The following is a 224355-nucleotide window of genomic DNA, read 5'->3' on the forward strand; positions in this document are numbered from 1 at the left end:
CACCAGCGTCCGGGCCCCGGCGTCGGTCAGGGCCCGGAACAGCTCCGGGAAGCGCAGGTCGTAGCAGGTCGCCAGCCCCAGGGTGGTGTCGGGCAGCGGGACGGTGACCGGCTCGTCGCCCGCGGACATCAAGGTGGCCTCGCCGCGGTCGAAGCCGAAGCGGTGGATCTTGCGGTACGTGCGGACCAGCTCCCCGCCGGGGGAGAAGACCAGGGCGGTGTTGTAGAGGGCGTCGGCGCCGCCCTCCCCCTCGCCGGGGGCCCGCTCGACCACGGACCCGGCGTGCAGCCACACGCGCGCCTCGCGCGCCGCCTCCGACATGGCCCGCGCGGTGGGGCCGTCGAGCGGCTCGGCCCCGGCGGCGAAGGCGTCGAAGGAGAAGGCCCCGACCGTCCACAGCTCGGGCAGGACGACCAGGTCGGACCCGGACTGCTCCCGCACCAGCGCGGCCGCCCGCGCACGCCGGGACTCGGCTGGTTCGTCCGGATCCACGCCGATCTGGAGGAGTGAGGCGCGCACCGTACCACCGCCCGTCAGGTCGTAGGGGTCAAAGCCCGTGGGCGGGCAGCCTACGATCGTCACCCGAAAGGTCTGTCAGGCTGCCCGCCCGCAGCGTAACTTGAGAGCACCCAGTCCGCGAGCCCACGCATTCTCCGCACGTACCGAGGGGTCCCGTTGACCGACCACCCGAGCCTTCAGCCCTACGCCGACGCCTGGGCCCACTCCGTCGAGGCGATATCCGAGCTGGTCTCCCCGCTCGTCGAGGGCGAGTGGAACCGCGCGACCGAGTGCCCGGGATGGTCCGTCCGCGACGTCGTCTCGCACGTCATCGGATCGGAGTGCGAGATGCTGGGCGACCCCCGGCCGATCCACTCCCTGCCGCGCGACCTGTTCCACGTCAAGGACGACCTCAGCCGCCGCATCGAGGTGCACGTGGACGTGCGCCGCTGCCACACCGCGCCGGAGATGACCAGCGAACTGGAGTACACGATCATCCGGCGGTCGCGCCAGCTGCGGAACGAGAAGCGCGACCCGTCGGCGAAGGTCGCGACCCCGCTGGGCGTGGAGATGACGCTGGAGCGGGCGCTGCGGCTGCGGGCGTTCGACGTGTGGGTGCACGAGCAGGACCTGCGGCGCGCCCTGGGCAGGCCCGGCAATCTGGACTCCCCCGGCGCGCACGTCGCCCGGGACGTGCTGCTGGAGGGGCTGCCGAAGGTCGTCGCCAAGGACGCGGGCGCTCCCCCGAACACGGCGGTCGTCTTCGACGTGAGCGGACCGGTGGAGTTCATGCGGACCGTCCGCGTGGACGGCGAGGGCCGGGGCACGGTGGACGGCAGCGTCTCCCTGGGCCCGGCGGTCACCGTGGCGACCGACTGGGAGACGTACCTGCGGCTGGCCTGCGGGCGGGTGCGGCCCGCGGCCGTGCGCGACAGCCTCAAGATCGAGGGCGACCGGGAGCTCGCGGACGCGATCCTCGCCCACTTCTCCGTCACGCCCTGACCCCGCCGCCGGGCCGGGGCGCCCGGCCCCGCGGCGGGCTCAGGCCGGGACGTGCACCGCCTCGACGCGGCTGGCCACCACCCGCTCGCGCTCGCGGCGCTGCGCCCGGCCGCGCAGCCGCAGGATCTGCACGGTGCCCAGCGCCTGGAGGACGAAGACGGACGCGAACGCGATCCGGTAGTCGCCGCCGGTCGCGTCCAGCAGGACGCCCACCGCCAGCAGGGTGGTCATCGACGCGGTGAAGCCGCCGATGTTGACGATCCCCGAGGCCGTGCCCTGCCGCTCGGGCGGGTTGGCGGGGCGGGCGAAGTCGAAGCCGATCATCGAGCCCGGACCGCAGGCGCCGAGCACCAGGCCCAGCACCACCAGCACCCACGACGGCGCCTGCCCCGGCCACAGCAGCACCATCGCCCAGGCGGCCGCGGTGGCCAGCACCGTGCCCAGCGCCAGCGGTGCCCGGGCGCCCCCGTGCCGGGCGATGACCTGGCCGTAGACCAGCCCGATCACCATGTTGGAGAGCACCACCAAGGTCAGCAGGTTGCCCGCCTCGGCCCGGCTGCGGCCCTGCGCCTCCACGAGGAACGGCAGCCCCCACAGCAGCAGGAAGACCATCCCGGGGAACTGCGTGGTGAAGTGCACCCACATCCCCAGCCGGGTGCCCGGCTCCCGCCAGGCGGCGGCGAGCTGCCGGCGCACGTAGCCGTGTTCGTGGACCGGCTCCGGCGCACGCGCCGGCTCGGGGGCGGCGCCCTCGGGCTGGTCCTTCAGGAAGAGCAGGACGAGCACCAGCACCACCACGCCCAGCGCGGCGCTGCCCGCGAAGGTCGGCGTCCAGCCCGCCCCGGCCAGCACCCGGGCCAGCACCAGCGTCGTCAGCAGGTTGCCCGCCATCCCGAACAACGCCGCCACCTGGGCGATCAGCGGTCCGCGGCGGGCCGGGAACCAGCGCGAGCCCAGCCGCAGCACGCTGATGAACGTCATCGCGTCGCCGCAGCCCAGCAGCGCACGGGCGGCCAGCGCCATGGCGTACGAGCCGGAGAGCGCGAACGCGAACTGGCCGGTGGTGAAGAGCACGATGCCCAGGAGGAGGACCTTCCTGGTCCCCCAGCGGTCCACCAGCAGGCCGACGGGTATCTGCATCCCGGCGTAGACCAGCAGTTGGAGGATGGAGAAGGTCGACAGGGCGGAGGCGTTGATGTCGAAGCGCTCGGCCGCGTCGATGCCCGCCACGCCCAGGCTGGTGCGGTAGGTGATGGCGGTGAAGTAGACGGTGACGCCGATGCCCCAGACGAAGGCGGCCCGCAGGCCGCCCAGGTGCGCTTCGGAGCCCGGCGCCCCGGGAAGTGCCGCGCCCTTCACCGGACCTCACCGCGCAGCAGGTGCCGCACCGAGCCGACGTGGCCGCGGATCGCCCCGGCGGCGGCCTCGACGTCGCCGGCGCGCAGGGTCCGCAGGATCTCGGTGTGCTCGGTGATGTTCTTGGCCACCCGGTCGGGGTGGGAGTGCATCACGGCGACGCCCATGCGGAGCTGGCGGTCGCGGAGCTGGTCGTAGAGCCGCTCGACGATCTGGTTGCCGGCCGCCTTGACGATGGTGGCGTGGAAGCAGCGGTCGGTGGCGGCCATCGCCGCCAGGTCGCCGGTCTCGGCCTGCCGGCGCTGCTGCTCCAGGAGCTCGGCCAGCCTCTCCAGCAGCGCCGCCGGGGCGGGCATGACCTTGCGGACGGCGTGCTCCTCGACCAGCAGCCTCGTCTCCACCACGTCGCCGATCTCCTGCACGGAGACGGGCAGGACGAGCGCGCCCTTCTTCGGGTAGAGCCGGAGCAGGCCCTCGGCCTCCAGCCGCAGCAGGGCCTCGCGCACGGGGGTGCGCGAGACGCCGACGGCCTCGGCCAGTCCCCCCTCGGTGAGCAGCGTCCCGCCCTCGTAGTGGCGTTCCAGCACGCCCTGCTTGACGTGCGTGTAGACGCGCTCGGCGGCCGGCGGCCGCACGGCGGGGGGCGGGACCACGGGCGCGGCGACGGCCGCGGGAGACGGTACGGAAGGCATGGACACACCATAGATACAACAGGTATGCGTTCTCACGCCGTGTCCGCGATGCGGACCCCGGGCCCTGGACGACGCCCGGGGGAAGAGGTCGGCCGAGCCGGACGTCCGGGTCCGGCACTCCCCGGTCCGAGGGGCGCCGGAACGGAGGGGGCCCGGCGCACGGTGCGTGCGCCGGGCCCCTCACGGAGCACGCCGGGCGTCAGGCCCAGGTGATCAGCCGCTTGGGGTGCTCCAGGACGGCCGCGACGTCGGCCAGCACCTTCGAGCCCAGCTCGCCGTCGACCAGGCGGTGGTCGAAGGAGAGGGCCAGGGTGGTGACCTGGCGCGGCTTGACCTTGCCCTTGTGGACCCAGGGCTGGAGCTTGACCTGGCCGAAGGCGAGGATCGCCGACTCCCCGGGGTTGAGGATCGGGGTGCCGGTGTCGACGCCGAAGACGCCCACGTTGGTGATGGTGACCGTGCCGCCGGCCATGTCCGCCGGGGAGGTCTTCCCCTCGCGGGCGGTGGCGACCAGCTCGCCCAGCGCCTTCGCCAGCTCCGGCAGGGTCTTGGCGTGCGCGTCCTTGATGTTCGGCACGATCAGACCGCGCGGGGTGGCCGCGGCGATGCCCAGGTTGACGTACTCCTTGTGGACGATCTCCTGGTTGGCCTCGTCCCAGGCGGCGTTGATCTCCGGGTTGCGCCGGATCGCCACCAGGAACGCCTTGGCCACCAGCAGCAGCGGGTTGACCCGCAGACCCGCCATGTCCGGGTCCTGCTTGAGCTCCTGCACCAGCTTCATGGTGCGGGTGACGTCCACGGTGACGAACTCGGTGACGTGCGGCGCGGTGAAGGCGCTGGAGACCATCGCCTGGGCCGTCGCCTTGCGCACGCCCTTGATCGGCACCCTGCGCTCGCGCTCGCCGGCCGACCGGACCGCCGGTGCCGCGGCCTGCTCGGGGGCGGGGGCCGGCGCGGTCCGCGGCGCGGCGGCCGGCGCCGGGGCGGCGGTACGGGCCGCCGCGGCGGCGTGGACGTCCTCGCGGGTGACGACCCCGCCCTCGCCGGTGGGAACGACCGTGTCCAGGTCCACGCCCAGGTCCTTGGCGAGCTTGCGCACCGGCGGCTTGGCCAGCGGACGGGACGGGGAGGGCTCGTCGGCCACCGGCACCGCGGGCGCCTCGGCGACGGCCGTGGCGGTCCCGTTCAGCTCCGCCTGGACCGCCGACTGCGCGGCCTGCGCCTGCCCGCCGGCGGGCTGCTTGCGCGGCCTGCGCCGGGTCGACGAGGTGCCCACGCCGTAGCCGACCAGCACCGGCTGGCGCTTGCCGCCCTCCTCCTTCTCCGGCTCCGCCTCCGGCTCGGCCGGAGCGGCCGCGGGCGCGGGCGCGGCGGCCGGCTCCAGCGGCCCGGCCGACGGGTCGGTGTCCACCGTGATGATCGGGGTGCCGACGTCCACGGTGGTGCCCTCGTCGAAGCGCAGCTCGTGCACCACACCGGTGTACGGGATCGGCAGCTCGACGGCCGCCTTGGCCGTCTCGACCTCGCACACCACCTGGCCGTCGGTGACCTCGTCACCGGGCTTGACGTGCCAGGAGAGGATCTCGGCCTCGGTCAGGCCCTCGCCCACGTCGGGCATCTTGAACTCGCGGATGCGCTGGGCACCTGCCCCGGCGGCAGCCGTATCAGTCATCGTCACGACTCTCCTCAGCCCCAACTCTCAGTACGCGAGCGCGCGGTCGACGGCCTCGAGCACCCGGTCCAGGTTGGGCAGGTACTCGTCCTCCAGGCGGGCCGGCGGGTACGGCGCGTGGAAACCGCCGACCCGCAGCACCGGTGCCTCCAGGTGGTAGAAGCACCGCTCGGTGATCCGGGCGGCGATCTCCGATCCGGAACCGAGGAAGACCGGCGCCTCGTGCACCACCACCAGGCGGCGGGTCCTCTCCACCGACGCCTGGACGGTGTCGAAGTCGATCGGGGAGATCGACCGCAGGTCGACGACCTCCAGCGACTTGCCCTCCTCCTCGGCGGCCGCCGCGGCCTCCAGGCAGGTCTTGACCATCGGGCCGTAGGCGACCAGCGTCAGATCGGTGCCCTGGCGGGCGACGACCGCCTTGTGCAGCGGCCCGGGGATGGCCTCGGTGTCGACCTCGCCCTTGTCCCAGTAGCGGCGCTTGGGCTCGAAGAAGATCACCGGGTCGTCGGAGGCGATGGCCTGCTGGAGCATCCAGTAGGCGTCCGAGGAGTTGGACGGCGAGACGCACTTCAGGCCCGCCACGTGCGCGAACAGCGCCTCGGGGGACTCGCTGTGGTGCTCCACCGCGCCGATGCCGCCGCCGTAGGGGATGCGGATGACGACCGGCAGCTTGACCTTGCCCAGCGCGCGGGCGTGCATCTTGGCCAGCTGGGTGACGATCTGGTCGTAGGCGGGGAAGACGAAGCCGTCGAACTGGATCTCCGCCACCGGCCGGTAGCCGCGCAGGGCCAGGCCGATCGCGGTGCCGATGATGCCGGACTCGGCCAGCGGGGTGTCGATGACCCGGTCCTCGCCGAAGTCCTTCTGCAGTCCGTCGGTGATGCGGAAGACGCCGCCGAGCTTGCCGACGTCCTCACCCATGATCAGGACCTTGGGGTCGTTCTCCAGGGCCGTCCGCAGCGACTCGTTGAGCGCCTTGGCCATGGGCACGGTGTTCTTGGCGGTCTTGGTGGCGGCCATCTCAGCGGCCCTCCTCGTCGGCGAAGGACGCCAGGTACTCGGCGAACTGGGCGCGCTCCTCGTCCACCAGCGCGTGCCCGTCGGCGTAGACGTTCTCGAAGATGGCCATGGTGTCCGGATCGGGCATGGTCCGGATGGCCTCGCGGACCCGCTGGGCCAGCGCGTCGCTCTCGGCGTCGAGCCCGGAGAGCCAGTCGGCGTCGATCAGGCCCTCCTTCTCCAGGTAGGTGCGCAGGCGCAGGATCGGGTCCTTGGCCTCCCACTCCTCCCGCTCGGCGTCCTTGCGGTAGCGGGTGGGGTCGTCGGAGGTGGTGTGGGCGCCCATCCGGTAGGTGAACGCCTCGACCAGCATCGGGCCCTGACCGGAGCGGGCGTGCTCCAGGGCGGCCCGGGTGACGGCGAGGACGGCCAGCACGTCGTTGCCGTCCACCCGGACGCCGGGGAAGCCGAAGCCCGCGGCGCGCTGGTAGATCGGCACCCGCGACTGGCGCTCGGTGGGCTCGGAGATCGCCCACTGGTTGTTCTGGCAGAAGAACACGACCGGCGCGTTGTAGACCGCGGAGAAGGTGAACGCCTCGGCCACGTCGCCCTGGCTGGACGCGCCGTCGCCGAAGTAGGCGATCACCGCGCTGTCCGCGCCGTCCTTGGCGACGCCCATCGCGTAGCCCGTGGCGTGCAGCGCCTGGGAGCCGATCACGATGGTGTAGAGGTGGAAGTTGTTGCCGTTCGGGTCCCAGCCGCCGTTGTTCACGCCGCGGAACATGCCCAGCAGGTTGGTCGGGTCCACCCCGCGGCACCAGGCCACACCGTGCTCGCGGTAGGTCGGGAAGACGTAGTCGTCGTCCCGCAGGGCCCGGCCGGAGCCGATCTGGGCGGCCTCCTGGCCCAGCAGCGAGGCCCACAGGCCCAGCTCGCCCTGGCGCTGGAGGGCGGTGGCCTCGGCGTCGAAGCGGCGGGTGAGGACCATGTCCCGGTACAGCCCGCGCAGCTCGTCGGCGCTCAGGTCCAGGGAGTAGTCCGGGTGCTCGACCCGCTCGCCCTCGGGCGTCAGCAGCTGTACGAGCTCGGGGCGCCCGGACGCCGTCCGCGCGCGCTTCCCGGTCCCGCCCGTCCGGGTCCCGCCCGCCCTGGCGCCGCCCGCCTTGGCGCCGCCCGTCGTGGTGCGCTTTCCGCTGCTGCGCGGCTTGCTGCGCGCGGCAGTGCTCTCCACGGTCACGTGTGCTCCTCCGTCTGTCCGGCCCCCGGGGTCGCCGGGGAGCCTGGGGTTTCCCCACCGGTGTGGGGAGAGGCTCGCCCGATTCCGTACGGCCCACGGGGTTGGGTGCGGCGCGGACGGAACCGAGCGGTGACAGGTGTCCCGTTCGACGGCCCGCTGTCAGCACGTTACCCAGTACCTCCGCGTGTGCGCGAAGGGTCCCTGACCTGCAATTTTGCTTGGATTTCCAAGTAAATCGCAAAAGCCTGGAACGTCACTGGTCACAGCCTTGCAAGCGCCTGGGACAACCGCACGTTATCCCGCTGCCGGAGTGACGGGAAGAGCCGTGGTGGAGCGGGGCGCAATGGTGAGCGGATCGGTATGCGGGACGGGCACGGAGGGTGAGGGGGCGCTCCCCCGCCGACCGCGGGCACGCGCACCGGACGGAACCCGCGCCGCCTTCCGCACCTCAGGCGCAGAAGGCGTCACGCACCTCGTCGTAGCGCTCGGTCCACCACACCACCAGGGCCGCGGCCGCCGGGAACTGCGGATCGGTGCGGCGGTCGCGCAGCTGGTAGCGCCAGCGCAGCATCCAGAAGTCGTTGAGCCGCTCCCACCACACCCGGTGCGCGGCCGCCGCCATCTCGTCCGCGCCGGCCCCGGTCGTCGCCCGGTAGGCGCGGGCGTAGGCCCGGATCTTGGCCAGGTCCAGGGTGCCGCCGGGCTGGAGGAAGAAGATCGCGGCGGCCCGTACGGCCTCCTCGGCGCGCGGCTGGACGGCGAGCCGGTCCCAGTCCACGATCGCGACGGGCTCCCAGGGCTCCCGGTCGCGGTAGAGCAGGTTCAGGGGGTGGAAGTCGCCGTGCACCCACCCGGCGACCGGTTCGGCCCCGGCGGGCGGACGGCGGTGGGCGTGGTGGCGCAGCAGGACGCGGCGCTCCCGCAGCCGGTGCTCGGCCAGCTCGTCGAAGCAGTCGCGCCGCCGGCGGGCGCGGATGCGGACGAGCAGGTCGTCGATGAGGGCGAACGTCGCCTCGGGGTCGGCGCTGGCGTGCCGTCCGGCGCCCTCGGCCTCGGGCACCGGCACCGCCTCCTCCAGCCGTATGTGGACCAGGCCGAGCAGGGCGCCCAGCCGGCGGGACTGCGCCGGGGAGAGCTCGCCGCCGTCGCGGTGCCGCCCGTCCACCCACGGGTGCAGGGCGTAGCAGCGGCCCTCCAGCACGGCGACGGTGCGACCCGCGGCGTCCTGGAGGGGCGGGACGACCGGGACGCCGAGGGTGCCCAGGCGGGCAGTGACACGGTGCTGGTGCTCGATCCGGCCCGGCGCGGCCGGATCGCCGTCGAGGTGGTGCTTGAGGAAGAACCTGCCCCGGGTGGTGGAGAGCCGGTAGCCCCGGTTCAGCAGGCCCTGGGTCACCGGCTCGCACGAGACGGGCTCCCCGGCGCCGAAGCGGCGCACCAGCGCGGTGAGGGTTCTGCCGGGCAGGGTTCTGCCGATGAGCTGGGAGGACTGCACGCCGGGAATCGTAGGTGACCGTCAGCGACGGGCCGCTCGCGTTCGGCAGCCGGGGGCCGGAGATGGTATGGGGGTCCGGACGGGGCGCCGGAGCGCCGGGCGCGGAAGCGGGTGCGGGGCGCGTGGGGAGGCGTGTGCCGACCCGGCGCGGACGCGGGGGAGGACGGCGGCGGGCCCCGGAGCGCGCGGGGCGCTCCGGGGCCCGCGGAGGGTCCGGATGTCCGGATGCCTCTAGGGAGCGGCGGCGCCGGTGCTGCCGGGTGCGCCCTCGGTGGTGGAGCCGGCGCCGCCGGGGGCGCCCTCGGTGGTGGAGCCGGTGCCGCCGGGGGCGCCCTCGGTCGTGGTGCCGGTGCTGGTGTCGCCGTTCCCGCCGTCGGTGGTGCCCTGGTCGGCGCTGCCGTCGGTGGCGCCCTCGTTCGCGCCGCCCTCGGCCGTGCCGCCGTCGGTGGCGCCCTCGTCCGCGCCGCCGTCCTGGCCGCCGGTGGTGGGGGCGCTGGGCTCGCCCGTGGCCGAGGGCTCCGAGGTGGTCTGCGGGTCGCTGGGCTCCCAGCCGCCGACGCTGCCGCCGTTCTGCCAGCCGCCGGTGCCGCCGGGGTCGAAGGTCTTCTCCTCCGTCGGCGCCTCGGTGGGCTCCTCCTCGGTCGGCTCCGGGGAGGAGTCCTGCTCCGTCGGCGTGCTGGTGGTCTTCGCCGGGGCCTTCGGCCCCTTCTCGCCCCCGGAGTTCTGGATCGCGAAGATGACGCCCGCGGCCACGGCCAGCACCGCGAAGAAGGCGATCAGCGCGTACCTCATCCCGCTGCCGCCCCTGCCGTCACCGCCGTGGCCCGCGTCGTGGGCACCGCCGGGGGAGCCCATCAGCAGCGGCGGCCCGACGCGGGTGCCGTCCTCCGGGAGACCGGTGAAGGCCCTCGTGGCCCCGGGGGGAGTGTCACCGCCCTGCAGGTACGCGCCGGGCGTGCCCATGGCCGGGGTGGCACCGGTGGAGACCACCGCGCCGGTGTTCCACAGCCCGCCGGTGTGGCTGCCCTGCTCCTGGAGCATCCGCAGCGCGTACTGGACCAGGCCGCGCATCTCCTCGGCGGTCTGGAAGCGGTCGTCCGGGTCCTTGGCGAGCGAGCGCATCACCAGGCCGTCCAGTTCCGGCGGCACCGCGTCGGAGACCTCCGACGGCGGCACCGGGTCGTCCTGGACGTGCTGGTAGACCACCGAGAGCGGGGTCTCGCCGGTGAACGGCGGGCGCAGCGCCAGGAGTTCGTAGAGCATGCAGCCCGTGGCGTACAGGTCGGAGCGGGCGTCCACCGTCTTGCCCAGCGCCTGCTCCGGGGAGAGGTACTGCGGGGTGCCCATGACCATGCCCGTCTGGGTCATGGTGGTGGACGCGCCGTGCAGCGCGCGGGCGATGCCGAAGTCCATCACCTTCACGGCGCCGGTGGTCGTGATGATGACGTTGGCGGGCTTGATGTCCCGGTGGACGATGCCGTGCTGGTGGCTGTAGGCCAGCGCCTCCAGCACCCCGGAGATGATGATCAGTGCCTGGTCGGGCGGCGGCGCCTCGGCGTTGAGGAGCAGGTCGCGGATGGTGCGCCCCTCGACCAGCTCCATGACGATGTACGGCACGGTGTTGCCGCCGACCACGTCCTCGCCCGAGTCGTAGACGGCCACCACCGCATGGTGGTTGAGCCCGGCGACGGACTGCGCCTCGCGGGTGAAGCGCGCCTTGGAGACCGGGTCCTCGGCGAGGTCGGCGCGCAGCAGCTTGACGGCGACGGTGCGGCCCAGGCGCACGTCCTCGGCGGCGAACACCTCGGCCATGCCGCCCCGTCCGAGACGGCGCGTCAGGCGGTAGCGGCCGTCGCCCACCACGCCGCCACCGGCCCAGAACTCGGGCGAATCGGACACCCCACCAGCTGTCTCGTCGGGCTCCGAAGGCCCTCCGGCGGCTTGTGTCTGTGCCATCAGTCCTCGCCGTAGTTCAGGTCCGCGGGGCACGCGGGACACGTATGCACTGCTCCTCGGTGCACGCTAACAGGGTCCGGGGGCCGTGCCCCTCGGTGATGACGAAGAGAGCGGCGCAGGCGTGCGGTACCGGGAGCGTCGGGGCAGCGACAGACCATCCAACCCGCTCGGGCCCGGAGCTGGCAAGTTACGATGTCGTGCGCCCCGGCGGCGGTGTGGCACCCGTGCGCGCATCCGGTCACGGAACGGGCAAGCTCCTTGACGTGTCCGGGCCCTGGGGCAGACTGGGCCGGGAAAACCGGACGCACTGCCTGTTCGGCGGTCCGGCCGGCGGGCCGGTCCGCGCAGCGCCAGGAAGAACAGCACAGAGCAAACCGTACACGCGCAGGCCCGAGACGGCAGTCCTGCGGCGCCGAGGGGGAAGCAGTCAGATGAGCGACGACGGCGCACAGGCCGGTCAGCACCGGGGCCGCACGGTCGGCGGCGGGCGCTACCAGCTGCGGGAGCTGCTCGGACAGGGCGGCATGGCCTCGGTCCACCTCGCCTACGACACCGTGCTCGACCGGCAGGTGGCGGTCAAGACGCTCCACACCGAGCTGGGGCGCGAGGCGTCCTTCCGGGAGCGCTTCCGCCGCGAGGCGCAGTCGGTGGCGAAGCTGACGCACACCAACATCGTCTCGGTCTTCGACTCCGGCGAGGACGAGCTGGACGGCGCGCTGGTGCCGTACATCGTCATGGAGTACGTCGAGGGCCAGCCGCTGCGCTCGGCGCTCGACGAGGACGTGGCGCGGCTCGGCGCGATGCCCAGCGACAAGGCACTGAAGATCACCGCCGACGTGCTCGCCGCCCTGGACGCCAGCCACGAGATGGGCCTGGTGCACCGCGACATCAAGCCGGGCAACGTGATGCTGAACCGGCGCGGCGTGGTGAAGGTGATGGACTTCGGCATCGCCCGCGCCATGCAGTCCGGCGTCACCTCCATGACCCAGACGGGCATGGTCGTCGGCACCCCGCAGTACCTCTCCCCCGAGCAGGCGCTGGGGCGCGGCGTGGACGCCCGCTCCGACCTGTACTCGGTGGGCATCATGCTCTTCGAACTGCTCACCGGGCGCCTCCCGTTCGACGCCGACTCCCCGCTGGCCATCGCCTACGCGCACGTCCAGGAGGAGCCGCCCGCTCCGTCGTCGATCAACCGGTCGCTGTCCCCGGCGGTGGACGCGCTGGTGGCGCGGGCGCTGAGGAAGAACCCCAACGAGCGGTTCCCGACCGCCGAGGCGATGCGCCAGGAGTGCGAGCGCGTCCGCAACGCGGTGCTCTCCTCCAGCACCACCCCGCTGATCGTCGGCGGCGGACCGGCCGGGCAGAGCGGTGCGGCCGTCGCCCAGTCCGTCTTCCCGCCGGTGGACTCCGCCGGCACCCCGCCGCCCGGCGTGCAGCCGCCGTACCAGACGCCCTACGGCACGCCCCACGCGGCGCAGGGCGGGTTCGGCGCCTCCACGCCGCCGCCCGCCCCGGCCTACTCCACCCCGGCGCCGGGACCCTACGGGCACCAGGGTCCTCCGACCCCGCCCCCGTACGCCGGCTCCCCCTCGCCGTCCGGCGGCGGGCGGAGGAACACCCCGGTCGTCGTCGGCTCGGTCGTGGCGGCGGTCATCGTCCTGTCCTCCGTGGTCGTCGCGGTGGCCCTCGACAACGACGGCGGCGGCACCCGGGCGGGCGGCGACCCGACGCCCGGCCACTCGGTGCAGCAGCCCGCGACGGCCGGCGGCGACACCGGCGGCACCGGCGGCACCGGGAGCGACACCGGCAGCCGGCAGACCGACGACGGCACCGGCGACAGCGGCTTCAAGGACGAGGACCCGTCCAAGACCATCGACTCGACCAAGTGCACCGAGGCCGGCGAGAGCTTCATCGACAAGGGCAAGACGAGCATGCCCGACCTGACGTTCAAGCACCTGGACTCGGTGAAGGAGTGCATCCGCAAGGCGGGCTGGATCCTGGACGACGTCGAGTACGAGGACGAGAACCTCTACGGCAAGAACACCGTCCTGGACCAGTCCCCCTCGGCGTACGAGGGCTTCGACCCCAAGAAGGACAAGATCACCCTCACCGTCTCCACCGGCAACCCGTCGGACTGACGACCACCCCCCGGGCAGGGCGCAGGCCCCGGGCCCGGGACGCGGAACGTTCCGCGTCCCGGGCCCGGGGCCTGCGGCGTCGCACCCGGTGCCCGCGCCGGCCGGCGGCTCCGCCGGGGGGATCAGAGGTAGGGGCCGGACCGGACCTGGCCGCGGCCGTCGCCGTCGTCGTCGGGGAGCGCGCCGGCCGGGAGGGCGCGGCGCATCTGCTCGAGCTGGGCGCGGGCCGCCATCTGCTGGGCGAACAGCGCCGTCTGGATGCCGTGGAACAGCCCCTCCAGCCAGCCCACGAGCTGGGCCTGCGCGATGCGCAGCTCCGCTTCGGAGGGCACGGCGTCATCGGTGAACGGCAGCGAGATCCGCTCCAGCTCCTCGATCAGCTCGGGGGCCAGCCCGTCCTCCAGCTCCTTGACCGAGCTGGCGTGGATCTCCTTGAGCCGGGCCCGGCTGGCCTCGTCCAGGGGAGCGGACTTCACCTCCTCCAGAAGCTGCTTGATCATGCTGCCGATCCGCATGACCTTCGCGGGCTGCTCGACCATCTCCGTCACGGGGACCTCGCGCGCCCCGTCCTCGGAGTCGCCCTCCCCGCCCTTCGAGGCTGCGGCGCTGCCGATGGCCATCCCGTCCGGTCCGACGACCAGGACGTGCTGGCTCTCCTGCGAGCGTTCGTTCGTCGGCTGTGTCATACCCCCATTCTGCCTCCCCCGCCCCGCCCGCCGACGGGCGATCCCTCCGGTCGCCCCGGGGCCCCTGGGACCTGCGGGTTTCCCGGGAACGGCGGGCCCGGGCCCGGGATTCCCGGAGGGGGCGGGCCCGAGGCGACGGCGGGGGTCAGCGGCGCAGCCGCAGGGCCAGGGCCGCGAGGCCGAGGCCGAGGAACGTCAGCCCGGCGCCCAGCGGGAGCACGGGGAGGAGTTGGCCGGCGGGGGGCGTCGCGCGGTTCTCGGTGTACCCCTCGGCACCGCCCCGCTCGCCGTCGTCCTCGTACTCGTAGTCCTCGACGCGGACGCCGCCGCGCGGCCGGCGGTCGCTGACCTGCTCGGCCCACCCCTGCGGGGTCGGACGCGCCACCTCGCGGGGCCCGGGGGCGTCGTCGCCGTCCCGCTCCGCGTCCGGGCGGTCCCCGTCCTCGCCGTCAGGCCCGGACGCCGTGCCGGAGGGCTCCTCGGAGGGTTCGCCGGTCCCGGATCCGGAGTCGGTCGGCTCGGGGGTGGGAGAGGTGCTGGGTTCCGTTCCGCCCGGCGGCCACGGCGGCAGACCGGGCCGTGAGGGACGCGGCGGCCTGTCGTCGGGGCGGCCCGGGTCGTCCGGGTCGTCCGGGTCGTCCGGCTCCTGCGAGGGAGAGGCCGAGGGGGAGGGGCCGTCCCGTCTCGACTCCACACCGCCCTGGCCGGTGCCGGGAACGGCCGCCGCGGCGGCCGTGTGGTGCGCTGCCAGCGCGAGGGGTGCCGGAATGAGCACCATCACGCAGGCCAGCAGGGTGATCACGGTCTCTCGCACCGTCTCGCCCCCTCCCGTGCCAGGCGTCCAGTCGTGCAGTGGTCGTGCAGTGCAGCAAGCGTCACACGGCCCCGCGGAGCAGGCATCCCCGAACGGTGTCTTCGAACCGCATCCTCACACGGTCTTTCCGGACGGTTTCCGTGGATGACGTCCTCGGACGACGCCTCCGGGCGCTTCCCCTCCGTCTTCCCCGGTTCCCCCGTACGGGTGGCCCGGTGGACATCCGTACGGAGACTCCGGCGGGAATCCGGCCGGCCCGGCCGGACGGCACCGGAGGGCACCGCGAGGAACCGGGAGGCGCCCTCACACCGTGAGGACGACCTTCCCCACGTGGTCGCTCTGTTCGAGTACCCCGTGTGCCACGGCCGCATTACTCATCGGCACCGTGCGGTCCACGACGGGCCGGACCCGCCCCGCCGCGATCAGCGGCCACACGTGCTCCCGCACGGCCGCGACGATCTCCGCCTTCTCCTCCAGCGGACGGCCGCGCAGCGAGGTGGCCGAGACCGTCCCGCGCTTGGCCAGCAGCGCGCCCAGGGGCAACTCCCCCTTCGCACCGCCCTGGAGACCGATCACCACGAGGCGGCCGCCCCTGGCGAGCACCTCCACGTTCCGCGCCAGGTACTTGGCGCCGATGATGTCCAGGACGACGTCCGCGCCGCGCCCGCCGGTCGCCTCCCGCACCTCCTCGACGAAGTCCTGCTCGCGGTAGTCCACCAGCACGTCCGCGCCCAGCTCGGCGCAGCGCTCCAGCTTCTCCCGGCTGCCCGCGGTGACCGCCACGCGCGCGCCGACCGCCTTGGCGAGCTGGATCGCCATGGTGCCGATGCCGCTGGCCCCGCCGTGGACCAGCAGCGTCTCGCCGGGCCGCAGCCCCGCCTGCATGAAGACGTTCGACCAGACGGTGCAGACGACCTCGGGCAGCGCGGCGGCCGAGACGAGGTCCAGCGGCCCGTCGGGACCGGACGGCACCGGCAGCAGCTGGCCGTGCGGCACGGCCACCTTCTCCGCGTAGCCGCCACCGGCCAGCAGCGCGCAGACCTCGTCGCCGACGCGCCAGCCGCCCACGCCCGGACCGACCGCGGCGATCCGCCCCGAGCACTCCAGGCCGGGGTAGGGGGAGGCCCCCGGCGGCGGGTCGTAGAAGCCCTGCCGCTGGAGGACGTCGGCCCGGTTGACGGCGGCGGCCGCCACCTCGACCAGCACCTCGCCCTCCCCGGGCTCGGGGTCGTCCACCTCGCTCCAGGCCAGGACCTCGGGGCCGCCGGGACCGGTGATGGTGATCGCGTGCATGGGTCGGTACTACCTCCGCTGTTCCGAGGAGATGACGGTGGTGGACGGCGAGGCCCGGCGGATGACGACGAGGCGGTCGGTGAGCTCCAAGGTGGCCACCTCCGGGTCGTCGAAACCCAGCACCCGGTGGCCGCGCACCACGGAGACCACCAGGTCCCTGCACTCGCGCGGGGAGCGTCCCGCCTCGGCCCTGGTGACCGGGCGCTCGGTGAGGTTCAGGCCGGTGCCCTGGTGGATCAGGTCCTCCATCACCGCGCCCGCGCTCGGGCTGAGCATCGACATGCCCAGCAGCCGGCCGGCGGCGCTGGCGCTGGTGATCACGGAGTCGGCGCCGGACTGCCGCAGCAGCGGCGCGTTCTCCTCCTCGCGCACCGCGGCCACGATCCGCAGACCGCGGTTGAGCTGGCGGGCGGTGAGCGTCACCAGCACCGCGGTGTCGTCGCGCTGGGTGGAGATGACGACCTGCGCCGCGCGCTGGACCTCCGCCTTGAGCAGCACGTCGCTGCGGGTGGCGTCGCCGATGACGCCCGTGTAGCCGTCGGCGTTGGCCGCCTCGATGACCTTCCGGCTCGGATCGATGATCACTATCCGGTCCTGGGGGATTCCGGTCGAGATGAGGGTCTCGGCGGCGGAACGGCCCTTGGTGCCGAAGCCGACGATGACCGTGTGGTCGCGCAAGGAGGACCTCCAACGGGCCAGGCGCCACTGCTCACGGGTGCGTTCGGCCAGCACCTCCAGGGTGGTGCCGATGAGGATGATCAGGAACAGGACGCGGAGCGGGGTGATGACCAGCACGTTGACCAGACGGGCGCTGTCGCTGGCGGGGGCGATGTCACCGTAGCCGGTGGTGGAGAGCGTGACGGTGGTGTAGTACACGCAGTCCAGCAGGGACAGCTCGCCGTCGGCGTTGTCGTTGTAGCCCTCGCGCTCCAGGTAGACGATCAGGACCGTCACGGCCAGGACGACGAGCGCCGCCAGCAGCCGCCGGACCACCTGGCGCAGGGGGCCGGCGATGGGCTCGGGAAGCAGCACCCGGTGCTGCAGTTCCTCGGGCGAGGTGTTCTTCATGACGGTCACGCCCATGGGAGTCTCAAAAGGGGTACGGCGGAGCCGGCGGAGCCGCCGCCGGGCGGCACGGCCGCGAGGGCGTCGGCCGCCGCGATGCCGCGCAGCATCGCGGGACCGGAGAAGTTCAGCGGCCGCGCACCCCGATCATCCTGCACGACCGGGACCAGCCGGGTGTCACGGGGGTGGCCCTGCACCGCGCCCAGGAGGGGGGCGGTGGGGAGGGGGCCGGCCGGGCCGGGCCCGCCGGAGTCGGTGCGGGGCGGGGTGCGCAGCAGGGGCTCGGCGAGGGTGAGGAGGCCGGAGACCGCGGCCAGGGGGTTGCCGGGCAGGCCGACGAGGTGCGCCCCGCCCGGCAGCCGGGCCAGCAGCATCGGGTGGCCCGGCCGCACCGCCACGCCGTCCACCAGCAGGTCTGCGCCCAGCCGGTGGAGGGCGGGGCGGACGTGGTCCACCGGGCCACAGGCCGTGCCGCCGGTGGTGACGACGAGGTCGGCGGTGGTGCCGGCCAGCGCGGCCAGGAGCGCGTCGGCGTCGTCGCCCAGCCGGCGGGTGGCGGTGACCTCGGCGCCCGCCGCCTCCAGCCAGGGGCCGACCATGGGGCCGAGCGCGTCGCGGATCCGGCCGCCCTCCGGCAGGCCGGACGGCAGCAGTTCGTCGCCCAGCACCAGTACCTCCGCCCGGGGGCGGCGCAGGACGGGCAGCTCGTCCCAGCCCGCCGCGGCGGCGAGACCCAGCACCGCCGGGGTGACGGGCGCGCCCGCCGCCAGCAGCCGGTCGCCCCGGCGGCACTCCTGGGCGCGGGGGCGAATGTCGGCGCCGTGCTGGGGGGCCCGGGGGGCGCGCAGCCGCCGGCCGCGCACCTCGCCGTGTTCGGAGCGCAGTACGGCGGTGGTGCCCGGTGGGATGCGGGCGCCGGTGGCGATGCGGACGGCGTGGCCGTCCGGGAGGGGGGCGGGGGCGCCGTGGCCGGCCAGCAGGCCGTGGGGGCCGCCGGAGGGCTCGTCCCGGGCGTCCTCCCGGGAGCCGTCCGGGGGAGCGGCGAGCGTCCAGGGGCCGGGGCCGGAGACGGCCCAGCCGTCCATGGCCGAGGTGTCGAACGCCGGCAGGTCGGTGAGCGCGTCCAGGGGCTCGGCGAGGCGGTGGCCGAGCGCGTCGGCCAGGGGGACGGTGGCGGGTTCGGGGCGCCGCTCCGCCCCGGCCCGGGCGGCGGCGGCGCGGGCGGCGGTCCAGTCGTGGTGACCCGTCCGGTGCTCCCGCTCGCCGGGGCCGCCGGGGCCGGTGCGGCCGGTACGGGGAGCGGCGCGGTGGCCGTTGGCCAGGGCGAGGGCGTCGGCCAGTTCGTCGCCGCTCATCCGGCGTCCGTCCCCTTCGCCGTGCCCTTCCCGTCCCCGCCCGCGCCGCCCGGCTCCCGCGCCGCCTCCGCCTCCGCCTCCGCCTCCGCGGCCCAGCGCCGGGCGAGTCCGGCGGCCTTCCGCACCGCCTCGGCGACGTCCTCGGATCCGCCGCCCGCGCGCGCCGCCGCGTAGCCGACGAGGAAGGTCGTCAGGGGGGCTGCGGGACGGGCCACGCCGTGGGCCGCGTCCCGCGCGAGGTCGAGGAGGAGCGCGGTGTCGACGTCGAGGTCGATGCCGAGTTCGGACGTGGCGGCGGTCATCCATTCGTTCAGCACACGCCCATGCTCCCTGATCCGGGAGCGGGCCGAGGCGATGTCCTCCCAGGTGTCGCAGTCGCGGGCCTCGGCCGGGTCGGCCGGCGCGATCCGGTGCAGCGTCAGCTCGTCGGTGAGCAGCCGCAGGGGGAGGTGCGCCAGCCGTCCGTGCTCGGCGGCGAGGAGGGCCAGTTCGCGGCGGAGGGACTCGGCGCGGTAGGCGCCCAGGAGGGGTTGGGCCCGGCCGTCGTCGACGATCGCGCCGTCGACGGCGCCGGACGCCCCGTCCGCGTCCCCGCCCCCGCTCACGTCCCCGTCCGCACCCGCGGCCGCGCGGTCCAGCAGCGTCCGCACGGTGGCCGGCGTCAGGAACGGCAGGTCGGCGGAGAGCACCAGCACCGTCTCCCGCTCGGTGCGGCGCAGCCCGGCGTCGAGCGCGGCCAGCGGCCCGCCGCCGGGCGGCTCCTCACGCACCCAGTCCACCGGCCGCGCGGTCGGCCGCCGGGGTCCGACGACCACGGTCCGCGCGGCGTCCGCGCAGGCGTGGAGGACCCGGTCGAGCAGCGGCCGGCCCCCCACGGTGAGGGCCGGCTTGTCCGCGCCGCCGAGTCGGCGGGCCGCACCGCCGGCGATGACGACGGCGTCGTACGCGTGGGTCATCCCACGAGTATGACCCTCACAGGGTGCGCAGCAGCACGGCCGGGTGCTCGACGCAGTCGGCCACGTACCGCAGGAAGCCGCCCGCCGTTCCGCCGTCGCACACCCGGTGGTCGAAGGTGAACGACAGCTGCACCACCTGGCGCACGGCCAGCTCGCCCTCGTGCACCCACGGCCTGGGGGTGATGCGCCCGACCCCGAGCATCGCCGCCTCCGGGTGGTTGATGATCGGCGTCGAGCCGTCCACCCCGAAGACGCCGTAGTTGTTGAGGGTGAAGGTGCCGCCGGTCAGCTCGGCGGGTTTCAGCGTGCCCGCGCGGGCCGATCCGGTCAGCCGGGCGATCTCCTCGGCGAGTTCGGCGGTGTTGCGCCGGTGGGCGTCCCGGACGACGGGGACCACCAGCCCGCGCTCGGTCTGCGCGGCGAACCCCAGGTGGACGCCGGGCAACCGGACGATCTCGCGGGAGGCGGTGTCCACCGTGGCGTTCAGTTCGGGGAAGCGGGCGAGGGCGGCCGTGCAGATCCGGGCCAGCAGCGCCAGCAGCGAGACCTTGGGCCCCGCGGCGTTCATCGCGCGGCGGGCGGCGAGCAGTTCGGTGGCGTCGGCGTCCACCCAGCAGGTGGCGTCGGGGATCTCGCGGCGGGAGGTGGCCAGCTTGTCGGCCACCGCGCCGCGCAGTCCGCGCAGCGGGACGCGCTCGGCGACCGCGCCGGATCCCGTGCGGCCGCCGTGGCCGCCGTGGCCACCGTGGTCACCGTGGTCGCCGTGGCCGTTGACCGCCGGGGCGGTGACCGCCGGGGTGGCGACCGGTGCGGCCGTGCGGGCGGCCATCGCGCGCTCGACGTCCGCGCGCAGGATCAGCCCCTGCGGACCGGTGCCGGGAACCTGCCGCAGATCGATCCCGTGCTCCCGGGCGAGCCGCCGCACCAGCGGCGAGATCACGGGAACGGGCCCCCCGGCGGAGGCGGGCGCGGGCGTGGCGGCGGGCGGGGGGACAGGGGCCGGGGCGGGCGCGGAGGCCGGGGCGCCGCGGAGCGGACGGATCCGCCGGCGCCGGGCCGTGGTGGCGCCGGTGCCGTACCCCACCAGGACGTTGCCCGACGCCTCCGGCGCCTCACCGGCCGCGCCCTCCGCGCCGCCCGCCTCCGGCGCGGATCCGGGGGAGGCGTCCGCCCCCGCGCCGTCCTGCGCCACCGCACCGACGGCCACCGTGACCAGCGGGGCGCCGACGGGGATCTCGGTACCCTCCTCGCCGAACCGGGCGGTGACCACGCCCCCGTAGGGGCACGGCACCTCGACCATCGCCTTGGCCGTCTCGACCTCCACCACCGGCTGGTCGACGGCGACGACGTCGCCCACCTCCACCAGCCAGCGGACGATCTCGGCCTCCGTCAACCCCTCGCCCAGGTCCGGCAGGGTGAACTCGCGGACCCCGGCCATCAGCGCACGCCTCCCTCGAACGCCCCGGGACGCCCGGTCCACTCCGACTCCCACTGCAGCCGGGCGACCGCGTCCAGCACCCGGTCCACACCGGGCAGGTGGTGGCGCTCCAGCATGGGCGGCGGGTAGGGGATGTCGAACCCGGCCACGCGCAGCACCGGCGCCTCCAGGTGGTGGAAGCAGCGCTCGGTGATCCGGGCGGCGATCTCCCCGCCGGGCCCGCCGAAGGCGCTGGACTCGTGGACGACCACGGCCCGGCCGGTGCGCCGCACCGACGCGCACACCGTCTCGTCGTCGAAGGGGACCAGCGAACGCAGGTCGACCACCTCCAACTCCCAGCCCTCCTCGCGGGCGGCCTCGGCGGCCTCCAGGCACACGGGGACCGACGGGCCGTAGGTGACCAGCGTCGCGGAGGTGCCGGCGCGGCGGACCTCGGCCCGGCCGATGGGTGCGACGGCCTGCGGCTCCTGCGGCGACCAGTCGGCCCTGGACCAGTACAGCCGCTTGGGCTCCAGGAAGACCACCGGGTCGTCGGAGGCGATGGCGGCCCGCAGCAGCCCGTAGGCGTCGGCGACGGTAGCCGGGGTCACCACGTGCAGCCCCGGGGTGGCCATGTAGTAGGCCTCGGAGGAGTCGCTGTGGTGCTCCACACCGCCGATCCCGCCCCCGTAGGGCACCCGGACCGTGATGGGCAGCGGCATCTTCCCGCGCGTGCGGTTGCGCATCTTGGCGACGTGGCTGAGGAGCTGTTCGAAGGCCGGGTAGGCGAAGGCGTCGAACTGCATCTCCACCACCGGCCGCAGCCCGTACATCGCCATGCCGACGGCCGTGCCGAGGATGCCGGCCTCGGCCAGCGGGGTGTCGGTGCAGCGGTCCTCGCCGAACTCCTCCGCCAGCCCGTCGGTGATGCGGAAGACGCCGCCGAGCGTGCCGACGTCCTCGCCGAGCACGTGCACGGTCGGGTCCTCCGCCATGGCGTCGCGCATCGCGCGGGTGAGGGCCTGGGCCATGGTGGCGGGCTTGCGGGCGGTCGCGGCGGCGCCGCTCCTGCCGGTGGCCACGGTCGTCATCGTGCGTCCCCCTTCGCCTGTCCGTCGCGGTCGCCGGCCTCCGGTTCCGCGTTCTCGGCTTCCAGTTCCGCGCGCAGCTGCGCGGCCTGCTCCCTCAGCTGCGCCGTCTTCTCGGCGTAGACGTGGTCGAAGAGGTCCGCGGGGGCGAGCACCGCGTCCTGGTTCATGCGGTCCCGCAGCCGTGCGGCCATCTCCTCGGCCTCCTCCCGCGCCCTCTCGCGCACGGCGTCGTCGAGCAGGCCGCGCTCGGTCATCTCGCGTTCCAGCAGCGCCACGGGGTCGTGTTCGAGCCATGCCGCCACCTCGTCCTCACCGCGGTAGCGGGTGGCGTCGTCGGCGTTGGTGTGGGCGTCGATCCGGTAGGTGACGGCCTCCACCAGCGTCGGCCCGCCTCCGGCGCGGGCGCGCTCGACGGCCTCGGAGAGCACCCGGTGGACGGCCGCGGCGTCGTTGCCGTCCACCAGCCGCCCGGGCATGCCGTAGCCGACGGCCTTGTGGGCCAGGGAGGGCGCGGCGGTCTGCCGGGCCAGCGGGACGGAGATCGCGAAGCCGTTGTTCTGGACGAGGAAGACCGTCGGGGTCCGCCAGACGGCGGCGAAGTTCAGGGCCTCGTGGAAGTCGCCCTCGCTCGTGCCGCCGTCGCCGACCATGGCCAGCGCCACCACGTCGTCGCCCTTGAGGCGGGCCGCGTGGGCGAGGCCGACGGCGTGGGGGAGGTGGGTGGCCAGCGGTGTGGAGAGGGGGGCGACGCGGTGTTCGTAGGGGTCGTAGCCGGTGTGCCAGTCGCCGCGGAGGAGGCCGAGGGCCTCGGCCGGCTCCATGCCGCGGGCGACGGCGGCGAGGGTGTCGCGGTAGCTGGGGAAGAGCCAGTCCCGCTCCTCCAGGACCAGGGCGGCGGCCACCTCGCACGCCTCCTGGCCGGTGGAGGAGGGGTAGACGGCGAGCCTGCCCTGCCGGGTGAGGGCGGTGGCCTGGCGGTTGTAGCGGCGCCCCTTCACCAGCTGCCGGTACAGCGTCCCGAGCAGTTCCGGGTCCAGCTCCGCGCCGGTGCCCAGCAGCCGGTACGGCTCGGCGTCCGGCAGCAGCGGGGCCGGGTCGGTGCGCGGCCGCCAGGCGGGCGGCGGCGAGGGGCGGTAGGCGCCTGGCTGCTCCAGGACCGTCATGTCGAGCACCTCCTGGCAGGGGGCATCGGCGGGCAGGGGCACCACCGGTCCGGCGGCGTCCCCTACCGATTGTTCGGTCGCCGGCACATTTTGGCTACGGGGGGGCACCGCCCTGTGGACAAACGGTTCTGCAGAGCGTGGGATGGCGGCATTGCGTCCACGGAGGGGAGGCGGCAGGCCATGCCGGAAGAACAGATGGCTCCCGGGGCTCCGGAGGAGGAGCGGCCGCCGGCCAGACCGCTCGACCCGGTCGACCGGGCGATCCTGCGGATGCTCCAGGTGGACGGCCGTGCCTCGGTGCGGTCGATCGCCGAGCGGGTGCACGTGTCCCGGGCCAACGCCTACGCCCGGATCAGCCGGCTCGTCGAGGACGGTGTGATCCGCGGCTTCACGGCCCGGGTGGACCACGAGCGCGCGGGCCAGGGCGCCTCCGCCTACATCACGCTGAAGATCGTGCAGAACTCCTGGCGCACGGTGCGCGAGAAGCTCAAGGCCCTGCCGGGGGCCGCGCACATCGCGCTGGTCAGCGGGGACTTCGACGTCCTGCTGCTGGTGCACACGGCCGACAACCGGGCGCTGCGGGAGCTGGTGCTCACCCGCATACAGGCGATACCGGAGGTGCTGAGCACCCGGACGCTGCTGGTGTTCGAGGAGACCGACCTGGAGCCGGAGCCGTGAGTCCGGCCGCGGGCCCGCCCGAAGGCGGCTCCGGCGGCCGCCGGTGTCCGCGGGCCGCGCGGACGGACGGGCCGGGGGCGGGTCACGGACGGGCGGGACCGTCCGGCGCGCGCAGGCCCTCGAAGGCGATCCGCGCCACCGCGTCGGCGACCGGGCCGCGGTCGGAGGCGTCGCCGGGGAGCGGGCGGTACCACTCCACGATGGAGTTGATCATTCCGAAGAGCAGCCGGGTCGCCAGCCGGGCGTCGAGGTCGGCACGGAGGTCCCCCTCGGCGGCGGCGGCCTTGAGCAGGTCGGCGACCCGGTGGTCGAACTCCCGCCGGCGCTCCATCGCCCAGCGCTCGGTGCGGGTGTTGCCGCGCACCCGCAGCAGCAGGGTGACGTAGGGGAGCTCGGTCATCAGCACCTCGGCGGTGCGGCGCACGACGTGCTCCAGGCGGTCGATCGCCCGGCCCCGGCGGGCCTCCGGCTCGTCCAGGATCGCGAAGAGGCCGTCCAGGGCGCGGGATATCGCCCGGCGCAGCAGCTCCTCCTTGCCCTTGACGTGGTGGTAGATGGACGACTTGGAGATCCCCGCCGCCCTGGACAGGTGCTCCATCGACGTGCCGTCGTAGCCGCGCCGGTTGAAGACCTCCACGGCCACCGCGAGGAGCGATTCGGGCGTGTAGGTGTCGCGCCTGGGCACCCTGTCCGACGGCTTGGCTGGCATGGTCCCGATGTTATCCACAGGCGGCCTGCCTCTCTTGCCCCGACCGATCGTTCGGTAGCAGTATCTACCTGTCCTTCCGTTCGCGCACGGCCCTCCCGCGCGCCGTCCGCCCGCGCACCGACGGTCCGGTCGCGGCCGGCCGCCGCACACCGCCCCGTGCGCGCACCGCCACCCGTCCGCTCGACGAGGAGTTGGTCCCCGATGGCCGTCGCACCCACCCAGGCACCGCCGCCCACCACGGCGCAGCTCGTGGAGAAGCACCGCCCCGTGCTGGACCGGGCGCTGGAAGCGATCCGCACCCGGGAGTACTGGTCCCCGTACCCGGAGCACCCCAAGGCGTACGGCCCGGAGCACGGCTCCCTGGACGCCGCCGGGGGCAAGGCCGCCTTCGACGCGCTGCTGGGCACCCGGTTCGACCTGGACCAGCCGGGCACGGACGGCTGGGTGGCCGGCGAGGTGTCCCCGTACGGCCCGAAGCTGGGCACGGAGTACCCGCACGCCGACGCGAACGTGCTGCTGCCCGCGATGCGCGCCGCGATGCCGGCCTGGCGGGACGCCGGGCCGGAGGCCAGGGCGGCGGTGTGCCTGGAGATCCTGGCCCGGATCAACGCCCGCACCCACGAGTTCGCCCAGGCGGTGATGCACACCAGCGGGCAGGCCTACCTGATGGCGATGCAGGCGGGCGGCCCGCACGCCCAGGACAGGGGACTGGAGGCGGTGGCGTACGCCTTCGCCGAGCAGACCCGCACGCCGGGGGCGGCGAAGTGGTCCAAGCCGCAGGGCAAGCGGGACCCGCTCCGGCTGCACAAGGAGTTCACTCCGGTGCCGCGCGGCATCTCGCTGGTGATCGGCTGCAACACCTTCCCGACCTGGAACGGCTACCCGGGTCTGTTCGCCTCCCTGGCCACGGGCAACCCGGTGCTGGTCAAGCCGCACCCCCGCGCCGTCCTCCCGCTCGCCATGACGGTGCGGACCGCCCGCGAGGTGCTCGCCGAGGCCGGTTTCGACCCCAACCTGGTGGCGCTGGCCGCCGAGCGGGACGGCGAGGGGATCGCCAAGGAGCTGGCCGTACGGCCCGAGGTCCGGATCATCGACTACACCGGCTCGACCTCCTTCGGGGACTGGCTGGAGGCCAACGCCCGCCAGGCGCAGGTGTTCACCGAGAAGGCCGGGGTCAACACGATCGTCGTCGACTCCACCGACGACTACCGCGGCATGCTGGGCAACCTGGCGTTCTCGCTCTCGCTCTACAGCGGCCAGATGTGCACGACCCCGCAGAACCTGCTGATCCCGCGCGGCGGCATCGGCACCGACGCGGGCCACAAGTCCTACGACGAGGTCGTCTCCGACCTGGCGGCTGCGGTGGACAGGCTGCTGGGTGACGACCAGCGGGCCGTCGCGCTGCTGGGCGCGATCGTCAACCCGGGGGTGCGCGAGCGCCTGGAGGGCGTCTCCGAGCTGGGCGAGGTCGCCCTGGCGTCCCGCCCGGTGGCGCACCCGGAGTTCCCCGAGGCCACCGTCCGCACCCCGGCGATCGTCAGGCTGGACGGCGCCTCGCCGGAGTCCGAGTCGGTCTGCATGTCCGAGTGCTTCGGCCCGGTCTCCTTCGCCGTCGCGGTGGAGTCCACCGAGGCCGCGGTGGAGCTGCTGCGCCGCACCGTCCGGCACCGGGGCGCGATGACGGTCGGCGCGTACACCACCTCCCCCGAGGTCGAGCGGCTGGTGGAGGAGGCCTGTCTGGAGGAGTGCGCCCAGCTCTCGCTGAACCTCACCGGCGGGGTGTACGTGAACCAGACGGCGGCGTTCTCCGACTTCCACGGCTCCGGCGGCAACCCGGCGGCCAACGCCGCCCTGTGCGACGGCGCGTTCGTGGCGAACCGCTTCCGCGTGGTGGAGGTGCGCCGGCAGGCCTGACTCCCGCCGTCCCCTTCCGGCCCCCGGTCCCCCGCCGGCGCGGGCGGCGGCCCCGGTGCGGTCTGCGGTTCCGGCCGGCGGAGACCGCGGGCCGGCCGGGGCGGCCGGCCGGTCAGGGGCAGTCGGCGGGGCCGCCCGGCACGGCGTGCGCGCGGATCCAGGCGTGCATGGCGATGGCGGCCGCCGCCCCCGCGTTGATGGAGCGGGTGGAACCGAACTGGGCGATGGAGCAGACCTTCTCCGCGTGCTTCCACGCCTCCTCCGTCAGGCCCGGCCCCTCCTGGCCGAAGAGCAGCACGCAGCGGCGCGGCAGCTCGGTGGTCTCCAGCGGGACGGCGCCGGGGAGGTTGTCGATCCCGATGATCGGCAGCCCCTCGTCCCCGGCCCACCCGGCCAGGGCCGCGACGTCGGGGTGGTGGACGACGTGCTGGTACCGGTCGGTGACCATCGCGCCGCGCCGGTTCCAGCGGCGCCTGCCGACGATGTGGACCTTCGCGGCCAGGAAGGCGTTGGCGGTGCGCACGACGCTGCCGATGTTGAAGTCGTGGGTCCAGTTCTCCACCGCGACGTGGAAGTCGTGCCGCCGGGTGTCGAGGTCGGCGACGATCGCCTCACGCGTCCAGTAGCGGTAGCGGTCGACGACGTTGCGCCGGTCGCCGTGCGCCAGCAGTTCCGGGTCGTACCGCTCGTCCGTCGGCCACGGCCCGGGGTGGGGGCCCACCCCCACCCCGGGCCCGTAGCCCTCGTCGTACTGGACCGGTTCCTCCCGGCCCTCCGTCTCGCTGCCGTTCACCCCACGAGGGTACGTGCGGGGTCGCCGGCCCCCGACCGCTCCGCCCCCTCGCCGTCCCCGTCGTGCCCGGCCGCGCGCCGCCGCCCCGAGCGCCCGCGGATCCACCCGGCCGCCCCGGAGGCCCGGGCGCCGGCCCAGACCAGGAAGACCGTCGGCAGGAAGACGGCGTCGGCGGCGATCATCGCCAGCGAGAAGAACGGCAGACCGAGGATGACGGCGATCCCGGCGTGCTCGGCCATCATCACGGCGAGCAGCACGTTCTTCACCCGGCGGTTGAAGAGGGTGAAGGGGAAGGCGACCTGGACGATCACCGTGCCGTAGCTCAGCACCATGATCATCAGCCCGCTGGAGCCCAGCAGTTCGGAGAGGGCGGGCCAGGGCGCGAAGTAGTCCAGGTGCATCGGGTAGTAGACGGCCGTGCCGTCCTGCCAGCGCGAGCCCTGGACCTTGTACCAGCCGGCCGTGGCGTAGATCAGACAGACCTCGGCCATGATCACCAGCAGGGTCGCGTTGTGGACGATGTTCCCCAGCACGTCCATCAGCCCGCGGACCGTGGCGCGCCGGCCCGCGCCCGGCCGGGAGACGTACCCCCACAGGCCGTACACCAGCCACAGCCCCCACAGGACGGTGGCCCAGCCGACGTAGAGCACCGGGCCGTCGTCGCCGAACCAGCTCAGCCCGCCGCGCACGGTGCCCACCAGCAGCGCGGCGCCCAGCACCGCCCACAGCACCACGCCGACCGGATCCGCCCCCGGCCCCCTCCCCTGCGCCGCGGCGGCGGCCCGCAGCCGCTCCCGCCGGGCGTCGAGGGACCAGACCAGGCCGCAGCGGGTGAACACCAGGTACATCGCCATCAGGTGGATGACGTTGTCACCGCCGTCGCCCATGAAGACGCTGTGGTTCTGCAGGGACAGCACGCCGACCATGAACAGGACCGAGGCGGCCCGGGTGCGCCAGCCCACCAGCAGGGCCGCGGCGGAGAGCAGCGCAAGGGCGTAGAAGGCCTCGAACCAGGCCGTGCCGTCGAACCACAGCAGCGCCGTGAAGGCGTGGTTGCTGTCGATCAGCCGCTCGGCCAGCTCACGGCTCCACGGGCCGTCCGGTCCGTACAGCTCGTGCCGGTTCGGCCACTCGAAGAGCAGGAACAGCAGCCAGGCGAAGGAGAACCCGATGCGCACGACCGCGGCCTGGTAGGGACCGAGCGCGTGGTCGCTGACCCGGACGATGCCGCGGACGACCGCGCCGTCGACGCCGGCGGCGAACCGCCGGGCCCGCGCCCGCAGGGAGAAGGGCGGCGCCCCGGCCCCGCCGAATCCGCCGTCCCCGCCGGGCGGGTTCTCCACCGCGGCGTCCTCCCGGCCCGCGCCCCCCTCCGCGGTCCGCCCCTCGGGCGACCGCGCCGCGGGGACGGACGGGACGGACGCGCCGTCTTCGGACCGCATCACTTGCCCTCCGGTACGTCCGTGCCGTCGACCGCCCACCAGGGAAGCACCCGGTAGGCGGTCTCGGTGCTGCTGCTCTCGCCGCTCCAGGGCGGCGCGCCGACCGGCGTGGTCGCCGACCGGAGCTGGATCTTCCGGACCTCTCCGCCGTTCAGCTCGGCCCCGAAGCGGAGCATCACGATCCGCTTCAGGTACTCCCGGGAGAGCTCACCGCGCAGGCCGTTGGGGCGGTTCTCCTGGTCGTGCGAGCCGGTGAAGAAGTCCCAGGCCCGGCGGAGCTCGTTCTGGTCGGTGTGGCTGGGGAAGGGGTTGCCCCGGATGTCGTCCGCGTCCATGGCCGACAGGTCCACCCAGCCGGTCCGCTCGGTGGTGCCGTCCGGGCGGAGCACCTCGGCGCGGGCGTGGACGGCGACGTTCTGCTGGAGGGGGTTGGGCGCGAACAGCTTCCAGTTCTGCTCGAACTCGGGGTTGATGTGCTCCGACACCAGCTCGCCGTACCGCTTGCTGAGGGTGTTCGACGGGGCGACGTGCAGGAAGACCGCCGCCAGGTGGGCGGCGACGAGGACGGTGACGGCGCCCAGCGCCACCGCGACGGCTGCCCGCGCGCCCGGCGGGAGCGCCATCACCCCCGGCTTCCCGCCGGGCGGCGGCGCGTCCCGGCGCGTCTCTGCTTGTGGCTCCATGCCCTCCCCGATCGGTCTTCTGCGCGGCGGTGCACCGTCCACCGCGCCGCGCGGGCCGCACCGTGCGTGTCCGCGGCCCGTCCTCCGTGCCCGCACCGCCGGTTCCGTGTCCCGGCGGCCGCCGCCTTCGCCGTCCGGCCCGCGGGCCCTACGAGGTTATCCACAGCCTTGACACCGTGGGGGCCCGATGACCACCATTGAACCGAACGATCGGTCGGTTGGTTCCGGTCCTCGGTGTCCCGGGGCCCGGACGCCCGGATCCGCGGGCGCCACGGAGCGCCGGGTCCCTCGGAGCAAAGGGAGCTGTGCATGACGACGCTGCTGCCGGAGGCAGGACGGGGCGAAGGCCCGGAGGCCGGCGACGGAGCCCGGGAGGCGGCGTTCGACGCGGCCGTCGCCGCGGACGAGCGGATCGAACCGCGCGACTGGATGCCGGACGCCTACCGCGCGACGCTGGTGCGCCAGATCGCCCAGCACGCCCACTCCGAGATCATCGGCATGCAGCCGGAGGCCAACTGGATCACCCGGGCGCCCTCGCTGCGGCGCAAGGCGATCCTGATGGCCAAGGTGCAGGACGAGGCCGGGCACGGCCTGTACCTCTACAGCGCCGCCGAGACCCTGGGCGTCGGCCGCGACGAACTGCTGGACAAACTGCACACCGGGCGCCAGAAGTACTCCTCGATCTTCAACTACCCCACCCTCACCTGGGCCGACGTCGGCGCGATCGGCTGGCTGGTGGACGGCGCGGCGATCACCAACCAGGTGCCGCTGTGCCGCTGCTCCTACGGCCCCTACGCGCGGGCCATGGTCCGCGTCTGCAAGGAGGAGTCCTTCCACCAGCGCCAGGGATACGAGCTGCTGCTGGCCCTCAGCCGCGGCACGCCGGCCCAGCACGCGATGGCGCAGGACGCGGTGGACCGCTGGTGGTGGCCCTCCCTGATGATGTTCGGCCCGCCCGACGACGAGTCGAAGCACTCCGCGCAGTCCATGGCCTGGAAGATCAAGCGGCACTCCAACGACGAGTTGCGCCAGCGCTTCGTGGACATCTGCGTCCCGCAGGCCGAGTCCCTCGGACTGACCCTGCCCGATCCGGAGCTGCGGTGGAACGAGGAGCGCGGCCACTACGACTTCGGACCGATCGACTGGTCCGAGTTCCACGAGGTGCTGCGGGGCAACGGCCCCTGCAACGAACAGCGGCTGGGCCGGCGGCGCCGCGCCCACGAGGAGGGCGCCTGGGTCCGCGAGGCCGCGGCGGCCTACGCCCGCAAGCACGGCGGTGACCCGGGCGACGGAGACGGAAAGGCGGCGGCATGACCACCAGCGAATGGCCTCTGTGGGAGGTCTTCGTCCGCAGCAGGCGCGGCCTGTCCCACACCCATGCCGGAAGCCTGCACGCGCCCGACGCCGAGATGGCCCTGCGCAACGCGCGGGACCTCTACACGCGCCGCTCCGAGGGCGTCTCGATCTGGGTGGTGCCCTCCGCCGCGATCACCGCCTCCTCGCCGGACGAGAAGGACCCCTTCTTCGAACCCGCCGCCGACAAGCCCTACCGCCACCCCACCTTCTACGAGGTCCCGGAAGGGGTGAAGCACCTGTGAGCGCCCCCCGCACGGCACTGCTGGCCCTCGGTGACGACGCCCTGGTGCTCTCCCACCGGCTGGGGGAGTGGGCCGGCCACGCCCCCGTCCTGGAGGAGGAGGTCGCCCTCGCCAACATCGCGCTGGACCTGCTGGGCCAGGCCCGCACCCTGCTGTCGATGGCGGGCGACGAGGACGAGCTGGCGTACCTCCGCGACGAGCGGGAGTTCACCAACGTCCAGCTGGTCGAGCGGCCGAACGGCGACTTCGCCCACACCATCGCCCGGCAGCTGTACTTCTCCACCCACCAGGAGCTGCTGTACCAGCGGCTGGCCGAAGGCGGCACCGCCGATGGCGGTCTGGCCGCGCTGGCTGCGAAGGCGGTCAAGGAGGTCGCCTACCACCGCGACCACGCCGAGCACTGGACGCTGCGGCTGGGGGACGGCACCGACGTCAGCCACGAGCGCATGCGGATCGCGCTGGACGGGCTGTGGCGCTACACCGGCGAACTGTTCCAGCCGGTCGAGGGCCTGGCCGTCGACTGGGACGGACTGCGCGGGGAGTGGACGCGGCGCATCACCGCCGTGGTGGAGCGCGCCACCCTGTCCCTCCCCCAGGGCCCGCAGAGCAGCCCCTGGGCCGCCGGCGCCGGACGGCAGGGCGTCCACACCGAGCCGTTCGGCCGGATGCTCGCCGAAATGCAGCACCTGCACCGCAGCCACCCGGGGGCGACGTGGTGACGCGCCGGGCGGACGGCCCTGCCGGAACGCCGGAGGAGACGACCGCCCTGGAGGAGGAGCTGCTCGGCATCGCGGGCTCCGTACCCGACCCGGAGCTGCCCGTGCTCACCCTGGCCGAGCTGGGTGTGCTGCGCGGCCTCCACGTCCTCGGACCGGGCCGGGTGGAGGTCGAGCTGACCCCGACCTACACCGGCTGCCCGGCGGTCGAGGCCATGTCCGCCGACATCGTGCGGGCCCTGCGCGAGCGCGGCATGACGGACGTGAGCGTCCGCACGGTCCTCTCCCCGCCCTGGACGACGGACGCGATCACCGACGAGGGCCGCCGCAAACTGGCCGAGTTCGGCATCGCCCCGCCCCGCGGCACCGGCTCAGCGGCGGGCGGCGGGCCGGTCGCGGTGGATCTGGCCGTCCGCTGCCCCCGCTGCGGCTCGACCGACACCACCTTGCTCAGCCGCTTCTCGTCCACCGCCTGCAAGGCGCTGCGCCGCTGCGCGTCCTGCCAGGAGCCGTTCGACCACTTCAAGGAGCTGACATGAGGTTCCACCCGCTCCGGGTCCGTGAGGTCGAGCGGCTCACGGACGACGCGGTGGCCGTGACGTTCGACGTGCCGCCCGAGCTGCACGACACCTTCCGGCACGTCCCCGGCCAGCACGTCACGCTGCGGCGCGAGGCGGACGGCGTGGAGGTGCGCCGCACCTACTCCGTCTGCACTCCGGCCGCCGCGGCGCCCGCCGCACCGCGGCTGAAGGTCGGCATCCGGCTGGTGGAGGGCGGCGTCTTCTCCACCTACGCCCTCAAGGAGCTGTCCGCCGGCGACACGGTCGAGGTGACGCCCCCCGCGGGCCGCTTCGTCCTGCGTCCGCGCCCGGGCCGGTTCGCGGCGGTCGTGGGCGGCAGCGGCATCACCCCGGTCCTCTCCATCGCCGCCACGCTCCTGGCCGAGCAGCCGGAGGCCAGATTCCACCTGATACGCAGCGACCGCACGGCGGCGTCGGCGATGTTCCTGGAGGAGGTCGCCGAGCTGAAGGACCGCTACCCCGACCGCCTCCACCTGGTGCACACGCTCTCCCGCGAGGAGCGGCAGGCGGGCCTGCCCGCCGGGCGGCTCGACGCCGACCGGCTCACCACCCTGCTGCCCGCCCTGCTGCCGGTGCCGGACGTCGACGGGTGGTTCCTGTGCGGGCCGCACGGGCTGGTCGACGGCGCGGAGAAGGCGCTGTACGCCCTCGGGGTGCCCGCCTCTGCGGTCCACCAGGAGGTCTTCCACGTGGACGACGCCTCCGCCGGGCGCCGGGAGCAGGTGCCGGGCCGCTCCGCACCGGGCGCCGCCACGCTCACGGCGACGCTCGGCGGCCGGATGGGCGTCTGGCCCGCCGGCAACGGGGAGACCCTGCTGGAGACGGTGCTGCGCAACCGCTCCGACGCCCCGTACGCGTGCAGGGGCGGGGTGTGCGGCACCTGCCGCGTGAAGCTGGTCTCCGGCGAGGTGAGCATGGACCGCAACTTCGCGCTGGAGCCGGAGGAGGTCTCGGCCGGGTACGTGCTGGCCTGCCAGGCGCACCCTCTCACCGAGGCCGTCACGGTCGACTTCGACGCCTGAGGGGCCCGTACGGCCCCGGCGCGGGCCCCAGCGGCCGGGATTCCCGCGGGGGCGCGGCAACGCGCCGCAGCACCCCCAGAAGCCCGCGCACACGCCCTTCGACGCCCCGGGGCGGGCCTTCCCTCAGGCGACGTGGGCCGGTCCCCGCCCGTCGTTCACCAGCGGGCGCCCGGCCGCCTCCCAGCCCAGCATCCCGCCGTCGACGTTCACCGCGTCGACCCCCTGCGCCAGCAGGTACTGCGTGACCTGCGCCGAGCGGCCTCCGACCCGGCAGACCACGTACACCGTCCGGTCGGCGGCCTTCTCGGTCACTTCGCCCAGTCGTTCCACGAACCGGCTCATCGGGACGTGCACCGCCCCCTCGGCGTGCCCGGCCGCCCACTCGTCGTCCTCCCGGACGTCCAGCAGGAGGCCGTCGGACGGCACCGCCGCGGCGTCCACCGACGGAAGTCGGCCGTACTGCATCAGGTCACGCCCCTCTCCCGGGCGCCGGCCCCGCCGGCGCCGCCCAGCACTTCCACAGTCCTCCGGCCGCCGGAACACGGTGGCCGGCCACGAACCTAACCCGCCCACCCGGCGCCGGCCGACCCGGCGTCGGCCGATCCGGTGCCCGGCGCACCGGCACCCGCGCCACCGCCCGCCACGCCACCGCCCACCGCCTCCCCGGCGGCCGACAGCCCGGCCAGATGCGCCTCCTTCTCGGCGATCTGCGTCCTGAGCTGTGCGGCGATCTCCTCCAGCAGCCCGTCCGGGTCGTCCGGTGCCAGCTTCAGCATCGAGCCGATCGCGCTCTCCTCCAGGCCGGAGACCACCTGGGCCAGCAGCTCCCTGCGGTGCGCCAGCCACTCCAGGCGCGCGTACAGCTCCTCGCTGCGCGCCTCCTCCCGCTCCGCGGGATCGGGGGGACCGGCGGCCCACTCCCCGACCAGCTCCGCCAGCACTTCCTCGTCCCCGTCGGCGTACGCCCGGTTCACTCGGACCAGGAACTCCTCGCGCCGCGCCCGCTCCGCGTCGTCCTGCGCCAGGTCCGGATGCGCCTGCCGCACCAGTTCCCGGTACAGCCGCCGGGCGCGCTCGCCGGGCCGCACCCGCTCCGGCGGCCGCACCCGCCGGTTGGTGAGCATCGCGGTGGCCTCGGGGGGCAGCCCGCCGGAGTCCAGCCACCCCTGGAACAACTCCTCCACCCTCGGCATCGGCAGCACCGACGCCCTGGCCTCCCGCGCCCTGCGCAGGTCCTCCGGGTCGCCGGTGCGCGCCGCCACCACCTCCGCGATCAGCGCGTCCAGCTCGTCGAGCCGGGCGTACAGCGGCCCGAGCCGCTGCTGGTGCAGCCGGGAGAAGTTCTCCACCTCGATGCGGAAGGTCTCCACGGCGATCTCGTACTCGATCAGAGCGGTCTCGGCCGCGCGGACGGCACGGTCGAGGCGCTCGACGGCTTCCCGCTCGGCCTTCGGGCCGGTCCGCCGGGCTTCGGCATCCTGCTGGGCTTCCGGGTCCACGGGCATCCTCGTCGCGACGGCGGTTCACTGCCTGCCCGGCCCGGGATCGACCGGACGGGGCTCTCTCGCGCCGCGGCCCGCCTTCCGGGGCGCCGGCCGGGAGGACCGCGGCGTCACCCGGCCAGCCTACGGCTCCGGAAGAGCCGGTCCCCATGCCGCTTCCCGCACCGCCGCCCGCCGGACGCCCCCGCCCGGCACGAAGTCGTCCGGCCCGGCCCCGGCGGATCGCCCCGGAGCGCGCGGCGGCGCCCGCCGTACGCGCGGGCCCCGCCCCTCACACCCCCGTCTCGGCCGGCAGCCTCCCGGCCCGCACGGCCGCCACCAGGTCCGCGTGGTCCTTCTCGGTGCGGTCCGCGTACACCGCGGCGAACGCGGCCACCGCCGCCTCCAGCTCGTCCGTCTTGCCGCAGTAGCCCGCCAGGACACGCGGATCGGCGCTGTGGGAGTGCGCACGGGCCAGCAGGGCACCCGTCATCCGCGCGTAGTCGTCGATCTCCTCCGCCGCCAGCGCCGCCGGGTCCACGCTGCCCTTGCGGTTGCGGAACTGCCGCACCTGGTACGGGCGGCCCTCCACCGTCGTCCAGCCCAGCAGGGTGTCGGAGACCACCTGCATCCGCCGCTGCCCCCGCACCACCCGGCGCCCCTCGTGCTCCGGCTCCGGCTCGGCCAGACCCACCCGCGCCGTGTGGGGCCGCAGCACCGAGGGGCGGGCCTCCTTCACCTGGAGCACGAGCGGCTTGCCCAGGTGGTCCAGGAGGAGCACGACGTAGGAGCGGGTGCCCACGCTGCCGGTGCCGACGACCCGGAACGCCACGTCGTGCACCGCGTAGCGGGCCAGCAGCGGCAACCGGTCCTCGGGCAGCGTCCCGAGGTACTCCTCCAGCGAGGCGGCCACGGCGGCCGCCTCGGCGTCGGTCGCCCTGCGCAGCACGGGCGGAGCGTCCACGAAGACGCGGCCGCCGTCCTCCGTCTCGCGGGTCGACCGGGCGGCGAAGCGCGCGCTGGTGTTGCGCCGTGCCTTGGCGGAGACCCGCTCCAGGGTGCCCAGCAGGTCGTGGGCGTCGGCGTGGGAGACCAGTTCCTCGTCGGCGACGGCGTTCCAGGCGTCCGCCGCGGACATCCCCGCCAGCAGCCGCAGGGTGTGCCGGTACGCCCCGGCCGCGTCGTACGCCGCCTGCCGGCAGACGTCCTCGCCCACGCCCGCCTCGCGCCCGGCCAGCACCAGGGAGGCGGCCAGCCGCTTGAGGTCCCACTCCCAGGGGCCGTGCACGGTCTCGTCGAAGTCGTTGAGGTCGATGACCAGCCCGCCGCGGGCGTCCCCGTAGACGCCGAAGTTGGCGGCGTGCGCGTCGCCGCAGATCTGTGCGCCCAGTCCGGTGACGGGCGTGCCGTGCGCCAGGTCGTGGGCCATCAGCCCGGCCGAGCCGCGCAGGAACGCGAAGGGGGAGGCAGCCATGCGCCCGACCCTGATCGGGACCAGCTCCCCGATCCTGCCGCGGTTGGACTCCTCGACGGCGGCGACCGCGTCCGGCCGGCCCGGTGCCTCGGTGAACCCGGCGTGCGCCCGCCGGGGCACGGCGTCGCGCAGCGCCCTGCCCGCCCGCTTCGGCGACTCCCGGTTCCTCCGGTCCGCGAAGCCCGGCACGTACGGCAGCCGGTCGGCCACGGTCCCACCCCCTGCTGCTCTCCGGCGGCCCGGGCCGGCGGGCACCGCGCGGCGCGGGGCCCTGGGCCGGCGGACGGGCCACCGATGACGATCGACGCAGAAGAAGGTACTTGCCCGCTCCCGGGGGTGTGCAGTCCCCGGGCCCGGCCTCCGCACGCGGCCGCGCGGCGGTCCGCGCCGGCCGGTCCGCGTCCGCCGCGGCACTCCCCGGCCTCCCGCGAGGCCCCCGCGCCCCCGGAACCCCACGCCCCCGGAGTGCGGCACGTCACACCGGTCACCCCGCCACCACCGGGCGGGACCCGCCCGGCCCCAAGGCCCCGGGTCCCCGGAGATCCCGGAGATCCCCGGAGCCCCCGGCTCCGGCCGGAGGGCCCCGGTGGCACGGCACAACGCGAAGCGGGCCCCGACAGTGAGCCTTGTCACTGTCAGAGCCCGCTTCGCGTTCTCTGTGCGCGAGGGGGGAGTTGAACCCCCACGCCCTTTCGGGCACTGGAACCTGAATCCAGCGCGTCTGCCTATTCCGCCACCCGCGCATGGGTGTTGCCGCTTGAGATTCTCCCACACTTCCCGGAGTGTTCCGCTCCGTTCCGTCGGGATCGCCTGGCGACACCCAGAACATTAGCACGCCTCGCGGGGTGGTCTCACACCCACATCGAGCGCCCTCGGTTTGGGACACTGGCCACGTGCCACCTCTACGATCCGTGTGAGGGTTGACACCCGCGCGCCGGACCCCGGAAGGGAACCAGCCGTTTTCCTCGCGCGTGGATACGATCAGTAAGCAGTATCGGAGGCGACGCGTCGTGTGCGATCGGCGCACTAGAGCCGAGGGCATCGGGGAAGGAGGTGCACCGTGGGAGTTCTGAAGCGCTTCGAGCAGCGACTCGAAGGCCTCGTCAACGGCACCTTCGCCAAGGTGTTCAAGTCCGAGGTGCAGCCCGTCGAGATCGCGGGTGCCCTCCAACGCGAGTGCGACAACAACGCCACCATCTGGAACCGCGAGCGGACGGTCGTCCCCAACGACTTCATCGTCGAGCTCAGCACCCCGGACTACGAGCGCCTCAGCCCCTACTCCGGGCAGCTCGGCGACGAACTGGCCGGCATGGTGCGCGAGTACGCCAAACAGCAGCGGTACACCTTCATGGGCTCGGTCAAGGTCCACCTGGAGCGCGCCGAGGACCTCGACACCGGCCTGTACCGGGTCCGCAGCCGCACCCTGGCCTCCAGCACCTCCCAGTTGCAGTCCCAGCCCCCGAACGGCGCCCCCGCCGCTCCCGGCGGCTACGGCTACCCGCCGCAGCGCCCCGCGGGGCCCCCGCCCATGCCCGCCGCCCCTCCGCCCGGGGCCCCGGGCGCGGGCGGGCCGGTGCCTCCCGCGCAGGCCCGCCGCTGGATCGAGATCAACGGCACCCGCCACCAGATCTCCCGGCCCACCATGGTGCTGGGCCGCTCCACCGAGACCGACGTGCGCATCGACGACCCCGGCGTCTCCCGGCGGCACTGCGAGATCCGGGTGGGGAACCCCGCGACGATCCAGGACCTGGGCTCCACGAACGGCATCGTGGTGGACGGACAGCACACCACGCGCGCTACGCTCCGCGACGGCTCACGCATCGTCGTGGGCAGCACCACGATCATTTACCGGCAAGCCGAAGGGTGAAGCGGGGGCAATGTCAGAGCTGACCCTGACGGTCATGCGGTTGGGATTTCTCGCCGTACTGTGGCTGTTCGTCATCGTGACCGTGCAGGTCATCAGGAGCGACCTCTTCGGCACCCGCGTGACCCAACGCGCCACCCGCCGCAGCGAGGGGCAGCGTCCGCCCCAGCCGCGCCAGGCGCCGCAGCCCGCGGGGCGCGGCGGCGGCCGACGCCGCGGCGGCGCCCCGACCAAGCTCGTGGTGACCGAGGGCTCGCTCACCGGCACCACCGTGGCCCTCCAGGGCCAGACCATCACGCTCGGCCGGGCCCACGACTCGACGATCGTGCTGGACGACGACTACGCCTCCAGCCGCCACGCCCGGATCTACCCGGACCGGGACGGCCAGTGGATCGTCGAGGACCTGGGGTCCACCAACGGCACGTACCTGGACCGGACCCGGCTCACCACGCCGACGCCGATCCCGCCCGGTGCGCCGATCCGCATCGGCAAGACGGTCATCGAGCTGCGGAAGTAGTGGACGCGACCATGACGACCGGAGGGTGGGCACCGTGCGGATGTACCCGGAGCCGACGGGCGAGGTGCGCATGAGCCTGTCACTGCGCTTCGCGGCCGGATCGCACAAAGGCATGATCCGCGAGGGCAACGAGGACTCCGGCTACGCCGGCCCCCGGCTGCTCGCGATCGCCGACGGCATGGGCGGTCAGGCCGCCGGCGAGGTCGCCAGCTCCGAGGTGATCTCCATCCTCGTCCAGCTGGACGACGACGTCCCCGGCTCCGACCTGCTCACCTCGCTCGGTGCCGCCGTGCAGCGCGCCAACGAGCAGCTGCGCGTCATGGTCGAGGAGGACCCCCAGCTGGAGGGCATGGGGACCACCCTCACCGCCCTGCTGTGGACGGGCCGCCGCCTCGGCCTGGTGCACGTGGGCGACTCCCGGGCCTACCTCCTCCGCGACGGCCGGCTCACCCAGATCACCCAGGACCACACCTGGGTCCAGCGGCTGGTGGACGAGGGCCGGATCACCGAGGAGGAGGCCACCACCCACCCGCAGCGCTCCCTGCTGATGCGCGCGCTGGGCAGCGGCGACCGGGTCGAACCCGACCTGTCCATCCGCGAGGTGCGCCCCGGGGACCGCTACCTGCTGTGCTCCGACGGCCTCTCCGGCGTCGTCAGCCACCAGACGATGGAGGAGACCCTCGCCGGCTACCAGGGCCCGCACGAGACCGTGCAGGAGCTGATCCAGCTCGCCCTGCGCGGCGGCGGCCCGGACAACATCACCTGCATCGTCGCCGACGTCCTCGACGTCGACGACGGCGACACCCTCGCCGGGCAGCTCAACGACACCCCGGTGATCGTGGGCGCCGTCGCCGAGAACCAGCACCAGCTCGGCGACCCCGGCACCCTCCAGACCCCCGCCGCCCGCGCCGCCGAACTCGGCCGCGGCGGCGTGCCCCAGCAGCAGGCCCCCCAGGGCCCCTCGGGCAGCTTCGGCCCGCCCGGCAGCGGTGGAGCCCCCGGGGCGCCCCCGCCCGCCGGGGCCTTCGGGGCGTACGCCGAGGACGACTTCGACAAGCCGCGCAGAGGCTCCGCCTGGCTCAGGCGCTCCCTGCTGGCGGCGCTCGTCCTCGGACTCATCGGCGGTGGCCTGTACGCGGGCCACCGCTGGACGCAGACGCAGTACTACGTCGGCGCCGAGGGCGACCGCGTGGCCATCTACCGCGGCATCAGCCAGAAGCTGGGCTGGATCGAGCTCAGCGAGATCGAACGGCGCTCCGCGGTCGAACTCAAGTACCTTCCGGTCTACCAGCGCAACGAGGTCGTGGAGGGCATCTCCATGGGCAGTCTCGCGCAGGCCGAGGACCGGCTGAGGAAGCTGGAGGAGCAGGCCGCGGTCTGCAGGACCGTGGCCGAGCAGCGCCGGGAGCGGGAGCGCGCCGAGGCCGAGGCCGAGGAGAAGGTCGGCGGCGGTGCCGGCGCCGGCGGGGAGGCCGGGAACGGCTCCGAGCCGTCCGGCGCCCCTTCCGGATCCCCCGCCTCCCGCGCCACGGCCGCGTCCGCCGTCCCGTCCACCGGAACGTCCGTCCGCACCGCAAGCGACAGCAGCCAGAGCTCCACCGCTCCCGCCCCCGGCCCCACCCTTCCGGAGGAACAGCAGAAGCTCGCCAAGCAGTGCACCACGCCATAGGGGGCCGCACTCCATGAGCACCAGTCACACCACCGGCAACACCACCATCTCCCCCGGGGGCCTGCCCAGCCGCCGCAACACCGAGCTGGCGATGCTCGTGTTCGCCGTGCTGGTCCCGGTGTTCGCCTACGCCAACGTGGGCCTGGCCATCAACGGCAAGGTGCCCGCGGGCATGCTCGGCTACGGCCTCGGGCTCGGCCTGCTCGCCGGCATCGCGCACCTGGTGGTGCGGAAGTTCGCGCCGTACGCCGACCCGCTGATGCTGCCCATCGCCACGCTCCTCAACGGGCTGGGCCTGGTCCTGATCTGGCGGCTCGACCAGTCCGAGCGGCTCAACGACGCCCCCGGCGCACCCAGCCAGCTGATGTGGTCGGCGCTGGGGATAGCGCTCTTCCTGGGTGTGCTGATCTTCCTCAAGGACCACCGCATCCTGCAGCGCTACACCTACATCTCGATGGCCGTGGCGCTGGTCCTGCTGATCCTGCCGATGTTCTTCCCCGCCGTGAACGGCGCCAAGATCTGGATCTCCATCGGCGGGATGTCCCTCCAGCCGGGCGAGTTCGCCAAGATCATCATCGCGATCTTCTTCGCCGGCTACCTGATGGTCAAGAGGGACGCCCTGGCCCTGGCCAGCCGCCGCTTCCTGGGGCTGTACCTGCCGCGCGGCCGCGACCTCGGCCCGATCCTGGCGATCTGGTGCCTGAGCGTGCTCATCCTGGTCTTCGAGACCGACCTGGGGACCTCGCTGCTCTTCTTCGGCCTCTTCGTCGTGATGCTCTACGTGGCCACCGAGCGCACCAGCTGGATCCTCTTCGGCCTCACCCTGGCCGTGGTCGGCGCGGTGACCGTGGCCAGCTTCGAGGACCACGTGCAGAGCCGTGTGCAGGACTGGCTGGACCCCTTCCACCACGTCCACGAGACCGGTGAGCGCACCCAGCCCGCCGAGGCCATGTGGGCCTTCGGCGCCGGCGGCATCCTCGGCACCGGCCTCGGCCAGGGCAACTCCGACCTGATCATGTTCGCCGCCAAGAGCGACTACATCTTCTCCACCGTCGGCGAGGAGCTGGGCCTGACCGGCGTCATGGCGTTCGTGCTGCTGTACGGCCTGCTGGTCGAGCGCGGCATCCGTACCGCCCTGGCCGCCCGCGACCCCTTCGGCAAGCTGCTCGCCGTGGGCCTGTCGGCGGCCTTCGCCATCCAGGTCTTCGTCGTGGCCGGCGGCGTGATGGCCCTCATCCCGCTGACCGGCATGACCATGCCCTTCCTCGCGCAGGGCGGCTCGTCGGTCATCGCCAACTGGGCGCTCGTCGCGATCCTGCTGAAGATCAGCGACACCGCCCGGCGACCCGCCCCCGCCCCCGCGCCCTCACCCGATGCCGAGATGACCCAGGTGGTCCGATCGTGAACAAGCCCCTGCGCCGTATCGCCATCTTCTGCGGTCTGCTCATGGTCGCCCTGATGGTCCGAGCCAACTGGATCCAGCTCGCCCAGGCCGAGGACCTGCAGAACGACAAGTACAACCGCCGCGTGGCCATCGAGCGCTACAGCCAGCCGCGCGGGAACATCATCCTGGCCAACGGGAAGTCGATCACCGGGTCGGCCGAGGTGGAGGGCACCGACTTCCGGTACAAGCGGACGTACAAGGACGGCGAGATGTGGGCCCCGGTCACGGGCTACGCCTCGCAGGCGTACGGCGCCACCCAGCTGGAGGCCATCTACGACGGCATCCTCACCGGCGACGACGACCGGCTGTTCTTCAATCGGACCATCGACATGCTCACCGGCAAGGACCAGAAGGGCGGCAACGTCGTCACCACGCTGGACCCCGCCGTCCAGAAGGCCGCCTTCGAGGCGATGGGCGACAAGAAGGGCGCGGCCGTCGCGATCAACCCCGAGACCGGCGCCATCATCGGCCTGGTCAGCACCCCCTCGTACGACCCCTCCTCCTTCGCGGGCAGCTCGTCCAAGGACGCGGAGGCCTGGAGCAAGCTCCAGAAGGAGAACAACCCCGACGAGCCGATGCTCAACCGGGCGCTGCGCCAGACCTATCCGCCCGGCTCGACGTTCAAGGTCGTCACCGCCGCCGCCGCCCTGGAGAGCGGGCTGTACGACATCGACGAGAAGACCGACTCCCCCGACCCGTACCTGCTCCCCGGCACCAGGACCAACATGGTCAACGACGGCAACCACCCCTGCGAGAACGCCTCGCTGCGGGTGGCCATGCAGTGGTCCTGCAACACCGTCTTCGCCAAGATCAGCCACGAGGTCGGCAACGAGGACATGATCGGGTACGCCGAGAGGTTCGGCTTCAACCAGGAGCACTTCGTCCCGGTCCGCGCCGTCGAGTCCGTCTACCCCGAGGACATCCCCTCGCAGAACGCCCAGGCCGGCATCGGCCAGGCGTCCAACCGCGCCACCCCGCTCCAGATGGCCATGGTCGCCGCCGCCGTCGCCAACGACGGCAAGCTCATGGAGCCGTACATGATGGACCAGCTGGTCGCCCCGAGCCTCAGCGTCGTCGAGGAGCACAAGCCCAAGGAGCTGGGCCAGGCGGTCTCGCCCGAGAACGCCCAGAAGCTCCAGCAGATGATGGAGACGGTCGTCGAGAAGGGCACGGGAACCCCCGCGCAGATCAGCGGCGTCACAGTGGGCGGCAAGACCGGTACTGCGCAGCACGGCGAGAACAACGAGAAGAACCCGTACGCCTGGTTCATCTCCTACGCCAAGACGAGCGACGGCTCCACACCGATCGCCGTGGCGGTCGTCATCGAGAGCGCCGACGTCCTCCGCGACGACATCGCGGGCAGCAGGCTGGCCGCTCCGGTGGCCAAGGCGATGATGGAGGCCGCACTCGAAGGCAAGGGGTGACGAGAGGCACCTCACGCCTGCGGCAGCGGCGTCCCGGCCTCTCATCCGGTCCGGGTACGGTATGGCGAGCAACAGCACCGCCGGACCGCGCAGGGAGACGGTCGGGACGAACGGAGAGGGCTGGAGACTATGGAAGAGCCGCGTCGCCTCGGCGGCCGGTACGAGCTGGGCTCGGTGCTCGGCCGAGGCGGTATGGCCGAGGTCTACCTCGCCCACGACACCCGCCTGGGTCGCACCGTCGCGGTGAAGACTCTCCGGGTGGACCTCGCCAGGGACCCCACGTTCCAGGCCCGCTTCCGCCGCGAGGCCCAGTCCGCGGCCTCGCTCAACCACCCGGCGATCGTCGCCGTCTACGACACCGGCGAGGACTACGTCGACGGTGTCTCCATCCCGTACATCGTCATGGAGTACGTCGACGGCTCGACCCTGCGCGAGCTGCTGCACTCGGGTCGCAAGCTGCTGCCCGAGCGCTCCCTGGAGATGTGCATCGGCATCCTCCAGGCCCTGGAGTACTCCCACCGCAACGGCATCGTCCACCGTGACATCAAGCCCGCGAACGTCATGCTGACGCGCACGGGCCAGGTCAAGGTGATGGACTTCGGCATCGCCCGCGCCATGGGCGACTCCGGCATGACCATGACCCAGACCGCGGCCGTCATCGGCACCGCCCAGTACCTCTCCCCGGAGCAGGCCAAGGGCGAGACCGTGGACGCCCGCTCCGACCTGTACTCCACGGGCTGCCTGCTGTACGAGCTGCTGACGGTGCGGCCGCCGTTCATCGGGGACTCACCCGTCGCGGTGGCCTACCAGCACGTGCGGGAGGAGCCGCAGAGGCCGAGCTCCTTCGATCCCGAGATCACGCCCGAGATGGACGCCATCGTCCTCAAGGCGCTGGTCAAGGACCCCGACTACCGCTACCAGTCCGCCGACGAGATGCGCGCCGACATCGAGGCCGCCCTCGACGGCCAGCCGGTCGGCGCCGTCACGGCGATGGGGGCGGCGGCCTACGGCTCGGCCGGCGGCTACCACCCCGACGACCAGCCGACGACCGCGCTGCGCGCCGCGGCCCCGGCGTCCGCCCAGACGTCCATGCTGCCGCCGATGCGCGACGACGACGGCGGCTACGGCTACGACGAGCGGCCCGACCGGCGCCGCGGCGGGGGCGGCCGCAACCCGCTCTCCACGATCCTGCTGGTGCTGGGCGGCATCTTCGTCCTGGTCGGGGCGGCCTTCATCGGCAAGGTGCTCCTCACCCCCGAGCAGGACAAGCCGACCGTGCCCGACCTCGTCGGCCGCACCTTCAGCGAGGCCCAGCAGCAGGCCACCAACAGCAGGCTCGAGGTGGTCAAGGGGCCCAGCGAGTTCTGCGAGCAGAAGAAGGACACCGTCTGCCGGACCGAACCGGGCGAGGGCCAGGAGGTCGACGAGGGCTCCACGATCACCCTGATCATGTCCAAGGGGCCGAGCGAGGTCGAGGTCCCGGACGTGGTCGGTGACAGCGCCGACGACGCCGAGCAGGCGCTGCAGAAGGCCGGCTTCGAGGTCAAGCGCGAGATCGAGGTCTCCGACCGGCAGGCCGGCAGCGTCCTGGAGCAGGACCCGGCGGGCGGTGGGAAGGCCAAGCCCGGTTCCACGGTCACCATCACCGTGGCGCAGGAGGACCCGCGGCCGACCGTGCCCCCCGTCGTCGGCCAGGACTTCGAGGCGGCCAAGCAGCAGCTCCAGCAGGCGGGCTTCACCAACATCCAGCGGGCCGAGCAGGAGAGCGAGGGGAAGACTCCGAACACGGTCCTGTCGCAGAACCCCGAGGGCAACACCAAGGCCGAGGCGAACACCCCGATCACCCTGATCGTGGCCAAGGCCCCCGAGGCGGAGACGGTTCCCGTCCCGCCCGTCCAGGGCGCCCTGCTCAAGGACGCCCGCAAGTCGCTCGAGGAAGCCGGCTTCAACGTCCAGGTCCAGGGGCCCGAGGACGACGACGCCCGGGTCGTCAGCACCAATCCGGGCCCCAACACCCCGCACAAGAAGGGCGAGGCGGTCACCGTCTTCACCATCGGCGGGGAAGGCGGCAACGGCAACGGCAACGGCAACGGCGGCGGGCCCGGCGGCATCTTCGACGGGTTCGGCCGGGGCCGGGACGACTGACCCCGCTCCGCGAGGCGCGGGCGGGAGGAGATCCGGGGAACGGAACGCGAGGGCCCCGGCCGGTGGAAGACCGGCCGGGGCCCTCGGTCGTGCTCCGGTCCGCACCCGGGGGCGCGGTGCGCCGCGTCAGCGGAGCTCCTCCGGCGGGGTGCGCTGCTCGTCCACCGCCTCGGTGCGCACCAGTTCGCCCCAGACGATGTAGCGGTAGTCGGAGGTGAAGACCGGGGTGCAGGTCGTCAGGGTGATGTACTTCCCCTCCTCCTTCTTCCCCGACTCCTCGGGGACGTCCGCCAGCACCTCCACGTTGTACTTGGACGTCTTCGGCAGGGTCGCGTAGACCTTGTACACGTACCAGGTGTCCTCGGTCTCCACGACGATCGGGTCGCCCTTCTCGATCCTGTGGATGTTGTGGAACTTGGCGCCGTGCCCGTCGCGGTGCGCGGCCAGTGAGAAGTTGCCGTCGCCCTCCCAGGGCGGGGTCGCCTCGACCGGCTTGGTGTAGTAGCCGGCGACGCCCTTGTTCAGCTCCTCGGTGTCGGTGCCCTTCTTGATCAGCACCTCGCCGCCCATCGCCGGGACGTGCAGGAAGCCCACGCCGTCCCCGGCGTCGTACTCCTTCTCCTCCTCGGCGTCCGGGCCGCCCTGGGCCCAGCTCTCGCGCACCTCGGCACCGTCGCGCTCGGCCTCGCGGTTGGCGACCACGTTCGTCCACCACAGCGAGTAGACGACGAACAGGCTCAGCAGCACGCCCGCCGTGATCAGCAGTTCGCCGACCACGCTGACGGCGGCGGCCACCCGGCTCCGCCCCCGGCCCCCGCGCCCGGCCCCGTGCCCGCGGGGCTCCGGAGTCGGGGACGGTCCCCGGCCCCCCGCGTCGTTTTCCTCGTCGATCACTGACACCGGCGCACCGTCCGCTTCCCTCCGCAGTTCCTCCCGCGCAGGCTATCGGACCAGTGCGTCCGGCTTCCCCTCGCTCCGCGGACGCTCCTCGGCCAGCTTCCCCCACACGATCAGGCGGTACTTGGAGGTGAACTCGGGCGTGCAGGTGGTCAGCGTGATGTACCGGCCCGGACCGGTGAAGCCGGAGCCCGGGGGCACCGGCCCGATGACGCCGACGTTGGAGGGCGGGGTGGAGTCGAGGCGGCTGGTCATCTCGTAGACGTAGTAGGTGTCCCGCGTCTCCACCACGATGGGGTCGCCGGGGTCGAGCCTGTTGATGTACCGGAACGGCTCGCCGTGGGTGTTGCGGTGGCCGGCCACCGCGAAGTTGCCCTTCTCGTCCCAGGGCATCGCCGTCTTCAGCGGCTCCTCGCCGTAGTGGCCGACCATGCCGCGGTCCAGGACGCCGTTCTCGTCGATGCCCTCGGCGATGGGCACCTTCACGTCCAGCCGGGGTATGTGCATGATCGCGAAGCCCTCGCCGGGCGAGAAGGCCCCGGGGTCGCGGGCCTCCTTCTTCTCGTCCCCCCACTGCTCCTCGAGCTTCCTGGTCTCGTTGCCCGCGTGCCGGTCGGCGATGACGTTCGTCCACCACAGCTGGTACGACACGAACAGCAGCATCACCACGCCCAGGGTGATGAACAGCTCGCCGGCGATGCGGCTGGCCATCACCGCCGGGCTCTCCCGGGCGGCGCGCTGGGCCCGGCGCCGGGCGGCCCGGCCGCCGGGTGGGGGCGACGGGGGCCGCTCCCCGCCGTCCCCGTACGCGTCGCGCCCCCCGTGCGCACCGTGCTCCCCGTGCACGACCGGCGGGGCCGGCTCCCGCAGCCGCCGCAGCGCCATCGTCTCGTCGGTCCGTCCGGGCCGGTCCGCCGCCTCGTCCCGCACCTGCCGCAGGGCCATCGTGCCGTCGTCGCCGGCGGGCACCCCGTGCGGTCCGGGCCCGGGGGGCGAGGCGGCCGGCGAGGGGGGAGGCGCCGGGGTGAAGGCGGCGGGGCCCGGCGGATACGGCCCGGGGTGCGCCGCGGGCCCGCGGGGCGGCGCGTACGCCTCCGGGCGGACCCCGGGGAACGGTTCCGGACCCGGCACCCCGGCCGTCGGCTCCCGGCCCGGCAGAGGGTCGTTCAGGGGATCGGCGAGCTGTTCCACCGCGGCCTCGAACGCCTGCCGCTCCACCGGGTCGGCGTACGGGTCGTGCGGCGTGCCGTACGGCAGACCGGGCCCGTCGGCCCCGCCGCGCCCACCGCGGGGACCGGCGTACGGCTCGGTGTACCGGTCGGCGCGGTGGCGTCCGGCGGGCGGTTCCTCCCAGGTGCTCTCCGGACGCAGGGCCGTCACGCCCCTACCACGGGGGCCAGCCCCCGCGAACGCTCCACGGCCTCCGTGTCGCCGCACCTGGCCAGCCAGTTGGCGAGCATCAGGTGCCCCCACTCGGTGAGCACCGACTCGGGGTGGAACTGCACGCCCTCCACCGGCAGTTCACGGTGGCGCAGGCCCATCACGACGCCGGTCTCCGTCCACGCGGTGACCTCCAGCTCCGCGGGGAGGGTGCCGGGCCCGACGGCGAGCGAGTGGTAGCGGGTGGCGGTGAAGGGGGAGGGCAGCCCGGCGAAGACGCCGCCGTTCTCGTGGCTGACCGGGGACGTCTTGCCGTGCAGCAGCTCCGGCGCCCGGTCCACCACACCGCCGTAGGCCACCGCCATGGACTGCATCCCCAGGCAGACGCCGAAGACCGGCAGCCCGGTCCGGGCGCAGTGGCGGACCATGTCGACGCAGACCCCGGCCTCCTCTGGCGTCCCGGGTCCCGGCGAGAGCAGCACCCCGTCGAAGCGGTCCGCGCTCGCGTCGGCGGTGCGCACCTCGTCGTTGCGGAGCACCTCGCACTCGGCGCCGAGCTGGTGGAGGTACTGGACGAGGTTGAAGACGAAGCTGTCGTAGTTGTCGACGACCAGGATGCGCGCGCTCATCCGTTCCGCCCCGTTCCGGTCCCGCCCTCGTCGAGGGTCCCGTCCCCGAACGGCAGCAGCGGCTCAGCCCAGGGGAAGACGTACTGGAAGAGCACGAAGACAACCGCCAGGGCCAGCACGAGCGACAGCAGCGCCCGTACGAGCGCGTTGCCCGGCAGATGCCGCCAGATCCAGCCGTACATGCCGTGTAGCCGTCCCTTCTGTTCTCTCGCGCACCAGAGTACGGGTAGGCGGGCCCGCCGGGGGGCGCAAGCGGGCCAATGCGTCGGACGCCACCTGCTCCCGGGGGCCGCCGCGGCTCCCGGCCCCCGGCCGGGAGGCGGTCCTCAGTCCTCCACCGGGCGGGCGTGGCGGAGGTCGACCGCCCCCGAGTAGCCGGGGAGCGCCACCTCCTCGTGCTCCTCCACCGACCAGCCCAGGCCGTAGGCGTCGACGTACTCGCGGTAGTTCCGCACCGCCGGGGCCCGGTCCAGCGCCTCGCGCAGCTCCTCGGTGCCGCCCACGGCGGTGATGGTGTACGGCGGGGAGTACAGGCGGCCCTGCAGGATCAGGGTGTTGCCGACGCAGCGCACCGCGCTGGTGGAGACCAGCCGCTGGTCCATGACCTTTATGCCGCGGGCTCCCCCGGCCCACAGGGCGTTGACCACGGCCTGGAGGTCCTGCTGGTGGACGACGAGGTCGTTGGGCTGGGGGTCGGGGATGCCGGGCATCCGGGCGGTGGCGTCGGGCGGGGCGTCGTCGAGGGTGACGGTGAGGCCGGCCCCGGAGAGCTCACGGGTGCCCGCGGTCCGCTCCAGGTCCTCGTAGGCGCGCTTCTCGGCCTCGGTGCCGCCGCTGTCGCGCCGGGCCAGGCCGTCGATCTCCCTGCGCAGCCCGGCCACGGAGGAGTCCAGCGCCTGGTTGGAGCGGCTGCGCTCCTGGATGAGGTCGGACAGGCGCAGCATGGAGTCGTCGCTGCGCAGGTCGATGCCCTGGGCGGTGTTGAAGCTGACCCAGAACAGGAAGCCCGCCAGGGCGAAGACGCCGGCGGTCGCGATCCGGAGCGGTTTCGGGCGCCGGAGGGGCCGGAAGCGAGAACTGGTCACCTTACCCTTGTCTCCTTCCAGCACGCGGAAGTACTACGCTAACGGAACCAAGCAGCGTCCCCTCCCCGGCATCCTCCCGGACTGACGTCCCGGACGCCGCCGGGGTGGGATCGTCAGGAACAGAAGCCAGCGCGGTCACGCAGCGCATCGACAGGAGAGTCCCTCGTGCCGAAGTCACGGATCCGCAAGAAGGACGATTTCACGCCGCCGCCGGCGAAGCAGGCCACGAACATCAGTTTCGCGTCCGGGCGGAGCTGGGTCGCGCCGCTGATGCTGGCGCTGTTCCTGATCGGGCTCGCCTGGATCGTCGTCTTCTACGTCACGACGGGCGACCTGCCGCTCAAGTCGATCGGCAACTGGAACATCGTCGTCGGCTTCGGTTTCATCGCGGCGGGGTTCGTCGTCTCCACCCAGTGGAAGTAGCCGCCGGGCACCCCCGGACGGCTACGGTCGAACACGTTATCCACAGCCCTTCCACAGCCCTGGGAAAACTTACGAAGATCTGTGGATAACTTTTTCGGACCGCCCTCGTCCGCAGTGGGCGGTCCCCGCCGGACGCACCGGCGGACCACGGTCTTCCTGGGCAAACGCGCCGGCGTGCGGGAACACGGGGCACCGCTCCGGCCCGCCCACACCATGCACAAGATCCGTCACATGCTGTGGATAACCTCTGGCCACAGCTTCTGTTCGCTGCCCCCGGCCGGGCTCCGGCCGCAACCCGCCGGCCCGCGCCGGGCGAGCCGTTCCGCCCCCGCTTCCGCACCCGGAGCGGGGGCGCGGCGCAACCGCCCCACGGCCGCTCCGGGGCCGCGGCGGCCGGCTCAGCCGACGAGCTGCGCCGTGCGCACCACGCACACCGCCACCACGGCGAGCAGCACCACCGCCATGGTGCCGTACTGCACCAGTGCCCGCCTGCGGCGCGGGGCGTGCACCATCGCGTACGCCACGACGGCTCCCACCACCAGGCCGCCGACGTGCGCCTGCCAGGAGATGCTGGTGCGCATGGCGAAGGTGAAGGCCAGGTTGATCGCCAGCAGCACCAGGATCGGGCGCATGTCGTACCGCATGCGCCGCATCAGCACGGCCGTCGCCCCGAAGAGCCCGAAGACCGCGCCGGAGGCGCCCAGCGACCCCTGGGCCGGCGACTCGGCCGCGTACACCAGCGCGCTGCCGCCCAGCGCGGACAGCAGGTACAGCGCCAGGTACCGCCAGCGGCCCAGGGCGGCCTCCAACTGCGGGCCGAGCCACCACAGGGCCAGCATGTTGAAGCCGATGTGCCAGATCTCCCAATGGAGGAAGGCCGAGGTCAGCATGCGGTGCCACTCGCCGTCCGCGACCCCGACCACCTCGCCGGCGACCGGGTCGTAGGCGTGGCCCAGCATCGTCAGCGAGGCGAGCAGGGACCGGTCGCCGTAGGCGTGCACCAGCACGAAGACCGCCAGGTTGATCCCCAGCAGCACCTTGGTGACCAGGCGCGGGTCCGACGTGACCGCGCCGCCCGCCAGGGTGCGCGGCCGGGAGGCGTCCGGCCCGTGGCCCGTCCCGGATCCCTCGCGCACGCACTCGGGGCACTGGTGGCCGACGGACGCCGGCACCATGCACGCGGGACAGATCGGCCGCTCGCAGCGGACGCACGAGATGCCCGTCTCCCGCTCCGGGTGCCGGTAGCAGTGCCTCACCGCCGGCCCCGGCCCGTCCTGCCGGCCCTGCCGGTCATCCATGGCCACCCCTCGACCCCCTCGTACGCGGAACGCGGGTGCGGCCGCCCGTACGGGCCGCGGACCCCGCGGAGAGCACCGCCCCACCCGTCCTACGGACGGGCGGGGCGGCGGGTTCCCCGAACGCCTCAGCGGCGCTCGACGACGACCGACTCGATCACGACGTCCTGCAGCGGACGGTCGGTGCGCGGGTTCGTCTGCACCGCGGCGATGGCGTCCACGACCTTCTGGCCCGCCTGGTCCGCGACCTCGCCGAAGATCGTGTGCTTGCCCGTCAGCCAGGCCGTCGGGGCGACGGTGATGAAGAACTGGGAGCCGTTGGTGCCCGGCCCGGCGTTGGCCATCGCCAGCAGGTACGGCTTGTTGAAGGCCAGGTCCGGGTGGAACTCGTCGCCGAACTCGTAGCCCGGGCCCCCGGTGCCGTTGCCCAGCGGGTCACCGCCCTGGATCATGAAACCGCTGATCACGCGGTGGAAGACCGTGCCGTCGTACAGCCTGCCGGTGGACTTCTCCCCGGTGGCCGGGTGAACCCACTCGCGCTGGCCCTCGGCGAGCTCGACGAAGTTCTTGACCGTCTTCGGCGCGTGGTCCGGGAAGAGCCGGACGGTGATGTCGCCGTGGTTGGTCTTCAGGGTGGCGTACAGCTGCTCGGCCACGATCTACCTTCCATCTGCCTGTTCGGAACCCTCCGATCCTCGCACAGCCCGGCGCGCCCCGGCGGCGGCGCCGCTTCCGCGGCGTTGTGCGGCCCGGAATCCGCTATAGCCCGGATGCCCGTTGGGGCATGCCTCGCCGCTGTTGCGAAGGCATGATCTTCCTCATGGGTGGAAGGCGGAAGACACATGCCACCGACGAGGAGGAGATCCCGTGACCCGCATGGACAGCGTGCGCAGCGCGACCGACAACGCGAGGGAGACCGTGCGGCACGCCGCGGAAGCGGTGGCGCCGAAGGTCGCCCTGGCGGCCGGACAGGCCAGGTCCACCGTGTACGGACAGTACGCCGCCCATGTCGCCCCCCGGCTGGTGCAGGCCCGTGAGACGCTGCCGCCGGCCGTCGACACGGCCGCCGCCCGGGCGGCCCAGCGCACCCGGGAGGTCGCGCGCACGGCGGGCGAGTACGCCGCCCCCCGCGTCGAGGCCGCCCGGGCCGCCGCCGGACCGGTCCGGGAGGCGGCCGCGGCGCGCTCCGCGGCCGCCGTCGCCGCGCTGCGCGGCGAGCTGACCGCCGAGGACATCCGCCGGATCGCGCGCCGCAGGACCCGCCGGGCGCGTACGGGCCGGGCCTTCAGGAAGCTGGCGGTGATCGGCGTGGTCGCCGGCGGCGCGGCGGCCGTGTGGAAGTGGTGGGAGAAGCAGTCCAGCCCCGACTGGCTGGTCGAACCCCCGGCCGCCACCGAGATCAGCGGCGGCGAGGCCCTCATGGAGAGCGGCGGCAACCCCGAGCCCGAGGCCGGGCACCGCTCCGACTCCGGCGCGACCGACTCCGACGTGGCCGCCGACGCCTCCTCCGGCACCGCCGACACCGCCGACGCGGAGACCGCGGCGGCGGAAGAGGAGCGCTGACGGCCCCGCGTCCCGCCCGCCCGTCGTCCGCCGCCCCCGCGGCGGCCCCGGCCCCGGTGGCGGCCGGTGACGGCGCGGGACGGAGCACCCCGGCAACGCCGCAGGCCCGGCGCCGGGAACCATCGTGGTTTCCGGCACCGGGCCTGTGTGCGTGTGGAGCTTAGGGGAGTCGAACCCCTGACATCTGCCATGCAAAGACAGCGCTCTACCAACTGAGCTAAAGCCCCGCCGTCACCAGAGTACCCAATGTCCGGGGTCGGTTCCGACCGGGTATCGATACGCGCCCGCGCGCTCCGTAGGATGCTCCGCAAGTTCGCTTGAGCGAAGCGGACACGGGGACACAGGGGAGATGCGATGGACGCAGCACAGCAGGAGGCCACCGCGAGGGCAAGGGAACTCCAGAGCCAGTGGTACGGGGAGCCCCTGGGCGTCCTCTTCCGGAGGCTCATCGACGACCTCGGCCTCAACCAGGCCAGGCTCGCGACCGTGCTGGGGCTCTCCGCGCCCATGCTCTCCCAGTTGATGAGCGGTCAGCGCGCGAAGATAGGCAACCCGGCCGTCGTCCAGCGGGTCCAGGCGCTCCAGGAGCTGGCCGGCGAGGTGAGCAAGGGCGTGGTCACCGCCGCCGAGGCGACCCAGCGCATGGACGAGATCCGCCGCACCGCGGGGGGCAACGTGCTGAGCACCGCCTCCCAGATCACCCCCTCCGGCGGACAGGCCACGACCGTCAAGCGCGTCGTGCGCGAGATCCAGGCGCTGCTGCGCTCGGTGTCCGACGCGGCCGACATCATCGACGCCGCGGGCACCCTCGCCCCCACCCACCCCGAACTGGCAGAGTTCCTCCGGGTGTACGGCGCCGGGAAGACGGCGGACGCGGTCCGGCACTACGAGGCGCACCAGGCCTGAGCCCGGCCGTCCGGGCCGGGGCGGCCGGCGGACGTGACGGGCGCGCGGACACGCGGGAACGCGGACACACGGACAGGGGCGGGCACGGCGCGATGGGTGAGGTCTTCGCTGGCCGGTACGAGCTGGTCGACCCGATCGGACGCGGCGGGGTGGGCGCCGTCTGGCGCACCTGGGACCACCGGCGCAGACGCTACGTGGCGGCCAAGGTCCTCCAGCAGAGCGACGCGCACACCCTGCTGCGGTTCGTCCGCGAGCAGGCGCTGCGCATCGACCACCCCCACGTGCTGGCCCCCATGAGCTGGGCCGCCGACGACGACAAGGTCCTGTTCACCATGGACCTCGTCCGCGGTGGCTCGCTCGCCCACCTCATCGGCGACTACGGGCCGCTGCCCCCGGCGTACGTGTGCGTCCTGCTCGACCAGCTGCTGTCGGGCCTGACCGCGGTGCACGCCGAGGACGTGGTGCACCGCGACGTCAAGCCCGCCAACGTGCTGCTGGACGCCACCGGCACCGGCCGTCCCCACCTGCGGCTGTCCGACTTCGGCATCGCGATGCGCAAGGGCGAACCCCGGCTGACCGAGGCCGACTACGTGATGGGCACGCCCGGCTACTTCGCCCCCGAGCAACTCCTGGGCGCCGAACCCGACTTCCCCGCCGACCTGTACGCGGTCGGGCTGGTCGCGGTGTACCTGCTCACCGGCCGGAAACCGGACTCCCGGGCGCTGGTGGAGGCCTACGCCGACGGGATCCCGCCCACGCCGCAGGGCGTCCCCGAGCCGCTGTGGCAGGTGCTGGGAACCCTGCTGCACCCCGATCCGGACCACCGGTTCCGCACGGCGACGGGGGTGCGGAAGGCGCTGGCGGCCGCGGTGGAGCTGCTGCCGGAGGACCCCGCCGCGGAGGAGGAGGCCGTCGAGGTCTTCGACCAGGTGGGCCCGCTGCCGCCGGGCTTCGGGCCGGACGGCCCCGAGCGGCCGGGCGGTCCGGGCGTGCCCGGCGGGCACGGCTCCGGGGGACGCCCCGCGTCCGCCGGGCGGCACGGCGCCCCGCAGCCTCCGCCCGCGGGGCCGCCGGCCCCGCCGACCCCGCCGTCCCGGCCGGTGAAGCCGCCGGCACCGTCGCCGGACACCGGCGGCTTCCCCCTGCCGCCGCCCGTCCGGGAGGTGCCCCGGCCCCCGGAGCAGGCACCGCCGGCGCATCACCCCGGGCCCGCGCCGGATCCCGCGCCGACGCCTCGAACGGTCCCCGGGGGCGAGCCGCACCGGCCGCCCCTCCCGTACCCGGCGCCGTCCCCGCCCCCGGAGCCCCGCCGGGACCCGTACGCGGACCCGTACGGGGACCCGTACGGGGACCCGCCCCGCGCGGTGGCGCCCCCGACCCGGCCCTACACCGCCGGCCACCCGCCCGCCTCCGTGCCCGTCACCGCTCACCCGGAGCCTGCACCCCCGCCGTCCGCACCGCCGCCGTCCGAGCCGCCGCCGTCCGTACGGGCGGCGGGGGCGCCCGGACGCGCCTCGCACCGCGCGGTGCCCGCGCGGAAGCCCGGTCCGCCCCCCGCGGTGGCCCTCCCCGTCCTGGCCCTCGCCCTGCTCTGCATCGCCGTGGGCCTCTGGGCCCTCGGCCAGGCCTGATCCCGGGGCGGGCGCGGGGTCAGCGGGCGCGGGCGGCGCCCCGCCTGGCCAGGACGGTCCACAGGCCGAGGCCGGCCAGCAGCGCGACCCCCGTCCCGATGCCGGCCCAGCCCACCACCCGCAGGGTCCCACCGCTCCCGGCCCCCGCCTCCCGGGCCGCCGCGCTCCGTTCCCGGGCGGTGGATACGGGGCCGTCCGCGGCCACCCCGAAGCCCTCGCGGGCGGCGTCCCCGGCGTATCCGGGTCCGGGCCGCGGAGCGCCCTCGACGCGGGTGCGCAGCACCAGCGGAACCGCGCCGTCGACGCTCCCGGCCAGGTCCTCGTGGGCGTGCACCGCGATGTAGTACCACCCGGCGAAGCGCGTGTCGCCGAGTTCCGTCCCGCTCGCGTAGCGGTTGGCGTAGGCGACGCGCTGGCTCGCCACGGAGAGCCGGGCGGGCCTGGCGGCCTGGTAGCCCTGGGACTGGGTGGTGATCCGGCCGCGTGCGGTGTTGTAGAAGTCCACCCGCAGGGCGTTGCCGACATACGGGGCGTTCCCGGAGCCCGCCGCCCCGAACTCCACCTCGGTGAAGAGGCGCTGGCCCCAGTCGAGCGGCACCCGGTAGAAGCGGGTCTCGCCGGGCCGCAGTTCGTCGCTCCAGTTGCCCTCGTCCATGCGGGCGGCGTCGTTGAAGCCGGTGCCGCCGCGCAGGGGCCTGGTCCGCCCGGTCGGCGGCGCGGGCGGCACGGGCGTCTCCATGGGGGGCGGGGAGGCGTCGGCGGGCTCCTTCAGCCCCGGCTCGCGCATGAAGCGGATCTCCAGGGGCCAGCGCCCGGCGGCGCCGGCGAGGCCCGCGGAGGCACCGGACGGGTCCGCCCCCCGGCGCTCGACGGAGAAGACGTACTCCCCGGCCTCCTGGCAGTAGCCGTCCCGCCTGATCATCCGCCAGGCGTGGTCGGCGATCGGCCGGGCGGACTCCCCGCTGCCGAAGTCGACCGAGGACTCACCGCAGTTGGCGCCTTCGGCGGAGCGCAGCGAGACCTCGATGCCCTCGTTCCCGCCGACGTCGCTGCCCGGTTCGGGCAGCGCGACGGCGGAGATCCACACGTCGGAGCTGTCGTCCAGGACGGCCCGGTAGTCCTTCCGCTCCCCCGGCCCGATCTCGTCGGTGTGGAAACCGGGTTCGATGGACGGCGGGGTCCCGCCGCCCGTGCTGCCGGTGACGCGCCGGGCGTCGGGGGCCGTGGCGTAAGAGGGCAGGCCGTCCGGTCCCGCCGCGGGGAGCGCCGCCCCCGCCGTCCCCGGCAGCACGGCGGCCGTGCACAGCGCCGCCGCGGCGGCCAGGCCGGCGCTCCCGGCCGTGCGTCCCGTGCGCCCCATCACCGCAGCCCCTCCCGTCGTCCCGGCCGTGCCCGCGCCCGTACCGCCGCGCCGCTCCGTCCGGCGCGGCGGCCCGGTCCGGGCCCCCCGGGGCCCCGTCCTCCGGTTCCCCGGGCCATCCTGCACCGCCGGGGCCCGGCCTGTCGCGGGTGACCGCGCGCCTCCGCCGCGCGAGGCCCTTCGTGACACGGCGGAGCCCCGGCCGGGACGGCCGGGGCTCCGCTCGGAAGTTCCGGATGCTCTCAGACGCCCGAACCTGCGGGCACGGAGTCGGTCGCCTCCGTCCACAGATCCTGCTCGGCGCGGTCCGCCTGGATCTGGCGGTACACGAGGAGCCCGCCCACGGCGGCCAGTGCGATCAGGAGAAGCTTCTTCACCGCGCTACCTCGTCCTTCATAGACGTTGGGACCTACTGGCGCCCGATGATACCCAAGCGAACAGCGCCGCGAAGCGACCGACTCGGCCCCTGGACGCCCGTACGGCGCACCGGTGGGCCGGGGGACGCGGACCCCGTGCCACAGCCCCTCACGAGGCCGCACACCGCCGCTGTGACGGACGGCACACAGGCCCCGGCGCGTGCCGCCCGCGTCCCGGTGGACCGGGTCCCGGTGGACCGGGGGCGCGGGCACCGGAACCCGGGGCGGAATGCCGGAAGCCCGGAACCTCCGAGAGGTTCCGGGCTTCCGGTCGCCGTGGGGCTAACAGGACTTGAACCTGTGGCCTCTTCCTTATCAGGGAAGCGCTCTAACCGTCTGAGCTATAGCCCCGCGCTGCACCGAAAGATTAGCGCACTTCAGCCGCGTCCCAAAATCGAGTGGTCCGCGGCCTGAGCGGGTGCGGCGCCCGGGGCGACCCGGCGGTCACTCGTCCTCGGCGAGCGTCACCTCGACACCGCCCACGAACCCGGCCGACATGTTGTAGATGAACGCCCCCAGCGTGGCCAGGGCCGTGGCCAGCACCACGTCGATCACGGCGACGACGGCGGTGAACGTCAGCACCCTGGACAGGGAGAGGAAGCCCTCCAGGTCGAAGCCGCCGCCGCTGTCGGTGGAGGTGGCCTCGCTGACCATCCCGCCGACGGCGGAGAAGACGCCCATGGCGTCCATGACCATCCACAGCACCGCCACCGCGATGACCGTGCAGATCCCCAGGGCTATCGACAGCAGGAAGCCGACCTTCATCACCGACCACGGATCGACCTTGGCCACCCGCAGCCGCGCCTTGCGCGTCCTGGGGACGGTGCGGGCGTCGGTGCGCGGCCTGCGCACGACGTCCTGGAAGTCGTCCGGGGCGTCCTGGACGGCCGTCTGGCCGGTCGCCTGGTTCCGGCCGCCGCGCGGCTGCGGCTGCGCGGCCCGGGGCGGCGGGGTGCTGCCCGGCGGGGCCGGATAGGCCTGCGGCGGGTGGTGCGGCTGCGGCGCGCTCGCGTTCGGCTGGGCCTGCGGCTGCGGCTGCGGGTGGGCACTGGTCACGGTTGTTCCCCCACGGTGGGATTCGCCCTCGTAGCGAGCGTCGTCAGCGGCCGGCCCGCGGGCGCGGACGGACGGCGCTCTGCCCGCGCCGCCGTCCGCGCCCGTGGTGTCCCGCTCACGATCTGCCTACTCCTGGTTGTCTTCCTGTGCGGCCTGTGCGGCCGCCGCCGGGGAAGACGTCTCCGCGGCCTCCGCGGTGCCGTCCTCGGCCTCGGCTTCGGCCTCGACCTCCTCGGCCTCGCGGCCCGCCTCGGCGTTGCGCGCGATGCCGACCACGGCGTCGCGCTTGCCGAGGTTGATCAGTTGGACACCCATCGTGTCACGACCGGTCTCCCTGACCTCGTCGACCCGGGTCCGGATCACGCCGCCGCCGAGGGTGATGGCGAGGATCTCGTCCGTCTCCTCGACCACCAGGGCACCCACCAGCGAACCCCGGTCCTCGACGATCTTGGCCGCCTTGATGCCCAGACCGCCGCGGCCCTGGACCCGGTACTCGTCCACGGGCGTGCGCTTCGCGTACCCGCCGTCGGTGGCGGTGAACACGAACGTACCGGCTCGCACGACGTTCATCGAGAGCAGCTCGTCCCCTTCGCGGAAACTCATGCCCTTCACACCCGAGGTGGCACGGCCCATCGGGCGCAGCGCGTCGTCGGTGGCGGTGAACCGGATCGACTGCGCCTTCTTGCTGATCAGCAGCAGGTCGTCCGCGGGCGAGACCAGTTCGGCGCCGATCAGCTCGTCCTCGCGGCCGTCCTCCAGCTCGCGGAGGTTGATGGCGATGACACCGCCGGAGCGCGGGGAGTCGTAGTCCTTCAGCGGAGTCTTCTTCACCAGGCCCGACTTGGTGGCCAGCACCAGGTACGGCGCGGCCTCGTAGTCCCGGATCGCCAGGATCTGGGCGATCGTCTCGTCCGGCTGGAACGCCAGCAGGTTGGCGACGTGCTGGCCGCGCGCGTCGCGCCCGGCGTCCGGCAGCTCGTACGCCTTCGCCCGGTAGACCCGCCCCTTGTTGGTGAAGAACAGCAGCCAGTTGTGGGTCGTGGTGACGAAGAAGTGGTCGACGATGTCGTCCTCGCGCAGCTTCGCGCCGCGCACCCCCTTGCCGCCGCGCCGCTGCGAGCGGTAGTCGTCGGTCTTCGTCCGCTTGACGTAGCCGCCGCGGGTGATGGTGACGACGATGTCCTCCTCGGCGATCAGGTCCTCGATGGACATGTCGCCCTCGAAGGGCACCAGCTTGCTGCGCCGGTCGTCGCCGTACTTCTCGACGATCGCGGCGAGCTCCTCGCTGATGATCCTCCGCTGCTTCTCGGGGGAGGCCAGGATGGAGTTGTACTCGTCGATCTTCGCCTGGAGGTCGTCGTGCTCCGCGGTGATCTTCTGCCGCTCCAGGGCGGCCAGGCGGCGCAGCTGCATCTCCAGGATGGCGTTCGCCTGGATCTCGTCGATGGACAGCAGGCCCATCAGGCCCTCGCGCGCCACCTCGACGGTGTTGCTGCGCCGGATCAGGGCGATGACCTCGTCGATCGCGTCCAGCGCCTTGAGCAGGCCCCGCAGGATGTGGGCGCGCTCCTCGGCCTTGCGCAGCCGGTAGCGGGTGCGGCGGACGATGACGTCGACCTGGTGGCTGACCCAGTTGCGGATGAAGGCGTCCAGCGACAGGGTGCGCGGCACCCCGTCGACCAGGGCCAGCATGTTGGCGCCGAAGTTGGTCTGCAGGTCGGTGTGCTTGTAGAGGTTGTTCAGCACGACCTTGGCGACCGCGTCCCGCTTGAGGACGATCACCAGGCGCTGGCCGGTGCGGGAGGACGTTTCGTCGCGGACGTCCGCGATGCCGGCGATCCTCCCGTCCTTGACCAGCTCGGCGATCTTCAGCGCCAGGTTGTCCGGGTTGACCTGGTAGGGCAGCTCGGTGACGACCAGGCACTGGCGGCCCTGGATCTCCTCGACCTCGACCACCGCGCGCATCGTGATCGAGCCGCGGCCGGTGCGGTAGGCCTCCTCGATGCCCTTGCGGCCCACCACCAGCGCGCCGGTGGGGAAGTCGGGCCCCTTGATCCGCTCCAGCAGCGCCTCCAGCAGCTCCTCGGCGGAGGCCTCGGGGTGCTCCAGGCACCACTGGGCGCCGGCGGCCACCTCGCGCAGGTTGTGCGGCGGGATGTTGGTGGCCATGCCGACCGCGATGCCCGCCGAGCCGTTGACCAGCAGGTTGGGGATGCGCGACGGCAGGACCGTCGGCTCCTGGTTGCGGCCGTCGTAGTTGTCCTGGAAGTCGACGGTCTCCTCGTCGATGTCCCGGAGCATCTCCATGGCCAGCGGGGCCATCTTGCACTCGGTGTAGCGCATGGCCGCCGCCGGGTCGTTGCCCGGCGAGCCGAAGTTGCCGTTGGAGTCCACCAGCGGCATCCGCATCGACCACGTCTGGGCCAGGCGGACCAGGGCGTCGTAGATGGAGGTGTCGCCGTGCGGGTGGTAGGTGCCCATCACGTCGCCGACGACGCGGGCGCACTTGTAGAAGCCCTTCTCGGGCCGGTAGCCGCCGTCGTACATCGCGTACAGCACGCGGCGGTGCACCGGCTTGAGGCCGTCGCGCACGTCGGGCAGCGCACGCGAGACGATCACGCTCATCGCGTAGTCGAGGTACGAGCGCTGCATCTCGGTCTCGAGGCTGACCGGTTCCACGCGGGCACCGGCGCTCTCGTCGACCACGGGCGTGCCCGCGGGGACGGCGGGGACGGGGGCGTCCCCTTCGGGGGACGTCTGGGAGGTCTCGTCGGCCATGGGTGGCTATCGTTCCTTTTCGTTCTGCGGCGTACGGCCGACTCAGATGTCGAGGAAGCGGACGTCCTTGGCGTTGCGCTGGATGAACGAGCGCCTGGCCTCCACGTCCTCCCCCATCAGGATCGAGAACAGGTCGTCCGCGGCGGCCGCGTCGTCCAGCGTCACCTGGCGCAGCACCCGGTGGGCCGGGTCCATGGTGGTGATGCGCAGTTCCTCGGCGTTCATCTCGCCCAGGCCCTTGAAGCGCTGCACCGAGTCGTCCCTGATGCGCTTGCCCTGCTCGCGGCCGAGCCGGATCAGGCTGTCGCGCTCGCGGTCCGAGTAGGCGTACTCGAACTCGTCGCGCGACCACTTGATCTTGTACAGCGGCGGCTGCGAGAGGTAGACGTGGCCGGCCTCGACCAGCGGCCGCATGAAGCGGAACAGCAGCGTCAGCAGCAGGGTGTTGATGTGCTGGCCGTCGACGTCGGCGTCCGCCATCAGGATGATCTTGTGATAGCGGAGCTTGGCGATGTCGAAGTCCTCGTGGATCCCGGTGCCGAAGGCCGAGATCAGCGCCTGGACCTCCTGGTTCTGCAGAACCTTGTCGATCCGCGCCTTCTCCACGTTCAGGATCTTGCCGCGGATCGGGAGGATGGCCTGGTACTGCGGGTTGCGGCCGGACTTGGCCGAGCCGCCCGCGGAGTCGCCCTCGACGATGAAGATCTCGCACTTGGACGGGTCGTTGGACTGGCAGTCGCTCAGCTTGCCCGGCAGCGACGCCGTCTCCAGCAGGCCCTTGCGCCGCGTCAGGTCGCGGGCCTTGCGGGCCGCCACCCGGGCGGTGGCCGCCTGGATGCCCTTGCGGATGATGTCGGCGGCCTCGTTCGGGTTGCGGTCCAGCCAGTCGCCGAAGTGCTCGTGGACGATCTTCTGGACGAAGGTCTTCACCTCGGTGTTGCCCAGCTTCGTCTTGGTCTGGCCCTCGAACTGCGGCTCGCTCAGCTTCACCGAGATGATCGCCGTCAGGCCCTCGCGGATGTCCTCGCCCGTGAGGTTGTCGTCCTTCTCCCGCAGCAGCTTCTTCTCCCGCGCGTAGCGGTTGACCAGACCGGTCAGCGCCGCCCGGAAGCCCTCCTCGTGGGTACCGCCCTCGTGGGTGTGGATGATGTTCGCGAAGCTGTAGACGCCCTCGGTGTACTGGGCGTTCCACTGCATCGCGATCTCCGCCGAGAGCATCCGCTCCTTGTCCTCCGCCTCGAAGTGGATCACCGAGGGGTGGACCGGCTCGCCCTTGCGGGAGTTGAGGTGGCGGACGAAGTCGACGATGCCGCCCTCGTAGTGGTAGCGCACGAAGCGCGGCTTGTCGTCCTCGGCGTCGTCCGCGGTGTCCGCACCCGCCGTCTGCCTGGCGGCCGCCCGCTCGTCGGTCAGCGTGATCGTCAGACCGCGGTTGAGGAACGCCATCTCCTGGAAACGGCGCGAGAGCGTCTCGAAGGAGTAGTCGGTCGTGTCGAAGATGTCGCCGTCCGCCCAGAAGGTGACGGACGTCCCCGTCTCGTCGGTGGCCTCGCGCCGCTGCAGCGGCGCGACCGGCGCGCCCATCTTGTAGTCCTGCGTCCACCGGTGGCCGTCGGTCCGGATCTCCACCGACAGCCTGGTCGACAGCGCGTTGACCACCGAGACGCCCACACCGTGCAGACCGCCGGAGACGGCGTAGCCGCCGCCGCCGAACTTGCCGCCCGCGTGCAGCACCGTCAGCACGACCTCGACGGCCGGCTTGCCCTCGGAGGGGACGATGCCCACCGGGATGCCGCGGCCGTTGTCGACGACCCGGACGCCGCCGTCGGCCAGCAGCGTCACGTCGATGGTGTCCGCGTAGCCGGCCAGCGCCTCGTCGACGGAGTTGTCGACCACCTCCTGCACGAGGTGATGAAGGCCACGCTCACCGGTGGACCCGATGTACATCCCGGGCCGCTTGCGGACCGCGTCCAGGCCCTCCAGGACCGTGATCGCACTGGCGTCGTACGACGAATCGCCGCCTCCGGCGCCGGGGGCGGACGAGGTCGCGGACGGTACGGGGATCTCCCCGCCGGAGGCAGGGTAGGTTTCGTTGGAGTTGCCGGAATCGGCCACGAAGCGCCCTTTCTGGCACAGCACAAGCCTCCCCCTGCGCCCGGAGACGGAGCCCCCTGGGGACCCCTTCCGCACCTGCAGGAGCGGCTGCGTCGTTCGACATGTTCCGCAATGAGGCGGGTGTTCCTCCAGTCTACCGGTACCACTGACAACGATGGGGGTTTGCCGGTACCTGGGCCCGCATGTGCCGCCCTGAACCGGGCTCCGCCGAATCCCCATATGCGGACCGGCCCCCCAGAGCGCTCACAGCGGCATTCAGCGCTTCAGCTCGTCAGCGCTCCATCACGGTCGGCACGCCTCCCGGAGCCCTCCCGGAGTGACGCCTTCCGCGCCCGGTCCCGGGGTGGAGGCGAGGCGGAGGAAAGAAGGAGGAGAAGGGGAGGCGGCGGTGGCGGAACGGGACGGAGGGGACGCATCCGCACCGGGCGCGGCGTGGCGGCGCCCGGCCGGGCCGGGGCACCGGGCGGCCCGTCAACCGTAGGTGTCACCCGGTCCCCTGCTGCCCGGCGCCCGCAGCGGACCGTGCCGGGTGTCCGGCGCCTCCGGCCCCCGCACCCTGATCAGCTTCACCGACCCCTGGCCCAGGTCGGCGTTGAGCCGCGCCACGAGCTGCGGCGCCAGCAGCCGCACCTGCGTCGCCCACGCCGTCGAGTCGCAGCGCACCGACAGCACCCGCGCCTGCTCGTCGTACGACTGCGGTACGCAGTGCCGCGCCAGGTCCGGCCCCACCAGCTCCGGCCAGCGGCCCATCACGCCGCCGACCGCCATCGGCATCTCCCAGCCGCGTTCGGTCTTCAGCCGCTCGATCGCCGCACCCAGCGGCAGCGGGTCACGGCCGTCCCGCCGCGCGCCCGACCGCAGCCCGCCGGTACGGGCCTGCCGCTTCTGCCGCGCCGCCGCGCCGCGTGCCCTGGCCTGCTCCCGGGCCGCCCGCAGCGCCACCCGCGCCAGGTCCACCCCGGAGAGCTCCGCCGACGGCGCCGGAACCCTCGCCCCGCCGGCCGCCGCACCCTCGGCCCCCACGGGCCCGTCCCCGCTCACAGACGGGTCACCTCCCCGTTCCCGACCGCGTACCGCGCCCCGGCCAGCGTCTCGGGCACGTCCTCCTCCACCGCCGCCGTCACCAGCACCTGCTCCCCGTGCGCCACCAGTTCCGCCAGCCGCTCGCGCCGGCGCACGTCCAGCTCGGCGAAGACGTCGTCGAGCACCAGCACCGGCTCGTTGCCCTCGCCGCGCAGCAGGTCGTACGAGGCCAGGCGCAGCGCCAGCGCGTACGACCACGACTCCCCGTGGCTCGCGTACCCCTTGGCGGGCAGCTCTCCCAGGTTCAGCAGCAGGTCGTCGCGGTGCGGGCCCACCAGCGTCACACCCCGCTCGATCTCCTGGCGGCGGGCGTCGGCCAGCGCCGCCAGCATGCCCTCGTAGAGCTCCTCCCGGCCGGTGCCCTCCACCGGCGAGCGGTACTCCAGCACCACGGGCCCGCCCCCCGGCGCCAGCCGCTCGTACGCCTTGTCCGCCAGCGGCCCCAACGCGGCCACCAGCGCCGTGCGGTGGGCCAGCAGCTCCGCGCCGGCCCGGGCCAGGTGCTGGTCCCACACGTCCAGCGTGGACAGCGCGCCCCCTCCGGAGCCGCCGCCGTGCCGGCGCGCCATCGCCGCCGTCTTCAGCAGGGTGTTGCGCTGCTTGAGCACCCGCTCGTAGTCCGCCCGCACCCCCGCCATGCGCGGCGAGCGCGCCGTCACCAGCTCGTCCAGGAACCGCCGCCGCTCGCCGGGGTCGCCCTTGACCAGCGCCAGATCCTCCGGCGCGAACAGCACCGTGCGCACGATGCCCAGCACGTCCCGCGGCCTGACCTGCGAAGACCGGTTGATCCGGGCCCGGTTGGCCCGCCCCGGGTTCAACTCCAGCTCCACCAGCTGCTGCCGGTCGCCCTGCCGGACGGCCGCCCGCACGATCGCGCGGTCCGCCCCCCGCCGCACCAGGGGCGCGTCGGAGGAGACCCGGTGGCTGCCCAGGGTGGCGAGGTAGCCGACGGCCTCGACGAGGTTGGTCTTCCCCTGCCCGTTCGGGCCGACGAAAGCGGTGACGCCCGGATCGAGCGGAACCTCGACCCGGGCGTACGACCGGAAGTCGGCCAGCGACAGATGCGTGACGTGCATCGGATCCTTGGGCCGGTCAGCCGCCGACGGGCGGGGTGACGTCCGCGCCGGGGGAGTCGGCGCCCTTCTCGCCGCCGGCCGCCGCGGTGACCGCGTGGCCGCCGAACTGGTTGCGCAGCGCGGCGATCATCTTCATCTGCGGGGAGTCGTCCTGGCGGGAGGCGAACCGGGCGAAGAGCGAGGCCGTGATCGCCGGCAGCGGCACGGCGTGGTCGATCGCCGCCTCCACCGTCCAGCGGCCCTCGCCGGAGTCGGCCGCGTAGCCGCGCAGCGCCGCCAGGTGCTCGTCGTCGTCCAGCGCGCGGACGGCCAGGTCCAGCAGCCAGGAGCGGATGACCGTGCCCTCCTGCCAGGAGCGGAAGACCTCGCGGACGTCGGTGACGGCGTCGGCGGCCTCCAGCAGCTCCCAGCCCTCGGCGAAGGCCTGCATCATCGCGTACTCGATGCCGTTGTGGACCATCTTGGCGAAGTGGCCCGCGCCCACCCTCCCGGCGTGCACGGAACCGAACTCGCCCTCCGGCTTGAGCGCGTCGAAGATCGGCTGGACCCTGGCGACGTTCTCGGGGTCGCCGCCGTACATCAGCGCGTAGCCGTTCTCCAGCCCCCACACGCCGCCCGAGACACCGCAGTCCACGAAGCCGATGCCCTTGGCCGCCAGCTCCTCGGCGTGCCGCTCGTCGTCCGTCCAGCGGGAGTTGCCGCCGTCCACGACGACGTCGCCGGGGGAGAGCAGCTCGCCCAGTTCGTCGATCGTCGACTGGGTCGGGCCGCCGGCCGGGACCATGACCCACACCACCCGCGGGGCCTGCAGCGCGTCCACGAGCTCCCGGAGGCTGTGGACATCGGTGAGATCCGGGTTGCGGTCGAATCCGACGACGGTGTGGCCTGCGCGGCGGATGCGCTCGCGCATGTTGCCGCCCATCTTGCCGAGACCGACGAGACCGAGCTCCATCAGGGGGCCTTTCTTCGGTGTCCTGGTGTTGCGTACCCGGGTACGAGCCTACGCCGGGGGGTGCCGCGCACAGCTGCGGGCACACCCCGCTCGTATGCGCGCGAACCGGCGGTCCCACGCCCTCCCGCGGGCCGCGGCGCGGGCCCGGAGGGGGCGGCCGGAACCCCGCGGGAAGCGCTGCCGGCGGCCGGGGCCGGGCCGCCCGCTGCGGGCGGCTCCCGCTCCCGCCGGGCCGGCCGGGCTCAGCCCGACAGCCGCACCGGCATGATCAGGTACTTGTACGTCTCATCCGCCTCGGCGTCCACCGCGGGCCTGCCGCTGAGCAGGGCCGGCTTGGTGGAGGTGGTGAAGGACAGCTGGGCGACCGGGGCGTCGATCGCGCTCAGGCCCTCCAGCAGGAAGCCGGGGTTGAAGGCGATCGAGATGTCCTCGCCCTCCAGCTGCGCGTCCACCCGCTCCACAGCCTGTGCGTCGTCGCTGGAGCCCGCCTCCAGGATCAGCACGCCCTGCTCGAAGGTCAGACGGACGGGGGTGTTCCGCTCGGCCACCAGCGAGACGCGCTTGACCGCCTCCACGAAGGGGGCCGTCTCGATCACGGCGACGGAGTTGAACTCCGTCGGGAAGAGCGTGCGGTACTTGGGGAGGTCGCCCTCCAGCAGGCGGGTCGTCGTCCGCCGCCCGTTGCCCTCGAAGCCGATCAGGCCCTCGCCCGCACCCGATCCGGACAGCGCCAGCGTCACCTCGTCGCCGCCGCTGAGCGACTTCGCCGTGTCCAGGAGCGTCTTGGCCGGCACCAGGGCGACCGCGGAGGCGTCCGGCGTCTCGGGCTTCCACAGGAACTCGCGGACGGCGAAGCGGTAGCGGTCGGTGGAGGCCAGGGTGACGGTGTCGCCCTCGATCTCGATCCGCACACCGGTGAGCACCGGCAGGGTGTCGTCGCGCCCGGCGGCGATGGCGACCTGGGCGGCGGCCGCGGCGAAGACCTCACCGGGGACGGTGCCGGTCGCGCCCGGCATCTGGGGAAGCGCCGGGTACTCCTCCACAGGCAGTGTGTGGAGCGTGAACCGCGAGGAGCCGCAGACGACGCTCACCCGCACACCCTCTGTGGAAATCTCGACGGGGCGGTTGGGAAGGGCTCGGGAGATGTCCGCGAGGAGGCGGCCGGAGACCAGGACCGTCCCCTCCTCCTCCACGTCCGCCTCCACCGAGACCCGCGCCGAGACCTCGTAGTCGAAGCCGGACAGGCTCAGCGAACCCTCCTCGGCCTTCAGCAGGAGCCCCGCGAGAACCGGCACCGGAGGCCGGGCCGGGAGGCTGCGGGCCGCCCAGGCCACCGCCTCCGCGAGGACGTCGCGCTCCACCCGGATCTTCACTTAAGCCGCCTCCCGCTGTTGCTGGCTGCTCGCCTTGCTGGTCTTCGTCGTCGGCTTGTCGCCGGGGACCAGTCTGACGCACACCGCTGACAGGAGGGACGGGTCGGGGTCAAGTCGGCGGGAGGGGCGCGGAGGGCGGCCGGACCGAGTTGTGCACAGGCCCCGTTTCCGATCGAAGTTCGCGCTTTATCTCCGTGGTCGTAGTAGTAGGGCCTGTGGAAACCGGGGATAACTCCGTATTCCCAGGTCAGAGCGGAGATTTTGTCCACCGGCCCTGTGGGCGCGGCAGTGGACGACGAGGGGGTGGCTGTGGACGCCGGGGACTTGTGCACACCTGATTCACAGCCGGCCGTGACTTCTCCCCAGCGGCGCCCACAGTTTTACCCAGGTTCTCAACAGGCCAACCGGACCTCATGGTGTGATGCCTTTCACACGGACCGGTGAAGATGCGCGCCGTGTTGTCGAACAGTGGACAGGCCTGTGGAAGACAGGGGAAAAGCTGTGCACAACACGGCTTCGGCTGTGGGTCGGCGGTGGACAACCCGTCCCGCCCGTGACGGGCGCGTTCGGCGTCCACAGCCTGTGGATAACGGCTGGCCACAGGTCCACAGGCGGCTGACCTGCCCCATTTGATCATCCTGAGCCCCGCCTGTGGACGCTTTCGGGACAACCGGACGGTCCCCAGAGTGTGGATGGAAGAAAGTCGGAGAATCTGTGGATCGTCGGCGTCCGGAGCATCCCGATTCGAACAGCGGGCTGCCGGGGAGCGCCTCCCCCGGGCCGTGCGCGGTGGCGCGGCAGGGCTGCGGAGTACCGGAGGCGGGCGCGGAAGGGGTGTGGGGACGGCCGTGGACGGCCGTCCGGTGCCGGGCGGGGCCGCGGGCGGCGGCGTCCACAGCTGCGGGTGCCCGCCGGAGGCGCGGAGACGAGGGGGCGCCCCCTTACCGCGCACCGGAGAGGCGGCAGGGGGCGGCGGGGGCGACCGGGCCGCGGCGGAGGAGGTGGAGCCCGGCGGCACGACGGGCGCGGACGGCCGGCGGTCCCCCGCGTGCGGAGGGAGCGGCCGTCAGGCGTTCTTGATGCGGTTGGTCAGCTCGGTGACCTGGTTGTAGATGGACCGCCGCTCGGCCATCAGGGCGCGGATCTTGCGGTCGGCGTGCATGACGGTGGTGTGGTCGCGGCCGCCGAACTGGGCGCCGATCTTCGGCAGCGACAGGTCGGTCAGCTCACGGCACAGGTACATGGCGATCTGCCGCGCGGTGACCAGGACGCGGCTGCGCGAGGAGCCGCACAGGTCCTCCACCGTCAGCCCGAAGTAGTCGGCCGTCGCCGCCATGATGTTGGTGGCGGTGATCTCCGGGGCGGTGTCCTCGCCGCCGGGGATCAGGTCCTTCAGGACGATCTCGGTCAGGCCCAGGTCCACGGGCTGCCGGTTGAGGCTGGCGAAGGCCGTGACCCGGATCAGGGCGCCCTCCAGCTCGCGGATGTTGCGCGAGATGCGGGAGGCGATGAACTCCAGCACCTCCGGCGGCGCGTTCAGCTGCTCCTGGACGGCCTTCTTCCGCAGGATCGCGATCCGCGTCTCCAGCTCGGGCGGCTGGACGTCGGTGATCAGGCCCCACTCGAAGCGGTTGCGCAGCCGGTCCTCCAGGGTGACCAGTTGCTTGGGCGGCCGATCGGAGGAGAGCACGATCTGCTTGTTGGCGTTGTGGAGCGTGTTGAAGGTGTGGAAGAACTCCTCCTGCGTCGACTCCTTGCTCGCCAGGAACTGGATGTCGTCGACCAGCAGGATGTCCATGTCGCGGTAGCGCTTGCGGAACGCGTCCGCCTTGCCGTCGCGGATGGAGTTGATGAACTCGTTGGTGAACTCCTCCGAGCTCACGTACCGCACCCGGGTTCCCGGGTAGAGGCTGCGCGCGTAGTGCCCGATGGCGTGGAGCAGGTGCGTCTTGCCCAGGCCGGACTCGCCGTAGATGAACAGCGGGTTGTACGCCTTCGCCGGCGCCTCGGCGACGGCGACCGCGGCGGCGTGCGCGAAGCGGTTGGACGCGCCGATGACGAAGGTGTCGAAGAGGTACTTGGGGTTCAGTCGCGCGGTCGGCTCGCCCGGGCCGGGGGCGGGGGCCGGCTGGGCGGCGAGCGGTCCGGGGGCGCCGCTGGACGCGGGCAGCCGGGGCGCGGCCGCGCGGCCGGTGGCGCCGGAGCCGTCGTAGCGCGGCACCGGCGGCTGGTCGTAGGGGGAGCCGTGGCGGCGGCCCTCGTAGGGGGAGGAGTCGTAGGAGGACGAGTCGTACGGCGGCGCCGGCGACGGGTACGGCTCGCGCGAGGGCTGCCAGGGCTCGCTGTCCTGCGAGCGGGGCCAGGCGCCGGGCTGGTGCTGCCGGGGGGAGCGCGGGTACTCCGGGTAGGCGGGACGCGCGGTGGGCAGCTCGGGTTCGCCGTGGTCCTCGTGCTGCGGGCCGCGGCGGCCGCCGCCGTGCCGGGGGCCCGTGGACTGGGGACCGCCGCCCGGGGGGTCGTAGTGCGGCTCGTCGTAGTGGAGGGCCTGCTGGTGCGGTGCGGGGGGCTGGTGCTGCTGGTGCTGGTGCGGCGGCTCGTGGGCGGCCTGCGGCGCGGGGGGTGCGGGTGCCGGCCGTTCGGGAGCCGGACCGGTCACGGTGATCGCGAGGCGGATGGGCTGCCGGCACTCGCGGCTGAGGGCGTCGGTGATCAGGGGGGAGAGACGCCCTTCCAGGACGCCCTTGGCGTACTCGTTGGGCACGCCGAGCAGCGCGGTGCCGGACACCAGCACCAGCGGCTGGCAGTCTTTGAGCCACCGCTGGTCCTTGGCCTCGACCCCCTGGCCGTCGGCGAGGAGCTGTTCCAGCACGCGTGGCCACACTGCGGCAAGATCGGCAGGTACGTCAGCCACAGGGCACGCTCTCTCACTCGCTGGGCGGGGTGGGACGGTCTTCGACAGTCCCACCCATGTGTGGTGCTTGGGACGGTCGGGAAGAAAACGAGGTTCAGCCACGGTAGTCAGCGCGACCTGCACGGTTCAAGTCGTTGTCCACAGGCTGTGTACAGAACCCCCCGGGTGGCTCTGGTTTGACCTGACGCCTCGGGCCCGCGTACCGTAACCAGGTCGAGTTGTCGATGGCTGCTGCCGCCTGCCTCCGATGGGCAAGATCCTGGTGATCATAGAAGCGGTGCACTCGGGCGTATGCGAGCTACTCGTGGGCGCACGGTGACAGCCAGTCGACGCCCCACACGTCTCGTCCGAACAGTCGAGACACAAGCATTCCTGGAGCCCCCGAGTGAGCAAGCGCACCTTCCAGCCGAACAACCGCCGTCGTGCGAAGACCCACGGTTTCCGGCTGCGCATGCGGACGCGTGCCGGCCGCGCGATCCTCGCGTCCCGCCGCAGCAAGGGCCGCGCCCGCCTGTCGGCCTGATCAGCCCGAAAAGCCAGACCGCGGGTCCGTGACGTGCTGCCCACCGAGAACCGGCTGAGGCGGCGCGAGGACTTCGCGGCCGCGGTACGGCGGGGGCGCCGGGCCGGTCGCCCGCTCCTCGTCGTCCATCTGCGCAGGGGGTCCCCCCGGAGCGATTCCGGGGGGCGCACGGACCCGCACGCAGCCGAGGGAGTCGTCCCTCCGCCGCGTGCGGGTTTCGTCGTGAGCAAGGCCGTGGGCAACGCGGTGGTCCGCAACCGTGTCAAGCGGCGCCTGCGTCATCTCGTCCGGGACCGGCTTGCGCTCCTGCCGCCCGGTAGCCTGATGGTCATACGGGCGCTGCCCGGTGCGGGCGAGGCGGACCACGACAAGCTGGCCCGCGATCTGGACTCCGCACTGCAGCGGCTGCTTGGAGGGCCGTCGTGAAGTACCCGCTGCTGTGGTTGATCAAGCTGTACCAGTGGACCATCAGCCCGATGCTCGGTCCGGTGTGCAGGTACTACCCGTCGTGTTCGCACTACGGCTACGAGGCCATCCGCCGGCACGGCGCGGTGAAGGGGACGGCGCTGACCGCCTGGCGCATCCTGCGCTGCAACCCGTGGTCGCCCGGAGGGGTCGACCACGTTCCCGCCCGGAAGCACCCGGTCTGGCATCAGCGACTGCGCAGCCGCTGGCAGCACCGGACCCAGTCCAATGCCCAAGGAGCCTGACTCGTGGACACGATCGACACGATCCTCGGTCCTCTGTATACCGCTGTTTCCTGGATCATCGTCCAGTTCCACAAGCTGTACAGCCTCGTCTTCGACGAGGACAGCGGTTGGGCCTGGGGTCTGTCCATCGTCTCGCTGGTGATCCTGATCCGCATCGCGCTGATCCCGCTCTTCGTGAAGCAGATCAAGGCGACGCGGAACATGCAGGCGCTCCAGCCGAAGATGAAGGCGATCCAGGAGCGCTACAAGAACGACCGGCAGCGCCAGTCGGAAGAGATGATGAAGCTGTACAAGGAGACGGGGACCAACCCGCTCTCCAGCTGCCTTCCGATCCTGGCCCAGTCGCCGTTCTTCCTGGCGCTCTACCAGGTGCTGAACAAGATCGCCAACAACCAGTCGGTCGGTGTCCTCGGCAGCGACCTGGTCAAGAGCGCCCGTGAGGCGCACATCTTCGGGGCCCCGATCGCCGCCCGCTTCATGGACAGCGCCGACAAGGTCGAAGCGCTGAACGCCGGACTGACCGACGTCCGCGTCGTCACGGTCATCATGATCCTGCTGATGTCGGCGTCGCAGTTCTACACGCAGCGCCAGCTGATGACCAAGAACGTCGACCTGACGGTGAAGACGCCGTTCATGCAGCAGCAGAAGATGCTGATGTACGTCTTCCCGGTCATCTTCGCCGTCTTCGGCATCAACTTCCCCGTCGGTGTCCTCGTCTACTGGCTGACCACCAACGTGTGGACCCTCGGGCAGCAGATGTACATCATCAAGCGCAACCCGACGCCGGGCTCGCTGGCCTACAAGCAGCGCCAGGAGAAGCTGCGCGCCAAGGGCAAGCTCAAGGAGGACCCGGCCGAGGTCGAGGCCAGGAAGGCCGTCGAGGCGGCCCGCGCCGGCCGCCAGCAGCCCAAGCGCATGACCAAGGCCCAGCGTCAGGCGGCCGCCGCGCAGGCCGAGGCCAAGAAGGCCGAGGAGCAGAAGGCTGCCGAGCAGAAGCCCTCGATGACCAAGGAGGGCTCCGAAAGCTCCCAGGCGCCGCGGTCCCGGCAGCAGCCGAAGAAGAAGGCCGGGCAGCGCAAGGGCCCGCAGCGTCCCAAGCACCCCTCCAAGAAGTAAGAAGGAGTCCACCCGTGACGGACACGACCGCAGAGGGCGCCGACACCCTGACCCGCCTCGAGCAGGAGGGTGAGATCGCGGCCGACTACCTCGAGGGGCTCCTCGACATCGCGGACCTCGACGGTGACATCGACATGGACGTCGAGGCCGACCGTGCTGCCGTGTCGATCATCAGCGATGGCGAGAGCCGGGATCTGCAGAAGCTCGTCGGCCGCGACGGCGAGGTCCTGGAGGCCCTCCAGGAGCTGACACGTCTGGCGGTGCTCCGGGAGACCGGGGACCGCAGCCGGCTGATGCTGGACATCGCAGGCTACCGGGCGCGCAGGCGCGAGGAGCTGACCGCTCTGGGCAGCCGGGCGGTCAAGGAGGTCGAGCGCACCGGTGAGCCGGTGAAGCTGAAGCCCATGACGCCCTTCGAGCGCAAGGTCGTGCACGATGCGGTGGCCGCGGCCGGACTGCGCAGCGAGTCCGAGGGCGAGGAGCCGCAGCGCTGCGTGGTCGTGATGCCGTGACGGAGCCCACGCCGTCGGACCTTCCTCCCGCGCCCGAGGTGGCGCGGGAGGTCTTCGGTGACCGCTTTGCCGACGCGGTCCGCTATGCGGAGCTGCTGGCGGAGGTGGGGGTCAGGCGCGGGCTGATCGGACCGCGCGAGGTGCCGCGGCTCTGGGAGCGCCACCTGCTGAACTGTGCGGTGCTCTCGGAGGTGGTGCCCGAGGGCGTCACGGTCTGCGACGTCGGCTCGGGGGCCGGACTGCCGGGCATTCCCCTCGCGCTGGTGCGGCCGGACCTCAGGATCACCCTGCTGGAGCCGCTGCTGCGGCGGACGAACTTCCTCCAGGAGGCCGTGGAGCTGCTGGGCCTGGACCATGTCACCGTGGTGCGGGGCCGGGCCGAGGAGGTTCTCGGTTCGCTTCCGCCGGTGCATGTGGTGACGGCCCGGGCGGTGGCTCCGCTGGACCGGCTCGCGGGATGGGGTGTCCCCCTGCTGCGGCCCTACGGGGAGATGCTGGCGCTCAAGGGAGACACCGCGGAGGAGGAGCTGAAGGCGGCACGGGCCGCGCTCCAGAAGCTCGGGGTGGTGGAGTCCTCGGTGCTCCGGGTCGGCAAGGACGTGGTGGAGCAGCCGGCCACCGTGGTGCGGGCCGAGGTCGGGGAGAGCCCGGGCGGGGTGCGGTTCGCCGCCAAGCGCGCCAAGGCCGCCCGCAGTGGCCGCTCCCGCGGTGCACGCCGCCGCCGGTGACGGACCCGATTACTCCGTAGAGCCCACCGTAGGGGCTCCCCTCGGAGTGTCTCCGCCCCCGCGGGGCGGCCCGGATGCATCGTGCTTCACGTGAAACGTCGCTTTCTGCTTCATGGATTCATCCGCCGAGGGCGCGCGGCGGACACTCCGGACCCATCAGAGCCCCGCTCCCCGGTGGATTCCTCCACAGGTGAGCGGGGCTCGCTGGTTCCCGACCCCGAGGACATGGCAGGCTCTTCCCATAGTGAGCCTGATGTCGAGGAGAGTGAACCGTTGCGGTCCGACGGCCATATCGCGGGACCGATGACCGATCCGGTCCCGGGTCCCCGTTCCGAAACGGCGGATGTTTCACGTGAAACGCTGAGTGAGACACCGCCTCCGATGGACGTTTCCCCGGGGTACGACGGGGATGCCTCCGCCACGGTCGGGCGCGCCGCCCAGCAGGCGGTCGAGGCGATGAACCGGGCCGGTGAGACGCTCCCCAGGCCCGAGGAGACCCGGATCATGGTGGTGGCCAACCAGAAGGGCGGGGTCGGCAAGACCACGACCACGGTCAATCTCGCCGCCTCGCTGGCCCTGCACGGCGCCCGGGTTCTGGTGATCGACCTCGACCCGCAGGGCAACGCCTCCACGGCACTGGGGATAGACCACCATGCCGAGGTGCCGTCGATCTACAACGTTCTGGTCGACAGCAAGCCCCTGTCCGACGTCGTCCAGCCGGTACGTGAGGTGGAGGGGCTTTTCTGTGCTCCCGCCACGATCGATCTCGCCGGTGCGGAGATCGAGCTGGTGTCGCTGGTGGCCCGGGAGAGCCGGCTGCAGAAGGCGATCGCGGCCTACGAGCAGCCACTGGACTACATCTTCATCGACTGCCCGCCCTCGCTCGGCCTGCTGACCGTCAACGCTCTGGTCGCCGGGGCCGAGGTGGTCATCCCGATCCAGTGCGAGTACTACGCGCTGGAGGGGCTGGGACAGCTGCTGCGGAACGTCGAGCTGGTGAAGGGCCACCTCAACCCCAAGCTCCACGTCTCGACGATTCTGCTCACGATGTACGACGGTCGGACCCGGCTGGCCTCCCAGGTGGCGGAGGAGGTGCGCGGACACTTCGGCAAGGAGGTCCTCCGGACCAACATCCCGCGGTCGGTCCGCATCTCCGAAGCGCCCAGCTACGGGCAGACGGTTCTGACCTACGATCCGGGCTCCAGCGGATCGCTCTCCTATCTGGAGGCGGCCCGGGAGATCGCGCTGCGAGGCGCCCGTACTCAGCAGGAACAGCACATGGTGGAGGGGACTCAGTGACAGAACGACGGAGAGGGCTGGGTCGAGGGCTCGGCGCGCTGATCCCCGCGGCACCCACGGGAGCGGATGACGCCGTCACCCCGGTGGTGGGGGAGAACGGTGCGCTCTCCCCCACCGCGGTTCCGGTGCTCACGCCCGGACGCGGGGTGGCTGCGGCCAAGGTGGCCGCTCTGGCCGGGGACAGGACCGGCGGCGGCGTTTCACGTGAAACCGAAGGCGCGGAGAGCGCGGTGGGTGACGGAACCGCCGGTGCCCACTTCGCCGAGGTGCCGATCGACGCCATCACGCCGAACCCCCGGCAGCCGCGGGAGGTGTTCGACGAGGATGCTCTGGCGGAGCTGGTCACTTCCATCCGGGAGGTCGGCCTCCTCCAGCCCGTGGTCGTGCGGCAACTGGGCTCGGAGCGCTATGAACTCATCATGGGAGAGCGGCGCTGGCGGGCCTGCCGGGAGGCCGGCCTGGAGCGGATCCCGGCGATCATCCGGGCCACGGAGGACGAGAAGCTCCTGCTGGACGCCCTGCTGGAGAACCTGCACCGGGCGCAGCTGAACCCGCTGGAAGAGGCGGCGGCCTACGACCAGTTGCTGAAGGACTTCAACTGCACCCACGACCAGCTGGCCGATCGCATCGGACGCTCCAGGCCGCAGGTGTCCAACACGCTGCGGTTGCTGCGGTTGTCGCCGTCGGTCCAGCGGCGGGTGGCCGCCGGGGTGCTCTCGGCGGGGCATGCCCGTGCCCTGTTGTCGGTGGAGGACTCCGAGGAGCAGGACAAGCTCGCCCACCGCATCGTGGCCGAGGGGCTCTCGGTGCGGGCGGTCGAGGAGATCGTGACCCTGATGGGGTCGACGCCCAAGAGCAGGGCGAGGAAGGGCCCGCGGGCCGGCAAGCGGGTCTCCCCCGCCCTGGACCATCTGGCGACCCGCCTCTCGGACCGCTTCGAGACCCGAGTGAAGGTGGACTTGGGGCAGAAGAAGGGGAAGATCGTCGTGGAGTTCGCCTCCATGGAGGATCTGGAGCGGATCCTGGGCCAGCTCGCTCCCGGTGAGAACCAGCTGCTGGAGCAGCAGCTCTCCCGGGGGGATGACGACAGCGGCGAGTGAGCCGGAGAGCAACGGAAATCGACGCCCCATGGATACGATGTGTCCATGGGGCGTCAGCTCGTTCCTCTGACTCTGGACAATCTGCCAGACCTCCCGAAGCGCTGCCGCAGGTGCGTCTTCTGGGAGCTGGACCCCGTCAGCGGCGAGGCCGCGGTGAAGGCGGGGCGACCGGAGCTGGAGAAGGAGGCCTGGATATCGGCGGTGCTGCTGGAGTGGGGCTCCTGCGGGCGGGTCGTCTACGTCGATGACCTCCCGGTGGGCTACGTGCTGTACGCGCCGCCCGCCTATGTGCCGCGGTCGACCGCCTTCCCCACCAGCCCCGTGTCGCAGGACGCCGTGCAACTGATGACGGCATGGCTGATGCCCGGATACCAGGGGCAGGGGCTGGGTCGGGTGATGGTGCAGACGGTGGCCAAGGACGTCCTGCGCCGAGGCTTCAAGGCGATCGAGGCGTTCGGGGACGCACGCTGGACGGAACCGGCCTGTCTGCTTCCCGCGGATCATCTCTTGGCCGTGGGATTCAAGACGGTGCGGCCGCATCCCGCCTATCCGCGGTTGCGGCTGGAGCTGCGCACCACCCTCTCCTGGAAGCAGGACGTCGAGCAGGCCATCGACCGGCTGCTGGGAGCCGTCCAGAAGGAACCTGCGCTCCGGCCGCTGTGAGTTCCGGGGGGGCCTCCGCGCGGTCCTGGACCCCGCCCAGCGAAACGGGCCCGCCCCTTCAGGGGCGGGCCCGTTTCACGTGAAACGCGTCAGCCGAGGAACTCGGCCAGGTCACGCTCGATGGCGGCCTTGGGCTTGGCGCCCACGATGGTCTTGACGACCTCGCCACCCTGGTAGACGTTCATGGTCGGGATGGACATGATCCCGTACTTGGCGGCGGTGGCCGGGTTCTCGTCGATGTTGAGCTTGACGACGGTGATCTTGTCCGCCTGCTCTTCCGAGATCGCCTCCAGGGACGGGGCGATCTGACGGCACGGGCCGCACCATGCCGCCCAGAAGTCGACCAGGACGGGCTTGTCGCTCTTGAGGACGACGGCCTCGAAGTCGGCGTCGGTGGCGGTCACAGTGGCCATGGGAATCTCCTTGATTCTCGGTGTGGGGTGGGGATGGGGGTGCCGGGGGAAACAGGTCTCACACGGCGGCGGGCTCGGCCTCGCCCGTCTTCTCCGGCTCGGCGACGTGCTTCTCGGGGGCGTCGACCAGGGAGGCCAGGTAGCGCTCGGCGTCCAGGGCGGCGGAGCAGCCGGTACCGGCGGCGGTGATGGCCTGGCGGTAGGTGTGGTCCACCACGTCGCCGGCCGCGAAGACGCCGGGGATGTTGGTCCGGGTGCTGGGCGAGGCCACCTTCAGATAGCCCTCCTCGTCCAGCGCCAGCACCCCCTTGAACAGCTCGGTGCGCGGGTCGTGGCCGATGGCCACGAACAGGCCGGTCGCCGGCAGCTCGGAGGTGGCACCGGTGACGGTGTCGCGCAGGGTCAGACCCGACAGCTTGCCACCGGACTCGTGGATCTCGGCGACCTCGCTGTTCCACGCGAACTCGATCTTCTCGTCGGCGAAGGCCCTCTCCTGCATGGCCTTGGAGGCCCGCAGGGTGTCACGGCGGTGGATGATGGTCACCTTCTCGGCGAACCGGGAGAGGAAGGTCGCCTCCTCCATGGCGGTGTCGCCGCCGCCGACCACGGCGATGTGGTGGTTGCGGAAGAAGAAGCCGTCGCAGGTGGCGCAGTAGGACACGCCACGGCCCGACAGCTCGTCCTCCTTCGGCAGGCCGAGCTTGCGGTGCTGGGAGCCGGTGGCCACGATGACCGCCCTCGCCCGGTGCACGGTGCCGGCGGAGTCGGTCACCGACTTGATCTCGCTCTCGAGGTCCACGGCGGTCACATCGTCGGCGATCAGTTCGGCCCCGAAGCGCTCGGCCTGGGCACGCATGTTGTCCATCAGGTCCGGGCCCATGATGCCGTCGCGGAAGCCGGGGAAGTTCTCCACCTCGGTGGTGTTCATCAGCGCGCCACCGGCGGTCACCGAGCCCTCGAAGACCAGCGGCTTCAGCGAAGCGCGGGCCGTGTAGAGCGCTGCGGTATAGCCCGCCGGCCCGGAGCCGATGATGATCACGTTGCGAACGTCGCTCACGGGAGTCTTCCTTGTCTGCCGATGGATCTGCCGGTGGATGCCGTGGGATGAGCCTCCGCGGAGGCTCATCCCACCCAACGAATCCTAAGAGGCGGACATTCCCGTTGGTGGTACCGCGCGGGGACCGTCTCAGCGTTCGTAGGAACCGGAGCCGATGACCGAGCCCGGGGCCGAGGGAGCCTTCTCCACGCAGCCGGCGTCGACCGCGTAGGCATCCACCAGGCTGCTGTCGCTCCGGTGTGGCAGAACCACGATGTACGCCTGCCGACCGCGGTAGGACTCCAGGCCGAACGCCAGCGGTGCCTCCTCGCGGCCGATGCCCTTGCGGACACACCCCGGCACGGCGAGGCCGCCGGCGCCCTGGGTCCCCGGGCTCGCCTTGGTGCTGAACTCGGAGGCCCCGGACTCCGCCGGCCCCCGGCCCGGAGCCTCTTCTCGCTCGGGTTCCCCGGTCTCCCGCCCGGCGAGCAGGGACCGCACCCGTTCCTCCAGCGCGATGTCGGACCGGTCCTCCACGGAGCGCTTGGCGGCGCTCTGGGATCCGTCGTTCCCCTCCGGGCCGGGCAGGAGGAGCATGCCCAGGGCGAGGGCCGCCGCGGTTCCCGCGGCACCGATCAGGACACCGCGCAGCCGTCCGGCGCGCTTCCGCGGCGAGCGTCCCGGGCCCGTGGCTTCCCCGTCGCGGCCGGTAGGACGGTCGGAACGGCCGGGGCGGTTGTGGCGCGGCGTTTCACGTGAAACAGCGGTCCGGCCGCCGACTGCGGTGTCGCTGCGGTGCGCGCCGCCACCGGGGCCGGCCGTTCCGGCGGGAGTGTCGGGGAGGGGGCCGCGGTCGGGGGCCGACGCGTCCAGGAGGGCTTCGGCGGCCAGGGCGGCATCGATGCGGCCCGCGATGTCGGAGGGCATCCGCACCGGACCGGGAAGGGTCCCCAGGGTGCTGCGGATCTCCTCCAGAGACGTCCGTACCTCCGCACACAGCCGGCAGCCGGACAGATGGGCCCGTACGTCGGCCGAGCGCTCCGGAGGGAGCAGCCCTTCGGTGAGGTCGGAGATCTCGGCGACCTCCGGATGCTCGTCCATGCCGTGCGGCGTGGTGGACGCGGACGTCATGCGTGTTCACCTCCGCCCTTCACGGCCCCGGTGTCCGGCTTCTCTCTTGCCGATGGGACGGACGTCCCGTGCGTCCGGTTCCTTCCCCCGGACTCCGGCAGGTTATCCCCCGCCGGTCTCTCCGGCCGCAGGTGCCGCACCAGAGGCAGGAGCCGGGCCCGGCCGCGGGCACAGCGGCTCTTGACGGTCCCGACGGCGACATCGAGGATCCGGGCGGCCTCGGCGACCGGGTAGCCCTGCATGTCGACGAGGACGAGAGCGGCCCGCTGCTCGGGCGGCAGCTCGGAGAGAGCGGCGAGGAGCTGCCGCTGGAGATCCTGGCGCTCAGCCGGTACGGCGGCGGATTCGTGCGGCTCCAGCAGTTGCTCCAGGCGCTCGGGCTCGGCCACGGGCGAGGTGCGGCGGCTGGCGGCCTTGCGGGCTCGGTCCAGGCAGGCGTTCACGGTGATCCGGTGCAGCCAGGTGGTGACGGCCGACCGGCCGCGGAAGGTGTGGGCGGCCCGGTAGGCGGAGACGAAGGCGTCCTGAACGGCGTCGGCGGCCTCCTCGCGGTCTCCCAGGACACGCAGGGCGACCGCCCACATCCGGTCGCGGTGGCGGCGCACGATCTCGCCGAACGAACTCGGATCGCCGGCGACGTGGCGGGCGAGGAGTTCCCGGTCGTCGAGCCCGCGGACGTCCTCGGAGCTTCCCGAATCCTCCGCGCCGCCGTCGGAACCGTCCTTCACCTCGTCGCCCACCGGCCGTTTCCCTCCCTTGAACCGTTGTCCCCGCGGTGGCCGAGCGGGCCGGTGCCGGTCAGCTGCGGACCTCGACCTCCGCGATGCGGCCACGGTAGCCGCCTCCGTCGCTCATGGGGAGTTCGGTGAGCCACACCAGGACGTACTGCGTCGTGATGGGCTTCTTGGCCCGGAGTTCGACCTTCTCCCCGGAGCCGCTGCTGACCTTGCTGAACTCGTCGAGGGAGTCGGGCATGGAGGTGGTGTCCTCGGCGGTCGCGAGGAAGTCCACCGAGGTCCTGCCCACGAAGCTGACCTCGACGCTGCTGACCTGCTGGGGCCTGCCGAGGTCGAGGATCAGCCCGACCCCGTCCTTGAGGTTGCCGAACTTGGGGTTCCCCAGGTACGAGAGCGTCGGCCAGGAGGTGTTCGCGTCGCCGTCGACGGCGGCGCCGACGTCTTCGCCGTTCTCCGAACCGTCGCTGCTGAACGGGTCGAAGTCCTTGACGGCGGAGATCTCCACGGGCTTGCCGGTGGGGGCGGCCTCCGGCTGCTTCTGCTGGTCGACCCGTTCCTGGCCGTCGGAGGGCGACGTGCCGGAGTCCCCGTTCATCAGCGCGTCGGCCAGCTGCCAGCTGCCCAGCCCCAGCGCAGCGATGAGCAGCGCGGAGACGCCCCACTTGAGGAGCCTTCCGGCGCGGCCGGGCAGGGCCGGGGGTGCGGGGGGCGGTGCGGCGGCGGCTGGGGCGGGGACCGCGGGACCGGTGGCGACGCGGCCCGCGGGGGAACCGTAGGAACCCTGCCGGTAGGCGGTGGGCGGGAAGGGCGGCGCGACGAAGTCGGGCTCCGGCGGGCGGATGCGCGGCAGGGCGGAGATCGCCTTGGTCAGCTCCTCGGGGGTGGTGCAGGGCTGTTCCTGGCGGGAGGCGGTGGCGCCGTCGTTGACCAGGGCGCGCATGGCCAGCTCGGAGAGGCCCCGGTGCACCCCGGCACGTACCTGGTCCGGCGGGATCAGGGCGTCACCGGAGAGCTCGGCCATGCCGCTGAGCCCGTAGGCGTCCTCGCGGTACGGCCAGCGCTGGGTGAGGGAGGCGTAGAGCAGGGCACCGATCGCCTCGGTGTCGGTGCGCTGGGGATGGTCGGAGGCGATGCCGCGCAGGGCGGCGTTCACGGCGAGGCCGCGGATGCGGTACTGGCCGGCGCCGGTGCGCAGCACACAGCTCGGGGTCAGGCGCAGGTGGGACAGTCCCTCGCGGTGGGCGGCGGCCATCGCCTGGGCGACCTGGGTGACGAGTTGGTACGCCTCGTGGGTCGGCAGCGGGCCGGAGGCAAGGAGGGTGGTGAGGGAGGTGGCGTCGGGGAGCCATTCGTGGACGACGTAGACGATGTCGTTCTCCTCGACCGCGTCCAGGACCTGCACGAAGCGCGGGTCGCCGAGGAGGGCCGCGGAGCGGGCCGCCGCGAGGACGGGCCGGGCGCGTGGGTGGTCGGCTGCGAGGAGGTGGACTCCGACGGCACGGCGCAGCTTCTCGTCGACGGCACGCCAGCTGCTGAAGCCGTCGAGGCGGGTGACGCACTCCTCCAGCCGGTAGCGGCGGGCGAGCTTGTGGCCGCTGTGCAGTTCGGGGGGCTGGGGAGGCTGGGAGGCCGTGCTCACCGGCTTGGCGGGACGTGGCGGCGGGGCGCCGGTATCCGCTGGGGTGCCCGTGGTGCGGGTGCTGTCCGCAGTGGCATTGTCATCGCTGTCGTGCTCCGTCGCGCCGTCGGTCGTGGTCCGTTCCGCTTCGGTGGCCGAGGGCTTCTCCTCGCCGCTCACCCCACCGCTCACGTCGGCCACGTCGACGGCAGCCGTGCTCCGTTCCGCCACCGTCGGTCCTGCCTCCCCAGTCGTTGCAGCCTGTTTCCCAACACAGCCAGAGACAATTGTGCCCACAGCCCACCGGTATGCACGACACACGGGTGGGGGCCATGGTTGTGCCGCGGCCGTCGGCGGCCGCCGAGGCGGGTGTCAGCGGCCGAGCTTGGCCCGGACCATCCCCATCATGGCGGTCAGCTCCTCGATCCGCATGCGCCGGGCGGCCAGCACGAAGATCACGGCCAGCACCAGCCCGCCCGCGAGCAGCGCGACCGCGCCGCCGGTGAAGCCGGAGCCCAGAGTGCTCAGGACGGCGTAGGCGACGCCTCCGCCGGCGAGCGCGGCCGGGAGTCCTGCACCGCAGAGCCTGATGTAGGTGCGCAGCACCCGGGAGCCGTCCAGGTCGCCGCCGAGCCTCCGGCTCAGCCGCTTCCAGGCCACCCCGACGCCGACGGCGTAGGCGACGCCGTACGCGGCACCCATGCCGACGACCGCCCAGCGGCTGGGCAGCACCAGGAAGCACAGGGTGGAGCCGGCTGCGTTGCAGGCGGCGACGATGACGGTGTTGTAGAAGGGGGTGCGGGTGTCCTCGTAGGCGTAGAAGCCGCGCAGGACGACGTACTGCACGGAGTAGGGGATCAGGCCGAGGCCGAAGGCCATCAGGGTGTAGCCCATCGAGGTGGCCGCGTCGACGCCCGCGGAGGAGTACATCAGCAGGCACATCGGCACGCCGAGGGCGAGGAAGGCGAAGGCGACGGGCACGATGGCGACGGCCGAGGTCCGCAGCCCGTGCGAGATGTCGTCGCGGACGGCACCCGGGTCGCCGTCGTGGGCGGCGCGGGAGATCCTCGGCAGCAGGGCGGCCATCACCGAGACGGTGATGATGGCCTGCGGCATCTGCCAGATCAGCTGGGCGTTGCTGTAGGCCAGGATGCCGGTGCCGGGGTGGCCCTCGGCGTCGGCGGCCTTGCCGGCCCAGGTGACGAGCTGCGTGACCACCAGCACGCCCGCCTGGTTGGCCAGGACGAACAGGAACGTCCACTTGGCGAGGCGGGCGGCCTTGCCCAGCCCGTGGCCGCGCCAGTCGAAGCGCAGCCGGATGCGGAATCCGGCGGCGCGCAGGTAGGGGATCATCGCCAGCGACTGGACGACCAGGCCCAGCAGGGTGCCGGCGCCGAGCAGCCGGACGCCCTCCGGCGGAATCGTCCCCACGCTCATCCCGGAGGTGCGGGCCGTGCCGTAGACCCAGATGAACAGGCCGAAGGTGGTGATGATGACGATGTTGTTCAGGACGGGGGTCCACATCATCGCGCCGAAGCGGCCGCGGGCGTTCAGGATCTGGCCCATGACGACGTGGACGCCCATGAAGAAGATGGTGGGCAGGCAGTAGCGGGCGAAGGTGACCGCCACGTTGTTGGCCTCGGGGTCGCCGGCGATCTGCACCGACAGCATCCGCACCAGCAGCGGGGCCCCGAGCACCGTGAGCGCCACCAGGCCGCCGAGGAGGACCACGACCAGGGTGAGCAGGCGGTTGGCGTACGCCTCGCCGCCGTCGGGGTCGTCCTTCATGGCGCGGACGAGCTGCGGCACGAAGACGGAGTTCAGGCCGCCGCCGACGGAGAGGATGTAGATCATCGTCGGCAGCGTGTAGGCCACGGTGTAGGCGTCGCCGAGCACCGCGGCGCCGAGCGCGGCGGTGATCACCAGCGTGCGCAGGAACCCCGTGAGCCGGGAGACCATCGTGCCGGCGGCCATGATGGCGCTGGACTTCAGGATGCCGCCGCCGCGGCGGGCGGGCTGGGCGGCCGCCGCGGGCGGCGGTGCCGCGCCGTCCTCCGGGCCGGACACGGCCTCCGGTCCGGGCGCGCCGGGCGGCACCGGTGGGGCGGGGGCCGCGGGGTGCTGCGCCGCAGGGCCCTGGGGCGGCTGGAGGCGGCCTGCCGGGCCGTGGGGGCCCGGGGGGTGGACGGGCTCCCCGGGGTGGCCGTACGGCCCTGGAGCGCCCGCCTGGGGCTGCCGCGGCGGTGTACGGTCCCCGTGCTGCCCGTAGGGTCCGTGGCCCTGGGGCGCGGGCTCCCTGTGCGGCTGGTGGGGCTGGTGGGGCTGCTGCGGCGCGGGAGCCTGCTGGTCGCGGTAGAGGTGGGCGAAGGCGTCCTCGCGCGCTCGTCCGCCCTGCCCGCCGGGGCCCCCGGCCAGCAGGTCGTCCACGCCGGTGAAACGCACGGTCGCCGGGTCGTCCCCGTACGGCAGCCGGCGGGAGGGGCCCTCCGGCTCCGGTGCGGGTGTGGGGGCCCACAGGCGCGGGTCGGGGGCGTGGCGGGACGGCGGCGGCTGCCGGTACAGGTCACGGGCGTCGGAGTGCGGGGTGCCGCGGCCGTACGGGTCCTGCCCGTACTCCTGCTCCCGGCCGTACGGGTCGTCCCCGTACGGCTCCCGGCCGTCCCCGGCGGCCGGCTCGCCGCCGGGCCTGCCGCCGCGGTCACGGTCGTACGGCGCGTTCATCCCTGCAACCCCACCTCATCGTCCGCGGCCGCTGTGCCGGCCCCGACAGCTTGCTCGACGGTCCAGCTTCTCACCCGTGCCGGAGAGGGCGCCTGTTCCGGGCCGCACCGGGACCTGTGTCCCCGGTCCGGTCACCCGCCTGCCCACCGGCCGGCGTCCCGTCGGGCCCCTCGCCGGCCGCCCTCTCCGCGGTGTCCTCCCCGGAACCGTCCCGGGCATCATCCCCGACGCCGCCGGCCGGGGACAGCAGCGGGGCGTCCGGATCGGGGAGGGGCTCCGTCCTGCGCTTGCGCTGGGTGTACATCCGCACGCCGGCCAGGACGACCAGCAGCACGCCGCCGGAGATGACCAGCATCACGGCGGAGGTGATCTCGGTGACCTCCACCTGGAACCTCATCGGCTCGCCCCAGCGCTCGCCGTCCTCGGTGTAGAGCTGGGCCCGCACCCAGGTGCGCCCGTTGGCCTTGGCGGTGGTGGGGACCTTCACGGACTGGCTGTGGCCGCCCGCCACCCTCACCGGCTGCGCCTCGTCCACCTCCAGACCGATCCGGCGCCCGGAGGTCAGCCGCAGCTCCAGGTTCTCCACGTCCTGGAGGAGCTTGTTCTGCACGGTCACCGGGATGGTGGCGCTGCGGCCGGAGAGCTTCATCTCCGACTTCTGGACCAGCCGCACGCCCCCGGTCAGCTCCTCCAGGTCCTTCCGCACCGACGCCCGGTACTCCGCGGCCTCGTCCCGCTCGCCGCGCCAGGACGTGGACATCGCGCGGTGGAGGGCGACGCTGAAGGGGGTCTCCACCCGGACGGGCTGGGAGAGGATGCTCTTGAAGTCGTCCAGGGACTCGCGGACGGTGTGGATCTCCTCGAACGCCTCGGTGCGCAGCTCCTGCTCGCGCAGGTCGGCGGGGTAGGAGCCCCGGCCGGGGACCCTGCGGTTGGCCTGCGGGTCGGGCTTGGCCCTCGCGGCCTCCGTCAGGCCCACGAACTCCGCCCAGCGGCCGTCGAGCTGGAGGGCGTCGAGGGCCTCGGCCATCGCCTGGGCCTGGCTGGCGGTGGGCATCCGCTGCGGGGCGACGACGATGCTGCGCTGCTTGTCGGGCTGCTGCGCGGAGATGGCCTGGGTCTGGGTGAGGAACCGCTGGACGGCCTCCACCGACGTGCCGGCACGTGTCATGTCACCACGGAAGAGGCCGGACAGCCGGGCGTCCGCAACGATCGCCGTGGTGCCGCCGCCGATCGGCCGGGCCGCGGTGGGGGTGTGGTTCAGCCGGCCGTTCTCGCGGAGGCTGTCGCTGCGGGTGATGACGTTGCGGGCACCGGCGGAGGTGGCGACGGAGACGACCGAGGGATCGATGGCGCCCTCCACCGGCCAGGCGAAGTCGGTGCTGGGCTCGACGTGCAGCTCGGTCCTCACCGTCGTCCTGCCCAGCTCCGTCGCCGGGCCGAGGTGGCCGAGGGCGCCGGGGACGTTCCTGCCGCGGTGGGCGAGGGAGGCGAGATCGGGGTCGCCGAAGGGGAGGGCGACCACCTCGTCGTCCTCCACCGCCTGCTGGAGGTCGAACAGCCACCTGCGGGCGTCGGCCTGGGCCCTGCCCTCGACCGTGGTGCCGTCCTCGGTGCGCACCTCGTACCGCTCGGCCATCGCCGCGACGGAGGCCAGCAGGTCCGGGTCGACCACCCAGGTGACCGGCAGGTCCTTGCCGAGGGAGACCATCTGCTGGAGGCGCCCGCCGGGGGCGATCTCCCGGGCGAGCCCGTCGTTCTCGAAGACGGGCGTCTGCTGCTGGTCGTCGGGTTTGGTGTAGGCGCCGATGTGGGCGGAGGAGATCAGCGGCCACAGGAAGGTCAGCTGGATCGGCTCGTCGGGGGCGGCGGGCTGCCAGGGGAGGAAGGTCCGCTCGATGCCCAGCACGCGCTCGTACGCGCCTCCGCGGGCCTTACCCGACAGCGACACGCCGAGCTGGTACACCCCGGGCTCGTCCAGGGACAGCTTCTCCACCGGCACCCTCAGGGTGAAGGAGCGGCTGCCGCCCGCCGGGACGTCGCCGATCCTGGCGACGGCGTCCTTGCCGCCGACCTCCGCGCCGTCGGCGCCGGGGACGAAGCCGGTGCGGGACGCGGCCTCCTCCATGGCGCTGCGCGTGGTCAGCCGGGGACCGGCCAGAAGGGCGACGCGGGCGTCCTTGACGGTGGAGCCGGTCCGGTTGGCGACCCGGCCGGAGACGGTGACCGTGTCGTCCTTCTCCGGAACCGAGGGGGTGAGCTCGTCGACGGAGATCACGGCCGTGCGGGGGCCGTCGGCCGCGGGGGCGGCCGGCGCGGAGAAGGGGGTGCCGCCACCGCGGGCGGCGGCGGTGGCCTCCGGGAGGGGATGGAGGGGACCGGAGAGCAGCAGCGCGCCGGCCAGCACGGCCAGCAGGCGCACCGCCCGTACCGTGCGGCGGCGCCGGGCAGGAGCGGTAGGGGTCGTCCCTGGGGTCTCTGCCGCCTCGGCCACGTGCTCGTCCATCCTGTTCGCCGGTCGTCCGGTGCCGGTGTGTGCCGCCGGTGTGCCTGGCGCACGCACGCACCCAGATGCTAACGATTCCCGCACCCCGTGAGTGCCACGGAGCCGTACGGCGCGCGGTCCGGGGACGCGGCGGGGACGAACGGCCGGGGAAGGGCCACGTACCCTGTTCTGCTGTGCCGAACGCCAACACTGACAGCCACGCCCAGCAGCCGGCCCGCGGGCTCTCCCGGGAGGCTCCCCCAGCGGTGCTCGGGGAGGCCCAGCGCAGAGCCGTGAGCGAACTGCTGCGGGTGTCCCCCGTCGCCGACGACCTCGCACGCCGCTTCAAGGATGCCGGATTCACCCTGGCCCTGGTCGGCGGCTCCGTCCGCGACGCGCTGCTGGGGCGGCTCGGCAACGACCTGGACTTCACCACCGACGCCCGCCCCCAGGACATCCTGGCGCTGGTGCGGCCCTGGGCGGACGCGGTCTGGGAGGTGGGCATCGCGTTCGGCACGGTGGGATGCCGCAAGGACGACTACCAGATCGAGGTGACGACGTACCGCTCCGAGGCGTACGACCGGACCTCGCGCAAACCGGAGGTCTCCTACGGCGACTCCATCGAGGAGGACCTCGTCCGCCGTGACTTCACCGTCAACGCGATGGCGGTCGAGCTCCCGGAGAAGAACTTCGTCGACCCGCACCGCGGGCTGGAGGACCTGGCCCGCCGGGTGCTGCGCACGCCCGGCACCCCCGAGGAGTCCTTCTCCGACGACCCGCTGCGGATGATGCGCGCCGCCCGCTTCGCCGCCCAGCTCGGCTTCGAGGTGGCGGACGACGTCGTCGCCGCGATGAAGGCCATGGCGGGGCGGATCGAGATCGTCTCGGCGGAGCGCATCCGCGACGAGCTGAACAAGCTGATCCTGGCCGACCGGCCCCGCCGGGGCCTGGAACTGCTGGTGGAGACCGGCCTGGCGGACCGGGTGCTGCCCGAGCTGCCCGCCCTGCGCTTGGAGCGTGACGAGCACCACCGGCACAAGGACGTCTACCAGCACACCCTCACCGTGCTGGAGCAGGCCATCGACCTGGAGGACGGCGGCCCGGACCTCACCCTGCGGCTGGCGGCACTGCTGCACGACATCGGCAAGCCGAGGACGCGCCGGTTCGAGAAGGACGGGCGGGTCTCCTTCCACCACCACGAGGTGGTCGGCGCGAAGATGACCAAGTCCCGGATGACGAAGCTGAAGTACCCCGGTGAGATGGTCAAGGACGTCTCGCGCCTGGTCGAGCTGCACCTGCGCTTCCACGGGTACGGCACCGGTGAGTGGACGGACTCGGCAGTGCGCCGGTACGTCCGGGACGCCGGCCCGTTGCTGGAGAGGCTGCACAAGCTGACGCGCTCGGACTGCACCACGCGCAACAAGCGCAAGGCCAACGCCCTGGCGCGCGCGTACGACGGTCTGGAGGAGCGCATCGCGCGGCTGAAGGAGCAGGAGGAGCTGGACTCCATCCGCCCCGACCTCAACGGCAACGAGATCATGGAAATCCTCGGGCTGCGGCCCGGTCCCGAGGTCGGCGAGGCGTACCGGCACCTGCTGGAACTGAGGCTGGAGAACGGCCCGATGGGGCGGGAGGCGGCGACCGAGGCCCTCAGGCAGTGGTGGGCCGACCGGAGCTGATCGCACCGTCTTGTCCGGCATGGTGGCCGTCACCGTGTTTCACGTGAAACATGGCGACGGCCACCACTGCGTACAGGACTGTCACCGTTGTCACCAGGGCGGCCGAGCGGCCGTCCGGCGGGAGCATCAGGGCCGCCACACCCGCGGCGCCCACGAAGGCGATGTTGAAGAGCATGTCGTAGAGGGAGAAGACCCTTCCCCGGTAGTCGTCGTCCACGGCGGACTGGACGATGGTGTCCGTGGCGATCTTCGATCCCTGGGTGGCCGCGCCCACCACGAAGGCCGCGCACAGCACCGGGACGGGGGAGAAGGGGAGGACCAGCGGGGGTACCAGCAGCGCGGCGCCGGTCGAGCAGACCGCGATCCAGCCGAACCCTCCGGTGTGCCGCGCAGCCCAGGGGGTCAGCACCGCCGCCGCGAAGAACCCCGCGCCGGAGACGGCCACGGCCAGCCCCAGCAACGTCATGCCGCCGAGTGCGGCGCCGGCGCCCGCCTTGCCCCCGGAGGTGCCACCGGTGCCTCCGGTTCCGCCGTCCCCCACGCCCCAGGCGTGGCGGCACAGCATCAGCACCATCACCGTCAGCGCGCCGTAGCAGAAGCGCAGCACTCCCATCGAGGCGAGCGACCGGGCGGCCCTGCGCCGCTGCCCCAGATGCCGCAGCCCGGCCGCCAGGCCGTGGACGACCTCGGTGACGGCTGTGGCCAGACGGGGAGGCGGTGCGGCGGAGTCGGGTCCCAGCAGGGCGGGGCCGATCCTGAGCGACGCCAGTGCGCCCAGAAGGTAGAGGCAGGCTCCCAGGAAGACGACCGCCGCGTCCGACCCCGCGCCGTCCGGCGCGGGGATGCGCACCAGGAAGGCGAGGCCGCCTCCGGCGGTGGCGGCCAGGGTGCCCGCGGTGGGCGACAGGGAGTTGGCGATCACCAGCCGTTCGCCGTCCACCACGTGCGGCAGGGAGGCTGAGAGCCCGGCCAGGACGAAGCGGTTGACGGCTGTGACCGTGAGCGCGGCGAGGTAGAACAGCCACAGCGGCACCGACGCCAGCACCAGGACGGCCGTCACAACGGCGAGGACGGCTCGCAGCAGATTGCCGTAGAGGAGTACCTGCCGCCGTCGCCAGCGGTCCAGCAGCACACCCGCGAAGGGGCCCAGCAGCGAGTACGGCAGCAGCAGGACCGCCATCGCGGAGGCGATGGCGGCAGGAGAGGTCTGCTGCTCGGGCGAGAAGACCACGTAGGCGGCGAGCGCGACCTGGAAGACCCCGTCGGCCGACTGGGAGAGCAGCCGGACCGCCAGGAGCCGGCGGAAGCCGGAGAAGCGCAGAAGCACGCGCAGATCACGCACAACAGCCATGCGCCCAGCCTCACACACTCGCCGGCACCGGACGCGCGGATCCCCGGGCACGGCACCGGGCGGCCTGATGTTTCACGTGAAACGTGCCCTCTCCGGACCGCCTCCGCGGCTCCACCGCTCCGCGGCCCCCGGCTTCCCGAGCCGGCGCGCCCCGGGCCTTCGGCCCCGGCTCCCCGGGGACCGTGACCCTCAGGAGACCTCGGCGCCCGGGGCGCGGGGCTCCGGGGGTGTTCCCTCCGCACCGCTCTCCGGGTCCTCCTCCGAGGCGGCCACGCGGGCGTACCGGCGGGGCGGGAAGGCGACGGCGTCGGGGGCGCCGTCCAGGACACCACCGGACGGGTCGTCGGAGCCGTCCTGCCGCACGACGTCGCGCTCCGGCACGAGGATGTCGCGCACCACCACGGCGCACAGGTACAGGGTGCCCAGCAGGTGGACCGCGATGGCGAGCTGGTAGCCCTCGGCGGGCAGACCGTGGCGGTCGTCGCCGCTGCCGGTGTAGGCGAGGTAGTACCAGATGCCGAGGTAGTACATCACCTCGCACGCCTGCCAGACGAGGAAGTCCCGCCAGCGCGGCCGGGCCAGGACGGCCAGTGGGATGAGCCACAGCACGTACTGCGGCGAATAGACCTTGTTGGTCACCACGAACAGGGCCACGACCAGGAAGGCGAGCTGGGCGAAGCGGGGACGCCGCGGCGCCCGCAGCGTCAGGAGGCAGATCGCCGCGCAGCCCAGGGCCACCAGCACCATGGCGTAGGTGTTGGCGTTCTCCAGGGGATCGCCGGTGCGCTGCGAGAGGATCAGCCAGAAGGAGCCGAAGTCGACGCCCCGCTCCTGGCTGAAGGAGTAGAACTTCCACCACCCCTCCGTCGCCAGCGCCATCACCGGCAGGTTCACCGCCAGCCAGGAGAGCACGGCCCCGCCGAGAGCGGCCCCGAACGCCTTCCAGCGGCCCGCGCGGAGGCAGAGCACCAGCAGCGGCCCCAGCAGCAGGAACGGGTAGAACTTGGCGGCGGTCGCCAGGCCGAGCAGTACTCCGGAGGCGAGTGGACGCTCCCGCGACCACATCAGCATCGCCGCCGCGGTCAGCGCCACGGCCAGCAGGTCCCAGTTGATGGTCGCGGTCAGTGCGAGGGCGGGGGCCAGGGCGACCAGCAGCGCGTCCCAGGGACGCCGCCGGTGGGTGCGGGCGACGCACACCACCAGGACGGCGGCGCAGATCATCAGCATCCCGGCGTTGACCGTCCAGTAGATCTGCTGCCGGTGCATCATCTCGCCGCCGTCGGGGGTGAGCCAGGAGGCGACCTCCATGAACACCCCCGTCAGCACGGGGTACTCCAGGTACTCCATCCCTCCGGAGATCTCCTGCGGGATGCGGTCGAAGTACGGCGTGAGGTCCTGGGCGAAACCGCGCCCGGTGTACAGGTGGGGGATGTCGGAGTAGCAGGCGTGCACGTACTGGCTCGTCGCGCCGCGGAACCAGCTGCTCTCGTAGCAGGGCAGCTTCTGCACCATGCCGAGCGCGAACATGCCCACCGCCACCAGCACCACGATCCGCACCGGTGACCACCAGTGCCGTCCGGTCAGCGCGCGCCGGCCCAGCGGCCCGCCGAACAGCTCGCTGCCGCGGGCCGCGACCTCGTCCTGCTCGGTGGGCCGTACCGGTTCCTGCGGGTCCGGGGTCCGCAGAGCCGGTGTCCGTGAGTCCAGGCGCGCGCTCGTCATGGGCCACATACTGCCGCACCGGTCCGCCGCGCGGCGTGCCCGGAGCCTACGGCGGAGGGGGCGGCACCGGATGGCTCTCCGGTGCCGCCCCCTCGGGCGACGGGTCAGGCGGGTGGGATCAGGTTCCGCCGCCGTTGCCCCAGATGGTGCTGCCGCCGTCCTCCTCGCCACCGGGGCGGCCGCTGTTCCCCTCGGTGCCCTCGGTGGTCGCACCGGTGTCGGTGCCGCCCGTGTCCGTGCCGGTGGTGGAGCCGGTGGTGGAGCCGCCGTTGTCCTGGCTCCCGGTACTGGTGTTGCCCTGATCGGTCCCGCCGTTCTCCTGGCCGCCGTTCTCCCGGCACAGCCAGTCCCAGGGCTCACAGGACTGCGAACCGGACGGCGACGGGGAGGTCGGCGCGGAGGTGGTCGGCTCCTGGCTGGGTTCGGTCGTCTCCTCCTGGGACGGCGACGGCTCGACTTCCTCGGACGGCGACGGGGTCGGCGACGGCGCGCCGATCTGGTCGGCCTTCTTCCCGATCGGCCGGGCCTTGGGGAAGTCCTTGACCGGCTGGCCCTTGAGGGCGGCGGCCATGTAGTCCACCCACACCTGCGTGGGCAGCGCGCCACCGTGGATGGAGTCGAAGCCGCCCGTCTTGTTCATCGACAGCAGCCGTCCCTCGTCGGGGTCGGTGCGGAACATCGTGACCGCGGTGGACAGCTGCGGGGTGTAGCCCACCCACCAGGCGGACTTGTTCTCGTCGGTGGTGCCGGTCTTGCCGGCGGCGGGGCGGCCCAGGGCGCGGGCCCTCGCGTAGCCGGTGCCGTGCGGCTTCTCGATCACGCCGCGCAGCACGTCGGTGATGTTGGCGGCGATGTTGGAGTCCATCGCCGTCTCCTTCTGGGGCCTGTCGAAGCCCGGCTTCTTCTCGCCGTTCTTGCGCACCTCGACCACCGAGTAGGTGTCCACGTGGGTGCCGGAGGCCGCGAAGGTGGCGTAGGAGTTGGCCATCTCGATGGCGCCCGGAGTGGAGGTGCCCAGCGCGAAGGACGGGTTGAGGTTGGGGTCGAAGCTGTTGTCCTCGATGCCCGCGCTCGAGGCCACCTGCTTCACCTTGTCCATCCCCACGTCCATGCCGAGCTGGACGAACGGGGTGTTGGCGGAGACCTCCATGGCCCTGCGCAGCGTGATGTAGCCGTGGTCCTTGTCGGCGTCGTTCACCTGGTAGAAGGGGTTGCCCTCCTTGTCCAGGTAGTCGGTGCCGTCCTGCCGCTTGACCTTGAGCTTGTTGTCGCCGTTGTACTTGCTCTCGGGCGAGATGCCCTCGCCCCCGCTGCGGTACGTGCCGTACTCCATGGCCGCGCCCAGCACGAACGGCTTCCAGGTGGATCCGACCGGGACGCCCTGGGTGTCCGCGTTGTTGATGAAGTGGTTCTTGTCGAAGCCGGGGCCGCCGTAGATCGCGACGATCTTCCCCGTGCCCGGCTCGACCGAAGCAGCGCCGAACTGCACGAACCTGTCCTTGTCCGGCCTCTTGTCGGGCTTGATGTACTGGCTCTGGACCTTCTCGACGGCCTTGGCCATCGCGGCGACCTTCTCCTTGTCGAAGGTCGTGTAGATCTGGTAGCCGCCCCGGTCGAACTGCTTCTTGTCGATGCCGAGCTTCTTCTTGACCTCCTCCTCCGCGACGGAGACCAGGTAGCCGTTCTGGCCGCCGGTGCCGGCCTGGGCCTTGCGGGGCGCCACCTCGGGGAACTCGGTGTACTTGTCCCGCTCGCTCTTGGGCATCAGCCCCACCTCGACCTGGCGGTCGAGGATCCACTTCCAGCGCTTCTCGGCGCGCTCGCGGTTCTGCTTGGGCTTGGAGTTCGGGCCCACGCCGCCGGCCGGGTCGTACAGGTCGGCGCCCTTGAGGACGGCGGCCAGGAAGGCGCTCTCGGAGGGGTTGAGCTTGCTGGCGTCCTTCTCGAAGTACGCCTGGGCGGCGGCCTGTATGCCGTGCGCGTTGCGCCCGTAGTAGCTGGTGTTGAGGTAGCCCTGGAGGATCTTCTCCTTGGTCATCACCTGGTTGACCTTGATGGAGATGAACAGCTCCCGCACCTTGCGGGTGATGGTCTGGTCCTGGGTCAGGTAGTTGTTCTTGACGAACTGCTGGGTGATGGTCGACCCGCCCTGGGTGTCACCGCCGGTGGCCATGTTGAACACCGCGCGGCCGATGCCCATCGGGTCGACGCCCTTGTCCTTCCAGAAGGTCTCGTTCTCCGCGGCGATGACCGCGTCCTGCATCGACTTGGGGATGTCCTTGATGTCGACGTTCTGCCGGTTGGTGGCGCCGACGCGGGCCATCACCGTCTTGTCGGACCAGTAGTAGACGTTGTTCTGCTGCGTGGCCGTGATGTTCTCGTCCGGCACGTCCACCCAGGCCAGGGCCAGCCCCACCATGCCGACCAGCAGGGCGAAGCCCGCCGCGCACAGGCCGGCGACCAGCTTCCAGGACGGCAGCCAGCGCCGCCAGCCGTACCGGTCCGACCGCGGGTAGTCGACGAGGCGCCTCCCCCCGGACGGTGCGGTCCGCCCGCGTCCGCTCGCGGCGGTGGAGCCGCTCACCGCGCGGCGTCTGCCGCCTCCCGCGGCGGAACGCTGGGCGGCCCGGCGGGCCTCGGCGCGGCCGCCGTGGGGGCGGTCCGCGGGCATGCCGTGACCGGGGGCGGCGCCATGCGACGGTGCGGCACGCCGGCCACCGGACGGCGGCTGTGCGGCGCGCCGACCACGGGACTGCGGCGGCTTACGACGGTGCTCGCTCATTGGAACAGCTACTCCTCGGGCAGGCGCTCGCGCCTGAAGGCGGCAGTGTACTTCCAGTCCCCCGAAGTGCGGCCCGCCCACGTTCCCAGACCTGGCCGCACTGCACCCGGGACGAGGACGCTTTTGGTGTCTCGTCGGTTCCCGGGGACTTTCTGCACAGCGGACAGACTACGCACCGCCAAAACCTGCCAACTGCCGCACATGGTGAGGAAAAGGGCGAGTGGGCCGCGGCGAATCCGTGATGTGAACCCCCTCACCCCTCCTCTCCCCGGCGCCCCCTTGTCCCCCTCGGAACCGCGTTCTATCGTCTGCGCTATCGTCACGATGTATCGACTCGATACATCGGCGCGAGACAACGCGACGGGGAACGACGACGGGAAGGAGTGACGGCGATGGGCAGGCGCTCGGGCATCCTGGAGTTCGCCGTCCTCGGACTGCTCCGCGAGTCACCTATGCACGGCTACGAGCTGCGCAAACGACTCAACACATCGCTGGGTGTCTTCCGGGCGTTCAGCTACGGCTCCCTCTACCCGTGCCTCAAGACGCTGGTGCAGCGGGGATGGTTGGCCGAGGAGTCCGGCGGCGAGCCGGACGACTCCCTCACCGCGCCGCTCACCGGCCGGCGGGCCCGGATCGTCTACCGGCTCACCGCCGAGGGCAAGGAGCGCTTCGAGGAGCTCCTCTCCCAGACCGGCCCCGACACCTGGGAGGACGAGCACTTCGGCGTCCGCTTCGCCTTCTTCGGCCAGACCTCGCGCGACGTGCGGATGCGCGTGCTGGAGGGCCGCCGGAGCCGGCTGGAGGAGCGCCTGGCCAGGATGCGCGCCTCCCTGGCCCGCACGCGCGAGCGTCTGGACGACTACACCCTCGAACTGCAGCGACACGGCATGGAGTCCGTGGAGCGCGAGGTCCGCTGGCTCAACGAACTCATCGAGAGCGAGCGGGCGGGGCGTGATCAGAACCGGGGGGAGACCCCGCCCGATCCGTCCGATGACACCGCCACCTGAGACCCCGCACCCGCGGGACCTCGTCGGAAAAGACCGTCGGAAACGACCACAGAACACAGGGAGCAACCGCCAATGGGTTCGGTTCGCGTAGCCATCGTCGGCGTGGGCAACTGCGCCGCCTCGCTGGTGCAGGGCGTCGAGTACTACAAGGACGCCGACCCGAAGAGCCGCGTGCCGGGGCTGATGCACGTGCAGTTCGGCGACTACCACGTCTCGGACATCGAGTTCGTGGCCGCGTTCGACGTGGACGCCAAGAAGGTGGGCCTGGACCTGGCGGACGCCATCGGCGCCAGCGAGAACAACACCATCAAGATCTGCGACGTGCCCCGCACCGGTGTGGCCGTCGAGCGCGGCCACACCCTGGACGGCCTGGGCCGCTACTACCGCGAGACCATCGAGGAGTCCGCCGAGGAGCCGGTCGACGTCGTCGGCATCCTCCGGGAGCGCCAGGTCGACGTCCTGGTCTGCTACCTCCCGGTGGGCTCCGAGGAGGCCGCCAAGTACTACGCGCAGTGCGCCATCGACGCGGGCGTCGCCTTCGTCAACGCCCTGCCGGTCTTCATCGCGGGCACCAAGGAGTGGGCGGACAAGTTCACCGAGGCCGGTGTGCCGATCGTCGGTGACGACATCAAGTCCCAGGTGGGCGCCACCATCACGCACCGCGTGCTGGCCAAGCTCTTCGAGGACCGCGGTGTCGTCCTCGACCGCACGATGCAGCTCAACGTCGGCGGCAACATGGACTTCAAGAACATGCTGGAGCGCGACCGCCTGGAGTCCAAGAAGATCTCCAAGACCCAGGCCGTCACCTCCCAGATCCCCGACCGGGACCTGGGCGAGAACAACGTCCACATCGGTCCGTCCGACTACGTGGCCTGGCTGGACGACCGCAAGTGGGCCTACGTCCGCCTGGAGGGCCGCGCCTTCGGCGACGTTCCGCTGAACCTGGAGTACAAGCTGGAGGTCTGGGACTCCCCGAACTCCGCCGGCGTGATCATCGACGCCCTGCGCGCCGCGAAGATCGCCAAGGACCGCGGCATCGGCGGCCCGATCCTCTCGGCCTCCTCCTACTTCATGAAGTCCCCGCCGGTCCAGTACTTCGACGACGAGGCCCGCGAGAACGTGGAGAAGTTCATCCGCGGCGAGGTCGAGCGCTGAGCCGCGGGCCGGCGGCGGCACGCCGGCGGCGGCCGGACGGCTGACCGGCCGGGCCGGCGGACGGACGCGGCGCACGGCGGGACCGGCGGACGGTCCCGCCGGCCGTGGGCGCCGTACCCCGTCCGCACCCGGCACGAGCGGCGGGAACGGTGAGGGGCCCGGACACCACGTCCGGGCCCCTCACCGTTCGCCGCCGGCCCCGGACCGCCCCCGGGGACGGCTTCAGTGCTCGACCAGCCGGTCGTACTGCGTCGTGGTGTGCCGCAGGATCGCCGTCAGCTCGTCGCCGACCTTCGGCTCCGCGGCGTCCTCCGGCACGAACAGGATCGACACCTGCATGTGCGGCGGCTCGGCGAACCACCGCTGCTTGCCGTCCCACACGAACGGCGACAGGTTGCGGTTGACCGTCGCCAGGCCGGCCCGCGCCACGCCCTTGGCCCGCGGCGTCACGCCCTGCATCGTCTTCGGAGCCTCCAGACCCACCCCGTGCGAGGTGCCGCCGGCCACCACCACCAGCCAGCCGTCGCCCGGCGCCTTCTGCTGGCGGTAGCCGAACCGGTCGCCCCTGGACACCCGTGTCACGTCCAGCACCGAGCCCCGGTACCGGGTGGCCTGGTGGTCGCCCAGCCACAGCCGCGTCCCGATCCGCGCCCGGAAGCGGGTCTGGGGGAACTGCTGCCGGAGCAGGGCGAACTCCTCCGGCTTCAGGTGGCTGACGAACATCGTCTCCAGCGGCAGCCGGGCGGCCCGCAGCCGGTCCATCCAGCCGATGACCTCCTCCACCGCGTCCGTGCCGTCGGTGCGGTCCAGCGGCAGGTGGATCGCGAAACCCTCCAGCCGCACGTCGTCCACGGCGGCGCGCAGCTTGCCCAGGTCCTCCTCCAGCACCCCGTGCCGCTTCATCGAGCTCATCACCTCGATGACGACCCGGGCGCCCACCAGCGCGTTCACCCCGTCCACCGAGGAGACGGTGCGGATCGCCCGGTCCGGCAGCGGCACCGGCTCCTCACCGCGGCGGAACGGGGTGAGCACCAGCAGGTCCCCGCTGAACCAGTCCTTCATGCGGGCGGCCTCGTACGTCGTGCCCACGGCGATGACGTCGGAGCCGAACCGGGCGACCTCCTCGGCCAGCCGCTCGTGGCCGAAGCCGTACCCGTTGCCCTTGCAGACCGGAACCAGGCCCGGGAACTGCTCGAGCACCGTCCGCTGGTGGGCCCGCCAGCGGTCGGTGTCGACGTAGAGGGAGAGCGCCATGGCCGTGCGGCACCTTTCTCATCGGTCCGGGCGGGCGCCTAGCGGCCCGCCGGCGTGCGTGGAGTGGGGGCGTCAGCGGCGCGACATGTAGATGTCGAGCGCCTTGTGCAGCAGCTTATTGAGCGGGAAGTCCCACTCCCCGAGGTACTCGGCGGCCTGCCCGCCCGTGCCCACCTTGAACTGGATGAGGCCGAAGAGGTGGTCGCCGTCGTCCAGGGAGTCGCTGATGCCGCGCAGGTCGTACACGCTCGCCCCGAGAGCGTAGGCGTCCTGGAGCATCCGCCACTGCATCGCGTTGGACGGACGCACCTCGCGCTTGTGGTTGGCCGAGGCGCCGTATGAGTACCACACGTGCCCGCCCACGATCAGCATCGTGGCCGCGGCCACCGGTTCGCCCTCGTGCTTGGCCAGGTACAGCCGCATCCGGTTGGGGTCCTCGGCGTTCAGCGCCTTCCACATGCGCTGGAAGTACACCAGCGGACGCGGCCGGAAGCGGTCGCGCTCGGCGGTGACCTCGTACAGCTCCTGCCAGACGGGCAGGTCGTCGTAGCCGCCCTGCACGACCTCGACGCCGGCCTTCTCGGCCTTCTTGATGTTGCGGCGCCACAGCTGGTTGAAGCCCTTGTGGACCTCGTCCAGGGTGCGGCCCTCCAGCGGCACCTGGAAGACGTAGCGCGGCTGGACGTCGCCGAAGCCGGCGCCGCCGTCCTCGCCCTGCTGCCAGCCCATCCGGCGCAGCCGGTCGGCCACCTCGAAGGCGCGCGGCTCGATGTGCGTGGCCTCGACGTCGCGCAGCCGCTTGACGTCCGGGTCCTGGATGCCGGCCTTGATCGCGGGGGCGTCCCAGCGCCGGATCACCACGGGCGGGCCCATCTTCACCGAGAACGCGCCCTTGGCCTTCAGGTGCGCCAGCATCGGGCGCAGCCACTCCTCCAGGTTGGGCGCGTACCAGTTGATCACCGGCCCTTCGGGCAGGTACGCGAGATAGCGTTTGACCTTCGGCAGCTGGCGGTAGAGCACCAGGCCCACACCGACCAGCTCGCCGCTCGCGTCGAACCAGCCCAGGCTCTCCGAGCCCCACTCGGCCTTCACGTCCGCCCACGCCGGGACCTGCATGTGGCTGGCCGATGGGAGGCTGCGGATATACGCCAGGTGCTGCTCGCGACTGATCGTCCTCAGGGTCAGGCTCATTACGGGGCGCTCCTCCGGCGTACTTCGCAGGGTCTGGCCGGAAGCCTACTGCGGCCGGAAGCGCCCCGGTCGTGCCCGTGGGGGGTGGCGGCGTGCCGGGCGGGGGCGGGCGCGGGCCCGCCGGTCAGGTGCCGAACGGTCCCCCGTTCCACATCCCGAAGAAGAGGCCGAGCGCCGCGGCGCCCATGCCGACGACCAGGACGAAGCGCTCCTCCGTGGTCGCCGAGATCATCTGGCCCCAGCCGCCCGCCACCAGGCCCAGCAGTCCGGCCCAGGTCGTGATGGGGCTCAGCCCGGGGAAGAAGGCCGTGACAACCGCGATCAGGGCCAGGACCGCCGTCGCCGCCACGAGGCGGTTCTCGACCGGGTGCGGCCGTCCGTCGCTGTTGAGGTAGGACGCGGGACCGCCCCGCCTCCTGTGCACCACCTGTGACATCGGTACCTCCCGTTGGTCGTCCCGCTGCGCGAGCGGTCCGGCGGGGGACGGCGCCGGGTGACGCCGCTCACATCCGTTGTGTCCAGATTGCGGCGACTGTCGGCCGGATTTCAACCCGAGTGGTGGTGCCGGGTACTCTGTACCGTCTGCGCGGTGTCGGCCCTCGTCGCGCCTGCCCCGGGATACGGACCCGGGTCCTGTTCCGGGGAAGTCCCCGGGACTGTCAGTGCCGGCCGATACCGTTGCTCACGCATCACGACCCTCCTGCCACGGAACGACCGTGGCCGCCGAGTCCAGAGGAGGTGGGTTCCGACATGCGTCACTACGAGGTGATGGTCATCCTCGACCCCGATCTCGAGGAGCGCGCCGTCTCCCCGCTGATCGAGAGCTTCCTTTCCGTCGTCCGTGAGGGCAACGGAAAGGTCGAGAAGGTCGACACCTGGGGCCGTCGTCGTCTCTCGTACGAGATCAAGAAGAAGCCCGAGGGCATCTACTCGGTCATCGACCTGCGGGCCGAGCCCGCAGTCGTCAAGGAGCTCGACCGTCAGATGAACCTGAACGAGTCGGTTCTGCGGACCAAGGTCCTCCGCCCCGAGACCCACTGAGCCACCGGCCCAGCGAGGGCCGGGGCACCGGTGGCACCCCGGATCCCCGGAGACCACCACCGGCACCACAGCAGCACTAGCAGCCAGCAGCACCCGCCGAGAGGTTCACCCATGGCAGGCGAGACCGTCATCACGGTCGTCGGCAATCTGGTCGACGACCCCGAGCTGCGCTTCACCCCCTCCGGTGCGGCGGTCGCGAAGTTCCGCGTCGCGTCCACTCCGCGCATCTTCGACCGCCAGACCAACGAGTGGAAGGACGGCGAGAGCCTGTTCCTGACCTGCTCGGTGTGGCGGCAGGCGGCGGAGAACGTCGCCGAGTCCCTCACCAGGGGCACGCGCGTCATCGTGCAGGGCCGCCTCAAGCAGCGGTCGTACGAGGACCGCGAGGGCGTCAAGCGCACGGTCTACGAGCTGGACGTCGACGAGGTCGGCGCCAGCCTGCGCAACGCCACGGCCAAGGTCACCAAGACCGCCGGCCGCGGCGGTCAGGGTGGCGGCGGCGGTGGCTGGGGCGGCGGCCCCGGCGGCGGCCAGCAGGGCGGCGGTGCACCCGCGGGCGACCCGTGGGCGACCGGCGCGCCGGCCGGCGGCCAGCAGGGCGGCGGCGGTGGCGGCTGGGGCGGTGGCTCCGGCGGTTCCGGCGGTGGCTACTCGGACGAGCCCCCCTTCTGAGATCCCGCAGGGGTTCCGGGAGGGCTGCGCTCACAGCACAGACTTCTTGAACCAAACGGAGAGAGACAATGGCGAAGCCGCCTGCTCGCAAGCCGAAGAAGAAGGTTTGCGTGTTCTGCAAGGAAAAGATCAAGTACGTCGACTACAAGGACACGAACCTGCTGCGGAAGTTCATTTCCGACCGCGGCAAGATCCGTGCCCGCCGGGTCACCGGCAACTGCACCCAGCACCAGCGCGACGTCGCCACGGCCGTGAAGAACAGCCGTGAGATGGCGCTGCTGCCCTACACCTCGACCGCTCGATAAGGGAAGGATGGCCGACGCATGAAGATCATCCTGACCAACGAGGTCTCCGGTCTCGGCAACGCCGGCGACATCGTCGAGGTGAAGGACGGGTACGCCCGCAACTACCTGCTCCCCCGCGGATTCGCCATCCGCTGGACCAAGGGCGGGGAGAAGGACGTCGAGCAGATCCGCCGCGCCCGCAAGATCCACGAGATCGCCACGATCGAGCAGGCCAACGAGATCAAGGGCCGGCTGGAGGGCGTCACCGTGCGCCTGAAGGTCCGCGCCGGCGACCAGGGCCGCCTGTTCGGTTCCGTGACCCAGGCCGACATCGCCTCCGCGGTGAAGGCCGCGGGCGGCCCGGACGTCGACAAGCGCCGCATCGAGCTGGGCTCGCCCATCAAGACCCTGGGCTCGCACCAGATCACCGTGCGCCTGCACCCCGAGGTCGTCGCCAAGGTCGGCGTCGAGGTCGGCGCCGCCTGAGCCACGGCACCGGGCCGCGGCACTGAGCCGTGGCACGACGCACGCGGCAGGAACAGGGCCGCGGTCCCCGCACGGGGGCCGCGGCCCTGCGCCGTCTCCGGGCCGCTCCGGTCCGGGCCGGATCCCCGCCCGGACCGGAGCGGCCGGGAGCGGTCAGGCACGTACCGCCCCGGTGACGATCCACCGCCCCGAGCGGGCCCGCAGCCACAGGGTGGCCAGCCGGACCGCCATCATCAGCCCCGCCACCGCCCACCACAGCGCGGTCAGCCCTCCCCCCAGCGCCGGTACGGCCAGGGCCGCCGGGGCGGACACCGCCAGCGTCGCCAGCGACGCCCACGCCAGGTACGGGCCGTCCCCGGCCCCCATCAGCACCCCGTCCAGGACGAACACCACCCCCGCGATCGGCGAGGTCACCGCCACGACCAGCAGCGCGGGCGTCAGTCGGTCGTGGACGGCCGTGTCCGAGGTGAACAGCGGCAGCAGCAGCGGGCGCGCCGCGGCCACCAGCATCCCCAGCACCACACCGGACGCCACGCCCCACTGCACCATCCGGCGGCAGGCCGCCCGCGCTCCGGCCGCGTCCCCCGCCCCCAGATAGCGGCCGATGATCGCCTGCCCGGCGATCGCGATCGCGTCCAGCGCGAAGGCCAGCAGCGACCAGACGGTGAGCGTGATCTGGTGGGCCGCCACCTCCACGTCCCCCAGCCGCGCCGCGACGGCGGTGGCCAGCACCAGCATGGCCCGCAGCGACAGCGTGCGCACCAGCAGGGGCACCCCGGCGCGGCCGCTCGCCCGGATCCCGGCGGCGTCCGGCCGCAGCGAGGCCCCGTGCCGCCGGGCGCCGCGCACCACCACCGTCAGGTAGACGGCGGCCATGCCGCACTGGGCGATCACGGTGCCCCACGCCGACCCGGCGATGCCCAGCCCGGCGCCGTAGACCAGCACCACGTTGAGCACCGCGTTGAGGGTGAAGCCGCCGACGGCCACGTACAGCGGGGTGCGGGTGTCCTGGAGGCCGCGCAGCACCCCGGTGGCGGCCAGGACGACGAGCATCGCGGGGATGCCCAGCACGCTGATCCGCAGGTACGTCACGGCGTGCGGCGCGGCCGTCTCCGACGCCCCGAACAACTCGATGAGTGCGGGCGCCGCGGGCAGGGCGGCGGCCACCACCGCGGCGCCCAGCAGCAGCGCCAGCCAGATCCCGTCCATGCCCTGCCGGATCGCCGAGGGCAGGTCCCCGGCGCCGACGCGGCGGGCGACGGCCGCGGTGGTGCTGTAGGCGAGGAAGACGAAGACGTTCACCCCCGTCGTCAGCAGGGTGGCCGCGATGCCGAGACCGGCGAGCTGCGGTGTGCCCAGGTGTCCGACGATCGCGCTGTCGGCCATGACGAACAGGGGCTCCGCGACGAGCGCGCCGAAGGCGGGGAGGGCGAGCGCGATGATCTCGCGGTCGTGGCGCCGTACGCCGGTGCGTCCGGCGGGCCGGGGAGCGTGTGTCATGATCCGATCCAAACATCCACAGGTAATGACTGCAACCCTGGTGTGGTTATTACCACTCCTCACGCGGGGTGACATCCGCTGCGCCGTTCGTCGCGACCTCCTCACCTGGTGCGAAGTTTTTCTCCTGCACAGCCGGTGGATGGCGGAACAGCAGGTCAGGGCGGTGATGAAGGTGGGCGACCCGAGTTCTCCACAGGTCCGTCCCCCGCCCCGTGCACAGGTTTCGCCGGGTTCTCCACAGGAAGGACCCCGTCATCCACAGAGCCTGTGGATAACTGAATTGGCTGCGGCCCTCCGCAGCCCTACCGTTGTCCGGCGCCCGCCCTCCGTTCCCCTCCTCTTCACCGCGGCTGCGATCCACCGCGGCCGGCGAACCGGCGGGCCTTCGATGTCAGAGCCGTGCCGTAGGAAAGAGGGGCACGGCCGTGAGCCACGGGAGGAGGTGCGGGATGACGCCGTCCGAACACGTCGACAGCCCGGCACCCGGTCACGTCGTGGGATCCCACGGCCCGGGGGGTGCCGGCCCGGGCGACCACCTTCCCGTCTCCCGCCAGCGCCGCGGTCCGGAGGCGGACGGCGAGCGCCACGACCGCGGACCCGACGCCTGGGCGGGCGGCCCCGGGGGCGCCTTCGACCGCGTGCCGCCGCAGGACCTGGAGGCCGAGCAGTCGGTCCTCGGCGGCATGCTGCTGTCCAAGGACGCCATCGCCGACGTGGTGGAGACCATCCAGGGGAAGGACTTCTACCGCCCGGCCCACGAGACGATCTACCAGGCCATCCTCGACCTCTACGCCAAGGGCGAGCCCGCCGACCCGATCACGGTCGCCGCCGAGCTGACCAGGCGCGGCGAGATCGCCAAGGTCGGCGGCCCCGGCTACCTCCACTCCCTGGTCCAGACGGTCCCCACCGCCGCCAACGCCCAGTACTACGCGGAGATCGTCCACGAGCGCGCCGTCCTGCGCCGCCTGGTCGAGGCGGGCACCCGCATCACGCAGATGGGATACGCCGCCGACGGCGACGTCGACGAGATCGTCAACTCCGCCCAGGCCGAGATCTACGCCGTCACCGAGCAGCGCACCTCCGAGGACTACCTCCCCCTCGCCGAGATCATGGAGGGCGCGCTCGACGAGATCGAGGCGATCGGTTCGCGCAGCGGTCAGATGTCGGGCGTGCCGACGGGCTTCTCCGACCTGGACTCCCTCACCAACGGCCTGCACCCGGGCCAGATGATCGTCATCGCGGCGCGGCCCGCCATGGGCAAGTCCACCCTCGCCCTGGACTTCGCCCGCGCCTGCTCGATCAGGCACAACCTGCCCAGCGTGATCTTCTCGCTGGAGATGGGCCGCAACGAGATCGCGATGCGGCTGCTGTCGGCCGAGGCGCGGGTGGCGCTGCACCACATGCGCTCGGGCAGCATGACGGACGAGGACTGGAACCGGCTGGCGCGCCAGATGCCGGAGGTCACCGAGGCGCCGCTGTACATCGACGACTCGCCGAACCTGACGATGATGGAGATCCGCGCCAAGTGCCGCCGCCTGAAGCAGCGGAACGACCTGCGGCTGGTCGTCATCGACTACCTCCAGCTGATGCAGTCGGGCGGTTCGCGGCGTCCCGAGAGCCGTCAGCAGGAGGTCTCGGAGATGTCCCGGAACCTGAAGCTGCTGGCCAAGGAGCTGGAGGTGCCGGTGGTCGCGCTCTCCCAGCTCAACCGCGGCCCCGAGCAGCGCACCGACAAGAAGCCGATGGTCTCGGACCTCCGCGAGTCGGGCTCGATCGAGCAGGACGCCGACATGGTCATCCTGCTGCACCGCGAGGACGCCTACGAGAAGGAGTCGCCGCGCGCGGGCGAGGCGGACCTGATCGTGGCCAAGCACCGCAACGGTCCGACGGCGACGATCACCGTGGCCTTCCAGGGCCACTACTCGCGCTTCGTGGACATGGCCCAGACGTGACGGCACGGGCCGGCACGGCGGCTTCCGGTCCGCGGGGCCGGCCGCGGCGGCGCCGGGGGGCGAAGCGGCCGCGGCGACGGGACTGTCGGTGGTCGGTGGAAGGCTGGGCGCGTGACGACGACACCGACGACACCGTGGACGCTCCTGGACATCGACCGCGCGCTGCGCGCGAGTTGGTCCGCCGACACCTGCTGCCCCTCCGACATCACGCGCATCGGGTGGAGCCCGGACAACCCCGCCTGGGGGCACTGCGACATCACCGCCCTGGTCGTCAACGACCTGCTGGGCGGCGATCTGATGCTGGGCGAGGTGTTCCACGGCGGTGAGCCGGAGGGACACCACTGGTGGAACCGGCTGCCGAGCGGGGTCGAGCTCGACCTGACGCGGGAGCAGTTCGTCAGGGGCGAGACGGTCACCGCGGGCCGGCCGGTGGAGCGACCCGCGGGGCGGGTACGCCGCCGCTGGGAGGAGTACCTGGTGCTGCGCGGCCGTGTCGGGGAGCGCCTCGGCCCGCTGCCGCCGGTGCCGGGGATGTGAGGTGCCGCCCGTCGGGCGCGGACGGTGGGAGGCTGGAGGGGTGTACGAGGAGCGGGACTCGCAGCGGGTGGCGGGCGCGGTGGTGTGGCGCCGGGAGGCCCCTCCGGCCGCCCGGCGGTCGCGGGGGCCGGTCCGGGTGCTGCCGGACGGCTGCATGGACGTGATCTGGACGGGCGGCGGACTGCTGGTGGCCGGTCCCGACACCCGGGCCCACCTCGTCGACGACCGCCCCCGGGAGCCCGCCGGGCCCGGGGGGCGTTCCCGCGGCGCCGCGTACGTGGGGCTGCGCCTCGCCCCGGGCTCCGGGCCGCGGGTCCTGGGCCTGCCGGCGCACGAACTGCGCGACGCGCGGGTGCCGCTCGACGCCCTCTGGCCGCAGCGGAGGGTGCGGGAGCTGGTGGAACGGGTGGCGCTGGCACCGGACCGGGCCGCCGCGCTGGAGGCGCTGGCCGCGGGAAGGCTCCGGGAGGCCCCGGGCGATCCGCTGACGGACGTGGTGGCGGCCGGGCTGCGGGCGGGTGGGAGCGTCGCGTCGGTGGCCCGGGGCGCCGGGCTGAGCGAGCGGCAGCTCCACCGCCGCTCGCTGGCGGCCTTCGGGTACGGGCCGAAGACCCTGGCGCGGGTGCTGCGGCTGCAGCGCGCCCTGCGCCTGATCCGCGGCGGTGTGCCGCCGGCGTCGGCGGCCGCCCGGTCCGGGTACGCGGACCAGGCGCACCTGTCGCGCGAGGTCGGGGCGTTGGCGGGGGTTCAGCTCTCGGTGCTGCTGGCGGAGGCCTGACCGCCGTCCGGGCCGTCCGGGCCGTCCGGGGCGCCGGTGCCGCCCGGCAGGGGGGCGAAGAGGTCGACGCTGTTGCCGTCGGGGTCGAGGACGACGGCGTACCGCTGCCCCCAGAAGGCGTCCCACGGCTCCAGGTACCCGGTGTGGCCGGCCCGGACGAGGCCGGCGTACTGCCGGTCGACGTCGGCGGGGTCGTCGCAGCGGAAGGCGAGCCCCACGCGGTGGCCGCCGCCGGGCGGGGTCCAGCCGGGGTCGAAGGAGCGGACGGTTTCGACGGTGTCCCAGGCGATGCGGAGCCCGCCGGGGAGGGTGGCCTCGACGTGGGGCAGGCCGTCGGCGTCGGCGGGGACGTCGATGCCGAGGCGGCGGTAGAACGCGAGTGAGGCGGCCAGGTCGGCGACGACCAGGCCGATGAGGTCGAATCGTGGTGCCATGCGGCCATGCTGGACGGCGGGGCGGCCGGCCGTCTTGAAGGAATCGGACGTCCGCGGACCGGCCCCGGCGGCGGCCGGACCGGTCTAGGCTGTCGATCACCATGAGCGATTTCGACATACGGCCCGCGGTGGCCGGCGACCTGGGCGACATCGTGGACATGCTGGCCGACGACCCCCTGGGCGCCCGGCGCGAGTCCCCCGACGACCTCGCCCCCTACCGAGCGGCCTTCGAGGAGATCGCCGCCGACCCCCGGCAGAACCTGGTGGTCGCCGTCCGCGACGGCCGGGTCGTCGGCACCCTGCAGCTCACCGTCATCCCCGGGCTGTCGCGGCGCGGTGCGAGCCGCGCCCTCATCGAGGCCGTCCGCGTCCGCTCGGGGGAGCGCGGCGGCGGCCTGGGCACGCGGTTGGTCCAGTGGGCGGTCGAGGAGGCGCGCCGGCAGGGCTGCGCCCTGGTCCAGCTCACCTCCGACGCCACCCGCACCGAAGCGCACCGGTTCTACGGGCGGCTGGGATTCGTCGCCTCGCACGTGGGCTTCAAACTGGCGCTCTGAGGGGACGTACGGGCCGGGCCGGACGCACCGGGCACGGGAGCCGCGCCCGGTGCGTCCGGCCGCGCGGGCACCGGCCGGCGGCGCAGGACCTGGGGCACCGCTCCGGCGCTCCACGCCTCCAGCAGGGCGCGGTGCACGGCGGTGACCCCGTGGCGGGCGGCGAGGTCCAGCGCCGGGGGAGTGAAGCCCGAGGTGGTGACGAACAGGGCCGCCTCCGCCCGGTGCTCCGTCCTCGCCGTCCGGGCGAACCTCCGCACCTCCCCGCTCCGCACGGTCCGGTGGGGGGCGAAGCGCCTGCACCGGACCACCAGCCGCCGCCCGTCCGCCGTGCGGCCGACGAGGTCCGCGCCCGGGCCGCCGGCACCGGTCACGGCGCATCCGTCGCGGCGGCACAGCCCTGCCACGCGGTCCGCGAACTCCTGCCGCCCCGCCGCGTCCGCCACCGCCCCCGCAAACTCCCGCCCGCGGAGGGTCCGCTTGACCCGTTCGAGGTCCTCGCGGATTCCGATGAGCTCGCGGCGTTGCTCGCCGGAGGCCCGGATGAGGTGGTTCAGCATGGGGACGATCGTCCGTCCGATGACGCGGCTCGCGCTCTCCTCGCCGATGCGGGCGATGCGTTCGTCCAGGGCGCCGAGATCGATGTCCACATGGACGCCGATCGGGTTGTCCACAGGCTGTGGACGACTCCTCCGCTCGGCGTCCAGCAGGTACGCACGCACCTGACGTGCGACGACGCTGTCCCGCAGCAGCATCGCGACGTTGAGGACGGTGCGCCGGGAGAAGATGCCCACGGAGCGGGCCCGCGGGTCCAGGCCACAGAGGTCCTTGAAGGACCTCAGTGCCGGCCCCGTCAACAGGCGGTACCCGTTCGCCTCGAGTTCGTCGCGGTGGTCCTTCACGAGTGACTTGACTGCCTCGACGCCCACCTCGAAGTAGGCGGCGACCATCCGCGTGGTGACGTGGAGCCCGTCCGGCAGGACCCCGAGCACCTTGACCTTGTCGAGCGCCTCCGTGCGGCCCGCCACGCTCGCGCGCAGCGTCCTCGACTCCAGCAGGACGGCGTCGTTCGTCATCGTCGTCTCCTCCGATCGGGTGTCACCCCAACGGCCCACCCCTCACCAGGGGAACGAGGAGGAACAGGGGGAAGACACGAGCGAACCACGCGAAAGCATGCGAAAAAGCGGCGGTGTGGACAGCCGTGCCGTACCGGGCCGTGCGGGGGAAGCACTGGCATCCGCCCGCGCGACCGGTGGAGAGTTGCCGCATGGCCACAGACAGCGAAGAGCAGGACGCCGCACTGCTGCCCGGGACCCGCCGCGCACTCGACCACAGGCTGGCCGTCGCGCAGGCCGAGGGGCGGGTGCCGTCGGCCGTCGCGGCCGTGGTGCGGGACGGGCGGACGGTGTGGACGGGAGTGCGCGGCGGCGCGGTCGCGGAGGCGGGCGGCGGGCCGGCGCCCGGCACCCAGTACCGGATCGGCTCGATCACCAAGACGCTCGTCGCCGTGCTGGTGATGCGGCTGCGCGACGAGGGGCTGCTCGACCTCTCCGACCCGCTCGGCAGGCACCTGGAGGTGCCCGGTGGACCCGGGGTGTCCGGGGCGTCCGGGGAGGAGGTGGCCTCGGCGACCGTCGCCCAGCTGCTCTCCCACTCCGGCGGACTGGCCGCCGAGCCGCGCGGCCCCTGGTGGGAGCGGACGCCCGGCGATCTGCGCCCCGGGACGGCCGACCTGTTCGGCGAGCGGCCCGTGAGGCACCCGGCCGGGCGGCTGCACCACTACTCCAACCTCGGCTACGCGCTGCTGGGCTCCCTGGTGGAGCGGGTGCGCGGCGCTCCCTGGGACGAGGTGCTGCGCGAGGAGGTGCTCCGGCCGCTGGGCATGGAGCGCACGACGCCGCTGCCCGAGGAGCCGTACGCGCGCGGCTGGGCGGTGCACCCGTGGGCGGACGCGGTGCTGCCCGAGCCGCTCGCCGACACCGGGCGGATGGCGCCGGCCGGGCAGCTGTGGTCCACCGCCGGGGACCTGTGCCGCTTCGCGGTGTTCCTGTCGGCCGGCGACGACCGGGTGCTCGGCGCCGGGAGCCTGGCGGAGATGCGCACTCCGGCGGTGGCCCCGGAGGCGTCCGACGGGGACCGGACGTACGGCCTGGGCGTGCAACTGGTCCGGTCCGGCGGCCGGTTGCTGGCCGGGCACACCGGCTCCATGCCGGGCTTCCTGGCCGCCGTGTGGACCGCGCCGGACGAGCGGCTGGCGAGCGTGGCGCTGCTCAACGCCACCGCGGGGACGGCGGTGGGCGGGCTGGCCGCCGACCTGCTGACCACCGTGGCCGAGCGCGAGCCGTCCTTCCCCGCGCCCTGGCGGCCCCGTTCGGCGGCCGATCCGGAGCTGCTGGCGCTGACCGGCCCCTGGTACTGGGGCCCGTCCGGGGTCGCGCTGCGGCTGCGCGAGGGCCGGGCCCTGGAACTGGTGCCGCTCGGGGGCGCGGGCCGGGCCTCCCGCTTCCGGCCCGAGGAGGACGGCACCTGGACGGGCCTGGACGGCTACTACGCGGGCGAGACGCTGCGCGTGGTGCGGGGCGCGGACGGCGCGGTGAGCCACCTGGACCTGGGGACGTTCGTCTTCACCCGGCACCCCTACGACCCGCAGGCCCCGGTGCCGGGCGGGGTGGACCCGCGGGGGTGGCGCGCCGGCTGACCCGCGGCGCCCCGGCACCTCCCGCGGGGACCGGAGCGCCGCGGGTCAGCCCAGTGCCACCGAGTACGGCGCGAAGCAGCGGTCGGGGTCCATGGGGGTGCCGGGCGCCCCGTGGACCATCAGGGTGCACAGGAAGCCGCCGTCGAGTCCGTGGGCGCGCAGCCAGGAGGCCAGCTCCCGGTGGTGGGCGTAGGCGTCGAAGCGGACCGGGCCCGCGGCGCGGGAGGCGAGGCGCGCGGTCAGCGCCTGCGCGGTGGCCCGGTCCCCGGCGACGACCGGGCCGATCACGGTGGCCCTCCCGTTCGGCCAGGCGGCGGCGTAGCCGGTGATCCGGTCGCCGGAGACGGCCACGGCGAAGTGGTCGGCGAAGGAGGGCAGGCGGACGAGGAGGTGGGAGCGGTCGAGGCCGAAGGCGGCGGCGTCCAGGGCGCGTACGGTGGGCAGGTCGGCCGCGGTGGCGGCGCGCACGGTGACTCCGGCGTCGGACGCGTGGCCGTCGGCGCCGCCCGGGCAGGGGCAGGAGAAGTGCCCGGTCAGCATGTCGACGGAGACGACGGGGACGAAGCCCAGCTTCTCGTAGAGCGGCCGGCCCGGGCCGGCCGCGAACAGGAACACGGTGGCGTCGCCGGACTCCTCCAGTGCGTGCCGCACCAGCCGGCGTCCCAGGCCCCGGCGGGAGTGGCGCTCGGCCACCAGCACCATGCCCACGCAGGCGGCGCCCGCCCCGGGGGCGCCCGGCGACGGGCCGTAGGGGGTGAGGACGACGGTGCCGGCCAGTCCGGGGCGGGGGCGCCCTCCCTGTCCGGGGGACGCCGGGGGCGAGTCGCCGTGCGGGGCGTCGACGCCGTAACCCCGGCCGGCCGTCAGCAGCAGCCGCCACTTGTGCTCCTCGCGCAACCAGCCCCGGCTCTCGGCGAGGTCGGAGCAGGCGGGGAGGTCGGCGAGGGTGAGCCCGCGGACGGGCAGCTCGGCCGGGGAGGGGTGCGGGGGCGGCGGGACCGGTGAGGGGGACGAGGGTGGCGTCACGGCACGCCAGCTTGGCCGAACGGGGCGGACGGGGCCACCGGTTTACGCCTTCCCGGCCCCGCGTTCCCCCACTCCCGCGGGGTGTCCTCGGCCGCGTCCCCGGCGTCCCTTTCGCCCCGCGGAGCGGGGGAACGCGGGTGAATGGCCGGGCGTTGCGGTGAGGGAGGGCGCACCGCGACGGAAAAGTGCGGACACACCGCTGCCGCCGGTTTCCGCAGGGTGTTTCGGGAAGTGAAGATGACGTACCGGAAGTGTGGGAGAACCGCGTCCGGCCGACCGGTCCGGGGGACGCGCCACCCCGCCGCCGGGACCGGCGACGGCCACCGCGGCCCGCCGGAAACCGCTGCTCCCGGGGCTGGGGGAGGACGCCCGCGGCACCGGGCGCGGGCCGCGGGACGGAGCCGGCGCGCCGCCCGCGCGGTGGCGGCGCCCCGGTGTGCCGCCCCGCCGCCGGATTCCGCGGGAGCGCTGCCGGTACTTGTGAATCGGCGGGGCGCCGGTATGGTCGAGTCCACATCACCGCGCATACCTGACCACGCCAGTCCGCGGCCGCTGCCACGGGGAGCTCAGCACGGGGGGTTTCCGCTTTCGGAACGCCTTTGGAAGTTGCCGGACCGATCGGAAGATGTTCGAGGCGATACTGACCATGGCCACTACGTCCGCGGAGAACGGGACCCCGCAGGAGGCCGCCGGCGGCGCGTCCGCGTCCGCACACACCGCCGGACACGACGGCGGTGGCGGATGGGGCTGGTTCACCCAGGGCCCGGACGGCTCCGGCCGGCGTCCGGACGGCCCCCCGGCCGGCCGGGCCCCGGGCGCGGCGCCCGCCGGACCCGCGCCCGGGCCGGCACCGGCCTCCGCGTCCGTACCGGAGTTCACCGCCAACCCCGGCTACGGCAGGCTCGATCCGACCCGCGACGCGGCGCTGATACGCCGCACCCTGGACGAGATCGAGCCCATGGCCCAGACCGTCACCTCGTACTTCTACGCCCTGCTCTTCGTTCGGCACCCGGGGCTGCGCGACCTGTTCCCCGCCGCCATGGACGCCCAGCGCGACCGGCTCTTCCGGGCGCTGCTCACCGCCGCCCGGCTCATCGACGAGCCCCGCGTGCTGGTGGAGTACCTCTCCCACCTCGGCCGGGGGCACCGCAAGTACGGCACCCGGCCCGAGCACTACCCGGCGGTCGGCGAGTGCCTGATCGAGGCGCTCACCCGCTACGCGGTGAACAGCTGGGACGAGCGGGCCGAGGCCGCCTGGGTGCGGGCCTACACGGCGATCTCCCAGGTGATGATCGACGCCGCGGCCGAGGACGAGCGGCACGCGCCGGCCTGCTGGCACGCCGAGGTGGTCGCGCACGAGATGCGCACCCCCGACATCGCCGTCATCACCGTGCGTCCCGACCAGCCCTACCCCTTCCGGGCCGGGCAGTACGCCGCCGTCGAGACGCCCTGGTGGCCGAAGGTGTGGCGGCACTACTCGCCGGCCTGCGCCCCGCGCAGCGACGGCCTGCTGGTCTTCCACGTCAAGGCCGTGCCCGCGGGCTGGGTCTCCACCGCGCTCGTCCACCGCGCCCGGCCCGGGGACGTGCTGCGGCTCGGTGCGCCGGCCGGCTCGATGACGGTGGACCACTCCTCCGACAACGGGCTGCTCTGCCTGGGCGGCAGCACCGGCATCGCGCCCATCAAGGCGCTGGTCGAGGATGTCGCCGGGCACGGCCGCGCCCGTCCGGTGGAGGTGTTCTACGGCGCGCGCAGCGGCCAGGACCTGTACGACCTGGAGTCCCTGCGCGAGCTGGAGCGGCGGCACCGCTGGCTGTCGGTGCGCCCGGTGGTCGAGGGACCGGCGGACGGCGTCGTCGGGCGGCTGCCCGACGCCGTGCGCCGTTTCGGGCCGTGGCATTCGTTCGACGGCTACCTGTCCGGACCGCCCGGCATGATCCGCAGCGGTGTGGACGCGCTGGTGGGCTCCGGGATCCCGTCCCACCGCATACGGCACGACTCCCTCGACGGCCTGGCCGCCGCGAGGGGCTGAGATGGCGGCACGCGAGTGAGGCAGGACGTGAACCACGACGTGGACGCCGAAGAGGCGGCCGACGCCACCATGCTGCTCAGGACGGCCCACCCGGCGCTCCGGCGGCGGCCCGGCAGCGACGGCGAGCACGAGGTGCAGCGGAGGCTGGGCACCACCGCGCGCGCCGACCGCTTCTACGAGGACCAGATGCTCGACCACCTCAACGAGCGGATGCGGGAGTTCGTCGGGCAGCAGGAGATGTTCTTCCTGGCCACCGCCGACCGGCACGGCGAGTGCGACAACTCCTTCCGGGCCGGCCCGCCGGGTTTCCTGCACGTGGTGGACGAACGGACCCTGGTCTACCCCGAGTACCGGGGCAACGGCGTGCACGCCAGCCTCGGCAACATCGAGGAGAACCCGCACGTGGGCCTCCTGCTGGTCGACTTCTTCCGCTCCCGGGTCGGCCTGCACGTCAACGGCCGCGCGGAGGTGGTGGAGGACGCCGAGATGCGGCGGTCCGTCCCCGGCCTGCCCGTGGACCCCGTGCCCGGGCGCCGGGCGCTGGTGTGGGTGCGGGTGACGGTGGAGGAGGCGTACATCCACTGCGCCAAGCACATCCCGCACCTCCAGAAGGCACCCAGGGGGACGCCGCGCGACTGGGGCACGGACGACCAGCGGCGCAAGGGCGGGGACTTCTTCGGAGTGACGCAGGGCGCCCGCGGGCGCACGGTGCCGGCCCCCGCCGCGGAACCGGCCCCCGCCTCCCCGGCTCCGGAGGCGGAAGCGGAGCCGGACACCGGCCCGGCGGCGGCCCCGGCCGAGCCCGTGCCGGCCGGCGAGCCCGTGCCGGCCGGCGCCGGTCTGCCCGACACCGACGACCCGGCGGCCTGGCAGGCGCTCGCCGAGCGCATCCTGGCCAGGGCCCTCAACCGGGGCGGGGAGTCCGAACAGGAGCGCTACACCGGCTGGTTCGGCTGACCGGGCGCCCGGCGGGTGCGCGGCGGCCGGGCGGTGCGCCGACCGGCCGGAGCAGCGGCGAGGCACCCCCGCCCGCCGCGGGAGGACCGCGGCCGTCCATCCGGCCGGACCCCGCACCGCCGGCGTCCTCCCCGGTCCGCCCGACGACGCCCGCGAAGTCGATCAGCCCCAGGTGAGCGGGTCGAGATGGAGGTAGAAGCGCAGGCGCTCGCGGTCGAGGGCGATGCCGTACCTCTCGGCGAACGCCGCGTCCGCGGCCCGCGCCCGCTCCTCGTCCGGCCATGTCTCCCGCGCGTTGGCGAGCAGCAGCGCCAGGTCGGCGTAGCGGTCGGCCAGCCCGAGGCGGCCCAGATCGATGAAGCCCGACACGTCCAGGGTCTGCGGATCCAGGATGATGTTGGGCAGGCACAGATCACCGTGGCAGACGACCGTGTCGGCGGCTTCCTGCTCCCGTCGCCGCGGAACCTGCCGGGTGAGGCGGGCCAGCAGCTCCGCGGCGGGCGTGTGCTGCTGCTCGACGGGGAGGAACTCCGGGTTGACGGCGTCGCGGGCGACGACGTCGTGCGCCACGGCGACCATGGTGTCCAGGTCCCGGCGGAACGGGCACTCCGGCACGGGTACCTCGTGCAGCCGGCGGACCGCGTCCGCGATGCGTCCCCAGGCGGCCCGCAGGTCCCCGGCGGGCACCCGGTCGGCAGGCACGCCGGGGACGGCGCCGGTCACCAGGCAGGCGCCCGCGTCACCGGAGCGCCAGTCGAGCACTCGGGGACCGGGGACGCCCTGACCGCTCAGCCACACGGCCCGGTCGCGCTCGGCCTCCAGGGCGGCCGCATCCGCGGCGGGTACGCACTTGGCGTACCGGGTGGCGTCCGCGCTGCGGAAGACGGCTGCCCCCGACTCGCCCGCGGTGACGGGAAGCCAGTCGCCGTCGCCCGTGCCGAGCAGCGCCGGCGGTGTGGTCCGGGGTCCGGGGTGGTCGCTCATGGCAGCCCATTCAACCAGTCCGGCATACCGGCCCGGGGCCGTGGAGCGCCCGCCCCCGCCGCGTGCCCGGCGTGCGGCGCGGCACGGTCCGGGCGGGGCGGCTAACCCGGCGGCGGGCCCGCCGGCCGGTCCAGGTCCGGTGCCAGCAGGGCCAGCAGGCCCTCGATGTTGACGTCCAGGTACTCCCGCAGCCTGGGCGGTACCACCTCCACCGAGGCGATGCCCGCCCGGGTGAAGGGCACGCGGACGGCCTCGTACTCGCCGCGCGGCTCGTCCACCTCCGGTCCGTGGCGGCGCGAGAGGTCCATCGAGACCAGCCGGCAGACGAAGAAGTGCTGCACCTTCACGCCCGGCCCGGAGCCGGGGCCGTCGGCGTCCGGATCCTCGGCGGGGTCGTAGTCGACGGTGTCGACGAAGGCCGGGACCACGTCGGAGACCTTCGCCCCCAACTCCTCGTCCACCTCGCGGTGGAGTGCGTCGACGACGGTCGCGTCGTCCGGTTCGACCCCGCCGCCCGGTGTGATCCAGTACGGTGCGCGGCCGGGCTTGGTGCGCTTGATCAGCAGCAGGTCGCCGCCGTCGAGGAGGATGGCCCGGGCGGTCCGCTTGACCACGGGGCGTGCGTCGGCGGTCATGGGGAAGGTCTGGCCCGGCGCCGGGTTCGTGAAACCTCCGCCGGACGCGGGGCGGCGGAGGGCGCACCGCCGTCTCACCACTCGGAGGCCGCGCACAGCAGCCGCTCGTGCGCCCGCGCGATGTGCGGCTGCGTCAGCGTCCCGGAACGCACCGCGAGGAAGTAGGTGGACAGCGGCGGCACGGGCGGGTCGAACAGGACGGCGACCCGGCCGTCGTCCAGCGCCTCCCGGCACACGTAGCGCGGCAGCGCGGCCATCCCCGCCCCCGCCGCGACGCACTCCAGCACCGCCCGCAGGTCGGGCGCGACGATCACGCCGGAGCGGCGCGGGGGCGGTTCCTCGAAGACCGCGGTCCAGTAGCGGGTCAGCAGCGGCAGGCTCTCGTGGACGCACAGCGCCGGCACGCCCTCCAGCGCGGCCGGCCCCTCGGCCCGCACCGCCTCCGGCCCGCCGGTCCGCTCCACCCAGTGCTCCGCGGCGACCAGCACCTTCTCCTCGTCGCACAGCGGGGTGGAGGACAGCAGCGGGCCGCGCGGCCGGGAGGGGACGACGGCCAGGTCGTACCGGCCGTCCGCCAGGCCCTCCAGGCTCTCCTCCGGGGAGCCGAACGCGGTGCGCACCGCCAGCCCCCGGCGGACCAGCGGGACGAGGGCCGGCATGGCCCGCAGGGAGGTGAACTCCGGCGGGCCGGTGAGGTGGAGGGTGCGGGCGGCGGCAGCGGGGTCCAGCCCGCCGAGGGCGATCTCCTGGAGGGCGTCCAGGTGCGGGGCCACCTTGTGGGCCAGTTCGTCGCCGGCCCCGGTGGGGATGACGCCCCGGGCGCCGCGCAGGAACAGCGGCCGGCCCGCCTGCCGCTCCAGGGCGCGGATCTGGCCGGTGACGGCGGGCTGGGAGAGCCCGAGCAGCGCGGCGGCCCGGGTGAACGAGCCGGCCCGGTGCACGGTGAGGAAGGTGCGCAGCAGACCGAGGTCCATGTCCGTCTCCACCCCCGTCGGTCCCGGTGTCGGTGTCGGCCCGCTCCCCTCCGCACGCACCCGCCGCGGATACGGGAGGTGACGAACGATAAGCGGAGCGATGGGAGGGTGTCGATATGGTGATTGGACAATGACACTCGGTCAACTAGCCTTGACCATGCGCGTTTCCACGCGCGTCACACGGGCGGCTTGAGACACGAGGGGGGAGTCTCAAGCCGCCCGCGTCGCTGCCCGGACGGCCGTCCAGGCGCAGGCCGCCGTCCGGCCGGGCCGCGCCGGTGCTCAGCCGCGCGCGGCCGCGTCCAGGGCGGCGTGCACGTCGGCGACGAGGTCGGCCGCGTCCTCCACGCCCACCGACATCCGCACGAAGCCCTCCGGCACGTCGTCCCCGCCCCAGCGGCCGCGCCGCTCGGCCGTCGAGCGCACCCCGCCGAAGCTGGTGGCGTCGTCCACCAGCCGCAGCGCGTCCAGGAACCGCTCGGCGAACCCCTTGTCGGGCAGGGTGAAGGAGACCACGCAGCCGAAGCGCCGCATCTGCCGCGCCGCCGTCTCGTGCGCCGGGTCGTCCGGCAGCCCCGGGTGCCGGACCCCGCTCACCTCGCTGCGGCCGCGCAGCGCCTCGGCGACGGCCAGGGCGCCCGCCGCCTGCCGGGCGGTGCGCAGCTCCAGCGTGGCCAGCGAGCGGTGGGCGAGCCACGCCTCCACCGGGCCGGGGATCGCGCCGACCGTCTTGCGCCACAGCCGCACCGGCGCCGCCAGCTCCTCGCTCCGGCACGCCACGTAACCCAGCAGGACGTCGCCGTGGCCGGTCAGCGCCTTGGTGCCGCTGGCCACCGCGTAGTCGGCGCCCAGCTCCAGGGGGCGCTGGCCCAGCGGGGTGGCCAGGGTGTTGTCCACGGCGACCAGCGCGCCGCGCTCGTGGGCGGCGTCGGCCAGGCGCCGGATGTCGCACACGTCCAGACCGGGGTTGGAGGGGGACTCGATCCACAGCAGCGACGCGCCGTCCAGCGCTTCCAGCTGCGCGTCCCCGCCGGTGGGGGCCGTGCGGACCTCCACGCCCCAGCCCTCCAGCCGCTCGCGCACCGGAACCAGCAGGTTGTAGCCGTCCGACGGCAGGACGACCACGTCGCCGGGCTTCGCCCGCGACAGCAGCACCGCGGAGATCGCGGCCATGCCGGAGGCGAAGACGGTGGTGCGCACCGTCTCGTCGCCGGGCGCCTCCAGCTCGCCGATGGCACGCTCCAGGCCCGTCCAGGTGGGGTTGTTGTCGCGGCCGTAGGTGTAGGGGGCGGTGGAGGGGTCGCCGGGCAGGTGGTAGTGCGCGGCCAGGACGGGGCCCGGCATCGGAGGGGCGTACGGCTCCTCGTCCGGCAGCCCGGCCCGCACCACCCGGGTGCCGTCGCCGTACCGCACGCCCGGCGCGTCCTGTGTCCCCCGTGCGCTCTTCGCCTCCGTCATGCGCCGATCTCCTCCCGGCTCGCCCCCGTCGTCGTACGGCCCCGAGCGTACGCGGTGGTCCGGCGGCACCCGGTCCGGCGGTCCCGCCGGCGCCCGGCGGTGATCAGCCCAGCGCGGCCCGCGCCGCCGCGCCGCAGCGGGCGCCGTAGCCGGGGCCGAAGAGCACGGCGTGCACCAGGAGGTGCTGGAGCTGGTGGAGCGGCAGCCGGCCGCGGCGGCCCGGCAGGGGCCGGACCTCCTCGTACGCGGCCAGCAGCCTGTCCAGGTGCGGGCAGCCGAACAGTTCCAGCACCGCCAGGTCCGTCTCGGGGTGGCCGCCCTGCGCGGACGGGTCGATCAGGCGGGCCCGGCCGTCGGCCGCCCAGAGCACGTTGCCCGACCACAGGTCGCCGTGGACGACGGCGGGCGGCCGCGGCGGTCCGGAGAGGCCCGTCCCGTCGGCCGGGTCCGCCTCCAGCTCCTCGCACAGCCGCTCCACGTCGCGGGCGTCCCGGCCGCCGATCCCGCCGCCGTCCGCGGCCCGCCGCAGCAGGGGCAGCAGCCGGTGGCGGGCGTGGAAGGCGGGCCAGTCCCCCTCGCCGGCCGGCGGACCGGACGGCGAGGGCAGGGGCACCGAGCCCAGGAAGGCGGGCCGGCCCGGGCGGGGGCCGCCCCAGGCCGGGGCGCGCACCGCGTGCACGGCGGCCAGCTCCCGGCCCAGCCGTTCGGCCTGTGCGGCGCTCGGCGGGCCCGGCTCGACCCACTCCAGCACCAGCACGTCGTCCTCGGCGGCGAGGACCGCGGGCACGGCCGGCGCCCCGGTGGAGGCCAGCAGCTCCAGGCCGGCGGCCTCGGCGGCGAAGAACCCCCCGGGCGCGCCGGTGAGGGCCTTGGCGAAGACGGTCCGGCCGTCGGGCAGGGCGACGCGGTAGGCGTCGCAGATGTCGCCGCCGCCCACCGGCCGCACGTCGACGGCCCCGGACCCGGCCCCGTTCCCGGCCAGGGCCGCGACCCGGGCGGCCACCCGGTCCGCCGCGCCCGTCATCGCCGCGCCGCCCCGTCCAGCGCCGCCCGCACCTCCGCCAGGAGGCCCGGCACGGCCTCCTCGACCAGGGCCAGGCACTCCTCGAAGCCCTCCGGGCCGCCGTAGTACGGGTCGGGGACGTCCAGGTCGCAGTCCCCGCCGTCCGCGCCGGGGGCGTACGACCGCAGCAGCCGGACCTTCGCCGCGTGCTCCGGCCCCGGGGCCAGCGCCCGCAGCTCCCGCAGGTGGCCCTCGTCCAGGGCGACCACCAGGTCCAGGCGCTCGAACCAGTCGCGCCGGAACTGCCGTGCGACGTGCTCCTGCGCGTACCCGGCCGCCGTCAGCACCGCTACCGTGCGGGGATCGGCGCCGTCGCCCGCGTGCCAGCCGCCGGTCCCCGCGCTGTCGACCTCCACCGCGTCCGCCAGCCCGGCCTCCGCCACCCGGGCGCGGAAGACGGCCTCGGCCATGGGGGAGCGGCAGATGTTGCCGGTGCAGACGAAGCAGACGCGGTACGGCGCGCGGGGGCCCCGGTCCTCCGGGGCGCCGGGGAGGCCGGGGGTGCCGGACGTGGGAGTGAGCATGCCCCCATCATCGCGGAGCCGCGTCCGGGCCGCGGAGCGCCCCGCACGTCCGCCGCCCCGCCGTTCCGCCGCCGTTCGGCCGCCGTCCGCCGGTCAGTCGCCGTCGGGCAGCAGCACGTTCACCGCCCACGACACGATGGAGATCACCAGGCCGCCGAGGACCGCCGTCCAGAAGCCGTCCACGTGGAAGGCCAGGTCGGCCCGGCCGGCCAGCCAGGAGGTGAGCATCAGCATCAGCGCGTTGACCACGAGGGCGAACAGGCCGAGGGTGAGGATCATCACCGGGAAGGAGAGGAGTTTCGCGACCGGCTTGACCACGAGGTTGACGAGGCCGAAGATCAGCGCGACGAGGACCAGCGTGAGCGTCTTCTCGCCCGTGTCGCCGCCGGAGAGCGTGATGTCGTCCAGCAGCCACACGGCCACGGCCAGGGCCACCGCGTTGGCGAGCGTCTTGACGAGGAAGTTCACCATGCCCGGGATCGTTCCAGAAACGGATCGAACCGCATACCGCCGAGGGGTTCGGAAACCATGAAGGTGTCGCGATGAAGGCCTTCCGACTGGAGGAGCTGGAGGCCGAACGGGCCGCCAACGACGGCGCTTACCTGCAGTTCCTGCGCGAGCGCAACATGTCCGTCGGCCTGTACGCCCTCGACCGCGGGCAGCTCGACCCGCAGCAGCCGCACGGCCAGGACGAGGTGTACTTCGTGGCCAGCGGCCGGGCGCTGATCACCGTCGGGGACGAGACGACGCCGGTGGCGCGCGGCAGCGTCGTCTACGTGCCGGCCGGGGTGCCCCACCGGTTCCACCACATCACCGAGGACCTGCGGGTGCTGGTGGTCTTCTCGCCCCCGGAGGGGTGACGCGCGCCTCGGGGTTTCCATAGGGGTCGGTTTCAGGGAAGGACCGGGGCCGTGGCACCTCCCGGCGCGGTGCGTCCCGGCCTAGCATCGGAGGTGCAAGGACGGCGGCACGCTCCGGCGGGAGCCGGCGCACCGGGTACGAGGAAGCGGGTAAGGGCATGGATCTCAGGAGAACCTTCGCGGCGCTGCCGTGGTGGGTGACGTGGGTCGCGATCCCGCTCGTCGCGCTCCTCGTCTTCGGCGGCCTGATCGCCAACATCGTCGGCTTCATCGTGGGCCTGCTCTTCAAGGTGCTGCTGTTCGTCGCGCTGGTCGGCGGGCTGGTCTACCTGGTGCGGAAGTTCACCTCGCCGGGCACCTGAGGCGCGCCCCGGGGCCCGTTCGGCGGTGGCCGGCGCCCCGCGCGCGGGGCGCCGGCCACCGCCGTGCCGCGGTCGTCTCACCGCCGGGCCCGCCGCCTGCCCCGGGAGCCGGACGAGCCCCGGCGGGAGCGCCTGCTCCCGGCGCCGCTCCCGGCACCGCGGTCGGCCACCGCCACCAGCGCCGCCAGCGCCGTCGTCACCGGCACCGAGGCGACCAGCCCGATCGAGCCGACCAGCGTCCGCACGATCTCCTCCGCCACCAGTTCGCTGCCGGCCACCTGGGCCATTCCGCTCTCGGCCACCGAGAACAGCAGCAGCAGCGGCAGCGCGGCGCCCGCGTACGCCAGCACCAGCGTGTTGACCACCGACGCGATGTGGTCGCGGCCGATGCGCATCGCCGCGCCGTACAGCCTCCGCCAGCCCGCCTCCGGATCGGCCTGCCGCAGCTCCCACACCGCCGAGGTCTGCGTCACCGTGACGTCGTCCAGCACGCCCAGCGAGCCGATCAGCACCCCCGCCAGCAGCAGGCCCCGGACCTCGATGTCCGGGTAGAGGGTGTGCACCAGACCGGTCTGGTCGTCGGTGTTGCCCGTCAGCGCCGCCCAGCCGATGAAGACCGAGCCCAGCAGCCCGATCAGCAGCAGCGACACCAGCGTGCCCAGCACCGCCACCGAGGTGCGGGCGCTGACGCCGTGGCACAGGTACAGCGTCGCCAGCATGATCGTGCTGCCCCCGACCACCGCCACCAGCAGCGGGTTGGAGCCCTGGAGGATCGCGGGCAGGATGAACAGCGTCAGCACCCCGAAGCTCATCACCAGGCCCACCAGCGCCAGCACCCCGCGCAGCCGCCCGACGACCACCACCGCCAGGGCGAACAGGGCCCCCAGCGCCACCAGCGGGACGCCGCGCTGCACGTCCACCACGCTGTACTGGAGCTCGCGCGGGGCCTGCGGCGCGTACGCCACCACCACGTCCTGGCCGGCCGACAGGCGCCGGGTGGCGTCCGGGGTGACGATCTCGGGGAAGGTGTGGCCCGCGTCCTCGCCCTCGGTGACCTCGACCGTCGCCCGCAGGCAGGTGCCGCCGTCCCCGCCGTCCCCGCCACCCCCCGGACCGCCGGTGCCCGGTGCGCCGCCCGGCCCGCCCGTGCCGGAGCCCGGCTCCGAACCCGCGCCGGGCGGCGGCTGCCGGGCGGCCCCCACCTCGGCGCAGTCCACCTCCTCGACGGCGGTGACGCGGGCGCCGAACGTCTGGCGGTCGTAGCCGACGCCGCTGTCCCCCTCGCCGTCCGGCGTCCCGCCCGGCCACAGCACCGCCAGACCGGCGAGCACCGCCGCGGCGAACGGCACCAGGACCGCCGCTATGACCCGTCGCAGCCGTGCCGACACGGGGGTGGGAGGGCCGTGGTGGTGCCCGTGGCCGTGCCCGTGCCCGTGTCCGTGTCCGGATCCCGAGCCGCGTCCGTGCCCTGGCTCCGCACCCCGTCCGTGTTCCGGCCCGGCCCCGTCGTGCGGCGGCCGGGGCACCGCCCCGCGGTCGGGGCGCGGCGGCCTCGGGGGGCCCGGTGGCCCGGGAGGAGGCGCGGGCGGCATCGGAGGGGGTTGGGGAGGGGTGGCGTCCACGGTCCGATCATCGCAGGGACGAACGGGAGGCACCCTGGCGCGCGAGCGGTGTCAGCCGTTAGCGTAGGGGCGCTTTTGCACACCGCGGGAGCTCCGAGCACGGGGCTGAGAGGGCGCTGACCTCCGTGGACACCGCCACGGAAACGGCTGCGTCGACCGCCGAACCTGTTACCGGGTAATGCCGGCGTAGGGAGTTGGGTCTCATGACCACGCAGGATGCACGCACGCCCGAAAACGCCTCCGGTACCGCGCGGCAGCGCGGAATCGGCTGGCACAAGGGCTATCTGAGCGGCTCGCGCCCCGACATCAGGGTGCCCGTCCGCCGGGTGCACCTCACCAACGGACAGGACGTGACGCTGTACGACACCTCCGGGCCGTACACCGATCCGGCCATCGACACCGACGTCCGCCGCGGCCTGGCACCGCTGCGGGAGAACTGGATCATCGCCAGGGGCGACACCGAGGAGTACCCGGGCCGGGAGGTGCGGCCCGAGGACGACGGCATCAAGCACACCTCGCCGCGCGGCGGCCTGCGCAACCTCGACGCCGTCTTCCCCGGCCGCCCCCGCCTGCCGCGCCGGGGCCGCGGCGGCACCACGTCCGTCACGCAGCTCGCGTACGCCAGGCGGGGCGAGATCACGCCCGAGATGGAGTTCGTGGCCGTCCGGGAGGGCTGCGCACCGGAGTTCGTCCGCGACGAGATCGCCGCGGGCCGTGCCGTCCTGCCGGCGAACGTCAACCACCCGGAGTCCGAGCCGATGATCATCGGCAAGAACTTCCTGGTGAAGGTGAACGCCAACATCGGCAACTCCGCCGTCACCTCCTCCATCGAGGAGGAGGTCGAGAAGATGACGTGGGCCACCCGCTGGGGCGCCGACACCGTCATGGACCTCTCCACCGGCCGCAACATCCACACCACCCGCGAGTGGGTGCTGCGCAACTCCCCCGTCCCCATCGGCACCGTGCCCCTCTACCAGGCCCTGGAGAAGGTCGACGGCAAGGCCGAGGAGCTGACCTGGGAGATCTACAAGGACACCGTCATCGAGCAGTGCGAGCAGGGCGTGGACTACATGACCGTCCACGCCGGCGTGCTGCTGCGCTACGTCCCGCTGACCGCCCGCCGCAAGACGGGCATCGTCTCGCGCGGCGGCTCGATCATGGCGGCCTGGTGCCTGGCCCACCACAAGGAGAGCTTCCTCTACACCCACTTCGAGGAGCTCTGCGAGATCCTGCGCGCCTACGACGTCACCTTCTCCCTGGGTGACGGACTGCGGCCGGGCTCCATCGCGGACGCCAACGACGAGGCCCAGTTCGCCGAGCTGCGCACGCTGGGCGAGCTGAACCGGATCGCCAAGTCGCACGACGTGCAGACGATGATCGAGGGACCGGGCCACGTCCCGATGCACAAGATCAAGGAGAACGTCGACCTCCAGCAGGAGATCTGCGACGAGGCGCCCTTCTACACCCTCGGCCCGCTCACCACCGACATCGCCCCGGCGTACGACCACATCACCTCCGGCATCGGCGCGGCGATGATCGCCTGGTGGGGCACGGCGATGCTCTGCTACGTCACGCCCAAGGAGCACCTGGGCCTGCCGGACCGCGACGACGTCAAGACGGGCGTGATCACCTACAAGATCGCCGCCCACGCCGCGGACCTGGCCAAGGGGCACCCCCGCGCCCAGGAGTGGGACGACGCGCTCTCCGACGCCCGCTTCGAGTTCCGCTGGGAGGACCAGTTCAACCTGGCCCTCGACCCGGACACGGCCCGCGCCTACCACGACGAGACGCTCCCGGCCGAACCGGCGAAGACGGCGCACTTCTGCTCGATGTGCGGTCCGAAGTTCTGCTCGATGAAGATCTCCCAGGACATCCGCCGCGAGCACGGCGGTGACCTCGCCCTCGACCCGGAGGAGGGGATGAGGCAGAAGTCCGAGGAGTTCGCGGCGGCGGGCAACCGCGTCTACCTGCCGATCGCCGACTGAACCGGCCGACCGGTTCCCGCGCGTCCTCCGCCCGCCTCCGGCCCGCCCTTCCGCGGGCCGGAGGCGGGCGGGGGCCCCGGCCCGGATCAGCCGTCCGCGGCCCGGCCGTCCTCGGCGTCCTGCGGGTACCAGCGCAACTCCACGGTGTTGCCGTCCGGGTCCGCCACGTAGAGCGAGACGGCGACGCCGTGCGCCCCGAAGCGCTCGGCCGGCTCCCCGAGCACGGTGAAGGCGCCGGAGTCGATCACCTCCTGCCAGTCCAGCGGTTCCACGGTGAGGCAGATGTGGTCGACGTTGGCCTCCCCGGGACCGGGCACCAGGTCGATGATCGTCTCCGGGGAGATCCGCACCGAGGGGAACGGCGCTTCGCCCGCCCGCCAGGCGTCGACGCGCACGGGCTCCAGACCGAGGAGCCCGGTGTAGAACTCCAGGGACCTCTCGACGTCCGCGGTGTTGACGACCAGGTGGTCGAGGGCCTTGACACGCAGCACGGTCACTTCGCCTCCAGGGCGGCCGTCTCCAGGGCGACGGCGTGCCGCAGCCAACCGGCGAACAGGACGGGGTCGACGTCCTCGGCGGAGGTGAGCTTCACGGAGGCCATGCGGCGGGCGCCGGGGACGAGCCGCCCGGACGCGTCGGGCACGTCCTGCCCCCGCCACAGCCCGAAGGTCAGGTGGGAGGCGTACGCCTTGAGCAGGCAGACCGGTCCCTGCCCGGGTTTCGCGCCGAGGCTCCAGGTCGGGTGGCCGTGCCACAGTGCGCCGGTGCCGTCCGGCAGGGCGGCGTCGATGACGGGTCCGAGCTTCTCGGCGGCCTCCCGCAGACGCCCGTCGAGGGCGGTCAGGTAGGCGGTGACGTCGGTGGCGCTCACGGGGGTTCCCTTCGATGCGGCGGACGGGTCGGTGCGGGGACGTCCGGTGCGGCTCCCCCGGCGGCCCCTGCCTGTTGCCACCACGATCCACCGGGCGGTGGCCGGCATCAACGCCCGTCTCGCCTAAGCTCGTTGAGCCGGACTCAACGATGGGGGGCGCGGTGCTGGAACGGGTGGAGACCGAGGTCTTCCTGACGCTCGCCGAGGAGCTGCACTTCGGCCGCACCGCCGAACGCCTCCACCTGACGACCGGGCGGGTCAGCCAGGTGGTCAGGAAGCTCGAACGCCGCATCGGCGGACCGCTCTTCGAGCGGAGCAGCCGGGTCGTCCGGCTCAGCCCGGTCGGACGGCGGCTGGCCGACGACCTGGCCCCCCTGGTCGCCGGGATGGAGGAGGCCCTGCGCAGGGCCCGCGACGCCAGCCGCGGCGTGACGGGTGAACTCCGGGTCGCCTTCCTCGGCGAGTGGACGGCGCCGCTGCTGCTCAGGGCGGCCGCCCTGTTCGGCGAACGGAACCCCGACTGCCGGGTCGACGTGCGGGAGGTCCAGCTCGCCACCTCCCGGGCGAGCCTGGTGGACGGCTCGGTCGACGTCCTGATCGCCTCGTACCCGTTCGACGGCATGGCGTGCGGGCCGGTGCTGACGACCGAGCGGCGGGTGCTGGCGGTGGCCGCCACCCACCCGCTGGCGGGCGAGGAGTCGGTGTCCGCCGAGGTGCTCGCCGAGTACCCCGTGATCCAGTACCCGGCGGTGACCTCGGCCGCGTTCAAGCGGGACCGCACACCCGACCGCACCCCGTCGGGCCGGCCGGTGCCCAAGGGGCCGGCCGGAGGGTCGTTCTCCGAGATGCTCACCCTGGTGGCCATGGGCCGGGGCGTCCTCCCGGTCGGGGAGCACTCCCGCCGGTACTACCCCCGCCCCGACGTCGTCTACGTGCCGATCCGCGACGCCCCGCCGATCGAGCGCGGACCGGTCTGGCTGGAGGGCAACACCACGGCACGGGTGCGCGAGTTCGTGCGCGCCGCGGTGGACGCGGCCGCCTCCGCACCGCAGGGGTGAGGCGCCGGCCCGCCCCGGCGCCTCACCCGGCCGCCCCGCCCCCTGCGGCGAGGTCACGGGCGTAGGCGGTCAGGGAGCGCCCGTACCGGGGCAGGTGGGGTACGAGGGCGGTCAGGGCGAGGGAGAGCGCCTCCCGTTCCCGTCCGGCGTCGGCCAGGGACAGGGAGAGGAACGCGGCGACGGCACCGTCCAACTCGTCCGAGACGGCCTTCCGCTCGGCCGCGAGCAGGGCGATGCTCTCCTCGGTCCGCCCGAGGTTGCGCAGGGTGCTGCCGAGCTGGACGACCGCCTGCCTCCGCCGCTCCCCGGGCAGTCCGGCGGCCAGCGCCCGGCGGTAGAGGGACGCGGCCTCCTCCTCGCGGTCGAGGGCGTCGTGGGCGGAGGCCAGCTCGTACAGGGCGACGGCGTCGCCCGGCGGCAGCTCGGCGGCGAGCGCCTCGGCGCGGGCGAGGAAGTCGGCGGGCGCGTGGTCGTCGAAGGAGGACCACAGCTCCTCGACCCGCCTCTCCCATGCCGCTCTCGTGGTTGTCGTCATCCCCTCAGCATCCCAGCCCCCGCCGGGCCGTCGCCGTCCGCACCGGGGGTGGGGACGGCAGACGCGGCCCGGCTCACCGGCGCGGGCGGATTCAGCCGTCCGAGGAGGCCCGGGTGCCGGAGCCGCCCTGCCCGCCCCGGCCGGTGAGCTTGTCGGTCACGTCGGCGGTCTGCCCGGCGGGCGGTGCGGAGACGTCCACCTCGGTGCCGAAGTCGTCGAACTCGATCACGGTGCGGACCGTCGCGTCCTGCGGCGGTTGCTGCCGGCGGGCGTTCCCGGAGTCCTGGGTGGTCCGCGAGCCGGTGGCGCCGTCGAGGGAGACCTCGAACTGCTGGCGGCGGATGCGGTCCTGCTCGTCGAGCCAGAGGTCCATCGGCAGGGACTCCCCGAGCTGCTGCTGCAGCTGCTCGCCCTGGGCGGTGTCCTCGCCGGCCAGCTCCTCGACGTCGACGGTCACGCGGTAGCGGGTGGTGTCGACGCCGCCGATCTTCTCGGTGCCCAGGCGCTTGGCGTCGTCGTCCGACAGGGCCTTGGCGTAGTCGACGGCCCGGGCCGGGTCCTCGAGCCGGATGCCGCCCACGGCGGCGTTCTGCGCGGCGGCCTCCCGCAGGTCGATCCTGATCCACGGCTTGTCGCCGGAGAGCTTCTCGCGGAGGGCGGCGGGCAGCTTCTGGTAGAGGTTCCGGTCGACGATCCGCTGCTCGATGCGCTCGCCGCCCATCTCGATCGTCATGTCGCTGGTGCCGTCGGCCAGATCGACGGTGCCGTCACCGGTGGCGCTCTGCCGCTGACCGCCGACGGTGGCGTCCACCTTCATGGTCATCCGGGCCGCCCCGGCGGCCATGGTCTTCTCGTGGGCGGTCTGCACCACCGCGGCGGCGTCGTTCCGCTCGTCGGCGCCCTGCCCGGCACCGGTCCCGACGCCGGGTTCGGCGGCCTTCTCCCCGCTTCCGCCCCCCTCGTTCCCGCATCCGGCCAGTGCGGCGCCGGCCAGCAGTCCGGCGGCCAGCACCGCCCCCGTCCTGGTCCTGCGTGAGACGCGCGCCATGCGTGGTTCTCCCTCGGTGTCGCGGATCCTTACTCGTCCGTCGGGCCACGCGTTTCCGATCGGAGCCCCGTCAACCGATGGAAAATGGACAATCCTCCCGAGGGGTGTGCGGGGAGCGGCCGGCGCGGGCGGGGGAGGGCTCAGGCGGTGAACTCCGCGCCGTTGGCCGGAACTCCGACGCCGTGCCAGGTGAAGGGGACGCCGCGCGCCGTGTACGGGTCGGCGGAGTCCATCAGCTGGAAGTGCAGGTGCGGCTCGGTGGAGTTGCCGCTGTTGCCGACGCGCGCGACCACCTGGCCGGTACGTACCCTCTCGCCCTCGCGCACCGCGGCCGAACCGCGCCGGAGGTGGGCGTAGAGGGCGTAGGTGCCGTCGCCGAGGTCGAGGACCAGGTGGTTGCCGACGATGGAGCCGACCCCGGTCACGTCGCGGAGCGAGGCTTCCAGGAAGAAGAACGGCAGGGCGGGGAAGGAGGTGCGGCTGAGGTGGTCGCGGCGGCCGTCGCGCACCCGTACGACCGTGGCGTCGGCCACGGCGAGGACCGGCTGCCCGAAGGCGGGGAAGGCGGTGTTGCGGCGGACGGGCGGCCACCAGCCGAACGCCGGGCGCGGCCGCTCCCCCTCCCCTGGAACCCGCAGGACGTCGATCGCGTAGGTCTGCCCGTAGGCGTGCACGCCGTGGCTGGGCACCTTGTCCGCCGGGCTGTTGAGGGCACTCCAGCGGCCGGCGACCGGCGGTGCGACGGCCACGGGGACGGGCGCGGACCCGTCCCCGCCCCGGTGTGCGCCCCGGGTGAGGAGCCACCGCGGTCCCTCCGTGGACAGCGCGGTCACGGCGGCGGCGAGCAGCAGGGGGCCGGGGACGTCGAGGGCGGTGCCGAGGGCGTCGACGCCGAGGACGGTGCCGAGGGCGTCCGGGACGGCGTCGACGAGGACGAGTGCCACCGTCAGCCCGTACAGCCAGGGCCGCAGCCACCGGGAGACGGCGGCGAGCACGGCGGTGCGGGCCGTGCCGTCGGCGGACGCGGGGGACACGGGCACGGGACGCCTCCTTCTGCGCGGGGTGACCCGAGTCTCCCCGCCGCGGGCGGCGGGGTCGAGGGGTTCTCCGCGAGCGCGCCGCCCGGCGGCCGGTCCGTCAGGCGCCGCGCGGGCCCGTCCGCGCCGTGTCCGCCGTCCGGGCCGCCTCGCAGACCAGTTCCTCCAGCCGGTCCCCGTGCGCGCCGCGCCAGTAGACGTGCCCGCAGTCGCGGCAGCGGGCGAAGGTGTCGTACGTGCGGCGGGTGCCGGGCCGGAGCAGGTGCTCCACCTCGGCCTTGGCCACCGCGTCGAGCAGCCCGTTGCAGGCCGTGCACCTCGTCCACGGCCGCAGGGGCGGCGCGAAGCGCTCCAGCACGTCGGCGAGCTGGTCGTCCGGCTGCGAGCCGCGCACGTAGGCGCCCATCCACAGCCGGCGGCGCATCAGCAGCCCGCGGTCCTGGGTGAGCAGGACGCGCCGCTCGGCGTTGGCCTGCTCCACCAGCGCGGGGTCGTCCCTGTCGTTGTGGTAAGCGGTGTCCACTCCCGCGACCAGGCGCAGCCGCCGGGCCAGCGTGCCCAGGTGGACGTCCAGGAGGAAGCGGAGCGGGCCGCCGGGGACGGGCTGCGGCCTGGGCACCGGCTCGACGCGGACCGTCTCGCCCGCCCGGGGCCGGTGCTCCGGTTCCACCCGCTCCCCGCCGCCCGCGGTGCCGTCCTCCGGGACCAGCGCGCCCACCTCGGTCAGCGGGATGCCCGCGGACTGCACGACGTGGGCGAGGGAGGAGGTGCCGTCGTGCGGCACGGAGAGGGTGCCGGTGCCGCGGTGGCGGGCGGGGAGGAAGATCCGCAGCTCGGGGGAGACGCGCAGGAACAGTTCGCGTGCCGCCCGGGTGCCGCCGGAGTCCCGGGATCGGTGTGGTCGGTCCGTCACCCTGCCCAGGATGCCAGCCGGGGGCCGCGGTTCCCACCGGTTTGCGCCGGTCACCGGCCCGCTGCGGAATCAGCCGGTGGGGAGCTCGCCGGCGAACACGATCATCCGGTCGATCCTCCCGTCCCGCAGGTGCACCACGTCGGTGCCCGTGAGCTCGTGCGTGCCGTCGGTGGTGCGGTAGGTCCACCGGTAGCGGGCCCACTCCCCGGGAGCGTCCACCGCCGAGGAGCGGGTCATGGTGCCCGGCCCCGCCGGGTGCCCGCGCATCTCGATGATGAACCGTTCGACGGCCTCGACCCCGCCGCTCCGCCCCAGTGGCCCCCAGAAGACCACGTCCGGGGTGAGGGCCTGGGAGAGCAGCTCCGTGACGTACGCGTCGCTGGAGGCGTTGAACGCGGAGATGAAGGCGTCGATGGCGGCCTGACCCGCTTCTTCCTGCATCCTCCTGTCCTATCAGAGCGCATCCCCCGCCCGCACGGGATGCCGCGGGACCGCGCCGGCGTCCGGCGCCGCGCCCGTACCGGCCGGGTCAGTCCGGGGCGTGCCCGGGGCCGGAGAAGCCGGGACCGGCGTCCGCGTCGCGCGCGGCCCCCGCGGCGGGGCTGGAGAAACCGGGGTGGGTGTAGCCGAGCCGGGGATGGCGGCTCCCCCCGGTCTCCGCCGCGCCCGCCGCCGAGCCGGCCGGGCCCGCTCCGGCACCGGCGTCCGCCGGGGGGACCGCGGGCCCGGGCGCCGCGCCGTCCAGCACCTCGTGCAGGAAGGGCAGCACCCCGCGCTCCAGCAGGGCCGCGCGCCAGGTCTCGCGGGCCCGGGCGACCTCCTCGGCCAGGGAGCCCTCCGGCCCGTCCGGCCCGTCCGGTCCGCTGCGTCCGTCCCGCCCCTCCGCCCGGAGCGCACCGGAACCGTGGCGGACGGCGGTGACCAGCAGCCCGACGGACGCGGCCAGCAGCGAGACGGCGGCCAGCGCGGCGAAGGCCCAGCCCGCGCCGCGCATCGGCGCGGCGATGGAGGGCTCGGGCGTCAGCAGGCGCAGCAGGTGGCCGACCAGCAGGAAGATCACCGCCGCCGTCCCGGCGAGGGCGGGAGCCAGGACGGAGAGCACCGCCAGGAGACCGGCGCGGGCCCCGCCGGCATCCCCGGCGGGGCCCGCACCGGCCTGGGCCGAGGGCGCGTTGCCGGGGCGGCGCAGCTCTTCGCGGAGCCGGACGAACCGCTCGTACTCCACCGCCGCGCAGGCGGTGATCGCCGCGGTGGCGGCGGTCGCCGCGGCACGGAGCTGCTCGTCGGTCGGCCGCCGCGGACCGGCGTCCGGTGCGGGGCGCTCGCGTACGGCGCGCAGGGCCTCGTCCAGGACGCGCTCGAACGCGGGGCGGTCTTCCAGGCGCAGGTGCGGAGCGGTGTTCATGTGCATCCCCCGGTGCTCCGTAGGGCCGAGGCGGCCGGAAACGGAGGAGAGCTCGCGTGAGGCAGGGACCCGATGGTAGAGCCGTTCCTTCCGGTGGTGACAGGTGTTCACCGAAAACACGGGGTCCCGGGGGGTTGTGTTCGGGGCCGCGCCCGCCCGTGCGCGGAGCGGGCGGACCGGCCGGGGGCGGCGCGTCCCCCGGTGCTCAGACGGGCAGCGGGAGCCGGGACACCAGCAGCTTCCCGGCCATGGTCACTCCGCCGTCCATCGCGACCGCGAGCGAGTCGGCGTAGACGTGCGGCCCGTGCACCTGCGGCGCGCCGTCCTCGCCGTCCTCGGAGCCGACCTCGCCCAGCAGGTACGGGATCGGGCTGTGGCCGTGGACGATCCGCCGTCCGCCGTAGGTGTCCAGCAGTTCGCGCGCGGTCGCCGCGCCGCCCTCGTCGCGGAAGGCGAAGCGCTTGGTGAACTTGCGGAACAGCTCCCAGGTCTCGTCGGCGTCGTGGTGGGTGAGCGCCTCGGTGACGGCGTCGTTGACGTCGGGGATGCTGCTGCCGTACTCCAGGTACGCGGTGGTGTCGGAGTGCACCAGCAGGTGGTCGTCGGCCAGGGCCATGGCGTCCAGCCGGGACATCCACTGGACGTGGTGGTCCTGGAGCCGCTCCATGTCGGAGCGCTGACCGCCGTTGAGCAGCCAGGCCGCCTGGAAGGACGCGGTGCCCGCGCCGGAGTTGACGGGGGTGTCCCCGAACCTCTTGGCGCCGATCAGCAGCAGTTCGTGGTTGCCCATCAGGGCCTTGCAGTAGCCGCCGGCCGCCGCGGCCTCGGCGGAGAGCTGCATCACCAGGTCGATGACGCCGATGCCGTCGGGGCCGCGGTCGGTGAAGTCGCCCAGGAACCACAGCCGGGCGTTGCCCGCGATCCAGTGGTCCTCGGTGTCGATCAGGCCCTGGTTCAGCAGGGCGGCCCGCAGCTCGTCGAGGTAGCCGTGGACGTCGCCGACCACGTACAGCGGGCCCTGCTCGCCGGAGGGGCCGGCCGCCGGGGAGGGGGTGTCCACCAGCGTGGGGGTGGGGGCGGCGCCGGAGCCGATGACGGGCAGGTCGCGCCGGGTGGGGGTGTAGCCCTCCGGGTGCGGCTCCTCGGCCGGGTGCCCCGGCGCGCCCGGCACGGCGGCCGCGGGACCGGGCGGCACGGGACCGCCGGGGGGAGCGGGCGGCACGGGGGGGACGGGAGGCGCGGAACCGTGGGCCGCCGCGCCCGCGGGCCCGGCACCGGGGGGCGGGGGGAGGGGCCGGGCGTACGCGGGGTCCGCGGGACCGGGGTGGGCGTACCCGGCACCCGCCGGATCCGCCCCCCCGGCGCCCGCACCGGCGGCGCCCGCGTCGTGCCACACGTCGGATCCCCGACCGGCCCCCTGAGTCATCGACCCCTCCACCATCGCGCGCGCCTCACCTGCCGGACCTCTCTCCGCCTTCCGCGGGTCGCCCCGTGCCGAGAGCCGGTCCCGGTGTCGTGCGCCCATCATAGGAACGCAGGTCGTGCCTTGTGACGCACCCGGGGGAGGGCAATTCGAACGACCGCCGGACGAGGGCGGGGGCAGGAGTGTCGCCCACCCGGGTTTCCCCGGATTCCACCCGAAATTACCAGGCCGTAACGTCAGTCGCGGCGTCCGGGCGAGCGCGGGGCGCTCACCGTCGTCCGGGGGCGCCGGCGCTGCGAGGAGGTGCGGACGATCAGGTCGGTGGGCATGATCTGGTGCGTCGGCCGGCCCCCGCCGGTGCCTTCGATGGCGTCGATCAGCAGTTGCACGACTGTCGTGCCGATGCGCCCGGGTTTGAGGGACAGGGTGGTGATGGGCGGCTCGGTGGTGGCGTAGACGGCGGACTCGCTGCAGCACACCAGCAGCAGGTCGTCGGGGACGCGCAGGCCGTAGCGGCGGGCGGCGGCGAGCAGGTCGGTGCCGTTGGGGTCGAAGAGGCCGTAGACGGCGTCGGGCCGGTCGGGGCGGGCCAGCAGGCGGTCGGCGGCGACGGCGCCCGCACAGGGGTCGTGGGCGGGGTAGGCCTCGTAGACCGGGTCCTGGCCGGCGCGCTCGCACCACTGGAGGTAGGCGCTGGTGGACAGCCGGGTGTAGGTGTCGGTGCTGGTGCCGGTGAGCAGGCCGATGCGGCGGGCGCCGGCGGCGGCGAGGTGGTCGAGCAGGCCGGTGACGGCGGCCTCGTGGTCGTTGTCGACCCAGGCGGTGACGGGGAGTTCGCCGCAGGGGCGGCCGTCGGAGACGACGGGGATGCCCTGGCGGACGAGTTCGGCGACGACGGGGTCGCGGTCGGAGGGGTCGATGACGACGGTGCCGTCGAGGGCGACGTTGGACCAGACGTCGTAGGGGCTCTGCCGGGTGCTGCCGGGGAGGATCACCAGGGCGTAGCCGCGGGCCAGGGCCGCGGAGGAGGCGGCGCGGGCCATCTCGGCGAAGTAGGCGAACTCGGTGAAGGTGAACGGTTCCTCGCCGTAGGTGGTGACGGTGAGCCCGATCAGTCCGGACTTGCCGGTGCGCAGCGTCCTGGCGGCCGCGGAGGGGCGGTAGCCCAGCCGGTCGGCGACCTCGCGGACGTGGCGGCGGGTGGCGTCGGGCAGGCGGCCCTTGCCGTTGAGCGCGTCGGAGACGGTCGTGATGGAGACCCCCGCCGCGGCGGCCACGTCACGGATGCCCGCACGTCCCAGCCGGCGACCGTGAGCCCGGCTCACCTGGTGCTTCCCTGCTGCTGTCATGGCGAGCCGATAGTAGGGCCGTACCGGGGTGTTTGCGGGGGTGTACAGAGCGAGAGGTGAAGAGACGATTCTGCAAGCCTGATAGGCCCCAAGAGCCTTTGAACATGCGTCAGTTGGCGTATCGGCCCATTGTTTCTGCGGATGTTTCACCGGTTGCTCCAGCAGAATGGCCCATGTCTCAAAGCTGTCTCAACTCACCTTCACGGGTGATGCGCGCCACGGCTCGCGCCACCCGCGCACCTCTTCCCCGGTACGCCCCTCGCTCCGGCCCCTACGACACGCCCGCGAATCCTTCTAGGGTGTACAGCATTGAGCGGTACGGGTGGCGCGCGCACGGGCGCGGCCGCCCCACGACAGGCCCGGAGGGTCGAGGAGGACCAGCCATGACGGAGATGGCCCCGAAGCTGCGCGCGGCGCTGGACGGGATCCCCACCTACAGGCCCGGCCGGCCGCCGGCGGCCGACGGCCCGAGGTCCTACAAGCTGTCCTCCAACGAGAACCCCTACCCGCCCCTGCCCGGCGTGCTGGAGGCGGCCGCCGCCGCGGCCGGCGCCTTCAACCGCTACCCGGACATGGCCTGCTCCGCCCTCGTGGAGGAGCTGGCGTCCCGCTTCGACGTGCCCGTGACCCACCTGGCCACCGGCACCGGCTCCGTCGGCGTCGCCCAGCAGCTCCTCCAGTCCACCGCCGGCCCCGGTGACGAGGTGGTCTACGCCTGGCGGTCCTTCGAGGCGTACCCGATCATCACCCAGATCTCCGGGGCCACCTCCGTGCGGGTGCCGCTGACCGCGGACGAGGTGCACGACCTGGACGCGATGGCCGACGCCGTCACCGACCGCACCCGGCTGGTCTTCGTCTGCAACCCCAACAACCCCACCGGCACCGCCGTGCGCCGCGCCGAGCTGGAGCGCTTCCTGGACCGCGTCCCCGGCGACGTCCTGGTGGTGCTCGACGAGGCGTACCGGGAGTTCGTCCGCGACGAGGAGGTCCCGGACGGCATCGAGCTGTACCGCGACCGTCCGAACGTCTGCGTACTGCGCACCTTCTCCAAGGCGTACGGTCTGGCCGGGCTGCGGGTCGGCTTCGCGGTCGCCCACGAGCCGGTGGCGGCGGCGCTGCGCAAGACGGCCGTGCCCTTCGGCGTGAGCCAGATCGCGCAGGACGCGGCGGTCGCCTCGCTGCGCAGCGAGGCGGCGCTGCTGGAGCGCGTGGACTCGCTCGTCGGCGAGCGGGAGCGGGTGGTGCGCGAGCTGACCGCGCAGGGCTGGACGGTGCCCGGGACCCAGGCGAACTTCGTCTGGCTGCGCCTGGGCGAGCGCACCGCCGACTTCGCGGCGGCCTGCGAGGCGGCGGGCGTGACGGTGCGGCCGTTCGCGGGGGAGGGCGTCCGCGTCACGGTCGGCGAGGCCGCGGCCAACGACCTCTTCCTGCAGACCGCGCAGACCTTCCGCAAGGACCTGTAGGGGCCGCCCGCAGGCGTCCACGGGGTCCCGTCCCGCAGGGGGCGGGGCCCCGCCCGTGATGTTCCCCACCCTTCCGCCCCCCGGTGGGAGGGTGGGTTCGTCGGTGGGTCATACTGGCTTGTGAATGTGAACGCATTCACGAGCACGTGTGCTACGCCACACCCCGTCCACCTTTGGGAGAGTGCCGTGGACCTAGCTCTGGCACCGGAGACGCTGGCCCGTTGGCAGTTCGGCATCACCACCGTCTACCACTTCCTCTTCGTCCCCCTGACGATCTCCCTCGCCGCCCTCACCGCGGGCCTCCAGACGGCCTGGGTGCGCACGGGCCGGGAGGTCTACCTCAGGGCCACGAAGTTCTGGGGCAAGCTCTTCCTGATCAACATCGCGATGGGCGTCGTCACCGGGATCGTGCAGGAGTTCCAGTTCGGCATGAACTGGTCCGACTACTCCCGCTTCGTCGGCGACGTCTTCGGCGCCCCCCTCGCCTTCGAGGCGCTGATCGCGTTCTTCTTCGAGTCCACCTTCATCGGGCTGTGGATCTTCGGCTGGGACAAGCTCCCCCAGAAGATCCACCTCGCCACCATCTGGATGGTCTCGATCGGCACGATCCTGTCCGCGTACTTCATCCTGGCCGCCAACTCCTGGATGCAGCACCCGGTCGGCTACCGCATCGACCCCGAGTCCGGCCGCGCCGAGCTCACCGACTTCCTCGCGGTGCTCACCCAGAACACCGCCGTGGCGCAGTTCTTCCACACCATGACCGCCGCCTTCCTCACCGGAGGCGCCTTCATGGTCGGCATCGCCGCCTACCACCTGATACGCCGCCGCCACATCCCCGTGATGCGGACCTCCCTGCGCGTGGGCCTGGTCACCCTGGTCGCCGCCGGCGCCCTCACCGCCGTCAGCGGCGACCACCTCGGCAAGATCATGTACGAGCAGCAGCCGATGAAGATGGCCGCGGCCGAGGCCCTGTGGGAGACCGAGGGACCCGCGCCCTTCTCCGTCTTCGCCTACGGCGACGTGGACGAGGGGCGCAACAAGGTCGCCGTCGAGATCCCCGGCGTGCTGTCCTTCCTCGCCCACAGCGACCTCTCCACCCCCGTCCCCGGCATCAACGACACCAACGAGGCCCTCCAGGAGAAGTACGGCCCCGGGGACTACAAGCCCAACATCCCCGTCGCCTACTGGGGCTTCCGCTGGATGATCGGCTTCGGCATGGCCTCCGTCGCCCTCGGCGCGGCCGGCCTGTGGCTCACCCGCCGCCGCTTCCGGCTCGCCGAACGCCACCGCACCGCCGAGGACGAGGTGCCGCGCCTCGCCCTCACCCGCGACAGGCTGCTCGGACCCACCCTCACCCGCTGGTACTGGCGGCTGGCCTTCCTCACCCTCGGCTTCCCGCTCATCGCCAACGCCTGGGGCTGGATCTTCACCGAGATGGGCCGCCAGCCCTGGGTCGTCTACGGGGTGCTGCGCACCTCCTCCGCCGTCTCGCCCGGCGTCTCCCAGACCGAGGTGCTGGTCTCCATGACCGTCTTCACCCTCCTGTACGCCGCTCTCGCCGTCGTCGAGGTGAAGCTGCTGGCCAAGTACGTCAAGGCCGGGCCGCCCGAGCTCACCGCGGCCGACCTCGACCCGCCCACCCGGATCGGCGGCCACGACAGGGACGACGCCGACCGGCCCATGGCCTTCTCCTACTAGGTCCTACCGAGGTCTCCCGCGATGGAACTCCACGACGTCTGGTTCGTCCTGATCGCCGTCCTGTGGACCGGCTACTTCTTCCTGGAGGGCTTCGACTTCGGAGTCGGCGTCCTCACCCGGCTGCTGGGCCGCGACCGCCGCGAGCGCCGCGTGCTCATCAACACCATCGGACCGGTCTGGGACGGCAACGAGGTCTGGCTGCTGACCGCCGTCGGCGCCACCTTCGCCGCCTTCCCCGACTGGTACGCCACCCTCCTCTCCGGCTTCTACCTCCCCCTCCTCCTCATCCTCGTCTGCCTGATCCTCCGGGGCCTCGCCTTCGAGTACCGCGCCAAGCGGCCCGAGGAGCGCTGGCAGACCAACTGGGAGCGCGCCATCTTCTGGTGCTCCCTGCTGCCGGCCTTCCTGTGGGGCATGGCCTTCGCCAACATCGTCCGCGGTGTGGCCATCGACGCCGGGAAGGAGTACACCGGCGGCCTCCTGGACCTCGTGAACCCCTACGCCCTCCTCGGCGGAGCGACGACGCTGGTCCTGTTCACCTTCCACGGCGCGGTCTTCACCGCCCTGAAGACCGTCGGCGGCATCCGCGTCCGGGCCCGCGCCCTCGCCGTCCGCCTGGGCTCGGCCGCCGCGGTGCTCGCCGTCGTCTTCCTCGGCTGGACGCAGCTCGACCGGGGGGATGCGGCCACCCTGGTCGCCCTGGCCGTCGCCGCCGGAGCCCTCCTGGCCGCCGTCCGCGCGATCGCCGCCGGGCGCGAGGGCTGGTCCTTCGCCTTCTCCGGCGCCACCGTCGTCGCCGTCGTCGCGCTGCTCTTCCTCGCGCTCTACCCGAACGTCATGCCCTCCACGCTCCACCCCGACTGGAGCCTGACGGTCTCGAACTCCTCCTCCAGCGACTACACCCTGACGATCATGACCTGGCTGGCGGCCCTGGCCACCCCGCTCGTACTGCTCTACCAGGGCTGGACGTACTGGGTGTTCCGCAAGCGGATCGGGACCCAGCACATCGCCGACGACGCCTCCCCCCAGGAACCCGCCCGCACATGAAGCCCGTCGACCCCCGCCTGCTCCGGCACGCCCGCACCACCCGCACCTTCACGGCCGCGGCCGTGGCGCTCGGTCTGGCCGGAGCGGGCCTGGTCATCGCCCAGGCCGTCCTGATCGCCGAGATCGTCGTGGGCGCCTTCGAGCACCACACGCCCCCCGGCGGCCTCACCACCCCCCTGCTCCTCCTCGCGGCCACCGCGCTGGGCCGGGCCCTGGTGTCCTGGCTCACCGAGCTGGCCGCCCACCGCTCCTCCGCCGCGGTCAAGTCCGAACTCCGCCTGCGCCTGCTGGAGCACGCCACCGCCCTCGGGCCCGCCTGGCTCGGCGACCGGCGCACCGGGGAACTGGCCAACCTCGCCACCCGCGGCATCGACGCCCTCGACGACTACTTCGCGCGCTACCTCCCCCAGCTCGCCCTCGCCGTCGTCGTCCCCGCCGCCCTGCTCGCCCGCATCGTCACCGACGACTGGATCTCCGCGGCGACCATCGTCGTCACCCTGCCGCTCATCCCCGTCTTCATGGCACTGGTCGGCTGGGCGACCCAGGCCCGCATGGACCGCCAGTGGCGGCTGCTGGCCCGCCTCTCCGGTCACTTCCTCGACGTCGTCGCGGGCCTGCCCACCCTCAAGGTCTTCGGCCGCGCCAAGGCCCAGGCCGAGAACATCCGCGCCATCACCGCCGACTACCGCCGCGCCACCCTGCGCACCCTGCGGATCGCCTTCCTCTCCTCCTTCGTCCTGGAACTGCTCTCGACGATCTCCGTCGCGCTCGTCGCCGTCGGCATCGGCCTGCGCCTGGTCCACGGCGGCCTCGACCTGTACACCGGCCTGGTGGTGCTGATCCTCGCCCCCGAGGCGTACCTCCCGCTGCGCCAGGTCGGCGTCCACTACCACGCCGCCGCCGAGGGGCTGGCCGCCGCCGACGAGGTCTTCGGCGTCCTGGAGACCCCGCCGCCCCCCGCCGGCACCGCCCCCGCCCCCGACGCCCGCACCGCCACCGTCGTCCTCGACGGCGTCACCGTCCGGCACGAGGGGCGCACCGCCGACGCGCTGCCGCCCACCACCCTCACCGTCCGGCCCGGCGAGACCGTGGCGATCACCGGCCCCTCCGGCTCCGGCAAGACGACCCTCCTGAACACCCTCCTGGGCTTCGTCCGCCCCGCGTCCGGCCGCGTCCTGATCGGCGGCACGGACCTGGCGGACCTCGACCCGGCCACCTGGCGCTCCCAGATCGCCTGGGTGCCCCAGCACCCCCACCTGTTCGCCGGGACGATCGCCGACAACGTCCGCCTCGCCCGCCCCGGAGCCGGCGACGCCGAGGTGGAGCGGGCCCTGCGCGACGCCGGGGCACCCGACCTGGACCCCGGCACCCGCCTCGGCGAGATGGGCGCCGGCCTCTCCGCCGGCCAGCGCCAGCGCGTCGCCCTGGCCCGGGCCTTCCTCGCCGACCGCCCCCTGCTCCTGCTGGACGAGCCGACCGCCGCGCTCGACGGCGCCACCGAGGCCGCCGTCGTCGACGCGGTCGCCCGCCTGGCCCGCGGCCGCACCGTCCTCCTGGTCGTCCACCGGCCCGCCCTGCTCGCGGTCGCGGACCGCACCGTCCGCCTGGCGTCCGTCCCCGGCCCGGTTCGCGGCCCCGCGCCGCGCCCCCGTCCCGCCATCACCGGCACCGCCGCGGGCGCCCCCGCCCACACCCCGGCCCCCGCAGGGGCCCCGCAGCGCACCGGAGCCGCCCTTGCCGCGCCCGCCGGTGAGGCGGACGCCTCCGCCCCCGCGGACACCCCCGCGACGCCCGCCCGCGGGACGGACGCCCTCGCCCGGGTGCGCCGCACCGCGCGTCCCCTGCGCGGCCGCCTCGCCCTCGCCCTCCTCCTGGGCGCCCTCGCCCTCCTGAGCGCCGTCGGCCTCATGGCCACCTCCGGCTGGCTGATCTCCCGCGCCTCCCAGCAGCCGCCCGTCCTCCACCTGATGGTCGCCGTCACCGCGACCCGCGCCTTCGGCATCGGCCGCGCCGTCTTCCGCTACGCCGAGCGCCTGGTCTCCCACGACGCCGTCTTCCGCGTCCTGGCCGACCTGCGCGTCGCCGTCCACCGGCGCCTGGAGCGGCTCGCCCCCGCCGGACTGCGCCACACCCGGCGCGGCGACCTGCTCACCCGGCTCGTCGCCGACGTCGACGCCCTCCAGGACTACTTCCTGCGCTGGCTGCTCCCGGCCGCCGTCGCGGCCGCCGTCTCCGCCGCCGCCACCGGTTTCACCGCGTGGCTGCTCCCCGAGGCCGGACTCGCCCTCGCCGCCGGGCTGCTGGCCGCCGGCGCCGCCGTCCCCGCGCTCGCCGCCGCCGTCTCCCGCCGCACCGAGCGGCGACTCGCCCCCGCCCGCGGCGAGCTGGCCACCCGCACCGTGGACCTGCTCACCGGCACCGCCGAGCTGACCGTCGCCGGGGCGCTGCCCCGCCGCACCGAGGCCGTGCGCGCCGCCGACGCCGCCCTCACCCGCCTCGCCGCCCGCAGCTCGGCCGTCACCGCGCTCGGCGGCGGCCTCTCCACGCTGGCCGCCGGGCTCACCGTCGCGGCCGCCGCCTGGGCCGCCGCCGGGGCCGTCCACGCCGGCCGGCTCGACGGCCTGCTGGCGGCGGTGGTCGTGCTGACGCCGCTGGCCGCCTTCGAGGCGGTCGCCGGGATGCCGCTCGCCGCCCAGTACCGGCAGCGCACCCGCCGCTCCGCCGAGCGGATCCAGGAGGTGACCGACGCCCCGGCACCCGTCCGCGAGCCCGAGCACCCGCTCCCGGCGCCCGGCTCGCCGTTCCCCGTGGTCCTGGCCGGGCTCACGGCCCGCCACCCCGGCCAGGAGCGCCCCGCGCTGCGCGGGGTGGACCTGCGCCTGACGCCGGGCCGCCGGGTGGCGGTCGTGGGCCCGTCGGGGTCGGGCAAGACGACGCTGGCCCAGGTCCTGCTGCGCTTCCTCGACCCCGAGGAGGGCCGCTACGCCCTCGGACCGGACGGCACCGACGCCACGGCCCTGGACGGCGACGCCGTGCGCCGCCTGGTCGGGCTGTGCGCCCAGGACGCGCACATCTTCGACAGCTCCCTGCGCGAGAACCTGCGCCTGGCCCGGCCCTCCGCCGGCGACGGCGACCTGCTCGCGGCCCTGGCGGCCGCCCGCCTCGGCGACTGGGTCGCGGAGCTGCCGGACGGCCTGGACACCCTCGTCGGCGAGTTCGGCGCCCGGCTCTCGGGAGGGCAGCGCCAGCGGCTGGCCCTGGCCCGCGCGCTCCTGGCCGACTTCCCCGTCCTCGTCCTGGACGAGCCCGCCGAGCACCTGGACCTGGCCACCGCCGACGCCCTGACCGCCGACCTGCTGGCCGCCACCGAGGGCCGCACCACCGTGCTGATCACCCACCGGCTGGCCGGTCTGGAGGCGGTGGACGAGGTGGTCGTCCTGGACGGCGGCCGCACCGTCCAGCGCGGTCCGTACGCGCACCTGGCGTCGGCGGACGGGCCGTTCCGGCGGATGCTGGAGCGGGAGCGGGCCACGGAGGAGCCGGCGGTGGGCTGACCTTGCCGCGACGGCCCCCGCGGCGCCGGGGCGGACCGGCGCCGTCAGCCGGCGGGCGGCAGCTCCAGCAGCCGCTCGATGACGGCGGCCACCCCGTCGTCCTCGTTGGCGGCGGTCCGGTGCGTGGTCGCGGCCAGCACCGCGGGATGGGCGTTGGCCATGGCGTAGGAGGTCCCGGCCCAGGAGAGCATCTCCAGGTCGTTGGGCATGTCCCCGAAGGCGACGACCTCCTGCGGGGACACCCCGCGCCGCTCGCAGCACAGCGCCAGGGTGCTGGCCTTGCTGACACCGGGACCGCTGATCTCCAGCAGCGCGCTCGGGCTGGACCGGGTGAACTCCGCGTGGTGGCCGGCGGCGGCGCGTGCCAGGGCCAGGAAGTCGTCCGGAACCAGCTCGGTGTGGTGGGCCAGCAGCTTCAGCACCGGCTGGTCGGCGAAGTCCGAGCCCTCCGCCAGGAGCTTCTCGACCGGTGCGTGCAGCGCGCCGGGATCGAGGTGGAACTGCGGGTACCGGGGCTCGTAGTGGATGCCTCCGGTCCGCTCGACGGCGAAGGTGACGCCCGGGGCGGTGCTCCGCAGCTCCTCCACCACGGCCAGGGCGGTGCCGACGGGCAGCTCGCGCACCCGCACGATCCGCCGGCCGCGGTGCAGGTCGACGACGGCCGCGCCGTTGGCGCAGATCGCCAGCCCGTGGCCGTGGACGTGGTCGCTGACCACGTCCATCCAGCGGGCCGGGCGCCCGGTGACGAAGAAGACCTCGATCCCCGCCTCCTCGGCTGCGGCCAGCGCCTCGACCGTGCGCCGGGAGACGGACTTGTCATCGCGCAGCAACGTGCCGTCCAGATCGGTCGCGATCAGGCGCGGGCGCGTCGTCGGGGGCGCAGAAACATAAGTCACGCCCCCCATGGTCGCGCATATGCCTGCACACCCGTGCGTGGAAGTGCCCGAATGAGCCACCGGGCGAACACATCCGGTCCGGGCGGGCACGGACCGTCATGGGGCGCGGCGCCCCGCACCGGCCGTCCCGCACGCGCGGAAGGGACCGGCGCGGGGGCTCGGATCGGCTCGGCGGCGATGTCCGCCGCCCCCGGTCACCGGGCATAGGGTCGGGGCATGCGTCTGAGCACCGTGATCCTTCCCGTCGACCGCTGGCACGAGGGAGGCCGCGCGAAGTGGCGGCGAGCCGAGGAGCTGGGGTTCCACGCCGCGTACACCTACGACCACCTGTCCTGGCGCGTCCCGTTCCGCGACGGCCCCTGGTTCGGCGCGCTGCCCACCCTCACCGCCGCCGCGGGCGTCACCGAGCGGATCCGGCTCGGCACCATGGTGACCTCCCCGAACTTCCGGCACCCGGTCACTCTCGCCAAGGAGCTGATCACCCTCGACGACCTCTCCGGCGGACGGATCACGCTCGGTGTCGGAGCGGGTGGTTCCGGCTATGACGCCACGGCGCTGCTGGGCCCCGGGCGCGCTCCGTGGACACCGCGCGAGCGGGCCGAGCACTTCGGCGAGTTCCTGCCCCTCCTGGACCGGCTGCTGACCGAGGACTCCGTCACCCACGAGGGCGCCCGCTACTGCGCGCACGAGGTGCGGAACATCCCCGGCTGCGTCCAGCGGCCCCGGCTGCCCTTCGCGGTGGCCGCCACCGGTCCGCGCGGCATGCGGCTGGCGGCGCGGTACGGGCAGGCCTGGGTGACCACCGGCGACCCCGCCGCCGCCGAGGGCACCCCGGAGGAGTCCCGCGACGCCCTCCGCGCGCAGGTCGAGCGGCTGGAGCGGGCCTGCGAGGAGGAGGGGCGCGACCCGGCGGAGCTCTCCAGGATCCTGCTCACCGGCTTCACCCCGGACCGCCCGCTCGCCTCGCTCCAGGCGTTCCGCGACGCCGCCGGCGCCTGGGGGGAGCTGGGCTTCGACGAACTCGTGGTGCACTGGCCGGTACCGGGCACGGTGTTCGAGGCGGACGAGGAGGTCTTCGAGGAGATCGCGCGGGACTTCCGCTGACCACCCGGCCCGGCGCACCCCTCCCCCTCAGGCACGGACGTTGATGCGCGCGAACGCCCGCAGCAGCCCGGGCGAGAGCCGGGACAGGACGAGCCCGCCCCACGCCTCCAGGTTCACCGGCACCACCGCCCGGTCCCGCACCACCGAGCGCAGCACCGCGTCGGCGACCCTCTCCGGCGCGAACCGGCGGATCCGGTAGACCTGGAGGGCCCGCCGGCGGCGGCGCTCCAGGTCGTCCCCGTCCAGGCCGCGGAAGCGGGCGTCCCCCAGGATCGGGGTGCTGACGACACCGGGGCAGACCGCCGACACCCCGATGCGCTCCCCGGCCAGCTCCGCGCGGAGCACCTGGCTGAGCATCAGGGCGGCGGCCTTGGAGGTGCAGTACGCGGGCAGGGCCCGGGTGGGCTCGTAGGCGGTGCAGGAGACGAGGTTGACGATGTGCCCGCCCTCGCCGCGCTCGGCCATCTGCCGCCCGAAGAGCCGGCAGCCGTGGACGAGGCCCCACAGGTTGGTGCCCAGGACCGCCTCCCAGTCCTCCGGGGTGTGCTCCAGGAACGGCCCCACCACCGCGACTCCGGCGTTGTTGACCAGGACGTCCACCACGCCGTGCCGGTGCGCCACCCGGTCGGCGAGCTCCTCCATCGCCCGCCGGTCGGAGACGTCGGTCCGCTCCGCCCAGGCCCCCGCGGCGCCGGCCCGCCGCGCCAGCTCCGCGGTGCGCGCGGCGCCGGCGGCATCGGTGTCCACGGCGACGACCCGGGCGCCCGCGCGGGCGAAGGCCAGTGCCGTGGCCCGTCCGATGCCGCGGGCCGCACCGGTGACCAGCACCAGCTGCCCGCCGAAGCGCTCGGCGTACTCCCGCCGCCTGCGGTCGCGCCTGCTGCGCACAGGGCGGATGCCCGCCGGCGTGCGCTCCCCGCCGTCCCGCTGCCCCCGTTCCCGTCCCGCCTCCTGCCCCGGCTCCCGTCCCGCCTCGCACTCCTCGACGAACGAGCCGATCCACAGGGCGAGCCGGTCGGGGTGGGTCAGCGGCGCCCAGTGCCCCGCGGGCAGCAGGCGGCGCGTCAGCCGGGGCGCCCACCGCCCCGCCTCGTCCAGGACCGCCCGGGACACGAACGGGTCCCCGGTGGAGACGACGAGCTGCACGGGCACGTGGGCGCGGGCGTCCGCGCGGGGGGCGCGCAGCCGGGTCCTCACGTTGTCCCGGTACAGCCAGGCGCCGTGCGCGGCGTCGCGGGGCAGCGACGCGGTGGGATACCCCTCGCTCCGCGCCCAGCCGCCGCGCCTGCCGTACTGGGAGCCGCTCCCGGCCCTCCGGCCCGTCCGCCGGAGGAGGGCGGGCAGGGCCCGGCCGAACAGCGCCTCCGGGACGCCGGGCACGTGCATCAGGTACACGTGCGAGGCCCTGACGCCCTGCCCCAGCGCCTGGGCGGCGCGCCGCGGCGCGGTGCCGCGGAGCCAGTGCCCGAGGTGGTCCAGGGACGGCCCGGAGAGCGAGGTGAAGGAGGCGATCCGGCCCCGCGTGCGGGGGGACGTGGCGAACTCCCAGCCCTGGATCGACCCCCAGTCGTGCCCCACGAGGTGCACCGGCGCGTCCGGGCTCACGGCGTCGGCGACGGCCAGGAAGTCGGCGGTCAGCCGCTCCAGCGCGAAACCGCCGCGCAGCGGCTCGGGTGCCGTGGAGCCCCCGCAGCCGCGCACGTCGTAGAGGACCGTGTGGAAACGGTCCGCCAGCCGCTCGGCCACGGGCAGCCAGAGCTCCTTGGAGTCGGGGTAGCCGTGCACCAGGACCACCGTCGGACGGCGGCGGCCACCGCCGTCCGCGCGCTCGCCCAGCTCGGCGACGCGCAGGCCGACGCCGTCCCCGGCGACCGTCCGCTCCCGCAGCCCGGCGTCCGACTCCGCTCGCGCACCGCCCATGCGTGCCCCTCCTCCTCGTCCGGCGCACTCCGACGCACTCCGGCGTCCTCCGGCGCATTCCCGGAGCCCGTGCGCTCCCGGCCGTGCGGGTAGCCGTTCTCCGCGCCGTGACACCAGCCGGCGCCGGCGGGCCCGCGTCCACCGGGACGGCGGCGCATCCGTACGGACGAGTCCCCTAGGGGCGTCTCCACCTCCAGTACGAGGGAGATCCACGCCCCCGGGGGGAGACCGCGGGCGGTGCGCGCCACTACCGTCGACGCGTGACTGTCATCGCGACCGAAAACCTCACCAAGAGGTATCCGAGGGTCACCGCGCTCGATCGGCTCACCATGGAGATCGCCCCCGGGGTGACCGGCCTGGTGGGGGCCAACGGCGCGGGCAAGTCGACCCTGATCAAAATCCTGCTGGGCCTCGCTCCGGCGAGCGAGGGGACCGCCTCCGTGCTCGGCCTGGACGTCTCCGTCGACGGCGGTGCGATCCGCGAGCGCGTCGGCTACATGCCCGAGCACGACTGCCTGCCGCCGGACGTCTCGGCGACCGAGTTCGTCGTCCACATGGCGCGGATGTCCGGGCTGCCCGCCACCGCCGCCCGCGAGCGCACCGCCGACACCCTGCGGCACGTCGGCCTCTACGAGGAGCGCTACCGCCCCATCGGCGGCTACTCGACGGGCATGAAGCAGCGGGTGAAGCTGGCCCAGGCCCTCGTCCACGATCCGCAACTCGTCCTGCTGGACGAGCCGACCAACGGCCTGGACCCGGTCGGCCGCGACGACATGCTCGGGCTGATCCGCCGCGTCCACACCGACTTCGGCATCTCGGTCCTGGTCACCTCGCACCTGCTGGGCGAGCTGGAGCGCACCTGCGACCACGTCGTCGTCATCGACGGCGGCAAGCTGCTGCGCTCCTCCGCCACCGCCGACTTCACCCAGCAGACCACCACCCTGGCGGTCGAGGTCACCGACACCGACGCCCACCCCGACGGCACCGCCTCCCTGCGCACCGCCCTGGCCGGGGCCGGACTCACCGTGGCGCCGGCCGGTGCCGGCGGCGAGGTCCTGCCCGGCGCCGGACACGTGCTGCTGGTCGAGGCGTCCGACGACGCCGTGTACGACACCGTCCGCGACACGGTCGCGGAACTGGGCCTGGGCCTGGTCCGCATGGAGCAGCGCAGGCACCGGATAGCCGAGGTCTTCCAGACGTCCGGCACCACCGTCACCACCCAGAAGGGAGGCGGCAGCGATGCGGCCTGACCAGGGCACGCCGCCCGCCACCGCCGGCGCCGCGGTCCCCGCCGCGCGCGGCGGCGAGGACGCCAGCATCCACAACATCGGCTACCGCCACTACGACGGTCCCCGCCTGGGCCGGTCCTACGCCCGCCGCTCCCTGTTCTCGCAGTCCCTGCGCGGCGCCTACGGCCTCGGCCGCTCGGCGAAGTCCAAGGTGCTGCCGTTCGTCCTGCTGGCCGTGATGGTGCTGCCCGCCGGGATCATCGTCGCCGTCGCCGTCTTCACCAAGGCCGACGAACTGCCGGTGAAGTACACCGACTACGCGCTGCTGCTCCAGCCGGTCATCGGCCTCTACCTCGCCTCCCAGGCGCCGCAGTCGGTCTCCCTGGACCTGCGCTTCCGCACCGTGCCGCTGTACTTCTCGCGCCCGATCGAGCGCGGGGACTACGTGGCCGCCAAGTACGCGGCGATGTCCGGCGCGCTGTTCCTGTTCACCTCCCTCCCGCTGGTGGTGATGTACGCGGGCGGGCTGCTGGCGAAGCTGGGCTTCGCCGACCAGACCACCGGCTTCCTCCAGGGGCTGGTCTCGGTCGCGGTGCTGTCCGTCCTCCACGGGGGCATCGGCCTGGTCGTCGCCGCGCTCACCCCGCGCCGGGGCTTCGGCGTCGCCGCGGTCATCGCGGTGCTGACGATCCCGTACTTCGCCGTCACCACCGTCCAGGCCATCGCGCACGACCAGGGCAGCGGAGGGGCGGTCGCCTGGCTGGGCCTGGCCTCCCCGGGGTCGCTGGTCGACGGCGTCCAGTCGGCGTTCCTCGGCGGCACCTCCGGCTTCCCGGGCGGCCACGAGCCGGGCACGGCCGCCGCGATCGCGTACGTCCTGGTGGTCCTCGGCCTGGTCGCGGTCTGCTGGACCGCGCTGATGCGCCGCTACCGCAAGGCGGGCCTGTGAGCGCCGCAGCCGCGAACGGGACGACGAGAAGCCAGACGACGAACGGGAAGGCTGCCTGAGCCATGACCACCATCCGCATCGACCACGTGTCCCGCTGGTTCGGCAACGTGGTGGCCGTCAACGACGTGACGATGGACATCGGCCCCGGCGTCACCGGCCTCCTCGGACCCAACGGCGCGGGCAAGTCCACGCTGATCAACATGATGGGCGGCTTCCTCGCCCCCTCCGCCGGGACCGTCACCCTCGACGGGACGGCGATCTGGCGCAACGAGCAGGCCTACCGCCGGATCGGCATCGTCCCCGAGCGCGAGGCGATGTACGACTTCCTCACCGGGCACGAGTTCGTCCTGGCCAACGCCGAGCTGCACGGCCTGCCCGACCCGGGCGAGGCCGCGCGGAAGGCGCTGGCCACGGTGGAGATGGAGTACGCCCAGGACCGGAAGATCTCCACGTACAGCAAGGGCATGCGGCAGCGCGTGAAGATGGCCTCCGCCCTCGTCCACGAGCCGTCCGTGCTGCTGCTGGACGAGCCGTTCAACGGCATGGACCCGCGCCAGCGCATGCAGCTGATGGAGCTGCTGCGGCGGATGGGCGCCGAGGGCCGCACGGTGCTGTTCTCCTCCCACATCCTGGAGGAGGTCGAGCAGCTCGCCTCCCACATCGAGGTGATCGTGGCCGGCCGGCACGCGGCGTCCGGCGACTTCCGGCGCATCCGCCGGCTGATGACCGACCGCCCCCACCGCTACCTCGTCCGCTCCAGCGACGACCGCGCGCTGGCGTCCGCGCTCATCGCCGACCCCAGCACGGCGGGCATCGAACTGGACTGGAGCGAGCGGGCCCTGCGCATCCAGGCGATCGACTTCGCGCGCTTCACCGAGCAGCTCCCGCGCATCGCGCGCGAGCACGGCATCCGGCTCCTCACGGTCTCGCCCTCGGACGAGTCCCTGGAGAGCGTCTTCTCCTACCTCGTCACGGCCTGAGGGCCGCCAGACCCACGGACCGGCAACCGCCCCAAGGAGCCCCACCGCCATGTACGACCCCACGGTCGCCCGGCTCACGTACCGGGCCCTGCTCGGCCGCCGCCGGGCGCTGATCCTCTTCGTCCTGCCCGCCCTGCTGATCGTGATCTCCGTCGCGATCCGCCTGCTGACCGGCGCCGACGACTCCGTCGCCGTCGAGGTGCTCGGCGGCTTCGCGCTGGCCACGATGGTCCCGTTGATCGGCGTGGTCGCCGGGACCGGCGCGATCGGCCCGGAGATCGACGACGGCTCGATCGTCTACCTGCTGGCCAAGCCGCTGAAGCGGCCCGTGATCATCTTCACCAAGCTGATCGTCGCCGTCGCCGTCACCATGGTGTTCTCGGCGGTCCCGATGCTGGTCGCCGGATTCATCCTCAACGGCAACAGCCAGCAGATCGCCGTCGCCTACACCGTCGCCGCGGTCGCCGCGTCGGTCGCCTACAGCGCGGTCTTCCTGCTGCTGGGCACCGTCAGCCGGCACGCCGTCGTCTTCGGCCTGGTCTACGCCCTCATCTGGGAGGCGCTGGTCGGCAACCTCGTGCCCGGCGCCCGCACCCTCAGCGTCCAGCAGTGGGCCCTGGCGCTGGCCGAGAAGACGGCACCGAGCGCGGAGATCGCCTCCGAGGTCGGGCTGCCCGCCGCCGCGGTGCTGCTCGCGGTGGTGACGGCCGCCGGCACCTGGTACGCCGGCCGGAAGCTGCGCACCCTCACCCTCGCCGGGGAGGAGTGACCGCGGCGCGGCCGCGCCCGCCCGGGAGCGCGGCCGCCGGGCCCGCGTCCGGCCGGGAACGGGAGCCGGGGGGCCGCCGATCGCGGACCCGTAGGCTGGACATATGGGTACGACACGGTGGTTGGACGACGAAGAGCAGCAGACCTGGCGTGCGTTCCTGGGCGCGACCCAGCGCGTCCGCGAGGAACTGGACCGGCAGTTGCAGCGTGACGCGGGGATGCCGCTGGCCTACTACCAGATCCTGGCCATGCTCTCCGAAGCACCCGACCGCACCCTCACCATGAGCCGGCTGGCACGGATCACCCGGTCCTCCGCCAGCCGGCTCTCGCACGCCGTCTCCAAGCTGGAGGCCAAGGGGTGGGTCAGCCGGTGCCAGCACCCCGCCGACCACCGCACCACCCTGGCCACGCTGACCGACGAGGGCTTCGAGGAACTGGCGTCCGTCGCCCCCGGGCACGTGGAACAGGTCCGGCGGACGCTCTTCGACCACCTCTCCCCCGAGCAGACGCGGCAGCTCCACGCCATCTGCCGGGCGGTCCTGGGGGACGGCACCGGAGGGGTCCCGGCCGCGCCCGCCCGGTGAGGGGGAGGGCGCGGCCCCGGCGGAGTTGCGGTCCGGCCCTCAGCGCCCGTCGCCGAGCAGGCGCTCCAGGACGACCGCGATGCCGTCCTCGTCGTTGGAGGCCGTCACCTCGTCGGCCACCGCCAGCAGTTCGGGGTGGGCGCCCCCCATGGCGACGCCGTGGGCGGCCCAGGCGAACATGGGGATGTCGTTGGGCATGTCGCCGAAGGCGATCGTGGAGGCGGCCGAGGCGCCCAGCCGGCGCGCGGCCATCGACAGGCCCCTGGCCTTGCTCAGGCCCAGCGGCAGCATCTCGACGATGCCCTCGCCGGAGACCACCACGCTCACCAGGCCGCCCGCGGTCCGCCGGGCCGCCTCGGCCAGGGCGTCGTCGCCCATTCCGCCGGGGTGCTGGAGGTAGAGCTTGTTCACGGGCAGCTCCCACAGCTCGTCCTCGCCGGAGACCAGGGTCGACGGGAGCGTGGTCTCGCCCTGGAGCCGGTAGCCGGGGCCGAACAGCACGTCGCCGTCCACGCCGTCCCGCGAGACGGCCACGGCCAGCCGGCCGACCTCCGCCTCGATCTTGGACAGCGCCAGCCGCGCCTGCTGCCGGTCGAGGGTGACCGAGGTCAGCAGCCGGTGCTCGCCCGCGTGGTAGAGCTGCGAGCCCTGCCCGCAGACGGCCAGCCCGCCGTAGCCCAGGTCGTCCAGGATGTGCTTGGTCCAGCGGACGGAGCGGCCGGTGACCACGATGTGCGCGGCGCCCGCCGCCGTGGCGGCGGCGAGCGCGTCGCGCGTGCGGACCGAGACGGTGTGGTCGCTGCGCAGCAGCGTGCCGTCGAGGTCGGTGGCGACCAGGCGGAAGGGGAAGCCGGAGGCGGTCTCGGCGCTCACCCGGCGACCGGTTCCAGCACCTCGCGCCCGCCGAGGTAGGGGCGGAGCACCTCGGGCACCCGGACCGAGCCGTCGGCCTGCTGGTGGTTCTCCAGCAGGGCGACGATGGTGCGGGGCACCGCGCACAGCGTGCCGTTGAGCGTCGCCAGCGGGCGGACCTTCTTGTCCTGGCGCATCCGGATGGAGAGCCGGCGGGCCTGGAACTCGTTGCAGTTGGAGGCGGAGGTCAGCTCGCGGTACTTGCCCTGGGTCGGGATCCACGCCTCGCAGTCGAACTTGCGGGAGGCGGAGGCGCCCAGGTCGCCGGTGGCCACGTCGATCACCCGGAACGGCAGCTCCAGGGAGTTCAGCCACTGCTTCTCCCACTCCAGCAGCCGCGCGTGCTCGGCCTCGGAGTCCTCGGGGGCGACGTAGGAGAACATCTCCACCTTGTCGAACTGGTGGACGCGGAAGATGCCGCGGGTGTCCTTGCCGTAGGTGCCCGCCTCGCGGCGGAAGCAGGGGGAGAAGCCGGCGTACCGCAGCGGCAGCTTCCCGGCCTCCAGGATCTCGTCCATGTGGTACCCGGCGAGCGGGACCTCGGAGGTGCCGACCAGGTAGTAGTCGTCCTTCTCCAGGTGGTAGACGTTCTCGGCGGCCTGGCCGAGGAAGCCCGTGCCCTCCATGGCACGCGGCTTGACCAGCGCGGGGGTGAGCATCGGGGTGAAGCCCGCCTCGGTGGCCTGCGCGATCGCGGCGTTGACCAGGGCCAGCTCCAGCAGGGCGCCGACACCGGTCAGGTAGTAGAAGCGCGAGCCGGAGACCTTGGCGCCCCGCTCGACGTCGATGGCGCCGAGCGCCTGGCCGAGCTCCAGGTGGTCCTTCGGCTCGAACCCCTCGGCGGCGAAGTCGCGGGGGGAGCCGTGCGTCTCGCGGACGGTGAAGTCGTCCTCGCCGCCCACGGGAACGTCGGGGTGGACGAGGTTGCCCAGCCGGAGGAGGAGGCGCTGCGCCTCGGCCTCGGCCTCGTCCCGCTCGGCGTCGGCGGCCTTGACGGCGGCGGACAGCTCGCCCGCGCGCTTGAGCAGTTCGGCCTTCTCCTCGCCGGTGGCCCGGGGGATCCGCTTGCCGAGCTGCTTCTGCTCGGCGCGCAGCTCGTCGAAGCGGACGCCGGACGACCTGCGCCGCTCGTCGGCGGAGAGCAGGGCGTCGACGAGGCCGACGTCCTCTCCACGGGCGCGCTGGGAGGCGCGCACACGGTCGGGGTCCTCACGGAGCAGGCGAAGGTCAATCACGCGGCCAGGGTACCGGTGGAGGGCGTTTCGCTCGACTCGATACGGGGCTGTGTACACATATAGGCAAATTGCCCGGTATGAGAGAAAAGTGAGGAATGTTATCCCGGGAATTCCCCCTCCGCCGTGTGGACGGCGCGAGGCGCGGGCAGGGGGGTGGAAGCCGGTTTCGAGGGGCGCGGCGAAGAGAGCGCACGCGGGCGGTCGCAGGGGCGCGGCCAAGGCGTTGCGGGAGTGCGGCGGAGCAGAGGCGCCGCGGGAGTGTCCGACAGGTTATCCACAGCGCCGGAGAATTCCGCCGAGTTTTCCACAGGTTGCTTCGAAGTCCTGTGGAAGAAGGGGGAGGTGATGACCTGCCGGGACGCGTGCTCGGCCATCGATTCCCCCTTCCCGCCCTCTTTACACACCCTTTCGGACCCAAACACCACCCGCTCGGATGTTGATCACGTGAATCGGCGAAGGCGAAAGTGGTCTGCCCCATTGTGGTAGGTGAAGTGACGGATTGGCGATATGTCGAATATGTCCGTTTCGGGGTTTGGCGTTGTACACAGGCCGCTCAACGCCCCTGTGGATAACCCTGTGGAGATCCGGGGACGGGAAAAGCCCCCTTTTTCCGGGCCCCGGAGCCGCCGGACCCCACCGCCGTCCGGCCCTCAGCCGCGCCCGTCGATGCAGCGCGTCAGCCAGTCCGCCGCCTCGGCGAACTCCTCGTCCGTCGTCCCCCGCCGCAGCGGCGCCGCCTGGGCGGGATCGCTCCCCGCCCGCGGATACGACCCCAGGAAGCGCACCTTCGGGCAGATCCGCCGCAGCCCCATCAGCGCCTCGCCGACCCGGCGGTCGGTGATGTGCCCCTCCGCGTCCACCGAGAAGCAGTACCGGCCGATGCCCTCCCCCGTCGGCCGGGACTCGATCCGCACCAGGTTGACGCCCCGCACCGCGAACTCCTGGAGCAGCTCCAGCAGCGCGCCCGGATGGTCGTCGCCCAGCCACAGCACCAGCGACGTCTTGTCCGCGCCCGTGCTCGCCGCCGGCCGGCCGGGCCGTCCCACCAGCACGAACCGCGTCTCCGCGTTGTCCGCGTCGTGGATGCCGGTGACCAGCGGCACCAGCCCGTACGTCGCCGCCGCGAACTCGCCCGCGAACGCCGCGTCGTACCGCCCCTCCTGCACCAGCCGGGCGCCGTCCGCGTTGGAGGCCGCCGACTCCCACTGCGCGTCGGGCAGGTGGGCGGCCAGCCAGCGGCGCACCTGCGGCTGGGCCACCGGATGCCCGGTCACCGTCTTCACCGACTCCAGGCCGGTGCCCGGCCGCACCAGCAGCGCGAACGCGATCGGCAGCAGCACCTCGCGGTAGATCATCAGCGGCCGGCCGGTGGCCAGCTCGTCCAGGGTCGCGGTGACCCCGCCCTCCACCGAGTTCTCGATCGGCACCAGGGCGGCGCCGGCCTCCCCGTTCCGCACGGCGTCCAGCGCGGCGGGCACCGACACCATCGGCACCAGCTCACGGGTGGCCGCCTCGGGGAGCGTGCGGAGCGCGGCCTCGGTGAAGGTGCCCTCGGGGCCCAGGTACGTGTAGCGGCTTGCGGCTGACATGACGCCACAGTAGTCCCGCGGCGGGCACGGCAGCCGCCGTTCTCAGCCTTCGAGCAGCCGCTGCCCGACGTACTCGCCCTCACCCGCTCCCCCCGGCACCGCGAACAGCGCGCTCGCCTCGTGCCGGATGAAGCGGGACAGCGCGTCCCCCCGGTCGAGCTTGCGCTGCACCGGGACGAAGCCCCGCAGCGGATCGGCCTGCCAGGCGACGAACAGCAGCCCGGCGTCCGGCGCGCCGTCGTCGCGGAACCCGTCGTGGTACGAGAAGGAGCGCCGCAGCATCGCCGCGCCCCCGTTCGTCTCCGGCGCCGACACCCGCACGTGGGCGTCGGCGGCCACGGCCAGGTCGCCGTCCGCGGTCCGCTTGGCCAGGTCGACGGGGGTGGTCTCGGTGCCGCCCGACAGCGGGGCGCCGTCGGACTTGCGGCGGCCGATCACCTTCTCCTGCTCGGCGAGCGGCTCCCGCTCCCAGTCGTCCAGCAGCATCCGGATGCGCCGCACCACCGCGTAGGAGCCGCCCGCCATCCACTCCGGGTCGCCGTCGGCGGGCACGAAGACCCGCTGCTCGAAGTCCTCGTCGGTCTCCCGGGGGTTGTTGGTGCCGTCGACCTGGCCCATCAGGTTGCGCGCGGTGCGGGGCGAGGCGGTGGCGCCCGGGGAGCGGTTGAAGCCGCTCATCTGCCAGCGCACCCGTGCCGTACCGGCCGCCTCGCGCTGGAGGGCGCGCAGCGCGTGGAAGGCCACCAGGGAGTCGTCGGCGCCGATCTGGATCCACAGGTCTCCGTCGGAGCGCCCGGGGTCCAGGGCGTCGGAGGAGAACGGCGGCAGCGGTTCGAGCGCGGCGGGGCGGCGCGCCGCCAGACCCGTGCGGTCGAAGAAGGTGCGGCCCATGCCGAAGGTGACGGTCAGGGAGGAGGGGCCGGCGTCCAGGGCGATGCCGGTGTCGTGCAGCCGGCCGGGCGGCTCCTCGCCCGCCATCAGCGCCTCGGCCGCACGCGACCAGCGGCGCAGCAGTGCGGCGGCCTCCTTGCGCCCGGCGCCCGCGGCCAGGTCGAAGGCGACCAGGTGGCCGTGGGCCTGTGCCGGGTCGGCGATGCCCGGCTGGTGGACGCCGCGGAAGGGACGGCGGCCCGCGCCGACCGTGGCGAGGGCGGGGGGCCGCTCGGCCGCGGCGGACGCGCCCAGGGCGCCGCCGGCCGCGCCGAGCACCAGCCCGGCGGCGCCCGCCGCGCCCGCGGTGCCCAGCAGCCGGCGGCGGGAGGGGCCGGTGGGCTCCCCGGCGGGGCGGTCGAGGTGGTGGTCCTTCATCGTGCTCTCTGTCTCGGTTCTCGGGGTGCTGTGGTCGCCTCCCGCGTCCGCCGGGGCGGGGCGGGGAGGATCAGGGCAGGAGGAAGGTCGCGCGCTCGGTCACCTGGTCGATGTCGGAGGTCCTGACGGCCACGGAGACCTTCCAGGTGCCGGGCAGGGGGAGCTGGAAGCCGGGGGACGACGACCAGTGGCCCGCGACGGCCTTGTTCAGCGGGACGGTCAGCGGGCCGACGTCCCTGGCCTCCAGGATGAAGGAGACCTTCACCTCCGGAGCGTCCAGGGGGGCGCCGGAGGGGCCGGTGAGACGCAGGTGGACGGTGTTGTCACCGCTGCGGCCGGGGTCGAGGTCGAGCCGGGCCGAGCCCTTCCCGCCGGGACCGCCGGTGTCGAAGGGGATCTCCAGGGAGACGGGCCCGGCGTCCGGCTGCCCGGCCGCCGCGCCGGGGCGCCCGGCGGCCTCGGCGGTGCGGGCGGGCTCGGTGGCGGTGAGCAGGGTCGTCACCAGCAGCACGGCGGCGGCGACGGCCGCCTCGGCGAGCACCGAGCGCCGCAGCCCGGAGCGCACCGGATCGGCGTCGCGCTCCCGCCTGCGCCGTTCGGCCTCCAGGGCGGCCCGCTGGCGGGCGAGCTGCGCGGCCCGCTCGGGGGTGGGGGCCGGCCCGGAGGCACCGGCCCCGTCCTCGTCGGGGGCGGTGCCGGACGGGACGCCGGCCGGGGCCTCCGCGGCGTCCCCGGCCCGGCCGTCCTCCGCGCGGTCCGGGGGGCCGGCCAGGCGGGAGGTCCAGCGCCGGGAGTGCCGGGCGGCCAGCAGCATCAGCACCACCAGTGCGGTCTTGGCCAGCAGCAGCCGCCCGTACGGGGTCGAGACGAGCGCCGACCAGGTGCCCACCTGCCGCCAGGACTGGTAGAGGCCGGTCGCGGCGAGCACGGCCACGGCACCCAGGGCGAGCCGCGAGAAGCGGCGCACCGCCCCGGCGGGAACGGCGGGACCCCACCGCAGCAGGGAGAGCAGGGAGGCCAGCCCGCCCAGCCAGACGGCGGCGGCGACCAGGTGCGCGAGGTGGGACGGGATCGCCGCCGCCGTCTGGATGCCGCTCGATGCGTGCTCGGCCAGGGCCCAGGACGCGGCGGTCCCCAGGGCGATGACCGTGCCGCCGGCGCCGAGCCCGATGACGAGGTCGCGCCGCTCGCCCTCGTCCCCCTCGGCGCCGCCACCGCCGCCACCGCCGGCCGCCCCGCCCGCGTACCGCCGCGCGTAGAGCCCGAAGAGCACCGCCACGAACAGCGCCGCCGCCGCGAGCATCAGCAGCCTGGCCACCAGCGCCGTGCCCGGCCGGGTCTGGAGGACGGACCGGAGCACCTCCGGGTCGAGGACGTCGCCGAGCCCGCCGGAGCCGGTGTACGGGCCGCGCAGCAGCAGCGCCGCGATGGTCGCGGCGGTCAGCGCCACCCAGCCGCCCGCCACCAGCCGCCGTACCGGGACGGTCCGCGCGGCGCCCGGCCAGCAGGCGAGGACGAACACCGCGCCGCCGACGAGCAGCAGGTACCCGGCGTAGGAGACGTAGCGGGCGGTGTCGTACAGCACACCGGCCGGCCCGCCGCCCGGCTCCTGGCCGGACAGGGAGACCGAGGTCTTCGAGGGCGCGCCGACGGAGAAGGTGAAACCGCCGGCGATGGGGTGGCTGTCGGCCGAGACGGCCCGCCAGGCGACGGTGTACGTGCCGTCCGCCAGGCCGCCGCGGAGGCCGACGCCGTAGCGGAACCCCGTGCCCCCGGAGGGCCTCTCCGACGGGTTGCCGGTGTCCACCCGCTCGCCGTCCGGGGCCAGGACGCGGACGGAGTCCCGCGAGAGCGAGACGCTCTCGGTGAAGGTGAGCGTCACCTCGCGGGGCGCCGCTCCCACCACCGCCCCCTGCTCCGGGCTGCTGCCGGACAGCGCGGCGTGCGCGGCGGCCGGGGCGGCGCCGCCGAGCAGGCCGAGCACGCCGGCCGCGGCGAGCAGGAGGCCCGTCAGGGCGGCGCGGAGGGGCCGCGTGTACCGCGCGGGCCGCGCGGACGGCACGGGCCGGGGCGCGGTGTGGGGGGCGGCGGTGGCCATGGCGGGTGACCTCACTCTTCGGGACCGCCGGGGCGGTCAGGGGACGTGGTTGGTCGCTTCGACCGGTACCTCGACCCTGATGGGGCCGGACTTCTCGAAGCGCAGCTCCACCGGGACCGTCTCGCCCTCGGCGGGCCGGCGGTCGAGCTCCATGAACATCAGGTGGTCGCCGCCGCGGCTGAGCTCCAGGGCGCCGCCCGCGGGGACGGGCAGCGAGGAGACCTGGCGCATCCGCCCCCCGGCGGTGGTGTGGATCTGCACCTCGCCGGCGACGTCGCTGCTCACCGAGGTGAGGGAGTCGTCCGCGCCGCCGTCGTTGCGGACGGTCAGGAAGCCGCCGGCGGTGTCGGTGGTCGGCGGTTCGGGCATGTACGCGCCTTCGACGGTCAGCCGGGGGGCGTCCCCGCCCCCGTCCCCGCCCCCGTCCGCGGAGCCGCAGGCGGCGGCGCCGGTGGCGAGGAGGGCGCCGGCGAGCGCGAGCCCGAGCGCGCGGCGGGCGCGCGGCCGGCGGCTCACGGCAGCTCCCCCTTCACCAGCTTGGGCAGGTCCTGCTCGTAGACCTCCACGGGCACGTCCGAGGTGTACAGCACGTGCGCCTTGTCGTCCTTCGGAAGGAAGGCGAGCACCTGGGTGCCGTGGGAGGAGACGACGTCGCCGTCCTCCTCCACCTCCGGCGGCGCCAGCCCGATGCCCAGGTCGCGGGCGCCGGCCTGGATGGTGTCGAAGTCGCCGGTGAGCCCGATGAAGTCCGGGTCCTGGGCGCGCAGCCAGGTGCCGAGCGACTCGGGGGTGTCGCGCTCGGGGTCGGAGGTGACGAAGACGACGCGCAGCTTCTCCTGGTCCGCCTTCGGCAGCTTGGACTTGGCGACGGCGATGTTGCTCATCGTCAGCGGGCAGACGTCGGGGCAGTGGGTGTAGCCGAAGTAGACCAGCGTGGGGTGCCCCCTGGTCTCCTCGACCAGGTCGTAGGTCTCGCCCTCGGTGTCGGTGAGGACGAGTTCGGGCTTGTCGAAGGGGTTGGTCAGGACGGTGCCCCGCTTGACGGAGTCGGTGGGCCCCGCGGTGGCCGGGGACCGGTCGGATCCGCTCCCCCCGCCGTCCGCGGAGCCGCAGGCGGCGGTGCCGGTGGCGAGGAGGGCGCCGGCGAGGGCCAGCCCGAGGGCGCGGCGGGAGCGGTGGAGGGGGCCGGCGGGGCGGGAGCGCCGGGGGTGGCGGCGCGCGGTGCGGTGCATGGTGGTTCGTTCTTCCCGGGGGTCGGTGGGTGGTGACGTGCGCGGGCCCGGCGGCCCGGCCCGCCCGTCCGCCCGGAAGCGGGCGCGGGGGCGGGCCGGGGCCACCGGACGGCGCGGGCGGCGTCAGGCGGTGGGGCGACGGCGTCCGGCCAGGACGCCGAAGGCGATGCCCCCGGCGCCGGCGGCGATGCCGACGACGGCGAGGACACGGGCGGTGGTGTCGGTGGTCCCGGAGGACTCGCCGGAGGCGGCGGCCTTCTCCGCGTCGCCGGAGGACTCGGCGGAGCCGGCGGCCCGGTCGGCGTCCCCGGCGCCGGCGGAGCCGTGGCCGTCCTCGCCGTCGGCGGGCGGGGCCAGCTCCAGCACGGGGGCCGGGCTCTCCGGTTCCTCCTCGCCCTCGACCGGCTCCTCGATCCAGCGCACGACCTCGTCGTTGTCGTACGTCTGGACGGCCTTGAACACGAGCCGGTCCACGTCCTCGGGCAGCTGCCCGACGGAGACGGGGAACTGCTGGAAGGTGCCCGGCTCGATGCCGCCCCCGGTCTCCGTCCAGGTGATCTTGGAGGGGACCTCCTCGATCCTCCGGCCGTGGGACTCCAGGGGCTTCTCCAGTTTGGTCCTGGTGACGTCCACGTCCCAGCCGGGGACCGGCTGCGGCATCACCGAGGTGAGCGGGTGGTCGGCGGGGAAGGTGACCTCCAGCTTCACGGTGGAGGCGTTGTCGCGCTCGTTGGGCACCTTGAAGGCGATGGTGGCGTAGCCGCCCTGCTCGGCCGTGTCGGGGTTGACGGAGACGTGGGCGGAGGCGGGCCCGGCGAACGCGACGGCGCAGGCCGCGGCGGTGGCGGCGGCCGCGGCGAGACGGCGGCCGGACGGCAGGGACGGCACTGTGGGGCGGATCGGGAACCGCATGCTGTGACACTCCTCGTACGTGGGGGAAGCGCTCCCCGTCCGGAAGGCGCGTCCGCGCTGTCATGCGCCGCCGTGCGTAGTCGTGCGCGGCGGTTTCCGCTCGTGCGCGGTCCGCATGCGACGTGCGCGGGCGTGCGCCCGGTCCGGGTGAGCCTGGCATGGTGTGCGCGGCGTCCGCGCACACCTCACCCCCGGGGTACGGGCGTGGGGGCGTACGCGTCAGGCCGCGAGGTCGAGGCCGTACGCGGAGGCGGGCGGACCGCGCCGGACCACCGAGTGCGCCAGCAGCGGCGCGGCGGGGGGCGCGGCGTCCCCGGCACCCCCGCCGCACGGGGCGCGGGGCGGCACGGCGCCGTCGGGCAGCAGCCCCCGGCACAGGGCCCGCACCCAGCGCAGCGCCGTGCGCAGGGCCCGGACGAGCAGCACGCCGGCGAGTTCGCCGGTCAGGTGGGCCGACAGCCGCACCAGCCGCCACAGGGCGGCGTCGCCCCGGCGCAGCAGCCAGCCCATGGCGAGCGCGGCGAGCAGGTGACCGAGCAGCATGGGGCCGGACAGGAGCGACAGGGCGGTGCGCACGGCCGCCTGGAGGCACTCGGCGGCGGTGCCGGCGACCGTGCCGGCCGCGCCGGGGTCGGACGCGGGAGCGCCGTGGCCGCCGTGGAGCGCCGCGGCCCCGGCCGGCGCGTCCGGGAGCGCGCCGGAGAGACCGGCCTCGGCGACGACGCGGCGGGCCTCGGCCTCCGTCAGACCGGACGCGGAACCGCCGCCGCACAGCAGCCGCGAGGCCAGGGCGATCACCCCGTCGCGGCCGGCACCGCCGGAGGCCGGGACTCCGGACGCCGGCGCGCTCTGTGCGGTGGAGAAGAGCAGGTGCAGTCCGAGCTGCCCGAGCGCCAGCAGGGCCGTGATGCCCGGCAGGGTGCGTTCGCGCCCGGCCAGCGGCACGGCGGCGGCGAGGACGGCCGCGAAGCCCGCGGCGAACGTCCACGCGGGGAGCCCCTGCCCGGCCGCGAGGACGTGTCCGGCCGCGGACAGCGTGACGCAGACCGCGGCGAACACCGCGGCCCGCAGCAGTCGCAGGTCGGCGCCGGCTCGCGCGACGGGGGCTCTCATGACCGGGCCATCCTCTCACCACCGCCCCGAAGGGAACACGGGGCCTCCGCGTCGAACGCCCTGCCGGTGGTCCGTGGACGGCGGATAGCGGGGCGATGAGGGCTTATAGCTTCTTTTCCGTATATTGCACTACTCATCACATCCGCCGAATGAGGGGAGGCGCGCCGGTCCCGCGCTTACCACCGCCGGGCCGGGCAATACGTGAGGGTATGTCGAGCCGCGGCCGGGAGGCTGAGCATGAGCATCTGGTGGTCCCTCCACTTGCGGCGCGAAGCCGCCAGCGTCCCGCTCGCCCGGCGGCTCCTGCTCGGCGCGATGGAGACCGCGGGCGTCGACCCGGACGTCTCCTACGACCTGTCGGTCGCGCTCTCCGAGGCGTGCGCGAACGCGGTCGAGCACGGCGGACCGGGGGGACCCGGGCGGTCGGGCGCCGGGGAGTACCACGTGACGGCGTACATCGATGACGACATGTGCCGCATCGAGGTGACCGATCACGGGCCGGGCTTCGGGGACGCGTCCGGCGGTCCGCCCCGCACCGGGGGAACCGCGCACACCTCGGACACCACAGGCACCGACACGACCGACGACACCCGCACGACCGGGAGCACCGACGGCACCGGGACGGGCGCCGACGGCCCGAACAGCACGGAGGGCGCGGGCGGCACGGCGGGCCTTCCGGCCGCCAACCCGCTCGGCCCGCTGGTCGCCAGGGCCGCGGCCCCCCTCCGCGACGGGAGCCGCGGCGGCGGGCAGGGGGAGCCGGGCGGCGGGGCGCACCCCCGCGAGCACGGCCGGGGCCTGTTCCTGATCGAGGCCCTCGCCGACCACGTCGCCTTCCGCAACCGGCCGGGCGACGGAGCGGTGGTCTGCTTCGACAAGCTCCTCAAGTGGAAGAAGGACGCCCTGCTGAAGGCGTCCTGACCCCGTCCCGCTCCCCGGTGGTGCCGGGCCCGCCCCGGCGCCGGCCCCGCCGGGGAGCGGGGGACGCGGGGGGACCGCGTCCCCCCGCGTCCCCCGCGGCCCCGGTTCAGCCGCGCAGCCGGGCCATCCACGCCTCGACCTCGTCCGAGCGGCGCGGCAGCGCCGCCGAGAGGTTCCGGTTGCCGTCCTCGGTGACGAGGATGTCGTCCTCGATGCGCACCCCGATGCCCCGGTACTCCTCGGGCACCGTCAGGTCGTCGAGCTGGAAGTACAGGCCCGGCTCGACCGTCAGGCACATGCCGGGCTCCAGCGTCCCCTCGGCGTACGTCTCGCGGCGCGCGACGGCGCAGTCGTGGACGTCCATGCCGAGCATGTGGCCGGTGCCGTGCAGCGTCCAGCGCCGCTGGAGGCCCAGTTCGAGGACCCGCTCGACCGGCCCCTCGACCAGGCCCCACTCCACCAGCCGCTCCGCCAGCACCCGCTGCGCGGCGTGGTGGAAGTCCAGGTACTTCGCCCCCGGCTGCACCGCCGCGATGCCCGCCTCCTGGGCGTCGTAGACCGCGTCGTAGATCTTGCGCTGGAGATCGGTGAAGCGGCCGCTGATCGGCAGGGTGCGGGTGACGTCGGCGGTGTAGAGGGTGTGGGTCTCCACGCCCGCGTCCAGCAGCAGCAGGTCGCCGGAGCGGACCGGGCCGTCGTTGCGCACCCAGTGCAGGGTGGTGGCGTGCGGGCCGGCGGCGCAGATGGACCCGTAGCCGACGTCGTTGCCCTCCACGCGGGCGCGCAGGAAGAAGGTGCCCTCGATGTAGCGCTCGGAGGTGGCCTCCGCCTTGTCCAGCACCCGCACGACGTCCTCGAAGCCGCGCACGGTGGAGTCGACGGCCTTCTGCAGCTCGCCGACCTCGAAGTCGTCCTTGACCAGGCGCATCTCGGAGAGGAAGACCCTCAGCTCCTCGTCGCGCTCGGCGGTCGTCTTGTCGGCCAGGGCGGCCTCCACGCCGGCGTCGTGGCCGCGCACCACGCGGACGTCGCCCCGGGCCTCCCGCAGCACGTCGGCGACGGTGCGCACGTCCCGGCACGGCAGGCCGTAGAGCCGCTCGGCCTCGGTGAGGCTGTGCCGGCGGCCCACCCACAGCTCGCCCTGCCCGTCGAGCCAGAACTCGCCGTTCTCGCGGTTGGAGCGGGGCAGCAGGTAGAGGACGGCCTCGTGGCCGCCGGCCGTCGGCTCCATGACCAGGACGCCGTCCTCGGTCTGGTTGCCGGTGAGGTAGGCGTACTCGACGGACGACCGGAAGGGGTACTCGGTGTCGTTCGAACGGGTCTTGAGGTTGCCCGCGGGAATCACCAGGCGCTCGCCGGGGAAGCGGGCGGAGAGCTTCGCGCGCCGCTCGGCGGTGCGGCCGGCCTGCGGGACCGGCTCCAGATCGCGCAGCTCGGTGTCGGCCCAGCCCGTCCTCATGTTCTCGGCGAGTTCGTCGGAGACGCCCGGGTACAGGCCGTTCTTCCGCTGCTTGATCGGCTCTTCCGAAGTGGGTTCGCCCTGCTCGTCCGGGGTCTCCGGCCGCTGCTGGTCAGCCACGTCGCTGCCTCCTCCTGCTGGTGGGTGTGGGCCGCCTCCCGTCGCGGGTGCGGGCCGCCTCCCATCGTAGGTCGGGCCCCTTCGGCGCGGACCGGGAGCCGTCGGCCGGGGCGCTCAGAACCGCGCGGCCAGCAGGACGACGTCCTCGGGGCTGTCGGGGTCGTCGGCCCGCCCGTCGGGCAGCACGGTGCCCAGGACGTGGTCCACCAGGGCCTCGGGATCCTCGCGGACGGCCGGCGCGGCGGCCGCGGCGGCCGCCCGGAGCCGGGCGAAGGCGCGGTCCATCGGCTCCCCGGTGCGGTGCAGCAGGCCGTCGCTGTAGAGCAGGAGCGTTTCCCCGGCGGCCAGACACACCTCGACGCTGGGCGCCTCCCAGCAGGCGAGCATCCCCAGCGGCGCGGAGAGCGTCGTCTCCACGACCTCGGTGCGCCGCGGCCCGACGACCAGCGGAGGGCAGTGCCCGGCGCCGGCCAGCACCACCCTGGCGGCGGCGCCCGGCGTCCCGGCCCCCTCCGGCCCGTCCGCCGCCCCGGCCCGCTCGGCGTACCCGAACAGCGCGGTCGCCGACCGCGCCGGCTCCGTCAGCCGCAGCAGCAGCTCCAGATCGGACAGGACCGCCACCGGGTCCTCGCCCTCCATCACCGCGTACGCCCGCAGCGACGCCCGCAGCCGCCCCATGGCGGCCAGCGCGTCCGGCCCGGAGCCGGTGACCCCGCCGACGGAGAGCCCCAGCGCGCCCTCGGGCAGCGGCAGCACGTCGTACCAGTCGCCGCCGCCGCGCGGCCCGGTGCGGTGCCGCACCGCCAGCCGCACCCCCGGCACCCTCGGCAGCCGGGAGGGGAGCAGTCCCTCGCGCACGGTGGCCACGGCGGAGCGGGCCCGGGTGAGGTCGAGCTGGCGGGCGATGTGCTCGGCGGCGTGCCGCACGTACAGGCCCAGCAGGTGGCGCTGGCGCTCGGAGGGCTGGGCGGGCTCGTCGTAGAGCCAGACGGCGGCACCGACGCGTCCGGCGGTGCCGGCCTCCAGGGGCACGGCGTAGCTGGCGGCGAAGCCGAGCCGGGCGGCGACCTCGCGGTGGCGCGGGTCGAGTTCCCGGTCCTCGGCGATGTGGGGGCTGGCGATCTCCCGCGGGGCGTCGGGGCCGGTCCGCCCGTCGGCCCCCGGCAGTCCGTCGAGGAGGCGGGCGTAGGGAGCCGACTCGCGCGGGATGGTCTCGATGTGGCCGAGGTCCGCGGGGCCCAGGCCCAGGCCGACGGTGGTGTCGGGCCCCAGGCCGTCGGCCGGCGCGAGGGCGATCAGCCCGCGCCGGGCGCCCACGAGGGCGGCCCCGGCGCCCAGCGCCTCGTGCACCGCGTCCTGCAGGGTGTCGGTGCGCACCAGGCGCTCGGTGAGGTCGTGGAGGGTGGTGAGGTCGGAGATCCACCCGGCGAGCCGGTCCTGGACGGCGGCGAGTTGCTCGACGGGGCGGGCGAGGGCCGGGTCGTCGAGGGGGGAGGCCCGGTGCGGCCCGGCGGGGGGCCGGGGAGCGGCGGACCGGGGGGCGGCGGCGGAGGGGTGCGGGGCAGTGTGCTGGGGAGGTGGGGCTGGTGAGTCGATTCCGGCCAGTTTCGGCGGCTGCTGGGCGCTCATGGGCAGCGGCCCTCACCGCGGAACAGCGTCCTCAATAGCATCGCAAACCCCCATGTCGTGCTGCTCCGCTATCAGTGACTTCAGGTGTACACGGGCCGATAACGCGATGTCCAGCACTGCACCGGCGGGCTGACGGGTGTCCTTGGCGGCCGTGCGCCGGGCGGAGGCGGCCCGGTGTGGCGGAACAGTCCCGGGAGGAGTCGTAAGCTTGGCCGAAAACATATCCTGGGTCTGGTGGTGCGCGGTCGACTGGCCTCAGCACGGCAGCGCGTCATCACGGTCGTTGTGGGTACGTGGGTTACGTACGGCACGAGGAAAACGAAGCGGTCGGCGAGCACACGGGTTCCGGCGGAACCCGTCGGCGGACCGGTGCGTCTCACGAGGAGGACTCGAGGCGCACCCTCGTACGCGGCGAGAGAGATTCAGGGCACGGAAGCAGGCGGCCACCGGAGCGGTCACCGGGCGGTACGGACGTACGACGGCGGAATCCGGCGGTACGGGCGTGCGGAGCCGGGGCACCGGCCGGACCGCGCACCACCTCGCCGCATTCCGCGCCCGGCCCGCGCAACGCCCGGCCCGGCTGCCGGGAACGACACGGTGGCGCACTGGTACGGCCGCGCACATGCGGTCACCGAGATCCACAGATGCAACAGGTGTGAAGGACGGGACGGCCGTCGTACGTCGCCGTTCTGTCAGGTCCTTGTCGATCTATGGCGTTACGGAAAGGAACGAGCGCTGATGCGCGAGATCCTCGGAAGGCGACGCACGACCCGCTGGGCGCTGCGGAACGCGGCACTCGTCTGCGCCACGCGCTGGGGGTGGCCCGTGCTGCCCGGTGTGGCCCCGCGGGAGTCCTCCAGGCGCCTGACCGCACGCCAGTCCGGGCAGCCGCGGGGGCGCTGCTCCTGCCCGCGGCCGGACTGCGCCGTGCCCGGCGCCCATCCCCTCGACCCCGAGCTGCTGGCCGCCACCACCGACGAGCGCATGGTGCGATGGTGGTGGGCGAACCGGCCCGACGCGCCGGTCCTGCTGGCCACCGGCGGACGCGCGCCCTGCGCGCTGAGCCTTCCGGCCGCCGCCGGCGCCCGCGCGCTGGAGGAGTTCGACCGGCTCGGACTGCGCACCGGGCCGGTGGTGGCCACCCCGACCCGCTTCGCGCTGCTGGTGGCGCCGTACGACCTGGAGGAGCTGGGCGAGTTGCTCTACGCCCAGGACTGGGTGCCCAGCTCGCTGCGCTTCCACGGCGAGGGCGGCTACGTCCCGCTGCCGCCCTCGCGCACCGGGGCCGGCCAGGTGCGCTGGGAGAGGCAGCCGTCGGCGGACCGGGGCCGGGCCCCCTGGCTGCCGCGGATGGAGCCGCTGGTGGACGTGCTGGTGCGGGCCAGCGCCCAGGTGCCGGACACCGGCAGCAGGCTGGCGTACTGATCGGAGCCGTCCGGCCGGAGCCGCCGTGCGCCGGGCGGACGACCGTCCGCGGCGTACGGCGGCCGGAGCGCGGATCCGCCGCCCTCCCCCTCACGGCCGCCTTCCCCCCACCGCCGCCCTTCCCGCTCGCCGGGCGCCCCCTCGGTCCCCCGGCCCTTCCCGCCTCCGCCCCTCGTCCCCGTCTTCCCGCCCCCGCTGTCCGCGGCGCCCCTCTCCCGCGGCCGGGGGCGCTGCGGTCCTCCGCTCCCCCGGGTCACTCGTACGGGTAGCAGCGCGCCGGAGTTGGAGGGAAACAGGCGCTCTGTCCTCACAGGCGCCGCCTTCCTCCCGATATGTTCGGGTCCGCCGGAGAGTGCGAACGGCTCTCCTCCTCCAGCGAGTTGACAGGTGGACCGCCCATGGACGAGCCGCAGCAGCGCGCCTCCAGCCTCCGTGCGATCGCACTCGCCAGCGGGGTGGCGCTCGCGATGGTCCTGCCGCTCGCCGCGGCGACCGCCGGGCAGGACGGGCCGGAACCGGCCCACGCGCCGGGCGGGCGGCCGCGGCCACCCGCCGCCACCCCGGCGTCCCCCGCCGTCCCGGCGCCCGAGGGCCCCGGAGGGGAGCGCGCCCCGGCCCTCCCCGGCCCGCCTCCGTCCGAACTCGTCCCCGGCGGCCCGTCGGAGGTCACCGCCTTCTGCGGCCGCCTCTCCTCGGCTCCCCGCGGTGTGCGGGCGCAGACGTGCGTGCTGGCCCGGAACGGGTCGGCCTGGGGGCGGATGTACTACCGCAACGCCACCGGCGAGCCGCTGCACGGTGCCCTCAGCCTGCTCGGCCCCGGCGGACGCTCGGTGACCGTCTCCTGCGAACTCCCCGCACGGGGCGGTCCGGGCGTCTGCGACACCCCGCGCCGGCGCGCGGCGCGGGCGCCCGGTGGCGCGGGGGAGGACGGGAGCGGAGCCGGGGCGTACACGGCGGTGGCGGAGGTCGGGGCGCCGGACGGCGAGGGGCTGCTGCTGCGCTCCGGCAGCGGGACCGCGGACGGCCGGGGAGCCGGTCCCCGCCCCCGGTGACTCCGGGACGGGTGCGGATATGGAAGGACCCGGTCGCTGGCGACGGGGGATGCACCAGCGACCGGGCTGTCTGAACCGTAACAAGTTATGGGCCGTCCGCAAATTCCACCGCTCTCTTCAAGCCGCGGATTTACCTGCGGTTACGGCGTTATGTGACGGGAATCACTCTGCGAATGCACAGGTCGTTTCACCTTGAATCGTCTGTCAGTTGAGGGTGACCTGGCGATTGGTGAATCCACTGCGCGCCCGGCGCTCCTCCGCGGACAGCGGACCGGTGGTCGCCAGTGCCTCCCCGAGCCGCTCGGCGAACGCCGCCGCGGGCTTCTCGCACTCCTCCGCGCGCATCGAAACCGGCAGGTCCCACACGGGAACCAGCAGTCCGTGCGCCCGGAAGGAGCCCACCAGGCGCGTGCCCTCGCCGAGCGACGAGGCACCCGCGGCGTGCAGCCGGGCCAGGGCGTCCAGCAATGCGTCCTCCGGGTGCGGCATGACCCAGCGCAGGTGGTTCTTCTCCGGGGTCTCGCACCAGTAGGCGGCCTCCACGTCCTTCAGACGAACGGTCGGCAGTGCGGCCGAATTGGCGCGTTCCAGGGAGGCGGCCACCTCCGGGCTCTGGTGCTCGGCGTCCTCCACCCAGAAGTCGAAGCCGTCGTGGACCTCGGGCACGAAGGGCGCGTCCAGGTCCAGCAGGTCCTGCAGGCGCGGCGCGTCGGCGGTGGTGCGCTCGGCGGCCACGGGCGTGCCCGGCCGGGCCGTCAGGGCACGCCGCAGCACGTCGGCCAGGTCGCGGCTGACGTCACCGGAAGGGGTGTCGTTCTGCAGCCCGAGCAGGACGGCGCCGTTGTCGCGCCGCAGCGCGGGCCAGGCCATGGGCAGGACGGTCGCCAGCGTCACGGAGGGGACGTCCTCGGGCAGCCCGTCCCGCAGCGCCAGCGGCACGGTCGCGGCGGGCACCAGCTCGCGCAGCGCGACCCAGTCGCACTCCCCGGGCAGCCCCTCGAACGGCCGGCGCACCAGCTCGGTCACCGCCTGGGCGGCGGCGCGCCCGTGGCAGGCCTTGTAGCGGCGGCCGGATCCGCAGGGGCAGGGCTCGCGGGCGCCGACGACGGGGACCTCACCGTCGACGAGCTGCGGCTTGGCGGCCTTGGTCTGAGGACGGCGCTTCTTGGCCATGGCGTGCGGTTCTCCCGGTCGTGCGGACGCTTGTCGGCGCGAGCCTAGTCCCTGCGGGCCGGACCGTAGGGGTGCACGACGGACGCCACCCGAAACGCCTACGCCGTCACGCGATGTCCTCCAGGCCGGCCAGGCCGAAGTCCACGTCCGGGCCGAAACCGCCCCCGGACGGCGCCACGACCGCCCAGACCGTCACCCCGCCGGACGACCCGCCGTCCCGCACCCCCCAGTCGCGGGCGAGGGAGGTGATGATCGACAGCCCTCTGCCGCCCCGCGCCGTCACCGACGGATTGGACAGGCGCGGGCGCGTCGGCCCCCCGCCGTCCGTGACGGAGACGCTCACCCCGCCGTCGGCCGTACGGCCCCACGCCGCGCGCACGCTGTCACCCGCGCCCAGTGGGCGGGCATGCCGGTACGCGTTGCTGAGGAGTTCGGAAAGGATCAGAACCGCGTCGTCCACGACCGCTTCGGGCGTACCGGAGCCGAGGAGCTCCTCGCGCATCCGGCGCCTCGCCGCACCCACGCCCGTGGGACCGTGGGGCACGGCCATCGTCGACGACGTCGGCGCCTCCTGTGCAACCACCAACGCCACCCCCGAGACCTCCTTCTTCGCCCCACGCCACGTGATGGATGCCCCTTTGTCCGAGACCGGAAACCGGGCGGTCCCTTCCCGTGACGCACCCCTCACGGAAGCTCCACCACCCCCGCCGACCCGGAATGCGCCGGGGCACAACCCCCCGGAGAACAACCGGTGGCGCCGGAAAGCGCCGTGGTGCGCCCCCCGTTCCGCGCGCCTCGGCCCTCCCCTCCGCGCCCGGCTCTCCCCGCCGTCCCCCTCGTGCCCCGGGCCCCTTCCACCTGCTGCTTTCCCGCACCGCCCGCGGCCTGCCCCGCACGCTGCGGGCGCCCTCTCCGGCGCGTTCCGCAGGCCCCCCGTCAGCTTCCCATCGCGGCCAGCTGCTCCCGTACGCGCCGGGGCCGGTTGGTGATGATCGCGTCCACCCCGAGCAGCGCGCACAGCTCCACGTCGGCCGGGTCGTCCACCGTCCACACGTGCACCTGGTGGCCGAGGCTGTGCGCGAGCGCCACGTACTCGGGACGGCCTCGCAGGATCCGCATGCTCGGGCCGGCGATCCCCACCCCGGGCGGCAGCCGTCCGTCGCGGTGGCGCGGCAGCAGGAACTGCATCAGGTAGACGGTCGGGATCCACGGCGCCGCCTCCCGCACCCGGTGCAGCGAACGCGCCGAGAAGCTCATCACGCGCACGGGGACGGCCGGATCGCGGCGGGCGAGCACCCGCAGCAGCTCCTCCTCCACCTGGCCCGCCCAACGGGTGGGGTGCTTGGTCTCCACCGCCAGCTCCACGCGGCGCCCGGCGGCGGCCTGCTCCTCCACCAGGCGCAGCAGCCGCTCCAGGGTCAGCACGGAGGTGTGGTCGCGGCTCTCGCGCTCCGGCGACTCGTCCGACTCCCCCCGCCCCTTCCAGGAGCCGAAGTCCAGCGCGGCCAAGTCGGCCAGCTCCAGCGCCGAGACGGCGCCGCGTCCATTGGAGGTACGGTTGACGCGGCGGTCGTGCACGCAGACCAGGTGCCCGTCGGCGGTGAGCCGCACGTCGCACTCCAGCGCGTCGGCGCCGTCCTCGATGGCCCTGCGGTACGCGGCCAGGGTGTGCTCCGGCGCGTCCTCGGAGGCGCCGCGGTGGGCCACGACGGAGATGCGGCGGCGGGAGCCGGACGACTCCCGGCGGTTTCCGTAACTCACCGCGTTATGGTGCCACCCCGACGCCCGCGCGGTGGACCGGACCGCCCGCGCCCGGGCGCGCGTCCGGACGGACGGTGGCGTTTACGTCCGCCTGACGGACCCTGGGAGAAGCTGGCACCACACCCGAATACGACGCACGCCGCCCGCGAGACGTGCGCTGTCGTGTACCTGAGGAGATAGCTGTGAGCACCGAGAACGAGGGCGCCGCCGAGAAGCCCGCAGCCGGCGCCCCCGTCCCGCACCCGCCGGCCGACGGGTCCGGCGCGAACGACGCCGCCGCGCCCAGGACACCCGACACCCCGCCGGAGGACTACGACCTCCAGGCGCCGGCCCCCGCGCCTTCGTCCTCCGCGCCTTCGTCCTCCGCGCCTTCCGGCCCCGCCCCGGAGCCGGCGGCTCCCCAGCCTCCCGCCTCCCCGGCGCCCGGCGGCGACGCGGCGACGACCCACCTGCGGAAGATCGACCCCGGCGCGGAGCCCCCGCGGGCGCAGCACCCGTCCCCGCCCCCGGCACCGCACGCACAGCCGCAGCACGAGCCGGACCCGGCGCAGCAGCACACCGCCCCCCCGCCCGGGGCGGCCCCAGCCCCGCCGCCCCCGCCCCACGACCACGCCGCCCAGCAGCCCGAGGCATCCCGGCACCAGGGCCCCCAGCAGCACCAGCAGACGGCGCACTGGGGCGCACCGGGCGGCCACGACGGCTACGGCCCCGTGCCCCCCGCCCACGGCGCGCCCGGCGCACCGGCCGCCCCCACCGCCGCCTGGGGCGCTCCCTTCGCGCCCCCGCCGCCCCCGGAGCGCAAGCGCCGGTCGGGCGGCCTGATCGCCGCCGTCCTGGCCGCGGCCCTCCTCGCGGGCGGCGTCGGCACGGGCATCGGCTTCTGGGCCGCCGAACGCCCCTCCGGTACCTCGACGACCATCTCCTCCGACGGCGACCTCGACCAGGTCAACCGAGCCCCCGACTCCGTCGCCGGAATCGCGGCCAAGGCCCTGCCCAGCGTCGTGACGATCGAGGCCGAGGGCGGCGGCGAGAGCGGCACCGGCACCGGCTTCGTCTACGACAAGCAGGGCCACATCATGACCAACAACCACGTGGTGGCCAGCGCCGCCGACGGGGGGGAGCTCACCGCGACGTTCTCCGACGGCCGCAAGTACGAGGCCGAGGTCGTCGGCCGCGCCCAGGGCTACGACGTCGCCGTCATCAAGCTCAGGAACGCCGGCGGCGCCAAGCTCACCCCGCTGCCGCTGGGCAACTCCGACAAGGTCCAGGTCGGCGACGCGACGATCGCGATCGGCGCCCCCTACGGCCTGTCCGGCACCGTCACCACCGGCATCATCAGCGCCAAGAACCGGCCCGTGGCCTCCAGCGACGGCCAGGGGTCCCAGGCGTCCTACATGAGCGCCCTCCAGACCGACGCCTCCATCAACCCCGGCAACTCCGGCGGCCCGCTGCTCAACGCCGAGGGCGCGGTGATCGGCATCAACTCCGCGATCCAGTCGGCCGGCGGCGGCCTCGGCCAGGGTTCGCCGGGCAGCATCGGCCTCGGCTTCGCCATCCCCATCAACCAGGCCCAGCGCGTGGCCAAGGCCCTGATCGAGACGGGCGAACCGGTCTACCCGGTCATCGGGGTCCAGGTCGACCTGCGCAACCAGGGCGACGGCGCCCGCATCATCGAGGACACCCAGGACGGCAGCGAGCCGATCACCCCGGGCGGCCCCGCCGACCGGGCGGGCCTGCAGCCGGGCGACGTCATCACCCGCCTGGACGGCGTCTCGATCGACAGCGGCCCGACCCTGATCAGCGAGATCTGGGCCCATGAGCCGGGCGAGAAGATCTCCCTCACCTACCAGCGCGACGGCAAGGAGACCGAGACCGAGCTGACGCTGGGTTCTCGCAAGGGGGACTGACGAACCGGCTAGGCTGTCCCCACGCCGCACCGCACGGCGCGGCGTGGGGAGGCTTGCCCGAGCGGCCTAAGGGAACGGTCTTGAAAACCGTCGTGGTGGCGACACCACCGTGGGTTCAAATCCCACAGCCTCCGCCGAGGTGAACGAACCACCAGCTCACAAGGGGTGCCTCCCACCGGGAGGCACCCCTTCGGCGTTCACCCTGTCTCACCCCGCAGCGGGGGTATCCCGTCTCCGACCAGCGCGTGTGGGCCATCCGTGGGCCAGGATCCCGGTCACGTGTCGCCGCTCAGCCCCTTCTCGATGAGCTGGTTGGCGAGTGACTGCCGACCGCGCAGGATCCTGGCGTGGAAGCGGAACAGGACGGTGAGGCTGTGGCCCGCGCGCCGGGCCACCTCGACCGGTCCACACCGGAGTTGATTCACAGTGAGACTCCGGCGTGCTCGGCGCTTGAGGCCGCTGCCCGTGGGACCCGCCGCCCTCGGTCCACCCCGAGCCGACCTGCGACCGGCCCCCTCAGACCGCGGCGGTCCCAGCCTTCCCAGGCAATGCTCGGCATCGTGTCCGACTCATGCCCGACAGTTCGGCGAGCCACGGCCGACAGCGGATGCCAGGGAGACCCCGAGGCTTCGCCCTGACTACCGTCGCCGCTGGCCAGGGCGCCGGCCATGCCCAGAGCCGGGGTGATTCCAAGCCGGGGTTCGGGAGCCGGCCAGATCCCGAACCCCAGCCCGGGGCCTGTCGGGTGTGCCGGGCGCTTGCGACGTGCCCACCGGTAACCCCAGACTTCTTGCTCGTGATCGCCGAGGCCGCGGGCCTCTCTGACGGGGAGCGACATGACAGCCTGGAGACGCCTGCGGCGCGACCTGCGAGGTCGGCGGAACCTCGACGTGTACGCCACGATCGCCGTCGCCCTGGGCACCAGCGTCCTCGCCGCCATCGATGTGGCTCCGACGGGGAAGATCATGGCCGCCGTCCTGGCGGTTCTCGCCGTCCTGGCCTTCAGCGCACTGTCCACCCGGACGATGGTCGAAGACCTGGCCCGCTCCGGCGCCGGCGGCGGCGTCCGCTTTCTGTCGGACTTTCCTCAGGACCTCAAGGAACAGCGCGAGAGGTCCACCGATCTCTATCTCGTCGGCGTCAGCTTGAGCCGAACGCTGGAAACCTCCTACCGGGCGTTCGAGGACACCCTGTCCGCAGGGGGCCGCATCAGGATCCTGCTCACGGATCCCGACGCGGACGACGCGGCAGTGACCACCCAGAACCGTCCGACGCGGCCCCGCCCCGACGAGATCAGAAACGAGATCCGCCAGTCCCTCCGTCTGCTCGAACGCCTGCGCGCGGAGGCCGGGGGACGCCTGGAGGTGCGCACCACGCGCACCGCGCTCAAGTTCGGCTTGAACTACCTCAACGTGCACAAGGCGGACGCCCTGCTGTGCGTGCAGCTCTACTCCTTCGAGGTGTCCGGCGAGTCGCGCCCCATCTTCGCGCTCACCCTGGCCGACGCCCCCTGGTTCGAGACCTTCCGCGAACAGGCAGAACGGTTGTGGGACCTTTCGCAGCCGGTTCTCACCCCCCGGTCGTAGGCCTTCTCGGCTTCCGCCTTGTTCGGGCCCGTCCGCTGTCGTCCAAGCGGGTCCGAAGCAGGAGCCGTGTCGTCAGCTGTACAGCCGTGAACGCAGGTGGACGCCCCGCACGGGCTCCGCCGCCCCACCGGCACAGCCGGAAGGTGCGTGTCCGGGCACTGCCGGCGCCGGGGCAGCGAGGGAAGGGGCGGCTTCCGAGGGCGTATCGGCCAACCTGCGGCCAAGCCGGACTGCCCGAACGGACCGGTCAGGGTGGCATTGCAGGCCAGGACGGACGCCCATGCCGGGAACGGGCTGGTGCCGGAAACCGTCGCGGCGGCAACGCCACCGTGGGCTCGAATCCCACGCCTTCCGCGTCTCCACGGCCCCTGACCGGTACCGACGGCCGGGGGCCGCCGCCGTCCGCCGGCCGGCCCCGCCAACGTGGCGGGACCGGACGCGGACCGCGGGGACGGACCCCGTCCGGTCAGTGGGCGAAAGGGCCGCCGAGCGTGGTGTACGGCAGCTTGAGCGAGAGCACGGTGTACGACGCCGAGCCGGTTCCGGTGGTCCCGGACGCCGAGCCCCTCAGCAGGTGGACCAGGCCCCACCGGGTGTTGTCCAGCTGGTCGTCGGTGTCCACCAGCAGATCGGCGCGGCCGTCCCGCGTGTAGTCGGCGAGCTTGAGGTTCTTCCCGAAGCGGTCGTCCTCCTCGACGGCGCCCGCGATGCCGGAGGTGCTCTGGTCGTACGTCCTGGCCCCGGTGCCGGACAGGCCGCCGGCGCGGCCGAACAGCACCGTGACCATGCCGGCGTCGCGCTTCCCCGCCAGGTCCTCGCCGGGGGCGCCGACGGCGAGGTCCGCGTACCCGTCGCCGTTGACGTCACCGGCGGTGACGGCGGCGCCGAAGTGGTCCCCGTCCTCGGAGGCTCCCGGGACGCCCGCCGTGTCCTGGGTGAACTTCACCGTCCTCCGCGTGGCGTCCGGCCCGGTGGGGCCGCCGTGGTGGACCGTGACGTAGCCCCGCTCCCCGTCGGGCTGCTCGTAGCCCCGGCCGATGGCCAGGTCGCCGTAACCGTCCTTGTCGAAGTCCCCGATGGCGGTGAGGGGGCCGCCGCCCGCCTGGTGGCCGGCGTCGTCGGGCACCCGCACCTGGCCGGCGAGTCGCGCGAAGTCGCCGCCGCCGCGGTGGAAGAAGGCCCGCAGGTCCAGGTCGTCGTCGGTGAGGTCGCTGCCGAGGACGTACAGGTCGGTGGCGGTGTCGGCGGTGACCCGGCCGGCCACCAGCTGCGAGGCGTTCAGGTAGCCGTGGTCGCCGCCGAGCGACTGCCAGCCGCCGTGTCCGCCGGCGCGGGTGAAGGGGCCCTTGAGCACGACGGCACCGGCCCGGCTCTGGCTGATCGCGGCGAGGTCCTGGTCACCGTCGCCGTCGAAGTCGCCAACCGCGAGATCGAGCCCGAAGCCGTCCCCCGAACCCGGGTGCTCCGGCGCGATGGGGGAGTGGAGGACGGTACCGGAGCCGAGGCCCCCGGCGCCGCCCCACACGACGGTCAGCCCGCCGCGCCGGCTGACGTCGCCGACCTTCTCACCCGGTGACGAGACGACCAGGTCGGCGTAGCCGTCGCGGTCGAGGTCGGCGGTGGTGGCGGCGAAGCCCCACGAGTCGCCCTCCTCGACCACGCCGGGTATGCCGGGCGAGTCCTGGTGGAGGGTCTGGACGCGTGTGCCGGGGCCGGTCGAGGTGCCGTAGACGACGGTGACCCTGCCGTCCTTGCCGTGCGAGCCGCCGAGCATGACGACGTCGCGGTGGCCGTCGCCGTTGAAGTCGTCGGCCGGCCCGGCGGGAGCCGCGTTCGCCGCGGGGGCGCCGAGGAGCGGGGCGGAGACCACTGCCGTGAGTGCGATGACGGCGAGGACGGTACGTGGGGTGCGCATGGTTCTCCGGATTCTCGAACGGGCTGTGTGCACGGTGCGCTGCGGTCTTCGACGCGCACGGGGGCTCCGGGGTTGTACGCCGGGTAGGGGCGCGCGGCTGGTTCTGCGCTCCCCCGGTCGTGTGTCCGGGAGCGCGCGGACGGCGCGGACGGCGTGCGGGCAGCGTATGGGCGGAGCGCACCGGGGCGGTGACGGGCGGATCCGGCCGTCACCGCCCTGCTGCGGACGGGTGGAGAGGGGTTCTGCGGTTGTGTGAGGGGTTTATCGACACGTCGTCATTCGTGCGAGGGAATGAGGCTTTGCGGAGGGTTCGCCGGTTTCCCGGCGGGCAGCCTTGCTGCGCGACGTCGTTGGACAGGAAGCTCACACGCTCCACAGGAGGAGAGAACATGGCACGTACCCGCACCGTCCGCCCCGGCGCGGCGGTGCGACCGCTTCACGGGCTCGGGTGAGCCGACGGGCGCCGGCCGGGCGGGGAACCGGAGGCGTCCGATGGGAGAAGGGATGGAACGGCGCGGCCGCACTCGGGGCGGCCGCGCCGCCGTGTGCGCGGGGGTGCGGGAGGCGTGGGGACGGGTGGGGAGGGGCGTCGGACGTCCGGCCGCCGTGCCGCCGGAGCCCCCGCGGGGAGCGCTTCCCGGAGGGGACCCCCACCCCGGAGGTGGGGGTGGTGGGGGTCCCTCCTCCGCCTGGGGGAGGTGTGGGGGCGCCCGTCCCTCCGACCTGAGGGGGATCCGGCTCGGCACCTGTGGCCGATTACCCGGCGGTCCGCGGCTCATAGCGTTGGGCCCATGACCACGCATGGGACCACCGCGACCGCGGCGCCGCTGACGTTCACCGCGTACGTGCAGGCGCGCGGTCCTGTGCTGCTGCGCACCGCGCGCTCGCTGACCGCCAACCCGAACGACGCCGAGGACCTGCTGCAGACCGCCCTGGCCAAGACCTACCTGGCCTGGGACCGGATCGAGGACCAGCGGGCGCTCGACGGTTACGTGCGCCGTGCGCTGGTCAACACGCGCACCTCCCAGTGGCGCAAGCGCCGGGTGGACGAGTACTCCTGCGAGGAACTGCCCGAGCCGGAACCCGTTCCCGGCCCCGACCCCGCCGAGCAGCAGGCCGTGCGCGACGCGGTGTGGCAGGCGGTGCTCGCCCTCCCGGACCGGCAGCGCGCGATGGTCGTCCTGCGCTACTACGAGGACCTGAGCGAGGCCCAGACGGCCGCGGTGCTCGGGGTCTCGGTGGGCACCGTCAAGAGCGCGGTGTCGCGCGCGCTGGCCAAGCTCCGGGAGGACCCGCGGCTTGCCGCGGACCTGCTGGGCGCCGCGTCCGGCGGGAGGGCGGACACCGGGGGGCAGAGTTCCGGGGGGCAGGGCTCCGGGAGGCGGGGCTCCGAGGGGCCGGTGGCCCGTGCCGGAGGCGGCGGGCGGGGCGGACGGCCCGCCGGGAAGGCCTCCCTGCTGAGGGGGGCGGGGGGCTTCGGGGCGGCCGCCGCGGCCGCCTGAACCGAGCAGCACCGCGCGTGGTCCGCACGCCGCCCGCACCACCCGCGGGGGCGGCCCGCGGGCTCCCGGTCCGCAGGCGTCCGGCGGACATGCGCGGACGTACCGGCGGGCCCGAGGCGGATGCGGAGGGACAGCCACATATCGGCGTCCGACCTAGTGACATACCGACCGGTCGGTGGCAGGCTGCCGGGGAACGACCGCGCGTCACCCGCGCGCAGCGCCCGCACACCTCGGGAGGCCCCGGTGCTGAGCACGATGCAGGACGTACCGCTGACCGTCTCGCGCATTCTGCGACACGGAACCACGGTGCACGGAAGGTCGCGGATCACGACCTGGACGGGCGAGGGCGAACCGCACCGGCGCACGTTCGCGGAGATCGGCGACCGCTCGGCCCAGCTCGCCCACGCCCTGCGCGACGAACTCGGCGTGGCCCCGGGCGACCGGGTGGCGACTTTGATGTGGAACAACGCCGAGCACGTCGAGGCGTACTTCGCCATCCCGTCCATGGGCTCGGTCCTGCACACCCTCAACCTCCGGCTCCCCGCCGAGCAGCTCGTGTGGATCGTCGCCCACGCCGCCGACCGCGTCATCCTGGTCAACGGCTCGCTGCTGCCGCTGCTCGCCCCCCTGCTGCCGAAGATGGAGCCCGTCGAGCACGTCGTGGTCGTCGGCCCCGGCGACACCTCCCTGCTGGCGGGCTGCCGACCGGCCGTCCACGAGTACGAGGCCCTGATCGGGGGACGCCCGACCGCCTACGACTGGCCGGAGCTGGACGAGCGCGAGGCCGCCGCCATGTGCTACACCTCCGGCACCACCGGCGACCCCAAGGGCGTGGTCTACTCCCACCGCTCCATCTACCTGCACTCGATGCAGGTCAACATGGGCGAGTCCATGGGCCTGACCGACGCCGACACCACCCTCCCCGTGGTGCCGATGTTCCACGTCAACGCCTGGGGCCTGCCGCACGCGGTCTTCATGACCGGCGTCAACCTGCTGATGCCGGACCGCTTCCTGCAGCCCGGCCCGCTCGCCGAGATGATCGAGACCGAGCGCCCCACGCACTCGGCGGCCGTCCCCACCATCTGGCAGGGGCTGCTGGCCGAACTGGCCGCCCGACCGCGCGACATCTCCTCCCTGAAGAACGTCACCATCGGCGGGTCGGCCTGCCCGCCCTCCCTGATGAAGACGTTCGGCGAGGAGTACGGCGTGACGGTCACCCACGCCTGGGGCATGACCGAGACCTCCCCGCTGGGCACCGTCGCCCACCCGCCGGCCGGGCTCACCGAGGAGGAGGCGTGGCCGTACCGCATCAGCCAGGGCCGCTTCCCCGCCTCCGTCGAGGCCCGGCTGATCGGGCCGGACGGCACGGAGATGCCCTGGGACGGCGAGTCCGCCGGTGAGCTGGAGGTCCGCGGCCCCTGGATCGCCGGGGCGTACTACGGGGGCGCCGGCGCCGACCCCATGCGCCCCGAGGACAAGTTCAGCCCGGACGGCTGGCTGCGCACCGGGGACGTCGGCGTGATCACCCCCGACGGCTACCTGACGCTGACCGACCGGGCCAAGGACGTCATCAAGTCCGGCGGCGAGTGGATCTCGTCGGTGGAGCTGGAGAACCACATCATGGGCCACCCCGCCGTCGCCGAGGCCGCCGTCGTGGCCGTGCCCGACGAGAAGTGGGGCGAGAGGCCGCTGGCCACGGTCGTCCTGAAGGAGGACGCCGGCGAGATCGGCTACGAGGAGCTGCGCGACTTCCTGGCGGACCGGGTCGCCCGCTGGCAGCTCCCCGAGCGCTGGGCGCTGATCCCGGCCGTGCCGAAGACGAGTGTCGGCAAGTTCGACAAGAAGGTGATCCGGGCGCAGTACGCGCGAGGCGAGCTGGACGTCACCCGCCTCTGAACGCCGGGCGCCGCCGTCCCGTGCCGCCCGTCGCGCGCCGCCGCGCACGGGCGGGGCGGCGCGGCGGCACGGACGAGGCCCCCGCCGCGGTCAACGCTGTCCATGACCAGACCACGGCGAGGGCCCTCGCACCCCACCGTATGCCCCGCACTCCGGAGAGTGCCGACCGGGGTCCCGGCCCGGATCAGCTGGCGCCGATCTTCGCCAGCAGGTCCACGATGCGCGACTGCACCTCGGTGCTCGTGGACCGCTCCGCGAGGAAGAGGACCGTCTCGCCGGCGGCCAGTCCCGGCAGCTCGGCCGGGTCGATGCCGGCCGAGGTGTAGACGACGAACGGCGTGCGGTTGAGCATGCCGTTCACCCGCAGCCAGTCGATGATCCCGGCGCGGCGGCGGCGGACCTGCATCAGGTCCATCACCACCAGGTTCGGCCTCACCTGCGAGGCGACCTGCACCGCGTCCGCGTCCGAGGGGGCGTGCGCGGTCTGCATCCCGCGCCGCTCCAGCGTCGCCGCCAGGGCCTCGGCGATGGCGGCGTGCTCCTCCACCAGCAGCACCCGCGGCGGGTGCTGCTCGCTGTCGCGCGGGGCCAGGGCCTTGAGGAGGACGGCCGGATCGGCCCCGTACGCCGCCTCCCGCGTCGCGACCCCCAGTCCCGCCGTCACCAGCACCGGCACCTCGGCGGCGACGGCCGCCTGGCGCAGCGACTGCAGGGCGGTGCGGGTGATGGGGCCGGTCAGCGGGTCCACGAACAGGGCCGCCGGGTACGCCGCGATCTGGGCGTCCACCTCCTCGCGGGAGTGGACGATGACGGGGCGGTAACCGCGGTCGGTCAGGGCCTGCTGGGTGGCGACGTCCGGTTCCGGCCACACCAGCAGCCGGCGGGGGTTGTCCAGCGGCTCGGGAGGCAGCTCGTCGTCGGGCACCGGGACGGAGCGGCCGTGGCCGGAGCCGGTGACCTCGACGGCGCCGCCGGGCCCGTCCAGCGGCTCCGGTCCCTCGGCCCCCGCCTCGGGCGCGCCGATCGCGAACTCCCGCCCCCCGGAGGTCTCGGTCAGACCGTGGGGCGGGGTCGGGGCCTGTGGGAACTGCTGGTGCCTGGGCGGCTGCTGGGGCTGGACGTGGGGGTGGGCGTGCGCCGCCGCGCCGGCGGCCGCCGCGGCGCGTTCGTCCTCCTCCGACCGGGCCGCGAGCTTGCGGCGGCGGCCGGGACCGGGGCTCGGCGCGGGGACGTGCGGAGGCGCGGCGGGCGCCGGAGGTGCCGCCGGGGCCGGGGCGGGAGCGGTGGGCGGCCGGAGTGGGTGCTGCCCGGAGGGCGGACCCGAGTGCCCTTCCCCCGGCTGCCGGGCGAAGGGGACGCCCTGCCCCAGGGTGCGGACGCTGACGCCGGAGGTGTGCTCGGCCTGCCCCTCGCTGCCGGGCATCGGAAGGGCCCGGGGGCGGGGCGGGGCCGCCGGGGGGGCCGCGCCGCCCAGGATGGGGCTGGCCGCCACCACGGTCAGGTCGGCCTGCCGGGACTGCTCGGGACCGTCGGCGCCGTCGGGACCGTCGTCGGAAAGGCCGTGCTCCGCGGGCGCGGCGGTGGCCTCCCCACCCCCCGCGGCGGGACCGGGGACGGGAGCCGCGGGAGTGGGCGCGGTGGGAGCGGGCGCGGGCGCGGTGGGAGCGGGCGCGGGCGCGGTGGGAGCGGGCGCGGTGGGTGGCTGGAGCGCCTCTCCGCCGGCCGGGGGCACGCGACGGCGCCGACCGGTGGGCCGGCCCTCCTGCGGCACCGCGCCGGGGGCGGGAGCGGTGCCGTCCCGCTCCGGGAGCGCACCGGGCGACGGCTGTTCGGGGGCCGGCTCCCGGTCGGCCCGTGCCGGGCCCGCCGCGGGGAGCGGTCCCTGGACGGGCGCCTGCCGGGGCGGGGTCGGGCCGGGCGGCAGCGCGAACGCCGTCCGCTCCTGCTCCGGCGCGGCGTGCGGGACCGGACCCCCGGGCCCGGCGGCCTCCGGGGCCGCGGCCCGCCGGGCCCGCCGTCCGCCGCCCTGCCGGGGCAACTGCGGCACCGCGTGCTCGCCGCTGTCCGCGCGCTCCTCCACCGGGGCCAGCGCGCGGCGGGCCCGGCGCCGCCCGGTGCCGCCCGGGACGGGTTCGGTTCCGGCGCCGTCCCGCGCCGCGTCGGCGGGGAGGGCGTCCGGAGGGACCGGGGCGCTCGGGGCCTTCGGGGCCGTGTCCGCCGGAGAGCCGGCCGGCAGGGCGATCGCGCCACCGCGGCGCACACCCGCCCCGCCCGCGCCGGCGGCGGGCGCGTCCGTCCCGCCCGCAGGGGTCCCGCGGGCGGGGGTGCCGTCCGCGTCCTCGCCGGCCGGAGTGCCCTCCGGCGGGGTCCCGGCCTCCCGGGCGGGAGACGTCCGTGCCGCGACCTCCGGGTCCGGCGAGCCCACCGGCACCTCCAGGACGTAGGCGCCCGCGCCCGCCGCCCCCGGTACCCGGTGGGTCTGGAGCACACCGCCGTGCCGCTTCACGATCCCGCGCACCAGCGGTTCGTGCACCGGGCTGCCGCCGCCGTACGGGCCGCGCACCTCGATGCGCACGACCTTCCCGCGCTGGGCCGCCGCGACCACGATCGTCGAGTCGCCGGAGGACGGGCCCTGCGCACTGCCGGTGGCGTCCACCCCGGCCACGTCCGCCACCAGGTGCGCCAGCGCCTGCGCCAGCCGGGCCGGGTCGACCTCCACCGCGATGGGCGGAGCGTGCACCGCGAACTGCGCGCGGCCCGGCCCGATCAGCTCCACCGCGCCCTCGACGCCGGCCGAGACCACCGCGTCCAGCGAGACCGACTCGCGTGCGAGCTTCCCGTCGCCCGCGTCCAGCCGCTGGTAGTCCAGGACGTTGTCGACGAGCGAGGTCATCCGGGAGTAGCCCGCGGCCAGGTAGTGCAGGATCTGGTTCGCCTCCGGCCACAGCTGCCCGGCCGGGTCGGACGCCAGCCCGGCCAGCTCGCCGCGCAGTTGCTCCAGCGGCCCGCGCAGCCCGTGCTCCAGGAGGGAGAGCAGCTGGTGGTGGCGGGCGGCGAGCGCGTCGTGGGCGGTGCGGTCGGTGAAGGCGAGCACCGCGCCGACGAGCTGGTCGCCGTCGCGCACCGGGGCGGTCGTCATGTCGACCGGCACCGCCCGTCCGTCCTTGGTCCACAGCACCTGGCCGCGCACCCGGTGCTTGCGCCCGGAGCGCAGGGTGTCGGCGAGCGGCGTCTCCTCGTACGGCAGCGGGGTGCCGTCGGGGCGCGAGTGGTGGACCAGCGGGTGCAGCGCCTGCCCGCCCAGTTCACCGGCCCGGTAGCCGAGGATCTGCGCGGCGGAGGGGTTGACCAGGACGACCCGGCCCTCGGTGTCCACGCCCACCACGCCCTCGGCGGCGGCGCGCAGGATCATCTCGGTCTGGCGCTGCTGCCGGGCCAGCTCGGCCTCGGCGTCGACGGTGCCGCTGAGGTCGCGGACGACGAGCATCAGCAGTTCGTCGCCGGTGTAGTTGTTGCCGTGGTCGGCGAAGGCGGCCTCGAAGGAGGACTCGTAGGGCGTGCGGCCGTCCTCCAGGTTGGCGCTGGTCACCTCGACGACGAACGGGGTGCCGTCGGTGCGCCGCGCCACCATCCGCTTCGGCTTGGTCCGGGGCTGCGGGACGTCGTCGGGCCGGCGCATCGAGCCGGGGATGAGCTTGGAGTCGAAGTCCGGGAGGAGATCGAGCAGTCCGCGCCCGACCAGGGCCGTGCCCGGCGCCTCGAAGACCTCCAGCGCGATGCTGTTGGCGTTGACGACCGTGCCGTTGCAGTTCACCAGCAGCAACGCGTCCGGCAGGGCGTCGAGTATGGCTGCGAGGCGAGCAGCGCCTCGGGATGGCCTGCTGCTCACGACGACGCATCCTCCCTGCCGACCAGCTGGTGCCCCGTGACGGCACCGGGAAGGCGGCCGGTGTGCCGTTCTCCGGTGCGTGTCACCAGAGGCGAGTCTACGGGCAGTGGTAGCGGAAGCGACGGCGGATGCGTGGGGAGGGTGGGGAGAACGTGGACCTTCCGTCGTCACGGGGTATGAGGTGCGTCACGTCCGGACGCCGCGCTTCCCCTTCGCCTCCACCGTGCCCTCCCCGTCCTGCTCCTCCCCCCTCCCCTCCCCGCCTTCCGGATCCGCGCCGTCCCGTCCGGCCGGACCGTCCCCGGTCACGCCTCCGGGCCGGGGAGGGCGGGCACGAGGGCGTCCCAGCGGGCGATCTCGCAGCCGTCCGTCCGGTCGAAGCGGGCGTCCACCCGGGTCCCGCGCCACACCCCGGTGACGCGGGCGGTCGCCGGGCCGCCGTGGATCTGGGCGCAGACCGCCCCCTCCGGGACCGGTTGCCAGGGGTCGCGCCGGCCCTGGTCGGCCCGGTCGACGGCGTCGCAGGCGGCGAGGGCGTCGGGGTGACTGCCCCCGGCGGGGTGGCAGTCGAGGGTGTAGGTCCGTCCGCCCGGCAGGAGGCCGTCCGCGGTCGCGCCCTCCCCGGTGACGGAGATGGTGAGGTGGTCCTGCCGGGCGGGCGGCGGTACGGGGTGCGGCCAGGGGCGGGCCGCGGCGGGGGCGGCGAGCACGGCGAGCGCGGCGGCTCCGGCGAGGACGGCGGCGGTGCGGCGCGAGACGGTACGGCGCGACATGGTGGCTCTCCCGGAAAGGTGTTCACGGCGGGCCGGCCCGCGGGCGCGCGGGCCGTCTCCCCTCTTCCCTCTCCAACGCGCCGCGCCGCGCGCCGTTGCGCACGGCCACCCGTCCGCCCCGCGGCCACGCCGCCACCGGCGGCGAACTCCTTTGCCCGCGGGGCCGCCGCCCGGGTAACGTAGGTGGCGATTGGAGACAGCCCCTGGGCTGTGCCATCATCAGCACACACACGTCGCGCTGGCGCGTTGTGTGGGGAGGCTTCGCCTAGTCTGGTCTATGGCGCCGCACTGCTAATGCGGTTTGGGCTTTACCGCCCATCGAGGGTTCAAATCCCTCAGCCTCCGCCCGATCACCACGATCGTTGGAGCCCCGGTCCGAGCGGCCGGGGCTTCCGTCGTTCCGGGGTCTGTGCCGTTCCGGGGCGTCCGCCGCTCCGCACTCGCGCCGCTTCCGCCGTTCCGTGCGCCGGGGCGGCCGGATGTGTGCGGTGGCCTCCGCGGTGGGTGGGGGCACGGCCGCCCCGGCCGGGTGGGATCGGGGTCGCGGGGGGAATCACCGCAGGTCAGTGCGGGTGGACCAAGCGGATTTCACCTCTGGGCGCCGGTCATGTAATGTTGTTCCCGCAACGCCGACCGGCCGGAAAAAGCCGGGAAGCCAAGCGCTCGTAGCTTAACGGATAGAGCATCTGACTACGGATCAGAAGGTTGCAGGTTCGAATCCTGCCGAGCGCGCAGCACATCGAAGGCCCCGCCGGGAAACCGGCGGGGCCTTCGGCGTTCCCCGGCGACCGTGCCGGCCCTCCGGTCCGCCCCGTTCCCCCTCTGCCGGCCTTCCGTCCTCCGCTCGGCCCTCCTGCTGTCGTCCCGTCCCGCCGTCCCTGCCGGGCGGGGGCGGTGGAAAAGGCGGTGCGGAGATCCGACCCTTCCTTGTACGGTGTACAGCGACGTTTTCTTATGCACCGTACAAGGAGGTCCCGTGGCAGCCACCGCCACCGAGCAGAACGCTGCGCGCCCGGGTGGCGGAGGCCACCCCCGGCGCTGGGCGATCCTCGGTGTGATCTGCCTGGCGCAGCTCACCGTTCTGCTGGACAACACGATCCTCAACGTCGCGATCCCCTCCCTGACCCGGGAGCTGGACGCCTCCACGGCCGACGTGCAGTGGATGGTCAACGCCTACGCCCTGGTGCAGTCGGGCCTGCTGCTGACCGCGGGCAACGCCGCCGACCGCTACGGGCGCAGGCGGATGCTCCTGCTCGGGCTCGTCCTCTTCGGGCTGGGCTCGCTCGCCGCCGGGCTCTCGGGCTCCTCCGGGGAACTGATCGCCGCCCGGGCGGGCATGGGGATCGGCGGGGCACTGCTGATGACGACCACCCTCGCCGTCATCGTGCAGGTCTTCGACGACGCCGAGCGGCCGAAGGCCATCGGCATCTGGGGCGCGATCAACTCCCTGGGCTTCGCCGGCGGGCCGCTGGCCGGCGGCTTCCTGCTCGACCACTTCTGGTGGGGAGCGATCTTCCTGGTCAACCTGCCGGTCGTGGTGATCGCCCTGGCCGCCGTGGCCCGGCTGGTGCCGGAGTCCGGGAGCCGGGGCGGCGAGCGCCCGGACGTGGTGGGGGCCCTGCTCTCCATCACGGGCATGACCGCCGTCGTCCACGCGATCATCTCCGGCCCGGAGCACGGCTGGACGTCGGTGCGGGTGCTGGCCGTCGGTTCCTTCGGCGCGGTGGTGCTGGCCGCCTTCGTGCTGTGGGAGCGCCGCGTCCCCCACCCGATGCTGGACATGGGCTTCTTCCGCGACCGGCGGTTCGTCGGCGCCGTCCTGGGCGGCATCCTGGTCGCCTTCGGGATGGCCGGCTCGCTCTTCCTGCTGACGCAGCACCTGCAGTTCGTGCTCGGGTACGAGCCGCTGGAGGCCGGACTGCGCACCGCGCCGCTGGCATTGACCGTCGTGGTGCTCAACTTCTCCGGGGTGGGGGCGCGGCTGCTGGTCCGGTACGGCACGCCGGCCGCCATCGTGGGCGGCATGGCGCTGCTGTCGGCCGGACTGGTGGCCGTCGCCCTGCTCGGCGCGGACTCCTACGGGGGGATGCTGCTGGGCCTGGTGGTGATGGGCGCCGGGATCGCCCTGGCGATGCCCGCCATGGCCAACGCCATCATGTCCGCGATCCCGCCGGAGAAGGCCGGGGTGGGCGCCGGGGTCAACGGCACGCTCGCGGAGTTCGGCAACGGGCTGGGTGTCGCGGTCCTGGGCGCGGTGCTCAACTCGCGGTTCGTCGCGCTGCTCCCGGCCGTCGCGGCGGGTGCCGGATCGCTGCCGGAGGCGCTGGGCGCCGTCCGCACCGGAGCCGAACAGTCCGCCGTCCGGGAGGCGTTCGCGGACGGCATCGCCGTCAGCCAGCTCGCCGGTGCGGCGGCCGTGTTCGCGGGCGGCGTGCTCGCGGCCGTACTGCTCCGGCGCGCGGAGCGCACGGGGCGGACGGAGCCCGCGGCGGAGGGTGCGCGGGAGGCAGGGGGCCCGGCACCGGAGGCCGCCGGACGGCAGGGGAGCGGGCGGCCGGGCGCCGCATAGCATCGGGCGTGACGGGGTGCGGCCCCGGCAGCCGCCCGCCCGTCCCGCCCGATCTACCGAAGGGGAGCCCGCCATGGCATCCGGCAGTCGCGCCGGCCGTCCGGCCCGGACCAGCGTGTGGCTGGACGACCGGCCCGAGCCCCGGCGGAGGACGGCCGCCGAGCAGCCCTCCGGCCTGGACCGCGAGAGGATCACCGCGGCCGCCGTGCGGCTGCTGGACGCCGAGGGGCTGGAGAGGTTCTCCATGCGCCGCCTCGCGGCCGAGCTGGGTGTCACCGCGATGTCCGTGTACTGGTACGTGGACACCAAGGACGACCTGCTGGAGCTCGCGATGGACTCGGTGTTCGGGGAGGTCGACCTTCCCGCCGAGGACCCGGACGCCGACTGGCGCGACCAGGCGCGGCACCTGGCCGGGGAGTACCGCAGACTGCTGGTCGGCCACCCCTGGGTGTCGTCGATACTCGGCCGGTACCTCAACGTCGGCCCCCGGGCCACCCGGTTCGCGGACGCGGCCCGGCGCGTCGTCGAGCGGGCCGGGCTGCCCAGGGACCGGATCGCCGGGGCGCTCGCGGCACTCTTCCAGTTCGTGTACGGCTTCGGCACCATCGAGGCCAACTGGAACAGCCGCTGCCGCGAGGCCGGGTTGGGACCCGACGAGTTCTACGGCCTGGTCTTCGGCAAGGTGCGGGGACGCGCCGAGTATGCGGAGGCGCTGGAACTGGTGGGGGAGCGGGGCGGCACGGTGGACGAGATGAGGCAGCGTGACTTCGACACCGCGCTGGAGTGCCTCATCGCCGGGATGGAGAGGATGCGTGACGGGGACCGGGAGGCGGGCGGGGACCGGGAGCGCGGCGCCGGGCCGGGCGGCGGCGCCCCCTGACCGGCGGTGGTCCGCGGGGCGGAAACCGTTCCTCCGGACCGGCATTTTGTCGTACCGCGATGTTTCCCGTGAAACATCCGCTCCCGCCGGTGCCCCGAGGCGGCGGTGACGGCGGCGGTGGGCGGGTGGCGCGCGGAAGGCCCCGGCGCGAGCGCGCCGGGGCCTTCGCATGCTGCGGGAGGCGGGGCGGAAGCTGCTTTGGAGGTCAGGCCGGGGTCTTCTCCGTCCGTTCCGCGGGGTCCGCGGGGTCCGCGGGGTCCGCGGTGCCCCGCGAGGGGTCCAGCACGGTGCGCAGCGGCACCTCCTTGACGAACAGCACCAGCAGCAGGGCCAGTACCGCGACCGGGGCGGCGTACAGGTAGATGTCGGCGACGCCGTGGCCGTAGGCGCTCTCCACGACCGTGCGGACCGGGGCGGGGAGCGCGTCCAGGTCCGGAATGGCGCTGCCGTCGCCGCCGGTCGCGCCCTCGGAGCGGATGCCCAGCTCCGCCATGCCGTCGGCGACGTAGTCGGTGATGCGCTGGGCGAGCACCGCGCCGAGCACCGAGACGCCGACCGCGCCGCCGAGCGAGCGGAAGAAGGTGAGCACGGAGCTGGCCGCGCCCAGTTCGGAGAGGGCGACCTGGTTCTGGGTGGCCAGGACGAGGTTCTGCATCATCATGCCGATGCCGGTGCCCAGCAGCGCCATGAAGACGGCTATGTGCCAGTACGGGGTGTCGTACCGCATGGTGCCCAGCAGGCCGAGCCCGGCGGAGAGCAGGACACCGCCCGCCACCAACCAGGCCTTCCAGCGGCCGGTGCGGGTGATCACCAGCCCGGAGACGGTGGAGGAGACGAAGAGCCCGCCGATCATCGGGATCGTCAGCACCCCGGACATCGTCGGCGACTCGCCGCGGGCCAGCTGGAAGTACTGGCTGAGGAAGACGGACGCGCCGAACATCGCGATGCCGACGAAGAGCGACGCCAGCGCGGTGAGCGTGATGGTGCGGTTGCGGAAGAGACCGAGGGGGATGATCGGCTCCGCGGCCCGGGACTCGACGAGGACGAAGGCCGCGCCGAGGACGACGGAGGCGCCGACCATCGCACCGGACTGCCAGGAGAGCCAGTCGTAGCTGTCGCCGGCCAGCGTCACCCATATCAGCAGCAGGGAGACGGAGGCGGTGACCAGGAAGGCGCCCAGCCAGTCGACCTTCACGTCGTCGCGCCTGACCACCGGCAGGTGCAGCGTCTTCTGGAGCACGAGCAGGGCCAGGACGGCGAAGGGCACGCCCACGTAGAAGCACCAGCGCCAGCCGAGCCAGGGGGTGTCGGTGATGACGCCGCCGAGGAGCGGGCCGCCGACGGTGGCGACGGCGAAGGTGGCGCCCAGGTAACCGCTGTACCGGCCGCGTTCACGCGGGGGGATCATCGCGGCGATGATGATCTGGGAGAGCGCGGCCAGACCGCCCGCGCCCAGGCCCTGCACCGCGCGGAAGGCGATCAGGGTGCCGGTGTCCTGCGCCAGGCCGGCGCCCGCGGAGGCCAGGACGAAGATCACCAGCGCCAGCTGCACCAGCAGCTTCTTGCTGAAGAGGTCGGCCAGCTTGCCCCACAGCGGGGTGGAGGCGGTCATGGTCAGCAGGGCCGCCGTCACCACCCAGGTGTAGGAGCTCTGCCCGCCGCCCAGGTCCGAGATGATCTGGGGCAGGGCGTTGGAGACGACCGTCGAGGACAGGATCGAGACGAACATGCCGAGCAGCAGCCCCGACAGCGCCTCCATGATCTGCCGGTGTGTCATGCTCGCCGTTTCGGCGTCCTGATCGGTGCGGGAGGGGTCGTCCCGCCGCGCCTTCGGTGGTGTGGACGTGGCCATGCGCTCCTTGCCTTCTGTCTCTTCCGGTTCGTTGCGTCGTGTCCTCCGCCGCGCCGGTTCCGGACCGTGCGGCGGCCGCGCCGCGGGACCGGTGCCGGGCACGCACCCTCGGGGGCGCGCCCGGCACCGTCCCGCGGCGCGCCGTTCAGACGTCCGGGGCGGGGTGTGGGGCGGTGCTGCGGGCGCTCCCGGCGCCGCGGGGGCCGCCGCAGTCCGCCCGCAGCCGCGCCGGCGGTTCGGTGAGGCGTCCGGCGTCCCCGGCGGACCGGTCCGCCAGGTGCCGGACGGGTGCCCCGCTGGTGCGCTCGTGCATCTCGGCCAGCGGCGTCCTGCCGTCCCCGGTCGGCCGCAGCAGCCGGATCCGGCCGCCGCGGGAGTCGGGCCGCCGGTCGATCCGGCCGCGGTCGACGGCGTGTGCCACGTGGCGGCCGGTGGCGGACGCGTCGGTGCCCATCAGGTCGGTGAGCCGGGTCGTCCGCATCCCGCCGTGCCGCCTCGGCAGGCCCGGCGCGGCTGCCGGGGGAGACGGGCAGCCGTGCGGCACGGCGCGAGCCGGCTCCCGCCGGACCGTACCGACGAGGCCGACCTCTCGGGCCGGTTCACCGCAGGGGACGGCCGCGGAGGCGGCGGTCGTGGGAGCGGGCGGGGAGGTGGGAGCCGCCATCACCGACCTCCTTCCCCCGTACGGCCGCCAAGTTTGTTGCTTAGGGCAAGCATATGTTTCGTTGGTGTCCCCAAGCAAATGAAATCGGGCGTGCAGGGGCAAACAGTTCGTCAAGGCTGGGTGGACCGCTCGTCAAGTGCCGGTGACCGCCGTGCGGGGCGGTGCGTGCCGTCCGGGCGAGGTGACCGGCTACCGCCGGGTTCGCTAGGGTCCGGAGGCATGGCTCACAACCCCCATGCACCCCAGGGCCCGGCCGGCAACCACGACCCGGCCGGAAGCACTCAGATGTTCCGCGCCTTCGTCGACGACGACGGCCCGCGCCCGCCTGCCGCGACCCCCTCCTCCGGGCCGCGGGTCGGTCTGATCGTCGGGATCGTCGCCGCTGTCGCGGTCATCGCCGCCGTCGTCTGGTTCGCCCTCTCCTGACACCCGGCGCCGCACCGTCCCGCGGGGCCGGGCGGCGCCGGAACGGGGACAGCCGCCGGACGGCTCTCCACTCCGTCCCGGCGGCTGTCCACCCGTGTGCGCGAGGTGTGCCCGGCGGCCGGGCCCTTCCTCCGCCGTGCCGCGTCACTCCTCCGCGACGAGGCCGTCCCGCAGCTGCGCGAGCGTGCGCGTCAGCAGCCGCGAGACGTGCATCTGCGAGATGCCGACCTGCTCGCCGATCTGCGACTGCGTCATGTTCGCGAAGAAGCGCAGCATGATGATCTGCCGTTCGCGCGGCGGCAGTTTGGCCAGCAGCGGCTTGAGCGACTCGCGGTACTCCACGCCCTCCAGCGCGCTGTCCTCGTACCCCAGGCGGTCCGCGAGGGAGCCCTCGCCGCCCTCCTCCTCGGGGGCCGGGGAGTCCAGCGAGCTGGCCGTGTAGGCGTTGCCCACGGCGAGCCCGTCCACCACGTCCTCCTCGGACACCCCGAGCACGGCGGCCAGCTCGGCGACCGTCGGCGACCGGTCGAGCTTCTGGGACAGTTCGTCACCGGCCTTGGTGAGCGCCAGACGCAGCTCCTGCAGGCGCCGGGGGACGCGCACGGACCAGGAGGTGTCGCGGAAGAAGCGCTTGATCTCGCCGACGACCGTCGGCATCGCGAACGTCGGGAACTCCACGCCGCGTTCGCAGTCGAAGCGGTCGATGGCCTTGATCAGGCCGATGGTGCCGACCTGGACGATGTCCTCCATCGGCTCGTTGCGGCTGCGGAAACGGGCCGCCGCGTACCGCACGAGCGGGAGGTTGAGCTCGATGAGGGTGTCGCGGACGTAGGCGCGCTCGGGGCTGTCGGCGTCGAGTGCGGCCAGCCGCTGGAAGAGGGAGCGGGAGAGGGTGCGGGTGTCGATGGCGTCGCAGTCTGCGGGAACGTACGGCGCTTCGTCGGTCTGCTGCTCGGGCTCGGCGAGCACCTTCGAGCTGCCCAGTTCTACGGACATGCCACCCCCTTGAGGTCGCGGACGGGTCGCGGCGGCACCCTCGGACGCGAGGGAGGCACCTCTCGGTGGATACCGGCGGCGCCGTCGCGGCAAACGCAGTTCTCGCAGAATGTCACAAGTGGGCAACACGACGTAGCCCCTTGTCGATAAAACTGCACTGCTGGGGATGGGGATGCGCCCGAACGTGTGTCACCCGCGGGAGTTACACGTCGAGGGGATTTGCGGCACGCAGACGGGCGAAGCTCCGGGACAGCAGCCGGGACACGTGCATCTGGGAGACGCCCAGCTCGGCGCTGATCTGCGACTGCGTCAGGTTCCGGTAGTAGCGCAGCAGCAGGATGCGCTGCTCGCGCTCGGGGAGCTGGACGAGCAGGTGCCGGACGAGGTCGCGGTGCTCGACGCCGTCCAGCGCCGGGTCCTCGTAGCCGAGCCGGTCGATGAGCCCGGGCATGCCGTCCTCCCGCTCCTGGGCGGCCTCCAGGGAGGTGGCCCGGTAGGCGCGGCCGGCCTCCAGGCAGGCGAGGACGTCCTCCTCGCTGATCCGCAGCCGCTCGGCGATCTCGGCGGTGGTGGGGGAGCGGCCGTGCAGCACGGTCAGGTCCTCCGTCGCACTGCTGACCTGCACCCACATCTCGTGCAGCCGCCGGGGCACGTGGACGGTGCGGACGTTGTCGCGGAAGTAGCGGCGGATCTCGCCGACGATCGTGGGCATCGCGAACGTCGGGAACTGCACGCCCCGGCCGGGGTCGAAGCGGTCGATGGCGTTGATCAGGCCGATGGTGCCGACCTGGACGACGTCCTCCATCGGCTCGTTGCGGCTGCGGAAGCGGGCGGCGACGTAGCGGACGAGGGGGACGTTGGCCTCGATCAGGGCGGCGCGGACCCGCTCGTGCTCGGGGGTGCCGGGCTCCAGACCGGAGAGGCGCTCGAAGAGCACCTGCGTCAGGGCGCGGGTCTCGGCGCTCCGACGGCTGGGGGCCGACCCGGGCGGGGTCTGGGGAAGGGTCTGCGTGGCCGCCACCGTTCGTCCAACCCCTTCAATTGACTCATCCGGCAAAAGCGGTCATAGCATCACAAGTTATATGCACCATGTGCAAGCACCGTATAACTCCGTGTTGTTGCGGTTGCGCGCACGGCCGCCCCCCGTCCGGGGCACCCCCCGGAGCGCGGGGGAGGGAACCGGGCGGGGAAGGGACGGGAGGAGGGGCCCCGGCGGGCCCGGGCCGCCCCGCCGGCCGCGGAGTGCCCGGCGGGCGGTCGGGGCGGTCCCGGTGCGGGCGGAACGGCGGGAGGAGGCGGTCAGTTCACCAGCTCGGTCATGAAGGCGCCGATGCCCTTCGCGGCGTTCGATATGCCCTCGAAGCCCACGCCGACCAGCTCGGCGGCGCGGTCGGGGGAGGAGATGATCGTGTACAGGATGAAGGCGAGGAGTGCGTAGAGCACGGTCTTCTTCGCGTCCACAGTCGTCCTGCCTCTCCCGAACATCCCCGAGTGCCCTCGAACACAAAGACCCGCCCAGGCGGTCGCGAGAGTCTAAACCGGCACCGCCCCGTCGTCCCAGGGTTCTGGGGAAGGCGGGGCGCGGCGCCCGGCGCGGCCGCGGCGGGGACGGGAGCGGGACACCGGCCCGGACACGGCGGAGGGCCCCCTCGTGGCGAGGGGGCCCTCCGGTTGCCGCGGTAGCGGTGGGATTTGAACCCACGGTGGAGTTGCCCCCACACTCGCTTTCGAGGCGAGCTCCTTCGGCCGCTCGGACACGCTACCGAGGGAGAGCTTAGCCCACGGGCGGCCGTGCTCCGAAATCGGTGTCCGCGGCGGTGTCCCGGCGGGTCCCGGGGCCCTTGCCGGAGCCGCGGAAGAAGCCGGTCAGGAGGGCGGCGCACTCCCGCTCCAGCACCCCGGAGACCACCTCCGGACGGTGGTTGAGCCTGCGGTCCCGCACGACGTCCCACAGCGAGCCGGCCGCGCCCGCCTTCTCGTCCACCGCCCCGTAGACCACCCGGTCCACGCGGGACAGCACGATCGCGCCCGCGCACATCGTGCACGGCTCCAGCGTCACCACCAGCGTGCAGCCGGAGAGCCGCCACTCCCCGAGCGTGCGGGCGGCCTCGCGGAGCGCGAGGACCTCCGCGTGCGCCGTGGGGTCGCCGGTGGCCTCGCGCTCGTTCCGGCCGCGGCCGAGCACCGCGCCGTCCGGGCCCAGGACGATCGCGCCGACGGGCACGTCACCGGTGGCCGGGGCCCGGCCGGCCTCCTCCAGGGCGCGGCGCATGGCCGGCCGCCACGGATCGCGCAGCGGATCCCCCGGAAGGGCGGGTGCGGAGGGACCGGCCGCGGCGGCGGCCGGTTCGAGCGGTTCGGGCGGCGGAACGTCCATGGCTCCAGTGTCCCGCCCCCCGCCGGCCGCCGTACGGGCCCGCCGCCTCGCGGGCCGCGCCGCCCGGCCGCGGACCGTGCGGACCGGGCCCCGTGCGCCGCCGCCTACCGGACGGCCTCCAGCATGTCCGTGCAGCCGAGCGCGTCGGCGATCTCGCTCAGCGCGTCGTGCGAGGTCAGCGAGAGGAGGTCCTTCTCCCCCAGGCCGAAGTCGGCCAGCAGGCCGGTGTCGCCCACCGGACCCGCCGGGACCGAGCCGACGGCTTCCGCGCCGTCCTCGTCGTCCTCGTCGCCCTGCACGGGATCGCCGTCCTCCGTGCCGTCGAGGTCGACGAGCAGGTCGAGGTCGTCCCCGTCGTCCGGGTCGCGGCCGAGGAGTTCGTCGGTGAGCAGGATCTCCCCGTACGAGCTGCGTGCGGCCGCGGCCGCGTCCGACACGAAGATGCGAGGATCGTCCTCGCCCTCCACACGGACGACGCCGAACCAGGCGCCCTCCTGTTCGATGCAGACCAGGACCGGCTCGTCGTCCTCAGCGGCCTCCCGGGCCAGGTCGGCGAGATCGGCCAGCGTCTCGACCTCGTCGAGTTCCGTGTCGCTCGCTTCCCACCCGTCTTCGGTGCGCGCGAGCAGTGCGGCGAAGTACACCGTGACTCTCCCACTGGTTTCAGGTGCCCGAGTGCTGACGGGACCGCGCCCCGCCCAATCGGAATCGTGGCAGAAACCGGCGCTTCGCGAGAGGTCTTCGGCTGTGCGGCGTGTGGGTGTTGCGCGTCTCTACCAGCGGAATGTTCTCATCCGCATCGCCTGCCGCATGCGCGCGGCGCGGGCGCGGCGTGGCTGGACCCTCTCGCGCAGGGCCTTCGCCTCGTTCAGTTCGCGGAGGAAGACCGCCCGCCGGCGGCGCCGCTCCGCGTCGCTCTCGGACTCGCCGGGGGGCGGGGGGCCCGCGGCCCGCTCCCGCTGCTCCCGCTGCCTCTCCCGGAGGTCCGGCCGGCTCCGTCCGGCCCGGTCGCCCGGGGCGGACGCACCGTCCGCGCCGTCCGCGCCGTCCCGGCCCGGACGCGGGGCCTGCCGGCTCCGGCGGCCGAGCCGTTCCTCCCGGCCGGTCCGCTCCCGCCCGGACCCGCGTATGCGCGCCCGGCGGGCTCCGGGCGCATCGTCCTGCTGTTCCCTCGGTTCGGGCATACGGCCACACCTCCGGTCACACCCGTTCACTCTCCCCCGAAAAGCCGCCTGTACGCCAGTGCGACCGCCTCCGGTGCCTCGGGTTACTGTCGGGGCATGCGGATTCACGTCGTCGACCACCCGCTGGTGGCGCACAAACTCACCACGCTGCGCGACGAGCGCACCGACTCACCCACCTTCCGGCGGCTCGCCGACGAGCTGGTGACGCTGCTGGCCTACGAGGCCACCCGGGACGTGCGCATCGAGCCGGTGGACATCACCACCCCGGTGACGCGGACGACGGGCGTGCGGCTCTCCCACCCGCGTCCGCTGGTGGTGCCGATCCTGCGGGCCGGGCTGGGGATGCTGGACGGGATGGTGCGGCTGCTGCCCACCGCCGAGGTCGGCTTCCTCGGCATGATCCGCGACGAGCGGACGCTGCAGGCGTCCACGTACGCCACCCGGATGCCGGACGACCTCTCCGGCCGCCAGGTGTACGTGCTGGACCCGATGCTGGCGACGGGCGGCACGCTGGTGGCGGCGATCCGCGAGCTGATCAGGCGCGGCGCCGACGACGTCACGGCGCTGTGCCTGCTGGCCGCGCCCGAGGGCGCGGAGCTGATGGAGCGCGAGCTGGCGGGCACGCCGGTGACGGTGGTGACCGCCTCGGTCGACGAGCGGCTCAACGAGGACGGCTACATCGTCCCGGGCCTCGGCGACGCGGGCGACCGCATGTACGGGACGGCGGGCTAGCCGGCCGGCGGCCCCGCGGCCCGGCCGGCCGGAGCGGCCGTCAGCAGGCCGAGGGGGACGGCGAGGGCGAGGGGGCGGCGAGGGCCGCCAGGGCCTTGCGCGCGGCCTTCTCGGCGGCCAGGCCGTCGAAGGCGTCGCCGATCACCAGGTCCACCACGGTGCCCGCGGCGGCCTTCCCGGCGCCCGGCTTCCCGGAGGCGTCCGGGGACGCGGAGGGCTTCGGGGAGCCGCCGCGCCCGGCGGCCCTGGTCTCCGCCTGGGGAAGCTGGGTGCGCAGGACGTCCAGGGCGCCGCTGCCGTACGCGCTCGGCGGCCCCATCAGCAGCCCGGCCTCCTTGACCTTCTTGTCGAGGGAGGCCGGGGCGTTGGCCACCTCGCCGATGCGGAAGCCGCGCTTCTCCAGCGCGTCCGCGGTCTTCCTGGCCAGGCCGCCGCGGGTGGTGGCGTTGTAGACGTTGACCGTGATGGCCGAGGGCTCCGGCAGGGCCCTCGGCGAGGGCGGGGAGCCCCCCGCCGCGTCCTTCCCCCCGGTCCCGCGCTCGCAGTTCCGGCCGTCGGAGGCGAGCTGCACCGAGGTGCCGCCGCCGGTGAAGGTGTCGTAGAGCTGCACCGTCCCCCAGGAGAGCACTCCGAGGGCGGCGGCCGCCGCGACCGTGACGGCGGCGATCCTGCGGCGCCTGCGCGGGCGCCGCATGCGCGGGTAGCCGTCACCCGTGATGCGGTACTTGCCGCCCATGCCGGGAGGAGTGAGCATGCTCATGGGCGCAGCGTAGTGCGGAGAGGCCGTAATGCCTACTAAACGATCAATGCACGCACCGCAGTCCGCCCCGAAAGGGTCAACGCGGGCACCCGGGACGGCCGGGAGCCGGTCCGTCCGGGAGCGCCGTCAGTCGAGTTCGAGCACGCGCGCGTGCAGCACCTGCCGCTGCTGGAGGGCCGCCCGCACGGCGCGGTGCAGTCCGTCCTCCAGGTAGAGGTCCCCGTTCCACTTCACGACGTGGGCGAAGAGGTCGCCGTAGAAGGTGGAGTCCTCGGCGAGCAGGGTCTCCAGGTCGAGCTGGCCCTTGGTGGTGACGAGCTGGTCAAGGCGCACCGGCCGGGGGGCGACGTCCGCCCACTGACGGGTGCTATCCCGGCCATGGTCCGGGTACGGACGCCCGTTTCCGATTCGCTTGAAGATCACACGGAAAGCCTACCGGCCCGGCGCCCGAGGGCGCAGCCTTCCGTCCGCGGGTCGGCGCGCACGTCCGGTCCCGGCGCCTCCGCACAGCTCCCCGTACCGGCCGCCGCGCGGGGGCGGTGCGCGGGAGCGGCGCGGTGCGGAAGGCGCGGGACGACGGGGCGGGCGCCCGGAGCACGTGCTCCGGGCGCCCGCCGCCGCGATCCCCGCCCTCCGGATCAGGCGGTGAGGTCGTGGTCGTGGTCGTGCAGGCCGCCGCCGCTGCCCGCGGTGCCCCCGGTGGGCTCGAAGGGCACCTCCTCGGCGAGGGAGCCGGTGTCCCAGGCGTAGACGCCGACGGCGTGGGCGATCACGTCGACGTTGGCGTCCAGCGCCTTCCGGTTGACGTTGCGCAGGTCGTCGCAGGCCTGGTGGTAGCAGGCGTCGTACGCGACCCCGGCCTCACCGCCCCACAGGGCGGCCTCCTCCTCGGTCTTGACGCCCTCGGCGCCGGTGAAGGTGCCGCCGGCGGGGATGCCCACCTCGATGAACGGGCCGTAGTCGGAGCGGCCGGTGAAGTCGGTGCCGCGCGGCTCGTGGCCCTGCGCGCGCATGAAGGTGTTGATCGCGTGCTCCAGCTGCGCCGACCCCTGCGGTCCCGGACCGGCGCCGACACCGTCGGAGTCGTCGCCGTCGTAGACGAACAGGCCGTAGTTGGGCGAGGCGATCATGTCGAAGTTGAGGTAGAGGGCGATCCGGTCGCGCTCGGCCGCGGAGAGGCCGGCCACGTAGTGCTCGGCGCCCTGGAGGCCCAGCTCCTCGGCGGACCACAGGGCGAAGCGCACCTTGTTGGCGTGCTCGCCCTTCCGGTCGGCCCTGGCGAGCTGGAGGGCGGCCTCCAGGATGCCCGCGGAGCCGGAGGCGTTGTCGTTGATGCCGGGGCCCTCGGGGACGGAGTCCAGGTGGGCGCCGAACATCACCACGTTGTCCGGGTCGCCGCCGGGGGTCTCGGCGATGACGTTGGGCGTGCGGCGCGTCTCGTGGAACTCGCGGACCTCCAGGTTGACGGTGACCGTCCCCCGGGCGGCGTCGGCCGCCAGCGCCTCGCCCGCCTCCCGGGTGATGCCGCCGGTGGGGATGCGCCCCGCGGAGGCGTCGCCGAGGGTGCCGTTGAGCGCCCCGTCGGTGTTGTTGTAGATGACCGCGGCGACCGCGCCGGCGTCGGCGGCCGCGGCCTGCTTCTCGGCGAAGGAGCAGCCGCCGCGCTGGATCAGGGCGATCCTGCCGGTGTAGTCGCCGGACGCGAAGTCCCCGGCGGTGCAGCCGCTGGTGCCGTCCGCGTCCACGGGCACGGCTGCGACGGGCGCCTCGATGCCGCCCTCGGGCGTGCTCTTGGTGTACGTCATCAGCGTGACGGGGACGTCGCGCTCGGCGGGGGTGAGGACCGTCAGCCGCTCCGCGAGCGTCTCGCGGTAGACGAAGTCGAAGTTCTGGTAGGTGACCTCGTAGCCGGCGGCCTCGAGCAGCGCGCCCGCGTACGTGGCGGACCGAGCGTGGCCGGGGGTGCCGGCGGCGCGGTTCCCGCCGTTGCGGTCGGCGATGGCCTGGAACGCCTTCAGGTGCCGCATGGCGCCCTCGGCGCTCGCCCGCCCGACCAGCTTCCGCGCCAACTGCTCACCCCTCTTCCCGGGGTCGGGGGCGGCCGAGGCGGTCGTGGCGGAGGCGGTGAGCATCAGCGGTGCGGCGAGCGCGGCGGCCGCGACGGCCGCGAGGAGTCTGCGCTTCCCGTCCCTGCGGGGAGGTGCTTGCACGGGAGGTTCCTTCCGGTACGACAGCGGGGACAGAGCTGTTCGTCGTGAGGGACCGCGTGTCCGGGTTGCGGACGCGGTGGAAGGGAAGGTAGCGACTGGCCGCCCCGGTGGGAATAAGCCGGACGGAACTGGCCCGGTACGGGGGAGCCGTTGCGCCCGTGCGCCGTCGGGCGCTCGTCCGCGCGCCGGTCAGTCGCCGGCCCGGACGGCCTCCCGGCCGCCGTCTTCCCCGGCTGCGAACCAGTGGTCCACCAGCGCGTTGCGGAAGGTGCCCGACGGGTCGTACCGGCGCATCAGGCCGCGGAAGTCCTCCCAGTGCCGGTAGGAGGCGCGCAGCACCCGCGGATCGGTGGAGGAGAGCTTCCCCCAGTGGGGGCGCGCACCGAAGGGGGCGAGCGCCTCCTCGACGCGGAGCAGGACGGGCGCGACGGCGCGGGAGTCGGACGTCCAGGTGAAGTGGAAGGCGACGCTGTCGCGGCCGTGGGCGGGGCTGAGCCAGTGCGGGTCGGCGGCCACGGTGCGTATCTCGGAGACCTGCAGGACGGGGGCCAGCAGCGGGCCGAGCTCCCGCAGGGCGGCCACCGCCCCGCCGGCAGCGGGGCGGGGCACGAAGTACTCCGACTGCAACTCGTCCCCGGCGCTGGGCATGAACCCGGCGCGGAAGTGGGGGAGCCGCTCGTCCCACGGTCCGGGGACGCCCAGCTGCTCGGTGGCGTTCCCGGTGGGCATGCCCTCGATGGGGTGACGGGGGCCGTCGGCCCGCCGGGCGCCGGCCGCGGCCAGGTCGGGCAGCGGGTCGCCGGCGCGGCGCTTGACCCACACCCGCACCGAGTCGGCCCAGTCGGTGAAGACGCTGACGCTGTAGGCGGCTTCGAGCACCTCCTGCGGGCGCTCCGTCAGCACCTCCCAGGGCAGCCCCTCGTGGACGTGCTGCTCGACCTCGAACGCCGGGCAGGTCTCCACGGTGAGGGCGGTGACGACACCGAGGGAGCCGAGCGAGACGACGGCGCCTTCGAAGTCGTCGTCGCCCCGCGTCAGGACGGTCTCCCGGCCGTCGGCCGTGACCAGCTCCACCGAGCGCACGGCGGCGGCCAGGGTGCCGCCGGTGTCACCCGAGCCGTGGGTCCCGGTGGCGTAGGCGCCGGCGAGGGTGAAGTGCGGGGTGGACGGCAGGTTCGGCAGGGCCAGCCCGTGGCGCCGCAGCACGGGGCACAGCTCGGCGAACCGGGTGGCGGCGCCGACCCGGACCGTCCCGGCCGCGGAGTCGACCTCGGCGGTGCGGGGCAGGTCGTCGAGGCTGACCAGGTCGCCGGTGGTGTCGGCGATCCGGTTGAAGGAGTGGCCCGAGCCCAGCACCCGGACGCGGTCGCTGCCGGCGACGATCTCCCGGAGCTGCTCCGGCGTCGCCGGCCGGTGCAGGGCGCGGGCGGCGAACCGCACGTTCCCGGCCCAGTTGGTCTGCTGCGCGGCCATGGTCTCTCCTGCCTGTGGTGCCCGTGGTGCGTGCGTCCGGCGCCCGGGGGCTTCGCCGGGCGTTCCGGTCGTGCGAGCGTACGCCAGGTGCCGGAGGGGCCCCGGGCAAGTGTGGAGTTGTCCCCGCTTTCGGTGCTACGGTCTCGAAGGAAGCGGGGACTACTCCTCGTTTTGCTCGGGCGCGGGCCGGGGGAACGGCCGGAAGGGCGGGGGGAGCGGCATGGGCGGGAAGGCGCTGGTGCTGGGCGGCGGCGGGTACACGGCGGAGGGCTGGGAGGCCGGGATCCTGGCCGGGCTGGCCGAGGCCGGAGTGGACCTCACCGACGCCGACCTGGTGGTCGGCACCTCGGCGGGCGCGATCCTGGGCGCGCGGGTCGCGTCCGGGACGCCCCCGGCGGAGCTGTTCGCGCAGCCGCCGGCCCGGCGGGGGGAGGAGCCGGCCGTCGAGGTCCCGTTCCCCGTCGTCCTGCGGTTCCTGTGGGCGGCGCTCGTCTCCCGCACCCCGGAGGCGGCGGCGCGGCGCCTGGGCCGGGTGGCGCCGGCCGCCCGCACCGTCTCCGAGGAGGAGGCGCTCGCGGCCATGCGGGCGATGCTGCCGGTACGGGACTGGCCCGACCGCCCGCTGCACGTGGCCGCCGCCGACGCGCACACCGGCGAGGTGACGGCCTTCCACTCCGGCAGCGGAGTCGGCCTGCTCCGGGCGGTCACCGCCGGCGGCACGCTGCCGGGGGTGTGGCCGCCGCTCGACATCGGCGGACGCCGGTGGGTCGACGGGGGAGTGCGCTCCACCACCAACGCCGACCTGGCCCGCGGTCACCGGCGGATCGCGGTCCTGGCCCCGGTCCCCGGCGGACCGGGCGTGCCCGCGGCCCGGCACGCCGCCGAACTGCGGGCGGGCGGCGCGAGGGTCGTCCTGCTCACCCCGGACGCCGCCGCCCGCCGCGCCTTCGGCCGCGACGCCCTGGACCCGGCGCGCAGGGAGGCCGCCGCACGCGCGGGCCGTGCGCAGGCCGCCGCCTGCGCACGGGCCGTGGCCGAGGTGTGGCTCGGCTGAGGGACGGACCGGGCCGGCCGGTCCGCCCCGCGCGTTCCCTAAGCGGCGGCCTTCTCCTTCCGGTGCCCGTCGCTCATCCCGGGCCGGAGCAGGACCTTGGTCCAGCCGTCCTCCCGGCGGTCGAAGCGCCGGTAGGCGTCGGGGGCGTCGTCCAGCGGGAGCCGGTGGGAGACCACGAAGCTCGGGGTGGCCCGGCCCGCGATGATCAGGTCGCGCAGTTGCCGGTTGTACGCCTTGACGTTCGCCTGGCCGGTCCCCATCCGCAGGCCCTTCTCGAAGAACCTGCCGATCCGGAAGAGGAGTTCGCCCTTCTTGGCGCTCTCGCTCGGGCCGCCGGGGTCCGAGGGCACGTACAGTCCGACGACGCCCAGCATCCCGGTGGGACGCACGCTCTCGACGAGGGTGTTGAGCACCATCGCCGGCTGCTCCTCCCCCTCGGCGACGGTGGCCTGGTAGCCGACGGCGTCGATGCCCTTGTCGGTGCCCTCGCCGCCGGTGTGCTCCATGATCTGCTCGGCGGCGTCGCCCTCGCTGTAGTCGATCGGGGTCGCGCCGATCCGCCCGGCGAGGCGGAGCCGGTCCGGCTGCCGGTCGACGACGAAGACGCGCGAGGCACCGCGCAGCACCGAGGAGTAGGCCGCCATCAGCCCGACCGGCCCGGCGCCGAACACGCACACCGTCTCCCCGGGGGAGACCTCCGCCAGCTCGGTCGCGTGGTAACCGGTGGGGAAGATGTCGGCGAGCAGGGCGAAGTCGTCCTCGTGCTCGTCCCCCGCGGGGAGCTGCAGGCAGTTGAAGTCGGCGAACGGCACCCGCAGGTACTGCGCCTGCCCGCCCGTGTAGGGGCCCATCGAGACGTAGCCGTAGGCGCCGCCCGCGAACCCCTTGTTGACCGTCAGGCAGAAGCCCGTCTTCCCGGCCAGGCAGTTCTTGCAGAAGCCGCACGCGACGTTGAACGGCAGGACGACCCGGTCCCCCTCGCGTACCGTGGCGACGCCGGGGCCGACCTCCCGGACGACCCCCATGTTCTCGTGGCCGAACACGATGCCCGGCTCGGCGCCGGTACGGCCTTCGTACATGTGCAGGTCGGAACCGCATATGGCCGACGTCGTGACCTCGATGACCACGTCCGTGGGGTCCTGGATGCGGGGGTCGTCGACCTCCTCGACGGCCACGCTGAACGGTTCCTTGTAGACGACGGCTTTCATGGGACGCCTCTCTTCCGTGTCCGTTCGTCTCGTCGGTGCCGACGTGGTGCGGGTGGTCCGCGAAGGCGTCGTCCGAGGCGGGGCCTTCGTTCCTTCCGGCGAGAGTGGGCGGGTGTCCGTGCGGGAAGCGGCGAAACCTCCCGGGGACGGGACCGCCGGCGCGGGTGCCGAAGGGGAGAAAAGCACTAATCTTGGACAGAAGCCGTCCGTCGGGGGTGATGCCGGTGTACCCGATGCCGCCCCGGCGGCGCCGATGGCCGCGGACCTGCCCGAGAGGGCCGGGGAGACCGCCGGCCGGCTTCCCCCGGGCACCCTCCCCGCGGCCCGGCACGCGATGGCGGAGGTGCCCCCGCGAGGTGTCGGCCGTCCCCGGGCACGGGCCCTGACGGGGCCTGACGGGGGCGGACACCGGACGGCCCCGCCCGGGCCGGCTCCCGCCCGGGGCCGCCGGCCGCGGTGCTCCACGCGGGCACCCGCCCCGCGGGCACGCCGGTGCCCCGCCCCCGCGACCCACCCCTGGAACGAGCCAGGCCATGGAACCGCACGACTTCTCCCTCGTCGCCGCCGTCCTCGCGCTCTCCGCGGCCGTGGGCCTGCTCGCCACCCTGCTGCGGCAGCCGCTGATCGTCGCTTTCATCGGCGCCGGCATCGTGGTCGGTCCCACGGGCCTGGGCTGGGTGGAGGCGGAGGGCACCGTCGACCTGCTCGCCCGGCTGGGCATCGCCGTCCTGCTGTTCCTGGTGGGCCTCCGGCTCGACCTGCACCTGGTCCGCGCCACCGGGCCGGTCGCGCTGGCCACCGGCCTCGGCCAGGTACTGTTCACCTCGGTCTTCGGCTGGCTGATCGCGCTGGCCCTGGGCATGGACGCCGTGACGGCCCTGTACGTGGCGGTGGCGCTCACCTTCTCCTCCACGATCATCATCGTGAAGCTGCTCTCCGACAAACGGGAGCTGGAGCAGCTCCACGGCCGCATCGCGGTGGGCCTCCTGATCGTCCAGGACATCGTCGTGGTGCTGGTGATGATCGCGCTGACCGCCTTCGGGCAGCGCTCGGGCGGCAACGTGCCGCTGAGCATCGCGCTGGTGCTCGCCAAGGGCCTGGGACTGCTGGCGGGCGCCGTGCTGCTGATGCGGTACGTCCTGCCCCGCCTGCTGCACCACGTCGCCCGCTCGCAGGAGCTGCTGGTGCTCTTCGGGGTGGCCTACGCCGTCTCGGTCGCCGCGCTGAGCCAGTGGCTGGGCTTCGGCTCGGAGGTCGGGGCGTTCCTGGCGGGCGTCTCGCTGGCCCCCACCACCTACCGCGACGCCCTGGGGGCCCGGCTGGTCAGCCTGCGCGACTTCCTGCTGCTGTTCTTCTTCCTCCAGCTCGGCGCCCGGCTGGAGTTCGCCGGCGCCGCCGAGCAGATCACCGCGGCGGTGGTCCTCTCCCTCTTCGTGCTCGTCGGCAACCCGCTGATCGTCCTCCTGATCATGGCCGCCCTGCGCTACCCGGCACGGGTGGGCTTCCTGACCGGGCTCACGGTCGCCCAGATATCGGAGTTCTCCCTGATCCTGGCCGCGCTGGGCCACGGCCTCGGCCACATCGACCGGGCCGCCGTCAGCCTGATCACCATCGTGGGGCTGGTCACCATCGGCGGCTCCACCTACCTCATCCTCTACTCCCAGCGGATCTGCCGGCGCCTGGAACACCTGCTGGGCAGGATCGACAGGGCGCCCGGACGCCGGGAGCCCGCCGGGGGCCACGGAGACGTCGACGTGATCCTCTACGGACTGGGACGCTTCGGCGGCCCGCTGGCCGACCGGCTCACCGCCTCCGGGCACCGGGTCCTGGCGGTGGACTTCGACCCCCACCGCGTCAGGCGCAACGACCGGGACGGGGTGACGGCCGTCTTCGGCAGCGCCGAGGACGTGCACTTCCTGGAGACCCTGCCGCTGGCCCGGGCGCGCTGCGTGATCAGCACCATCCCGCTGCTGGAGACCAACAAGATCCTGCTGCACGGCCTGCGGCACCACCGGTACCGGGGCGGAACGGCCTTCACCGCCCACAGCCGCCGGGCCGCCGAGCAACTGCGCGCCGCGCGGGTCGACCTCGTCATCGAGCCCTTCGACGCCGCGGTCTCGGCGGCGGGCGACGCGCTGGACGAGATGCTGCGCAGGTGACCGGGGGCGGCACCCCGGCGGGGGCGTGCGCGGGGCCCGCCCGCCGGGCGCCGCGCGCCCCGGCCGTCCGGGCGGCGGCCGCGACCGGCCCGACCTCCGGCCCTGATCCCCGGCCCTGATCCCCGGTCCGGGTCAGCTCGCGGAGGCGGCGCGCGGGGCGCCGTGGAAGACCTGCCGGAGGTGCCAGGCCCGGTGGGCCGCGGCGACGGGGCGGGCGCCCGGCCGGGGGCCGAGCAGCGGGCGGCCCGCGAGCGCCGTCACGTGGTCGCGGGCCGGCCGGCTCCCCCCGGCGAAGTGCCGGGAGACCAGGACCCGGTGGCCGTCGCCGACGCCGAGCACGCCCTTGTCGAACAGCTTGTGGTGCAGGGAGCACAGGCACAGGCCGTTGTCGACCTCGTCCGGCCCGTCGTACGCCCACCAGCGCACGTGCGCGGCCTCCAGCCCGACCGGCACCGCGCCGATCCTGCCGTCGTAGCCGCAGAAGGCGCACCGGTACTCGTAGGCGGTCAGCACCAGCTCCCGCATCCGGCGGTCCCGCTGCCGCCGGCCGGCCGGCAGCCGTACGGCCTCCACCGGCCCCGGTTCCAGACCGACGGCCGCGCACAGCTCACCGTGGAGCGACGGCGGGAAGTGCAGGTCGAGCAGGAGCTGCGCCATCCGGCCGAGCAGCTGCGGATCGCGCCGCAGCGCCGCCCGCAGCTCCGGCACCAGCCGGCCCGCGGCTCCCGAGGCGCGCAGTTCCCGCACTCCGGTGCCGGGGCTGCCGGGCCCGCGGTCGGTGCGGACCTCCCACACCCCGTCGCCGGTCAGGTGGTGGAAGGGGTAGGCGGGGGTCGTCGCGTTGGGCGGCCCGTACTCGGCCAGCAGCCGCCCGAGGTCCTCCTCCACCGCGCTGTAGCGCAGCTCGCCGGCGGAGTCCTCCCGGAACCGGCCGAGGGCGTACAGGAGCAGCAGGGGCTTGTGCGGTGCGCGCGTCCCACCCCGGGTCCACTGCCGCAGCCCCGCGACACGCTCGAGCCAGTCCACGACGGGCGATCGTAGCGGCGCCGCAGGACGGCCGGGGCGGCGGGGAACGCCGAAGGGCCGAGAGGGGGTCACCGTGCCCCGGACGCGGCCTTGGAAGCGCTGTTCCGGGGAAGGGGCGCGAGGATCGGTTCGCCCGTCGGACGCACGGTCCGCACAATCCGTTCGGCCTGTCCGGTCCGTTCGGCCCGTTCGAGGAGTACGCTGGAAACACCGAGGATACTTCGCGCACCGGCCTCCACGCCGGTGTCGTTTTCGGTGACCGAATACGCTGGGCCGGCTGCGCCGGCCCGGGGGCAGGGTCCGCGTCATGACCGCGACCATCCATCACCCGCCGGTATCCGAAGACCACTCCTCCTCTCCTCCCCTGCGCCTGTCGCTGGCTCCCGCCGGTTCCGCACCGGCTCCGCTGGACGGCGCCTGGTGGCCGCGCTCCCGCGACCTCGGGGCGGAGCTCCCCGCACTGACGGCCGTCCTCGATCCGCTGTGGGGGCGGATCACCCGGGTCACGGTGAACCCCGTCCACTGGCCGGTCGTCCCGCGGAAGGTGCCCGTCGCCGGGCACGTGGTGAAGGTGGGCTGGTTCCTGGCCGAGCAGGACCCGCACGCGCTGCTGCTGCTCTCGTACCACGTGGGCCACTGGAACCTGCTGGTGATCCCGCCGCAGACGAACCCCGTCTCGGCCGCCTGGCTGATGGCCGCCGCGAGTGACCCGCTGGGCACGTCGACCGCGAGCCGGCTGACGGAGGAGGCGGCGCGCCTGCGGACGGCGGACGAGGCCGACCGGGCCGTCGAGGTGGTCCGGGACTCCGAAGGGGGCGTGAGGCCCGCGGTTCCGGCCTCGCGTCCGCGGAGCCCGGAGGTCACCGCCGCGACGCCGAATCGGCCGGGGGTGGTGTGAGGGCCGCGAGGCTCCTTCGCGCCCGGGGCCGCGGCCCCGGTGCCGACTGCTCCGGATGCGTTCCCCGTCCACCCGCCCGACTCGCGGCACGGTGAGCGCGTCGCCGCCTTCCACAACCGCTGCCCCGGGACCGACGCCTACGGTGCCGCAGGAGGTACGCGGCAGAGCCGGATCCGGTCCTGCCGACGGCCCCGCGACGGGGACGGCCCCGGCGCCGCATCTTCGAACCGCCCTGCGCGGAGGGGCCGTCCGCGCGACGTTGAGCGCAACCCGGTTCCGGCCGCCCGGCCGCCCGGTCCACGGACCGCGCTTCCGGCAGGACGTCCCGGACCGGACCCCGGCAGCACACGACCACCCGGACACGGTGCCTGCGGGGGCGGGCCCTCCGCCCGGTCCCCCCGGCGCATCCCCGTACGACCGGGCCGGCCACCGCGTCCGGAAACTCGGGCCGCCGGACCGGCCGTTCACCCCGCCACCGCGCACCCCCGTACCGGCGGTACGCCTCGAGGGCCGACCCGGCCTGCCTCGCGGTGCTCTGCGGCGGGCCGTCCGAATCGAGGAGCCATGGCCCTTCCACAGCTGAACGTCCACCGGCACGACCGCAGCACCCGCGCACTGATCACCCTCGTGGGAGAGATCGACCTGACCACGACCCCGCTGGTGCGCATCGCGCCGGCCGAATGCCTGCGTGACGGCATCCGCGCCGTCGACGTCGACCTCACGGCGGTCACCTTCTGCGACGGCAGCGGACTCAACGCCTTCCTCGCGGCGTCCCGGCTCGCCACCGAGGCCGGAACGACCCTGCAACTGCACTACCCGCCGCCGACCATGGTCCGGGTCACCGAGGTCACCGGTTCCGGCTTCCTGCTCCACCCCGTCCACGTCGCTCAGGTACCGCCGCGCCGGATCCCCGCCGCCGCGGACGGTGCGCTGTGACGCACCCGGCCCGGCGGGAACAGCCGCCGCGGGGCGCGAGGGAGCGTGGTGGCGGGGGTTCGAGGGACCCCTCCCCCAGGCCGTCGAACAACTCACCGCGTCCGGACACGTCTTCGCGATCACCGAGACCGTGGTACATCCCCGCACGGGCGACCCGGGCCTCGCCCGCCGGCTCCAGCAGCGCCTGCTCGCCGACCACCACGCCTCGCTCGGGGCGACGCTGGTGGACCAGGCGGACTCCGCGGCCCTCGACGCCTTCCTGTCGTGGGGATGGCAGGAGGTCGGAGCGATCCGCAGGCCGCCCGACCCGGCGGTCCTCCGGCCGTCCGACCCCGTGCTGCTGCGGGCCCTGGTCCTTCCCCTCGGGCCGGGCGCGGCTGTCCGTCCGGACGGGCTCGCCCACGAGAGCCGCACCCAGCGGCCCGGCTGACGGACCGGGGCCGGCCGGTCGGCCCGGAGCACGCCGCCGGCGGCCGAGCAGGCATCCGAGACGGAACACGTCGAAGGGCCCCACCGCGGACGGTGGGGCCCTTCGACATCGTGCCCGGTGAGGCACTGGCGGAGGATACGAGATTCGAACTCGTGAGGGGTTGCCCCCAACACGCTTTCCAAATGTTCGCACGGGCGTCCGGTGGGAGCCGTAGGTGTCCTGACCTGCGGCGGAGTATTCGGTTCGGCTCCCTCTGGACGGGGCCGGACGGAGCCGAATGAGACCGGAACTGAGACCAAGGCGAGCGGAACGCTCTGTCCGGAGGCCGTCTGTGACGTTCCCGGAGCGGCGTTGACTCGGCTCTCACCTCGGCGAAACCAGAGCCGCGTCGTCGAGTCGGTGGATTCTCCAGTGCAGGCGCAGACGGCGTTCGGTGGGTGTCTCATGGACCTGCACGAGGTCGATGACCGGCAACAGGTCTTCCAGCCGAAGGCGGACCGGCAGCCGGGCCAGGTCGGAGAGGGGGTCGCCGAATGCGACCAGTTCCCAGTCGAGAAGACCGGGTGGCCGACGGCCCGCGCGGCCGAGCCGCTGCGGCAGTGGGAGGACCTGCGGGCCAGCACCGGCTTCCTGGACTTCCTGGCGGAGCTGACCGTCGACGTCGACGCGATCCGCGAAGAGGCCGAGGACTACTACAACAAGACCAAGGACCACTATGGCGACGCCCTGCGGGTGGAGTCGGAGGCCCGCGAGAAGTGCGTTGCCGATATCAGGGCGGCCTACCGGTCCCTGCCCGACTTCCGCGGCACCGTTCCGGACCCGCTGAAGTTCCTCGACGGCCTGAAGGCCCTGCGCCCCGAGGTACGGCAGGCCGCCGACGACCCCAACGTCCAGCTCCCCGGCTCCGGCACGAAGGTGGACGCCATCCCCACCACTGGTGAGAACGTGGTGGCCTCCGAGACTCTGTACCGGATCCGGACCAGAATCGATGGCCTGCCCGAGGGCCAGGGGAACAACTATTGGCTGCCGTCGACCTCCGACGAGGACCGGCGCACGTACATCTCGGCCAACAGGCAGCTCATCAAGGCCGCCGCCGAGGACTCCGGGCTGCCGCCCGAGATGGTCGCCGGGATCGCCTGGCAGGAGGTGGCGGGCGACCCCGGCTGGCTGGACGACGCGGCCTACGAGGGGCGCAAGATCCTTCCCGGCAGCGAGGACTCCGACAGGACCTCGATGGGGCCGATGGCCATCCAGGTTCGCCGGGCCGCGGAGGTTCTGGGCTACGATCCCGGCAACCTCACCGACACGCAGCGCAGCACCGTCGTCGAGGCGATCAAGGACCCCGCGCAGAACATCTTCATAGCCTCGGAGTACCTGGCTCAGCTCAAGGCCGAGAGCGGCTTCGCCGACGTACCCCCGGAGCAGATGACCCGCGAGCAGATGCAGGAACTCGCCGCCCGCTACAACGGCGGCCCCTATTACGAAAGCCCCGACGCCCAGGCGTACGGCCGGGGTTTCGATCAGAAGCTGGACCAGGCGAAAGAGGCACTGAAATGAGCGATGCAGCCTCCTCCCCCGCCCCGGCGCGGGGCGGACGGAGGCCGAACACCACCGGCCGCGCCGGCACCGTGGCGGGTGCGGTCCTCCTGCTCCCGGCGCATGCGGTGGCGGGCTACCTCCTCTTCCTGGCGTACATGTCCGGGACCGCCAATCCGTGGGAACCGGACGCTGCCGCCCATTCCGGCATCGCTGCGGGGCTGGTGCTGCCGGTCACCGGTGTCTCCGCGCTGCTGACCCGGGGGTTCGTGAGGGCCGGGCACCTGCGCCGGTGGTGGTACGTATTCCCCGTGCTCCTGGGCCTGGCCGCGCTGCTGCGGCTGACCGTCCTCGCGCCCTGAATCCGGGCGAAAGCACACCTTCAGACGCAAGACTGCACGGCTACCGCTATGCACATGGTTATGGTCCCTGCTGCGGCATGTGAACCGCTCCGGGCCTGATGGAGGCTCTGGCCTGCCTCGAGCTGCGCGGAGTCGACCGTGACCAGGGCTGACCACCTGCACCGGTCCCGGGACGGTTCACACGTCATCGGCCCGGGCCGAACATGACCGGCCTGTTCGGCCAGCTGCCAGCAGTTCTTGCGCTCGACGGCAGGCCGAGCAGATAGGCGCGGGCGGTTGCCCGCGGCCCAACCCGCCCGAATCGCCCCGCGAGCCGGGCCATGATCTGGTTGAGCTCATCCGCCAGCGGGCGGAGTTTACGCCATGGCCCGTAGCCACCGCACGATCTTCGTTTGTCCACACACCAACCGATGATCACGCGGTGGCCGTACCCGTTCCCAGCCGGGTCCACTGCAAGACCGCGCAAAGTCAGACTGGAGTACAGCATCGAGGAGATGCAGAGCCTGCTGCTGGAGGCGTCCAAGCTCCGCAACAGCGCGCGCTGGGTCGTCGCCCTGGCGCTCGGCCTCCGGCAGGGTGAGGCGCTGGGCCTCCAGTGGGAGGACGTGGACCTGGACGCGGGCTATCTGCGCATCCGCCGGAGCCGTCTCCGGCCGAAGTACCGGCACGGGTGCGGCGACACCTGCGGCAGGATGGCCGGCTACTGCCCTCAGCGCGAGCAGGTGCGGCGCGAGCACAAGACCACGAAGTCCCGTGCCGGTCGCCGCACGGTCGGCCTGCCCGATCCGCTGATCAAAATCCTGCGCCGGCACCGCGACACGCAGGAGGCGGAACGGTTCGCGGCGGGCTCGGCCTGGGAGGGCAAGGGCTACGTCTTCGCGTCTCAGACCGGTGGGCCGCTGAGCCCGAACACCGACTACCACGTCTGGAAGCAGCTCCTACGGGACGCGGGCGTGAGAGACGGCCGGCTGCATGACGCTCGCCACACCGCGGCGACCGTCCTCCTGGTCCTCGGCGTCCCCGATGTCGTCGTGGACGCGATCATGGGGTGAGAGCCCGGGGGAGCCGCCCGGATGCGGGCCCGCTACATGCACATCACCGGACCGATGCTGCGGAAGGCGGCCCAGCAGGTCGGCGACGCCCTCTGGGATGCTCCGGGGACCGACTGAGACGGAAACTGAGACGGAACACGTCGAAGGGCCCCACCGCGAACGGTGGGGCCCTTCGACATCGTGCCCGGTGAGGCACTGGCGGAGGATACGAGATTCGAACTCGTGAGGGGTTGCCCCCAACACGCTTTCCAAGCGTGCGCCCTAGGCCTCTAGGCGAATCCTCCGCCGCAAACAATACAAGACGCGGGGGAGTGGTCGCGAACCCGATCCCCGCCCGGCCCCCGTGGCCTCCCTCACGGCGCCCCGTGGCCCTGGCACCGCCCGGCATCCGGTAGGCTGGGCGCAGCCCCTCACGTGGCGCCATCTCGCTGAACTCCCCCAGGGCCGGAAGGCAGCAAGGGTAGGTGAGCTCTGGCGGGTGCGTGAGGGGCGCTGACGTTCCCGGGCCCGGTTGTCGGTGCGGGCCGATATCGTCGGATGCGTGTCGTCCCTCGCGCTGTACCGCCGCTACCGACCCGAGACCTTCGCGGAGGTCATCGGGCAGGAGCACGTCACCGATCCCCTGCAGCAGGCCCTGCGCAACAACAGGGTCAACCACGCGTACCTCTTCAGCGGGCCGCGCGGCTGCGGGAAGACGACCAGCGCCCGCATCCTGGCCCGCTGCCTGAACTGCGAGCAGGGCCCGACGCCGCAGCCGTGCGGCGAGTGCCAGTCCTGCCGGGACCTGGCGCGCAACGGCCCGGGCTCCATCGACGTCATCGAGATCGACGCCGCGTCCCACGGTGGTGTGGACGACGCCCGCGACCTGCGCGAGAAGGCGTTCTTCGGACCCGCCTCCAGCCGGTACAAGATCTACATCATCGACGAGGCGCACATGGTCACCCCGGCGGGCTTCAACGCCCTGCTGAAGGTGGTCGAGGAGCCGCCGGAGCACCTGAAGTTCGTCTTCGCGACCACCGAGCCGGAGAAGGTCATCGGCACGATCCGGTCGCGCACCCACCACTACCCGTTCCGGCTGGTGCCGCCGGGCACCCTGCGCGACTACCTGGCCGAGGTGTGCGAGCGCGAGGCGATCCCCGTGGAGGACGGGGTGCTGCCCCTGGTCGTGCGCGCCGGCGCCGGCTCCGTGCGCGACTCGATGTCCGTGATGGACCAGCTGCTGGCCGGGGCGGGCGAGGACGGCGTGACGTACGCCATGGCCACGTCGCTGCTGGGCTACACCGACGGCGCGCTGCTGGACGACGTGGTGGACGCCTTCGCCGCCGGGGACGGTGCCGCCGCCTTCGGAGTGGTCGAGAGGGTCGTCGAGGGCGGCCACGACCCGCGGCGGTTCGTCGCCGACCTGCTGGAGCGGCTGCGCGACCTGGTGGTCCTGTCGGCCGTGCCCGACGCGACGGAGAAGGGCCTGATCGACGTCCCGGCCGACGTGGCGGAGAAGATGGCGGCCCAGGCGTCCGTCTTCGGCCCGGCCGAGCTGAGCCGGGCGGCGGACATCGTCAACGAGGGCCTGACGGCCATGCGCGGCTCCACCTCGCCGCGGCTGCAGCTGGAGCTGATCTGCGCCCGGGTGCTGCTGCCCGCCGCCTACGGGGACGAGCGCTCGCTCCAGGCCCGGCTGGACCGGCTGGAGCGGGGTGTGGGCCTGGCGGGCGGCCTCGGCGCCCCCGCCCCCGTGCCGCCCGGGCCGGGACCGGCCGCCCCTCCGCCCCCGGCGGCTCCGGCCCCCCCGCCCGCGGCAGCGGCCGCTCCTCCGCCCGCCCCGGCTCCTCCGCCCGCCCCCGCGCAGCCCGGGCCGCGGCAGTCGGCTCCCCCGCCCGCCCAGGAGAGCGGCCGGCGGCCCGGTGCCTGGCCCGCGGCCGCGACCCCGGGCCCGTCCGGCGCCCCCGGCCCGGCCGGCGGCGACGGGGGCGCCGGCGGCCCGGAGGGCGAGCGGCGCCCCGGCGCCTGGCCGACGGCCGCCCCGGCCGGAGGCGGAGGGCAGCCCGGAGCACCCGCCGCCCGCGGGAGCGCGCCCCACGCCCCGGCGCCCGCCCCCCAGCCGGCCCAGGGCGCCCCGGCGGCCCCGGGCGGCGGCCAGGGGGCCGCGCAGGTGCGCCAGATGTGGCCCGACGTCCTGGAGGCGGTCAAGGGCCGCCGCCGGTTCACGTGGATCCTGCTCAGCCAGAACGCCCACGTCGCCGGGTTCGACGGCGGCACGCTCCAGCTCGGCTTCTCCAACCAGGGAGCCCGGGACAGCTTCGTGAACGGCGGCAGCGAGGAGGTGCTGCGCGCCGCGCTGGCCGACGCCTTCGGCGTCCAGTGGCGGATCGAGACCGTCGTCGATCCGTCCGGTGGGGCCGGTTCCGGCGCGGCCGCGCCGTCCGGTCAGGCCGCTCCGGGCCCCTTCCGGCCGGCCGCGGCGCCGCCCGCCGCGGCTCCGTCCCCGCCGGCTGCGCCCCTGCCCCCCGCCGCGCCGTCCTCCCCGCCGCGGCCGGCGCACCGGGCTCCGGGCGGCGAGGCGCCCGCGGAAGGGGGCGAGGCCGGGCCGCCGGCCCCCGCCCACGTGGCGCCGGAGGACGACGTGCCGGCCGAGGACGATCCGGATCTGGACGAGACGGCCCTGTCCGGGCACGAGCTGATCGTGCGCGAGCTGGGCGCGACGGTGCTGGAGGAGATGTACCACGAGTGACGCCCGCCTGACGGCTGTGCGCCGGAAGCGGGGTGACCGCGGCATTGCGGGGCCGGGAGGCGGGGGAAGCGCGTACGCTCAGGGTTACGGAGTACGAGGCAGGTACACGTACGCACACGTCGTCGACGAGCCAGGAGCGAAGCCGTGATTCCCGGTGGTGGTCAGCCCAACATGCAGCAGCTGCTTCAGCAGGCCCAGAAGATGCAGCAGGACCTCGCCGCGGCCCAGCAGGAGCTGGCCGAGTCCCAGGTCGAGGGTTCCGCCGGCGGCGGCCTGGTGAAGGCGACGGTGAGCGGGGCCGGCGAGCTCAAGGGCCTCGTCATCGACCCCAGGGCGGTGGACCCGGAGGACACCGAGACCCTCGCCGACCTCGTCCTGGCGGCCGTCCGCGACGCCGGTGCCGCCGCGCAGCAGCTTCAGCAGCAGAAGCTCGGCCCGCTCGCCCAGGGGCTGGGCGGGATGCCGGGCCTGCCGTTCTGAGGCGGCGGGCGGGGGTCTTCGCGGGACTCCCGGAGGGTACGGGAGGGGTGCGGCACCCCGGAGCATGCCGCACGGAAAACCGGATACGAGCGTACGGTCGGAGCGGGGACCGCACGAGCGGCAAGGGCAAGCGGTAGGAAGAGTGGAGTAGGCGGCCGTGTACGAAGGCGTTGTTCAGGACCTCATCGACGAGCTGGGCAGGCTGCCCGGCGTCGGTCCGAAGAGCGCGCAGCGGATCGCCTTCCACATCCTCCAGGCCGAGCCGGCGGACGTGCGCCGGCTCGCCCACGCACTGACCGAGGTGAAGGAGAAAGTCCGGTTCTGCGAGGTCTGCGGCAACGTCGCGGAGGCCGAGCGCTGCCGGGTCTGCCAGGACCCGCGCCGCGACCCGTCGGTCATCTGCGTCGTGGAGGAGCCCAAGGACGTCGTGGCGATCGAGCGGACGCGCGAGTTCCGGGGGCGCTACCACGTGCTCGGCGGCGCGATCAGCCCGATCGAGGGAGTCGGACCGGACGATCTGCGGATACGGGAACTGCTGGCCAGGCTCGCCGACGGCACCGTCACCGAGCTGATCCTGGCCACGGATCCCAACCTCGAAGGGGAGGCGACGGCCACCTACCTCGCGCGCATGGTGTCCTCCATGGGTCTGCGCGTGACACGGCTGGCCAGCGGCCTTCCCGTCGGAGGAGATCTGGAGTACGCCGACGAGGTCACGCTGGGACGTGCCTTCGAGGGGAGAAGACTGCTCGATGTCTGAAGCCATGCCGGAGACCAGGAACCCGGGCCGGGACCCGGACGACTTCGCGGTGCAGATCGCGGACCAGATCGAGAGCTTCATCGTGGCGGTCACCGAGGTGGCCAGGGGCGACGAGCCGGACAGCGCCGTCCCCTACCTGCTGCTGGAGGTCTCCCAGCTCCTGCTGGCCGGCGGCCGGCTGGGCGCGCACGAGGACATCGTCCCGGAGGAGCGGTACGAGCCCGACACCGGGCCGGAGCCCGACGTCGACGAGCTGCGCATGCGGCTGGCCCGGCTGCTGGACCCGGTGGACGTCTACTCGGAGGTGTTCGACCCGTACGCGCGCAGCGCCCCGGTCGCCTGCCGCATCTCCGACGACCTCGCCGACGTCCTCACCGACCTGCGGCACGGCATGGCCCACTACCGTGCCGGGCGGATCAGCGAGGCGCTGTGGTGGTGGCAGTTCTCCTACCTCTCCAACTGGGGCCCGACGGCCTCGGCGGCCCTGCGCGCCCTCCAGTCGCTGGTCGCCCACGTCCGCCTGGACACCCCGCTGGACGAGCTCGACGGCCTGGACACCGACGCCGGTGCCGACGACAGCCAGCTGGAGAGGGAGGCGGGCGCGGTGATGGCCGCGGAGATCGCCGCCCCGCTGGGCATCAAGCCGACCCTCGACTGAGGCCTGAGCCCCCGCCCGCGGACCGGCCCCGGGCTCCGGGCGCACCGCCGCCCGCCCCGGGGCGGCCCGGCCCTCCCCCGGAGCGCCACGCCGAAGCCCGGTGCCGGTGAGGAGACGGGCTTCGACGCCTCCGGCACGGTGGCCGACCCCGACCGGGACGGCTGCGGGGACATCGCGCTCGGCCGCCCGCGGGAGTCCCGCGGGAGCGGTTCCGCGGACATCCGGCGCGGCGGCTCCGCAGCCGTCCCGGTGGTAGCACCGGTACCACCCGGTCCGGCGGCGGGATCGCCGGCGCACCGGAGGCGGGCGACCGGTTCGGGGCCCGGGTGCCGGCGGCCGGCGCCACCTGCGGCGGCCGCGCGGACCTGTTCGCGGACCGCCCGCTGCTCGGCACCACCACCTCCGGCACCACCGCCACCGGCGTCCGGAGCATCCCCACCGGCCTCCTGGGACCGCCCCGGACGGCCGCCTCAGGGCATCCACGCGCGCCAGGGGCGGTGGACGACCTCGCGGTAGGTGTGGTGGGAGGGGTTGCGGCCCGCGTGGCGGAACGTCCAGTCCTGGACGTCGGCGAAGTCCACGCTCGTCCCGGACCGCCGGCCGCACACCGCGCACTCCATCGCGTACGTGACCGGCTCGGCGTCGGGTTCCCGGTCGGGGGCGAGGGTCCAGTCGGCGAACCGGATGACGGTGCGGATGCTCACGGCAGTCGCCTCCCGAAGTCGTGGTCGTGCCCGCGGCTCCGGCCGGGGGCGCGTTCGCGGCCCCGGGGCGGCGGTTCCCCGCGCGCGCCGGCGGTCCGCAGCGCGTCGGCCAGCCGGCGCGCCGTGTCGGGTGTGCACCGCCCCAGCTCCACCAGCGGCGGGTCGGCCGCCCGGCCCGCGTACGAGACGAGGTCGACGCGGAGGGACGGCAGCGTGACGCCCGCCTGGCGCAGCGCCTTCCGCAGCGCGTCCGCCGCCTCCTCCGCGACCCTGAGCCGCTCCCCGTCGACATGCCGTCCGGTCGTGACCATGGCCGGCCTCCCGTGTGTGCGGAGTGTCACCTACAGGAACACAGGGTGACGTGTGCGGGCCGGATGCGCCAGGGGTAGGCCGATCCGGTGACCCCTGCGGGTGGCGCGGACGGGCGCGCCGGGGTCAGCGGCTCCCGCCGGGGGAGCGCAACTCGTCCAGGCGCTCCCGCATCAGCTCGGCGGCGCGGGCGAACCAGTCGTTGAGGACGGCCACCTCGTCCGGGGTGTAGTCGGCGAACAGCTCCGACAGCGCCTCGTAGAAGGGCCCGTACACCTCCGCGGTCCGCTCGACGGCCGCCTCCTCGGGGACGATCCGCACCCGCCGGCGGTCCGTCGGGTCGGGCTCCCGGCGGGCGTACCCGGCCCGCTCCAGGCGGTCCAGGACCCCGGTGACGGCGCCGCTGGTGAGGTCGGCCAGGGCCGCCAGCTCCCCGGCGGTGAGGGGACGGCCGTTCCCGGCCGCTCCGAGGACGTGGCCCAGGCAGGTCAGGTCGGTGACGTTCAGCCCGAGGCGCTGGGCGATGCCGTGCTGCCCGACCAGGCTGAGCGCGATGAGCCGGTCCATGGCCCCCAGCGCCTGCTCGGCCGAGGCCTCGGGGCGGGCCTTGCCCTCCATCCACATTCTCCTTAGTATCTAAGATAATTAGTAAGCGAGCTAAGATGTTTTGGGTCGACCCGCCCCGGAAGAACAGGAGGGCACATGAGCGGCCTGCACGACGACGCATACGACCTGGGCCACACCGTGGCGGGATGGACGGGCACCGTCCTCGCGCTGACCGGATGCGCGGGGGCAGGAGTCGCCCTGTGCGCGGCCTGGCCCCCGGGCATCGGGATCGGTCTGGCGGTGGTCGCCGCCGGCGGACTGGTCACCTGGGTGCTGCACCTGGCGGGTTGGGGCAAGCCGAGCGGCCCTCGCCCGGCGGACCAGTGGGACTGGCGGGTCAAGGATCCCATGACCGGCCACGGCGAGTGCCGGGGCTGCCGCCTGGCGGGGCCGTTCGCCCCCGCGCGCCGCCGGGCCACGGGGGGCGGGCCGGCCCCCGCACCCGGCGCGGCGGGGCGCGGGGCCGGCCCGGCGGGCCGCCCGGCACGGGGAGCGGACGGCGGGACCGGGGGCCGGGAACCGCAGCCGTCGGCCGCGGGGGCGTGACCCGGCGCGGGCACCGGCGCAGGGCCGCGGACGGACGCCCGCCCGCGGCCCTGCCGGTGCCCGCACCCGCGGCCCTACGGGTGGAAGACGGCCCGCACGCAACCGTCCTTCTTGTGCTTGAACATGTCGTAGCCCTTGGGCGCCCGGTCCAGCGACATGGTGTGGGTCGCCAGGTGCGAGGTGCTGATCTCGCCCGCCGCGATGCGGTCCAGCAGCATCGGGACGTACCGCTGGCCGTGCTGCTGGGCCCCGCGCAGGGTCAGCCCCTTGTTGACCACCGCGCCCAGCGGGAACTTGTCGACCACCCCGCCGAAGACGCCCAGCACGAAGACCGAACCGCCCTTGCGGCAGGCGTGGATCGCCTGGCGCACGGCGGTGGGCCGGTCCGTCTGGAGTCGCAACTGCTGCTTGACCTGGTCGTACAGGTAGTCGGGGCCGGTGCTGTGGGCCTCCATGCCGACGGCCTCGATGCACACGTCCGGGCCCCGGCCGCCGGTACGCTCGCGCAGTTCGGCGGCGACGTCGGTGGTGGTGTAGTCGATGGTCTCGGCGCCGATGAACTCCTCCGTCATCGCCAGCCGCTCGGGGATGCGGTCGATGGCGATGACGCGCTCGGCGCCCATGAGGATCGCAGCCCGCGCCGCCATCTGCCCGACCGCGCCGCACCCCCACACCGCGACCACGTCACCGGGCTTCACCCCGCCCAGGTCGGCGCCCATCCACCCGGTGGGGACGGAGTCGGAGGCGAACAGCGCGCTGACGTCGTCCACGCCCTCGGGGACGGTGAAGGCGCCGTAGTCGGCGAAGGGCACCCGCACGTACTCGGCGTGGCTGCCGCGGATGCCGCCCATGGCGTGCGAGTAACCGAAGATCCCGCCGGACTCGTAGCCGAACAGCGCCTGGCCCACCCCGGGGTTGGTGTTGGTGTTGTCGCACAGCGACCACAGGTCGTTCCGGCAGTACCAGCAGCGGCCGCAGCCGATGAAGGAGCACACCACCACCCGGTCGCCGACCTTGTGGCGGCGCACCGCCGAGCCGACCTCGACGACCTCGCCGACGAACTCGTGCCCGATCACGTCCCCGGCCTTCATGGCGGGGACGTAACCGCCGATCAGATGCAGGTCGGAGCCGCAGGTGGTGCCCAGCAGCAGCCGCACGACGACGTCCTGGTCGTTGCGGATCTCCGGATCCGGGATCTGCTCGACCGAGAGCTTGTTGACGCCCTCCCAGCACAGCGCCCTCACAGCACTCCCTCCCCGCCGGCGCGCCGCGTCGCCAGTCCGACGAGCTTCCCGCCCAGGCCGTCCTCCCGCGCGGTCGGCGGCGCGTCCGGCAGCATCACCTCGCCGGCCTCCAGCAGGGACTTCGCCTCCCGCAGCGCCCGGCGAACCTCCTGGTACGGGTCGCGGCCCGCGAGCCGGGACGGCAGCGAGGAGCCGGACCGGGACTCCGGATCGCGCAGGCGCACCGCCAGTTCGGTGCCGCGGTCGCCGGGGGCGGGCCGCACGGTGACCTCCAGGGCGTCGCCGAACTCGTCCAGCGGCTCGGGCGGTGCGCTCCGGGGCATCACGTCGGTGGGGGCGCGGTCGATGGTGACCACCAGCCAGCGGTCGTCGCGCCGCGCGTCCCCGCGCGAGGAGGTCCTCCTGCGCAGGACGGCCGCACCGGCCCCGGCACCTGCCAGGACCAGCGCCGCACGTGCCAGGTGATTCATGGCTTCCGCCTCCCGTGCCTCGTCCGTGCCGGCTGCGGCGCCGTACCGCCGCGGGCTGTTCGCAGTACCCCGGACGGGACGGGCCATGCGCGGGCTGCGCGGCCCGCCCACGGCCGGTGTGCCGACCGTGCGCGGGCCGTGCGGGAGGGCGGATGCCGCGGCCCCGGAACCGTCGTCCGGGGCCGCGGCGGTGCGCCACCGGTCACATGCCGGTGTTCCGCGATCGGTGGTCGGTGGTGTCCTTCTTCTTCCGGGGGATGAGGCCGAGCAGGCCGAGCAGGCCGAGCAGGCCCCACAGGCCGCCGTTGCCGCCGCCGTCGTCGTCCTCGTTCTGGGCCAGGTGCTCCTGCGCCCCGGGCGCCTCCGCGGACGCCGCCACCGGTGCGGACGCCCTCGCGGCGTCGGCCGCCGGCTGGGCGACCGCGGTCGTCGCGGGGGCGAGGGCGAGGACGAGAGCGGTCGCGACCGCTGCGGTGTTCTTGTGCATGTGTTCTCCATGCCTTCCTGGGTGTGACCACGCGGCCAGGCCCGGACCGGAACGCCTCTGTCGCACTCGACCTCCCGGCGTCCGTGCCTTCCGCCTCTCGTGGTCCATCCAGCGGCACGGCACCGCGCGCGTCCATCCGGGAGCACCGCAGAAGGGCCGTTCGGGTGACGACGGGCGTGTTTTCGGCGGGCGGACGGCGGGAGGGGCGCCGGACGCTTCCCCCTCCCCGGATGTGAGCTGCGCAACGTTTCCGTGTGAAGGCGGTGTGAGCGGGCATGGGTGCCCGCTGAGCCGGTGCGAAGGGGCGCCGCGCCGCGCTGCCCCGTGGGCGGGACATCTCACCATGTGGTGGAGGCGGGGCCGGAAAGGGCCTGCTCGGTAGACTGAGCCGACCGTCGGGCCCCTGCACGGGGGCCCCGGAAGACAGAATTACGAGGAGCGCACGTGGGCCTTGTCGTGCAGAAGTACGGCGGCTCCTCCGTTGCCGATGCCGAAGGCATCAAGCGCGTCGCCAAGCGAGTCGTCGAAGCCAAGAAGAACGGCCACCAGGTGGTCGTCGTGGTGTCGGCGATGGGTGACACGACGGACGAGCTGATCGATCTCGCCGGAGAGGTGTCCCCGATCACGTCGGGGCGCGAGTTCGACATGCTGCTGACCGCCGGGGAGCGGATCTCCATGGCGCTGCTGGCGATGGCGATCAAAGCCCTCGGCCACGAGGCGCAGTCCTTCACCGGCAGCCAGGCCGGCGTCATCACCGACTCCGTCCACAACAAGGCCCGCATCATCGACGTCACACCGGGCCGCATCCAGACCGCGCTGGACGAGGGCAACATCGCCATCGTCGCCGGCTTCCAGGGCGTCTCCCAGGACAAGAAGGACATCACCACCCTGGGCCGGGGCGGCTCGGACACCACCGCGGTGGCGCTGGCCGCCGCGCTGAACGCCGAGGTCTGCGAGATCTACACCGACGTCGACGGCGTGTTCACCGCCGACCCGCGGGTCGTGAAGAAGGCCCGCAAGATCGACCGGATCTCGTTCGAGGACATGCTGGAGCTGGCCAGCTCCGGCTCCAAGGTGCTGCTGCACCGCTGCGTCGAGTACGCACGCCGTTACAACATCCCGATCCACGTCCGCTCGTCCTTCTCCGGGCTGCAGGGCACGTGGGTCGGCAACGAACCGCAAGGGGACCAGCCGATGGAGCAGGCGCTCATCTCCGGTGTCGCGCACGACACCTCCGAGGCGAAGATCACGGTCGTCGGGGTGCCGGACAAGCCGGGCGAGGCCGCGAAGATCTTCCGGGCCATCGCGGACGCCGAACTGAACATCGACATGGTGGTGCAGAACGTCTCCGCCGCGTCCACCGGCCTGACCGACATCTCCTTCACCCTCCCCAAGACCGACGGCCGCCGGGCCATCGAGGCACTGGAGAGGGCGAAGGCCGGCATCGGCTTCGACTCCCTGCGCTACGACGACCAGATCGCCAAGATCTCGCTGGTCGGCGCGGGCATGAAGACCAACCCGGGCGTCACCGCCGCCTTCTTCGAGGCGCTGTCGGGCGCCGGCGTCAACATCGAGCTGATCTCCACCTCCGAGATCCGCATCTCGGTCGTGACCCGCAAGGACGACGTCAACGAGGCCGTCCGGGCCGTGCACACCGCCTTCGGTCTGGACAGCGAGAGCGACGAGGCCGTCGTCTACGGGGGCACCGGGCGATGAACCCCGCCGGGGGACTCCCCCGCGGCGGCACCGGTCGCGCCGGACGGCCCACCCTGGCCGTCGTCGGCGCGACCGGTGTCGTGGGCACCGTGCTGCTGGGCCTGCTGTCGGAGCGCGCGGACGTCTGGGGGGAGATCCGCCTGGTGGCCTCGGAGCGCTCGGCGGGCCGCAAGCTCACCGTGCGCGGCGAGCAGGTCGAGGTCCTCGCCCTCGCGGAGGACGTCTTCGACGGGGCCGACGTCGCGCTCTTCGCCGTGCCCGGCGAGGTCGCCGCCCACTGGGCGCCCGCGGCGGTCTCCCGGGGAGCGGTGGCCGTCGACGGCTCCGCCGCGTTCCGCATGGACCCGGACGTCCCGCTGGTGGTGCCCGAGGTCAACGCCCGCGCCGCCCGCGTCCGGCCGCGCGGCATCGTCGCCGGCCCCTGCTGCACCACCCTGACGATGATCGTCGCGCTGGGCGCCCTGCACGCCGAGTGGTGCCTGGAGGAGCTGTCCGTCGCCTCCTACCAGGCCGTCTCCGCCTCCGGCCGGTGCGGCGTGGACACCCTGCGCGAGCAGCTCGCCGCCGTCGCCGGCACGGAGGCGGGCACCCAACCCGGCGACCTGCGCCGGACGGTCGGCGACACCGGCCCCTACCCGGCGCCGATCGCGCTCAACGTCGTCCCCTTCGCCGGCTCCTTCGCGGGGGACGGCTGGACCACCGAGGAGCTGGCGGTCCGCGGCGAGTCGCGGAAGGTCCTCGGGCTGCCGCGGCTGCGCGTCTCGGCCACCTGCGTCCGCGTCCCCGTCGTCACCACCCACTCGGCGGCCGTCCGCGCCCGCTTCGAGAACGAGGTGACCGCGGAGAAGGCGCACGAGATCCTGGCGGGCGCGCCCGGCGTGGTGGTCTGCGACGACCCGGCCGCCGGCGAGTTCCCCACCCCCGCCGACGCGGTGGGCACCGACCCCGCCTGGGTCGGGCGCATCCGGCGCTCCCTGGACGACCCTCAGGGGCTGGAGTTCTTCGTGTGCGGGGACAACCTCCGCAAGGGCGCCGCCCTCAACACCGTGCAGATCGGCGAGCTGATCGCCGCCGAGCTCCGGGAGGGCCGGCCCCGGCTGCCGTGAGGGGCGGCCGCGGAGGAGGGCCCCGCACCGGCGCGGCTGCGGTCCGGCGCCGGTGGGACGCGCGGTGGCATCCGGGACGGACCGGACACGCCGGAGCGGTTCGTGAAGAACTTGTGATGAACCGATCCCGTGAACCGCTTGATCCATACCAACCTCCTGCGTGAGGATTCTGACTCCGCATGCCCGGAACCACAGCACGGGCGCAGGCGTCTCCTTTCCCACTGCCGGAACTCGAGGGCGCCGACACGGCGGCAGAGAGGATGAGGTGGTGCGCATGGGGTCCTTCGGCTCATCGACGGAAACGACGGCCCGCGCGTACAACCCTGACGGGGGGCAGCGTGTCCAACTTGCGTGGCAGAGGCACTCGGAATCGCAACGGCGCCCGTGCGGGCACCCGGTCGCAGCGGCGCACCGGGCAGGAGCATGCCCGTGATCGCGCCCTGGTCGGCGTCCCGGCCGGCCCCGCAGCTCCCCGCGCAGCCGAGGGACGCTGACGGCGCGATGGCAGCGGGCACCACAGTCGACCACCTCACCGAGACCTACCGCGCCCACTACCGTTCCCTGCTCGGCCTCGCCGCCCTGCTCCTGGACGACACCGCCTCCTGCGAGGACGTCGTCCAGGAGGCGTTCATACGGGTCCACTCGGCACGCAGCCGGGTGCGCGAGCCGGAGAAGACCCTGGCGTACCTGCGGCAGACCGTCGTCAACCTCTCCCGCTCCACCCTGCGCCGCCGCATCCTCGGCCTGAAGCTCCTCTCCAAGCCGATGCCCGACATGGCGAGCGCGGAGGAGGGCGCGTACGCGCGCATCGAGCAGGACGAGTTGAAGAGGGCGCTGCGCAAACTCCAGCGCCGCCAGAGGGAGGTGCTCGTCCTGCGGTACTTCGCGGACATGACGGAGGCCCAGGTGGCCGAGACGCTCGGCATCTCGCTGGGCTCGGTGAAGGCCTACGGCTCGCGCGGCATCGCCGCACTGCGGGTCGCCATGGGGGCGCCCGCATGAGCGGCGACAGGAAGCCGGACGCCGTACGGCCCGGCGACGAGCGGCACGGCGCCGAGGAGGCGGCCGGCACCGGCGGGGCGGAGGGCGCCCGGCCGGAGGGCGGACCGGGCGAGGAGAGCCGCTCCGAGGGCGACGGGCCCGGGGACGGTCGGCACGAGGAACGGCGCGGCCCGCGCGGTGAGGACGGCCCCGGTGCCGGGCCGCGCGGTGAGGACGGGGAGCGGGCGGCGGTCCCGCTGCGGGGCCGGGCCGGGGACGGACCGGAACCGGACGGCGGTCCCGACCTGCTGGGCCTGGACGAGCAGGCGCTGCGGACGCTCCTGCACGACGCCGTCCGCGAGGTCGAGCCGTCCCCCGGCTCCCTCGAACACCTCCGGGTCGCCGTTCCCGCCCGCCGGGCCCGCCGCCGGCAGATGACGGTCGGCGCGGTCGCGGCGGCGCTCGTCGTCGGCATCGCAACACCCGCCCTGATGCAGAGCGGCGTCGTCTCCCGGGTCCTGGACGGCAGCACCACCAGCGCCGCGAGCAGCCACGACCAGGACGGCGGCAGCCAGGCCGGCGTCCAGGGCGGCGGCAGCGCGCGACAGGACGGCGACGGAGGCCCCGGCGACGGCGCGGCCGCCCCCTCCGAGTCGGCCGGCCCCTCGGGAGGGAGCGACAGCCCCTCCCCCGACGCCAACGACACCCTCGGCCCCACCTCGCCGAGCTGCCTGCGCTCGCAGCTCGGCGACGGGGGCACCACCCTGGAGGCGCCCGGGGCCGGCGGGCAGGTGTACGGCTCCTTCCGGATCACCAACATCTCGGACTCCTCCTGCAAGGTGAAGGGCCCCGACACGGTCAGCGCCGCCGTCACGGGGACGGCCGACCCCTCCGGCGTCAGCGTCGTCGACCACACCCCCGGCGACAGGGCGGACAGGCTGCCCGATCCCCGGCTCGAACCCCGCTCGATCATCCTGGAGCCCGGGCAGTCCTACGTGGTGCGGTTCGCCTGGGTGCCGAACGGCGGCACCTGCCCGGCGGCCCCCGGCCCCGCCCCGGAGCCGGGCCCCGGAGGCGACAGCGGTGACAGCGGCGGGTCCGGCGGCACCGACCCGACGGGCGGCTCCGGCGGTGCGGGCGAGACCGGCGGGTCCGGCGGCACCGACCCGACGGGCGGCTCCGGCGGTGCGGGCGAGACCGGCGGGTCCGGCGGCACCGACCC

Annotated in this window: 196 protein-coding genes, 8 tRNA genes, 1 other RNA gene and 4 pseudogenes (1 of these 209 only partly in view); 88 read left to right on the forward strand and 121 right to left on the reverse strand. The window is 73.9% G+C overall.

The features are described 5' to 3' along the window. Positions 1–519, reverse strand: the 5' portion of a protein-coding gene (locus ACFSJS_RS04400; RefSeq protein WP_380897576.1) for a carbon-nitrogen family hydrolase. Its footprint begins 279 nt before the window's first position; the window shows 519 of its 798 coding nt (coding positions 1–519); its start codon is at positions 517–519; its stop codon lies off the left edge, out of view. A gap of 156 nt (positions 520–675) precedes the next feature. On the opposite strand from ACFSJS_RS04400, the gene ACFSJS_RS04405 reads away from it, so the two are divergent. Then, positions 676–1500 (forward strand): maleylpyruvate isomerase family mycothiol-dependent enzyme, encoded by an 825-nt coding sequence (locus ACFSJS_RS04405; RefSeq protein WP_380896933.1) that lies wholly within the window; start codon positions 676–678, stop codon positions 1498–1500. Positions 1501–1539: 39 nt separating this feature from the next. Here the strand turns inward: ACFSJS_RS04405 and ACFSJS_RS04410 are convergent, their stop codons facing one another. The 7 genes from ACFSJS_RS04410 to ACFSJS_RS04440 form a co-directional block, all read right to left on the reverse strand. Next, complete coding sequence (locus ACFSJS_RS04410; RefSeq protein ID WP_380896935.1) at positions 1540–2859, reverse strand: MFS transporter; 1320 nt, start codon at positions 2857–2859, stop codon at positions 1540–1542. Continuing rightward, positions 2856–3548, reverse strand: a complete 693-nt coding sequence (locus ACFSJS_RS04415) for a GntR family transcriptional regulator (RefSeq protein WP_380896937.1) — start codon at positions 3546–3548, stop codon at positions 2856–2858. The genes ACFSJS_RS04410 and ACFSJS_RS04415 overlap by 4 nt, the downstream gene beginning before the upstream one ends. A gap of 199 nt (positions 3549–3747) precedes the next feature. Then, on the reverse strand, positions 3748–5220 hold the full coding sequence (locus tag ACFSJS_RS04420; protein WP_380896939.1) for a dihydrolipoamide acetyltransferase family protein: 1473 nt from the start codon (positions 5218–5220) through the stop codon (positions 3748–3750). Between the two features lie 27 nt (positions 5221–5247). Continuing rightward, a complete protein-coding gene (locus tag ACFSJS_RS04425) occupies positions 5248–6243 on the reverse strand; it encodes an alpha-ketoacid dehydrogenase subunit beta (protein ID WP_380896941.1) in 996 nt (331 codons plus the stop codon). 1 nt (position 6244) lies between these two features. Then, the gene (gene pdhA / locus ACFSJS_RS04430; protein WP_380896943.1) at positions 6245–7459 is read right to left on the reverse strand and encodes a pyruvate dehydrogenase (acetyl-transferring) E1 component subunit alpha; all 1215 of its coding nucleotides are present in this window, start codon (positions 7457–7459) and stop codon (positions 6245–6247) included. 448 nt (positions 7460–7907) lie between these two features. Further along, positions 7908–8954 (reverse strand): phosphotransferase, encoded by a 1047-nt coding sequence (locus ACFSJS_RS04435; RefSeq protein ID WP_380896945.1) that lies wholly within the window; start codon positions 8952–8954, stop codon positions 7908–7910. 231 nt (positions 8955–9185) lie between these two features. After that, positions 9186–10910 carry a protein kinase domain-containing protein gene (locus ACFSJS_RS04440; protein ID WP_380896947.1) on the reverse strand — a complete coding sequence of 575 codons (1725 nt, stop codon included), beginning with the start codon at positions 10908–10910 and terminating at the stop codon, positions 9186–9188. Positions 10911–11341: 431 nt separating this feature from the next. Between ACFSJS_RS04440 and ACFSJS_RS04445 the strand changes: the two genes are divergently transcribed. After that, positions 11342–13048, forward strand: a complete 1707-nt coding sequence (locus ACFSJS_RS04445) for a protein kinase domain-containing protein (protein ID WP_380896949.1) — start codon at positions 11342–11344, stop codon at positions 13046–13048. A gap of 122 nt (positions 13049–13170) precedes the next feature. On the opposite strand, the gene ACFSJS_RS04450 is transcribed toward ACFSJS_RS04445, so the two are convergent. The 9 genes from ACFSJS_RS04450 to pdhA (ACFSJS_RS04490) all read right to left on the reverse strand — a co-directional run bounded on the left by ACFSJS_RS04450 (position 13171) and on the right by pdhA (ACFSJS_RS04490) (position 22888). Further along, positions 13171–13734, reverse strand: coding sequence for a bacterial proteasome activator family protein (locus ACFSJS_RS04450; protein WP_380896951.1), 564 nt, complete (start codon positions 13732–13734; stop codon positions 13171–13173). Between the two features lie 145 nt (positions 13735–13879). Beyond that, positions 13880–14548: a hypothetical protein gene (locus tag ACFSJS_RS04455; RefSeq protein WP_380896953.1), complete on the reverse strand. Its 669-nt coding sequence runs from the start codon at positions 14546–14548 to the stop codon at positions 13880–13882. Positions 14549–14851: 303 nt separating this feature from the next. After that, positions 14852–15841: an NAD(P)H-quinone oxidoreductase gene (locus tag ACFSJS_RS04460; protein ID WP_380896955.1), complete on the reverse strand. Its 990-nt coding sequence runs from the start codon at positions 15839–15841 to the stop codon at positions 14852–14854. A 9-nt stretch (positions 15842–15850) separates the two neighbouring features. Beyond that, entirely contained in the window at positions 15851–16924 is a 1074-nt protein-coding gene (locus ACFSJS_RS04465; RefSeq protein ID WP_380896958.1) for a potassium channel family protein, read from the reverse strand. Then, positions 16915–18261, reverse strand: coding sequence for a molybdopterin molybdotransferase MoeA (locus ACFSJS_RS04470; protein WP_380896960.1), 1347 nt, complete (start codon positions 18259–18261; stop codon positions 16915–16917). Before ACFSJS_RS04470 ends, ACFSJS_RS04465 begins: the two co-directional genes overlap by 10 nt. Beyond that, a complete protein-coding gene (locus ACFSJS_RS04475) occupies positions 18258–19217 on the reverse strand; it encodes an NTP transferase domain-containing protein (RefSeq protein ID WP_380896963.1) in 960 nt (319 codons plus the stop codon). The genes ACFSJS_RS04470 and ACFSJS_RS04475 overlap by 4 nt, the downstream gene beginning before the upstream one ends. A gap of 16 nt (positions 19218–19233) precedes the next feature. Next, complete coding sequence (locus ACFSJS_RS04480) at positions 19234–20655, reverse strand: dihydrolipoamide acetyltransferase family protein (protein ID WP_380896965.1); 1422 nt, start codon at positions 20653–20655, stop codon at positions 19234–19236. Next, positions 20655–21725, reverse strand: coding sequence for an alpha-ketoacid dehydrogenase subunit beta (locus tag ACFSJS_RS04485; protein ID WP_380896967.1), 1071 nt, complete (start codon positions 21723–21725; stop codon positions 20655–20657). Before ACFSJS_RS04485 ends, ACFSJS_RS04480 begins: the two co-directional genes overlap by 1 nt. Next, positions 21722–22888 (reverse strand): pyruvate dehydrogenase (acetyl-transferring) E1 component subunit alpha, encoded by a 1167-nt coding sequence (pdhA, locus tag ACFSJS_RS04490; RefSeq protein WP_380896969.1) that lies wholly within the window; start codon positions 22886–22888, stop codon positions 21722–21724. Before pdhA (ACFSJS_RS04490) ends, ACFSJS_RS04485 begins: the two co-directional genes overlap by 4 nt. 180 nt (positions 22889–23068) lie before the next feature. On the opposite strand from pdhA (ACFSJS_RS04490), the gene ACFSJS_RS04495 reads away from it, so the two are divergent. Next, positions 23069–23566, forward strand: a complete 498-nt coding sequence (locus ACFSJS_RS04495) for an Lrp/AsnC family transcriptional regulator (RefSeq protein WP_380896972.1) — start codon at positions 23069–23071, stop codon at positions 23564–23566. An 82-nt stretch (positions 23567–23648) separates the two neighbouring features. Here the strand turns inward: ACFSJS_RS04495 and ACFSJS_RS04500 are convergent, their stop codons facing one another. Next, positions 23649–24275: a TetR/AcrR family transcriptional regulator gene (locus ACFSJS_RS04500; RefSeq protein ID WP_380896974.1), complete on the reverse strand. Its 627-nt coding sequence runs from the start codon at positions 24273–24275 to the stop codon at positions 23649–23651. A gap of 201 nt (positions 24276–24476) precedes the next feature. On the opposite strand from ACFSJS_RS04500, the gene paaN reads away from it, so the two are divergent. Beyond that, positions 24477–26189, forward strand: coding sequence for a phenylacetic acid degradation protein PaaN (gene paaN, locus ACFSJS_RS04505; RefSeq protein ID WP_380896976.1), 1713 nt, complete (start codon positions 24477–24479; stop codon positions 26187–26189). Between the two features lie 112 nt (positions 26190–26301). Here paaN and ACFSJS_RS04510 read toward each other — a convergent pair whose 3' ends face one another. Genes ACFSJS_RS04510 through ACFSJS_RS04520 form a run of 3 tightly spaced genes read right to left on the reverse strand, consistent with a single transcriptional unit; the run spans position 26302 to position 29107 of the window. Next, on the reverse strand, positions 26302–26982 hold the full coding sequence (locus tag ACFSJS_RS04510; RefSeq protein WP_380896978.1) for a TrmH family RNA methyltransferase: 681 nt from the start codon (positions 26980–26982) through the stop codon (positions 26302–26304). Then, complete coding sequence (locus tag ACFSJS_RS04515; protein ID WP_380896980.1) at positions 26979–28424, reverse strand: HTTM domain-containing protein; 1446 nt, start codon at positions 28422–28424, stop codon at positions 26979–26981. Before ACFSJS_RS04515 ends, ACFSJS_RS04510 begins: the two co-directional genes overlap by 4 nt. Further along, entirely contained in the window at positions 28424–29107 is a 684-nt protein-coding gene (locus ACFSJS_RS04520; protein WP_380896981.1) for a DUF5819 family protein, read from the reverse strand. The genes ACFSJS_RS04515 and ACFSJS_RS04520 overlap by 1 nt, the downstream gene beginning before the upstream one ends. Before the next feature lie 309 nt (positions 29108–29416). Between ACFSJS_RS04520 and paaA the strand changes: the two genes are divergently transcribed. From paaA to ACFSJS_RS04545, 5 genes are read left to right on the forward strand one after another with little or no spacing between them, the layout of a single operon-like run. After that, positions 29417–30421: a 1,2-phenylacetyl-CoA epoxidase subunit PaaA gene (gene paaA, locus ACFSJS_RS04525; protein ID WP_380896983.1), complete on the forward strand. Its 1005-nt coding sequence runs from the start codon at positions 29417–29419 to the stop codon at positions 30419–30421. Next, entirely contained in the window at positions 30418–30705 is a 288-nt protein-coding gene (paaB, locus tag ACFSJS_RS04530) for a 1,2-phenylacetyl-CoA epoxidase subunit PaaB (protein WP_380896985.1), read from the forward strand. The genes paaA and paaB overlap by 4 nt, the downstream gene beginning before the upstream one ends. After that, the gene (paaC, locus tag ACFSJS_RS04535) at positions 30702–31424 is read left to right on the forward strand and encodes a 1,2-phenylacetyl-CoA epoxidase subunit PaaC (RefSeq protein ID WP_380896987.1); all 723 of its coding nucleotides are present in this window, start codon (positions 30702–30704) and stop codon (positions 31422–31424) included. Before paaB ends, paaC begins: the two co-directional genes overlap by 4 nt. Continuing rightward, positions 31421–31960, forward strand: a complete 540-nt coding sequence (gene paaD, locus ACFSJS_RS04540; protein WP_380896990.1) for a 1,2-phenylacetyl-CoA epoxidase subunit PaaD — start codon at positions 31421–31423, stop codon at positions 31958–31960. Before paaC ends, paaD begins: the two co-directional genes overlap by 4 nt. Next, positions 31957–33024: a 2Fe-2S iron-sulfur cluster-binding protein gene (locus ACFSJS_RS04545; protein WP_380896993.1), complete on the forward strand. Its 1068-nt coding sequence runs from the start codon at positions 31957–31959 to the stop codon at positions 33022–33024. The genes paaD and ACFSJS_RS04545 overlap by 4 nt, the downstream gene beginning before the upstream one ends. Before the next feature lie 123 nt (positions 33025–33147). On the opposite strand, the gene ACFSJS_RS04550 is transcribed toward ACFSJS_RS04545, so the two are convergent. The 4 genes from ACFSJS_RS04550 to ACFSJS_RS04565 all read right to left on the reverse strand — a co-directional run bounded on the left by ACFSJS_RS04550 (position 33148) and on the right by ACFSJS_RS04565 (position 36722). Beyond that, a complete protein-coding gene (locus ACFSJS_RS04550) occupies positions 33148–33489 on the reverse strand; it encodes a rhodanese-like domain-containing protein (protein WP_380896996.1) in 342 nt (113 codons plus the stop codon). A gap of 95 nt (positions 33490–33584) precedes the next feature. Further along, positions 33585–34529 (reverse strand): J domain-containing protein, encoded by a 945-nt coding sequence (locus tag ACFSJS_RS04555; protein ID WP_380896998.1) that lies wholly within the window; start codon positions 34527–34529, stop codon positions 33585–33587. Positions 34530–34797: 268 nt separating this feature from the next. Next, entirely contained in the window at positions 34798–36189 is a 1392-nt protein-coding gene (locus ACFSJS_RS04560) for a DUF2252 domain-containing protein (protein ID WP_380897000.1), read from the reverse strand. Between the two features lie 449 nt (positions 36190–36638). Further along, positions 36639–36722: transfer RNA gene (locus ACFSJS_RS04565), tRNA-Leu, on the reverse strand. A gap of 317 nt (positions 36723–37039) precedes the next feature. Here ACFSJS_RS04565 and ACFSJS_RS04570 point away from each other — a divergent pair. The 6 genes from ACFSJS_RS04570 to pknB all read left to right on the forward strand — a co-directional run bounded on the left by ACFSJS_RS04570 (position 37040) and on the right by pknB (position 45042). Continuing rightward, complete coding sequence (locus ACFSJS_RS04570) at positions 37040–37846, forward strand: FhaA domain-containing protein (RefSeq protein ID WP_380897002.1); 807 nt, start codon at positions 37040–37042, stop codon at positions 37844–37846. Positions 37847–37856: 10 nt separating this feature from the next. After that, positions 37857–38360, forward strand: coding sequence for an FHA domain-containing protein FhaB/FipA (locus tag ACFSJS_RS04575; RefSeq protein WP_380897005.1), 504 nt, complete (start codon positions 37857–37859; stop codon positions 38358–38360). A 70-nt stretch (positions 38361–38430) separates the two neighbouring features. Further along, positions 38431–40029 carry a PP2C family protein-serine/threonine phosphatase gene (locus ACFSJS_RS04580; protein WP_380897007.1) on the forward strand — a complete coding sequence of 533 codons (1599 nt, stop codon included), beginning with the start codon at positions 38431–38433 and terminating at the stop codon, positions 40027–40029. A gap of 13 nt (positions 40030–40042) precedes the next feature. Then, a complete protein-coding gene (locus ACFSJS_RS04585) occupies positions 40043–41434 on the forward strand; it encodes an FtsW/RodA/SpoVE family cell cycle protein (RefSeq protein ID WP_380897010.1) in 1392 nt (463 codons plus the stop codon). After that, positions 41431–42897, forward strand: a complete 1467-nt coding sequence (locus tag ACFSJS_RS04590) for a peptidoglycan D,D-transpeptidase FtsI family protein (protein ID WP_380897012.1) — start codon at positions 41431–41433, stop codon at positions 42895–42897. Before ACFSJS_RS04585 ends, ACFSJS_RS04590 begins: the two co-directional genes overlap by 4 nt. 129 nt (positions 42898–43026) lie before the next feature. Then, complete coding sequence (gene pknB / locus ACFSJS_RS04595) at positions 43027–45042, forward strand: Stk1 family PASTA domain-containing Ser/Thr kinase (protein ID WP_380897013.1); 2016 nt, start codon at positions 43027–43029, stop codon at positions 45040–45042. 126 nt (positions 45043–45168) lie between these two features. Here pknB and ACFSJS_RS04600 read toward each other — a convergent pair whose 3' ends face one another. The 5 genes from ACFSJS_RS04600 to ACFSJS_RS04620 form a co-directional block, all read right to left on the reverse strand. Next, entirely contained in the window at positions 45169–45942 is a 774-nt protein-coding gene (locus tag ACFSJS_RS04600) for a class E sortase (RefSeq protein WP_380897015.1), read from the reverse strand. 42 nt (positions 45943–45984) lie between these two features. Continuing rightward, positions 45985–47319, reverse strand: a complete 1335-nt coding sequence (locus ACFSJS_RS04605) for a class E sortase (RefSeq protein WP_380897017.1) — start codon at positions 47317–47319, stop codon at positions 45985–45987. After that, positions 47316–47948 (reverse strand): aminodeoxychorismate/anthranilate synthase component II, encoded by a 633-nt coding sequence (locus ACFSJS_RS04610; RefSeq protein ID WP_380897019.1) that lies wholly within the window; start codon positions 47946–47948, stop codon positions 47316–47318. The genes ACFSJS_RS04605 and ACFSJS_RS04610 overlap by 4 nt, the downstream gene beginning before the upstream one ends. Next, positions 47945–48130: a hypothetical protein gene (locus ACFSJS_RS04615; protein ID WP_380897021.1), complete on the reverse strand. Its 186-nt coding sequence runs from the start codon at positions 48128–48130 to the stop codon at positions 47945–47947. Before ACFSJS_RS04615 ends, ACFSJS_RS04610 begins: the two co-directional genes overlap by 4 nt. Before the next feature lie 144 nt (positions 48131–48274). After that, positions 48275–49033, reverse strand: coding sequence for a DUF881 domain-containing protein (locus ACFSJS_RS04620; protein WP_380897023.1), 759 nt, complete (start codon positions 49031–49033; stop codon positions 48275–48277). 165 nt (positions 49034–49198) lie between these two features. On the opposite strand from ACFSJS_RS04620, the gene crgA reads away from it, so the two are divergent. Beyond that, entirely contained in the window at positions 49199–49456 is a 258-nt protein-coding gene (gene crgA / locus ACFSJS_RS04625) for a cell division protein CrgA (protein ID WP_380897026.1), read from the forward strand. Positions 49457–49854: 398 nt separating this feature from the next. On the opposite strand, the gene ACFSJS_RS04630 is transcribed toward crgA, so the two are convergent. Beyond that, complete coding sequence (locus ACFSJS_RS04630; RefSeq protein ID WP_380897028.1) at positions 49855–50754, reverse strand: rhomboid family intramembrane serine protease; 900 nt, start codon at positions 50752–50754, stop codon at positions 49855–49857. A 125-nt stretch (positions 50755–50879) separates the two neighbouring features. After that, positions 50880–51407, reverse strand: a complete 528-nt coding sequence (locus ACFSJS_RS04635; RefSeq protein ID WP_380897031.1) for a peptidylprolyl isomerase — start codon at positions 51405–51407, stop codon at positions 50880–50882. A gap of 211 nt (positions 51408–51618) precedes the next feature. On the opposite strand from ACFSJS_RS04635, the gene ACFSJS_RS04640 reads away from it, so the two are divergent. Next, positions 51619–52314: a DUF5324 family protein gene (locus ACFSJS_RS04640; RefSeq protein WP_380897034.1), complete on the forward strand. Its 696-nt coding sequence runs from the start codon at positions 51619–51621 to the stop codon at positions 52312–52314. A 154-nt stretch (positions 52315–52468) separates the two neighbouring features. Here ACFSJS_RS04640 and ACFSJS_RS04645 read toward each other — a convergent pair. After that, positions 52469–52541: transfer RNA gene (locus tag ACFSJS_RS04645), tRNA-Ala, on the reverse strand. Positions 52542–52668: 127 nt separating this feature from the next. On the opposite strand from ACFSJS_RS04645, the gene ACFSJS_RS04650 reads away from it, so the two are divergent. Further along, positions 52669–53220 (forward strand): DNA-binding protein, encoded by a 552-nt coding sequence (locus ACFSJS_RS04650; protein WP_380897035.1) that lies wholly within the window; start codon positions 52669–52671, stop codon positions 53218–53220. 92 nt (positions 53221–53312) lie between these two features. Continuing rightward, entirely contained in the window at positions 53313–54851 is a 1539-nt protein-coding gene (locus ACFSJS_RS04655; protein WP_380897037.1) for a serine/threonine-protein kinase, read from the forward strand. A gap of 19 nt (positions 54852–54870) precedes the next feature. Here ACFSJS_RS04655 and ACFSJS_RS04660 read toward each other — a convergent pair whose 3' ends face one another. The 11 genes from ACFSJS_RS04660 to dnaA all read right to left on the reverse strand — a co-directional run bounded on the left by ACFSJS_RS04660 (position 54871) and on the right by dnaA (position 69971). Next, on the reverse strand, positions 54871–56211 hold the full coding sequence (locus ACFSJS_RS04660; RefSeq protein WP_380897039.1) for a hypothetical protein: 1341 nt from the start codon (positions 56209–56211) through the stop codon (positions 54871–54873). A gap of 242 nt (positions 56212–56453) precedes the next feature. Continuing rightward, positions 56454–56588, reverse strand: coding sequence for a DLW-39 family protein (locus ACFSJS_RS04665; RefSeq protein ID WP_217655894.1), 135 nt, complete (start codon positions 56586–56588; stop codon positions 56454–56456). A gap of 316 nt (positions 56589–56904) precedes the next feature. Next, positions 56905–56978 (reverse strand) — tRNA-Ile (locus tag ACFSJS_RS04670). 93 nt (positions 56979–57071) lie between these two features. Beyond that, complete coding sequence (locus tag ACFSJS_RS04675) at positions 57072–57683, reverse strand: DUF3566 domain-containing protein (protein ID WP_380897041.1); 612 nt, start codon at positions 57681–57683, stop codon at positions 57072–57074. 126 nt (positions 57684–57809) lie between these two features. After that, positions 57810–60461, reverse strand: a complete 2652-nt coding sequence (gyrA, locus tag ACFSJS_RS04680) for a DNA gyrase subunit A (RefSeq protein ID WP_380897043.1) — start codon at positions 60459–60461, stop codon at positions 57810–57812. 42 nt (positions 60462–60503) lie between these two features. Next, positions 60504–62600: a DNA topoisomerase (ATP-hydrolyzing) subunit B gene (gyrB, locus tag ACFSJS_RS04685; protein WP_380897045.1), complete on the reverse strand. Its 2097-nt coding sequence runs from the start codon at positions 62598–62600 to the stop codon at positions 60504–60506. A 447-nt stretch (positions 62601–63047) separates the two neighbouring features. After that, a complete protein-coding gene (locus tag ACFSJS_RS04690; protein ID WP_380897578.1) occupies positions 63048–63599 on the reverse strand; it encodes a DciA family protein in 552 nt (183 codons plus the stop codon). Between the two features lie 14 nt (positions 63600–63613). Further along, positions 63614–64735, reverse strand: a complete 1122-nt coding sequence (gene recF, locus ACFSJS_RS04695) for a DNA replication/repair protein RecF (protein ID WP_380897047.1) — start codon at positions 64733–64735, stop codon at positions 63614–63616. A 16-nt stretch (positions 64736–64751) separates the two neighbouring features. After that, positions 64752–65687 carry a phosphogluconate dehydrogenase (NAD(+)-dependent, decarboxylating) gene (gene gnd, locus ACFSJS_RS04700; protein ID WP_380897049.1) on the reverse strand — a complete coding sequence of 312 codons (936 nt, stop codon included), beginning with the start codon at positions 65685–65687 and terminating at the stop codon, positions 64752–64754. A 242-nt stretch (positions 65688–65929) separates the two neighbouring features. Continuing rightward, a complete protein-coding gene (gene dnaN / locus ACFSJS_RS04705; protein WP_380897051.1) occupies positions 65930–67060 on the reverse strand; it encodes a DNA polymerase III subunit beta in 1131 nt (376 codons plus the stop codon). 1066 nt (positions 67061–68126) lie between these two features. Then, positions 68127–69971 carry a chromosomal replication initiator protein DnaA gene (gene dnaA, locus ACFSJS_RS04710; RefSeq protein WP_380897054.1) on the reverse strand — a complete coding sequence of 615 codons (1845 nt, stop codon included), beginning with the start codon at positions 69969–69971 and terminating at the stop codon, positions 68127–68129. Between the two features lie 385 nt (positions 69972–70356). Between dnaA and rpmH the strand changes: the two genes are divergently transcribed. The 9 genes from rpmH to ACFSJS_RS04755 all read left to right on the forward strand — a co-directional run bounded on the left by rpmH (position 70357) and on the right by ACFSJS_RS04755 (position 76622). Then, positions 70357–70494, forward strand: coding sequence for a 50S ribosomal protein L34 (gene rpmH, locus ACFSJS_RS04715; protein ID WP_003956500.1), 138 nt, complete (start codon positions 70357–70359; stop codon positions 70492–70494). A 33-nt stretch (positions 70495–70527) separates the two neighbouring features. Next, positions 70528–70920, forward strand: coding sequence for a ribonuclease P protein component (gene rnpA, locus ACFSJS_RS04720; protein ID WP_380897056.1), 393 nt, complete (start codon positions 70528–70530; stop codon positions 70918–70920). Beyond that, on the forward strand, positions 70917–71204 hold the full coding sequence (yidD, locus tag ACFSJS_RS04725; protein WP_380897058.1) for a membrane protein insertion efficiency factor YidD: 288 nt from the start codon (positions 70917–70919) through the stop codon (positions 71202–71204). Before rnpA ends, yidD begins: the two co-directional genes overlap by 4 nt. 12 nt (positions 71205–71216) lie before the next feature. Further along, a complete protein-coding gene (gene yidC / locus ACFSJS_RS04730) occupies positions 71217–72320 on the forward strand; it encodes a membrane protein insertase YidC (protein WP_380897580.1) in 1104 nt (367 codons plus the stop codon). A gap of 14 nt (positions 72321–72334) precedes the next feature. Next, positions 72335–72832 carry a Jag family protein gene (locus ACFSJS_RS04735; RefSeq protein WP_380897059.1) on the forward strand — a complete coding sequence of 166 codons (498 nt, stop codon included), beginning with the start codon at positions 72335–72337 and terminating at the stop codon, positions 72830–72832. After that, positions 72829–73560 carry a 16S rRNA (guanine(527)-N(7))-methyltransferase RsmG gene (rsmG, locus tag ACFSJS_RS04740; RefSeq protein ID WP_380897062.1) on the forward strand — a complete coding sequence of 244 codons (732 nt, stop codon included), beginning with the start codon at positions 72829–72831 and terminating at the stop codon, positions 73558–73560. Before ACFSJS_RS04735 ends, rsmG begins: the two co-directional genes overlap by 4 nt. 225 nt (positions 73561–73785) lie before the next feature. Then, entirely contained in the window at positions 73786–74859 is a 1074-nt protein-coding gene (locus ACFSJS_RS04745; RefSeq protein ID WP_380897064.1) for a ParA family protein, read from the forward strand. Then, the gene (locus ACFSJS_RS04750; protein WP_380897066.1) at positions 74856–75959 is read left to right on the forward strand and encodes a ParB/RepB/Spo0J family partition protein; all 1104 of its coding nucleotides are present in this window, start codon (positions 74856–74858) and stop codon (positions 75957–75959) included. The genes ACFSJS_RS04745 and ACFSJS_RS04750 overlap by 4 nt, the downstream gene beginning before the upstream one ends. A 45-nt stretch (positions 75960–76004) precedes the next feature. Further along, entirely contained in the window at positions 76005–76622 is a 618-nt protein-coding gene (locus ACFSJS_RS04755; protein ID WP_380897068.1) for a GNAT family N-acetyltransferase, read from the forward strand. Between the two features lie 89 nt (positions 76623–76711). On the opposite strand, the gene trxA is transcribed toward ACFSJS_RS04755, so the two are convergent. The 7 genes from trxA to ACFSJS_RS04790 form a co-directional block, all read right to left on the reverse strand. After that, positions 76712–77041, reverse strand: coding sequence for a thioredoxin (gene trxA / locus ACFSJS_RS04760; protein ID WP_380897582.1), 330 nt, complete (start codon positions 77039–77041; stop codon positions 76712–76714). Positions 77042–77093: 52 nt separating this feature from the next. Continuing rightward, positions 77094–78092, reverse strand: a complete 999-nt coding sequence (trxB, locus tag ACFSJS_RS04765; RefSeq protein WP_380897070.1) for a thioredoxin-disulfide reductase — start codon at positions 78090–78092, stop codon at positions 77094–77096. Between the two features lie 129 nt (positions 78093–78221). Then, positions 78222–79202, reverse strand: a complete 981-nt coding sequence (locus tag ACFSJS_RS04770; protein WP_380897073.1) for an anti-sigma factor — start codon at positions 79200–79202, stop codon at positions 78222–78224. Further along, positions 79199–79930, reverse strand: a complete 732-nt coding sequence (sigM, locus tag ACFSJS_RS04775; RefSeq protein WP_380897584.1) for an RNA polymerase sigma factor SigM — start codon at positions 79928–79930, stop codon at positions 79199–79201. The genes ACFSJS_RS04770 and sigM overlap by 4 nt, the downstream gene beginning before the upstream one ends. Positions 79931–80000: 70 nt before the next feature. Next, the gene (locus ACFSJS_RS04780; RefSeq protein ID WP_380897075.1) at positions 80001–81788 is read right to left on the reverse strand and encodes a protein kinase family protein; all 1788 of its coding nucleotides are present in this window, start codon (positions 81786–81788) and stop codon (positions 80001–80003) included. Between the two features lie 141 nt (positions 81789–81929). After that, positions 81930–84278, reverse strand: coding sequence for a murein biosynthesis integral membrane protein MurJ (gene murJ / locus ACFSJS_RS04785; RefSeq protein WP_380897077.1), 2349 nt, complete (start codon positions 84276–84278; stop codon positions 81930–81932). Between the two features lie 70 nt (positions 84279–84348). Continuing rightward, the gene (locus ACFSJS_RS04790) at positions 84349–86700 is read right to left on the reverse strand and encodes a DUF6049 family protein (protein ID WP_380897079.1); all 2352 of its coding nucleotides are present in this window, start codon (positions 86698–86700) and stop codon (positions 84349–84351) included. Between the two features lie 257 nt (positions 86701–86957). Here ACFSJS_RS04790 and ACFSJS_RS04795 point away from each other — a divergent pair, with 257 nt between their 5' ends. Continuing rightward, complete coding sequence (locus ACFSJS_RS04795) at positions 86958–88442, forward strand: CCA tRNA nucleotidyltransferase (protein ID WP_380897081.1); 1485 nt, start codon at positions 86958–86960, stop codon at positions 88440–88442. On the opposite strand, the gene ACFSJS_RS04800 is transcribed toward ACFSJS_RS04795, so the two are convergent. The 3 genes from ACFSJS_RS04800 to ACFSJS_RS04810 all read right to left on the reverse strand — a co-directional run bounded on the left by ACFSJS_RS04800 (position 88414) and on the right by ACFSJS_RS04810 (position 94297). Continuing rightward, positions 88414–89793: an MFS transporter gene (locus ACFSJS_RS04800; RefSeq protein WP_380897084.1), complete on the reverse strand. Its 1380-nt coding sequence runs from the start codon at positions 89791–89793 to the stop codon at positions 88414–88416. The two genes, ACFSJS_RS04795 and ACFSJS_RS04800, sit on opposite strands and share 29 nt — an antisense overlap. Before the next feature lie 189 nt (positions 89794–89982). Beyond that, positions 89983–91515 (reverse strand): glycosyltransferase family 87 protein, encoded by a 1533-nt coding sequence (locus ACFSJS_RS04805; protein WP_380897086.1) that lies wholly within the window; start codon positions 91513–91515, stop codon positions 89983–89985. A gap of 118 nt (positions 91516–91633) precedes the next feature. Then, positions 91634–94297, reverse strand: coding sequence for a transglycosylase domain-containing protein (locus tag ACFSJS_RS04810; RefSeq protein ID WP_380897087.1), 2664 nt, complete (start codon positions 94295–94297; stop codon positions 91634–91636). A 392-nt stretch (positions 94298–94689) separates the two neighbouring features. Here ACFSJS_RS04810 and ACFSJS_RS04815 point away from each other — a divergent pair, with 392 nt between their 5' ends. After that, entirely contained in the window at positions 94690–95304 is a 615-nt protein-coding gene (locus tag ACFSJS_RS04815) for a PadR family transcriptional regulator (RefSeq protein ID WP_380897089.1), read from the forward strand. Positions 95305–95376: 72 nt separating this feature from the next. Continuing rightward, positions 95377–96459 carry an inositol-3-phosphate synthase gene (locus ACFSJS_RS04820; RefSeq protein WP_380897091.1) on the forward strand — a complete coding sequence of 361 codons (1083 nt, stop codon included), beginning with the start codon at positions 95377–95379 and terminating at the stop codon, positions 96457–96459. A gap of 222 nt (positions 96460–96681) precedes the next feature. On the opposite strand, the gene ACFSJS_RS04825 is transcribed toward ACFSJS_RS04820, so the two are convergent. The 3 genes from ACFSJS_RS04825 to ACFSJS_RS04835 all read right to left on the reverse strand — a co-directional run bounded on the left by ACFSJS_RS04825 (position 96682) and on the right by ACFSJS_RS04835 (position 99340). Beyond that, on the reverse strand, positions 96682–97713 hold the full coding sequence (locus ACFSJS_RS04825; protein WP_380897093.1) for an alanine racemase: 1032 nt from the start codon (positions 97711–97713) through the stop codon (positions 96682–96684). A gap of 72 nt (positions 97714–97785) precedes the next feature. Beyond that, positions 97786–98904, reverse strand: coding sequence for a lipid II:glycine glycyltransferase FemX (locus ACFSJS_RS04830; protein ID WP_380897094.1), 1119 nt, complete (start codon positions 98902–98904; stop codon positions 97786–97788). A 124-nt stretch (positions 98905–99028) separates the two neighbouring features. Next, entirely contained in the window at positions 99029–99340 is a 312-nt protein-coding gene (locus ACFSJS_RS04835) for a hypothetical protein (protein WP_380897096.1), read from the reverse strand. 314 nt (positions 99341–99654) lie between these two features. Between ACFSJS_RS04835 and rpsF the strand changes: the two genes are divergently transcribed. From rpsF to rplI, 4 genes are all read left to right on the forward strand, one after another. Continuing rightward, positions 99655–99945: a 30S ribosomal protein S6 gene (gene rpsF, locus ACFSJS_RS04840; protein ID WP_155071204.1), complete on the forward strand. Its 291-nt coding sequence runs from the start codon at positions 99655–99657 to the stop codon at positions 99943–99945. 111 nt (positions 99946–100056) lie between these two features. After that, on the forward strand, positions 100057–100617 hold the full coding sequence (locus ACFSJS_RS04845; protein WP_380897098.1) for a single-stranded DNA-binding protein: 561 nt from the start codon (positions 100057–100059) through the stop codon (positions 100615–100617). A gap of 68 nt (positions 100618–100685) precedes the next feature. Continuing rightward, positions 100686–100922: a 30S ribosomal protein S18 gene (gene rpsR, locus ACFSJS_RS04850; protein WP_027765513.1), complete on the forward strand. Its 237-nt coding sequence runs from the start codon at positions 100686–100688 to the stop codon at positions 100920–100922. 18 nt (positions 100923–100940) lie between these two features. Continuing rightward, entirely contained in the window at positions 100941–101387 is a 447-nt protein-coding gene (gene rplI, locus ACFSJS_RS04855; RefSeq protein ID WP_380897100.1) for a 50S ribosomal protein L9, read from the forward strand. A gap of 153 nt (positions 101388–101540) precedes the next feature. Here the strand turns inward: rplI and ACFSJS_RS04860 are convergent, their stop codons facing one another. Continuing rightward, positions 101541–102887, reverse strand: coding sequence for an MATE family efflux transporter (locus ACFSJS_RS04860; RefSeq protein ID WP_380897102.1), 1347 nt, complete (start codon positions 102885–102887; stop codon positions 101541–101543). 449 nt (positions 102888–103336) lie between these two features. Here ACFSJS_RS04860 and dnaB point away from each other — a divergent pair, with 449 nt between their 5' ends. From dnaB to ACFSJS_RS04875, 3 genes are all read left to right on the forward strand, one after another. Next, a complete protein-coding gene (gene dnaB, locus ACFSJS_RS04865) occupies positions 103337–104839 on the forward strand; it encodes a replicative DNA helicase (protein WP_380897104.1) in 1503 nt (500 codons plus the stop codon). 111 nt (positions 104840–104950) lie between these two features. Beyond that, positions 104951–105376, forward strand: a complete 426-nt coding sequence (locus ACFSJS_RS04870) for a YunG family protein (protein WP_380897106.1) — start codon at positions 104951–104953, stop codon at positions 105374–105376. A 40-nt stretch (positions 105377–105416) separates the two neighbouring features. Then, positions 105417–106154, forward strand: coding sequence for a helix-turn-helix transcriptional regulator (locus ACFSJS_RS04875; protein ID WP_380897108.1), 738 nt, complete (start codon positions 105417–105419; stop codon positions 106152–106154). Here the strand turns inward: ACFSJS_RS04875 and ACFSJS_RS04880 are convergent. Next, positions 106124–106588, reverse strand: coding sequence for a VOC family protein (locus ACFSJS_RS04880; RefSeq protein ID WP_380897110.1), 465 nt, complete (start codon positions 106586–106588; stop codon positions 106124–106126). The two genes, ACFSJS_RS04875 and ACFSJS_RS04880, sit on opposite strands and share 31 nt — an antisense overlap. Positions 106589–106689: 101 nt before the next feature. Here ACFSJS_RS04880 and ACFSJS_RS04885 point away from each other — a divergent pair, with 101 nt between their 5' ends. Continuing rightward, positions 106690–107142: a GNAT family N-acetyltransferase gene (locus ACFSJS_RS04885; protein ID WP_380897112.1), complete on the forward strand. Its 453-nt coding sequence runs from the start codon at positions 106690–106692 to the stop codon at positions 107140–107142. Here the strand turns inward: ACFSJS_RS04885 and ACFSJS_RS04890 are convergent. Then, positions 107088–108215, reverse strand: a complete 1128-nt coding sequence (locus ACFSJS_RS04890; protein ID WP_380897114.1) for a restriction endonuclease — start codon at positions 108213–108215, stop codon at positions 107088–107090. The genes ACFSJS_RS04885 and ACFSJS_RS04890 overlap by 55 nt on opposite strands. 191 nt (positions 108216–108406) lie before the next feature. Between ACFSJS_RS04890 and ACFSJS_RS04895 the strand changes: the two genes are divergently transcribed. Then, on the forward strand, positions 108407–109837 hold the full coding sequence (locus tag ACFSJS_RS04895; protein WP_380897116.1) for a serine hydrolase domain-containing protein: 1431 nt from the start codon (positions 108407–108409) through the stop codon (positions 109835–109837). 45 nt (positions 109838–109882) lie between these two features. Here the strand turns inward: ACFSJS_RS04895 and ACFSJS_RS04900 are convergent, their stop codons facing one another. Then, positions 109883–110863 carry a GNAT family N-acetyltransferase gene (locus ACFSJS_RS04900; RefSeq protein WP_380897118.1) on the reverse strand — a complete coding sequence of 327 codons (981 nt, stop codon included), beginning with the start codon at positions 110861–110863 and terminating at the stop codon, positions 109883–109885. A 625-nt stretch (positions 110864–111488) separates the two neighbouring features. Here ACFSJS_RS04900 and ACFSJS_RS04905 point away from each other — a divergent pair. Both ACFSJS_RS04905 and ACFSJS_RS04910 read left to right on the forward strand, forming a co-directional pair. Then, complete coding sequence (locus ACFSJS_RS04905) at positions 111489–112895, forward strand: globin domain-containing protein (RefSeq protein ID WP_380897120.1); 1407 nt, start codon at positions 111489–111491, stop codon at positions 112893–112895. 15 nt (positions 112896–112910) lie between these two features. After that, positions 112911–113852, forward strand: a complete 942-nt coding sequence (locus tag ACFSJS_RS04910; RefSeq protein WP_380897122.1) for a pyridoxamine 5'-phosphate oxidase family protein — start codon at positions 112911–112913, stop codon at positions 113850–113852. Positions 113853–114014: 162 nt separating this feature from the next. Here ACFSJS_RS04910 and ACFSJS_RS04915 read toward each other — a convergent pair whose 3' ends face one another. The 7 genes from ACFSJS_RS04915 to ACFSJS_RS04945 form a co-directional block, all read right to left on the reverse strand. Beyond that, positions 114015–114836: an APH(3'') family aminoglycoside O-phosphotransferase gene (locus ACFSJS_RS04915; RefSeq protein WP_380897124.1), complete on the reverse strand. Its 822-nt coding sequence runs from the start codon at positions 114834–114836 to the stop codon at positions 114015–114017. Between the two features lie 101 nt (positions 114837–114937). After that, the gene (locus ACFSJS_RS04920) at positions 114938–115471 is read right to left on the reverse strand and encodes an NUDIX domain-containing protein (RefSeq protein WP_380897126.1); all 534 of its coding nucleotides are present in this window, start codon (positions 115469–115471) and stop codon (positions 114938–114940) included. 74 nt (positions 115472–115545) lie between these two features. Beyond that, positions 115546–116445 (reverse strand): LysR family transcriptional regulator, encoded by a 900-nt coding sequence (locus tag ACFSJS_RS04925; protein ID WP_380897128.1) that lies wholly within the window; start codon positions 116443–116445, stop codon positions 115546–115548. A gap of 282 nt (positions 116446–116727) precedes the next feature. Continuing rightward, complete coding sequence (locus tag ACFSJS_RS04930) at positions 116728–117903, reverse strand: cystathionine gamma-lyase (protein WP_380897130.1); 1176 nt, start codon at positions 117901–117903, stop codon at positions 116728–116730. A 103-nt stretch (positions 117904–118006) separates the two neighbouring features. Beyond that, a complete protein-coding gene (locus tag ACFSJS_RS04935) occupies positions 118007–118927 on the reverse strand; it encodes a fructosamine kinase family protein (RefSeq protein WP_380897132.1) in 921 nt (306 codons plus the stop codon). Further along, the gene (locus ACFSJS_RS04940) at positions 118924–119376 is read right to left on the reverse strand and encodes a low molecular weight protein-tyrosine-phosphatase (RefSeq protein ID WP_380897587.1); all 453 of its coding nucleotides are present in this window, start codon (positions 119374–119376) and stop codon (positions 118924–118926) included. The genes ACFSJS_RS04935 and ACFSJS_RS04940 overlap by 4 nt, the downstream gene beginning before the upstream one ends. A gap of 207 nt (positions 119377–119583) precedes the next feature. Beyond that, on the reverse strand, positions 119584–119961 hold the full coding sequence (locus tag ACFSJS_RS04945) for a phage holin family protein (RefSeq protein WP_380897134.1): 378 nt from the start codon (positions 119959–119961) through the stop codon (positions 119584–119586). A 71-nt stretch (positions 119962–120032) separates the two neighbouring features. On the opposite strand from ACFSJS_RS04945, the gene ACFSJS_RS04950 reads away from it, so the two are divergent. Further along, positions 120033–120350 carry a cupin domain-containing protein gene (locus ACFSJS_RS04950; protein ID WP_380897136.1) on the forward strand — a complete coding sequence of 106 codons (318 nt, stop codon included), beginning with the start codon at positions 120033–120035 and terminating at the stop codon, positions 120348–120350. Between the two features lie 158 nt (positions 120351–120508). Next, entirely contained in the window at positions 120509–120712 is a 204-nt protein-coding gene (locus ACFSJS_RS04955; protein WP_380897138.1) for a DUF5326 family protein, read from the forward strand. 77 nt (positions 120713–120789) lie between these two features. On the opposite strand, the gene ACFSJS_RS04960 is transcribed toward ACFSJS_RS04955, so the two are convergent. Continuing rightward, positions 120790–122304 (reverse strand): YibE/F family protein, encoded by a 1515-nt coding sequence (locus tag ACFSJS_RS04960; protein WP_380897589.1) that lies wholly within the window; start codon positions 122302–122304, stop codon positions 120790–120792. Positions 122305–122537: 233 nt separating this feature from the next. On the opposite strand from ACFSJS_RS04960, the gene thiC reads away from it, so the two are divergent. Beyond that, a complete protein-coding gene (gene thiC / locus ACFSJS_RS04965) occupies positions 122538–124319 on the forward strand; it encodes a phosphomethylpyrimidine synthase ThiC (RefSeq protein WP_380897140.1) in 1782 nt (593 codons plus the stop codon). Between the two features lie 86 nt (positions 124320–124405). Here the strand turns inward: thiC and ACFSJS_RS04970 are convergent, their stop codons facing one another. Further along, the gene (locus tag ACFSJS_RS04970; protein WP_380897591.1) at positions 124406–124807 is read right to left on the reverse strand and encodes a VOC family protein; all 402 of its coding nucleotides are present in this window, start codon (positions 124805–124807) and stop codon (positions 124406–124408) included. 5 nt (positions 124808–124812) lie between these two features. Then, a complete protein-coding gene (locus ACFSJS_RS04975; protein ID WP_380897142.1) occupies positions 124813–125190 on the reverse strand; it encodes a DUF1801 domain-containing protein in 378 nt (125 codons plus the stop codon). A 161-nt stretch (positions 125191–125351) separates the two neighbouring features. On the opposite strand from ACFSJS_RS04975, the gene ACFSJS_RS04980 reads away from it, so the two are divergent. Next, positions 125352–126248 (forward strand): LysR family transcriptional regulator, encoded by an 897-nt coding sequence (locus ACFSJS_RS04980; protein ID WP_380897144.1) that lies wholly within the window; start codon positions 125352–125354, stop codon positions 126246–126248. A 22-nt stretch (positions 126249–126270) separates the two neighbouring features. On the opposite strand, the gene ACFSJS_RS04985 is transcribed toward ACFSJS_RS04980, so the two are convergent. The 8 genes from ACFSJS_RS04985 to ACFSJS_RS05020 all read right to left on the reverse strand — a co-directional run bounded on the left by ACFSJS_RS04985 (position 126271) and on the right by ACFSJS_RS05020 (position 133958). Further along, positions 126271–126783: a tetratricopeptide repeat protein gene (locus ACFSJS_RS04985; RefSeq protein WP_380897146.1), complete on the reverse strand. Its 513-nt coding sequence runs from the start codon at positions 126781–126783 to the stop codon at positions 126271–126273. 91 nt (positions 126784–126874) lie between these two features. Then, positions 126875–127831 (reverse strand): SCO4651 family lipoprotein, encoded by a 957-nt coding sequence (locus tag ACFSJS_RS04990; RefSeq protein ID WP_380897148.1) that lies wholly within the window; start codon positions 127829–127831, stop codon positions 126875–126877. Positions 127832–127971: 140 nt separating this feature from the next. Continuing rightward, the gene (locus ACFSJS_RS04995) at positions 127972–128871 is read right to left on the reverse strand and encodes a M23 family metallopeptidase (RefSeq protein WP_380897150.1); all 900 of its coding nucleotides are present in this window, start codon (positions 128869–128871) and stop codon (positions 127972–127974) included. Between the two features lie 97 nt (positions 128872–128968). Continuing rightward, positions 128969–129781, reverse strand: a complete 813-nt coding sequence (locus ACFSJS_RS05000; RefSeq protein WP_380897152.1) for a Mut7-C RNAse domain-containing protein — start codon at positions 129779–129781, stop codon at positions 128969–128971. 69 nt (positions 129782–129850) lie between these two features. Continuing rightward, entirely contained in the window at positions 129851–130222 is a 372-nt protein-coding gene (locus ACFSJS_RS05005; protein WP_380897155.1) for a nuclear transport factor 2 family protein, read from the reverse strand. A gap of 88 nt (positions 130223–130310) precedes the next feature. After that, positions 130311–131186: a hypothetical protein gene (locus tag ACFSJS_RS05010; RefSeq protein ID WP_380897157.1), complete on the reverse strand. Its 876-nt coding sequence runs from the start codon at positions 131184–131186 to the stop codon at positions 130311–130313. 205 nt (positions 131187–131391) lie between these two features. Then, positions 131392–132627, reverse strand: a complete 1236-nt coding sequence (locus tag ACFSJS_RS05015) for a metallophosphoesterase (protein ID WP_380897159.1) — start codon at positions 132625–132627, stop codon at positions 131392–131394. A gap of 218 nt (positions 132628–132845) precedes the next feature. Next, positions 132846–133958 (reverse strand): LacI family DNA-binding transcriptional regulator, encoded by a 1113-nt coding sequence (locus tag ACFSJS_RS05020; RefSeq protein WP_380897161.1) that lies wholly within the window; start codon positions 133956–133958, stop codon positions 132846–132848. 383 nt (positions 133959–134341) lie between these two features. On the opposite strand from ACFSJS_RS05020, the gene hisC reads away from it, so the two are divergent. The 4 genes from hisC (at position 134342) to cydD (ending at position 141720) form a co-directional block, all read left to right on the forward strand. Further along, positions 134342–135421: a histidinol-phosphate transaminase gene (gene hisC, locus ACFSJS_RS05025; protein ID WP_380897163.1), complete on the forward strand. Its 1080-nt coding sequence runs from the start codon at positions 134342–134344 to the stop codon at positions 135419–135421. A gap of 186 nt (positions 135422–135607) precedes the next feature. Continuing rightward, positions 135608–137119 (forward strand): cytochrome ubiquinol oxidase subunit I, encoded by a 1512-nt coding sequence (locus ACFSJS_RS05030; RefSeq protein WP_380897165.1) that lies wholly within the window; start codon positions 135608–135610, stop codon positions 137117–137119. Between the two features lie 21 nt (positions 137120–137140). Then, a complete protein-coding gene (gene cydB, locus ACFSJS_RS05035) occupies positions 137141–138166 on the forward strand; it encodes a cytochrome d ubiquinol oxidase subunit II (RefSeq protein ID WP_380897167.1) in 1026 nt (341 codons plus the stop codon). Continuing rightward, positions 138163–141720, forward strand: a complete 3558-nt coding sequence (cydD, locus tag ACFSJS_RS05040; protein ID WP_380897169.1) for a thiol reductant ABC exporter subunit CydD — start codon at positions 138163–138165, stop codon at positions 141718–141720. The genes cydB and cydD overlap by 4 nt, the downstream gene beginning before the upstream one ends. Before the next feature lie 44 nt (positions 141721–141764). On the opposite strand, the gene ACFSJS_RS05045 is transcribed toward cydD, so the two are convergent. After that, positions 141765–142625 carry an HAD family hydrolase gene (locus ACFSJS_RS05045; RefSeq protein ID WP_380897171.1) on the reverse strand — a complete coding sequence of 287 codons (861 nt, stop codon included), beginning with the start codon at positions 142623–142625 and terminating at the stop codon, positions 141765–141767. Positions 142626–142832: 207 nt separating this feature from the next. Here ACFSJS_RS05045 and ACFSJS_RS05050 point away from each other — a divergent pair, with 207 nt between their 5' ends. After that, positions 142833–143720 (forward strand): LLM class flavin-dependent oxidoreductase, encoded by an 888-nt coding sequence (locus ACFSJS_RS05050; protein ID WP_380897173.1) that lies wholly within the window; start codon positions 142833–142835, stop codon positions 143718–143720. Positions 143721–143747: 27 nt separating this feature from the next. On the opposite strand, the gene ACFSJS_RS05055 is transcribed toward ACFSJS_RS05050, so the two are convergent. After that, positions 143748–145640, reverse strand: coding sequence for an SDR family oxidoreductase (locus ACFSJS_RS05055; RefSeq protein ID WP_380897175.1), 1893 nt, complete (start codon positions 145638–145640; stop codon positions 143748–143750). A 260-nt stretch (positions 145641–145900) separates the two neighbouring features. Here ACFSJS_RS05055 and ACFSJS_RS05060 point away from each other — a divergent pair, with 260 nt between their 5' ends. The 5 genes from ACFSJS_RS05060 to ACFSJS_RS05080 all read left to right on the forward strand — a co-directional run bounded on the left by ACFSJS_RS05060 (position 145901) and on the right by ACFSJS_RS05080 (position 150150). Further along, positions 145901–146890: an ABC transporter ATP-binding protein gene (locus tag ACFSJS_RS05060; protein WP_380897177.1), complete on the forward strand. Its 990-nt coding sequence runs from the start codon at positions 145901–145903 to the stop codon at positions 146888–146890. Next, complete coding sequence (locus ACFSJS_RS05065; RefSeq protein ID WP_380897179.1) at positions 146880–147818, forward strand: ABC transporter permease; 939 nt, start codon at positions 146880–146882, stop codon at positions 147816–147818. Before ACFSJS_RS05060 ends, ACFSJS_RS05065 begins: the two co-directional genes overlap by 11 nt. Positions 147819–147880: 62 nt before the next feature. Further along, on the forward strand, positions 147881–148798 hold the full coding sequence (locus tag ACFSJS_RS05070) for an ABC transporter ATP-binding protein (RefSeq protein WP_380897181.1): 918 nt from the start codon (positions 147881–147883) through the stop codon (positions 148796–148798). 49 nt (positions 148799–148847) lie between these two features. Then, positions 148848–149567 (forward strand): ABC transporter permease subunit, encoded by a 720-nt coding sequence (locus ACFSJS_RS05075; protein WP_380897183.1) that lies wholly within the window; start codon positions 148848–148850, stop codon positions 149565–149567. A 103-nt stretch (positions 149568–149670) separates the two neighbouring features. Continuing rightward, the gene (locus ACFSJS_RS05080) at positions 149671–150150 is read left to right on the forward strand and encodes a MarR family winged helix-turn-helix transcriptional regulator (protein ID WP_380897186.1); all 480 of its coding nucleotides are present in this window, start codon (positions 149671–149673) and stop codon (positions 150148–150150) included. A 39-nt stretch (positions 150151–150189) separates the two neighbouring features. Here ACFSJS_RS05080 and ACFSJS_RS05085 read toward each other — a convergent pair whose 3' ends face one another. From ACFSJS_RS05085 to ACFSJS_RS05125, 9 genes are all read right to left on the reverse strand, one after another. Beyond that, positions 150190–151023: an HAD family hydrolase gene (locus tag ACFSJS_RS05085; RefSeq protein WP_380897188.1), complete on the reverse strand. Its 834-nt coding sequence runs from the start codon at positions 151021–151023 to the stop codon at positions 150190–150192. Beyond that, the gene (gene serS / locus ACFSJS_RS05090) at positions 151020–152297 is read right to left on the reverse strand and encodes a serine--tRNA ligase (RefSeq protein WP_380897190.1); all 1278 of its coding nucleotides are present in this window, start codon (positions 152295–152297) and stop codon (positions 151020–151022) included. Before serS ends, ACFSJS_RS05085 begins: the two co-directional genes overlap by 4 nt. 650 nt (positions 152298–152947) lie before the next feature. Continuing rightward, positions 152948–153886, reverse strand: a complete 939-nt coding sequence (pheA, locus tag ACFSJS_RS05095; protein WP_380897192.1) for a prephenate dehydratase — start codon at positions 153884–153886, stop codon at positions 152948–152950. Positions 153887–153928: 42 nt separating this feature from the next. Next, a complete protein-coding gene (gene efeB, locus ACFSJS_RS05100; protein ID WP_380897194.1) occupies positions 153929–155194 on the reverse strand; it encodes an iron uptake transporter deferrochelatase/peroxidase subunit in 1266 nt (421 codons plus the stop codon). A gap of 70 nt (positions 155195–155264) precedes the next feature. Further along, entirely contained in the window at positions 155265–157292 is a 2028-nt protein-coding gene (locus ACFSJS_RS05105) for a copper resistance CopC/CopD family protein (RefSeq protein ID WP_380897197.1), read from the reverse strand. A gap of 36 nt (positions 157293–157328) precedes the next feature. After that, positions 157329–157808, reverse strand: coding sequence for a copper chaperone PCu(A)C (locus ACFSJS_RS05110; RefSeq protein ID WP_380897199.1), 480 nt, complete (start codon positions 157806–157808; stop codon positions 157329–157331). Beyond that, a complete protein-coding gene (locus ACFSJS_RS05115; protein ID WP_380897201.1) occupies positions 157805–158524 on the reverse strand; it encodes an SCO family protein in 720 nt (239 codons plus the stop codon). The genes ACFSJS_RS05110 and ACFSJS_RS05115 overlap by 4 nt, the downstream gene beginning before the upstream one ends. Positions 158525–158647: 123 nt before the next feature. Beyond that, positions 158648–159436, reverse strand: a complete 789-nt coding sequence (locus tag ACFSJS_RS05120; protein WP_380897203.1) for a YcnI family copper-binding membrane protein — start codon at positions 159434–159436, stop codon at positions 158648–158650. A gap of 219 nt (positions 159437–159655) precedes the next feature. Then, entirely contained in the window at positions 159656–160549 is an 894-nt protein-coding gene (locus ACFSJS_RS05125; protein ID WP_380897205.1) for a hypothetical protein, read from the reverse strand. Between the two features lie 237 nt (positions 160550–160786). Here ACFSJS_RS05125 and ACFSJS_RS05130 point away from each other — a divergent pair, with 237 nt between their 5' ends. Next, positions 160787–161470 carry an ATP-binding protein gene (locus ACFSJS_RS05130; protein ID WP_380897207.1) on the forward strand — a complete coding sequence of 228 codons (684 nt, stop codon included), beginning with the start codon at positions 160787–160789 and terminating at the stop codon, positions 161468–161470. Between the two features lie 106 nt (positions 161471–161576). Here the strand turns inward: ACFSJS_RS05130 and ACFSJS_RS05135 are convergent, their stop codons facing one another. Together ACFSJS_RS05135 and ACFSJS_RS05140 are read right to left on the reverse strand one after the other, a co-directional pair. Next, entirely contained in the window at positions 161577–163049 is a 1473-nt protein-coding gene (locus ACFSJS_RS05135; RefSeq protein ID WP_380897210.1) for an aminopeptidase P family protein, read from the reverse strand. A 114-nt stretch (positions 163050–163163) separates the two neighbouring features. Then, positions 163164–164678, reverse strand: coding sequence for a PP2C family protein-serine/threonine phosphatase (locus ACFSJS_RS05140; RefSeq protein ID WP_380897211.1), 1515 nt, complete (start codon positions 164676–164678; stop codon positions 163164–163166). A 738-nt stretch (positions 164679–165416) separates the two neighbouring features. On the opposite strand from ACFSJS_RS05140, the gene ACFSJS_RS05145 reads away from it, so the two are divergent. Next, on the forward strand, positions 165417–166103 hold the full coding sequence (locus ACFSJS_RS05145) for a bifunctional DNA primase/polymerase (RefSeq protein WP_380897212.1): 687 nt from the start codon (positions 165417–165419) through the stop codon (positions 166101–166103). A gap of 398 nt (positions 166104–166501) precedes the next feature. Beyond that, positions 166502–167155, forward strand: coding sequence for a hypothetical protein (locus ACFSJS_RS05150; protein WP_380897214.1), 654 nt, complete (start codon positions 166502–166504; stop codon positions 167153–167155). A 204-nt stretch (positions 167156–167359) separates the two neighbouring features. Here the strand turns inward: ACFSJS_RS05150 and ACFSJS_RS05155 are convergent, their stop codons facing one another. The 3 genes from ACFSJS_RS05155 to ACFSJS_RS05165 form a co-directional block, all read right to left on the reverse strand. Then, entirely contained in the window at positions 167360–168328 is a 969-nt protein-coding gene (locus tag ACFSJS_RS05155; protein ID WP_380897216.1) for a DUF5926 family protein, read from the reverse strand. Between the two features lie 106 nt (positions 168329–168434). Continuing rightward, complete coding sequence (locus tag ACFSJS_RS05160; RefSeq protein ID WP_380897217.1) at positions 168435–168920, reverse strand: ATP-binding protein; 486 nt, start codon at positions 168918–168920, stop codon at positions 168435–168437. A gap of 344 nt (positions 168921–169264) precedes the next feature. Next, positions 169265–170089 (reverse strand): glycerophosphodiester phosphodiesterase family protein, encoded by an 825-nt coding sequence (locus tag ACFSJS_RS05165; RefSeq protein ID WP_380897219.1) that lies wholly within the window; start codon positions 170087–170089, stop codon positions 169265–169267. Positions 170090–170271: 182 nt separating this feature from the next. On the opposite strand from ACFSJS_RS05165, the gene ACFSJS_RS05170 reads away from it, so the two are divergent. From ACFSJS_RS05170 to ACFSJS_RS05180, 3 genes are all read left to right on the forward strand, one after another. After that, positions 170272–171996 (forward strand): S1C family serine protease, encoded by a 1725-nt coding sequence (locus ACFSJS_RS05170; RefSeq protein WP_380897221.1) that lies wholly within the window; start codon positions 170272–170274, stop codon positions 171994–171996. A 47-nt stretch (positions 171997–172043) separates the two neighbouring features. Beyond that, a tRNA-Ser gene (locus ACFSJS_RS05175) sits at positions 172044–172130 on the forward strand. Positions 172131–172832: 702 nt separating this feature from the next. Further along, positions 172833–173582 carry a hypothetical protein gene (locus tag ACFSJS_RS05180; protein ID WP_380897223.1) on the forward strand — a complete coding sequence of 250 codons (750 nt, stop codon included), beginning with the start codon at positions 172833–172835 and terminating at the stop codon, positions 173580–173582. A gap of 466 nt (positions 173583–174048) precedes the next feature. Here the strand turns inward: ACFSJS_RS05180 and ACFSJS_RS05185 are convergent, their stop codons facing one another. Further along, complete coding sequence (locus ACFSJS_RS05185) at positions 174049–175497, reverse strand: FG-GAP and VCBS repeat-containing protein (RefSeq protein ID WP_380897225.1); 1449 nt, start codon at positions 175495–175497, stop codon at positions 174049–174051. Between the two features lie 791 nt (positions 175498–176288). Between ACFSJS_RS05185 and ACFSJS_RS05190 the strand changes: the two are divergent. Next, a pseudogene (locus ACFSJS_RS05190) lies at positions 176289–176801 on the forward strand (SigE family RNA polymerase sigma factor); the annotation flags it as partial. Between the two features lie 441 nt (positions 176802–177242). Further along, entirely contained in the window at positions 177243–178895 is a 1653-nt protein-coding gene (locus ACFSJS_RS05195; RefSeq protein WP_380897227.1) for a long-chain fatty acid--CoA ligase, read from the forward strand. A gap of 184 nt (positions 178896–179079) precedes the next feature. Here ACFSJS_RS05195 and ACFSJS_RS05200 read toward each other — a convergent pair whose 3' ends face one another. Together ACFSJS_RS05200 and ACFSJS_RS05205 are read right to left on the reverse strand one after the other, a co-directional pair. Beyond that, entirely contained in the window at positions 179080–182784 is a 3705-nt protein-coding gene (locus tag ACFSJS_RS05200) for a PAS domain-containing protein (protein ID WP_380897229.1), read from the reverse strand. Between the two features lie 305 nt (positions 182785–183089). Then, the gene (locus tag ACFSJS_RS05205) at positions 183090–183557 is read right to left on the reverse strand and encodes an SSI family serine proteinase inhibitor (protein WP_380897232.1); all 468 of its coding nucleotides are present in this window, start codon (positions 183555–183557) and stop codon (positions 183090–183092) included. 254 nt (positions 183558–183811) lie between these two features. Between ACFSJS_RS05205 and ACFSJS_RS05210 the strand changes: the two genes are divergently transcribed. The 4 genes from ACFSJS_RS05210 (at position 183812) to ACFSJS_RS05225 (ending at position 187006) form a co-directional block, all read left to right on the forward strand. Then, positions 183812–183902, forward strand: a tRNA-Ser gene (locus ACFSJS_RS05210). Between the two features lie 314 nt (positions 183903–184216). Further along, positions 184217–184289 (forward strand) — tRNA-Arg (locus tag ACFSJS_RS05215). Between the two features lie 244 nt (positions 184290–184533). Continuing rightward, complete coding sequence (locus ACFSJS_RS05220) at positions 184534–186126, forward strand: MFS transporter (RefSeq protein WP_380897234.1); 1593 nt, start codon at positions 184534–184536, stop codon at positions 186124–186126. A gap of 73 nt (positions 186127–186199) precedes the next feature. Further along, entirely contained in the window at positions 186200–187006 is an 807-nt protein-coding gene (locus tag ACFSJS_RS05225; RefSeq protein WP_380897236.1) for a TetR/AcrR family transcriptional regulator, read from the forward strand. A gap of 205 nt (positions 187007–187211) precedes the next feature. Here the strand turns inward: ACFSJS_RS05225 and ACFSJS_RS05230 are convergent, their stop codons facing one another. Both ACFSJS_RS05230 and ACFSJS_RS05235 read right to left on the reverse strand, forming a co-directional pair. Then, positions 187212–188783, reverse strand: coding sequence for an MDR family MFS transporter (locus tag ACFSJS_RS05230; RefSeq protein WP_465269791.1), 1572 nt, complete (start codon positions 188781–188783; stop codon positions 187212–187214). A 220-nt stretch (positions 188784–189003) separates the two neighbouring features. Beyond that, the gene (locus ACFSJS_RS05235; RefSeq protein WP_380897240.1) at positions 189004–189339 is read right to left on the reverse strand and encodes a hypothetical protein; all 336 of its coding nucleotides are present in this window, start codon (positions 189337–189339) and stop codon (positions 189004–189006) included. A 402-nt stretch (positions 189340–189741) separates the two neighbouring features. On the opposite strand from ACFSJS_RS05235, the gene ACFSJS_RS05240 reads away from it, so the two are divergent. Beyond that, entirely contained in the window at positions 189742–189948 is a 207-nt protein-coding gene (locus ACFSJS_RS05240; RefSeq protein ID WP_380897242.1) for a hypothetical protein, read from the forward strand. A gap of 144 nt (positions 189949–190092) precedes the next feature. On the opposite strand, the gene ACFSJS_RS05245 is transcribed toward ACFSJS_RS05240, so the two are convergent. The 7 genes from ACFSJS_RS05245 to ACFSJS_RS05275 form a co-directional block, all read right to left on the reverse strand. Beyond that, a complete protein-coding gene (locus ACFSJS_RS05245; RefSeq protein ID WP_380897244.1) occupies positions 190093–190944 on the reverse strand; it encodes an RNA polymerase sigma factor SigF in 852 nt (283 codons plus the stop codon). A gap of 202 nt (positions 190945–191146) precedes the next feature. Beyond that, positions 191147–191965 (reverse strand): RNA polymerase sigma factor SigF, encoded by an 819-nt coding sequence (locus ACFSJS_RS05250; protein WP_380897245.1) that lies wholly within the window; start codon positions 191963–191965, stop codon positions 191147–191149. Between the two features lie 278 nt (positions 191966–192243). Further along, entirely contained in the window at positions 192244–192429 is a 186-nt protein-coding gene (locus ACFSJS_RS05255; RefSeq protein ID WP_380897247.1) for a hypothetical protein, read from the reverse strand. A gap of 192 nt (positions 192430–192621) precedes the next feature. Continuing rightward, positions 192622–192708 (reverse strand) — tRNA-Ser (locus tag ACFSJS_RS05260). A gap of 10 nt (positions 192709–192718) precedes the next feature. Continuing rightward, positions 192719–193321 carry a tRNA adenosine(34) deaminase TadA gene (tadA, locus tag ACFSJS_RS05265; protein ID WP_380897249.1) on the reverse strand — a complete coding sequence of 201 codons (603 nt, stop codon included), beginning with the start codon at positions 193319–193321 and terminating at the stop codon, positions 192719–192721. 104 nt (positions 193322–193425) lie between these two features. Continuing rightward, positions 193426–193965 (reverse strand): tRNA adenosine deaminase-associated protein, encoded by a 540-nt coding sequence (locus tag ACFSJS_RS05270; RefSeq protein ID WP_380897251.1) that lies wholly within the window; start codon positions 193963–193965, stop codon positions 193426–193428. A gap of 129 nt (positions 193966–194094) precedes the next feature. After that, positions 194095–194505 carry a hypothetical protein gene (locus tag ACFSJS_RS05275; RefSeq protein WP_380897253.1) on the reverse strand — a complete coding sequence of 137 codons (411 nt, stop codon included), beginning with the start codon at positions 194503–194505 and terminating at the stop codon, positions 194095–194097. Between the two features lie 96 nt (positions 194506–194601). Here ACFSJS_RS05275 and upp point away from each other — a divergent pair, with 96 nt between their 5' ends. Further along, positions 194602–195237: a uracil phosphoribosyltransferase gene (gene upp / locus ACFSJS_RS05280; protein WP_380897255.1), complete on the forward strand. Its 636-nt coding sequence runs from the start codon at positions 194602–194604 to the stop codon at positions 195235–195237. A gap of 40 nt (positions 195238–195277) precedes the next feature. On the opposite strand, the gene ACFSJS_RS05285 is transcribed toward upp, so the two are convergent. The 4 genes from ACFSJS_RS05285 to ACFSJS_RS05300 form a co-directional block, all read right to left on the reverse strand. Then, on the reverse strand, positions 195278–195997 hold the full coding sequence (locus ACFSJS_RS05285) for a LytR C-terminal domain-containing protein (protein WP_380897257.1): 720 nt from the start codon (positions 195995–195997) through the stop codon (positions 195278–195280). Positions 195998–196123: 126 nt separating this feature from the next. Further along, positions 196124–196420 carry a type II toxin-antitoxin system VapB family antitoxin gene (locus ACFSJS_RS05290; RefSeq protein ID WP_162466166.1) on the reverse strand — a complete coding sequence of 99 codons (297 nt, stop codon included), beginning with the start codon at positions 196418–196420 and terminating at the stop codon, positions 196124–196126. A gap of 215 nt (positions 196421–196635) precedes the next feature. Continuing rightward, the gene (locus ACFSJS_RS05295; RefSeq protein WP_380897593.1) at positions 196636–198129 is read right to left on the reverse strand and encodes a M28 family metallopeptidase; all 1494 of its coding nucleotides are present in this window, start codon (positions 198127–198129) and stop codon (positions 196636–196638) included. 267 nt (positions 198130–198396) lie between these two features. After that, positions 198397–199680 (reverse strand): FAD-binding protein, encoded by a 1284-nt coding sequence (locus ACFSJS_RS05300; protein WP_380897260.1) that lies wholly within the window; start codon positions 199678–199680, stop codon positions 198397–198399. A 220-nt stretch (positions 199681–199900) separates the two neighbouring features. Here ACFSJS_RS05300 and ACFSJS_RS05305 point away from each other — a divergent pair, with 220 nt between their 5' ends. After that, positions 199901–200734: a patatin-like phospholipase family protein gene (locus ACFSJS_RS05305; protein WP_380897262.1), complete on the forward strand. Its 834-nt coding sequence runs from the start codon at positions 199901–199903 to the stop codon at positions 200732–200734. 38 nt (positions 200735–200772) lie between these two features. Here the strand turns inward: ACFSJS_RS05305 and ACFSJS_RS05310 are convergent, their stop codons facing one another. After that, entirely contained in the window at positions 200773–201942 is a 1170-nt protein-coding gene (locus ACFSJS_RS05310) for a glutathione-independent formaldehyde dehydrogenase (protein WP_380897263.1), read from the reverse strand. Positions 201943–202475: 533 nt separating this feature from the next. Here ACFSJS_RS05310 and ACFSJS_RS05315 point away from each other — a divergent pair. Next, a complete protein-coding gene (locus tag ACFSJS_RS05315) occupies positions 202476–204101 on the forward strand; it encodes a cation:proton antiporter (protein ID WP_380897265.1) in 1626 nt (541 codons plus the stop codon). 132 nt (positions 204102–204233) lie between these two features. On the opposite strand, the gene ACFSJS_RS05320 is transcribed toward ACFSJS_RS05315, so the two are convergent. Continuing rightward, positions 204234–205127: a phosphorothioated DNA-binding restriction endonuclease gene (locus ACFSJS_RS05320; RefSeq protein WP_380897267.1), complete on the reverse strand. Its 894-nt coding sequence runs from the start codon at positions 205125–205127 to the stop codon at positions 204234–204236. A 307-nt stretch (positions 205128–205434) separates the two neighbouring features. Between ACFSJS_RS05320 and ACFSJS_RS05325 the strand changes: the two genes are divergently transcribed. From ACFSJS_RS05325 to ACFSJS_RS05345, 5 genes are all read left to right on the forward strand, one after another. Next, the gene (locus tag ACFSJS_RS05325; protein WP_380897269.1) at positions 205435–206025 is read left to right on the forward strand and encodes a DUF5994 family protein; all 591 of its coding nucleotides are present in this window, start codon (positions 205435–205437) and stop codon (positions 206023–206025) included. Positions 206026–206589: 564 nt separating this feature from the next. After that, positions 206590–206961 carry an STAS domain-containing protein gene (locus tag ACFSJS_RS05330; protein WP_380897271.1) on the forward strand — a complete coding sequence of 124 codons (372 nt, stop codon included), beginning with the start codon at positions 206590–206592 and terminating at the stop codon, positions 206959–206961. A gap of 130 nt (positions 206962–207091) precedes the next feature. Continuing rightward, complete coding sequence (locus tag ACFSJS_RS05335; RefSeq protein WP_380897273.1) at positions 207092–207391, forward strand: hypothetical protein; 300 nt, start codon at positions 207092–207094, stop codon at positions 207389–207391. 444 nt (positions 207392–207835) lie between these two features. Further along, a complete protein-coding gene (locus ACFSJS_RS05340; RefSeq protein ID WP_380897275.1) occupies positions 207836–208948 on the forward strand; it encodes a hypothetical protein in 1113 nt (370 codons plus the stop codon). After that, entirely contained in the window at positions 208945–209289 is a 345-nt protein-coding gene (locus ACFSJS_RS05345) for a hypothetical protein (RefSeq protein WP_380897277.1), read from the forward strand. The genes ACFSJS_RS05340 and ACFSJS_RS05345 overlap by 4 nt, the downstream gene beginning before the upstream one ends. Positions 209290–209474: 185 nt before the next feature. Here the strand turns inward: ACFSJS_RS05345 and ACFSJS_RS28030 are convergent. After that, positions 209475–209611 (reverse strand): annotated as a pseudogene (locus ACFSJS_RS28030) (IS701 family transposase); the annotation flags it as partial. A 157-nt stretch (positions 209612–209768) separates the two neighbouring features. On the opposite strand from ACFSJS_RS28030, the pseudogene ACFSJS_RS05350 reads away from it, so the two are divergent. Beyond that, positions 209769–210458 (forward strand): annotated as a pseudogene (locus ACFSJS_RS05350) (site-specific integrase); the annotation flags it as partial. Between the two features lie 79 nt (positions 210459–210537). Here ACFSJS_RS05350 and ACFSJS_RS05355 read toward each other — a convergent pair. Beyond that, positions 210538–210625 (reverse strand) — tRNA-Ser (locus ACFSJS_RS05355). A 117-nt stretch (positions 210626–210742) separates the two neighbouring features. Between ACFSJS_RS05355 and ffs the strand changes: the two genes are divergently transcribed. The 5 genes from ffs (at position 210743) to ACFSJS_RS05380 (ending at position 214964) form a co-directional block, all read left to right on the forward strand. After that, positions 210743–210841: signal recognition particle sRNA small type (ffs, locus tag ACFSJS_RS05360), an RNA gene on the forward strand. 41 nt (positions 210842–210882) lie between these two features. Further along, a complete protein-coding gene (locus ACFSJS_RS05365) occupies positions 210883–213069 on the forward strand; it encodes a DNA polymerase III subunit gamma and tau (protein WP_380897279.1) in 2187 nt (728 codons plus the stop codon). A 144-nt stretch (positions 213070–213213) separates the two neighbouring features. Continuing rightward, a complete protein-coding gene (locus ACFSJS_RS05370) occupies positions 213214–213549 on the forward strand; it encodes a YbaB/EbfC family nucleoid-associated protein (RefSeq protein ID WP_380897280.1) in 336 nt (111 codons plus the stop codon). 157 nt (positions 213550–213706) lie between these two features. Next, positions 213707–214306: a recombination mediator RecR gene (gene recR, locus ACFSJS_RS05375; protein WP_093657343.1), complete on the forward strand. Its 600-nt coding sequence runs from the start codon at positions 213707–213709 to the stop codon at positions 214304–214306. Beyond that, positions 214299–214964 (forward strand): DUF5063 domain-containing protein, encoded by a 666-nt coding sequence (locus ACFSJS_RS05380; protein WP_380897284.1) that lies wholly within the window; start codon positions 214299–214301, stop codon positions 214962–214964. The genes recR and ACFSJS_RS05380 overlap by 8 nt, the downstream gene beginning before the upstream one ends. Before the next feature lie 470 nt (positions 214965–215434). Here the strand turns inward: ACFSJS_RS05380 and ACFSJS_RS05385 are convergent, their stop codons facing one another. The 3 genes from ACFSJS_RS05385 to ACFSJS_RS05395 form a co-directional block, all read right to left on the reverse strand. After that, positions 215435–215668 carry a DUF7848 domain-containing protein gene (locus ACFSJS_RS05385; protein ID WP_380897287.1) on the reverse strand — a complete coding sequence of 78 codons (234 nt, stop codon included), beginning with the start codon at positions 215666–215668 and terminating at the stop codon, positions 215435–215437. Then, positions 215665–215979: a hypothetical protein gene (locus ACFSJS_RS05390; protein WP_380897289.1), complete on the reverse strand. Its 315-nt coding sequence runs from the start codon at positions 215977–215979 to the stop codon at positions 215665–215667. Before ACFSJS_RS05390 ends, ACFSJS_RS05385 begins: the two co-directional genes overlap by 4 nt. Before the next feature lie 124 nt (positions 215980–216103). Then, positions 216104–216595 (reverse strand): MarR family transcriptional regulator, encoded by a 492-nt coding sequence (locus ACFSJS_RS05395; protein ID WP_380897291.1) that lies wholly within the window; start codon positions 216593–216595, stop codon positions 216104–216106. 84 nt (positions 216596–216679) lie between these two features. On the opposite strand from ACFSJS_RS05395, the gene ACFSJS_RS05400 reads away from it, so the two are divergent. Beyond that, positions 216680–217129 (forward strand): HGxxPAAW family protein, encoded by a 450-nt coding sequence (locus ACFSJS_RS05400; RefSeq protein ID WP_380897293.1) that lies wholly within the window; start codon positions 216680–216682, stop codon positions 217127–217129. A 74-nt stretch (positions 217130–217203) separates the two neighbouring features. On the opposite strand, the gene ACFSJS_RS05405 is transcribed toward ACFSJS_RS05400, so the two are convergent. From ACFSJS_RS05405 to ACFSJS_RS05415, 3 genes are all read right to left on the reverse strand, one after another. After that, positions 217204–218373 carry a zinc-dependent alcohol dehydrogenase gene (locus ACFSJS_RS05405; protein ID WP_380897294.1) on the reverse strand — a complete coding sequence of 390 codons (1170 nt, stop codon included), beginning with the start codon at positions 218371–218373 and terminating at the stop codon, positions 217204–217206. Continuing rightward, on the reverse strand, positions 218370–218843 hold the full coding sequence (locus ACFSJS_RS05410; RefSeq protein WP_380897296.1) for a hypothetical protein: 474 nt from the start codon (positions 218841–218843) through the stop codon (positions 218370–218372). Before ACFSJS_RS05410 ends, ACFSJS_RS05405 begins: the two co-directional genes overlap by 4 nt. 202 nt (positions 218844–219045) lie before the next feature. Continuing rightward, complete coding sequence (locus ACFSJS_RS05415; protein ID WP_380897298.1) at positions 219046–219330, reverse strand: WGxxGxxG family protein; 285 nt, start codon at positions 219328–219330, stop codon at positions 219046–219048. Between the two features lie 444 nt (positions 219331–219774). On the opposite strand from ACFSJS_RS05415, the gene ACFSJS_RS05420 reads away from it, so the two are divergent. From ACFSJS_RS05420 to ACFSJS_RS05435, 4 genes and pseudogenes are all read left to right on the forward strand, one after another. Beyond that, a complete protein-coding gene (locus tag ACFSJS_RS05420) occupies positions 219775–221046 on the forward strand; it encodes an aspartate kinase (protein WP_380897300.1) in 1272 nt (423 codons plus the stop codon). Continuing rightward, entirely contained in the window at positions 221043–222152 is a 1110-nt protein-coding gene (locus ACFSJS_RS05425) for an aspartate-semialdehyde dehydrogenase (RefSeq protein WP_380897302.1), read from the forward strand. The genes ACFSJS_RS05420 and ACFSJS_RS05425 overlap by 4 nt, the downstream gene beginning before the upstream one ends. Before the next feature lie 429 nt (positions 222153–222581). Further along, on the forward strand, positions 222582–223154 hold the full coding sequence (locus ACFSJS_RS05430; protein WP_380897595.1) for a SigE family RNA polymerase sigma factor: 573 nt from the start codon (positions 222582–222584) through the stop codon (positions 223152–223154). After that, positions 223151–224355: pseudogene (locus ACFSJS_RS05435) on the forward strand (hypothetical protein); the annotation flags it as partial. The gene ACFSJS_RS05430 and the pseudogene ACFSJS_RS05435, both read left to right, overlap by 4 nt.

Origin of the sequence: Streptomyces desertarenae (assembly GCF_042681365.1) — a bacterium.
Taxonomy (GTDB): Bacteria; Actinomycetota; Actinomycetes; order Streptomycetales; family Streptomycetaceae; genus Streptomyces; species Streptomyces desertarenae.

Coding starts and splice junctions, on each gene's coding strand:
- ACFSJS_RS04415 (WP_380896937.1), bottom strand. CDS start 3,548: ATGCCTTCCGTACCGTCTCCCGCGGCCGTCGCCGCGCCCGTGGTCCCG.
- ACFSJS_RS04420 (WP_380896939.1), bottom strand. CDS start 5,220: ATGACTGATACGGCTGCCGCCGGGGCAGGTGCCCAGCGCATCCGCGAG.
- ACFSJS_RS04425 (WP_380896941.1), bottom strand. CDS start 6,243: ATGGCCGCCACCAAGACCGCCAAGAACACCGTGCCCATGGCCAAGGCG.
- ACFSJS_RS04440 (WP_380896947.1), bottom strand. CDS start 10,910: ATGGCACAGACACAAGCCGCCGGAGGGCCTTCGGAGCCCGACGAGACA.
- ACFSJS_RS04445 (WP_380896949.1), top strand. CDS start 11,342: ATGAGCGACGACGGCGCACAGGCCGGTCAGCACCGGGGCCGCACGGTC.
- ACFSJS_RS04450 (WP_380896951.1), bottom strand. CDS start 13,734: ATGACACAGCCGACGAACGAACGCTCGCAGGAGAGCCAGCACGTCCTG.
- ACFSJS_RS04460 (WP_380896955.1), bottom strand. CDS start 15,841: ATGCACGCGATCACCATCACCGGTCCCGGCGGCCCCGAGGTCCTGGCC.
- ACFSJS_RS04465 (WP_380896958.1), bottom strand. CDS start 16,924: ATGGGCGTGACCGTCATGAAGAACACCTCGCCCGAGGAACTGCAGCAC.
- ACFSJS_RS04470 (WP_380896960.1), bottom strand. CDS start 18,261: ATGAGCGGCGACGAACTGGCCGACGCCCTCGCCCTGGCCAACGGCCAC.
- ACFSJS_RS04475 (WP_380896963.1), bottom strand. CDS start 19,217: ATGACCCACGCGTACGACGCCGTCGTCATCGCCGGCGGTGCGGCCCGC.
- ACFSJS_RS04480 (WP_380896965.1), bottom strand. CDS start 20,655: ATGGCCGGGGTCCGCGAGTTCACCCTGCCGGACCTGGGCGAGGGGTTG.
- ACFSJS_RS04485 (WP_380896967.1), bottom strand. CDS start 21,725: ATGACGACCGTGGCCACCGGCAGGAGCGGCGCCGCCGCGACCGCCCGC.
- pdhA (WP_380896969.1), bottom strand. CDS start 22,888: ATGACGGTCCTGGAGCAGCCAGGCGCCTACCGCCCCTCGCCGCCGCCC.
- ACFSJS_RS04495 (WP_380896972.1), top strand. CDS start 23,069: ATGCCGGAAGAACAGATGGCTCCCGGGGCTCCGGAGGAGGAGCGGCCG.
- ACFSJS_RS04500 (WP_380896974.1), bottom strand. CDS start 24,275: ATGCCAGCCAAGCCGTCGGACAGGGTGCCCAGGCGCGACACCTACACG.
- paaN (WP_380896976.1), top strand. CDS start 24,477: ATGGCCGTCGCACCCACCCAGGCACCGCCGCCCACCACGGCGCAGCTC.
- ACFSJS_RS04515 (WP_380896980.1), bottom strand. CDS start 28,424: ATGCGGTCCGAAGACGGCGCGTCCGTCCCGTCCGTCCCCGCGGCGCGG.
- ACFSJS_RS04520 (WP_380896981.1), bottom strand. CDS start 29,107: ATGGAGCCACAAGCAGAGACGCGCCGGGACGCGCCGCCGCCCGGCGGG.
- paaA (WP_380896983.1), top strand. CDS start 29,417: ATGACGACGCTGCTGCCGGAGGCAGGACGGGGCGAAGGCCCGGAGGCC.
- paaB (WP_380896985.1), top strand. CDS start 30,418: ATGACCACCAGCGAATGGCCTCTGTGGGAGGTCTTCGTCCGCAGCAGG.
- ACFSJS_RS04545 (WP_380896993.1), top strand. CDS start 31,957: ATGAGGTTCCACCCGCTCCGGGTCCGTGAGGTCGAGCGGCTCACGGAC.
- ACFSJS_RS04550 (WP_380896996.1), bottom strand. CDS start 33,489: ATGCAGTACGGCCGACTTCCGTCGGTGGACGCCGCGGCGGTGCCGTCC.
- ACFSJS_RS04555 (WP_380896998.1), bottom strand. CDS start 34,529: ATGCCCGTGGACCCGGAAGCCCAGCAGGATGCCGAAGCCCGGCGGACC.
- ACFSJS_RS04575 (WP_380897005.1), top strand. CDS start 37,857: ATGTCAGAGCTGACCCTGACGGTCATGCGGTTGGGATTTCTCGCCGTA.
- ACFSJS_RS04580 (WP_380897007.1), top strand. CDS start 38,431: ATGAGCCTGTCACTGCGCTTCGCGGCCGGATCGCACAAAGGCATGATC.
- ACFSJS_RS04585 (WP_380897010.1), top strand. CDS start 40,043: ATGAGCACCAGTCACACCACCGGCAACACCACCATCTCCCCCGGGGGC.
- pknB (WP_380897013.1), top strand. CDS start 43,027: ATGGAAGAGCCGCGTCGCCTCGGCGGCCGGTACGAGCTGGGCTCGGTG.
- ACFSJS_RS04610 (WP_380897019.1), bottom strand. CDS start 47,948: ATGAGCGCGCGCATCCTGGTCGTCGACAACTACGACAGCTTCGTCTTC.
- ACFSJS_RS04615 (WP_380897021.1), bottom strand. CDS start 48,130: ATGTACGGCTGGATCTGGCGGCATCTGCCGGGCAACGCGCTCGTACGG.
- ACFSJS_RS04630 (WP_380897028.1), bottom strand. CDS start 50,754: ATGGATGACCGGCAGGGCCGGCAGGACGGGCCGGGGCCGGCGGTGAGG.
- ACFSJS_RS04650 (WP_380897035.1), top strand. CDS start 52,669: ATGGACGCAGCACAGCAGGAGGCCACCGCGAGGGCAAGGGAACTCCAG.
- ACFSJS_RS04655 (WP_380897037.1), top strand. CDS start 53,313: ATGGGTGAGGTCTTCGCTGGCCGGTACGAGCTGGTCGACCCGATCGGA.
- ACFSJS_RS04660 (WP_380897039.1), bottom strand. CDS start 56,211: ATGGGGCGCACGGGACGCACGGCCGGGAGCGCCGGCCTGGCCGCCGCG.
- gyrA (WP_380897043.1), bottom strand. CDS start 60,461: ATGGCCGACGAGACCTCCCAGACGTCCCCCGAAGGGGACGCCCCCGTC.
- recF (WP_380897047.1), bottom strand. CDS start 64,735: ATGCACGTCACGCATCTGTCGCTGGCCGACTTCCGGTCGTACGCCCGG.
- gnd (WP_380897049.1), bottom strand. CDS start 65,687: ATGGAGCTCGGTCTCGTCGGTCTCGGCAAGATGGGCGGCAACATGCGC.
- ACFSJS_RS04745 (WP_380897064.1), top strand. CDS start 73,786: ATGGCAGGCTCTTCCCATAGTGAGCCTGATGTCGAGGAGAGTGAACCG.
- ACFSJS_RS04755 (WP_380897068.1), top strand. CDS start 76,005: ATGGGGCGTCAGCTCGTTCCTCTGACTCTGGACAATCTGCCAGACCTC.
- ACFSJS_RS04770 (WP_380897073.1), bottom strand. CDS start 79,202: ATGACGTCCGCGTCCACCACGCCGCACGGCATGGACGAGCATCCGGAG.
- murJ (WP_380897077.1), bottom strand. CDS start 84,278: ATGAACGCGCCGTACGACCGTGACCGCGGCGGCAGGCCCGGCGGCGAG.
- ACFSJS_RS04800 (WP_380897084.1), bottom strand. CDS start 89,793: ATGGCTGTTGTGCGTGATCTGCGCGTGCTTCTGCGCTTCTCCGGCTTC.
- ACFSJS_RS04805 (WP_380897086.1), bottom strand. CDS start 91,515: ATGACGAGCGCGCGCCTGGACTCACGGACACCGGCTCTGCGGACCCCG.
- ACFSJS_RS04810 (WP_380897087.1), bottom strand. CDS start 94,297: ATGAGCGAGCACCGTCGTAAGCCGCCGCAGTCCCGTGGTCGGCGCGCC.
- ACFSJS_RS04815 (WP_380897089.1), top strand. CDS start 94,690: ATGGGCAGGCGCTCGGGCATCCTGGAGTTCGCCGTCCTCGGACTGCTC.
- ACFSJS_RS04820 (WP_380897091.1), top strand. CDS start 95,377: ATGGGTTCGGTTCGCGTAGCCATCGTCGGCGTGGGCAACTGCGCCGCC.
- ACFSJS_RS04825 (WP_380897093.1), bottom strand. CDS start 97,713: ATGGCGCTCTCCCTCTACGTCGACACCGACCGCTGGCGGGCCCACCAG.
- ACFSJS_RS04830 (WP_380897094.1), bottom strand. CDS start 98,904: ATGAGCCTGACCCTGAGGACGATCAGTCGCGAGCAGCACCTGGCGTAT.
- ACFSJS_RS04835 (WP_380897096.1), bottom strand. CDS start 99,340: ATGTCACAGGTGGTGCACAGGAGGCGGGGCGGTCCCGCGTCCTACCTC.
- rpsF (WP_155071204.1), top strand. CDS start 99,655: ATGCGTCACTACGAGGTGATGGTCATCCTCGACCCCGATCTCGAGGAG.
- ACFSJS_RS04845 (WP_380897098.1), top strand. CDS start 100,057: ATGGCAGGCGAGACCGTCATCACGGTCGTCGGCAATCTGGTCGACGAC.
- rpsR (WP_027765513.1), top strand. CDS start 100,686: ATGGCGAAGCCGCCTGCTCGCAAGCCGAAGAAGAAGGTTTGCGTGTTC.
- rplI (WP_380897100.1), top strand. CDS start 100,941: ATGAAGATCATCCTGACCAACGAGGTCTCCGGTCTCGGCAACGCCGGC.
- ACFSJS_RS04860 (WP_380897102.1), bottom strand. CDS start 102,887: ATGACACACGCTCCCCGGCCCGCCGGACGCACCGGCGTACGGCGCCAC.
- dnaB (WP_380897104.1), top strand. CDS start 103,337: ATGACGCCGTCCGAACACGTCGACAGCCCGGCACCCGGTCACGTCGTG.
- ACFSJS_RS04880 (WP_380897110.1), bottom strand. CDS start 106,588: ATGGCACCACGATTCGACCTCATCGGCCTGGTCGTCGCCGACCTGGCC.
- ACFSJS_RS04885 (WP_380897112.1), top strand. CDS start 106,690: ATGAGCGATTTCGACATACGGCCCGCGGTGGCCGGCGACCTGGGCGAC.
- ACFSJS_RS04890 (WP_380897114.1), bottom strand. CDS start 108,215: ATGACGAACGACGCCGTCCTGCTGGAGTCGAGGACGCTGCGCGCGAGC.
- ACFSJS_RS04895 (WP_380897116.1), top strand. CDS start 108,407: ATGGCCACAGACAGCGAAGAGCAGGACGCCGCACTGCTGCCCGGGACC.
- ACFSJS_RS04905 (WP_380897120.1), top strand. CDS start 111,489: ATGTTCGAGGCGATACTGACCATGGCCACTACGTCCGCGGAGAACGGG.
- ACFSJS_RS04915 (WP_380897124.1), bottom strand. CDS start 114,836: ATGAGCGACCACCCCGGACCCCGGACCACACCGCCGGCGCTGCTCGGC.
- ACFSJS_RS04920 (WP_380897126.1), bottom strand. CDS start 115,471: ATGACCGCCGACGCACGCCCCGTGGTCAAGCGGACCGCCCGGGCCATC.
- ACFSJS_RS04925 (WP_380897128.1), bottom strand. CDS start 116,445: ATGGACCTCGGTCTGCTGCGCACCTTCCTCACCGTGCACCGGGCCGGC.
- ACFSJS_RS04930 (WP_380897130.1), bottom strand. CDS start 117,903: ATGACGGAGGCGAAGAGCGCACGGGGGACACAGGACGCGCCGGGCGTG.
- ACFSJS_RS04935 (WP_380897132.1), bottom strand. CDS start 118,927: ATGACGGGCGCGGCGGACCGGGTGGCCGCCCGGGTCGCGGCCCTGGCC.
- ACFSJS_RS04940 (WP_380897587.1), bottom strand. CDS start 119,376: ATGGCCGAGGCCGTCTTCCGCGCCCGGGTGGCGGAGGCCGGGCTGGCG.
- ACFSJS_RS04945 (WP_380897134.1), bottom strand. CDS start 119,961: ATGGTGAACTTCCTCGTCAAGACGCTCGCCAACGCGGTGGCCCTGGCC.
- ACFSJS_RS04950 (WP_380897136.1), top strand. CDS start 120,033: ATGAAGGCCTTCCGACTGGAGGAGCTGGAGGCCGAACGGGCCGCCAAC.
- ACFSJS_RS04955 (WP_380897138.1), top strand. CDS start 120,509: ATGGATCTCAGGAGAACCTTCGCGGCGCTGCCGTGGTGGGTGACGTGG.
- ACFSJS_RS04960 (WP_380897589.1), bottom strand. CDS start 122,304: ATGCCGCCCGCGCCTCCTCCCGGGCCACCGGGCCCCCCGAGGCCGCCG.
- thiC (WP_380897140.1), top strand. CDS start 122,538: ATGACCACGCAGGATGCACGCACGCCCGAAAACGCCTCCGGTACCGCG.
- ACFSJS_RS04985 (WP_380897146.1), bottom strand. CDS start 126,783: ATGACGACAACCACGAGAGCGGCATGGGAGAGGCGGGTCGAGGAGCTG.
- ACFSJS_RS04990 (WP_380897148.1), bottom strand. CDS start 127,831: ATGGCGCGCGTCTCACGCAGGACCAGGACGGGGGCGGTGCTGGCCGCC.
- ACFSJS_RS05005 (WP_380897155.1), bottom strand. CDS start 130,222: ATGCAGGAAGAAGCGGGTCAGGCCGCCATCGACGCCTTCATCTCCGCG.
- ACFSJS_RS05010 (WP_380897157.1), bottom strand. CDS start 131,186: ATGAACACCGCTCCGCACCTGCGCCTGGAAGACCGCCCCGCGTTCGAG.
- ACFSJS_RS05015 (WP_380897159.1), bottom strand. CDS start 132,627: ATGGTGGAGGGGTCGATGACTCAGGGGGCCGGTCGGGGATCCGACGTG.
- ACFSJS_RS05020 (WP_380897161.1), bottom strand. CDS start 133,958: ATGACAGCAGCAGGGAAGCACCAGGTGAGCCGGGCTCACGGTCGCCGG.
- hisC (WP_380897163.1), top strand. CDS start 134,342: ATGACGGAGATGGCCCCGAAGCTGCGCGCGGCGCTGGACGGGATCCCC.
- cydB (WP_380897167.1), top strand. CDS start 137,141: ATGGAACTCCACGACGTCTGGTTCGTCCTGATCGCCGTCCTGTGGACC.
- cydD (WP_380897169.1), top strand. CDS start 138,163: ATGAAGCCCGTCGACCCCCGCCTGCTCCGGCACGCCCGCACCACCCGC.
- ACFSJS_RS05045 (WP_380897171.1), bottom strand. CDS start 142,625: ATGGGGGGCGTGACTTATGTTTCTGCGCCCCCGACGACGCGCCCGCGC.
- ACFSJS_RS05050 (WP_380897173.1), top strand. CDS start 142,833: ATGCGTCTGAGCACCGTGATCCTTCCCGTCGACCGCTGGCACGAGGGA.
- ACFSJS_RS05055 (WP_380897175.1), bottom strand. CDS start 145,640: ATGGGCGGTGCGCGAGCGGAGTCGGACGCCGGGCTGCGGGAGCGGACG.
- ACFSJS_RS05065 (WP_380897179.1), top strand. CDS start 146,880: ATGCGGCCTGACCAGGGCACGCCGCCCGCCACCGCCGGCGCCGCGGTC.
- ACFSJS_RS05070 (WP_380897181.1), top strand. CDS start 147,881: ATGACCACCATCCGCATCGACCACGTGTCCCGCTGGTTCGGCAACGTG.
- ACFSJS_RS05075 (WP_380897183.1), top strand. CDS start 148,848: ATGTACGACCCCACGGTCGCCCGGCTCACGTACCGGGCCCTGCTCGGC.
- ACFSJS_RS05080 (WP_380897186.1), top strand. CDS start 149,671: ATGGGTACGACACGGTGGTTGGACGACGAAGAGCAGCAGACCTGGCGT.
- pheA (WP_380897192.1), bottom strand. CDS start 153,886: ATGTCAGCCGCAAGCCGCTACACGTACCTGGGCCCCGAGGGCACCTTC.
- efeB (WP_380897194.1), bottom strand. CDS start 155,194: ATGAAGGACCACCACCTCGACCGCCCCGCCGGGGAGCCCACCGGCCCC.
- ACFSJS_RS05105 (WP_380897197.1), bottom strand. CDS start 157,292: ATGGCCACCGCCGCCCCCCACACCGCGCCCCGGCCCGTGCCGTCCGCG.
- ACFSJS_RS05115 (WP_380897201.1), bottom strand. CDS start 158,524: ATGCACCGCACCGCGCGCCGCCACCCCCGGCGCTCCCGCCCCGCCGGC.
- ACFSJS_RS05120 (WP_380897203.1), bottom strand. CDS start 159,436: ATGCGGTTCCCGATCCGCCCCACAGTGCCGTCCCTGCCGTCCGGCCGC.
- ACFSJS_RS05125 (WP_380897205.1), bottom strand. CDS start 160,549: ATGAGAGCCCCCGTCGCGCGAGCCGGCGCCGACCTGCGACTGCTGCGG.
- ACFSJS_RS05130 (WP_380897207.1), top strand. CDS start 160,787: ATGAGCATCTGGTGGTCCCTCCACTTGCGGCGCGAAGCCGCCAGCGTC.
- ACFSJS_RS05140 (WP_380897211.1), bottom strand. CDS start 164,678: ATGAGCGCCCAGCAGCCGCCGAAACTGGCCGGAATCGACTCACCAGCC.
- ACFSJS_RS05145 (WP_380897212.1), top strand. CDS start 165,417: ATGCGCGAGATCCTCGGAAGGCGACGCACGACCCGCTGGGCGCTGCGG.
- ACFSJS_RS05150 (WP_380897214.1), top strand. CDS start 166,502: ATGGACGAGCCGCAGCAGCGCGCCTCCAGCCTCCGTGCGATCGCACTC.
- ACFSJS_RS05155 (WP_380897216.1), bottom strand. CDS start 168,328: ATGGCCAAGAAGCGCCGTCCTCAGACCAAGGCCGCCAAGCCGCAGCTC.
- ACFSJS_RS05180 (WP_380897223.1), top strand. CDS start 172,833: ATGACAGCCTGGAGACGCCTGCGGCGCGACCTGCGAGGTCGGCGGAAC.
- ACFSJS_RS05185 (WP_380897225.1), bottom strand. CDS start 175,497: ATGCGCACCCCACGTACCGTCCTCGCCGTCATCGCACTCACGGCAGTG.
- ACFSJS_RS05205 (WP_380897232.1), bottom strand. CDS start 183,557: ATGTCGCGCCGTACCGTCTCGCGCCGCACCGCCGCCGTCCTCGCCGGA.
- ACFSJS_RS05225 (WP_380897236.1), top strand. CDS start 186,200: ATGGCATCCGGCAGTCGCGCCGGCCGTCCGGCCCGGACCAGCGTGTGG.
- ACFSJS_RS05230 (WP_465269791.1), bottom strand. CDS start 188,783: ATGACACACCGGCAGATCATGGAGGCGCTGTCGGGGCTGCTGCTCGGC.
- ACFSJS_RS05235 (WP_380897240.1), bottom strand. CDS start 189,339: ATGCGGACGACCCGGCTCACCGACCTGATGGGCACCGACGCGTCCGCC.
- ACFSJS_RS05240 (WP_380897242.1), top strand. CDS start 189,742: ATGGCTCACAACCCCCATGCACCCCAGGGCCCGGCCGGCAACCACGAC.
- ACFSJS_RS05245 (WP_380897244.1), bottom strand. CDS start 190,944: ATGTCCGTAGAACTGGGCAGCTCGAAGGTGCTCGCCGAGCCCGAGCAG.
- ACFSJS_RS05255 (WP_380897247.1), bottom strand. CDS start 192,429: ATGTTCGGGAGAGGCAGGACGACTGTGGACGCGAAGAAGACCGTGCTC.
- tadA (WP_380897249.1), bottom strand. CDS start 193,321: ATGGACGTTCCGCCGCCCGAACCGCTCGAACCGGCCGCCGCCGCGGCC.
- ACFSJS_RS05275 (WP_380897253.1), bottom strand. CDS start 194,505: ATGCCCGAACCGAGGGAACAGCAGGACGATGCGCCCGGAGCCCGCCGG.
- upp (WP_380897255.1), top strand. CDS start 194,602: ATGCGGATTCACGTCGTCGACCACCCGCTGGTGGCGCACAAACTCACC.
- ACFSJS_RS05285 (WP_380897257.1), bottom strand. CDS start 195,997: ATGAGCATGCTCACTCCTCCCGGCATGGGCGGCAAGTACCGCATCACG.
- ACFSJS_RS05295 (WP_380897593.1), bottom strand. CDS start 198,129: ATGCTCACCGCCTCCGCCACGACCGCCTCGGCCGCCCCCGACCCCGGG.
- ACFSJS_RS05300 (WP_380897260.1), bottom strand. CDS start 199,680: ATGGCCGCGCAGCAGACCAACTGGGCCGGGAACGTGCGGTTCGCCGCC.
- ACFSJS_RS05305 (WP_380897262.1), top strand. CDS start 199,901: ATGGGCGGGAAGGCGCTGGTGCTGGGCGGCGGCGGGTACACGGCGGAG.
- ACFSJS_RS05310 (WP_380897263.1), bottom strand. CDS start 201,942: ATGAAAGCCGTCGTCTACAAGGAACCGTTCAGCGTGGCCGTCGAGGAG.
- ACFSJS_RS05315 (WP_380897265.1), top strand. CDS start 202,476: ATGGAACCGCACGACTTCTCCCTCGTCGCCGCCGTCCTCGCGCTCTCC.
- ACFSJS_RS05325 (WP_380897269.1), top strand. CDS start 205,435: ATGACCGCGACCATCCATCACCCGCCGGTATCCGAAGACCACTCCTCC.
- ACFSJS_RS05330 (WP_380897271.1), top strand. CDS start 206,590: ATGGCCCTTCCACAGCTGAACGTCCACCGGCACGACCGCAGCACCCGC.
- ACFSJS_RS05340 (WP_380897275.1), top strand. CDS start 207,836: ATGGACCTGCACGAGGTCGATGACCGGCAACAGGTCTTCCAGCCGAAG.
- ACFSJS_RS05345 (WP_380897277.1), top strand. CDS start 208,945: ATGAGCGATGCAGCCTCCTCCCCCGCCCCGGCGCGGGGCGGACGGAGG.
- ACFSJS_RS05380 (WP_380897284.1), top strand. CDS start 214,299: ATGTCTGAAGCCATGCCGGAGACCAGGAACCCGGGCCGGGACCCGGAC.
- ACFSJS_RS05390 (WP_380897289.1), bottom strand. CDS start 215,979: ATGGTCACGACCGGACGGCATGTCGACGGGGAGCGGCTCAGGGTCGCG.
- ACFSJS_RS05395 (WP_380897291.1), bottom strand. CDS start 216,595: ATGGAGGGCAAGGCCCGCCCCGAGGCCTCGGCCGAGCAGGCGCTGGGG.
- ACFSJS_RS05400 (WP_380897293.1), top strand. CDS start 216,680: ATGAGCGGCCTGCACGACGACGCATACGACCTGGGCCACACCGTGGCG.
- ACFSJS_RS05410 (WP_380897296.1), bottom strand. CDS start 218,843: ATGAATCACCTGGCACGTGCGGCGCTGGTCCTGGCAGGTGCCGGGGCC.
- ACFSJS_RS05415 (WP_380897298.1), bottom strand. CDS start 219,330: ATGCACAAGAACACCGCAGCGGTCGCGACCGCTCTCGTCCTCGCCCTC.
- ACFSJS_RS05425 (WP_380897302.1), top strand. CDS start 221,043: ATGAACCCCGCCGGGGGACTCCCCCGCGGCGGCACCGGTCGCGCCGGA.